Raw genomic sequence first — 230,686 nt, 5'->3', positions numbered from 1 at the left:
GGTGAACAGTGTTCTCAAAATGTTAGTATTGGCAGGAAGCTATACTCTGTGTAGCCATCAGTAAATAAAAATGGAATCGGACAAGTTGGCGTATCTGAAAAAGGATTTTAGGTAATCTGTGATTATCTGGAATACGTCCAGAGAGATTAGGAAACTCTTTAAAAGCAGGCCGGCAAAATTCTGTTTATATAGTTTTACAGATATTTAACGTAGCTCATCTCAGGGTGGGATTATTAGTTTTAGTAAACAATCCAATAATTTTATATGTAAATAAAAAGGATTGTGAGGTGTTTTTATCGAACTTGTAAATAACCTGCCATAAGAGAAAGCAGAGGAGGGAGTTAAATTAGGAAAGCTTCTAAATTGATCTATAGAGATTTTACTAGTGAAATTTAAATGCTTTTTTTGAGGAAATAAACTACTCACTTCATTGCCGAATCAAGCAGCTAGAGTAAGTTTTGTATGCGCATACAGACTGAATAACTGGATTTTTTTAATAATCTTTTTAACAAAAATTAGAAAATTGCAAAAGGGGTATCTATTTATCAAAATTGAATTTCTACCAGCTATTATAGTATTATATTAGTATCTGGTCATAAATAGGAGGGGTGGTTCCTGATGAAAGTACAGGAAATAAGAGAAATTATAAAATTAATTAACCAAACAACTATTAATGAGTTTGAGTTTGAACAAGAGGGTACAAAAATAAAAATTATTAAAAGTACTGGATTAGAAAACAGTATACAACCAACAGATGCACCAGTGCCTGCACCGGCAGTACAATCTGTATCTAAACAAGAGGTTCAATCTGAGAGTATAGAAGAGAAACCGCCTGTTGTGGGAGAAAAAACAGAACAACCATCCAACCTTCACAAGATTACTTCGCCAATGGTTGGCACATTTTATGGAGCATCATCGCCTGATGAAGACCCATACATAAAAATTGGTGAAAAAGTTAAGAAGGATACAATTGTTTGCATTGTGGAAGCGATGAAATTGTTTAATGAAATTGAGGCTGAAGTTTCCGGTGAGATTGTGGAAGTATTGGTGGAAGATGGCCAATTGATTGAATACGGTCAACCTCTGTTTTTAGTAAAAGCCGAATAGGAGGAACCGACTCATGATAAAGAAAGTACTAATTGCAAACCGTGGTGAAATTGCCGTTCGAATTATCCGCGCCTGCAAGGAATTAGATATTGAAACGGTAGCTGTTTATTCTGAAGCTGATAAAACTGCCCTGCATGTACAAATTGCGGATGAAGCCTACTGTATTGGGCCCACTGCCTCTAAGGACAGTTATTTAAATAAGGTAAATATAATCAGTCTGGCAAAATTAACAGGATGTGATGCTATTCATCCAGGCTACGGCTTTTTAGCCGAAAATGCTGATTTCGCCGAAATGTGTAAAGAATGTCATCTGATCTTTATTGGCCCGTCAGCGGATGCCATTTCAAAAATGGGTACAAAGGATGTAGCTAGAGAGACCATGCGCGCGGCCGGTGTACCGGTAGTGCCAGGTTCGAGAGGAATTGTGGATGATGAAGATGCTGCCATTCAGGTTGCTTCTGACATCGGATATCCGGTCATTATTAAAGCGACTGCCGGGGGCGGCGGTAAAGGGATTCGAATAGCAAGAGATGAAGCCGATCTGCTAAAAGGTTTTCGCATTACCCGCCAAGAGGCATTAACTGCTTTTGGCAATCCCGGTGTTTATATTGAAAAATTTATTGAAGATTTCCGCCATGTTGAAATTCAGGTTTTAGGGGACACGTTTGGGAATGTCATCCATCTGGGTGAAAGAGATTGTTCAATTCAAAGAAGAATGCAAAAGCTCGTAGAAGAAACACCTTCGCCTGCAATTGATAGTGAAATGAGAGCCGAAATGGGCGAAGCGGCAGTGACTGCAGCAAAAGCTGTCGATTATACCGGAGCGGGAACAGTTGAGTTTATTTTCGATCATCACAAGCGAAAATTTTATTTCATGGAAATGAATACAAGGATTCAAGTTGAACATCCTGTTACAGAGATGGTGACTGGAATTGATTTAATTAAGGAGCAAATCAGAGTAGCCTCCGGTGAAAAATTATCGGTTGAGCAAAATGATGTTCAATTTAACGGTTGGGCAATTGAATGCAGAATCAATGCGGAAAATCCGAATAAAAATTTTATGCCGTCAGCGGGTCAAGTGGAAATGTATTTACCCCCAGGTGGATTTGGCGTAAGGGTTGATTCGGCAGCATATACAGGCTATTTTATTCCTCCATATTACGATTCTATGGTAGCAAAATTGATAGTCCATGCTCCAACGAGAGACGAAGCTGTTCAAAAAATGAAACGTGCATTATCAGAATTTGTAGTCGAAGGTATTGAAACAACCATACCCTTTCATTTAAGGTTAATGAACCATGATGTTTTTGTTTCTGGAGATTTTAACACAAAATTTCTTGAAACTTATGACGTTATGAATCCATAATAGAGGTAGAAGATTTGGAGGTGTATGACATGGAACAAAATCAAACAGTAGATTTAGAGAGCTATGATGATGGATTGGGCAAGGTTGAAATTGCCCCTGAAGTTATTGAGGTGATCACTGGTATAGCAGCAAGTGAAGTAGAAGGAATTGCCCAAATGCGAGGTAATTTTGCTTCAGGTGTTGTAGAAAAGCTTGGTAAAAAGAATCATGGCAAAGGTGTAAAAGTTGAACTTAATGAGGACAGCATTAAAATTGATGTTTATTGCCTTGTGAAATTCGGTGTATCTATCCCGAAAGTAGCTCAGGAAGCACAGGAGAATATCCGCCAAACATTATTAAATATGACTGCTCTTGAAGCAACTGAAGTGAATATTCATATTGTTGGCATTCAATTTGAAACAGCTAAAGCTGAATCAGATTACCAGGATACAATCTAAATAATTGTATAACTAATGGTGTATAGGCTGCCCTCATTGTGGCACTGACGCACCGACTAAAAAGCACTCAGAACTGAACTTCCCTATATTAAGTTAGGTATTCATCTAACTTTCTTGGGGTAGATCAGCCATACTGAGTGCTTTTATTTTTTGGAAACAAATTTTGTATATAGTTCACTATAAGGGAAATAATGGGAGATCTAAGATGTCGTTCGCATCTGCAGGTAAGTTAATAGTAAATCACTTAATGACAATCTTTAAATGATGTTACTATACTACCTTTACTTGTCATGATGTGGTATGATTTCATATATGATACGAGGTGCACAAAGTTTAGTGTACTTTTCGAAAGTAAAGGAGTAAGAATTATTCATGAAACGCAGAGAGGCAAGAGAAAAAGCTCTTCAAGCTCTTTTTCAAATAGACGTTGGGAAAGTAGAAAGAGAACTAGCTATAGAACATGTGGTGGAAGAATCAGAGGCAGATCCCTATTTGGTTCAATTGGTAAATGGAACGACAGATCAGTTGGAAAAGATAGATAGTCTTATTATATCCAATTTAGAGAATTGGAAATTGGACCGTCTTTCTAATATAGATCGTAATATTTTAAGAATAACTACATACGAACTGTTATTCAACGAAGAAGTTCCGCAGAACGCTGCCATTAACGAAGCAATCGAATTAGCTAAACTATTTGGGGATGATCAGTCTCCGAAGTTTATTAATGCAGTATTATCCAAGATAAAAGAATCTTTATAAATAGAAAAGATGATAAGATTTTAAGGGGGAGCTGCTGTCATGCCGGCACAGATACTTAACGGGAAATCGATATCAGCAACAATCCGCGAAGAGATTGCAAGTGAAGTTGAATTATTAAAAGAAAACGGCATTATACCAGGTCTTGCGGTTATCCTGGTCGGTGACGATCAGGCATCGCAAACATATGTGCGAAATAAAGAAAAAGCATGTGAACAATTGGCGATGAAATCCGAGTTGATCACCTACCCTGCATCTATTTCCGAAGACAGGCTTCTTGATAAGCTTGTAGAGCTGAATCATCGTCCGGATATCCATGGGATTTTAGTTCAGTTACCTTTACCGGGGCATATTGATGAAAAACGGGTAATTGAAACGATTGATCCTGCTAAGGATGTAGATGGTTTTCACCCAATTAATATTGGCCGAATGATGACCAAGCAGGAGGCATTGATGCCTTGTACACCATTTGGGATATTAAAAATGGTACAAAAAACAGGAATTGAGATTGCCGGTAAACATGTTGTGGTTGTGGGTCGAAGTAATATTGTCGGCAAACCTGTCGGACAGCTATTTTTAAATGAGAATGCGACCGTAACCTATTGTCATTCAAAAACAGTCGATCTGAGACACTTCACTAAGCAGGCCGATATCCTGATTGCAGCGGTGGGAATTGCTAAAATGATTAAAGCGGATGATATAAAAGAAGGCGCTATAGTAATTGATGTTGGTATGAACAGGGATGAATCGAATAAATTATGCGGTGATGTCGATTTTGATGATGTCATACACAAAGCATCTTATATCACGCCTGTTCCCGGTGGTGTTGGTCCGATGACAATTACGATGCTCATGTATAATACGGTTCAAGTTGCTAAAAAATCTTTGTAAAATAATAAAGAGTATGATTATAAAAAGCTGCCGAAAATTGCTATAATAACATTTACGGCAGCTTTTTTATGTGTAAAATAATAATTCGAAGAAGGAGGCCATATATAAAATGGAGAAAAATCAATATTTAACTGTGGCCGCCTTAACCAAGTATATTAAACGAAAATTTGATGCAGATCCTCATCTTGCGGATATTTATGTAAAGGGAGAAATATCAAATTTCAAAAAGCATTCCAGCGGTCATATGTACTTGACATTAAAGGATGATAAATCAAGAATTAATGCGGTGATGTTTGCTAAATCTGCACAATCGCTCGCGTTTACTCCTGAAAACGGGATGAAGGTTCTGTTGCGAGGAGAAATACGTGTTTATGAACCTACCGGCGGATATCAAATGTACATAAAAGAAATGATGCCTGATGGGATTGGAGAGCTCTTTATTGCATTTGAGCAGTTGAAGAAAAAGCTCGAGCAAGAAGGACTCTTTCAAAGGATGTATAAAAAGCCAATCCCCCTGTTTCCGGCTAAAATTGGAGTGATTACGTCTCCAACTGGAGCTGCGATTCGCGATATTATTACGACCTTAAAAAGGCGTTATCCAATTGGGGAAATTTTGATCTTTCCGGCTTTAGTTCAAGGGAAACAGGCAGCACCCTCTATCGTAAAAGCGATTGAACAAGCAAATGAGTATCCGATTGATGTCTTAATTGTCGGTCGGGGCGGTGGATCTATTGAAGAATTATGGGCATTTAATGAAGAAATAGTCGCAAGAGCTATCTATGCTTCTAAAATACCGATTATTTCAGCTGTTGGCCATGAAACAGATACAACGATCAGTGATTTTGTAGCTGATTTAAGAGCTCCTACTCCTACTGGGGCAGCAGAAATGGCAGCGCCAAGGGTAAGTGATATTGCAGAACGGATTACTATAATGGAAACGAAGCTGATTCGTTACTCTAATCAGCGGATTGAAACAGAGAAAAATCGCTTGTCTGCTATTCATAAATCATATGCTTTCAAATATCCCCACCTGTTATATCAACAAAAATTAGAGCAGCTGGATAGAGTGGCGGAGCGTATTTCACGGAACAGCAAGCTTTATTTCGAACGTAAACAAGACCAATTGTTGGCACTCACGAAAGCGGTGGAGCGTAATATTCCATTGAATTCGATATCGAGAAAAATACGTGAAATTGAACAAATAGAGTCTCGCATGACCCGTGCGGCTGTCCATACAGTTAAAAGTAAACAGCGGGATTATTTGAATACGGTAACGCTTCTTGAGGCAGTCAGCCCTCTTAAGATTATGGAAAAGGGGTTTGGACTGGTTTATAAAGATGAAGATAACTTGATAAAATCAACTGAGTCTGTAAAAATAGGCGATCAAATAACAGTTGTTGTACAAGACGGTGAAATCGACTGTACGGTTAATGATATTAGGGAGAGTGATTGATATGAGTAAAAAGGAAGAGGTTGCTATCACATTTGAAGAGGCAATGTCTAAGCTTGAAGGAATCGTGGCGCGACTCGAGGATGGAGAAGTACCATTGGAAGAGTCGATTAATCTTTACAAAGAAGGAATGGAGTTATCCAAATGGTGTCATGATAAGCTTAAAACAGCTGAAGAGCAATTAACGTTAATTATGAAAGAAGATGCGTTTAAGCCATTTTCCATTGATGAGGAGGAGTAACATGGAAGAGTTTGCTTCCTTCTTAAATAGTAATAAACATCAAATTGAGTCAAGGATGGAAGAAATCGTCTCTAATTTAAATACCCCGTCAACTCTCCAAAAGGCAATGGGTTATTCTTTGGAAGCCGGCGGAAAAAGACTAAGGCCTTTATTAGTGCTGGCTGTTTTACATGCCTTTGGCAAAGAGGGAGAGATTGGCCTTGATACAGCATGTGCTATTGAAATGATACATACGTATTCATTGATTCACGACGATCTCCCGTGTATGGATAATGATGACCTAAGAAGAGGCAAGCCAACGAACCATAAGGTATTTGGAGAGGGAATGGCAGTCCTGGCGGGCGATGCACTCCTTACATTAGCATTTGAAGTCGTTGCTAATCAGTCTAAATATGAAATAAACCCGTCAGTCAAACTTGAATTAGTTCTTGAATTGGCGAGAGCAGCCGGAGCTGAGGGCATGGTTGGGGGTCAAGTGGCCGATATAGAAGCAGAGGAAAATGGTGTTGATTTACAGGGTCTTGAGTATATCCATGAAAATAAGACTGGTAAAATACTTGGGTACAGCATTATGGCCGGAGCCATACTTGCGGGAGCAAGCTTGGAACAGAAGGAGAAGCTAAGGGAGTTTTCCCGCCATCTTGGCCTTGCTTTCCAAATCCGCGATGATATTCTTGATGTTGAGGGTTCCGAAAGTGTAATAGGTAAACCTGTAGGAAGCGATGTTACTAATCATAAAAGTACATATCCATCCCTTTTAACAATGGATAAAGCTAAAATAATGCTGGATCAGCATATTCATTCAGCAAGAATATTACTTTCCGAAATTGATTTTAATGAGACCTTATTACTGAAGTTTGTTGAATTGGTAGCAAACCGTGACCATTGATTTGGAAGGTTTTCCATCCAAATCCACTTACCTAGAATTATGATGTATGCTATACTTTTTGGTATCTAAGAGTGGTGCAGTATTCTAGTCGGTCTACCGTTCTGGAGAGTGAGCCTAAAAATTCACTAAAGGGCACATCGATGATGGTTCTTGGATTGGCTCGGGGCGCCCAGCTTTGGGTCGATTCAGGAAGTAAGGAATTAGGGCGATCCACAATGGCATGTGGGCGTTGACCCTGGTTTCGCGGAGGCTTTATTCTGATTTGAAAATAAATTGGAATATTGGAAAACCTGCATAAACAGGAAACTGTGTGCAGCGTAGCCTGCCTTGAGTGAAGTTTGAGGGGATTGCGAAAGGAGCGTATATACATCAGTTGGCCATTGATATATCTACTGCCATCGCATGAAATCGGCTTTGCAAAAGAGGCTAAAGAATTGGTTAAGGGCTGTCGGGGAAATCTCCTAGACTGTTCAATGACATATATGAAGGATTAAGGTACGGACTAAGTGGCAATCCAGTCCAATTGACGGAAACGCAGTTGAGTCAGATTTAAAGGGGAACCGCCGATATGGCGACATTCGGTAACTGACTGGGAAATCCTACTGGACCTAAGCCGTAAAATTAACTTCCTATATGACCACTCTCCTATAAAAATTACTTTAAAAGCTTGCTGATAGCAGGCTTTATTTTGCATATAGGATGGTTAGAGTATATATATTATGAAAAAAATATTGAAAGAATCAGCCAGATGGACAGTTACGATTACCGTTATTACGTTTCTTCTTGCAGCTATATTTACAGTCGTATCTACCGTAGCTTTAAATGGCGTTGGTTGGATAAGTGGTTTGGCGATTGTTCTTAGCATTGTACTTATTGGTATCTTCTTTGATATGATTGGTATTGCAGCTACTGCTGCTGATGAAATTCCTTTTCATGCAATGGCCTCCAATCGGGTACACGGAGCGAAGCATTCTATTCGGATCGTTCGAAATGCCGATAGGTTTGCAAGCTTCTGCAATGATGTAATCGGGGATATTTCGGGTATTGTTAGTGGAACAGCAACTGCAATTGTGATTGTACAATTATCAATCAGCTTTGACTGGAATGAAGCGTCAGTAGCTGAAAGTGTTGGTTCGATTATTTTAACGAGTTTAATCGCAGCATTGACAGTGGGCGGTAAAGCAATGGGCAAAACCCTTGCTATTCGATATTCAAAGGATATTATATTTGCAGTGGGCAAAGTATTGTACATTCTCGAAGAACATTTCCAAATTGTTATTATAAAGGAAAATAAGGGAAAGAGACTCAAAAGAAAAAGAAATGAAAGTGAGTGATCCTGATGGATATGCTATCCATAAAAGACCCATCTTTTCTTAAAAAGATGTCCAATGCGGAATTGGAGTCTTTGGCACAGGATATTAGGGATTTTTTAATTAAACAACTATCTGTTACCGGCGGGCATATTGGACCAAACTTGGGTGTAGTAGAGTTAACGCTCGCCTTACATAAGGAGTTTAATAGCCCAAAGGATAAATTTTTGTGGGATGTCGGCCATCAGTCTTATGTTCATAAAATATTGACAGGGCGGGCATGTCAGTTTGAAACTCTCCGTCAATACAAAGGGCTGTGTGGATTTCCAAAGATGAATGAAAGTGAGCATGATGTTTGGGAGACAGGTCATAGCTCAACTTCTTTGTCAGCTGCAATGGGTATGGCGATTGCTCGTGACTTGAAAAAAGAAAAAAGCTTTATCATTCCTATTATTGGTGATGGTGCTTTAACAGGTGGTATGGCCCTTGAAGCATTAAACCATATAGGACATGAAAAAAAAGATATGATTGTTATCTTAAATGATAACGAGATGTCCATTGCTCCAAACGTAGGTGCCCTGCATTCTATTCTCGGAAGAATGCGGACAGGAGGCAAATATAACTATGTTAAAGATGAGCTGGAACAACTGCTTAAAAAAATACCGGCTGTGGGTGGCAAGCTTGCTAATACAGCTGAACGTATAAAAGACAGTTTGAAGTATCTGGTTGTTTCCGGAATGTTTTTTGAGGAACTGGGCTTTACTTATTTAGGTCCGGTTGATGGACACGACTTTGAAGATTTGTCTGAAAACCTTAAATATGCTAAAAAAACAAAAGGTCCTGTTCTTTTGCATGTGATTACGAAAAAAGGAAAAGGTTATAAACCTGCGGAAACAGATGCAATTGGTACGTGGCATGGTACGGGGCCATATAAAATCGAGACAGGCGATATAATCAAGGAATTGAATGCACCTCCGGCATGGAGTGCACTAGTCAGCGAGACTGTCAGAAGATTGGCGAGAGAAGACGAGCGGATTGTAGCGATTACTCCGGCAATGCCGGTAGGTTCGAAGCTGCTCGGATTTGCTTCTGAATTCCCTGATCGAATGTTTGATGTCGGAATCGCGGAACAGCATGCGACTACTGTTGCTGCAGGACTTGCCACGCAGGGAATGAAGCCATTCCTAGCGATTTATTCTACATTCTTGCAACGTGCTTATGACCAGGTTCTTCATGATATATGCCGACAAAAATTAAATGTCTTCATTGGGATTGATCGAGCAGGACTTGTTGGAGCAGATGGAGAAACCCATCAGGGTGTATTTGATATTTCCTTCCTGCGCCCTATGCCTAATATGGTTATTATGATGCCCAAAGATGAAAATGAGGGACAGCATATGGTGAATACGGCTATTCAATATAATGATGGTCCGATTGCCATGCGATTCCCAAGAGGAAATGGTTTGGGTGTTCCGATGGATGAAGAGCTAAAAACAATCCCGATTGGTACTTGGGAGGTCCTGCGTGAAGGAAATGATGCTGTCATATTAACATTCGGCACAACCATTCCAATGGCGATGGAAGCAGCTGATAGACTTCAGAAGGATAATATTCATGTGAAGGTAGTAAACGCTCGTTTTATAAAACCATTGGATCATGAAATGCTTGCTGAATTAATGTCTGCCAATTTGCCAATCCTAACAATAGAAGAAGCTGTTCTTCAGGGTGGTTTCGGAAGTGCAGTACTTGAATTTGCAGAGGAAAATGGATTCCATAAAGCTTATATCGAAAGAATTGGAATACCGGATGAATTTGTAGAACATGGCAGCGTCGGTAAATTGCTTCATGATATTAACCTAACGGCTGAACAAGTGGTAGAAAAATTATCTAAGATGACCTATAAAGTGACGAAAAAGGCGTATTAAATATGAAAAAAGAACGTGTAGATGTATTATTGGTTGAACGTGGATTAGCGGAAACAAGAGAAAAGGCAAAAAGGGCAGTAATGGCTGGTATTGTTTATTCAAACGACCTGCGAATGGACAAGGCTGGTGAAAAAATAGCTACCGATGCGCCGCTATCCATAAAAGGGCAAGTAATGCCTTATGTATCAAGAGGCGGCTACAAGCTGGAAAAGGCTATGGAGACATTTACTATTTCCGTTAAGGATAAGTTAATGATTGATATTGGGTCATCGACGGGAGGGTTCACAGACTGTGCCCTGCAGAACGGTGCAAAAAAATCATATGCTGTTGATGTCGGTTATAACCAACTGGCTTGGAAGCTGAGACAGGATCCGCGGGTAGTCGTAATGGAAAGAACGAACTTCCGTCATTCAGTACCTGAGGATTTCACTGAAGGTCTGCCAGAATTTGCTACAATTGATGTTTCTTTTATATCGTTAAAGCTTATCTTACCGGCTTTAAAACGAATTCTTGTGCCTGGAAGCGATGTTGTAAGTCTTGTAAAACCGCAATTTGAAGCTGGTCGTGAGCAGGTTGGAAAAAAAGGAATTATTCGTGATAAAAAAGTACATCTTCAAGTTGTGGAGCAAATTCGAGACTTTGCTATCCAGGAAGGCTATATACTAAAAGAAGCTACTTTTAGCCCCATTACAGGCGGGGATGGAAATATTGAATTTTTATTCCATTTATACTGGCCAGGGGAAGGTTCCGATTGTACACAAGATGTAGTCGTGAATCTTGAGCAGATAGTTGAAGCGGCACACGAAGCGTTAAAAACGAATAAAGGTGAAGATAAGTGAAATGTTTAATCCCCCGGTGGCTTTGCCATGGGGGTTATTTCTTTATGCAATCCTTGCATAAAAATACATAAAATACATGTACTTTTGTGACAAAATCCGCTAACATTAGGTATGGAAGGCATTATATTGAGAGGTGTCAAACTAGATGAATAAAGGTCAAAGACATATAAAAATACGTGAAATCATTACAAATAATAATATTGAAACACAAGATGATTTAGTGGATATTTTAAGAGCGGAAGGGGTAAATGTTACGCAAGCGACTGTATCAAGAGACATTAAAGAACTGCATCTGGCAAAAGTACCAATGCAGGATGGACGCTATAAATACAGCCTGCCAGCAGATCAGCGCTTTAACCCTTTTCAAAAACTTAAACGGGCATTGGTAGATGCGTTCGTGCGAATTGATTCAGCCAACAATCTATTGGTCATGAAAACATTACCAGGTAATGCTCAGGCAATTGGTGTGTTAATGGACAATTTGGATTGGGAAGAGATTCTCGGAACGATTTGCGGAGATGATACATGTTTAATTATTTGCAGAGATGAAAAAGATGCTGAAATCATATCAAAACGTTTTCTTGATATGCTTTAAGAAAGTTGGGATGAAAGATGTTATTGGAACTCTCCATTCGTAATTTCGCCATCATTGAATCACAAACGCTCTCCCTCGATAAAGGTTTGACTGTACTTACTGGTGAAACAGGTGCCGGTAAATCTATAATCATTGATGCAGTACAGCTATTGGCCGGTGGACGAGGATCGTCTGAATTCATAAGACATGGTGAAGAAAAAGCTGAACTGGAAGGTTTGTTTCAGTTGCCGGATTCATTACACCCAGCCATAGAGAAAGCAAAAGAATTTGGGATTGAATCTGAAGACAATATAATTATTATCAGAAGAGATATGTATACCTCAGGGAAAAGTGTGTGCCGAATCAATGGGAAGATGGTTACAATCTCAACCTTAAGAGAGGTAGGGAGAAAATTAATTGATATTCATGGACAGCATGAACACCAGGAGTTAATGGATCCCGATTTTCATCTCCCTTTATTGGATCAATTTGGCGAGCAGGATATTAAACAATCTCTGACTGAATATCGGAAGCTTTATAAGCAATATAATGAAACCCGTCAGCAAATGAAAAAATTAAGTGAAAATGAGCAGAAAATGGCACACAGGCTTGATTTGATACAATTTCAATTTGATGAGATCCAAAAGGCTGAATTGGAGATTGATGAAGAAGAGCAATTAATGGAGGAAAAGCATAAACTGAGTAACTTTGAAAAGGTTCACCAAAGTCTACATAATTCCTATATGTCCTTAAATAATGAGAATGGCGGACTTGATTGGGTCGGTAATGCGATGACAGACCTACAAGGAATTGAACACATTGATGAACAATATAAAGAGTTATCTGAATCAGTGAAAAATGCGTTTTATATTCTTGAGGATGTAACAAGCTCGATTCGTTCCCAATTGGATTTATTGGAGTTTGATCCTGAAAGACTTCATGATATTGATGCAAGACTTAATGAAATTAATCATTTGAAGCGGAAATATGGTAAGACGATCAAGGAAATTCTGGAGTATGCTGCAACCATTGAGGAAGAGATTGATACGATATTGAATCGCGAAACACATCTTGAAAAATTAAAAACCCAGCTATCAGCTTTAGAGAAAGAAGTAATCCTAGAGGGCACAAATCTGTCAGAGCTGAGACAAAAATATGCACATCTTCTAACGGACGCAATCCACCGTGAACTTAAAGAGCTGTACATGGATAAAGCCGTATTTGAAGTGTATTTTCATCATTCTGGACAAGATCAATCCAATCTTATTGGTGAGAACGGGATAGATCAGGTGGAATTTTATATTTCTGCTAACCCTGGCGAGCCTGTAAAGCCGCTATCCAAAACAGCCTCCGGTGGAGAACTTTCACGTATTATGCTGGCTATCAAAAATATCTTCTCTCAACACCAGGGAATCACATCGATTATCTTCGACGAAGTAGATACAGGAGTCAGCGGACGGGTTGCACAGGCAATAGCCGAAAAGATATACCGTGTGTCGGAAGGCTCGCAGGTATTATGTATCAGTCACTTGCCGCAGGTAGCAGCTATGGCAGACATTCATTTATTTATCTCTAAGGAAATTACAGAAGGCCGTACAAAAACGAATGTCAAACCGCTTGAAAAAGAGGAACGAGTAATAGAGATTGGCCGAATGATTTCCGGTAAAGAATTAACAGCTTTAACAGAAGAGCATGTAAAAGAAATGCTGAATCAGGCTGATCAAATTAAATACAATATAAAGACAAACTGAGGAGCGTTCTCCTCAGTTTTTTTCAATACTATTGTCTCCTCATTAAAATTATCTTATGTAAATATTTTACCATTGTTATTCCTATCCATAATGGGTAGCTTTTTATTTTGTACTTTTGTTATAAAGTCAATCCCTCTCGGCAAAATTATAAGGGTAGCCATAGAAACGAGGAGAGTGAATGGATGAAATCGATATCAATAAGAAAATGTTTCGGTGTATTTCTCCTTGTTTCGCTGTTAGCCGTTATTTTTAGCCACCCAATGCAAAAATATTTTGAAATTCCCACCAAACTTACTTTATTTGAAGGACAAAATAAATCATTTAAAAAAAGCCAGTTCCTTAACGCAGAAGTGGTCTCTGCAAACTCTGGAGTTTTAATTGATAATCGTTCCAAGGCTCTGAATATTAAGGGCTCTAAAAATGGGTATAACCAAGTCGTTTTTAATATTGCAGGTATTCCTGTTAAAACGGTTGACATAGAGGTTTTAAAGGATTTTAAGGTAATTCCGGGAGGGCAATCCATTGGAGTGAAATTGAATACATTGGGTGTCCTTGTGGTAGGCCATCATCAAATAGCAACCGAGAAAGGCAATCTTTCGCCAGGTGAGATTTCAGGAGTGCAAGTTGGAGATATTATTACTGCTATAAACGGGAAACCAATTACCAAAATGCAGGATGTCGCTCCTTTCGTTCAGGAATTTGAGAAGAATAATAAACCGCTGATTGTAGATATATTTCGGGATAATGTAAAATTGACCAAACAATTATCTCCTTTAAAGGATAAGAATGAGAAAGTATTTAAATTGGGGTTATATATTCGTGATTCAGCTGCGGGTATAGGTACAATGACCTTTTACCATCCACAGACGAGAAAATATGGGGCTTTAGGTCATGTTATTTCTGATATGGATACAAAAAAGCCAATTGTAGTGAAGGATGGTCAAATTGTTAAGTCAACCGTTACCTCGATAGAAAAAGGAAGCAATGGAAATCCTGGAGAAAAGCTGGCTCGTTTTGCAGCTGATCGGGAAGTAATCGGGAATATAAACCGTAATTCTCCATTCGGTATTTTTGGACGGTTGAATCGGCAAGTGGACAATGGAGTAAATGATACACCAATGCCAATTGCTTTATCAAATGAAGTCGAAGAAGGACCAGCTGAGATTTATACAGTTGTGAACGGAAATAAGGTAGAGAAATTCGATATTGAGATAATCAGTACTATTCCGCAAAAATTTCCGGCAACTAAAGGAATGGTTTTGAAGGTTACCGATAAAGATTTATTAAGCAAAACTGGCGGGATTGTGCAAGGAATGAGTGGGAGTCCAATTATACAAAAAGGGAAGGTTATTGGCGCAGTCACGCATGTTTTTGTCAACGACCCAACAAGCGGATACGGAGTTCATATTGAATGGATGCTCAATGAAGCAGGTATTAATATCTATCAAAAGGATCAAAAAGCAGGGTAATTCAGCCTGCTTTTTCCTTTTATTGGTAGTACAATGGGGAGTAGAGTGGAGATTTTTCGACAATTGAATAATATTATTTGCATGTTAAGACGAAAACAGTCGAAATAAAGAGGATTCAGGAGCAAAACTTGTATTAATATATAATTTTAAGTATTTTTCATTTTTTCAATGCTTTTTATATTGCAATGTCGAATTTCTCGGTTAGAATAAAGATTAGAAATGATAGAAAATAAAGGAAATGTCTGAGGAGGATATCTGGTTGAAAAAAATAAAAGTATGTGTCGTTGATGACAATCGTGAACTTGTTGCTTTATTGGAAGAGTATATATCAGAACAGCCGGATATGGAGATTACAGGGGTTGCCCATAATGGACAGGATTGTTTAAGCATGCTTGAACAGCAAACGCCGGATGTTTTAGTACTTGATATTATCATGCCGCATTTGGATGGTCTGGCCGTTTTGGAGCGAATTAAAGATTCTCAAAAAGGAACGAGTGTTCCGAATGTCATCATGTTAACTGCTTTTGGCCAGGAAGATGTTACGAAAAAAGCGGTTGAACTAGGAGCGTCATATTTTATACTTAAACCATTTGATATGGATAACCTTGTCAATCATATTAGACAGACAGGTGAAAAGGGTGCTGGCATAGCGAGAACGAGCACATATACACCGCGTCAGCCATCGGAATCTAAGCCTCTAAACCTTGATGCAAGTATCACTAGCATTATCCACGAGATTGGGGTACCTGCGCATATTAAAGGCTATATGTATTTACGTGAAGCAATTTCTATGGTTTATAACGACATTGAACTGCTTGGTTCGATTACTAAAGTCCTTTATCCGGATATTGCGAAAAAATTCAACACTACTGCGAGCCGTGTAGAACGTGCTATTCGACATGCAATTGAGGTCGCATGGAGCAGAGGAAACATTGAATCCATCTCCTCATTATTTGGATACACAGTCAGTATGACGAAAGCGAAACCGACAAACAGTGAGTTTATTGCAATGGTCGCTGATAAGCTTCGACTCGAGCATAAAGCATCTTAATCATATGTAATTGACGTACTTGTGATCTAACCCTTAGTGGTGCGACGCGATTAATTAATAAACCTTATGTACCAACTGTCTGGTTTATTATCATAAAGAGGTATCTGTGAAATGAAATTTGCATGGATACTTCTTTTCTTTCTAATCATCTGACCTTTAATCTGGATTAAATACCACATATTAGCTACAAAAGTCTACCCGTTTTGTTTTAACCCCTTCTTCATGTACTCCCCTAGCTTTATGCCTTGCAGATTTTCCTAATCTTGTGAGACTCAAAAATGAAAGAACAGCTACCTTTACGGGAATACTGTTTAATAATTACCTCCAGAGAAAATATCCTACTTCCTCCGGTTTTGTTAGTTTGTATTCTAAATCCTGTCCTATAAAATAGATGCATGAAATAAACTGATATAGGGAATAGGAATTTATATGTTTTGAACGGAGGTATGAATATTGACATTAATATTTGGACATAGAGGATATGCTGCTGTGTATCCGGAAAACACGATGATTTCTTTTATCGAAGCCTTTAATGCAGGTGCAGATGGGATTGAATTGGATGTACAATTAACGGAAGATGGTGAGCTTGTTGTCATCCATGATCTAACGGTTGACCGTACGACAGACTCAGAAGGTAATGTTCGTGATTTTACTCTTGCAGAGATTAAAAAGCTCAATGCTGCCAATAACTCCAAAACTGTAGAATTTGCTAGTATACCTACTCTTCGGGAAGTTATGGAGTGGTTGGCTACAAATGATTTACTATTGAACATTGAATTAAAAAATGGGGTATTTCCCTATCCAGGCATGGAAGAAAAAGTGATTGAAATGATTCGTGAGTATGACATGGAAGAGAGGACGGTTTTGTCCTCGTTTAATCACTATAGTATGGTCTATTGTCATCGATTGGCTCCTGAGATTGAAACAGCGCCATTATACTCAGATGGGCTATATATGCCCTGGATTTATGCAAGCTCGATAAAAGCGAAAGGGATTCATCCAAAATACAAAGCAGCACCTAATGAAATCATTGAGGAATCTATGAAAGCTGGGATTGCAGTCAGGCCTTATACGGTGAACCGCAAAGCAGATATGAAGCGATTATTTAAGGTGGGATGCACTGCATTTATTACGGATGACCCAGATAAAGCGATTCAGCTCAGGAATCAATATCAATAATTTCATCTGAACTTATCCATTTTCGTGGTATATTTATCCATATAGATGAATAGGGGATGATGAATTGTTAGTGTTACTCTGTATCGTCGGCTGCATAGTTATAGGGTATTTTACCTTTGCGATATTTGGCTACTTATATGGCGGTATAATTGTTTTGGGAATAGTATTAGGATGTCTTGTCAGAAGCTTATACCTTATAACTAAGGTACATAATTATCTTTTAAAAGATGAGCCAAGAAAAGATAAAGTAAAAGAGGCCTACCAAAAGTATTTGCAAGAAGGCAGATCATATAAGTAGACTAAAATGGGCAGCCTTTGGTTTAAAATTAGATATATGCGTACATAAATAGATCAACTAAAGTAGGATATAGCAATAGGATATCTTTTGGTTGGAGCCTTTCTAATCGTGATATAGTCGAAGCGTGGAATCGTGTTTCGTGAATAGCATTATAACAGACGAACGTATTGTATACGTTCGTTTTTTAGTATGAAAAAAGGTATTTCGGAAATGGAAAACGAATATATACTTTTTCAGCTAACGGTTAGAAGAGTGGAATGAGGTTACCAATTTTAAACTAATTTGTAAAACAAACTTTACTTTTGGTAAAATTAGTTTTACAATTAACTTAACAAATATTTACAAAGGAGGGCTTGTGTGGGAGGAGAGGAATATTTATTATCAAATAGAATTCGTATTCTAAGAGCCGAACGAAAAATGACTCAACAGGATTTAGCTAAAAGCGCAGGGGTTAGCAGACAGACAATTATTTCGATAGAAAAAGGTAACTATACCCCGTCATTAGTGCTAGCCTTTGATATTGCAGAAGCTTTTAATGTTGGGATTAATGAAGTATTCCAGTATAGAAAAAAAGGGGAGGGGTTATAATGGCAGTGTTTCTGCTTATCGCTATAATCGCGTATATATTGATCTTTTTTGGTTCTGTGTTCTTTAGTGTGAAATTCCAATTTGGAGACGAGAGTAAGGATGAGAGAGGGAAGGGTATATTAAACACATCTTACTCAATTGCTTTCCCGATATTCATATTAGGATGGTTCTTTATTTTTTTAATTGATGAATTTATAACACCATTTTCTTTTGATGGTTACAAAATGGCTATATGGTTCTTATTAACTGGAACCTATATTATTCACGCTGTTAGTTTATATAATTTGAAAAGGATTTCATAAAGTTTACTGGAAGTTCAGCCATTAAATAAAATAGTTTTACATCTTTTAGAACTAATTGCGAAATTAGGTCAATTAAGGAGACAGCCAATAAAAGCTGTCTCCTTCTTTAGTCATAAGTACCAAGGTTACGAACAAATCCTTTTATAATTCCCTCACCTCCTGCCTTATCCTCATATAGCGATTAATATAAATAACATTTCAATTACCAACTCTTTTAAATATGTGTCATAAAAAAAGACCAAATCATGTAGGATCTGGTCTTCAAAATTGGTACTTCTATTGGCACCCTTGCAAAACTTAATGGTTGTATGCCTGTAAGGATCACCTGAAATTCATTTACGGACAGGTTTCTCACTAAATCGATTTTGAACTTTATTACGTTTTCGATCGCGATAAAACACGAATCCGGCAATAAAAGAAAGTCCGCCAATAAATAATAGTAAACCTAATAAAAATTGTACCCAAAGGGCAGGCAGCATTGGGCTGAGTCTGCCAAAAATCATGTCTCTCATCCATTTAATTCCGAGTGCGGTTAGAAGGCCCGGAATCAATAAAAGCGCAAAGGCGATTATCCGTTGCAATTCATCACGTCCTGATTAAGTGTATTTCTATCTTCAACTTTATAAAATATAGAAAATTTGTCAAGTTTATTCAAATAACTTATGATAGAGGAAACAATGAAAAAATTTGCACTATTCTGCACCTTCACTTCAAAAGGAGGAGATTGCCTTGCAAACAGTTTTGATTATTGGGGCGGGCACTGGAGGGCTATCCATTTTAAAAATCTTACTTGAGGCAAAGGATTATCAGGTTATAGGAGTAGTGGATCGTCATTCGAGTGCAGTGGGACTTCAATTAGCTGAACAAAATCATATAAAAACAGGCAGTGACTGGGTAGATTTTATCACTGATGGCTCGGATATCATTTTTGAAGTGACAGGGGATGAGCAAGTTTACCAGGATATAGCCCGCCATAAAAGTAATCACACTCTTTTAGTTCACGGGCAGATTGCCTTTCTGTTAGCCAATCTGATTCAAGAGAAAGAAAGTTTAATCAGGAAGTCGAAAGAAGAGGCATATTTACATGAATTAGTTTTGAATGCGACCGATAACGGGATGGTGCTTATTAATACAGAAGAGAAAATCATCTTTTTTAATCAGGCTGCAGCAACGATTACCGGTGTCCCCAGAAAACAAGCAATCGGTCAGCACATACATAGAGTTATTCCTGCGTCCCGTCTTCCTGAAATCCTCAAAACAAGAAAAACGGAGAGCAATCAACGGGCTCATTTGGATAAAAATTTAGATGTGGTAACAACCAGAATGCCTATCAAGAATGAAGAAGGCGGTTTACTGGGAGCTTTGGCCGTTTTCAAAGGAATCACGGAATTTACAAGCTTAGCAGAGGAAATTACAAATTTAAAGCATATTCAAAACATGCTCGAAGCTATTATTCATTCGAGTGAAGATGCCATAACTGTAGTGGATGAGGATGGGAATGGAATCTTAATTAATCCTGCGTATACCAGAATTACCGGGTTGACCGAAGAGGATGTCCTGGGCAAACCTGCTACGGCAGATATTACAGAAGGTAAAAGTATGCATATGCAGGTTTTGAAAACAAAAAAACCTGTCCGAGGCGTACGAATGAAGGTGGGGGCATCGAACCGGGATGTGGTGGTTAATGTAGCACCGATTATGGTGAATGGTTATTTGAAGGGAAGCGTTGGCGTCATTCATGACCTTTCTGAAATACAAAGCCTGACACAGGAATTGAAAAGGGCGAGACAAATCATTCGTAATCTAGAAGCTAAATATACATTTGACGATATTATTGGCCAATCTAAAGAGATGAAATTGGCATTGGAGCAGGCCCGTTTATGCGCCCGTACGCCAGTTACCGTATTATTGAGGGGTGAATCGGGTACAGGCAAGGAACTATTCGCCCATGCAATCCATAATGCCAGTGATCGAAAATATAATAAATTCATCCGCGTGAATTGCGCAGCGATATCGGAGTCGCTTTTAGAGAGTGAGTTATTTGGCTACGAAGATGGAGCTTTTTCAGGTGCAAAGCGTGGCGGTAAACGAGGACTGTTTGAAGAAGCCAATAATGGCAGCATATTTCTTGATGAAATTGGTGAGCTTTCTCAAAATATGCAGGCGAAGCTTCTTCGCGTTTTGCAGGAGAATGAAATAGTTCGTGTAGGAGGAACCAAGCCTATTTCCATTGATGTGCGTGTGATAACAGCGACCAATGTCAATCTTGAGAAAGCGATTGCAAAAGGAAACTTCAGAGAAGATTTATATTACCGAATTAACAGAATGCCTATATATATTGAGCCTTTAAGGGAACGTAAGGAAGATATTCCCCCATTATGCGTCCACTTAATCAAAAAGTTGAATTTGGAGTATGGCCGAAGTATTGAGGATATAAGCGGTGAGGCACTCATCATGCTTCAGGAATATGATTGGACTGGAAATGTAAGGGAAATAGAGAATATATTAGGGAGAGCCATAATTTTTATGGATCAGCATGAAAAAATTATACAAAAGAGGCATTTACCTGAAAAATTATTGAAGGCTGCAGAAGGTTCTCCTAACCATACAATCGAAAAAAGATCAACAATAAATGATAAACAAAGTTTAGCGGATCAATTGGATGAAGTGGAGAAAAGCATTATTATGCGTTCTTTAGAAAAGCATAATGGGAATAAAACTGCTGCCAGCCGTGATCTAGGTTTGTCTATTCGTAATTTTTATTATAAATTGCAAAAGTTTAGTCTTGAATAAATTTGCATGCAGAATTTTTCGTATGTGCAAATTTTTGCAGGTTCTATGAAAAAAGATTCTTCTAAAAAGGTAGATTACTCAACAAAATTCATGTTGGCACGATTCTTGCATCTAAAGACTGTGGGTGGACCAAAACAAGGGGCCAAGATGGTGGCTTGAGTTTTACAGCAGCTGTGCTGTTCATAACAAGTCTGCAGAGGAGGCAAGTTCAAGTACGGTCAACACCCTAAAAGGACCTAAAAAGCCAAATAACTTCATTTTAAATCTTAAAGTGTGAAAAGGTCAGTAAAAAGTAAAGGTTAGACCGAAGATAGAGAGGGGAAATGAAAAATGGAAATTTTTAAATATATGGAGCAATATGATTATGAACAATTGCTGTTTGTACAGGATAAACAATCTGGTTTAAAAGCTATTATTGCCATACATGATACAACCCTCGGACCTGCGCTTGGCGGCACAAGAATGTGGACATATGATACAGAGGATGCTGCAATAGAGGACGCTCTTCGATTAGCGAAGGGAATGACGTATAAAAATGCAGCTGCCGGCCTGAATCTCGGCGGAGGTAAAACCGTTATTATCGGTGATCCGCGTAAAGATAAAAATGAAGAAATGTTCCGTGCCTTTGGTCGTTATATTCAAGGGTTGAATGGAAGATATATTACGGCTGAGGATGTAGGAACAACAGTGGCTGATATGGATATTATCCATGAGGAAACGGACTATGTAACGGGTATTTCACCTGCTTTTGGTTCATCAGGAAATCCATCCCCTGTCACTGCTTATGGCGTGTACAGAGGAATGAAAGCAGCAGCAAAAGAAGCATTTGGCACAGATTCGCTGGAAGGAAAAGTAATCGCTATCCAGGGAGTAGGAAACGTAGCCTATAATCTTTGTAAGCATCTACATGAAGAGGGTGCACAATTAATAGTTACAGATATTAATAAAGAATCAGTGAATCGTGCTGTGGAGGATTTTGGAGCAAAAGCAGTGGATCCTGAAGATATATATAGTGTCGATTGTGATATCTATGCACCTTGTGCGCTTGGTGCAACTATAAATGATGAAACTATTACGCGAATCAAAGCAAGAGTAATTGCGGGTGCAGCTAATAATCAATTAAAGGAAACTCGTCATGGAGATGCCATTCATGAAATGGGTATCGTTTACGCACCTGATTATGTAATTAATGCCGGTGGGGTAATTAATGTCGCGGATGAATTATATGGCTATAACAAGGATCGGGCGTTGAAAAAAGTAGAGGGTATATATAGCAATATTGAAAGAGTCATAGAGATTGCTAAAAGAGACGGAATTCCGACCTATGTTGCAGCGGACCGAATGGCTGAGGAGAGAATTGAAAAATTAAAACAATCCAGAAGCCAGTTTTTATTAAACGGCCGCCATATACTAAATCGTCGCCGTTAGAGTCACCTGAGAATCAAGAGTCCGTATACGTGTAAACTTGCGGATTCTTGTTCTCTAATAAGGCTCATTTTTGGTTTGTGAATGAGGGTTAACTTAATAACCTCTGACCATGTGGTAAGACCAGTAGAATTAGGATGGAGTTATATGAGAAAGTGTGTATCCCTTAAATATTAAGTACTGAATATAGATGTTAGGATGTGGATTTTAAATGGCAACTGATTATGATTTGGTCATTTTGGGCGGTGGCACAGGCGGCTATGTAGCAGCCATAAGAGGCTCCCAGTTAGGTTTGAGAACAGCTATTGTTGAAAAGGGCAAGCTAGGCGGAACCTGTCTCCATGCTGGATGCATACCGTCAAAAGCACTTTTACGCAGTGCTGAGGTCTACCAAACTATCAAACATGCAGAAGAGTTTGGTGTGGAAGTATCCGAACCTCGTCTAAATTTTCTAAAGGCACAGGAAAGAAAAGAAAGAATCGTTGAACAGCTCCATAAAGGTGTGCAACATCTAATCAAACAAGGAAAAATCGATTTATATGAAGGGTATGGACGCATTCTTGGACCATCCATATTTTCGCCAATGCCAGGGACCATTTCAGTTGAGATGAATAATGGAATGGAAAATGAAATGTTAATTCCGAAAAATGTCATTATTGCAACAGGTTCAAGACCAAAATCCTTGCCGGGTTTAAAAATTGACGGTGAATTCGTAATGACATCAGATGAAGCTTTACAGCTATCCGAATTACCATCTTCTTTGCTTGTTATCGGAGGAGGAGTTATTGGAGTAGAATGGGCATCCATGATGGCTGATTTTGGAGTAGAGGTAACTATACTGGAATACGCAGATCGTCTTATACCAACAGAAGACCGAGATATTTCGAAAGAGATGCAAAGGATCTTAAAGAAAAAAGGTATTAGGATCGTTACTAGAGCAAAAGTAATGCCAGAAACGCTGCAAACTGGACAGGGCGTATCCATATCCGCAGAATTAAACGGAGAAAAGAAGGAATATAAGGCTGAAAAAATTCTTGTATCGGTTGGTCGCCAGGCTAATGTTGAAGGGATTGGTCTTCAAAACACCGATATACAAATTGATAACGGCGTAATAGCTGTTAATGAGTTTTATCAAACAAAGGAATCGCATATCTATGCCATTGGTGATGTGATTGGAGGCATGCAACTGGCTCATGTCGCAAGCCATGAAGGAATCACTGCAGTGGAGCATATAGCTAACCAAAGTCCACATCCTATCCAATACGATTTTATTTCCAGATGCATATATAGTAGTCCTGAGGCAGCAAGTGTAGGAATCACAGAAGATGAAGCTATTCAGCGCGGTCATAAGGTCAAGGTCGGAAAATTCCCGTTCAAAGCAATTGGAAAGGCATTGGTCTTCGGAGAGTCAGACGGTTTTGTGAAAATGATTTCTGATGAAGAAACGGATGATTTATTAGGTGTACATATGATTGGCCCGCATGTAACAGATATGATTTCTGAGGCAGGCTTGGCCCTTGTATTAAATGCTTCAGCTTGGGAGGTTGCTCATACTATTCATCCGCATCCTTCATTGTCTGAAGTGATTGGAGAAGCAGCTCTGGCTGTTGATGGAAAAGCGATTCATTCGTAAAAATTTGAGCAAGGCTTTAGAGGAGGTTTACTAAATGACAAAAAACAGGCATGAAGTCCTGGGATTAACGGACGAAATGGTATTGGAAATGTATGAAACAATGCTGATGGCAAGGCGTATAGATGAAAGAATGTGGCTGTTAAATCGCTCTGGGAAAATTCCGTTTGTGATTTCCTGTCAGGGTCAGGAGGCAGCTCAGGTTGGAGCAGCTTTTGCCCTTGATAGGGAAAAGGATTATGTACTGCCTTACTATCGCGATATGGGGGTAGTTCTAACATTTGGTATGACACCAACTGAGTTGATGCTCTCAGGATTTGCCAAGCAGGAAGATCCAAACTCCGGCGGCAGGCAGATGCCAGGTCATTTTGGTCAGAAGAAAAATCGAATTGTAACAGGATCATCGCCGGTTACCACTCAAGTTCCCCATGCAGTCGGAATCGCATTGGCTGGAAAAATGGAAAAGAAAGATTTGGTTACATTTGTAACTTTTGGTGAAGGTTCATCAAATCAGGGAGATTTTCATGAAGGTGCCAATTTTGCTGGTGTACATAAACTCCCTGTTATTTTTATGGTTGAAAATAATAAATATGCGATTTCGGTACCAATTGAAAAACAATTAGCCTGTGAAAAAGTGTCAGACCGAGCTATTGGATATGGGATGCCTGGTGTCACAGTAGATGGCAATGATCCGCTCGAAGTGTATAAAGCTGTTAAAGAGGCTGCTGACCGTGCCCGACGCGGGGAAGGCCCTTCTTTGGTTGAAACTGTATCCTACCGGCTTACTCCGCACTCAAGTGATGATGATGATCGAAGCTACCGTGCTCGAGATGAAGTGGAAAAGGCAAAAACGGAGGATCCGATTCTCACATTTGGGGCGTATTTAAAGGAAATTGACCTTCTGGATGAAGAGAAAGAAACAGAAATCAATAAAAGGGTCATGAAAATCGTAAATGAAGCAACAGATTACGCTGAAAATGCTCCGTATGCAAAAGCAGAAGATGCTTTGAAGTTTGTATATGCTGAGACGGAAGGAGAGTAAACCATGCCTGTCATTTCATATATCGATGCAATAACCATGGCGATGAAAGAAGAAATGGAACGAGATGAAAAAGTTTTTATCCTTGGTGAAGATGTTGGCAGAAAAGGAGGAGTGTTTAAGGCTACAAACGGGCTGTACGAGCAATTTGGTGAAGATCGAGTAATTGATACGCCTTTGGCTGAATCTGCTATTGCGGGGGTAGGAATCGGAGCTGCAATGTATGGAATGCGACCGATTGCAGAAATACAATTTGCGGATTTTATTATGCCGGCAATAAACCAAATCATTTCTGAGGCTGCCAAAATCCGCTATCGGTCCAATAATGATTGGCATTGTCCGATGGTCATACGTGCTCCTTACGGTGGTGGGGTACACGGTGCCTTATATCATTCACAATCAGTAGAGGCCATTTTTGCCAATCAGCCTGGTTTAAAAATTGTTATGCCATCTACACCATACGACGCAAAAGGGCTTTTAAAAGCAGCAATACGTGATGAAGACCCTGTACTTTTCTTTGAGCATAAACGTGCGTACCGTCTGATCAAAGGGGAAGTCTCCAATGATGATTATGTATTGCCGATAGGCAAAGCGGATGTAAAAAGGGATGGAGATGATATTACGGTTATCACTTATGGACTTTGTGTTCACTTTGCGCTTCAGGCTGCTGAAAAATTAGCTCAGGATGGAATCTCAGTGCATGTTTTAGATTTAAGGACAGTGTATCCCCTCGATAAGGAAGCAATTATCGAGGCTTCCTCCAAAACTGGTAAAGTGCTATTGATAACGGAAGATACGAAGGAAGGCAGCATAATAAGCGAGGTGGCGGCGATCATTGCCGAGAACTGCTTGTTTGAGCTGGATGCACCAATTAAACGTTTAGCAGGTCCTGATCTTCCGGCGATGCCATATGCTCCAACTATGGAAAAATATTTTATGGTCAACCCGGAAAAAGTGGAAAAAGCCATGAGAGAATTAGCAGAATTTTAAACTGATTGCGAAAGGAGATAAATAGCGAATGCCAATAGAACAGATGAAAATGCCGCAGCTTGGGGAGAGTGTAACAGAAGGGACGATCTCGAGCTGGCTTGTAAAGACCGGTGACCGAGTGAATAAATATGACCCGATAGCTGAAGTAATGACGGATAAAGTGAATGCCGAAGTTCCATCTTCCTTTACTGGAGTAATTAAAGATTTGATTGCAGCAGAGGGAGAGACACTTCCTGTCGGGGAAGTCATGTGCAGTATCCAACTAGCAGGAGAGCCTGATAGTTCTGAAGAGGCACCAAAGGAAGAAAAGAATCATTCTGAGGAAAAAAGTGAATCGCTAATTCAGACCGACCAATCTAATAAGGCACGTTATTCTCCGGCCGTATTAAAATTATCCCAGGAACATGGGATTAACCTCGAAAACGTGGCTGGAAGCGGAGCCGGCGGTCGAATTACTCGTAAAGACATTTTGAAAGCTGTGGAGAGCGGCACTGCTGCTAAGGCCCAAGTTAACATTGAAAATGCTGAACCGAAAGCGGATACTCAGATGTATGAGCCTAATTTGGGTGTAAAGCAAAAATCATCAGGCAGTGATATGAAGATAGAAAGTGGAGATCGAGAAATACCTGTAACTGGTATAAGGAAAGCTATTGCACAAAATATGGTGCGTTCTAAACATGAGATTCCGCATGCATGGACAATGGTGGAAGCGGATGTAACCAATCTCGTTCAATACCGTGATTCACTTAAGAAGGAATTTAGGCAAAAGGAAGGCTATAATCTAACTTATTTTGCCTTTTTTGTTAAAGCGGTTGCTCAAGCATTAAAAGAGTTTCCAGAAATGAATTCAATGTGGGCTGGAGATAAAATTGTCAGGAAAAAAGATATTAACATCTCGATTGCTGTGTCGACGGATGAAGCGTTGTATGTTCCGGTTATTAAATTTGCAGATGAAAAAACAATTAAAGGGATTGCACGTGAAATTAATGAATTGGCTGAAAAGGTCCGTTCCGGTAAATTAAAGTCCGAGGATATGCAGGGCGGTACCTTTACGGTAAATAATACTGGTTCATTTGGATCCATCCAATCGATGGGAATTATAAACCATCCACAGGCAGCTATCTTGCAAGTGGAGTCAATTGTCAAGAAACCAGTTGTCATGCACGGCAATATGATTGCTATCCGGGATCGGGTCAATTTATGTCTATCACTAGATCACCGTATTCTTGATGGATTGGTATGCGGAAGGTTTTTGGCTCGAGTGAAAGATATCCTGGAACATATCACAAGCGAAAATACACCGCTATATTAATAGAAAACATGAGGGCACACAGTATGTGTGTCTTCTTTTATCTACTTGAATCATTTCCCAAGAAATAATTTACTGGATTAAATGAAAACAATGAAGTTCCTCTGAAGAATGGACATTGTATACACCTGTGAATTCATCGACGTTTTTCTTTTCATTTTATTTTAAAGGAATTTTTCTCGGAGTTGAAGAAATGATAGAGTGACTGCCGTCTGATTAAGGGGATGGATGTAGCTATGCACTATTTGATAGAACCAATAGCATTTGTGAAGAATAGCAGGAGAGAAATAGTGGATGATGATTGGGGTGCTATTGTATCGTCCATTGAACTGGCTGAGAATATAAGTCAATCGTCTTTAAAAGGTATACACGAATTCTCTCATTTAGAAATTATTTTTTATTTTGACAAAGTAGATGATAGAAATATTCAGTATGAAGCAAGACATCCCAGAAATAAAGAATTTCCCGAGGTAGGCATCTTTGCACAAAGAGGGAAGAATCGGCCGAATAAGCTTGGGGTTACAATCGTTGAATTGGTGGGAGTTGAACAGAGAGTATTAACTGTTAAAGGGCTAGATGCTCTGGATGGTACCCCTATCATAGATATTAAGCCTGTAATGAAAGAATTTTTGCCAAAAGAAAGAGTTCTTCAACCCACCTGGTCAAATACTTTAATGGAGAAGTATTGGTGAATTGATTGAATAATGATTTAAGAAGATTTGGACTATTTTTCCTTTTATTGGAGAAAAAGGTCGTTTGCATGATAAGATTAATTAACATACTATTTCGTTAATTGGCGAGGGGAGGGAGCTTTCTTTTAGTAGAAAGCAAGCTATGAAGATAAAGGATGCGAAGAATGATAGGTTTCAACAGACAACAGTGGAGGAGTGGGAAAAAGCAGTTCTAAAATCTTTAAAGGGAAAAGAACTGGACACATTACACACTCAAACGTTTGAAAAAATCATTTTGAAACCGCTTTACAATTTGGATTCAGAAAAAGATGAAGTACCCGTACCCGGTAAACCTCCTTATACAAGAGGAATCTATGAAAATGGCTATCAGCATCACCCGCTAAAAATTTGCCAAGTGGCAACAGGAAGCAATATTAAGGGAACTATACTCGAGGCATTGGAGAATGGGCAAAATACGATTTCCTTTGATGTAAACAAAATGGGCAGTGAAGAACTTATCAAACTATTGAATGATTTGCCGATTGAGGACTATCCTTTATTTCTACAGGCTGGTTCTGGTAACCGGCAGGAAATCATTATGGAAAAGTTAGCTGAGGTTAACGGGCTATCTGATCAACAAGGAGCAGTGGTACGAGATTTAATTACTGAATGGGCTGAAAGAGGGTCTATACCTACTAAAGAAAACAATGCCTTATCTGATTGGTTTCACTATATAAAGAACTGGAATCTATCTTCCCCAACAATAAAAACAATTCTGGTCAATAGTAGGCCTTATCATGAAGCAGGTGCAGATGCCGTCAAAGAGATTGCGTATTCATTATCACTTGGTGCACATTATGTATTTGAAGGCATGCAGGCAGGGTTATCAGCACAAGAAACGGCAGAAAAAATAATTTTTTCATTCTCGATTGATTCCTCCTTTTTCATGCAAATTGCCAAACTTCGAGCTGCGCGAAAGCTTTGGTTTGCGGTTGGTAAATCATATGGTCAGGAAAACAACTTTAAAATGGACATCCATGCACAGACCTCATTAAGAAATAAAACGGGGTTTGATCATTATGTAAATCTCCTCCGTTCAACAAATGAAGCATTGGCAGCAGTAATTGGGAACTGTCAGTATCTCACGGTCATCCCATTCGATCAATTGCAAAGAGAAAAGAGTTCTCTTGGAAAACGCCTGGCAAGAAACATTCCACATATTCTTAGGGAAGAGAGCATGTTAATGAAAACAGCTGATCCAGGCGGGGGTTCTTACTATTTGGAGGCTTTAACAGATGAACTGTGTCAACAGGCATGGGATCAGTTTATTAAACTGGAGAAAAAAGGCGGTATTCTTTCAGAGTTAAAGAAGGGGCAAATACAAGGAGAGTTAACGGAGCTAGCTAAAAACAGATTATCAGCGGTAGCTATTAGGAAGGAAAAGATGGTGGGTACAAATGTGTATGCAAATCCAAAGGAAGAACGACCGGATCTGGCACAGAATTTAATAGAAACGCAAAGCATTCAAAAGAGTGAAAAAGAAATATTCCCGCTTAAACCAATCCGTTTAGCATCAGAATTTGAAGCTATTAGATCGATGAATTTGACCTGGGGCAATGAGATGGAGCAACGGCAAAGAATCATAGTGATTGGACTGGGCAGCGTCTCTCAATCTAAGCCATATATTGATCTTTCAAAAGAAGTATTGGCGGCAGGGGGTCTGAGTTATACAGAGCGAACCGGAATAGTAAATCAAGAAATGCTGGAAGAGATAATAAGAGGTTGCCAGGGAAGCTATTTCCTGATATGCGGTGATGAGAATCACCTGAATACGCCATTATCCAATTTAAAAGTAGACAGCAATATGCATATTTATGCAGTGGGGAATTTTGATTTGGCTATCAAGGAATTTAATTGGAAGAAAATTGACCGACATACAAATATGATTGACCTATTAACCATATTGTCATCAAGGCAGGGGGTAAAGGCATGAAAAAACCGGATTTTTCACAAATAGATTGGCAGTCTGTCCATGAGGATTTCGTTTCAGATTCAGCAGATATACGTTCGGATATTCCTGACTTTGAAACAAATGAGCAAATACCGTTAAAGCCTCTATATAATCGGGATGATTTAGAACTGGTGGAGCATGTACCGTCCTTCCCGGGGATTGCTCCCTTTACGCGGGGGCCATATGCAGCGATGTATGTAAACCGCCCATGGACAGTTCGCCAATATGCAGGCTTTTCTACTGCTGAAGAATCGAATGCTTTTTACAGACGGAATTTGGAGATGGGACAAAAAGGGTTATCGGTTGCATTTGATTTAGCGACTCATCGAGGCTATGATTCTGATCATCCGCGTGTGGTTGGGGATGTTGGGAAAGCGGGAGTTGCGATTGATTCGATAGAAGACATGAAAATACTATTTTCCGGTATACCACTAGAGAAAATGTCTGTGTCGATGACAATGAATGGTGCCGTATTGCCGATAATGGCATTTTATATTGCTACAGCAAAAGAACAGGGCGTAGATTCATCACGGCTTACCGGTACGATACAGAATGATATTTTAAAAGAATATATGGTACGTAATACATATATTTACCCACCAGCTATGTCTATGAAAATTATTGCCGATATCTTTGAGTATACCTCCGCTCATATGCCGAAATTTAATAGTATATCAATCTCTGGCTATCATATGCAGGAGGCAGGAGCACCTGCGGATTTGGAGCTTGCCTATACACTGGCTGATGGAATTGAGTATGTGAGAACAGGATTGAAAGCGGGCATAGCTATTGATACATTTGCCCCACGTTTATCGTTTTTTTGGGGTATCGGTATGAACTATTTTATGGAAGTTGCTAAGCTAAGAGCGGCTCGCTTTTTATGGTCAAAACTTATGAAGCAATTTGATCCGAAAAATGAAAAATCGCTGGCACTTAGAACACATTCGCAAACATCCGGTTGGAGCCTTGCTGAACAAGATCCCTTCAATAATATCGCCAGAACTTTAATAGAGGCACACGCAGCGGCACTTGGGCATACTCAATCCTTACATACAAATGCTTTTGATGAAGCGATTGCGCTGCCGACAGAGTTTTCAGCTAGTATCGCCAGGAATACGCAGTTATTCCTGCAGGAGGAAACCGGAATTACAAATGTTATTGATCCATGGGGTGGTTCCTATTATGTCGAGTCCTTAACGAATCGTTTAATTGAGAAAGCATGGGCACATTTGGAGGAAATTGAACAGCTTGGAGGGATGGCCAAGGCAATTGAATCCGGTATTCCAAAGATGAGGATTGAGGAAGCTGCTGCACGCCGGCAAGCCAAAATTGATTCCGGTGAAGAAATCATGATTGGAATCAATCAATACCGGACAGAAGAAAAAGAAGAATTTGATATCCTTGAAATTGATAATTCAAAGGTCCGCGAACAGCAGATTAAACGACTCGAAACGATTAAGGGTACGCGTAATCAGGAACAAGTTACAAAAACACTGAATGCATTGACCAAAGCTGCACAGTCTGGAGAAGGCAATTTGTTGGAATTGGCTGTTGAGGCAGCCATTGCGAGAGCAACTCTTGGTGAAATCTCGGATGCGATAGAAGCGGTATCGGGTCGCCACCGCGCTGTTATCCGAACAATCAGCGGAGTCTATGGTTCCCATTATCGGGAGTTAGATAAAATCAATGAAGTTAGAGAATTAACAGAGGAATTTTTGCTTAATGAGGGTCGCCGTCCTCGAATATTAATTGCTAAAATGGGTCAGGACGGTCATGACCGTGGGGCCAAAATTGTTGCATCAGCTTATGCAGATCTTGGATTTGATGTCGATATGGGTCCTTTATTTCAAACACCGGAGGAATCTGCTAAACAGGCAGTTGAAAATGATGTGCATGTCATTGGGATGAGTTCTTTAGCCGGAGGGCATAAAACATTGTTGCCTCAATTGGCCAGTGAACTAAAAAAACTTGGCCGGGAGGATATCGTCATTATTGCAGGAGGCGTCATACCGGAGCAGGACTATGATTATTTATACAAGCATGGTGCTTCAGCTATATTTGGTCCTGGAACCGTCATACCGGAAGCGGCTATCAAAATAGTAAATGAAATTTATAAAAGGCTAGGGTATGAGGAAGTGTCCAGTCATGACAGACCATAATCAGCAATACGAAAGAAAAAGATATAAGAGAGTCCATACGAAGCCCGTTGATACAGAGGAAATTGTCCGGAACTTAAAAGCCGGGCAATTACAAGCATTATCAAAAGCCATTACTTTCGTTGAAAGCAAAGGGGACGTTTATCGTCCGCAGGCTGAAGAGATTTTGCAATCTATCCTCCCCTTTACAGGGAATTCAATTCGCATCGGTATTAGTGGGGTTCCAGGGGCAGGAAAGAGTACATTTATTGAGAATATGGGGCTATTTTTATGTGAGCTTGGGTATAAAGTGGCCGTACTTGCCATTGACCCCAGCTCTTCCATCAGCGGAGGCAGTATACTTGGAGATAAGACTAGGATGGAAGAACTTTCGAAACATCCAAATGCCTTTATCCGCCCGACCCCATCAGGAGGTAAATTAGGCGGTGTGCACCGTAAAACAAGAGAAAGCATGATGATTTGTGAGGCTGCCGGATATTCAGTGATCTTAGTAGAAACGGTTGGAGTGGGACAAAGTGAAGCTGAAGTCAGGGATATGGTAGATTTTTTTCTGCTGCTGACTCTTACGGGTGCAGGAGACGAACTGCAAGGAATGAAAAAAGGCATCCTTGAGCTTGTCGATGGAATAGCTGTTAATAAAGCTGATGGGGAAAATGAAAAGCTAGCAATGCGAGCGAAAGAGGAATACCGTCAAATCCTCCGTGATCATATACCGGCTACAAAGGATTGGACTGTCAGGACGTTTGCTTGTTCAGCCTTGCATAAACAGGGTCTGAATGAAATTTGGGAGGCCATTATAGAATTTTCCGTTTTCACAAAGGAAACAGGTGAATTTTCGAATAGGCGAAAACGGCAGGTCACAAAATGGTTTGAGAGTGAAGTAGAACAGCAAATCATTGATCATTTTTATACCGATAAAGCTGTTAAGAAACTATTACCGATTATCGAAGCAAGTGTCAGAGATGGAGAGAAAATAGTTTCAAAAGCAGCTGCTGAATTATTTCATCTGTATTTTTTTTCGAAGGATAAGTAAAATGTAGAGTAGTACATAAAAAAGATGGATAGCCTTATGGCTATCCAAAAGTTTAGGAGTATAGGGGGTCATCTTAATTAAAGGTACTATTCCCATGTGTAAGTAAACTAAACCTGTCATCTGGAATATTTTATAAAAAACGGCTGCTCTGATACTATAAGGGTAGCTCCGATAGAAAGGAAGATGTTTAAGTGAGCATGAATTTTAATTTATTTATGAACGACGTGGTTCGCCAGGCTCGTCAGGAAATACAAAATGCAGGTTACAAAGAATTAACAACTGCAGAAGAAGTAGATGAGACTCTAAGCAAAAAGGGAACAACGCTTGTTATGGTTAACTCTGTTTGTGGATGTGCAGGTGGTATTGCTCGTCCTGCTGCTTATCATGCAGTGAATTATGATAAAAGACCAGACCAATTGGTAACGGTCTTTGCCGGTCAGGATAAAGAAGCTACTGCCAGAGCAAGAGAATACTTTACGGGCTATCCGCCTTCCTCTCCATCATTCGCTCTTTTAAAAGATGGAAAAATCATTAAAATGGTTGAGCGTCATGAGATTGAAGGGCATGAACCTTTAGAAGTAATTGAAAATCTGCAAAAAATGTTTGATGAATATTGTGAAGAAGTCTAATCGATCTTACCTCAGGTGAAAAGAGGAAAATAAGCTCAAAAAAGATAAGAATGAAAATGTCTAAATATAATAAAATTCTGTATATAATTTTATTATAATGTTATGGGAGAAGTATCATTTTTTGATACTTCTTTTTTAGTTTAACGCGTGAAAACTCAAGAAAAATTAATTATATATACATAATAATTAAATATTTTGCAAAACAGATTTTATGTGTTAAAATACATTTTGTTGCATATATATAATATTTATTAAATCTTAAAATATAGTTTGATAGTTTAATTGTGTAAGGAAATGAAAACTATCATCATGAAAAACACATTATAGTGGGGGTAAAGGACAATGAAAAAATGGTTGCTTAGTTTATTGACAGCAGTATTAGCAGTTTCGGTATTAACGGCTTGTGGAAGTTCTGACGAGTCAGGAAATGGTTCTGAAGATGAAAAAGTTTTAAAAATGGCTACATCGGCTGATTATAAACCATTCGAATACATTGATACAGCGAAAAGTGATGAAATTATCGGATTTGATGTAGATTTGGCAAAAGCGATTGCTGGGAAACTTGGTTATAAAGTAGAAGTTGTCGATATGGATTTTGGCGGTTTAGTAACGGCTGTGAAAAATGGACAAGCTGATTTTGTTATGGCTGGGATGACTCCAACTGAGGAGCGTGAAAAGAATGTGGATTTCTCTGATATTTATTACACAGCAAACCATATGATTGTCACTTCAAAAGATAACAAAATCGAATCAGTTAAAGATCTGGAAAATAAAACTGTCGGGGTACAAATGGGTTCTATTCAAGAAGAAAAAGCTCAGGAATTAGCTAAAACAACAAAAATGACAGTTGAAAACCGTGACAAAATTCCTGAATTGGTACAGGAAATAAAATCTGAACGTTTTGATGCGGCTATTATTGAAGATTTAGTGGCACAAGGGTATCTTGATAAGAATGAAGATTTAACAGGATTCCTTCTTGAAGGAGATGCAGAAGAAGTTGGATCTGCCATTGCTTTCAAAAAAGGCAGTGAATTGCGCGATCAATTTAATGAAGAGTTGAAAAAGATGAAAGAAAATGGTGAACTTGAAGAGTTAGTTCTAAAATGGTTTGGCGGAGACGCTGAATAATAATTTCAGAAAGGGAGAACCCCTTTCTGAAATTTTCTTTTTATTAACAGTGATAGGAGAAAGTACATGAATCTTGATTTTACAGATATTATCCCTTCCATGCCCTATATAATGGAAGGTGTATATACGACATTGCAAATAGCAGCATTGGCTGCATTGTTTGGTTTCTTTCTTGGAACCATTATAGCCTTATGCAAAATCACTACAATTAAGCCGCTCATTTGGTTATCAGATTTTTATACATCTATATTTAGGGGTACTCCATTAGTTCTTCAATTAATGATTATTTATTTTGCTTCACCGCAATTATTTGGTTTTCAGATTGAAGGGTATTGGGCAGCAGTTTTAGCATTTTCTTTAAACTCGGCTGCATATATTTCCGAAATTATCCGTGGGGGGGTTCTTGCGGTAGATAAGGGTCAAAGGGAAGCGGCCATGGCACTTGGTGTTCCATACAGCAGCATGATGGCCAATATCATCCTTCCGCAGGCATATAAAAATATTTTACCTGCCTTAATGAATGAATTCATCACGCTTACAAAGGAATCTGCGATCGTTACAACTATTGGCGTAATGGATATCATGAGACGCGCATACCAAGTTGGGGGACAAACCTTCCAATATTTAGAGCCGCTTCTGTTTGCAGGTTTAATCTATTACGTACTGGTTATGATTTTAACGCTAATCGGAAAAATGCTTGAAAAGAGGTTGCAGCACTGATGATTAAAGTAAAAGAGCTATATAAAAGCTATGGAAAGCTGGAAGTTCTAAAGGGGATTTCCACAGAGATAAAAGAAGGAGAAGTGATTGCTGTAATTGGACCATCCGGTTCCGGTAAATCAACATTTCTTCGTTGTATGAACCTAATGGAAAAACCAACTGGCGGACAGATTTGGATAAAGGGTGAGGAGATTACTGCACCGAAAACAGATGTGTTAGCGATGCGTCAGAATGTAGGAATGGTATTCCAGCACTTTTATCTGTTCCCTCATAAGACGGTTTTGGAAAACATCATGTACGCACCAATGAAAGTCCGCAAAGTCAAGAAAGAGCAAGCCAAAAAGGAAGCAATGGAACTATTGGCAAAAGTAGGAATGGAAGATAAAGCGAATGTGTATCCTGAACGCCTCTCCGGCGGTCAAAAACAAAGGGTAGCCATAGCGCGAGCGTTAGCCATGAAACCTGAAATTATGCTGTTTGATGAACCTACTTCAGCGCTTGATCCTGAGATGGTGAAAGAAGTACTCGAAGTTATGAAATCACTGGCAACTTCAGGGATGACAATGGCGATTGTGACGCATGAAATGGGATTTGCCAAGGAAGTAGCCGATCGTGTTTTATTTTTAGATGGAGGAGTGATTGTGGAGGATGCCCCTCCGGCAGAGTTTTTCTCGAATCCTAAATCTGAACGTGCTAAAGACTTCTTGCAAAAGGTACTCTAAAAAGTTTATGCTATTAGTAAAAAGATGGTCTGATTTCAGAGCGTCTTTTTTGCATTAAATTGCATGAGAGGGACTACATAAACTATGTTTAAAATCGGATATCGAACCGTTAAAACGGCTATAGGGACTCCAATTGCTATATACATAGCCCAAATAATTGGGCTTCAGAGTTTTGCCTCTGCTGGAATCATTACTATATTGTGTATTCAAAGAACAAAAAAGCGATCGTTCAGGGCTGCCGGTGAGCGTTTCTTTGCCTGTTCATTGGCCATGGTTTATTCCTTTGCATTTTTTGAACTTCTCGGATATACACCTCCTGTCATTGGATTAATGCTGTTGTTTTTTATTCCGACAACTGTTGCATTAAATATTTCTGGCGGTATTGTGACAAGCAGTGTAATTATTTTGCACTTATACGCTTCTAATTCGATTACATTGTCAAGCTTACTTAATGAATTTTTACTAGTTGTCATTGGGATTACAGTTGCCTTTCTGGTTAACTTTTATATGCCGAACATGGAGCGGGAGCTAAAAAAATACCGAATGGATATTGAAAAGCTCTATAGTATTATTTTTAAGGAATTAAGTAATTATTTGGTGACAGGGAACAGTGCCTGGAGCGGTAAAGAGATTATAGATGCAGAAAATTTAATTCGAAAAGCGGTTTACTATGCAGCTTTGGAGGAAGAAAATCATAAAATAGTCGATGATGCCTCGTACTATCACTATTTTAAACTCCGTGAAAAACAGTTGAGTATCTTAAAGAGAATACTGCCTTTAGCTGCTAAGATGGATTTGTCGGGTGATGAGGTCAGTCATGAACTTGGTGAATACATTGGATTTTTAAGTGATAATGTTCATCATCATAATACCGCTAATGAATACATCGAGATGCTTGAGAAGTTAGTGAAGGAAGTAAAAAAGAAAGAAATTCCAACATCCTTCGATGATTTTGAGAAACGGGCCGCACTTTTCCAGCTGATCAAAGAATTGAAAGACTATCTAATAATCAAAAGTACAGTGAAACCACTGCCAAATTCTAAAGAAAAGAAATGAATGAAAACACAGTTCAGAGCCCATCCTAAACAAAAAGGATGGGTGTTTTTTATGAAATGGATGTCACTCTGGTTATTACTGCAAGTAATGTCTCCAATATGGCCTTTAGGACCCAACCCAATTCCCGGGGATCCGTTTATCGTGATTAATAAACAAACCAATCAGCTAGTATTTTATGTTGATAATCAGGAAAGATATCAATTTTCGATTGCTACTGGAAAGAATGATGAAGATACACCAGAGGGTCTGTTTACGATTATTACAAAATTCGAGGATCCTGAATACTCCAGAAAGTCGATTCCCGGTAATGATGAAAGAAACCCACTCGGCTCTAGATGGATGGGGTTTGATGCACGTAAAACGAATGGTAGAAATTACGGGATTCATGGAACGAATCAGGAGGATTCGATTGGAAAAAAGGTGTCTGCTGGATGTATCCGGATGAAAAATCAAGAAGTCCAGGTACTGTTTGAATTAGTTCCGCTTGGTACAAAGGTGTACATCTATGATAATTCAGAGCCTGCTTCTTTTTATGCGAGACTATTTCATGCCATAAACGAAAAAACCTCATCTGACTCTCCGTGAAGAGAAAAAGATGAGGTTTATTTTTTATAGGAAAGCTGACAAACCGGATAATAAGGTCACCGCGACCATCGTAAAAATCATAATATAAACGATTATCTTCTGTGTACGCTTTTTAGACATAGAGCTACACTCCTTTTACATTCTTCTATTTGATACTACTATGTTTAGCAAAACTCCTCAAGTCTAAAAAAAATTCATTCACTATTTGAGCAAAATATCTTTATAGAATTTTAAGAATGCTCTATTATTTAAGATAGGAAAATAAAGGGGGATTTGTATGCAAAAGGGAATTGATCATATCGGCATTGCTGTTCGTTCCATTTCGAAAGCGCTTCCTTTATATGAGGGGATTTTTGGTATGGTAAATGAAGGGGAAGAAATAGTCGAGAGCCAGGGAGTTAGGGTAGCTTTTTTATCCACTGGTAATACACGAATAGAGTTATTGGAGCCCTTGAATGAATCAAGTGCTGTTGCAAAATTTATTGCAAAAAGAGGGGAAGGCATACACCATATTGCGCTTGAAGTGAGTGATATTAAAGAAAGAATTAAAGAAATAAAGGATAATGGCATTCAATTGATTGATGAAGAACCCAGACCCGGAGCACATCATACACAAGTAGCTTTTATACATCCTAAGTCGGTACAGGGAGTTTTAGTAGAGGTTCTAGAGAAACCGGAACGGGAGGAATAAAATAGTGGATATGTATGAAAGAATAACCGAACTGTATGATAGAAAAAATGATATCGAGCTTGGTGGCGGATGGGATAAGATTGAAAAACAACACGAAAAAGGAAAATTGACAGCTAGAGAGAGAATCGATATTTTGATGGATGATAATAGCTTTGTTGAACTGAATGCTTTTGTTGAACATCGCAACAGAGACTTTGGTTTGGATCAAATAAAAGGGCCTGGCGATGGGGTTGTAACCGGCTATGGCAAAATTGATGGAAGGCCAGTTTATATTTTTTCTCAGGATTTTACCGTATTTGGCGGAGCATTGGGTGAGATGCATGCCAAGAAAATATCATCCATTATGGATTTGGCTGCTAAAAACGGAGCTCCAATAATAGGATTAAATGATTCCGGCGGAGCGAGAATTCAGGAGGGTGTCACCTCGCTGGATGGATATGGCCAGGTTTTTTACCGCAATGTTATCTACTCGGGCGTTGTACCGCAAATATCAGTTATCATGGGTCCATGTGCAGGTGGTGCCGTATATTCTCCAGCCATTACGGATTTCGTTTTTATGGTGGATCAAACAAGCCAAATGTTCATCACCGGTCCAAAAGTGATAGAAACCGTGACTGGGGAAAAAATTAGTTCAGAAGATTTAGGCGGAGCGAAAGTGCATAATTCTATTAGTGGAAATGCACATTTTGAAGGAAAAACTGAGGAAGAAACATTACGTTTGGTAAGGAAATTGCTTTCCTATCTGCCTTTAAATAATGAAGAAAAACCACCAGTAAGTGAATGGACTGAGCAAAATGATTATTGCCCTGATATTGCTGAATTGGTACCTTATGACGGTATCCGTCCTTATGATGTTAGGAAGGTTGTAAAAGCAGTAGTCGATCAGGATTCCTTCTTTGAAATCCAAGAGAGTTTTGCTCGAAACCTAGTGATTGGTTTAGCGAAAATTAAAGGTGAGACAGTCGGTTTGGTATGTAATCAACCGAAATATATGGCGGGAGGACTCGATATCAATTCTTCTGATAAGGCGGCAAGATTTATCCGTTTCTGTGATTCATTTAATATCCCGATTATTACATTTGAGGATGTAACGGGATTCTTTCCGGGAATTAAACAGGAGCATGGAGGAATTATTCGGCATGGTGCGAAAATTTTGTATGCTTATTCGGAAGCAACCGTTCCAAAATTAACGGTGATTTTAAGAAAAGCATATGGGGGAGCATATGTAGCCTTAAACAGTAAATCGATTGGGGCTGATCTTGTCTATGCTTGGCCGAATGCTGAAATCGCTGTGATGGGGCCACAAGGTGCAGCCAATATCATTTTTGCTAAAGAAATTAACAATAGCCCTGATCCTGAAGCCGTACGCCAACAAAAAATTGAAGAATACCGTGTAAAATTTGCTAATCCATATGTAGCGGCAAGTCAAGGGATGGTCGATGATGTTATCGATCCAAGAGAAACCCGAATTAAATTGGCACAGGCTTTAGAGATGCTTCGAACAAAAAAAGAATCAAGGCCGTCAAAAAAACATGGAAATATTCCGCTTTAATTAAATTGAAGAGTCCTATTAAGGGCTCTTTTCTTGTAAACTATTTTTTTTAATAAAGATTAATTTTATCTGATTATTAAACAGCTGACTAAAAGACTTGTAATTTCTAAATGATACTAACCGTACACCTCATTCCCTGAAAAAGGGAATGCCCAAAATTATTATTTGCAAAGGGAAAAACTGTCTGCCATATGTCAAGCGCCTGCTCTTTTCTTATGAGAAAAACATCGGTATACTTATAAAGTAACTTATTCCTGATAGGAGGAAGACAATTGATTAATGAAGAGAGATTATTACAAGAATTCTTAGAATTAGTACAAATTGATTCTGAAACAAAAAATGAAGGACAAATAGCAAAAATCTTAAAAGATAAATTCAGTCTTCTTGGACTAGACGTTTACGAGGACAATGCAAAAGAACTTACTGGCTTTGGAGCAGGCAACTTAATTTGTACGCTGCCTGGCACTAAAGAAGGTGTTGATACGATTTATTTTACATCCCATATGGATACGGTTGTTCCTGGTAACGGTGTCAAACCTTCCATTAAAGATGGTTATGTAGTAACTGATGGTACAACTATTCTTGGGGCAGATGATAAAACTGGTCTTTCCGTTATGCTGGAAGTTATCCGTGTATTAAAAGAAAACAATATTGAGCACGGCACAATCCAGTTCATCATTACAGTTGGTGAAGAATCCGGCTTAGTCGGTGCGAAGGTATTAGATCGTTCTCTTATTAAAGCTACATATGGTTTTGCGTTGGATAGTGATGAAGCTGTTGGCAACATAATTGTTGCAGCACCGACACAAGCTAAAGTTCAGGCTGTTATTAAAGGTAAAACAGCGCATGCAGGCGTTGCGCCGGAAAAAGGTGTTTCTGCGATTACGATTGCGGCTAAAGCCATCGCCAAAATGCCGCTTGGACGAATTGACGAAGAAACTACTGCTAATATTGGCCGCTTTGAGGGCGGTACTCAAACAAACATCGTTTGTGATCACGTAGAAATTCTAGCGGAGGCGCGCTCCCTAATCCCTGAGAAAATGGAAGCTCAGGTTGCGAAAATGAAAGATGCCTTTGAATCAACAGCTGCAGAAATGGGCGGTACTGCTGAAGTAGAGGTAACGGTTATGTATCCTGGTTTTAAATATGATCATGGTGATCATGTGGTGGAAGTTGCTAAAAAAGCAGCCGTTAAAATCGGCCGTGAACCAAAACTTCAGCACAGCGGTGGAGGCAGTGATGCGAATGTCATTGCTGGACACGGCATTCCTACAGTTAATCTTGCGGTAGGATATGAGGATATCCATACTACAAGTGAAAAAATGCCAATTGCTGAGCTTAATAAGCTTGGTGAAATGGTACTTGCGATTATTGAAGAAATAGCAAGTCCATCTAAATAATAGTGTTTGTTCAAGGTGCCACTGGATTATTCCGGTGGCCATTTTACATAAAATTGTTTAGTGCCGGATAAACAGTGAATATAAGGGAATAAGAGGGTTTAAAGAGATGGAACAACGTCAAGTAAAAAAAGGCGGAAGAGTCATTTTACATGTGGATATGAATAGCTTCTACGCCTCAGTTGAAATGGCACATAATCCTGAATTGAAAGGCAAGCCATTGGCGATTGCCGGGAATGCAAAAGAAAGAAGAGGGATTATCGTGACATGCAGCTATGCAGCGCGTAAACACGGGGTGAAAACCACCATGCCTATTTGGCAGGCGCAGAAGCTTTGTCCCGGCCTTATCCTGATGGAACCTAATTTTGACCGGTACCGTGCTGCCTCGCAAGGTATTTTTGATTTGTTGCGGATGTATACACCGCTTGTAGAACCAGTTTCGATAGATGAGGGGTATTTGGATATTACCGATTATTGCGGAGATAGATCACCAGTTGAAATAGCCCAGACGATTCAAAAAAGGATTATGGAAACGATGGATTTGCCTTGCAGTATAGGTATAGCTCCAAATAAGTTTTTAGCGAAAACGGCTTCAGATATGAAAAAACCAATGGGAATTACGATTCTTAGAAAGCGTGAAGTTCAGGCTAAACTTTGGCACCTGCCGGTTGGAGAGATGCATGGAGTGGGCCAGAAAACAGCTGAAAAACTATCATCAATAAAAATTGAAACTATTGGTGATTTGGCCAATGCACATGAGGTTTCGCTTAAAAAGCTGCTTGGAATTAATGGGGTGCGATTAAGAGAAAGAGCCAATGGCATTGACAGACGTGTGGTAGATCCGGAGTCGATATATGATTTTAAAAGTGTCGGGAATTCAACTACATTACCAAGAGATGTAACAAACCAGCATGAATTGTTTGAAGTCCTTCATCGCTTGAGTGAAAAAGTATCTGCTCGGTTAAAGAAGAAGGAACTGCTGACCATAAAAGTTCAAATAACGATTCGTTATAAGGATCGAAAAACAGTAACTCGAGGTAAAACCCTTCAAAATCCTATTTATAAAGCTGAAGATCTATATAGCCATGCACGAGATCTTTTTTCAAAGCATTGGAATGGAAATCCAGTCAGGCTATTGGGGGTAACAGCAAATGAAGTAGTTGAGCAGCAGGAAGCAATTAAGCAATTGGACATTTTTTCTTTTGATCAGGATGAAAAAGAAGTGAAATTGGATACTGCTGTGGAAAAGCTAACCAAAAAGTTTGGGGATAAAATTATCCGTAAAGGGATAGAAATAGATAACAACAAAGTGGATGCTAATACCAGTTTTAGCAAGGACTTCTTAAAACAGCCCAAACCTAGGAATGACAAGGGAAACTAATTCGTAGCACTTGCGAAAATAGTGTAAAATTGCTAAAGTTAATACGATTTAATATAGCGAATAAATCAATGAAAGGAATGTTTACAGATGGAAAAACAACAAATCGGTGTAATCGGTCTTGCCGTTATGGGTAAGAATTTAGCATTTAATATTGAAAGCCGTGGATATTCCGTTTCAGTATATAATCGTTCATCCGAAAAAACAGATGCTATGATGAAAGAGGCAGAAGGCAGAAATGTTCATCCTACCTATTCAATCGAAGAATTTGTAAACTCATTGGAAACGCCGCGTAAAATCTTAATCATGGTTAAAGCGGGTGCAGCAACAGATGCAACTATTGCCCAATTAACTCCTTACCTTGACAAAGGGGATATCCTGATTGATGGCGGTAACACGTTCTTTAAAGATACGCAGCGCCGTAATGAAGAATTAAGCAAGCAAGGCTTCCATTTTATTGGGACTGGTGTATCTGGCGGTGAAGAGGGAGCACTGAAAGGCCCTTCTATTATGCCTGGAGGACAAAAGGAAGCATACGAGCTTGTAGCTCCAATTTTAAAAGCTATTTCCGCTAAAGTTGGCGATGATGCATGTTGTACATATATTGGGCCGGATGGGGCTGGTCATTATGTGAAAATGGTTCACAATGGAATTGAATACGGAGATATGCAATTGATTTCCGAATCCTATGCTTTATTACGCCATATTCTAGGGCTTAATGCTGATGAACTTCATGGTGTATTCTCCGAATGGAATAAAGGTGAACTTGATAGCTATCTAATCGAAATCACAGCTGACATCTTTACGAAAAAAGATGACGAGACCGGTAAGCCGATGGTAGATGTAATCCTTGATAAAGCAGGACAAAAAGGAACTGGAAAGTGGACAAGTCAAAGTGCACTGGATCTTGGTGTTCCACTGCCAATCATTACTGAGTCTGTTTTTGCGCGTTTCTTATCCGCGTTGAAAGAAGAACGTGTGGAAGCCTCTAAAGTTTTAACAGGTCCTGAGGTTAAACCATTTGCCGGAGATAAAGCAGCGTTTATCGAATCAATTCGAAAAGCTTTATATTTGAGCAAAATTTGTTCATATGCTCAAGGCTTTGCACAAATGAAAGCTGCATCAGACGAATACAATTGGGATCTTCAGTATGGTGATATTGCGATGATCTTCCGTGGCGGATGCATCATTCGTGCACAATTCCTTCAAAAGATTAAAGATGCTTATGATCGCAATCCTAACCTTAAGAATCTTCTTTTGGACGATTATTTCAAAGAAATTGCATTAAGCTATCAGGAAGCATTGCGTGAAGTAATTGTTGCAGCTGTTCAGGCTGGTATTCCGGTACCATGCTTTACAGCAGCATTGTCCTACTATGACAGCTACCGTGCAGAAACATTGCCTGCAAATCTATTACAGGCACAACGTGACTACTTTGGAGCTCACACATACGAGCGTGTAGATAAAGAAGGCATTTTCCATACTGAATGGATGGAATCTAAATAATATCAATAAAGCAGCTTAAAGATCCTTGTTCTTTAAGCTGCTTTTTTATGTATAATTATGGGAATGAAATCCATTCTAGGAAATAGATTTTAGCAAACCCTCAGTGACTGAAAAGTCATAATAGTTTTAGAACAGTTTGACATCGTTCAAGAGCTGGCATATACTGTAAATAATAAATAATAAATGGTAAAGGACTGATATTGGGACGATGAGAATCTAATCTTGTTTTCTGCGATGTTTTTTTATAAAAACAGAAGCCTGAAAATTGGATTAGTGTGCCCATAACACGTTCTTTCATTGAATAGAGTATAAATAAAGGATTCAGCTGCCATGGCTGTATTCATATTTGTATACCTCTGTTGATCAACGATGTTCACACCCCAATAGGCTTCTGTTGGGGTTTTTAGTTGTTAATTTTAAGAGGTGAGAATGAATATGCTAAGTCTGAAGGAAATACAAAAAAGCTATGGTGAAAGAACGATTTTAAAGAATATAAATATGATTATAGAATCTGGGGATAGAATTGGGCTGATTGGCTATAACGGGGCAGGTAAAACAACGTTAGCCAATATTATGACAGGAGCAATTCAAGCGGATAAAGGGAATATTAGTTTTGGGAAAGATCATGTCAGTATAGGATATCTGCGGCAGTCAATTGACTATACAGCCAGTATCTTTCAATCCATGTTGGAGACCGGGGCTGAGGCTGGAATGTTTGAGCTGACGAGTCAGCTTGGATTAGAAGGGTCACAGTTGTGGAATCAAGAACGATTGGACCATTTAAGCGGGGGAGAACGTTTAAAGCTTGCACTCGCACATATTTGGTCAACCAAACCTGATTTATTAATTCTGGATGAACCAACAAATCATTTAGACTTTGATGGGATTCTTTGGCTGGTAGAGGAGCTTGCATCCTATCAAGGTGCGGCCATTATCATCTCACATGATCGATACTTCCTGGACCTGGCTGTTAAACGTATATATGAAATTGAGGATGGTATTGCGCATGAGTACACTGGCAATTACAGTGCTTATAAGAAACAAAAAGAAGAAAACAGAAGAATTCATAAACATCAATATGATCAACAACAGAAAGAAATCAAACGGGTAGAAGCGCAAATGAATCAATTGAAGAATTGGTCAGAAAAGGCACACCGTGATTCAACGAAGCATGGCACTGCCTCTGAAAGAAAATTAATGGGCAAAAAAGAATATTACCGAGTTAAGGCCAAGAAGAAGGATATACAGGTTAAATCCAAGCGAAAAAGGCTGGAAGCGGAACTTACAAAAAAAAGAATAGAAAAGCCTGCTGATGAAGTAAAGATTGAATTTGATTTTCAGGCGGCGGACAAGCGCGGTAAACGGATAGTGGAGGCAAAGGATTTAAAAAAGCAATATAGAGATCATACAGTTTTCCAGAGCAGTTATTTTTATATAAAACACGGGGAGTCAATTGGCGTCGTTGGTCCTAATGGCGCGGGGAAAACAACGCTAATTCGGATGATTCTAGATCAAGAGCCAATCAGCGGGGGAGAATTATGGAAAAGTCCGACTCTGAAAATCGGCTATTTAAGTCAGGATGTTGGTGATCTGCCGGTTCATAAGAAACCAATTGAAGCTCTTGAACTTTATGACAGGTATTCGATATTTAGGGCGAAAACGTATTTGGCTAATCTCGGAATTACAGCAAGACAAGTAGACGAACCGATTTCCTCTTTATCGATGGGGCAGCGTACAAAAATCAAGCTAGTTCAAATGCTGATGGAAGGCTATGATTTGTTGATACTGGATGAACCGACTAATCATCTTGATTTGCCGAGCAGAGAACAATTGGAGGAGACTCTCTCTACCTTTGCCGGGACCTTGTTAATTATATCGCATGATCAATATTTAATTGAACGTTTGTGTAACAAGCTGTTGGTTATTGATGAAAAGATTATTAACCGCGTTGAAAGCAACAATCGAAAGCCAGTCAGACAAATAAAAGCAATGAATAAGAATATCGAAGAAGAACTTATGGTCGTAGAGACAAAACTAGCTGCAGTCTTAAGTCAATTGAGTTTATTAACACCCGGCGATTCTAAGTACAGTGCATTGGATGAAGAGTTTAAACAATTAATTGAGCAGAAGACTATGCTGAATAGAACCGGAAATTAGGTATAAATTTTGATTAAAGTTAATCGGACCATATTGCATACTACTTGTAATATGGTCTTTTTTTGGAAAGCCATCATTTTTTTAGTATCGTTTGCGAGACGTGCCTAATCATGAGGCTATAATTTGATATTCATAAAAAATAAAAGAAACTACAAAGAGACGATCATTTGTATCGACCCCAAAAGTTAGTTTTTTACTCTAACTTTTAGGGGTCATTACGACTTGGTCGTCTCTTTTACATTTATCAGCGTACTTATTTATTTGTTTAAGATGCCAATTTTCTGCCGTAATACCAGTATGTCAGCATCCCCAAGATATACGCAATAATATCCCATGCATCACCGGTACTCGTTTTTATAAATAGAGGAGTTATGACCTCCCAACAGATTCCACAAAATAAACCGGCAACCAGGAAGTGATGGATCTTTGTTAGCTGAAACGAAGTCCAGTTACTTAGAGATAGAATAAAGTTCAGGTATGCTGCAAAGGAGATGCCTCCTAGGTAGTCATTGAAATGACATCGCAGCAGATATCCGAGGACAGGAATTTGTACGTCCGCTTTAATTAATTCATTTACTTGAAAAAGGATCAGCGGCACAATGAAAAATAACAGATCCTTTTTTTGTCTCTTATTTAACCGCATATTGAGAAGAGAACCAATGCGACTATGATTGCGAAAACAGTTGACCAGAAACCCATAAGGCAGTCTCCTTTACATGAAAATTTAAGTGGCTCAATTTTTTAATTAATTTTCCACACACTAATATTCAGAAACTCTATAACTACATATGTACACCTTAGAATGCTACATAAACCGGATGACCTAGTTCAAAATTATATTCATCCTAAGAGGAAATATGCAGTGTCATCTCAAGATTTTTTCTAATGCAGGGAATGTATATCCTTCGTATTCTAAGATTGTAAGAACACAGTCCGCCAGTTTGTCCGGTGAGACTTCTGTACTCATCGCGTTATTGGCATATCATCCACAAGGAGAGAAAAAATATCCGCTAACTCTTTATACATGACACCTGACACCTCATCTTTCCTATGATTATACTAAAAATATTACAACTATCTAATACCCTATTGTCGCTTAGAATAATCCGCTTTCATTATTTTAGAAAAATATATTATTTTATTAGAATGATAATTATCTATAAATAGAGGCTTGTTTTTTAGATAATTTCAGCTGGGTATTTTCATCTAAAAAGAGAGAATAAAATGAAATAAAATCCACTTCCTTTTATGTAGAGATGGCTATATTTTGGATTTTGTGACTCAAAGAATATTATTCAGTATAAATTATTATAATATATCAAGAATCTTTTGAAATTAAAAAAAGTTTCATGTATAGTTTAAATGTAGTAGAGATATACATGATGCTATAAAAAGTTGATAGGGCAGAGGAAATGTAAGGGTTTTAGTAAGCTTATTGATTTGTTCTTTAGAACGATGAATCTCTTAAAAATTACTTTTCGGGTTTAATATATAGGAATATCAAATACTGTGTTTCTAACTGTTAATAAATCTGGAATCTTACAAGTTATAGAATTCATCGCCCTGATTTATGATCCATACATGAATCTGCCAATTAATTTAACGATGATTAGGAGGATGAACAATGGGAAGATTGCAAGACCAAGTAGCCATTATTACAGGTGGAGCGAATGGTATTGGTAAATCAATTGCGACACGCTATGCGGAAGAAGGGGCAAAGCTGGTAATTGCCGATCTCAATGAAGAAGCATTGCAAGCTACTGTCAATGAATTTAAAGCGCAAGATGTTGAGATAATGGGTGTAAAAGTCAATGTGGCAGTTGAAGAAGATGTTCAAAAAATGGTGGAAGAAACTGTGGCCACATTTGGTCGCGTAGATATTTTAGTTAACTGTGCAGGTGTATTAGACAAAATGCAGGCTGCTCATAATGTAGAAGATGCAGTTTGGAGCCGCGTAATGGATATTAATGTTGGCGGTGTAATGCGCGGTACACGTAAAGTATTGCCATACTTCCAGGCTCAGGGCAGCGGCGTAATCGTGAACCTTTCCTCCATTACCGGTTTAACTGGTGGACGTGGCGGATTTACGTATACTGCGGCTAAACATGCAGTTACAGGCATGACTAAAAATATTGCATCTCATTATGGCCCGCAAGGGATTCGTTGCAATGGAATCGCACCGGCCCAAGTTGAGACTGGGTTAACCAGTTCAGTGGATGGTATGGATATGGAAGGATTACAATATGCAACGCGTGGTGTTAGTTTAATGCCTCGTGCTGCTAAGCCACAAGAAATTGCAGACATTGCCCTTTTCTTGGCAAGCAATGAATCTTCCTATATTAATGGTGTAGTATTGGCAGCGGATGCAGGATGGTCTGCTTACTAATCAGATTAAAAAATGAATAGGTTTGAAAAAAAGGAATCCATTTGGATTCTTTTTTTATTACTATCTAGCATTTCTATATGGGTTTTCTATTAAAATTCAACATGGATCATAGTGGGGGAGAAAGGGATACAGGGAGAAAAGTGTATTTAATAAGTAGTTCATGGCAAAGACAAAACAGTGCAATTGTCCTGAAAGTTAAGGAATTTTTATTCCTGATACTGGTGATTAATTGCGGATATTCTAAACACGAATCTACCAATAAGAAATCATTAAAATTAGTAAAATAGGGAACCAAATGGGTTCCCTTGTTTTGCTTATTACTATGAGTCTTGAACTAACAACTAGCATAAAATAAGAAATCTTAAACTAATTGTACCTCATCACCTATCCGGATTTTTCCGGTTTTAAGAACGGAGGCATATACACCGAAACAATTCTGACGAGTTCTATTAATAAATTTTAATAGAGAAGGATCCTTTTCGCTGTTTTCGGGATTAATGGTAATAATCATGCATCTTTCACAATGTCGGTTAACTTGTATTTCAACCGATTCACCAATCAAAAGACGTCTTCCGAACCAGGTATCTTCTATATATGGTTGCTTTTCAGTTAGATCGAGGACCAAGTTAGGGCGAAACCGTTTATAGTCTATCAGACTTCCATACTGCTTTTTTAATTCTAGAAGAGAAGCATCTGTTACGAGCAATAAATGTTCCACCTCAATTGCGCCTAGTGGCACATCATTCGGGGTGAATTGTACAGGAGTAATACTCCTGTTTGCTGCCGTTTCTAGGTCCTTAATCAATCCAGGGTGATTCCACGTTACTCTTTTTCCTGATGGCGTGACTACTTCGATGGGTGGATAGGTATCCAAGCTGTCAGGACCCATAAAGGATGCTTGGTAACTTGCCATGATTGGAGCCTGAGTGATGGTCAGAAATTTATTTGTACGGCTATTGTCTATATAAGCATGACTGCGATCCCCATAAAGACCATAGGGCATTACATTAGATTCCTGAACATGTTCACCTGTAAAGGATTTAACAGGGTGGCGCATAATTGCTTTCACGTGCCCAATTAACATAGCAACCCGCCTTTATTTATATTTCTTTTTGAACTTCTCGATACTGGTATTTGAACCAATCAGTAAAAAGTCGTCTCCTTCTTGTAATTTGAGATCCGCAAAATGCGATAATATTGGCTGTCCATTACGAAGGACTAAGGACACCGTAATATCGAATTTTCTTGAAAAATTCAATTCGTTCAATGACTTTCCATGCATCGTTTCAGGTACTTGCATTTCAATTGCAGAAATATCCTTCGTGATTTCAATATATTCAATGACACCTGTTAATAATTCCTGACGTGCCACTTTCCGACCAGCTTCTTCCTCTGGAAGGATAATACGATCGGCACCAAGGCTTTTTAAAATTTCCCCGATTTCTCGATTGTTAGCCTTGGCGATTATTTTTTTTGCTTTTCTTTCTTTCAGTTTTTTTGTAATTAAAATGGCCGAAAAGGCATCAGAGCCAATTGCAACAAAGACCGCATTGAATTGATCGATTTTCAGTTCATCGAGTACAAGCGGATCACGAAAGTCACCGACAATCGCATGAGTCGAATATTCATCTAAGGACTCGAGATTTTTTTCACTGCGATCTGTAACGATTACTTCACAATGTTGTTTGTATAATTCTTTTACGATGCCAGTACCAAATCTTCCTGCTCCAATGACTAGATATGATTTCATGAAAAATGTCCCCTTTTTAGCCTACTGCTAAGTCTTCTTTTAAATATCTTGTTTTAACTTTTTCTACTTTAAAAATAGTATAAATGAAACTGAATACACCTATTCGGCCGATAATCATCAGCATGATTAAAATGGATTTTGAAACAGGTGTTAATTCAGATGTAATTCCAAATGATAAGCCTGTATTTGTCAGGGCAGATAACACCTCAAACATCAATGGCTCCAATGGCTGCGTTTGTAACATGGTTAATAAAATCGTAGAACCAAAAAACAATGCCATAAAAGTAAAGAAAACCATAAAGGATTTATCAACTGCTTCCTGAGCAATGGTTTTTTTATAGATAACAACCTCTTTTTGTGATTTCGCTACAGATAATACCTTTGATAATAGTACTGCAAAGGTGGTCAATCGTATACCGCCTCCTGTACTGGAGGAAGCTCCCCCTATAAACATAAATAGGGTCAAACATAAAAAGGTAGTGATTGTTACTTGTGAGACATCAATCGTTGAAAGCCCACCATTTCTTGCTGTCGCCGAAAAAAACAATGAATTCGATAGTTTTTCCCAAATGGAAAGTCCGCTAAACGTATTATTTGTTTCCAAAAAGAAAAATATAGCCATACCGATAAATAGTAGGAGAAAATGAAGTCTTATATTAATCTTTGTAAACAAACTTTTCTTCCTTCTAAAAGATAAGAAGTACTCTACCAATGTCGGATAGCCAAGACTTCCTAAGAAGATTGTTATAGCCGTTGTTATTAGGAAAAGATGATTATGTTTAAATGAAATCAGGCTATCACCGAATAAATCAAATCCGGAATTAGTGAAGCTTGCTACTGCATGAAAGGCAGACACGAATGCCGCATCCCAAAAATCATCATATCGGGGTCGTATCTCCCCTAATAATATAAAGAAACAAATCGTTTCTACTAATAAGGCAATGACTAAAACCGAAATTCCAAGAGATGTAATGGAACTTAGTTTTGACTGGTTTTGGTCCTTGGATAAAAGAAGCATACTTGATACCGTAATCTTCTTGTCCATCACGACAAACAGGTAACTGATTAATACAACAATCCCGATTCCGCCAAGCTGCATTTCCACCATTAAGATGGATTGTCCCACCCTGGTTAATTCTGTTCCTACGTCTATTGTAGTAAGTCCTGTTACGCTTAAGGCGCTTGTGGACAGAAATAGAGAATCCATTATAGAAAACCCGATGGAATTGGACTGGGGTATCCATAACAAAAAGGCAAATAAAATGATAAAACCTATGTATAGGAAGAATATTTGCCGGAATGAGTGGATTGAAGATTTGCTCTGCTGCATATTTATTTAATCTCCATTTCTTCTTTGTAAAGTTAGTGTATTGATTCATAATATAACCCGTTTGCTGTAAAAGCCAATATCATCGTACTATATCTCATAATAAAACACCAAATAACATTTTTTCGTGTTCACTAAACAGTTTTTTATCCTATCACAATTTATACGAATTTAAAACAGTAAATTAAACTTATAGGATTACGTTTATGACAGAAAATCAACCCGTAAAAAAAAATACTAGTTAACTAGACAAATAGATGGCGATTTTTCTAAAGAACTGAATATAAATAAGTGAGGACTTAATGGGAGGGGAACCATTATGGACAATATCCAAAATTTATATGAGCGTTATAAAAAAGGCGAGAAATTTGCTAAGCCCTTTAGCCAAAAGCAAGTGGGGAAGCTAAGTGCAAAAGATCCAACAGAACTGGCATCCAATAACAAAGTGGTTCAGGATATGCTAAAGAAGTATTCACAACAGTTCCAAAATAATAGACATTTTATATGAGCATCTGTATTAAACTTTGACCTTATTACTATATGAATAAGGGCATTTTTTTTGTAAACAAATAAAACCCCTTTAATTAGGGGTTTTGGCAAAGGGCCATTCTTCTTTTTCAACCATAAGTGCATACTCAATATTTTCAGCTTGATACATTAGGGCATAATGTAAAAATAAGATATTTTGTTTATCAATAACATCAAATTGAGAAGAGTAGCTGGACAATATGGTCACCTTATCAGTTCCGCGATAGTTGAAATGGAAAACAAGTCTGTTTTTCTTTATTTTCACAAGGGGAGCCTCCCAGTTTAACACTTCTGGATCGCCGGTTTCTTTTGAAAGTATGGCATATTCCCGTTCGACTCCGATAAGCTGATGTAAATCCTTGGTTTCGCATTCAAAGGCAATATTATACCGTTGTTTATAACTGATTTTAAAGTCCTCCAAAAAGTAATCAAGTGCGGAAAAATAATTCACCTCCATCGTTTCTTCATCAAGGAATGTGAACAACTTTCCGATGCTTGCATCTGAATACATGGCTGACAGAAGGGTTGCTTTTGAGCTTTGCAATTCTATAAAGGCAACTGCAGCCGTTTCTTTATCCTCCACCTCAAATTCCATTTGAAATAGCTTGAAACGTTTGAGCTGCCTCGTTGTACTAGGAATAATTAAAAATAAAATGATCCAGACTGATAATAAGAAGATTCCCTTCAATATGGTAAGCAGAAAGGTGGAGGAAATCAGTGGTTTAATTACATATTCCGTCCACCATGTAGGAGGAACAGCAGTTGAAATAGGAAGCGGTTTCACATCACCCCATAACAATTGATATAGTGTCCAGCCGATGATGAAGAGCAGCCCGCTATAATAAATAAAAGTCAGTATATCGTTTATTAGGTCTTTGATTGATGAAAGGAACTGTTTGAGGACTTCTGCAATCCGACTCACGAAATAGTCACCTCTTCACATTTTACAGGAAAGACCATAAATGTATATGCGAAGAGGTGGAGAAATAGAATAGGTAATTAAGTTTTAATCCATTTTTAAAATGGGTGTCTTATATCCAACCGTATGAATATTATTCAGCTTGACTTTATGGTTGGCATTTTTAATTGCGATATCTCCAATCTTTGATTCAGCCTGTACATTTGATATAGTTGCTTTTGCTACACCTTTACCAATATCGATGGCAGTTGGAGCTGAGTTTTTTATGGAAATAGTACTTAAACGAATGTCATCGGTATGCTGCCTGCCGCCAACTATTTTTATATCCGTACCCGCAGTTTGGAAATTTTCTATTGTTATATTTGCCAGTGTGATATGACGAGATTTATATTGAATGGAAACCATTGGATTCCTTTGATAATCATAATTCGAATCTCCGAGCAGAGTGAAATGGTTAATAACCACATTTTGATAGGCTGATACGACTAGACACCTTGGAGTCGAGCCTTCATAAAGATCTGTGAAAATGGGTGCAATTGCAACGATATTCGTCGCTGTTATATTAAAGGCAGATTTAGACTGTGGCTCTGATTCGAGATGGTGGCCTATGTGCCGGAAGTTATAGGAACGATTATCATGGATAGATATATGTCCGATAATATGAACATTGGAAGCAGCTGATGCAGTACCATGCGCCTTTATTTCAACCCCTCCAAAGCACCTGGTTGAAGAATTATTAATCAGCCAAACATCGTCAGATCCGTCATCTACCTCAAACCCATTTGAATTGGAGAATCCCTTCATGTGAGCTCTGCCGCTTGGATCACACATATGGCTGTTTGTAATCAGAATATGGCTGCTATGATGTGTTGTTATTCCATCATCTCCAAATCCATAGCCAGAAAGATGATCTAACCATATATATTGGCTCGGCCATCTCGAACGTGTGCCATCGCCCAAATATGTATAGTAGGCAGCTGAAACATCAAAACAGTGTAAACCTGCATTACGGGCTACAACATCCTTCACCCATCCATAAGTAACATGAGCATATGTTAAACAGCTCGAACGGTTATTACCGGAACTAGTTCGATCGCTCTGTGGAAGCCTTTCTACATTCCAGTCAAGTGTCATCCCCTGTACGAGAATATGATGATTACCACGGATTGGACTAGAGTTTGTAATAAGAATAGCTTTCTTTGGTGTTTCATTGGCTAATTTAAGAACCGTTTTATCTTTACCTTCTCCTATCAGACATGTGTAGGAGGGGAGCTTTAGTCCCTTAACAATAAAAACACCTTCCGGAATATAAACCATTCGCTTACCTTTACCAAGAGCAGCCTCAAACGCTTTAGTATTGTCTGTTATCCCATCACCAACAGCACCATAGTCGGTTACATTGATCTGTTCCTGGATCTTTTGATTTAAATGCTGATACTCTTCATCTAATTTCTTTTTCCATGCTGGAAAAGGGTAACCGTTCAAGATTGTGAAATCAGCTGGATTTTTTAGCTCAGGCTGTCTGCTTGTTGTCAATAAGAGACGGGGAAATGCATATTTTAAATCCCTTAGTGGCTTCCGATTAGGCATGGAAAGAGGGGAAAACTTATTTAATTTTTCATTAAGCAATGAAAACGTCTCTTTTACCAGACTTGCTGGAGTTTGGTTTGAGGGAAGCCATCTAGATAAGAGAATTTCATTTTTATTTGGATCATGATTTTTCGATAAGTACAACATACTGGAGTTTCACTCCTCACGTGAATGAAAAATGGATGTTATTGTATTCCCTTACTAGATGTAAATTAATCGTAATGAAAATGTAATATCGTTTGTAGGTATCTTAGCATATTATATGGGTATAAAATATAAGAATCATATGTAGAAACAACTAGAGGAATCATGCTTGAAAGAAGGAGACTGCGATTGAGGAAGTTATTTAAAACTGAAGTAGGAAGTTGGATTATCTCTATCGCATTTGCAATCGTCTTAGCTTATCTTGTAAAAACATTTATCATTTCCTTTTTTATAGTTGAAGGAGCCTCAATGGAACCAACACTTTATAATAATGAAAAAGTCTTGGTCAATAAGTTAGCGGCGTATAGCGGTTCAGTTGATCGTCAGGATATAGTAGTCATTCGAGATGATGGAAAAGATAAATACTATATAAAGCGGATTATAGGGTTACCTGGAGAAAAGGTTGAATATAAGAATGACTCGCTTTATATAAACGGCAAGCAAAAAGATGAGCCATATCTGCCTGATGAACAAGGAGAAGTTGATTTACTGAAAATGAATAAAACAGGTGACTTTGATCCATTGAAAGTTCCTAATGATCATTATTTTGTGATGGGAGATAATCGGTTGAACAGCAGGGATAGCCGTAATGGATTGGGCTACATAGATGAAGATGATATAGTCGGTACATGTGAATATGTCATTCTCCCATTTGAACACGCACGTAAAACAGATTGATAAAATTGCATCTCCACATGGTGTGGAAAAGGTGAATGGCTCTCGAGCCATTCACCTTTCCGTTTTTAAATATTGCGTTTATAGGTTTCTTTTGTCAGCACCGGGAATTGATCCACAGGAGCATCGAGTTTTTGTACATTGAAAACCTCTCCATATTTCTCAAGTTCATTGGCTATTTGATCCTGCAACTCTCTGGTCGGAACCTCCACGTTGTATTTAGTACCTTCATGCAAAAGCCTTGGCTCCGTTTCAAAATAAACATAGTACATGGGAAATTCCTCCAAATCATCATTTGGTTATTGTATTCCCTTTTTGAAGTTAACAAAACAATTTTTACATTATAGACCAATAATCTGATATAAATATAGATCCATATAGTCTATCTTTTGATCGTTGCTTTTTGTCTCAATCGTTCCTTCGAAAATGGATTTTCCGTCTTCGAAATTAAAGATGCTTATATAAGGTTTGTTTTTTTCTCCTCTATAAGTGAGAATCATTTTGTTGTGATATACATTTATATTGTGATCAAACATTTCTGAGTTCACTTGGATTTTATGATCCTTTGTGATTTTTTGTTTCTCAAAATCATACGTAACCATAGCGACTATTTTCTTTCCGTTCTCATCTTTAATAGCGGAAACATATAATGAAGTTTGATCATAAGCTATATTAAAACTAGAACCATCTTCTTGTAATAGCTGTTTCGTTAAATCACTCGGAAGGGTCAACCTATCTAATTTCTTTGTTTTATAGTTGTACACATATAAGTCACGGCTAACAGTTTGACTGTTTTCATCTGTATGGATAGTCTTATCTATCTGAAATGTAAAATGAGTACGAGCTTGCGTCGGGTTAGTATCTGTTAAACTGGTTATATAAATATCTTGCTGATCCGTTGATTGTTCAGTTGTCAAAATCGAATTATCGTCAATTAGTTTTTCCTTTTTAAGGTTAATCGTATATTCCTGAAGTATTTCTGTCCCATCTTTCGAATTACTGCGTGTCATGACAAATAATTCATTCGTGGAGATTTGGACATCAAGGATTTCAATAAAAGATGAATATTCCTGATTGGGCAGGTTTACTTCAAAAGAGGTTGTATCCTCTGTTTTCTTATTGAGCTGATCAATTTTTAAACTGAAATTATGCATTCCATGTCTGGTAGAAAAATCATACTTGGAGTCGACAAAAATGACTTGATTTGTGTCATTGTACAACTGGTTACTATAAATTTTTCCTCTCATAAAGGAAGAATACTGATTTGCTAAATCTTTCAATTCCGCTGTTTCTAAATATTTTTCCCCGTAGTCCACCTGCTCAAAAAAAGGTAATTCAGATCGATAAGTGGCCCCCTCTTTCGTTACATTAAACGTTTCTGTGAATCCACCTACTTGATAATCTGCTTCCAATGATAAGGTGTCTAAGATTTTAGCATCTCCATTTATTTGTTTGACGTAAAAATCAGGGAGGGTGGAGGAAGAAAAGGCCTGATTTATATAAAATACTGAAATGGATAGCACAGCAACAAGCAGGATCAGAATAGAATTTCGATATTTTTTCATATGTTTCCTCTCCTTACACAGTTATTTTCTTATTTAATAAATAGCGGCTTAATAAAATGGAGATAATGCCTAAAATACTGGCTGTAACGCTTACAATGATGATTTGCTCAGATGTATAAATGTAATTACCTATTTCTAATAATTCGATTAATATAATAGGTGCTGATAATACAGCTATAACACCTACACAGTATAGGATGGCAAGAATGATTCCTTTCCATTTAAAGCTGCGCTCAAGCAATATGGCCGTGAATAGGATGCTCAAAGCAATAAATCCTGCACCATAATATAAAACGAATTCTGTGAAGGTAGATGGGAGAATAACCGTAATAAATTGAGATCCCTTGATTAAGCTGCCAATCGATACCTCATGTAAATAATCCGCTGATATAAACCATTTCAAAATTTTTGATTCAATTAGAAGGAGTATCAATTGGATAGATACTAGTGAGAGTACAAGTAGCATTATAGCTGTTAATTTCGAAAAATAAATATTCATTCTTGATGTAGGAATCATTAATAAACGATAGATAAAGGATCCTTTACCTGACCAGTCACGGTACCAAATTAGAAAGATATATAAGAAGATGGCACCTGCACATAAGGCAATCGGACCATTAAACCAAATAGAATTCACATAATTGTCCATGCCATAATAACCAAATTCTTCAATAAAGACTTCTATAGGGACACCATTCGTTAATGATTTATTAGCGTCACTCATGTAGATGTTAGCTTCAATGATTAACCCGGCAACTTGTATAATAAAAACAGCAATAATCAATCCAAATAAAATTTTTGTAAATCGATTTAACTCCACATTCACAAGCTTAAAAAAGCGATTCATCCTCTATACACCTCTCTCATTACATCTACGACAGACTTACCTTCGTTATTTCGAACTTCTTCTGCATTAAATTCTTTATAAACGACTCCGTCATTTAACAAAACAACTTTATCAATGAGGTGCTCAATATCGTTGATTTCATGGGTTGTGATGATAACACCGCGGTCTTCAATCAGGTGGCTTGTAAAGACATCTGCTATTTGTTCACGGCTGAAAATATCGATACCGGAGAATGGTTCATCCATAAGAACATAATCAACATCCAGAGCCAATCCCAATAACAAATTCACTTTCGCGGTATTTCCTTTAGATAATGTTGAAATCCGTATGTTTTCATCCAATTTGAAAAAGCTCAATAATTCATCGGCGCGATCTTGGTTCCAACTCTCATAAAAATCATTCATAAAATCCATTGCCTGCATAATGGTGAAGTTCGAAAGCATCGTGAACGTATCTGGAATAAATGTGATTTTCTCATACGTATCCTTCGTTCTTTTAGTTCCGTTTATAAGAATTTCTCCACCATCAATAGGAGTAAGGCCCATGATGGATTTCATAATCGTTGTTTTACCTACACCGTTTATACCGATTAAACACGTGATTTCCCCTTTGTTGGCTGTGAATGATACATCATCCAATACGTTTTTTCTTCCAAATTTTTTCGTTACATTTTTTACTTCTAACATGAAATCCCCTCCTTACTCTTGTTCCGCATTATATTTTTCTTTGACAATACTCAACAGTTCATCTACTGGTAATTGAATCGGTTTAATTGCCTGAACAAAGGTATCAACGGCTTCAACAATGAGTTCCTGACGAACGCTTGACAATATGACCTTGTCGGTTGTGACCCGGCTTGGGAAATTTCTTTCTGTGTGAATCAATCCCTGTTCCTCCATTTCCTTATACGCTTTTTGAGCAGTATTGGGGTTTATTTTTAGAAGATTGGCAAGCTCACGTCGAGAAGGAATCTCCTCTCCGCTTGCAAGCCGACCGGTCGCTATTTGTTCTTTGAAGTAACGGACAACTTGTAAATATACAGGATCCCGGTTATTAAAGATGATGTTCATTAATTCATCTCCTATGGCTTTTTAACCAATTATTAGTGTGTGTACTATGTAGTTCATACACTTGATATGTGTACTATACAGTTAATACACTAAAACTGTCAATAGGATAGTAAAAAATTCCCTGAAATAGTTTTAAAACGTGTAATTATTTAAGAAGGGTCATGGCAAAATAATAAGGATTCTCTGGGGAAGGAGTTTACTTGTTATGCATAATACAGGCCTGGTTCTAGAGGGTGGCGGAATGAGAGGGCTATATACAGCTGGAGTTCTGAGGTATTTGATGGAACAGGATATATATGTGCCATATACAATTGGTGTTTCAGCTGGTGCATGTAATGGCTCTTCTTATATTGCACGGCAAATAGACCGTAATTATGCGGCGAATATCGATTATGTCTCACACCCGGAATACCTATCCTATAAACGTTTTCTGAAGAAACGTGAATTATTTGGAATGGACTTTATTTTTGATAAAATTCCAAATGAACTGGTCCCATTTGATATAAAGGCTTTTTGTGAAGCAAAGGAACAGTTTGTCGTGGGTGTTACAGATTGCGTAACAGGCGAACCTGTATACTATAGAAAAGAGCACCTAATAAAAGATATTACAACGATTCTGCGCGCATCCAGTTCGATTCCTTTTTTTGCTCCGGAAATCTCTTATGATGGAAGAATGCTGCTGGATGGCGGTGTTGCCGATCCAATACCGATACAAAAATCTCAAGCAGACGGGAATACGAAAAATATCGTTGTGCTTACTGGGAATAAAGGCTATATGAAAGCATCGTCGCTTGATTGGCTTGGAAAAAGAAAATATAAGAACTATCAAGGGCTGCTAAAGGCTCTTCGCAAACGGCATATCGTTTACAATGACACGATCCGCTATTTGGAGGAACAAGAAGAAAAGGGACTTGTCGTCATTATTCGTCCATTAGTGAAATCAGATGTCAGCCGTGTTGAGCGTAACCCTAAAAAGCTGAAAAAGCTGTACAATCAAGGATATGCTGAAGCCAAGGCTGCTTATGGAAAAATCAAACGGTTATTATAATAAAAACCCATCACTTAAATGGTGATGGGTTAACGTTTAGTATGAAATTAGGCTAATTCTGATTGTAAGTAATTCCAGATTAACTGGGCAGTATGTTCAATAGAGCTGATATGGGTTCTTTCAAAAGCATGTGAAGCATCAATGCCGGGTCCAATTAATCCGTGTATGATATCATAGCCGGCACGGATGGCAGCAGAAGCATCAGATCCGTAAAAAGGATATATATCTACACGGTAATCAATCTTGTGTTGCTTTGCCAATTCGACTAAATGCTGACGCAGGCCATAATGATAGGGTCCGCTAGAATCTTTTGCACAAATGGAAACACTGTATTCATCCGTAGATTGTCCTTCTCCAATTGCTCCCATATCTACAGCCAGGTATTCAACAGTTTCAGCAGGAATGTTGGAGTTTCCGCCATAGCCTATTTCTTCATTATTTGAAATTAAGAAGTGGGTCGTATAGGGGAGAGTGATGCCTTCTTCTTTTAACTGTTTAATGATATACATCAGTATGCCGACACTCGCTTTATCATCTAAATGACGGGATTTAATAAATCCATTGTCTGTCAGTTCAACACGGGGCTCGAAGGAAACAAAATCACCTACAGAAATACCTAGACCTTCTGTATCCGTCTTGCTTTTTGTCACAGCATCAATTCGAACTTCAATCGTTGCATCCTCGCGTTTAATATCTCCCATTTTCTGATAAACATGGACAGAAGTTTGATTTAAAAGAATCGTCCCTGTAAACGTTTTACCTTCAGCTGTATGGATTTTACAATATTCGCCTTCAACAGAATTCCAACGAAATCCGCCGATCATCGATAATTTTAAACGCCCGCTTGGTTTGATTTCTTTCACCATAGCACCTAATGTATCTACATGGGCTGTTAGAAAACGGTGCTTTGAATCATCCTGTCCCTTGATTGTTGCCAATAGGGCACCTTTATTTGTTTTTACTGCAGGTATTCCTTGAGATTGTAAAAACTGTGCTACATGATCAATTACTTCCGTTGTATAGCCGCTCGGACTTGGAATGGATACAAGGTCTTTTATGTACTGGAAAATTTCCTGGCCATTGGCTTTCATGGTTCCGAATCACTCCTTTTTATGTATAGATTTATTATATACCTTTGTTAAAAAGTTGGACAATAAAGGCAGAAATAACTTGCTTTTTTAGCAGTAGGACTGTAAATTTATAGTTAAATAAATATTCTGAAAAATCTTATCAAGAGAGATGGAGGGACAGGCCCTGTGAAGTCTCAGCAACCGCCAATATGGAAAGGTGCTAATTCCTGCAGGAACAATCATTCCTGGCCGATAAGAAGGGACTCACTCTAATGAAAAGTCTTCTTCTTGAAGACTTTTTTCGTTTTTAAGCATATTTTTATTCACTGGGAAAATGAGTGGATGTAAGTAATTCGTAACTTTGATGGCAAATTAGAGCCGGATGAAGGTAAATCAGAGTAACTGTATTTCGGGGATTAATAAAGAGAGAGGGGTCATACATATGACAACAGTTAAAATCGAAACACTCTTAGCTCAAATAGGCAATCGAAGTGAAACACAAACAGGTACTGTTAATCCGCCAGTTTATTTTTCCACAGCCTATCGCCATAACGGAATAGGGGAATCAACAGGGTTTGATTACATAAGAACAGGAAACCCAACCAGAAAATTATTAGAGGAAGCAATTGCCGAGCTAGAGGGTGGTAAACAGGGATTTGCCTTTAGTTCAGGTATGGCTGCCATTCACTCATTGCTATGTTTATTTTCTCCAGGTGATGAAATAGCCGTCTCTGCCGATCTGTATGGAGGGACATATCGGTTATTTGAGCAAATATGGAAGACGTATGGCATCAAATTTAACTATTGCCATACATATGAAGATTTCGCTGAATCCATTACGGAAAATACGAAGGCCTTCTTTATAGAAACACCGACAAATCCGCTTATGCAGGAAATGGATATTAAAGAAATTGCTCAACTGACCCAATCTAACAATCTACTGCTCCTTGTGGATAATACGTTTTATACACCCATTTTGCAAAGACCGATTGAGCAGGGAGCAGATATTGTTGTCCACAGTGCCACCAAATATTTAGCAGGACATAATGATGTATTGGCTGGATTAATTGTCTCAAAGAGTAAAGAGGTTGGTGCGCGCCTAGAAGAATATCAAAATGCAACAGGCGCTGTACTGCCGCCATTTGACTCCTGGCTTGTGATGAGGGGAATGAAAACATTGAGCCTAAGGATGAGGCAGCATGAGGAAAATGCTAAGATAATCAGCCGATTTTTAAGAGAAAGAGAAGAAGTGACAGATGTCCTTTATCCTGGTAAAGGGGGGATGATATCGTTCCGGCTGAAATCAGAGGAATGGATCAATCCATTTTTAAAAAGCCTTCGCATCATATCTTTTGCTGAAAGTCTGGGTGGAGTAGAAAGTTTAATGACGTACCCTGCTACACAAACACATGCGGATATCCCTGAGGAAGTGCGTACACAAAATGGAGTCTGTAATTGTTTGCTGCGCTATTCTGTTGGGATAGAGCATGCGAATGATTTGATTGATGATCTTATTCAAGCTTTTGAATCATTATCGGCTTAGGTTATTAGAAATTTGAACTTTACAGGCATTTAGGTGCATCATGAAGGATTCCAGAAGTAATACCTAAAAAGGATAAATTAGAAAATTATGCAAATTAACGACCCGTTTTGATATACTATACCAAAATGGGTCTTTGGGGAGAATGAAAATGGCTGAACTGGTGATTTCTATTAGCAATCTTCAAATGCATTATGGATCGAAAGAAGTACTTCGAGGAATTAATCTTGATGTAAACAAGGGACAAATTATTGGCTATATAGGTCCCAATGGGGCGGGGAAAACTACCACAGTTAAAATATTGCTTGGACTCCTTACAGACTATACAGGCTCAGTGAAGGTCTTTGATAAAGAGCTTTCTGAGGATAGGATTACCTATAAAAATAGAATTGGCTATGTGCCTGAATTGGCAGATTTATATGATGTATTGACTGCACGTGAATATTTGACTTTTATAGGTGAGCTTTATGGCTTATCTTATGAGCAGGCTGACCAAAAGGCTTTTAAACTAATGAGGCTATTAAATATTGAAGAAATGTATGATTCACGAATAAATAGTTATTCAAAAGGGATGAAGCAAAAGGTTCTATTAATTTCAAGCCTTCTTCATAATCCGGATATTTTATTTTTAGATGAACCTTTAAGCGGTCTCGACGCGAATAGCGTTATGGTCATTAAAGAATTGCTTGGACTGCTGGCAAGCGAGGGAAAAACTATTTTTTATTCCTCACATATCATGGATGTCGTCGAGAAAATTAGCAATCGAATTATTTTACTGCATGAAGGCAGGATTGTTGCAGATGGAAGCTTTGCAGAATTACAGGATGTTGGCAAGGAAGGAACTCTTGAAGAAATTTTTAACCAATTAACTGGTTTTACACAGCATCGTTCAATTGCCGAAGATATTGTATCTGTTGTTAAAGAGGATTAATAGATGAAAAAATTTATGAGTTTGCGTGTGTTGGATAGAGGACAAAAGCTCTTTCAGTGGATGGGAATTGATTATCCGGTTATGAGAAGAATTCTTCAGGTTAAGCTTACAATGGATGCCAGAAGAGTTCCAACTTTGATGAATGATGGGTCTGGAAATACAGGTAAGGATTCAAATCAATTTTTAAAATCCTTATGGGTTTATGCGCTTATGGGTCTAATACTGATTCCTTTTATTATTATGGGTGAAAATTATTTTTTCCAAATGAGTATGTTGTTTGCGGTATTTATGTTTTTTATCATTACATCTTTAATATCTGATTTTTCCCATGTGATGCTTGATATACGGGATCAGTCTATTTTATTGTCTAGACCGGTTGATGGGAGAACGGTCTCGGTGGCAAAGCTGATACATATTATTATTTACCTTGGCACAATAACCCTTATTTTTATTGCGCCTGCGTTCATTGCTGCTATTGTTACTCAAGGAATTGGCTTTAGTCTGTTATTTTTGCTGGTCATTATATTGATTGATATATGGATAGTCTTGCTTACTGCTTTAATCTACTTGGTTATTTTAAAGTATTTTGATGGAGAGAAATTAAAGGATTTTATCAGTTATGTACAAATCTCCTTGTCTATTTTAATGATTGTTGGCTATCAACTAACGGTAAGGATATTTGACCTTGTAGATAGGCAAGTAGAATTTACACCAACTTGGTGGAGCTATATTCTTGCGCCTATTTGGTATGCCGCTCCCTTTGAGGTAATACTAAATGGGAATTTTGCATGGCAATATATTCTCTTAATCAGCTTGGCTGTAATTGTACCGCTTGTTTCTGTCATTATTTATATTAAAAATGTTCAAAACTTTGAGCAGTATTTACAAAAGTTAACTAATCATACAGGAGCCTTATCGAAAAAGAAACGCAGTCATTTTTCAATGTTCCTATTACGAAATAAAGAAGAACGAGTCTTTTATCATTTCGCAAAAAACCTCATGAAAAACGAACAGGCGTTTAAACTGAAGGTATATCCATCTATTGGAATGGTTATTATTTTTCCGTTTATTACACTACTCAATCAATTCGGGGAAAATGGATGGAAAGGTATTCAAAATGGCAGCGGTTATTATACAATTTATTTCAGTGCGCTTATGATTCCAACTATTGCTATTGCACTCCGATATACCGATTCATATAAAGGAGCATGGATATACAGGGCCTCTCCATTACAGAGTGCTAAGTCTATCTTTATAGGTACATTGAATGCGGTTATGGCCAAGTATGTTCTTCCCATCTATTTGGCATATAGCTTTCTATTTATTCTTATATATGGAAGTGCTATCTTTTGGGATCTATTGATTGGTCTCTTTACGTTATTTATAATGGCAGTCCTGTCGTTCAGGACATATACAATTATATTGCCATTTTCTAAACCAACTTCTGCAACACAGGAGAATGAGGGGATTAAGACCGTTTTCCTGCTTTTCATTCTTGGCGTATTTGCAGGTTTTCACTTTCTTATAAGCAAGGTTGAGTATGGTTTATATGGATATGGGGGAGTCTTGCTGATCACAGCTATTCTTGTATGGCGATATGGATTTAGGGTCGACTTTAAAGATTTAAAGGATTGATACGATTTTAATAACCACTGTGTTCGTATCAAAAAGCGCTGTTTATTTTATTGGTGGTTGACTTTCTTTAAAATCAAAGTAGGCATTTTGTAATACAATTTGATATTCTATACGTACGATAAGCGGATTTGATGGAAAATGGATAGGGGAGTGGAGAGATGAAAGCTTTAATCAATATAGATTATACAAATGATTTTGTAGCAGATGCTGGCAAATTAACATGCGGTAAACCTGGAAAGGAAATTGAAGAGTACATTGTTTCTTTAACAAAAAGATTCATTGAGGACAAAGATTTTGTTGTATTTGCTATTGATGTACACGATGAGAATGATCCATTTCACCCTGAAAGTAAATTATTCCCACCGCATAATATACGTGGTACCGAAGGTCGTTTATTATTTGGAAATCTTCAAAATGTGTATAATACTAATATTGGACAAGAGAACCTGCTATGGATTGATAAAACACGATACTCTGCCTTTGCTGGTACTGATTTGGAAATTAAATTGCGTGAACGCGGAATCACGGAATTACATTTAGTAGGAGTTTGTACAGATATCTGTATTTTGCATACAGCAGTGGATGCCTATAATAAAGGGTTTAAAATAGTAATACATAAAAATGGAGTGGCGAGCTTTAATGAAGCAGGTCATGAGTGGGCCTTATCCCATTTTGAAAATACGCTGGGAGCCAGTGTTTTGTAATTGAAGGAGGAAGTTTGATGACACATTATCCGGACGACAGCTTTGCTTTGCATACAGACCTATACCAAATTAATATGATGGAAACCTATTTTAAAGATGGGATTCATAATAAAAAAGCGGTATTTGATGTGTATTTCAGGCGCAACCCATTTAAGAACGGTTATGCCATATTTGCCGGACTTGAACGGGTGATTACATATATTAAAGACTTAAAATTTACAGAGAGTGATATTCAATATTTAAGGGAAGAGCTTAAGTATGACGAAGTATTCCTTGAATATTTAAAAGAACTGCGTTTTACAGGTACCATCAGAAGCATGAAAGAAGGCGAGCTCGTTTTCGAAAATGAGCCTTTAATGCGAATTGAGGCTCCGCTTGCAGAAGCTCAGCTGGTTGAAACAGCAATATTGAATATTATTAATTACCAAACTCTTATTGCAACAAAAGCATCACGTCTGAGTGTAGTAACTGGCGGTGAATCCCTGTTTGAATTTGGTACAAGGAGAGCACAGGAAACGGAAGCGGCTATCTGGGGAACAAGAGCCGCTTATATCGGAGGATTTCAGGCAAGCAGCAATGTCAGAGCTGGCAAGAAATTCGGCATTCCGGTAGTAGGAACTCATGCACATGCGCTTGTTCAGGCTTATCGGGATGAATACACAGCCTTCCGCAAATATGCAGAATCACATTATGATTGCACATTCCTTGTTGACACCTTTGATACATTAAAATCAGGTGTGCCAACTGCCATACGAGTAGCAAAGGAAATGGGCGATAAAATTAATTTTAAAGCCATTCGTTTGGATAGCGGGGATTTAGCTTACTTGTCTAAGAAAGCACGAAAAATGCTTGATGAAGCAGGCTTCACAGATACATTAATTACGGCTTCCAATGATTTAGATGAAGCAACAATCCTGAATCTGAAAGCACAGGGAGCCAAAATTGATATGTGGGGTGTCGGAACCAAACTGATCACGGCCTATGACCAGCCAGCTTTAGGAGCTGTATATAAAATGGTCAGCATTGAAGATGAAAACGGCGATATGGTTGATACGATCAAAATCAGTGCAAATCCTGAAAAAGTAACTACTCCTGGCATGAAGAATGTGTATCGGATTATTAATAAGGAAACAAATAAATCGGAAGGGGATTATATTACACTTGAATATGAAAATCCTGCTTCTGAGAAAATATTGACTATGTTCCATCCTGTACATACCTTCATTAGCAAGGAAGTAACAAATTTTGATGCAGTACCACTGCATGAAAACATCTTTGTGGATGGGCAATTAGTGTATAAAACACCAGACTTGACGGTTATTCAACAATTTGCAAAGGATAACCTGGACTTGCTTTGGGATGAATATAAACGGTTCCTTAATCCGGAAAAATATCCGGTTGATCTAAGTCCAAAATGCTGGGAAAATAAACGGGTTCGTATTCAGGAAATAATGGAACACGTGAGAAAAACAGAAGCTGAAGTGAAAAACTGGAGATAATCAGCAATCCACCTTGCCAATAGACAAGGTGGATTTTTTGCTTTCAAAATAAATTTTAGGAAGGGAGTGCTTATACCTTGAAATGGAGACAATTATTTCGTGAGTATCGTAATATCCTTCCGAATGATTTAGAACAAGTTAGAATTAAAGGGATAAGATTACGCAAACGGCGAACCATGCTGAAAAAGAATGAATGTGGCTAAGAAATATTTAATGAACCTGGCATATAGCCAGGTTTTTATTTTTACTGACTAAAATCCGCTATAATATCAGACTGAATGTCGGTAAATGATGAAATGAGGGGAACGAAAATTATAAAAATAGGTTTCAGGATGTATGTTAGAACTTGACTTTTAAATATATAATATTGGAAACAAATGGAAGAGGGTGGGTGCATGAAAGTAGGTTCGTTGATTAAATATTATCGGACTAAGCAGGGATTAACTCAAAGTGAGCTGGTCGAAGGCATATGTTCTGTACCTCATCTAAGTAAGATTGAACATAATGAGAAGGAAGCAAATGACCAAACTATCCATTTATTATTACAACGTTTAGGAGCAGACTTAACGAATGTTTATGAACAAAATAATACGGTGAAAAGATTGCTGGATGAATGGATTGAATGCATCAATTATTTTCAGATTGAAGAGGCAAAAGAGATTGATCGGAAGTTAGATAGTTTGGTAGATTTCATTGCCTATACACCACATTTATTTTTATATGAATTGTATAAAATGAGATATTTATTATTTATTAAGGATACTAAAAAAGCCATTCAACACTATAAATGGCTTGATAAACATAAGAAGAATTTAAATTATCAGGAGCTATATTTGCTTCATTATTATCATGCTATTTGTCTGCTCATCCAAAATAAGTACAGACAGGCCAATGAAGTTTTAGAGGAATTAGTTTCTGCAAGCAGGGATGGGATGAGTGTTTCTGCGGATGTTTATTATCATTTGGCACTTGCTAAATGTCATATGGAACAGCATGGGCATGCTATCTTCTATGCTAACGAGGCACTAAATGCCTTTACTGCCCAATATAATATAAAGCGAATTATGCACACGCTTGTGATTCTCGGCATTAGTTATACCGATACAGGCATTTATGAGGTGGCAGCAGAGTGCTATAAACATTTGAAAAGAAATGCTGAGATCCTAAATGAATCGGCAACTTTATCGATTGCCTATCATAATATTGGCTATTTAAAGCAGAAAAAAGGAGAGCTGAGTGAAGCAAGAGACTATTATTATAAAGCTGTAAATTGTGAAGCGGAGAATGCCCAATCTTCTATGGTGAGCCTTTATGCTTTGGCAGAAACCTCTTATTATTTGGGAGAATGGGAACAGGCGAAAGAGTATTTACATCACTTAAAGAAGAAAGCTCAAGAAACCGGGTCTAAAATATATCAAATGCTGCCCAATTATTATTTATATATGATTCAGGGGGAAGAAGAAAGAGCGATTAGCTATTTAGAAGAGTATACCCTTCCTTATCTATATAATGGGGAATCTCATTATAATGATATTCGCAGTGTTAGTAAAATTTTGGCAGATTATTATAAGAAATCAGGAAAGTTTCAGAAAGCCTTGCAATATATTTATACAGACTACTAGTTAAGGAGGAGAATAGATGAAAAGAAAAGCTCCCATTTTGCCGCCAATCGTATAAATGGTGTCATTTTAGAGAGGGTCAAAAGGACTGATTGTCCAATCAATCAGTTCTTTTTTGTTTTCATTTTTGCATAATTAATTTAGTGGATTATTAAATTATCTGAAAATTTACATAAATTTTATTGGGAAAATATAATTCTACTAGGTACAAACACCCGTTTGTATTAATCGCCAAATAGGTCGCAAATAGGATAGAAAAATGTCGATAGGTAAGAAAAAGCGCAAAAAATATAGTAATTTGTCACAAAAACTAATCTGATAACTTGGGAAAGTTTTTTTATTTGACAAAATAGAAAATAATAATTCTGAATTAATAGTTAATTTGTTCCGTGTTCAAAGAAAAAAATAGCCACTATAATAACGATACAACAAGAAAAGTTCACAGAAAATTCAAAAAACGAGAGGAGACTGAAAGATGAAAAAAAGGAAGATATTTGCTGGAGTTGTCCTAAGTGTATCAATGGCTTTATCTTTTGGCTCAGGAACAAATGCTGAGGATAGGTCGACTGCAAAGGCAAAGGATGTCAGCTCAGAGAAAACCTATCGTGTTCTGATTCAGGGATCTCAGTCAGAAAAAACAAAAGTAAAGAAAAATATGGGGACACACCGAGACTTCAGCAACCAAGGATTTACGACAGATGTTTCTGAAAAAGAATATCAGAAACTATTGGAAAATAAAAATATCGAAGTAGAAAAAGTACCTGAATTTAAAATTGCTGCAACTGCTATAGAAAAAGCTACTTCTGCACCTACAACCCGAGTGCCATGGGGAATTAAAGCAATCTATAATAATAGCTCTCTTACTTCTACATCAGGCGGCAGTGGAATTAAAGTAGCAGTTTTAGACACAGGCGTGTTAAAAACGCATGCGAGTCTTTCATCCAATATTGAACAATGTAAGGATTTCACTCAAACAAGCAGCACGGTTGTGAATGGCTCCTGTGCTGATGGGAATGGTCATGGTACCCATGTAGCCGGAACAGTGGCTGGCAATGGTACTGGCGTATATGGGGTTGCCCCTCAATCCAAAGTATGGGCCTATAAAGTTTTGGGTGACGATGGATCTGGTTATTCAGATGATATAGCAGCAGCAATTAGACATGCGGCAGACCAAGCATCCTCTACAGGTTCAAAAGTAATTATTTCAATGTCACTTGGTTCCAGCTCTAATAACTCTCTCATTAGCAGTGCTGTAACATATGCTTATGGAAAAGGTGTTCTAATTATTGCGGCAGCTGGTAATAGCGGCTATTCTGCCAATACAATCGGATATCCGGGTGCTTTGGCGAATGTAGTGGCTGTGGCAGCTCTTGAGAATGTTCAGCAAAATGGAACATACCGTGTGGCTAACTATTCTTCCAGAGGTAACCCATCCACAGATGGTGATTATGTAATTGGCTTAAAGGATGTTGAAATCTCTGCTCCAGGTTCTGCAGTTGAATCAACCTGGCATACGGGTGGATATAATACAATCAGTGGAACCTCAATGGCAACACCGCATGTATCCGGATTGGCAGCAAAAATATGGGCTTCCAATACAGGATACTCTCATACACAGCTACGCGCGGAATTACAAAGACGTGCGAAGTTAGTTGATATTAAAGGTGGATATGGAGCCGCTACAGGTGATGATTACGCATCCGGTTTCGGTTTTGCAAGAGTACAATAATAATTGAAACTTACGAATCAGCCTCCCGATTTTTGGGAGGCTGATTGATAATAGGATTAATTGAGAGAGTGGATTAATCTGATCTGGAATTCAATGGAATCTGCAAAACTAGGAGGTGTTTCCAGATGAAGTATAAAAAAATGATGTAAAACAACAAAACTTGTGGGGAATTCATCTTAAGCAGAGGAAAATCTGCTGACGTGGAGCTGAAATTAGCCAAAGCGAGTATATAAATAGCAGAATCCAGCCAAAATGGAACAGAATCCAGCCGAACTGGACGGAAATCCAGCCAACTGAGTCTGAAAGCCGACTGATATATCAGATACAACGAAACAATTACACTATTTAATTATTCATTACTATCCCCCTTTAGGTAGTTGCCATTAGCAAAATCCTTATAAAGGAATTGATGATAATGAAAAAATGGTTTCGAATGAAAGGATGCGTAGAGTTATTTCGCTCGATAGCCAAGAAAGGAATGCTTTATTTTTATCAATTGGGGTTAGTTAGTATTGCCGGCTGGACATTGGCAAGTTTAGTGATGGCATATCAGGAAGTCTTGATGAATCCGATACAACTGCTCATGGTAACAGAATTGTCTAACCTTGATAAAGGTTGGTTCGTAGCATTGATGACCAATATAGTAACATCAGATGCAAATCGGATTATTGGAAGAGGGCTGTTGTTGCTGATTATTTGGATACTACTATTTCTATTTGTGCCTTTAGCAACGAGGAGTTTAAAGAGCTTCAGATTATTTCAGTTTGAGATAGAGCTGGAGGATGAAGATCCTTTGGAGGAACAAGTCCCTGTCGAAATTTTTCAATATGCACGGTTAAAAATCATTTCTAATATCTATGCCGAAAACAATAAAATGAGTCTCTACCGTTTCTATAATGAACAAGCCGGTTGGGCAGATTATAAAGAGGCACTGGCTTTCTATCTGGAAATAATGGCGGAGGAATACTGGGAGCAGGTTAGGATAGGAATCAATTGGGGGGTATATGAGTGGCAGGCTTTACCGGAAGAATGGAAACACCAGGCTTATATATCAGCAGATAAAGATAAGCCTTGTATAAAGAATAAACAAACGACTGTATATGGACCATCAAAAAACTCCATGATTTATACGTATCAGCATTTTGACACCGTCCTTGTAACGGTTCTTTGGAGTTATACTCATGAGTTTGATGCTATTGACCAGCAATGCATGTATATACTTCATCATGCCTTATCTGATCGTCTGGAAAACATAGAATATGCCATCTGGATTGAAAAAAAAGCAGCCTGTGGTCATTTTTATGAAACTGATTGTGAAATTATGGAGAGGTGAGTATTGGATTGACTGATTATATTATGGACAAAGCCAAATATCGTGCTGAAAAATATAGACAATCGCCAAAAATGTTGAGTATCACTAAAGAGTGTAAAGTTATTGAAATAAAGCCGAGAGCCGAATATGGTTATGCAATTGAGAAAAAGGTGTTTAAAAAGTAGTCCATTCCGCTCAATCTTTATTATTGACTGGATGGTCTATTTTTTTATTTGCCAAAAAGAGGCTAACGTATACCTGCACATTTATCCCAAAGAGAGTAACGTAAGGGAAATTTATTTATAAACAGAGAGGGGACTAGTATGTCCTTACCTAACAACCCAAACATTACCCTTGTATAATAATTGACCGGGAAGATGCCATTAAAATGTTACTGCCTTCCATAGCGATGGAAGTTATGGGTTTATCACATATATTGAATGCAAGGGGAGAGAAACTGTAGTAAAAGCTGTCCATAACATTCAGAAGACTCTATTATGATGGATGATAGCGTTAATCAAACACTTAGGACAACTGTAATATCATAAATTATGCTGCAACTGAAATTGGAAGATATCATTTTGGGCTAGGTTCCATCTACCTTGTCAGTAGTAGTATCTTTTCAACGTGCCAATGAGGTAAGCCTCCCTTTAACTGAAAGGTTCGACTATTTCTCTCCAATTAGTAGGTACGGTCTCTGTGGAAACAGGGGACAGGGGCTAACATATCGATTGTAAGATTAGTATAAATAGTAATAAAAGAACGTGCTTTTCAAAGATGTTCTTTTTCAATGGCTGTTTTCGTATGTTGCTCAATACAAAAGACTCAATTACCATTTTGTAGTAGTTATAGATAGAGATAGCTGCTTCAACAAACCGAAAAAAGGAGTGCGTTATAGTGATAAATAAACGTTTTGAGGATGTTTATACTCAAGGAAAATGGAGGTTACTAAAATAATTCGTGATAATGAGACAGGAGTCCTATATATGTTTCATTATAACGGCCTTATTTCTGGATTAACTGTTATGGTTGATAAAGATGGAAAACCTTTAGTTAATAAAGATTTTATACCTGAGTCTGGTACTTCAGTGGAATAATGCGTCGGCCACTTCCTTATGGAGGTGGCTTTTTTTACACATATATTTAACCGTTAATCTAAAATGTACTTAAAACCATTTGATTCACTCGTTCTTTGGTTGCAAAGAGTTTAATCATTTTTTGGTCTCACAATATTGACAAGTCATAGATGAAATCGTTTGCGCAAAAAGTGAATATTATTTGACTTTTCAGGATAATTTATATGATTAAATAGGTAAATGAGTAAAAAAAGGTTTGAGATATTACATTCATATGTTAAATTGGAAAAGAAAGGTTTGTGCAAACGTTTTCGTAAAGTGGAAAATTAATAGTTTTTAAGAATAAGGTCACTGGTCTTTTACATATTTATAGAAAACGTTTACTTGAACCAAACATAAAGAGAGAAGCGAGGTAAAAGAATGAAACAAAAAAAATGGTATGCGGGTGCTTTATCAGCTTCACTATTGGCAGCAGCTGTCTTAACGGGATGCTCATCTGAGAGCTCTTCCTCCGATAGCAAAGATAAGGTAACAATTGATGTATTTCAGTTTAAAGTGGAATTCAAGGATCAATTTGAAGATGTAGCCGAACAATATGAAAAAGAAAATCCAGGTGTAGAAATTAATATTACTACAGTTGGTGGCGGGGAAGATTATGGTGCTTCTTTAAAATCTAAATTTGCTTCAGGCAAGGAACCTGCTATCTATAATGTTGGCGGACCGCAGGATGTTGCAGATTGGAAAGATAAACTAGCTGATTTATCCGATACAAAAGCATCCAAAGAAGCACTAGATGGAACTCTAGATGGTGTAACTACAGATGATAAAATCCTTGGTCTTCCATATAACCAGGAAGGATACGGCTTGCTTTATAACAAAGAAGTCTTTGAAAAAGCTGGTATTAAAGCAGAAGAAATCAGAACAATGAAAGCGCTTGAAGAGGCGGTTAAAACAATCGATACCAAAAAAGACGATCTTGGTATTAAAGCAGTATTTGCTTTACCAGGAAAAGAAAAATGGATTACCGGGTTGCATGCTTCCAACGTCTTTATCTCTCCAGAATTTGAAGAAAATATTATGAATGCTTACAAATCTGACAAGGTTGATTTTAAATATGGAGATCAATATAAAACATACATTGATTTATCCAATAAATATTCTATTCAGCCAACTGTTAGCCTTGATTACTCACAGCAAGTAGAAGAAAACTTCTCACTTGGAAAGGTAGCTATGATTCAACAAGGTAACTGGGTATATGGTTCCATCGCCGGAATTGATGAAGAATTTGCTCAAGAAAAAGTTGGTATTCTACCAATTCCTGTAGAAAGTTATAAAGAAGATTCTCTACCAGTTGGTATTCCAATGTACTGGGGAGTAAACAGCAACAATGATGAGAAAGTTATTGAAGCATCTAAAGACTTCTTGGATTGGTTATATACATCTGAAGAAGGTAAAAAGACAGTTCTTGAAGATTTCAGCTTCATTCCTGCTTACAAAGGATATGATTCTAGTAAAATCGCAGACCCAATATCTAGAGAAGTATATGATTATGCGACTGAAGGAAAAACAATTGGATGGGTATTTATGGGCTATCCAACTGGTTGGGGCGAAGATAAATTGGGTGTAAACATACAAAAATATTTAAGTGATGAAATGTCTTGGGATGAGCTAGTCAAAGAATCTCAAAAATCTTGGTCTGAATCACGCTAATATCCTTTACGTATATGTGATAGAACTGCAAAACAAAGTAGTGTTGGGCTACTTTGTTTTGCTACATAGATAATGGATGAGGTCATAAATTTTGTCACAATTTTGGAGGGGTAATAATGCGTACTCGCAGTTTTTCCTACTGGTTATTCCTTACACCGGTTCTAGTATCGCTATTTCTTGTCGTACTCGTGCCACTGGCACTTGGTGTATTTTACTCATTTACGGACTGGAATGGAATTCAAACAACCGCTTTTGTTGGTTTTCAAAACTATATTGGTATATTCCAAGAAAAAGAATTCATGGACGCTTTGTGGTTCACAGTTAAGTTTTCTATCGTATCGATTATTTTAATCAATGTGATCGGTTTAGTTTTAGCCTTAATTGTAACCTCAAAAATTAAATCAAATAATATCTTACGTACAATCTTCTTTATGCCAAACTTGATTGGTGGACTGATTTTAGGGTTCATTTGGCAGTTTATTTTCACGAAAGCATTTGACGCAGTTGGTGTGGCCCTTGGCTATGAAGGTTTACAAGGCTGGTTGTCGACTACAAATACTGGATTCTGGGGATTAGTCATCCTGATGAGCTGGCAAATGGCCGGTTATATCATGATTATCTATATTTCGTATCTTGAGGGTGTTCCAGAAGAATTAACTGAAGCTGCCGAGATTGACGGGGCGAGCTATTTCCAAAAACTACGCGCAATCATATTCCCGCTCGTAGCACCGGCATTTACCGTTAGTATGTTCTTGACGCTGTCCAATACGTTTAAATTATATGATCAAAACTTAAGCTTAACAGCTGGGGGACCTTATAACTCCACACAAATGGTCGCCATGGAAATATTCCAGACTGCATTTAAGGAAAGCGATATGGCTTATGCCTCTGCAAAAGCAGTTATCTTTTTCTTGATTGTCGCATCTATCAGCTTGACACAAGTATATATCAACAAGAAAAGGGAGGTTGAATTGTAATGCGCAGAAAGCATAACTGGCCCTTAGAAATAACTGGGATTGTATTAGCCTTAATTTGGCTCTCCCCTTTCTATATCATGATTGTTAATTCGCTTAAAACAAAAAAAGAAATGTTTACGAATGTCTTAAGCCTTCCGGAAGCATTTAATTTTGACAACTATGTGGAGGCGTACGAACAACTGGATTTCTTGAAAACACTATTTAATTCCGTGTTAATTACAGTTGTAAGTGTAGGTCTGATTATTATCTTTTCTTCAATGGCTGCATATGCTCTCTCACGGAATAAAAGTAAGATGAGTACGTTTTTATTCTTTATTTTCGTGGCAGCTATGCTGATTCCTTTCCAATCCGTCATGATTCCATTAATTACGGTATTTGGGAAATTTGAAATGCTGAATCGTGCTGGCTTAATCTTTATGTATATTGGCTTTGGTTGCAGCTTGTCGATTTTCTTGTATCATGGAACATTAAAAAGTATATCCCAATCGCTTGATGAAGCGGCTACTATAGATGGAGCTAACAAATGGCAAATCTTCTGGCATATTATCTTCCCAATGCTAAAACCAATTTCTATTACAGTCGGTATTTTAAATACGATCTGGATTTGGAATGACTATCTATTGCCGTCCCTTGTCATCAACCAGGAAGGAATGCAGACTCTTCCATTGAAAATGTTCTTCTTCTTTGGGGAATATACAAAACAATGGCATCTTGCTCTAGCCGGGTTAACTTTAGCCATTATTCCTGTCATCATTGGATATTTCTTTGCACAAAAACAAATTATTAAAGGGGTAGCTGAAGGTGCAGTGAAATAGGATTTACGAATTGAGGGGTGGCTCTGATGGATGTAACAATTAAAGATGTTGCTCGAGAAGCGAATGTAGCACCGTCAACTGTGTCAAGAGTCCTGAAAGATAGCCCGCATATCAGTCTTCAAACAAAACGGAGAGTCCGGGAAATCATGAATCTGATGGGGTATACCCCTAATTTTCAGGCTCAAAGCTTAGCTGGGAAAAGTACACAGGCTATAGGAGTAATTATGCCTGACACTGCCTATCAAGCATTTAAAAATCCTTTCTTCTCAGTCGTTCTACGTGGCATTAGCCGAAGTGCGAATGAACAAAAATATGGTTTGTATTTATCAACCAGTTTTACTCAAGAAGGTATCTATGAAGAAGTTGTTTCCATGGTTCAAGGAAAAAGGGTCGACGGGTTAATACTCTTGTATTCACGTAAAAATGATGAAGTGATTGAGTTTTTAAAGCAAGTTAATTTCCCATTCATCGTAATTGGAAGACCCTTGATGCATGAAAAAAGTATTACCTATGTGGATAATGATAATGTGACAGTTGCTAAAGATGTTACAAAGTATTTGATAGAGATGGGACACAAGAATATTGCATTTATTGGAGGAAATGAAAACTTTGCTGTTACGATTGATCGTTTAAAAGGATACAGGGAGGCGCTGGAAGAGAGTGGACTACCATTTTGCAGGGATTATCTGATTGACGAACATCAATTTAATGATAAAGGTTTTGAATCACTAAAGAATCTAATTAACTACAATCCCATGCCAACAGCTATCATTGCCCAAGATGATTTGACCGGATATGAAATATTAAGTTATTTGGAAAAACTCAATATCCATGTACCAAGAGACCTTTCCATTATCGGCTTTAATAACCAAATTCTTTCTCAGCATTCGAGACCGCCACTGACATCAATAGAAATACATATATCTCGCCTTGGTATTGAAGCAACAAAAAGTTTAATTGAAAAGATAAAGGATCCAAACACATTTCCAAAGAGAGTGACGGTTGCAACACAATTTATTGAACGGGAATCTTGCAGAAACATAAAGTGAATTTTAAAGCTGTCCAATCATTCAACCGAGTAACTGATTGGACAGCTTTTGTTATGGAGATAAAGAAATACAATACGTTTAGGCGCTTATCCTATTTTAATAGTTAGGGAGATGTATGCTATATAACTAAAAAATATGGAAAGGGGAAATCGCCTCAATTAAGTGCTGTTTTCGCTCAATTATTATGGAAAATCGCTCAATTATATTCAAAGAAAGCTATAGAATAAGATTATTTCTTATCTGTTTGGCTAATAAATGGCTGTTTTGAGCTTTTTTTATTGAAATAAGCATGTAAAAGACTTGATTGAATACAGATGAATGGTTAATAACATCATTTATAGAAAAAATCGATTCAAGCAAGCTATGAATAAGCTGAATCGATACTTTTTCAATTAATATTGAGTAACTCTTGAAGCTTGAGTAGCTTTTTTACCATGAGCTACATAATAAAGGCCTATAGCTATAAACGAGATAACAGCCATTGTTAAATAAAGCCCACTATAACCGGAAACCGGAATATAAAATCCTTGAACAAATGGTCCGATCCCGATCCCAATGTCATACATGACAAAGAATGTGGAGGTGGCGAGCCCAATCCGGTGGGGAGACGTCATTTTGATTGCTACAGTTTGTGCACTGGATTGAAAAGTGCCAAGCCCTACACCGATTATAGCGCCTGCTAAAAGCAATGTAATACTGTGGCTTGTCTGACTTAAAACGATCAACCCGATTGTGTATAAAATTAGAGAGGGGTAGATTACTGTATTTTCACCGTATATATCAAACCATTTTCCCGTAAATGGACGCGTCAGTATTAGACAAATAGAATACATGACAAAGAAGAAGCCTGCTGTCGATACTAAATTAAGCTCCTGAGAATAGGAAGTTAAATAAGATAATATACTGGAATATGTAAATCCAATGACCCCAGCTGTAATAGCAATAGGCAGTGCGGCCAGCTCAAAGTAGTCACTTATTTTATGACCTTTCATCGACTTGACTTGCTCAGCTGTAAATTGCATCTTTGGAACATTCAAGAAGAGCGTGAAGATGAAACTTAACGAAGCAAAGACAACGGCAACCGAAAAGACAATTGTATAAGAAAAGGAATTGCTGATCATTAAGCCTAGAAATGGTCCAATAGCCATTGCCAGGTTTGTACTCATCGCGAAATATCCCATACCTTCCCCTCTTCTGGATAAAGGTAATATTTCAGCCACAAGTGTTCCTGTAGCGGTTGATGCGAAACCAAATGAAATACCGTGGATTAATCGAACGATTAGTAAGAGTGCAAGGCTCGACGCCATAAAATAGAGAATAGTTGCTGCTAAAAATAAGGCTAGACTGATCGTAAGCATTTTTTTTGCACCGACCAGGGCAATTCTTTTGCCAGCAATAGGCCTAACTAGCACAGCTCCGATAACAAATATACTTGAAGCGAGTCCGGCTATACTTTGGCTCGTATGAAAAGTAGTAATTGTATAAAGTGTTAAAGTAACCATTAAGCTGTAAAATGTTAAAAAGATAAATAAATTAGCTGAAGAGATTAATAGGAAGTTTTTTGTCCAAAGTCTTGGTTTCTCCATTTGTAGTCACGTCCTTATTCATGCTGTAATTGATGCTGCATTTTGCCAAATATCTTCATCATAATTTTTATTTCATCCTCTGATACACTTGACATTACTTTTTCTTCAAATTCACTGACATGGTGTATGCAGGTGATATAAATTTCTCTTCCTGCCTCTGTTAATTGAATTCTTTTTTCCCGTTTATTATCGCTTGGAATCTGCTCGATAATATCCCGCTCTTGCAGTCTGGTAACGGTTCTTGTAATAGTGGGTTTTTCCACATTCAAATAATTACTAATATCCACGAGGGTGGAAGGTCCATAGTGCTTTAAATAATAAATAATAGCCCATTGTGAGTGGAATAAATCATGCTTGGCTAATTGATCATTCAATCGTTTTGTAAATAATCGAGCTGTCTGCAAATATTGATGAAAAAAATACTGGTGCCCGGAAATAGACAATTGTACCACCACCTCGAATATAGTTACCTAGGTAACTATACGCCGGTGTTGATCATAAATCCAGTAAAAAGCACCAATAAATTCATTTGGATTATTGTTTCTTCAAAATTAGTGTAAATACACTAGAGATGGGGAATAAAATGATGAGATAATTGAGATTAACAGATAAGGGATTAGGAGGTGAAGAAGAAAATTCAAACATAGGAATTAAATGAAGTGTGATCCAAAATGTTTTATATTTTTTTAAAATCCTCGTCTTAATGGAATAGCTTACTAGTTTTCATTACAGAGGCTAGCCTAATCTTTACATATCTAGTTTTTCTATCTGCATGTATCTATTTTGAATTGAAGGAGTAGGGTCTATGGGTGAATTATTTCAGTTACTAAAAAAAGGAAATACAAGCGCAATTACAGCAGCAATCGTCAACTTAGTGATATCTATTATTAAAGGTGCAGCTTATATGTTTACTGGTAATGTGGCATTATTCGCGGAGACACTTCATAGTTTGGGAGATTCAGCTAACCAATTCTTTGTGTTTATTGGGTCAGCGTTAAGTAAAAAAGCACCGACCGAACGTTTTCCCAATGGATTTGGCCGCTTGGTAAATTTGGTTCTTTTGGGAGCGGTATTAATAGTAGGAATCATGTCTTATGAAACGATAAAAGAAGGATATATGCATATTTTACACCCTAGTGAATCTAGTTATTTTTGGGTGAGTATCGGTGTTTTAGCCATCAGTGTAATTCTCGAAGTTTTTGTTTTAGTTAAAGCAATGAAGGAAATTATGCATGAAGTCGGAGTGGAAGCGAAAGGCTTGTCTTTCTTATATAAAAGCTTCACCTATTTTGGTAAAGCGAAGCCTGCAACTAGGCTAGTGTTTTTGGAAGACCTAGTTGCTACTTCAGGTGGGGTTTTAGCGATCATCGCGATTGTCATATCACATTTAACAAACCTACACGCAGCTGAAGGAATTGCCTCCATTCTTATCGGCATGATGATGTTATTTGTAGTTGGTAAAGTATTCTTCGACAATGCAGCAGGTGCCCTTGGTGAAGCTGATGAACTGATGGAGCAATATATTGGCGATCTGGTTCTTCTTGATAAAGATATCAAGGATGTTCAGAAGGTAGTCGTAATTAAAGAGGGCGAGGATTTTCATGTAGAAGTCTGTGTCGAAATTGATCTGTCTTTAACGGTTGCCGATATGGACGATATTAAAGATCGTCTTAAAAAGCAAATCTTAGCGGAAAAGGGCGTTGTTGATGTCATGATCGAATTCGATGAAGACGATGGCCTGGTAAATTGGAACCAAGCTGAGAAATTGCCAGCAGAATAAAAACAAAGCGCTTGATGACGGGTATATGTCTCAAGCGCTTTTGTTTTTAATTATTTAGCTGTGGCATATCCAATTTATATAGTTTTGTATAATGGGGCATCATTTGAAGAAGTTCTTCATGAGAACCGTTCATACTGATTTCCCCGTCTTGAAGAAACAGAACTCTATCCATTTTTTCCACACCCATTAAGTGATGGGTAATCCAGATCATTGTTTTACCATTTAACGTCTTAAATATGGTTTCAAGGAGGCTGAGTTCGGTTTGCGAATCAAGACCGACAGTTGGTTCATCTAGAATAACAATCGGATTTTTTTGTAAAAGTATTCTCGCAAGCGCAATACGCTGACGTTCTCCGCCTGAAAAACGCCCTCCCAATTCATGCATACGCGTTTGATACCCATTTGGAAGAGATTCAATATAATCATGCATCCTAACTAATTTAGCAGCTTCATATACCTCTTCATCGCAAGCATTTGGATTGCCCAGCCGTATATTATTCATAACGGTTGTATCAAATAAATGTGGTTTCTGATGGAGTACAGAAATGAAGCTTGTAATTCGAGAATCTAAAAGAGAAATATCTTTATTTCCTATACTGATTTTTCCTTGATTAGGTTTATATGCACCTAATAAAAGCTTTACGATTGTACTTTTCCCCGCTCCGCTTTTACCCAGCATCGCAATTTTTTCGCCAGGCTGAATGGTAAAGTTTAAATTATTCAATACCTTCTCGTCAATAGAAGAATAAGAAAAACTAATCTGATTAAAGGTGATAGGCAATGCAGTTTGTGCCTTCAAATCATCAAATTCGCTCGTGTTTTCATTGTTTGTTAATCCTATTAATTCTTTTTCTTCCTGTAAGCCATTCATTCGCTCCAATGAACTTTTATAACTGGAGACCTGGCTAACAGCATCGGATAATGGGGCGAAAGCATCGACTAATGGGAACACTACTAGAATAAAAGCTGCAATCCAAATAGGAGAGAATTGTCCGGCTTCTACCTGTAAGGTAATCCAGCAGGCAAGTGCCACAATAATAACCAATATGACAGCTTGAAAGAGAAAATTACGTTTTCGTTGAAATAGATTGATCTTTGCTTCAAGTACATCAACCTTTTTTTCATCTTTTTCATAACGTTCGATAAAATCGGACTGTCTGCCACTAATCATCCAATCGCCAATTCCCATAACAGCATCTGTCAGAGATTGATATAGTCCGTTTCTTGCATTTTTCATTTGTGCATGTCTTGCACGCGTCACTAATAGTGATACGAGAGGAAACAAAATAATCAGGACGAATAACAATAGAAACATTAGAAGCGCAAAAGGAATAGAAAAGAATCCTAATGCCAAGACAATTAACATATATAAACCGATGCTTATGATAGATGGAAAGATTGTCTTAATATATAAATCTTGAAGATGCTCAATATCATCAGCCATCACACCAAGCAAATCGCCGGTTTTATATCGGGATTTGAAATCTAAAGCATCTGGTTCAAGTGCTCTATATAAACGGACCCGCATACTCGATAGTATTTTTAAAACAAGGCTATGGCTGCTTAAGCGTTCAGCATAACGAAAGGCTGGCCTTGATACTCCAAACAGCCTTACCAAGACAATCGGTACATACACAAGGAGGATGTTTTCTGGTAAAGTGGCAGATTTGGATATTAAATAGCCAGATGTAAACATTAAAGCACCTGCGCTAAAGAATGTGCCAACACCAAGTACAATTACGATAGTTAAGAGCCACTTATTTTGGGATAAATAAGGACCAACCCACGAGTTATTGAGAATGGAGATAGAGTCTTTTTTCTTAGCCATGGTGCACCTCATTTCCCCCTAAGTGTTCTTTAATTAATTGATAATAATGGCCTTCTTTTTTTAATAGCTCCTCATGACTTCCGATTTCAACGATACGCCCTTGATCTAAAACAATAATTTGGTCCATGTCTGTCATCCAATGAAGTCGATGAGTCGCAAAGAATACAAGATGATCGTCAAATAAAGGAACGATATTTTGCTTTAATTCATATTCCGTCTCTATATCAAGGTGAGCAGTTGGCTCATCAAACAAGAGAATTTTTCTATTTTTATCAAGGAATGCCCGTGCTAAAGCAACTCGTTGTTCCTGACCGCCACTCAGCATACGACCGCTTTCTCCAATCTGTTCATCCAATCCATTTGGTAGGGAATCAACAACTTCTTTTAATCCTGCTCGATCAATAGCCAACTGAATTTCCTCTTCACTGGCGTTTGGAGTGTAAAATGTAATATTGTTTCGCACAGTATCATTAAATAGATAAGGATGCTGTGGAATATATAGCAATTGATCCTGCCAGCTCATTTCTTTAAAAGAGGAATAGGAATGATTGTTAATAGTAACTGTGCAGGATGTAGGGTTTAAAAATCCGCCCAGTACATCAATTAAGGTAGATTTTCCGGCACCGCTTGCGCCAATAATACCGATTTTTCCGTATCCCTTCCATGAAAATGATAGATCATTCAAAGCGGATTGATTGGATTCCATGTGTTGGACTGTCAAGTTGCTAATGGTTAAGGAATCCTGATTTGACCAAGTAGAGAATGTTGTATTTTGTTTTTGTTTTAGATCAAGCGGCCAATTAATAATCCGTTGAATAGCAGACATACTGTTTTTTCCGTCTAAAGTAGCGTGGTAATCTGTTCCGAAGTCCCGAATCGGTAAAAAGTATTCAGGAGCAAGGATTAATACCGTAAGTGCCGGTCCTAATAAAATTGCACCTTCCATAAGCCGAACACCCAGGAATAAGGCGACAATAGCGACTGAAAGGGAGGTGAAGAAATCGAGCGCGAATGTTGAAAGGAATGCAATTCGCAGTGTCCCCATCGTTGCTTTTCGGTAACGTTCACTTACGTTTTTGATATTTCGATCGTACTTTTTACTTAAGCCCAGAAGTCGTAAAGTTTCCAAGCCACGTAAGGAATCAACAAAATGGTTGGAAAGGACTTGATAGGATTCATATTGTTTATCAGCCTTACGCTTTGCTGCAATCCCAAGCATAGCCATAAAGAATAAAAGAATAGGGAGTACAATGATTACAATTCCCGCAGAAGTCAAATCAAGCGTCAGCATAAACCCTACAATTAACAGAGGAATCAGGAACATACTCATCATCTTGGGCAAGAAAAGCTTTAAATACGTTTCAACCTGGGAAACACCTTCTAAAGCCATTGTTACTAAGCTTCCTGTCCCTTCGGATTGGGTGAATCGAGGACCCAATTCAAATAATTTCTTCAATAATTCTTTTCGCATCGCTGTCCCTGATTCGGAGGCAAAGCGATCCATCCATTTATCACGAATAAAAGTCAAAAGGTGGCGTACCAAAAAAGCTAATACGAATAAAAGGAAGGGGATAAGCTGTTCAGACAGCTTTTCCCCATTAAATAAGTTTGTAATCCCTTCAGCAAGGTAGATGGCCTGAATAATAATGGCAATCCCCTGTAATAAAGAAATCACGAATAGGAATGTCATGGTGCTCTTTATTCCTTTTATAGTTAAAATCTCTTTGTTTATCATTAATGACTCACCGGTTCCTTATCAGAAATACGCTTTCTGAATACATAGTAGCTCCATATTTGATAGCCAAGAACGAAGGGAAGTAATATTAATGCTACGATGGTCATCACCTTAAGGGTATATGGTCCACTGGAAGCATTCAATATAGTTAAGTTATATTCGGAACTAATTGAACTGACCATTACTCTTGGGAACAGACCAACAAATAACATCGTAACAGTAAATAGCATAGTTGAAGCCGTCATAGTGAAGGCTAAAGCTTCCCTTTTCTTTGCTGAGAATACATAACCTAATACGGTTGTTACAACTGCACCGAGCAGGAATAATGGTGTAGCGAGCGGCCGTACTTCAAATAAGTCTGTCATTGTATAGGTTAGTACGGCGAAAACTATAAGACCTGCTAATAGAATTAAATATATTTTTGATACTAAAGAACGTGCACGATCACGAATCTGCCCCTCTGTCCGAATGCCGATGAATGTTAAACCATGCACAAGGCATAACACAATCATCGCGATTCCGCCAACAATGGAGTAGGGGTCAAAGTAATCTCCAAAGCTAGCATACATATTTTTGGATGCATCAATTGGCATTCCACGTACAAGGCTAGTAAAAAGAACACCCAATACAAAAGCAGGTATTATACTGCCGACAAATATCATCCAATCCCAGAAACTGATCCACTTTTCATGGACTTTATGTCTGAATTCAAAAGCAACTCCTCGTACAATTAAGGCCAGCAGGAATAAAACAAATGGTAGATAGTACCCACTGAACATGGTTGCGTACCATTCAGGGAATGCCGCAAAAATAGCACCGCCTGCAGTAATCAACCATACTTCGTTTGCATCCCAGAAAGGCCCGATGGTAGAAACCAACTGATCCCGCTCTTTTTGATTACGCGCGAGAAAACGAGTGGACATTCCCACGCCAAAGTCAAAGCCTTCAAGAATAAAGAAACCAATAAATAAAACAGCTACAAGGATAAACCATAACTCATTTAGACTCATGCTCCAAAGGCCTCCTTGTCAAATAAATCTACATCTGGTTTTGTATCAGTGGTTTGGTATGGTCCTTTTTTAATTTGTTTCACAATAAGAGTGATTAATACGACAGCAAGAACAGTATAGGCCCCCAAAAATACAATAATCGATGTTAACAGCTGTCCTGCAGTAACATTAGGGGATACGGACTGTGCAGTCGTATATAATCCAAAGACTGTCCAAGGCTGCCGGCCAATTTCAGTCATAATCCAGCCAGCTGTATTGGCGATAAAAGGAAGGGCTATTGCTCCAACCATTGCTTTTAAATAGAGTGATTGATTTATTAGGTTATTTTTCTTGATAAATAATAGTCCTAAGGCTGCTAAGCCCATAATAATAGCACCAGCGAAAACCATAATGCGGAAGCTCCAATAAACAGCTCCTACCGGCGGGATATAATCGCCTTCACCATAAAGCTCTGTGTATTTCTCCTGGAGTGTATTCATTCCTTCTACAGATCCCTCAAAGCTATTATAGGCTAAGATACTTAAAGCATAAGGGATTTCAACAGACCACTTGTTTTCACGGGTTTCTTCATCAATATTAGCAATTAGCGACCAGCTTGCCGGGTCACCGCTATCTTCCCATAAACCTTCACTGGCTGCCATTTTCATAGGCTGTGAGGACATTAAATGCTGTGCCTGCCAGTGACCAGTAAATGCGATTCCAAGTCCTGAGATCATCGCCACAATCATAGCGATCGTAAATGATTTCTTAAATACATCTAAGTTTTGCTTTTTCAATATTTTAAATGCACTGATCCCAGCTACTACGAAGGCTCCGGTTGCAAAAGCCCCAAAGACCGTATGTGGAAATTCAACAAGCAGCTGAGGATTTGTGATAAATGCCCCGAAATCATTTAATACAGCTTTGCCATTCTCAATCGCAATCCCAACTGGTTCCTGCATAAAAGAGTTCGCAGCGAGAATAAACAAGGCAGAAAAAATGGTACCGATTGATACAAGCCATATAGATAGTAAATGAACCCATCTTGGCAATCGGTCACGCCCAAACATCCATACACCAATGAATGTGGATTCTAAAAAGAAAGCCAGTAAGGCTTCAATAGCCAATGGAACACCAAATACATCTCCGACAAAGCGGGAGTATTCTGACCAGTTCATTCCAAACTGGAATTCTTGGATAATTCCTGTAACTACTCCGACAGCAAAAGAGATGAGAAAGATATTTCCCCAAAACTTTGCCATGTCCAAATAAATTTCTTTTTTCTTAAAAAAATACAATGTCTCCATAATAGCAACTAAAAATACCAATCCAATGGATAGTGGTACAAAGAAGAAGTGATAGATTGTAGTTGCTGCATACTGAAACCTAGCGAGATCCAATACTTCCATTTAACTGTTCACACCTTTCAATTCTTATGCATTGTTCATTCATTCACAAAACAGACGAAAAAAAACCATTTATAAAGTGCTGTCACCTCTATTATAAAAGTAACTAATTATTTTTGCGTGAATGAAGAGTTGGCTTAAATAGTTTAAATTGTTTAGTAGGTTATCCCTATGTATATATTAATAATTAGTTAAATTTACAATGACCTTGTTTATATTAGATATAATAGTCCTATAATTTGCAAATATCTATAACTAAACTAAAATTACTATAATTAATTCAAATTTATGAAACAATATTGTCACAAAAGCTGCGCAAACGAATTGTCATTCGTTTGCAAATCAGTTGACAAAAAGAACAGCTTGATTTTAATAAATCAAGCTGAAGAGGAAGATCAAGATTAATATTTTACCAACTTGTAGCCTTTTATTTTGCAGATATGATTCATAGCCTGATTAAACGTAGCAAATGTTTCATTCTTTATTTTTGTTCCCTGGTTTACGATTTGGCGGACAAGAGTAGTGGACAGGCCTGTATATATAGCTTCTGTACCCAATAAAGCAAGGGATTGAGAGATGACCTCCAGCTCTGCCACAATATATTCGTCATCCAGTGAAGTTACGCTAGTAAAATCAATCACCATATAGGAAGCCTGTTTATCAGAGCTTTCATATAAAGCCTTCTCTTTGATCTTATGAAGACGATCTTCCGACAAAAATCCAGTAATGGGCATTAAAAGTACATCATCCAGAATTGTTTTGATGATAGGAGCATACATTTCTTCCATCATCGAATGCCCTTTATGTATTTCTTCTTCATAATCGGTTACATCCTTCCAAGTGAGCATATAACCTGTTAAACCATTGTTGAATGTAAAGGGACTTATTGCAATCTTAGCTGTGTATTTATTGAAAAATATAATTCTGCTGGTATTGGGGAAGGAATCGTTTTCGAGTATTGTCCTCTTGCAGTTCCCCCCTTGATCAAATTCTGCTATGTTTCTCCCGATATATTCTTCCTTACTTGATAAACCGGTAAAAGGACTTAGACATTGAATTAATTTGTCAGCGTAACGATTGATAAATATGATGGTTAATTGATCATCACAAATAAAAATATTTTCTCCTACTGCATTTAATAATTGATAAGTCTCCTCTGATTGAAAATATCCCATAACCTGTCTCCTTATTTTCTTCGTGCTGTATTAACTCTCATTATACGGAATAATATTGGATAGATAAAAAGTTTTACTTTATATATTAAAAAGGGTAACCAATCAAGAGGTTCAAGAGGATGAGTAGATAGCATATGGGAGACAGTACTATTATTGAGGAAAATATATATCCAACTGGTAATAAAAGTTGTATACTGAAAATTGTGAAAAGACAGGAGGTTTTTGAATGAATTACTCTCTAACATGGAATTTGGATAACATATTTCCAAATGGCTCTGAGTCACCTGAATTACTATCAAAATTAGCTGAAATCAAAGAGCTGTTAAATACATACAAAGGGGCAGTAAAAGCTTGGCAGGCTCCTTCAGACGTTAGCGGTACCAAAGAGATTGTTTCTATATTAAAACAAACAGAGGTACTGCAAAAAGCAATCTATCAGGTATCGGCATTTCTTGAATGTGCTACTGCCCAAAATGTCCATGATACAAAGGCGGATCAATTAAATGGAGAAGTATACACATTAATAAGTGAATTCGAAACAGTTTTTACAGGATTTACAATTAAACTTGTCCAAATAAATGATGCTGTCTGGCAAGAAATCATCGAACAACCAGAAATTAGTGAAATAGCTTTCTATATTAATGAGCAAAGGGAACATGGTAAGGAACAATTATCGGAAGCTGAAGAAGCACTCATTAATGCATTGCGCGTAGATGGATATGTCGGGTGGAGTACCCATTACGATTCACTTGTAAAAATGATTGAGATTCCTTATACAAATGAAGATGGCGAGACTGTTCATTTATCAGCTGGCCAAGCTTTTAATAAGATGCACGACGATCCTAATCCAGAAGTCCGAGCGGAAATTTTCAAGAAATGGGAAAAAGCCTGGGGAGAAAAAGCCCCTTTGTTTGCTGACACGATTAATCATTTAGGCGGCTTCCGTTTGGCTAATTATAAAATGCATGGTGTTGAAGATTTTATGAAAGAGCCATTGCAGTATAACCGAATGAAGAAAGAAACATTGGATGTAATGTGGGATGTCATTGCAAAAAATAAGCAGCCTTTTGTAGAGTTTCTTAACCGTAAGGCAAAGCTTTTAGGTAAAGAGAAATTGAGCTGGGTAGATGTTGATGCACCGATCGTAACAACGGAACCGATGCATTACACATTTGATGAGGGAGCAAAGTTTATCATCGATAATTTTGCGAAATTCGGTGATGAATTGCCTAAATTTGCCCAGGAAGCATTTGAAAAGGCGTGGATTGAAGCAGAGGATCGTACTGGCAAGCGTCCTGGAGGATTCTGTACTAGCTTTCCTGAAACAAATGAATCACGTATCTTTATGACCTATTCAGGCTCACCAAGCGGTGTAGCAACGCTTGCTCATGAACTAGGTCATGCTTTCCACAGCCATGTATTAAATGATAAGCCATTCTTTAATACAGATTACGCGATGAATGTCGCTGAAACAGCATCTACATTTGCTGAACAAATTTGCTCTGATGCCAGTGTCCGTGCTGCTGTATCGGATGCAGAAAAAATCACATTGCTCGATAACAAAATACTAAATGCAATTGCTATGTTCATGAACATTCATGCCCGTTTTATTTTTGAAAAAAATTATTATACAGAACGCAAAAATGGATTGGTTTCCGTTGAGCGCTTGAACGAAATGATGGCATCTGCACAAAAAGAGGCATATCAAAATTCTCTGAGTGAATATCATCCAACCTTCTGGGCAAGTAAATTGCATTTCTATATTGCAGAAGTGCCATTTTATAATTTCCCGTACACGTTTGGATATTTGTTTAGCTTAGGGATTTATCACTTATCTTTAAAAGAAGGTAAGTCATTTGAAAAGAAATATATTGCATTATTGCAGGATACAGCTGCTATGACAACAGAGGAGCTTGCGATGAAACATTTAGGTGTAGACCTAACGAAACCAGATTTCTGGCAGGCTGGTGTGGATCTTGCAATTGCTGATGTAAATGAATTCCTTGAATTAACGAAATAAAGGGAGAAATTCCTTTTGTGTGGCATTGTCATTCTTTAGAGGGTGGCAATGCTTTTTGACTTTGATAGATCATTCAAGCATGTAAAGAGTAAACTATAGGATAGATGGTTGAAAAGGGGATTAGATATTAAATGGTCATACGTTCATCAAGAATTGAGGACTACGAACAATTAATAAAACTTGAAAATTTGATTTGGAATTATACAAATACACCGATGCCGATCGTTTGGGAATCAGTAGCCGATTATGCTCAGCATTTTCCGCCGGGAAGCATGTTTGTCGCAATTGAGAACGGGAGAGTTGCGGGCTATATGTCTGTTAAATATCCTACTCCGTTGGAGAGCAATTGTCATGTATGGGAAATGGCGATTGGTGTCCATCCTGACTTTCAGGGCAAGAGTATAGGCAGTAAATTATTGCAGTTTCTGGATGAAGAGGGGAAGAAGCGTGGGATCCGAAAAATTTCTTTAAGGGTATTGTCCACAAATACACCGGCTATATCTTTCTATAAGAGGAATGGCTATATTAAGCAAGGTGTATTAAAGGGAGAATTTTTTCTGAATGGTCAGTATGTGGATGATATACTAATGTATAAAGAACTCGTTGATTAAGAAGGAGAGGTTGTTTGAGTGATTAAAATAGAGCTCGGCACCGAAGGAGATCAAGCGTTTATCCGAGAACATTTAATTGATTTTAATCGACGAAAACTGCCGGAGTATAATGATACACCGTATGGGAAAGTCACCTATGTGGTAAAGGACGACCACAATCATATACAGGGCGGAATCGCAGCTCATTACAGCTGGGGAAGAATGCAGATTGATTTCCTGTGGATTGACGATCAATTGCGACAAAAAGGGGTAGGGAAAGAGCTTCTGGCAAGTGTTGAACACTATGCAATAGAAAAAGGATGTACACTTCTGATGTTGGATACATTCAGCTTTCAAGCACCAGATTTCTATAAGAAAAACGGATTTTCCGTATTTGGAGTGATTGAAAATCATCCAGAAGGACATCATCAATATTTTTTACAAAAAAGAATCTGAAGTGTTAATTCATCTAATTGATTATTAAATTCTACTACTAAAATATTACTATATTACAGTGGATGCGGTTAAAATCCGCTGTTTTTATATGGAATAAATCAAAAAAAATGGATTAAAAGCCATTCAGTAGAAATTCTTAAAAGAATAGCTCTACATAATTTAGTTTGTAGCAAATTTAACTCCTAACTGCTGAATAAGCTGTAAATCACTCATTTCACACCATTGTTCGGCAATTTTACCATTCTCGATTCGAAATATAATGATGCCCGTTTCTTTAACCTGTTGATTTTCAGAAGGAATGTCCAGTAATCCGCCTTTATAAATGCTATATCCGCTATAGCGTGCAACGACTTTATCACCTTCTTCAATCGTGTCATGAACGCTCCATTTGCGCTCAACAAAAGAGGTGCAATACCAGGATAACCAATTTTTAAAGTGCTCGATACCGACATAGCCCTCGTCATTTCCCTGAGAATGAGTAACCATATCCGCTGATGCAATATCTTTTAAAATATCTGTATTCCCGTCCGTAAATACATCCCGAAACCATACTTTAACGATTTCTTTTTTATCAACGCTTCGCAAAGTAAACACCTCCATTTTATCTCATTATACAAATTCGAAACGTCGCCAAAAAAACTGTATTTCTTTTCAAAATAAAAGCTGTAATATTGGAATACAGAGAAGTTGCTCACTTTTTTTGATTACTATTTTCTTATATATAGCTTGTTGATTGTTGTTCAATCAGTCATACAGTATTTTGTATGAACTGGCTAATAATACCGGTATAAATAGAAAACTTAGGATATTAAAATAGTTAGGTTGAATACTAAGCGTAGAGGATGAGGATGATGATTAGCAGTAAATTAGGGTTTGGAAGGAGATTCCAAATTTCTATAATCCTGATTATGGTGGTAATCGTACTCTTTTCGGTAATGACCATCCAGAATTTAAATAGCTCCCGTGAGGACTTATTAGAAATTGTAGAAAATCGATATAAAAAAGTGAATTATACTTATGAGATAGAAAAGAACGTCAGTTCATCAAAAATGTTGGTTGGGAGTATTGCGAATGATCTATCAGGAGTAACATCAGCTACTATACAAGATAAACTTGCTGAAAATCATGTCAAGATTGAAGAACATTTTGCAAAAATCCATGGTATGACACTAAATGAGGAAGCTAGGGAAATATTAATGGATTGCGCATCCCTATATCGTATATACAAAGAAAACGAACGAATAATCATAATGGAATTAATACAAGACAATGAGTACGTTAGTAAAAATTGGAAGAAAATAGAGGAATCAAGTTCTAAGCTAACAGAGTCAATAGAAGAGTTTATTAGCTATCAAGAGGAGATGATGGAGGGCGCATTTAAACGGGCAAGTGAAAAGTACAATCATTTGTGTCAGGTTGTTTTCTTGTTAACAATAACTTCCTGCGGGTTAATTGGGTTAATTGGATACTGGGTTATTCGTTCAACAACAAAGGACTTAAAACAAATAACAACTGTATTGAAAGAAATTGATTTAAATGATCCATCGACCCTCCACAGGCTTGAAGTAAAAACGGATGATGAAATAGGTCTGATTGCTGAAGCTTTTAATAATATGTCCGTGTCTTTAGAAATCTACAATAAAAATGAGAAAGCGTATTTGAAAGATATCAAGATACAGAACTGGGTACTATCAAAAATTAATGAAATAACAAGCTTAACACAAAGTGTCTTTGATATAAATGAATTTGCAAAACGTCTTCAAGGGAAGCTTGCACCATTAGTAGGTGCTTCGATTGGGGCGCTCTATTTGAGGGGTCAAGCTGATGAAACATGTTTTTATCGTGCAGCATCCTATGGTGACGGTGGAAAAGATCAATTTAAAGTTGGTGAGGGGATTATTGGGCAGGCTGCTATTGATCAAAAAATAGTTATGTTAGAAGATTTCCCGGAAGATTACCAACTACTTTCAACGGGCTTATGTGAGGCAAAACCAAAAGCTTTCTTAATTGTCCCAATCATTTATGAAAACAACACGATTGGGGTTCTTGAATTTGCAAGTATAACTGGCTTTTCAGATATACAATACCAAGCCATTCAGCAGGTGAATGAATCTCTCGGTTTGGCCATACACAGTGTTCTAAATAGAATGGAAATTGAATGTTTGCTAAATGAGTCAAAAGCAATGACTGAAGAATTGCAGGTTCAGACTGAAGAGCTTCATTCACAGTCAGAAGAATTAATGACGATTAATGAACTTCTGGAAGAACGTGAGCAAGAAGCTATACAAAAAACGAAGGAACTTGAACAGTCCCAGGAAGAATTAAGAATTAAAAATGAACAATTGCAGCTAAGCTCAAATTATAAATCCGAATTTCTGGCGAATATTAGCCATGAACTTCGTACTCCTTTAAATAGTATTTTAATTCTTGCAGAGATGTTAATAGACATAGATAGTGATTGTTTTTCAGCAGAGGAAAAAGAGTATATTGAATATATTTATTCGGCTGCAGACAGTTTAACATCTTTAATTAACGATATACTTGACCTTTCAAAAATAGAAGCTGGAAAGTCTGAAATCACATATAGCAAAATGAACATCAGTGAGTTGGTTGAAACCTTAAATATATTTTCGCCACAAGCCGAAAGAAAACAACTTGGTTTCACCATTGAAATAGATGAGAATCTACCTTCCTATTTCTATACAGATGTACAAAAAATTCAGCAGATCGTAAAAAACTTACTATCAAATGCTATTAAGTTCACAGAACGAGGAAAAGTGTCTGTGAAGGTGGAAAAAATAATCCATACATGTGATGAAAAAGATAACCATAATACCACTCAAACTGACGAGTGGATAAAAATTGTTGTCATGGATACAGGTATAGGAATCCATAAAGATAAGCAACAAACCATTTTTGAGGCCTTTCAACAGGGAGACGGATCTACTGTACAAAAATATGGTGGAACAGGCTTAGGTTTATCAATCTGCAAAAAATTATCCTATTTGCTTAACGGTCATATATTTGTTGAAAGTGAAGTAGGGAAAGGTAGTACGTTTACTCTTTATATACCGTATCTACAGAATCAGGAAAATATTAATGTAAATCAAGGGGATCAATATCATCAGATGATAGCAGAAGTGGCTGCGGCTAAAGAACCAAATGATATCCAATTGGACATACATCATGGAAAAAGAGTGCTTATTACAGATGATGATCAGCGTAACATATACTCACTAAAAGCAATTCTTGAAAAAAAGAAAATGGAAGTCTTAGTAGCTCATAATGGAATCGAATGCTTGGAGATTCTAAAAAAGGATTGCCAGATTGATATGATCCTGATGGATATTATGATGCCTGAATTGAACGGATATGAGACGATGAAACGTATCCGTCAGAATTCAGAGTTTGCATCACTACCGATTATTGCCTTAACAGCAAAAGGAATGAAGGGCGATCGTGAAAAATGCTTAGCGGCTGGTGCATCAGACTATATCAGTAAACCAATTAACCTGGAGCAATTAATATCCGTGATGAGAGTATGGATGAATTAAAAGGAAAATAGATAAGGATTCATTTCAAAAAGTTAATGTTTTTGCCGCTCAATTGGAGTCAATTTGAGCGGCTTTTTTTATGGAAGGACAGAAAAGAAATCTTCTGTAATATAGGTTTATTCTCTACTAGTAGTAGGTTCATTCAGTAGACTTGGAGTCAAATCATTGATTGTTAATTTGTGCTTCTATGGCACTAATTCCTCTTTGAAGGATTTTAATTTTCTAATCTATTTTAGTTCTTTATCATAAATCACAAGCATAGAGGGAATGGTTGTTTTCCTGCTTCACGAATAATATTTTTAACAATTAGGAGGGTTTTAAGCTCTCTTTCTTGAACATAAGTAGTCAAATCGTTTTATAGTTTAAAGGGGGATCGGTATGAATGAGATTGTTGATTACTATAGTGAATTTGATGAGTGGGGCAGATTAGACAGGGAACCAATTGAGTTTCAGGTGAATTGGCATTATATTAAAAAATATTTAACTCCATCAGGTACTGTTTTGGACAATGGAGCAGGCCCAGGGAAATATTCGCTTAAGCTGGCTGAAGAGGGGTATCGCGTTACCCTGTCGGATCTGACACCGAGCTTGGTTGATATTGCTGAAGATAAAGCGCGGGAATTGGGACTGTTTGCCCAATTTGATGGGTTTTATAACATAGATGCAAGAGACCTGTCTGCAATAGAAGATGAACAATTCGATGCTTCATTAATGCTAGGGCCACTATACCATTTGCAGCAGGAAGAGGATCGATTGATGGCGGTAAAAGAATTATATCGTGTAACCAAGAAAAACGGCCTTGTTTTCATAGCATTTATGCCAAGAGTAAAGCACATGTTAAATTCACTCATCTGTCCTGAACATTGGCGGCCAAACAACACGGTGGATGCCATTCGACAGTTTACCGAAACCGGCTGTTTTAATCATGCAGATAGTGGGAGATTTACGGGTGCATACTATTATCGTGTAGAAGATATAGATCCATTTATGAAATCAAGTGGATTTGAAAAAGTAGCTTTAATAGGATCTAATATAGGTTCTATGGTTACAAATCATCAGTGGAATTATTGGAGAGAGAAGGGTGAAGGCGAAATGGGAAAAATAGTAGACCTGTTGATTGAGTATGCAAAGGAACCATCTCTGCTCGGTACATCATCACATTTACTTTATATTGGTCTGAAAAAATGAAGAATAGAGCTGCCAACTAGTGTGACAGCTCTATCCTTATATCATCTCGATTAGATAAATGTAGTAATATCTTCTACAGGTAAGCGTACGGTTTTAAAGTAATGATCTCCCTCTGCTTTACCAATTGCGATTAATACTAATGGAATATATCTTTCGTCCACATTGAAATTTTTAGCAAAAGCAGTTTTATCGAAGCCGCCCATCGTAATGGTATCCAGCCCACGATTTTTCGCTATCAGCATTAATTGCATGGAAACAAGACCGGCATCAAAGCTTGCCATATTAGCTCTTGTTTCTAAAGGTGCACCCGGATAGACCCGTTTAACATCATTCACGAGCCTTTGTCTATTTTCTTCGTCAACATAGCCTGCTTCAAACATCATATCGTAGATTTGATCTGCTTTTTTATACATTTCAGTATCCCCAAGGACAGCAATAACAGCAGATGCATTTTCAGCCACCTTTGCATTGTTACCATATAAGGCAAGATCTTTCTTTCTATCCTCATCTTTAACTACGATGAAGCTCCAAGCCTGCATATTGCTAGAAGATGGAGCTAAAGTAGCTTCCTCAAGGATGCTTTTTAATTCTTCTTCGGAAATTTTAAAAGAAGCATCATACTGTCTGATCGAATGACGTTCCTTAATAATCGTTGATAAATCTTTATGTACATTTGACAAAGTAAATCCCCCACAGTTCCATAAATAAAGTTATTATTATATGCTTTGCTTATTTTTAGTAAGTAACAAGTAAATTGTAATGTTGCAACTTACATTTGTCAACTCAATCGCCAGTTAGGAACGCAAACGATATGGATTGTGAAAAAACATGAAGAAAACTAACTTTTTTTTAGGCAACTCCGTATATCTATATTTGAATAAGTGAACATCAATCTACCATTTTGCTATATGGTCTTCAATACAGCCAAGCATTTGCTTGATTGTCAGGATAGTGCTGTCCGGTAAGCGTATTTCTCCGTTATAATAGCCTACCATTTGATGTACTTCTGATTTCACTATAATAGCATCAGTCTTGGCGATCCGTTCATATAGAGGTGTAAAGGTGAGCCTTACACAATCAGTCGCCAAAGAGTCAATCTTCCATGGCTGCATGAAATCATGTTTATTATAGTGAAATTTCATATCTTCACTGATTTTTGTCAGCCGTCCATTAACTAATACTGCATTTTCATTAAAGCCTGTCCCATCAGTCCATTGTCCGCCAAAATTTAGACCAATTACATCATTTCCTTGTTTACCAGATGCCATTCCCCAATTCCAGGTACAGTTTCTTGGCCAGATACCTCGTCCGTAATCTAAGCTGGCATAGCTTTCATCAGGAGTAAATTGATAGGTTTTAGACCCAATAGTCAGCGTCCCTTTAGTAGGAAGACAGTGCATTTTCGTTGTTAATTGAAATGTTTGATCACTCCAGGGTATGACAACACTCAACGAATCCGTTTCAGGATAGCTAATTTCAAAGTTTGCCAGCAACGGTTTTTCGTTAAAATTAGGAATCTCTACGTTCAGCTGAAAACGATTATTTTCCCATAATATAGCGATGTCCATTTGTTTGGAGGTGAGTTTAGTACTCGCCAATACATCATTAGGGAGCGCTTTATTACTTTTAAAAGGAAATAAGGCTGTTTTCTCAAAAAATGTCTTGGTGTTTAAATCGAGATAATAAACAAAGCAAACCATTGCGAAATCTAAATGGCTGATTGTAGCCGAAAAAAGAACATCTTTATTTGTTATACACCAATAGTTCCATTTCTTTTTACGAAGAAAGCGTCCAGTGACATTTCCGCTGATAAGAGGCTTTCTCGACCAGCCTATGCTATCAGGTATTAAATTACCTTTTTCATCGCATAAATGAACTGGTTCTATTATTTCTCTTTCATTATATATATGACTCATCCTTAACAACCTTTCTATTAGAATTACTATTTGTAGCACAGATCTATTATTAATTTATCATTAGAGGGAAGGTGAGTCTATTGGTGAAAAAACAGCGAGCGGGTAATAGAACCCGCTCGCTGAATCTTAATTAGCGTATAATCGCTTATAACTATCAAAATGTTTTTTATAATAGCTGTTGTTTGTACTAGTAATACGTACTCCGCTGTTATCAGCATGAATAAATTCATTATTTCCTAGATAGATGCCTAAATGGGAGATTCCTTTCTTATATGTACCGGAAAAGAAAATGAGATCTCCAGGCTGAGGAGAACTTACATAATAGGAACGATTAAAGAAACCTTCAGCCGTGTATCTTGGCATAGAATGTCCCGCTTTATTAAAGACATAATAAAGAAAACCGCTGCAATCGAACCCAGATGGTGTTGTTCCTCCCCACACATATTTTGTGCCGATCAAGCTTTTACTGATGGAAATCAGATTAGATGTAAAAGCTGAGTTTCCTATTGTTTCCTGAGCGGAAGAAGACCCGCTTGAAGGTTCGGAAACAGAAGGCAAATCACTTGCTGCCTTTGAAATTTTCAGCTTTTGCCCCACATAAATCACATCAGATTTTAACCCATTCATCGATTTGATTTGTGAAACGGTCAAGGAATAGGTTTTAGCAATCTTACTTAGCGTATCCCCCGACTTAACTGTATAGGTCGTTGAAGTAGCAGTACTGCCGGAAGAGCTTGAAGAGCTGCTTGACCCTGTAGTAGTAGAAGGCTTAGACACCTTTAACACTTGGTTAGGGTAAATAATTGTACTGGATAGGTTATTCCAGCTCTTAAGTTGACTGACCGTAATTGAATGCTTGTTGGCAATTTTACTTAACGTATCGCCAGATTTCACCGTATAAGTAGTAGCGGATGAACTACTGCTGGAAGAACTTGTAGAACTTGAACTGCTAGATCCAGTAGTAGTTGAAGACTTAGTCACCTTTAACGTTTGATTCGGATAAATAACTGTACTCGATAGGTTGTTCCAGCTCATAAGCTGACTGACCGTAGTTGAATATTTACGGGCGATTTTACTTAATGTGTCTCCTGACTTTACCGTATATGTCTGATTGGTAGACACTGATGTACTTCCGGAAGAAGAATGATTGGTGCTTGATGAGGATCCGGAAGCACCTTCGGCCACTTTAATAATTTGACCAGGGTAAATGAGATCATTCTTTAAATCATTCCAGCTCTTTAGTTTACTTACAGTCGTAGAGTGCTTAGCAGCTATTGCTGATAAAGTATCTCCTGATTTAATGGTGTAAGTTTTAGAACTGATAGAACGTTCGGTAATACCGGATGATGATGTACTGCTAGATACTGTGATGACTTGGTTTGGATAAATAATGTCACCTGTCAAATCATTCAACTTCTTTAAATTCGAAACCGTTGTTTTGAATTTTGAGGCAATAAAAGAAAGTGTATCCCCCTTTTTAACTGTATATGTCGATGCTGCAGAGGCTTCTTGAGCAAAAGCAGTCGACATGATTGCAGCTGCAGTGAGGGTCACAACTTTTATATGCTTCATTTTAATCAACTCCTTTACTAGCTATTTGATAAAAATACAATATCGTTATTATATTAGCATAGTAAAATTTTAGATTAAAGTTATAAGTGTTAATTTTCGTTGTTGTAAGAATATGAGATTAATAAAATTTAGAAATAAAACTTACTATTTTTTATTTTTTTAGAATAATTAACAATGGGAGGGATTTAATACCTGAGTAGGGGTGAGTGAATATTCTGGTTGCAAACGTACAAATTTAGGGAAGTGTAAATTTTATGATAGTGAACCAATAGGCAGTTATATACCTATACGAAGAATTAAGCTCAGCCGTCAACAAAGAAATTAGATATTATATGCGGATATCTGTGCATATAAAAAAAGAATGACCAGAAACAAGGTCATTCTTTCTTTTTTGCTTACGCAACATCCTTAATAGTTGCATTCTTTTTCCAGAAACCTAAAAGAACAGCTGTTACAAGTGAACCGATTAGGATGGCTAGAAGGTACATGTAGCGATTATCAATTAACCAGAATACAAAGAGTCCGCCGTGTGGGGCGGGAGTCGAACAGCCAAATGCTGCAGATAAGGCTCCAGCCGTAGCAGCACCGATTACAGAACTGACGATAACTCGAATCGGATCTGCTGCTGCAAAGGGTATTGCTCCTTCCGTGATGAAGGATGCGCCCATAATATAGTTTGTAAGACCAGACTTACGTTCCGAGTCAGTATATTTCTGTTTAAAGAGCGTAGTGGATAGTGCGATGCCAAGAGGTGGTACCATCCCTCCAGCCATAACAGCTGCATGGGGTACACCATTTCCGGCAGCAATTGCTGCTATACCAAATGTGAAAGCAGCCTTATTGATAGGACCTCCCATATCAACAGCCATCATACCGCCAACGATTAAACCAAGGAACACTGCGTTTGTACCGCTTAAGTTTTCAAGCCAATTAGTCAGCCCTTTATTCATGGCCACAACCGGGTCATTAATGATGAATATCATAATTAGACCGGTGATTAATAGGCCAAATAAAGGATATAGCAATACGGGTTTTATACCTTCCAAAGAAGCTGGCAGCCAATTGAAAGCTTTTTTCACACCAAGAGTCACATACCCTGCAAGGAAACCAGCGATTAATCCACCAAGGAAGCCTGCGCCGGCCGTTGCAGCCAATAATCCGCCGACCATACCGGGCATGAAACCTGGGCGATCTGCAATCGAGCTGGCAATGAAACCGGCAAGTACGGGTACTAATAAGAAGAACGCACCCTTGTCTCCGCCGCCAATGGTGTTGAGTGCTGCAGCAAATTCATTGTAGCCCGGTGTCGTTGGATCCGTAGGTTTAATTCCGCCAAATAAGAAGGAAAGGGCAATTAAGAGACCGCCGCCGACAACAAATGGAAGCATATTACTTACACCGCTCATGAGGTGTTTATATATTTGAGAGCCTATCCCTTTTTTCTCCTGATTCCCGCTATCTTGATTAGTGGATCCGCCTTTGGCTTCATAAATTGGGGCATCCTGTTTTAAAGCACGGTTAATTAGTTCTTCTGGCTTACGGATTCCCTGTGCTACTGGAACTTGAATCACATGTTTGCCATTGAAACGATTCATTTCAACGTTTTTGTCTGCAGCAACAATGATTGCACTTGCTTTTTGAATATCTTCAGCAGTGAGAGGGTTTTTGATTCCGGTGGAACCATTTGTTTCTACTTTAATATTTACATTCATTTCTTTCGCTTTTGCTTTTAAGGCATCCGCTGCCATATAGGTGTGCGCAATTCCAGTTGGACAGGCAGTGACGGCTAACACATAACCTTCTTCATTTGCCTCTGCAGTATCCGGAGCAGGCTGATCTTTTGAATCTTCATTTTCAAGCTCATTCTGTTTGGCATCAATAATAGAGAGGATTTCATCCTCTGAGGCAGCTTTCAAAATGGCCTGACGGAAATCATCATACATTAACATAGATGACAGCTTGGATAAGGTATCAAGATGAGTATCGTTTGCTCCGTCAGGCGCAGCTATCATAAAGAACAGGCGAGCGGGCTGCCCATCCAATGATTCATAATCAATTCCGTTAATGGAACGACCGAAACATAGGGCCGCTTCTTTAACAGCTGCCGATTTAGCATGGGGGATTGCAATCCCTTCACCGATACCGGTTGTACTTTGCTCTTCACGTTTCATGATTGCTTCATGATATCCTTTACGATCTTTCAGTTTGCCTGCTTGATCTAGTTTGCTGACAAGTTCATCAATAACTTCTTTTTTGTTACTGGATGAAAGATTCAGGATAATAGTATCTTTCTTTAACAGGTCTGTGATTCTCATGGTTTCACTTCCTTATAGTTTTTGAATTTCAACTTGCGGGAGAAGAGCTTCGATATGTTCTTTTTCGGCAAGGTCGTAGTTGAATGCTGTTGCACTTCCAGAGGCAACTCCATATTGAAATGCTTTTTGTATATCCTTCGTTTGGTCCCACTTCCCGATAAATCCAGCTACTAAAGAATCGCCTGCGCCAGTAGAGTTTTTTACATCACCTTTTGGAATCGTAGCTGTATAAACTCCATCACGATTAATAAGTAAAGCTCCATCGCCTGCCATAGAAACAATCACGTTTTTAGCACCTTGCTCAACAAGAATGCTACCGTACTGAATGGCCTCCTTGGTTGTTTCTATTTTCGTATCGAATAGTTCTCCAAGTTCATGATGATTTGGTTTCACAAGAAAAGGATGTTCTTTTACAACATCGAGTAAGGTTTTTCCGCTTGCATCTACTACTACCTGTATGCCTTGTGCTGCATATTCCCTTGTTAACTGCTGATACAAATCTGGTGAAATGGAAGGAGGGATGCTGCCTGACAAAACAAGAATATCCTCTTTGGTCATGTTTGAAAGCTTTTGACGGAGTTCATCCATTTTTTCGGCGCTTATGTATGGCCCTAATCCATTGATTTCAGTTTCTTGCCCAGTTTTTAGCTTTATATTGATTCGGGAATCTTCATCAACATCGATAAAATCTTCAGGTACGCTCTCTTTTCTTAAAGCATCGAGAATGAATCTACCCGGAAATCCACCGCTGAAACCAAGTGCAGTTGTTTTTGAACCGATTCGGGAGAGGATACGTGAAACATTTATTCCTTTTCCTCCTGGATATTTAGCTTCTTTACTCATTCGATTTAAGCCACCAAGTTGAAAATGATCAACCTCTACGATGAAATCCACCGATGGATTTAGTGTTACGGTATAGATCATGATTTCACTACCTTTATTTTTGTATTCATCTTATACTTAGCCAATTTGGCTGAATCCATCCCGCTGGTAATTATGGTTGCTTGATTCAATTCAGCCACTCTGGCAAACGATGTTTCATCAAATTTACTGAAATCGGCTAATATAAAAGCTTCTTTCGATAAATCGATGGCTGATCTTTTTAATATAGCTTCCTCTGGGTCAGGTGTACTGAAGCCCCAATCTGGATGAATGCCGTTTATTCCTAGAAAAACTTTATCAAACCGGTAGTTGTTAATATTATTGATAGCCTGACTGCCAATTATTGCATTTGTAGATTTCTTAATGCGGCCACCAATTAAATACGTAATAATATTGCTTTCCTGAAGTGCAGCTGCCTGCATAATCCCATTTGTGACAACGGTAATGGGCTTATTTTGAATGAATGGAATCATAGCAAGGGTTGTAGTACCGGCATCAAGATAAATACAATCACCATCATCAATAATACTCGCCGCTTCTTTGGCGATTGCTTCTTTTTCGCTTGTTCTGGAAGTGGATTTCTCCAGAATCGTTGGTTCAATGCTGCGTTTTTTCACAAGTTCAGCTCCGCCATGTACTCTCTTTAAAATAGACATGTCTTCCAATTGGCTTAAGTCTCTGCGAATTGTGGATTCTGATGTATGTAATTCTTTTACTAGCTCCTGTATTTTGATGAAGCCATTTTGGTTGATTTTTTCGATGATATATTGCTGTCTTTCTGAAGTCAGCAATCCAGTCACCTCCCTACCGTTTAAATATAATTTGTTTATAAATAAAAATCAATCAAATTCATTCAAAATCAATCAAAAAGATTCATGAAGTTTTTAAAAACTATCATAGGGTTAATTCTTTATAGCACCTGAGATGGTTTTTAGATAAAATCCAATATTTAATAAGATGGGTTTAGTATAATCAAATAGAAGAATTTATATTTTGGGGTAACAAAATTGTCTATATCACAATAAAGAGGGTAACTTTATCAATAGAAACCGAAGGGGCAACTTGAGAAGGGGGTTAGTAGAAGATGATTGTATTATTTGATGGGGAATGCAATTTTTGCGATAAGAGTGTTCAATTTATCATTAAAAGAGACCCGAAAGGAATTTTTGTTTTTGCCTCCCTGCAGAGTGAAGCAGGCCAGCAGTTATTAAAGGAATACCATGTTCCTGAAGGAATAGACAGCTTAATTTTACTTGAACCAGATAATCACAAATACTATATGAAGTCTTCGGCTGCCTTAAGGATATGTAAACATTTATCGGGTTTATGGAGTATGTTGTATGTCTTTAAGCTGGTTCCAAGAACTATTAGAGATAGAGTGTATGATTTAATTGCGAGGAACAGAATTAAATGGTTCGGTAAGAAAGATCAGTGTATACTGCTTTCACCGGAAATTCGAAAAAGGTTTTTATGATATGTTCAACATCAAAAAAAATCCACTTTCGCACGCGAAAGTGGATTTAATCATTTATTAAAGCATACCATCCAGCAATAATACACGAGACGGAGCAGCATCAATGCCTACCAATTTAAGCGGTGCTGCGACCATAAAGTATTCACCGGCAGGGACATCTTTCAAGCGCAAGCCTTCAATAACAATTACATCGTTTGCAAAAAGGGTACGGTGAGTAGGATGTCCAGGTTGGGCACGTTCAACACCAAGCCCATCGATTCCCACTCCATTAATGCCAATCTCAGACACATGCTTCGCACCAGACTCACCTAGCGCGATAAATTCAAAGTTAAATTCTTCATCGAAAGAGTTTTTTGTTTTTAAAAGAATAAAGTCACCTTTTTCAATAGGCAAAGACTCAAGATCTTCTTTTTCAACTAACCCTGTTACATGAGTTAAATCAAATACTTTACACTTACCAACGAGACGTTCAAGTCCAATTGTTTCAATAGTAGCACCGTCATTCATCATATGAAGCGGGGCATCTGTATGAGTTCCGACATGAGCATCAAGAGTAATACGGGATTCGGTAACATGTCCATTTGTTACAGTGTTGAAAACTGGCTGTTTGTCCTCAATATTTTTATAAACGGGCATTCCAGTGTAAATTGGCATAGAAACATCATAAATTTTCATATTGGTTTCTCCTCCACAACTTTATTTTAATTTACTCGTCTTCTTCTTCAATTGCCCACCAATGGAAGCCATCTTTTGAGAGCAGTTCATCTGCGCTCTCTGGCCCCATTGAACCGGATGAATAATTAGGGAAACATCCAGCAGGTTGGCTTTCCCATGCACGAGAAATTACATCTGTGAACTTCCAGGACAAGGCTACTTCATCCCAATGGGAAAAGTTTGTTGCATCTCCGCGCATCGCATCGAAAAGCAGGCGTTCATAGGCTTCAGGGGTATTGAATCGGTCGTATTTGGAAGTCCTAAAGCTTAATTTAACTGGTGTTTTTCCGCCTTTTTTAGCATTGAGGTGAAGCGTGATTCCTTCTTTAGGCTGGATATTAATAACTAGTAAATTAGGGTTTAGCTGCTCTTCAGTTCTATAAAACAGATTCATCGGCACGTCCTTAAATTGTACGACAATCTGAGTAGACTTCGCCGCAAGCCGCTTGCCGGTACGGATATAGAACGGTACACCGGCCCATCTGAAATTTTCAAATAACAATTTTCCGGCTACATAAGTTTCTGTATTGGACTCTGGGTCAACCATATTTTCAGAACGGTATGCTGGTAAAAGTTTGTCACCGACTTGACCTTCACCATATTGACCGCGCACAAAGTATTGATCTACTTCATCTTCCTTTATAGGGCGAAGGGAGCGAAGTACTTTAACTTTTTCACTGCGGATCTCGTCAGTCGTTAATTTAATCGGAGCCTCCATCGCAAGCAGTGAAACAATTTGCATAATATGGTTTTGAACCATATCACGCAAGGCACCGCTGTTCTCATAATATCTGCCTCTATCTTCAACTCCGAGAGTTTCTGTAGAGGTAATCTGAACATTGGCTATGTAGTGATTATTCCAAAGCGGTTCAAAAAAAGCATTTGCAAAGCGAATCACTTCAATATTTTGAACCATTTCTTTCCCTAAATAATGATCGATTCGATAAATTTCATTTTCGGAGAATGATTGACGAAGCTGATTATTGAGCTCTTCAGCTGATTTAAAATCATGGCCGAATGGCTTTTCGATAACTAAGCGTTTATAACCGGCTGTATTGGTCAATCCATCTTCTTTTAATCTTGTGGCAATCGGTCCAAAATACTCCGGTGCCATCGCAAGATAAAATAGTCGATTTCCATTTAACTCATATTTTTCATCCAATTGGTCTGCCAAGAGACGCAGTTCTTCATATGATACACTCGCTTGGCTGACATCCAGTGATTGATAGTAGAAATGACCGGCAAATTCAAGCTTTTCTGAATCAGTGCCATGTTCATCGGCAACCGCTTCCTGAATATGTTGTTTAAGACGATCTGTTGTCCATTCGCGTCTGCCAATTCCTATACAGGCGAAGTTTGAAGATAATCTGCCTTTCGTGTATAGACGGAATAATGAAGGGAAAAGTTTCCGTTGCGCTAAATCTCCAGTAGCCCCAAATATCAATATTAATCCTGATTGTTTGTCAATAGTGGGCATTCAGAACCTCTCCTTATATGGTAATTACGATAGTTTATTTTATCTCTTATTCAACTCTTTATCAATGGATTGAATTTTTTCCATCTATACTTAGTTTACAGATAAAGAGGGAGAAAATAAAATATTTTATCGCTATATTAAAAATGTGGAAGTATTCGGATTTTCTCAAATGCTGAAAAAAAAGGAAGAGTGCTGTAAAATAGATGTATTCAAATAGGCTGGAGGAATTAGATTGGAATTTGTATTTTTAGGAACAGGAGCCGGCATACCGGCTAAGCAGCGAAACGTATCTTCGCTTATCCTGCAGATGAATGAAGAGAGAGGGGCAAGCTGGATGTTTGATTGTGGAGAAGCGACTCAGCATCAAATATTACGCACGCCTGTAAAAACGAGAAAAATAGAGAAAATATTCATCACGCATCTGCATGGTGATCATATATATGGGCTACCTGGCTTACTTGGCAGCCGTTCATTTCAGGGGGGGACAGAACCGCTGACCATTTACGGACCGGTAGGAATCAAAGAGTATGTGGAAACGTCCTTGCGTTTGAGCCAAACTCATTTAAAATATGATCTGTCATTCGTGGAAATAGTAGAAGATGGTCTGCTATTCGAGGATGAGACATTCAGAGTGGAGGTATTGCCTTTAGATCATGCTATTTTAAGCTATGGGTATCGAATCGTCGAAAAAGATAAACCCGGAGAACTACGGGCTGATTTATTAAAAGAAGCTGGAATTCCGCCCGGTCCGTTATACAGCAAGCTGAAAAAAGGTGAAATGGTCCAATTGGAGGATGGCCGCATAATAAATGGCAGAGATTATATCGGAACACCTAAGCCGGGGAGAGTGATTGCTATATTGGGTGATACCCGCCCGTGTGAAAATACTGTCAATCTGGCATTGCACGCTGAATGCATCGTTCATGAAGCTACTTTCCAAAAGGGACAGGAAGAGATGGCCGCTGACTATTTTCATTCGACTACCATTCAGGCAGCCGAATGCGCTGTAAAAGCGGGTGCCAAGCGTTTAATCCTCACTCACATCAGTTCCAGATTTACTATGGATGATGAAATAGAGCTTGTTAATGAGGCCAAAGCTGTTTTTGCAAATACTGAATTAGCGAGAGATTTTTCGGTTTTTAAGCTTTAAAAATAAATCGATAAACTAATAGTAGAGATAGCAGGAAGCGTATGTCCTGCTATCTTTTTTTATTTCTGGGATAAGCATAGTTTTACTAGTTTTAATTAAAAACCCTTTTGTAAGAAAATGTAATACAATTGATGTATACATATATAGGGGGAATACGATTTGGATAAACAAAAGTTTGAAGTATTAATTGGAGATGTGTTTGCTGTAAAACTGCCTGATGGACGGTTTGGTGCGATAAGAATTGCTAAGCACCATCAAGAATTAGGCTCATACCTGGTTATCACAACTCCATATATAGGTGAGGAACTGCCTGTTATTGAGAATAATTGTTTAACTTATATCCTTCGTCAAAATCGTTTTTTTTATAAGAATAATCGAGCCCTTGTATGGGTTGATGGAGAGCCTCCTCGGGATTTAATATATATAGGAAATCTTCCTTTGGCGGAAAAGGAAAAAGCTATAATATGCAATTCATTCTGTGAACAATGGGATCGTATTGGAATAGAGGTTTATCATGAATGGAGATGGGAGAATGATCAGGAGAATTTTATTAAAGAAGTTCAAGAGGAACAAAAAAATGAAGAGGAAGAAAATCGAAATATAGCTCAAGTACCTAAAAAGATGATGCATGATGAAGAATTTTGGTCTATTATTTCCTTGCTGAATTCAAATGGTAATGGGAGAGAAGATATACTAGAACCGGCCGTTATTGCTTTATCAAAAATGAGTGTAAAAGATATAAAAGAATTTGAGGAAGCATTATCTTACAAACTCTACCTATTAGACACTAGAGAGCATGCCAAAAACATCGGAGAATATTCATATACAGAAGATAATCCAATCAATTTTTCTGTTGATTTATTTTTGTATATCCGTTGTGCAGTGGTTGCAGAGGGGCAGCAAAATTTTGAGCGTACATTAAAAAATCCCGAGATGATGAATAAAAATCGAACATTTGAACCTTTATTATCAATAGCCTCCTATGCTTATGCAACAAGAATGAAAAAGGATTTTGAGTATACATCCGGCTGCAGCTATGAAACTTTCTCAAATATTGCTGGATGGAAGGGCTAAACAGCCGTTTGAGGTGATTCTTTAGGAAAGGTATTAATGCATAAGAGTGCTATTGACTTCCGTTTGAGAGAGAAGATTTTCTACCTGTTATTAAAAACTCTCTGTTGTTTGAGATGTTTTTTTATCTGCGATTAAATGAAAGCGACCCATTTCTTATTTCATTCCAAATGAAGTTATAATATTAATATAATATTTAAAAAAGAATGGGGGACGGATTAGTATGTCTGAGGAGTTATTAGACTTAGCTATTGAATTAGCTAAAAAGTATCATAAGGATCAATTTGATAAGGGCGGTAACCCTTACATTAATCATCCATTAGCTGTAATGAATAGGTTAGACACGGCAGAAGAGAAAATTGTCGGAGTGTTGCATGATATCATCGAGGATACAGAGCTTACCTTTGATGATTTACGAGAATATGGCTTTTCAGAAAAAATTATAGCTGGAATTGATTCTGTGACTAGAAGGGAAGGAGAAGAGAGGGGAGCATTTATATATCGCGCCAAATTAAATGAGCTTGGTCGAACAGTTAAAATAGCGGATTTAAAAGAAAACAGAGACTTATCCAGAATTCCTAACCCACAGGAAAAAGATTATCAACGTGCAGAAAAGTATGAAAGAGAAATTAGAATTCTAACAGAAGATAATTGGATTTATAGCGATGATGAATGGATAGAGATTTTGGAAGAGAAGTGAATAAGGAATCAATGATATCAAACCAACTTATTTAATCATATTAGGAAAAATGATATTAATAAATATGAAAGCAAAAATTTTAATTGATAAAAAAACACCTCTTGATTTGAGGTGATTTTTTTATTAAATATATATGTTAGGCTTGGAAGAAATGAAATGTACTAAAATTAATTTGAATGAGAAATTCACTTTTAAGAATGTAGAAGAGATTTTAGATAATCCACATGTTCCCGGTCTTTATCCAGGATTTTATGGACTAGACTAAGACTTTCTTCATCTAACTTCCCCCTTACTAGGTCCTCACTCATTTTTATCCCATATATATTTTCCCCCTTAATAGCATGTTTTATAATCTCTTCCTCTGAATTGTAGTTTTCAATCAAATTTACAACTTTCGCTTCAATCCTTCCAAATATTCCTTCACTCGTTATAGGTGTACCACCTAGATTTTGAATTCTCTCTGAAATAAGGATTGCGTGATTTTTTAGGTCTTTCTGGATCGAAATAAACGAGTCTTTTAATGAGGAATGTTGTAGCTTTTTTATAAAGTGTTCATAGGCGTTAATGGCCATATATGAACCCCGTAAGAATGTGTTAAGCGTCTTAATCGCTTGTTGTTGGTCCAATCATATCACTTCCTTAAAATAATAATTTTACTATGTCCATGTAAAGTGAAAATCATTAGATTGCGGTATCGATACAGCTCAAATGTTAGCAGCTGTTGAAAATAGTGAAACGATTTTATTAGATGAAAACCAATAATAACACTGAGACCTCAACCACTTGCTATTTGGCTTGGAGAAACCGACAGACGGCAGACGGGGAAGTGTTGATTAGAAAGACTCGTCTGGATCATTTATCAAGAGCCGAAAAAGTATTCCGTAAAAACCTAAATGCTTAATCTGCAATAAAGAAATAATGAAATTAAAGTTGTTTTATTGGTGAGGGATGCTTCAATAAAAAAACAATTTAAAGTGGGAAAAACAATATTAAAGTTTAACATAGAAAAAATATATAGAATTTATATGTGAATAAATGTACTTAAAAAAGGGGATTTAGTTGAATAACGGAGACAGCAAAAAAGATATCTTTAAGGCTCAGAAACAAACCTTATAAAATAGAAAAAAGAAAGACCTTCCATAAAGAATGTTGCCAGCACGCGAAATTCTCTGAAGGTCTTTCTTTAAATTGGATTTTCTCCAAGTTTTCAATTGTAATAAGAGATTTTTATAGCTTAAATTTCGCCATTTGCTCCTGTAACTCTGATGAGAGCTTGGATAGAGAGCTTGAGGAAAGGCTGATTTCTTCGGTGGCTGCAAGCTGTTCTTCAGTAGAGGCAGCTATATTAGTTGTATGCACTGACACACTTGATATATCCTCTGCTACTTGATTAATGGAATCCGATACAAGGTTGGAGCTGGCCGAAATCTGTTGGACTGAAGCGGCCATGCTATTCACTTCTTGTTCCATTTGAACCATGTAAGCCACAATTTCCTTGAAAGCCTCTTCCGTATTATTGATAACAGACATCCCTTCCTCAACCTCGACCTTTACCTCATACATGGATGAAATCGATCCTTCCATATTTGACTGGATTTCTTTAATAAGGTTGACGATTTGGCTGGACGAGGATTGAGATTGCTCAGCAAGCTTTCGTACCTCATCTGCGACAACAGCAAAGCCTCTTCCATGTTCTCCAGCTCTGGCTGCTTCAATAGCTGCATTTAATGCTAAAAGGTTTGTTTGATCGGCAATGGCTGAAATAGTTCCTGAAATCTTGCTGATTTCACTGGAACTGGTATCCAGCATTTTCAGGATTTCTTCGCTTTCAGTGGCTTTCTTGTAAATAAACTCTATTTGCTGAATGGTCCTGGATAATAATTCATTCCCATGATTTGCTTTTGATACGACCTTGCTGCCTGTTTCGGAGATTTCGTTTGATACACCTGCCAGACGCTGGATAGAGGTTGTCACTTCCTCAAGAGCGTGTACACTTTCCTGAAGTCGAGTATTAGCAGAATCAGACACATCGGCAACATGGTTAATTGAATTGGATACTTCTTCAGTGCTGTGAGTTGTTTCCTCCGAACTTGCAGTCAGTTCTTCGGATGCTCTTGCAACTTGTTCAGTTGAATGGTTAACCTGTGTAATCAGTATTTTTGTGTTATCTACCATTGTATTAAAATCATTAGCCAACTGTCCTAATTCATCCTTGCGTTTATTTTTTAATGGAGAGATTGAAAAATCGCCGGTCGCAATCCGATTTAAGCCTTTACTAACCTGTGAAATGGGTTTGGCTATTTTTCCAGAAAAGAAGTAAGCAGTACAACTGGCAATGATGACAGAGCCAATTGATATTACAGCTACTAACCAGGCAAGCTCAGATGATTTAGATGTAATTTTTGCGACGGGTTTGCTGGATATAATCGTCCATTCCCAATAAGGTTCCCTTTTAACATAAGCTATTTTTTCAACATCATCCTTTTTGGAAGAATACGATATGAAAGCCCCGTTCTCACCTTTCTCAAGAATCAGCTGATCCACTGTTTTGTCTCCGTTTGTTTTAAGGTCTTTATAATTTGTATCTGCGTTTTTAGTATGTAAGGTAAGAGTGCCATCTTTGTCGATTGCAGATAGTTCTCCATCTTCTCCAAAATCATAACCTTGATAAACTTGCTCTTCTTCTCCCAGAATCTCTTCATTTAATTGTTGCTGTGCATCCTCTAAGGAAATATAACCAGCACTCACTTGTTGGTGTAAGAGTCCGATCATTCCAATTGTCATATCAGTGTTTGTTTGGAGATTTTCTTTCTCTGTTTCAATCAATTGATCTTTTGAGATAAAAAATACGCTGATACCGATAACGATAACAGGAATGATTAACGTTGTTAAAGTTAACATTAATAATTTAATCTTGATTGAACGAGCTTTTTTCTTTTTCAATATATTTTTCCTCCTATCAATTAGGAAAGTCACAATGGTCTTCAATTAACTATCGGCATTCATTTTTTTGTCTTAACATGAAAATAATGTAATTGTTGTGAAAAATAAATTCTGATAAGAGAAACTGAAGAAATGTTTGTCCCTTTGGTACGGATGTGAAGGAAAAATACTAATCTACAGCTACATCGAATTGTTCCAATATGTAATTATTTAATTTTAGTTTAAGATCTTGTCATTGTTATTTTGTATTCTCCTGTCGAATTTTAAGGTTCAAAAAAAGAAAAAGCACCGTTTCTATAGAAACGATACTTTTTTCTTAATTTGTTTCCTGTACTTTATTAAATCAAAACAATGATTTAATCGAAGGAAATTACCAACCGCGACCGTATTGCACAGGAGCTTCAACAGAAGCACGCAGTTCCTTGGCAGCATTTTTAGGCCAATATGGATCACGTAATAATTCTCTACCGATAAAAATTAGATCAGCACGGTTATTTTGTAAGATTTCCTCCGCTTGTACGCCAGATGTGATTAATCCGACGGCACCAGTTGCAATGTTGGCTTCATGCTTGATTGTCTCACTCATTGGGACCTGATAGCCTGGGAAGCTTGGTACCGGTACTGACATTACACCACCGGAGCTTACATCAATAAGATCGATTCCGTCTTCTTTCATCCAACGGGCATATTGAATATAATCTTCCGGTTCATATCCGTCTTCGTGATAATCTTTAGCGGAGATTCGGACGAATAATGGGCCGTCAAAAACAGATTTAATAGCAGTAATGATTTCTTTTAGGAATCGATAACGATTTTCCGGCGATCCGCCATATTCATCGGTACGAGTATTAACGGCAGGAGTTAGGAATTCATTGATTAAGTATCCGTGTGCGCCATGAATCTCCATAACCTCAAATCCTGCCTTTTTGGCACGAATAGCGGCTTGTTTGAAGGCTTCAACTGTATCGGCAATATCCTTTTTGGTCATTTCTCTAGGAGTTTTCATTTTTTCATTAAAAGGCACAGAAACAGGTGCGATAATTTCACCTTCAAGCTCAGCTTTTCGCCCTGCATGAGCGAGCTGAATCCCGGGAACTGTGCCATATTCCTTCATCATAGCAGTTAGCGTATGTAAACCTTCAATGTGATCGTCACTCCAAATGCCTAAATCTTGATCAGAAATTCTACCTTGCGGAGTAACTGCGGTTGCTTCCACGATGATTAAACCAACCTGGCCGACAGCCCGGCTTGTATAGTGAGTCATATGCCAGTTCTGTATTTTTCCATCACGTTCGTAGCTGGAGTACATGCACATCGGTGACATGACAATCCGATTTTTAAGAGTTATATTTTTAATTGTATATGGTTCAAATAATAATGATTTAGTCATTGATGACAACTCCTTTCAGTAACCAAGTATAACAGTTGGGATTAAGGGGTGACTAATCAAATGCTTCAAATAAAAGGAAGAGAGCATGTGGCCCGGGAATCCCCGAGTACATGCCCCCTATCTTACTTAGTAACCGCCGTAGCCGCCTCCAACATAAGAAGCACCGACAATAATTAACAAGATGAAAAGAACAACAACGAAAGCAAAGCTTCCTACACCTTTACCACCATAAGAATCACTCAATACAGACACCTCCTGTTCATTGCTGCAATAATGGGAGCGAATTCCCATTACATAGCCATCATATGGTTTAAAGTGATAGATGGATTGGACAATATTTAAAGTTGGGACAGCCTAAATTTCTGCAGCAATCATTACTCTCGAGAATTAATGGATTTAAAATTAGCTTATGAAAATTCCTCTTTACCTTATTAATATGTTACGAATGTTAAAAGGTCAGCTATTTTGCTATAAGTCATGGTTTTATATAAAAAATATCAAGAACAATACTCGTAAACAGGGAGGAGAATGGCTATGAGAGATCGGAGCTCCGTGGTAATTATAGAAAACAATCAGATAGTACTCATTAAAAGAAGTTTGAATGCTTCTGTTTATTATGTTTTTCCTGGAGGAGGCATAGAGAATGGTGAAACACCTGAAGCTGCAGCTAAAAGGGAAGCCATCGAGGAATTGGGGGTAGGTGTAAATGTTAATGAATGTATTTCAAAAGTAAAATATAACGGAAATAACCAATACTTCTACAAGGCAGAAATTTTATCTGGAACTATAGGCACCGGGCAAGGTGATGAATATACAAACAAAACAAGGGGAAGAGGAACGTACCTGCCAATATGGGTGGGTCTTGAAAAGTTAACATCTATTGACGTAAGACCAATGGAGGTGGCCTTAAAAGTTCAATCATTATTTCATCATGTATGAGGGGAGAGCGGGATTCTAACATTTGCTGGGCTGAATGTTGAAAGCCTACTGGAGTGGGATAGTAAAAAAAGAGAGGATAGTATAATCCTCCCGTTAGATGATTAATGATTGACCATTTTTCTGAATGCGCTTAGAGAAGTGCTGTAATTGATACGCGCATCATATAACTATTTATTTTACTCATATAGAATTTTTTCTTTGATTTTACTTCCTAATTCCTTACCCATACGCTCTGATTGGAGGGTAGCCTCTTGAATGCATTTAATAAAGGCTTCCTTAACGCCATGTTGTTCAAGGATTTGGATACCTGCTTCAGTAGTTCCTCCTGGACTTGTTACCTCGTAACGCAGCATTTGAGGAGATTTATCGGAGGAGTGGACCATTTCGGCAGCTCCCATTAACGTTTGGATAATCAGAGTTTGAGCTTCTTGATGATTAAGACCAATTTGTTGGGCTGATTGATGCATGGCTTCAATTAAGTAATAAATATATGCTGGTCCGCTTCCAGAGAGGCCTGTGACGGCATCCATTTTCTCTTCTTCTGTAAAAACGACCATTCCTACCGTATTGAAAATGTCTTTAGCCAGTGTAAGATGCTCTGGTTTCATATAGATGTTCCCTGAAATAGCAGTGGCGGATTTTCCAACTGCCGCAGATGTATTTGGCATAGCCCGAATAATCGGCATAGTATTCTCTAAAATGGCTTCAATGCTTTGAATAGAAATTCCTGCGGCAACAGATATAAGTACCATCTTACTGGTTAGATAAGGTTTGGCTTGTTGTAAGACTGTATAAACATCCTTCGGCTTAACGGCTATCAGGATGATATCTGCGTCAGATAGAAGGGAGGACATGTTGCGGCATGGAATAACGCCATAGTTTTTTTTCAAGCGTTCTAGTTGAGGATCATTGTTCCGATTACAGACCCAAAGATCTCCGGGTGAAGTTGCCCCTTTTTTTACAATGCCTGCAATCAATGCTTCAGCCATAGAACCGGCTCCAAGAAAAGCAATTTTTTTATTCATGCTCCTGCCTCCTTTGTAAAAATAAAAAAAGCCCTTCATCCTGTAAAGGACGAAAGGCTATTCTTCCGTGGTACCACCTTAATTTACGAGCATTCGGCTCTAGAATGCTTGCATCTTTATACCGGATAACGCCCGGTCGGACGGCCAGGTTTTCCTGACAGCTCGAAAGGCAGGTTCAATCATCAGTGGGCGGCGAAACCTTACAGCCAACGGGTTTCACTCTCTTACGCCATACATGATTTACTATTCTTTCTCGAACGCTTGTATAAGTATATTTATTTGATATTAATAGAAATTATGCAAAAAAATAGCTCATGTGTCAAGAATATTCAAACTTTATGATGGAATTTTCATACAAATTATGTAAAAATAATTACTAAAATACATAACAGGGAGTAATGAGATGAGTTCGATTACAAGGGTAGCTGAAAAAATTATTATACCGACTCCGTTTGCTGTCGGAGATGTAAATACGTATCTTCTAAAAGGAGATGCTTTAACTCTGGTAGATGCCGGAATTAAAACACAGGAAGCAAAAGAGGCACTTGAACGGCAGTTAAAGGAACTGGGATATAGGCTATCTGATATTGAACAGGTAATATTAACCCACCACCACTCTGACCACTGTGGATTAATTGATGTATTTCAAGAAGATCCATTGTATGGACATGAAGATAACCAGCGGTATCTTAAAAGGGATCCAGCATTTATGAAGGAACAAAAAGATTATTTTACAAGTATGGCAAAGCAATTTGGCGTACCTCCGCAATTGATGAAATATGCCAATGATGTAGAGTCCCTATATACATATTCGGGTTCAAAACCCCTCACACATTTTTTGAAAGAAGGAGACTGGATTCCCGGCCATCCTGGTTGGAGAGCAATGGAAACCTTTGGCCATTCACAGGGTCACTTATCCTTCTATCATGAAGAGTCAGGTACACTGATTGGCGGAGATTTATTATTGGGTAAAATTTCACCTAACCCGATTCTGGAGGTACCGAAAAGGGCAGAGCAGGAGAGATTGAAGCCGCAACTGCAACTGAATGATAGCTTGCGTCGATTGCAAAATGAAAGACTGACAATCGTATATCCAGGGCATGGAAAGGACATTACTGAACCATACCAGCTAATAGAGAAACGTTTAAAAAATCAGCATGAGCGGGCATTTCATGTTAAAAGCCTCATTGGGGAAGACCGTCGGAACGTCTTGGAATTAGCTATACAATTATTTCCGAAGGCTGTTAAGAGAGATCCAGCACTGGCATTGTTTGAGACATTGGGCCAGCTCGATTATCTAGATAGTCTTCATGAAATTGAAAGTGAAATGGTTGATGGTGTCGTATGGTATTATAATAAATAATGGACCATTAATGAGGAAGTGAAGTACATGAATGAACGAATTCGTGGGAAAATTGTTACGATTACGGGTGCCTCAGGCGGGTTAGGTGAACAAATTGCCAGACATGCTGCTAAAAGTGGAGCAAAATTGGTTTTAATCGCACGGAGTTTGGACAAATTAGAAAAAATCCGTAAAGAATTAATGACTGATTTTAATTGCGAGGTTTATGTATATACATTGGATGTATCCGATCGGAATGCTGTTGAACAGACATTTGCCCACATCAAGAATGAAGTGGGAGATACCGATGTTCTGGTGAACAATGCTGGCTTTGGAATTTTCGAGAAAGTGTTGGACGCAAGTTTAGATGATACAGAATCCATGATCAATACAAATGTGGTTGGACTCATTGCCTGTACGAAAATGGTACTGCCTGCGATGGCAGAAAAGAAATCAGGCCACATTATCAATATTGCATCCCAGGCTGGGAAAATGGCGACGCCGAAATCAAGTGTTTACTCAGCAACGAAGCATGCGGTACTTGGATTTACAAATGCCTTACGTATGGAAATGCATACAGAGAATGTTTTTGTTACATCCGTCAATCCTGGACCGATTAAAACCAATTTCTTTAATATCGCAGATAAAGAAGGTACGTATATCAAAAACATTGAACGCTTGATGATTGATCCGGTCAAGCTGGCAGAAAAAATCACGAATATCATGCTAAAAAATAAGCGGGAAATTAATGCACCAGGCTGGATGAATGCGGGAAGTAAGATTTACAGTTTAATTCCGAGGACGGTTGAAACGCTCGGGCGAAGTCAGTTTAATAAAAAATGATAAGAGAAAATCCACCTAAAAAACAAGGTGGATTTTTTGTTCCTGCAACGACTTGATGCTAGATCCGTTTCATTTTATATAAAGAGATTAGTATTTCCATAACATAGCGATGAACTGATGTCCTGCACCAACTGTCCAAAACATAACATAATCTCCGCGCTTAATACGCCCATCCTGTATCCCTTCATGGAAAGCGAGGAACGGACTGCTCGAACCTGTATAGCCATATTGATCTCCAATATAAATGACCTTTTGGCTTTGGATATCCTAGTGTTGTTCAATGGTTAACTTATCTCCATATGCAAATTGTGAAATACAAAATGCAGCAATATCGGATATCCTCAAGCTATTCGGCTCCAAAATACGGTCAAATAGATCAAAAATAATCTGAGCAGAAAAACTCGCATCGAAAGGGGTAAATTGAATGTATTGGCTGTCAGCATTTGCATTTATGGATTTACTTAATCCTTCCTTTTGATAAATAATCTTATCTACATCTTGATTGATTACTTTCATATCTTTGCAATCTACGATTAAAAGGTATTCTTTATGTATGGCGATACCGCTTGTGCTGTTATCTTTTTTGGAATTTTAATTGATGGGGAGTAGTTCTATTGATGAAGTAGGGCAGGAGGAGGTTTATAATAGCAGCAACGTGTTAGATGGTTACTGGAAAAATGGATGTACATAAAGATAAGAAAGACAAAATTATATAAACATAATACATATTTATTGAAAAATAGAGTTAATAATATTTAGATTAATGGGTATATAGTAAATATAGTTATTATAGAATAATATTTTAAAAAATATATAAGAGAGAGGGTGGCTAGTAATGAGTCGTCAAATGATTAATATTTTAAAATGGGTATCAGGCGGTATGGAAGCATTATTAGGTATACCTGTTCTTGGAGGAACAATTATCCTAAGCATGGCATGGGTACCCTTATTTATTATGCTTGCTTTCCATATCATCATTGTAGTCTTTTCGTATAAAGCCGGAATAAAAGCTAACGGAAATATACTGGGAATTGTAACGTCCGTTGTTGGCTTCATTCCTGGTATTGGAATGATTATGCACTTGTTGTCAGCGGTATTCATCCTTGTGGATGCTGCTCAAAATCAGGCTAAAACAGCTGTTTGATAGAATTGAAAATAAACCCGATAAAGCCCTTGAAGGTTTTATCGGGTTTTTCATTAATCAGTAACACGAATACTGCCGGTCTCCGTGCTCAGTTGAACTGTAATGCTTCCATCCCCACTCATATAACTTCCGGTTTTTTTGCCAAAGATTCGTTTACTGCCTATCTCAGAGTCTGCTGTAATTAAGATGTTATTTGGATCCTGATTAATTGTTAAGTCGATTTCTCCAAGTTCATTTTTGGCGATAAGCGGTTCAGTGATTTCATCCGTCGAAATATCAATCGAGCCAACTTCATTATCGACCTGGAGCTTGCCGCTGTATTTTTGTATCTTAATGTTCCCTAGCTCTGAAGAAGCGATTATTGAAGTGGAGGATACATCGCTTATATGAATGCTTCCAACTTCTGATTCTGCATTTAAGTGGGCTGCATTAATCTGAGAGATTGTAATTTCACCGACTTCATTTGATGCTGAGATTCTGTCATACTGTTTTTTTGGCAAATAGACTGTAATATTCTCTGATGATTTTTTAAAATTAACACCTAGAGAAATAGTATGATCCGCCTCGTTTGTAATGGACAGGGTTTCACCGTTCTCTTCTATTTTTATGGGATTGGACATTTTAGACCCAATTGTCTCAACAATAATTTCATCTCCAGATGTTTCTGCCAGCTTGATTGTCCCTACGGTATTATTGACATCAATCGATTGTATCTCTGAACTTTGAAACTGCTTCGTTTGTTTGTCATTCTCATTTTGAAGTGAAAAAAACGATTTTGCAGTCAGCAATGCTCCTGAAAAGCCAATAACGATGAGTATTCCAGCTACAATCAGCCACTTTTTATACATGCTTCATACCTCCCTTTACAACTGAAACATTCCATTTGCAATATTTAATAAACACTTTAGAACTAAAGATGGTTACATAATACATGCCAAACAAGAGGAGAATTCCTAAACCGCTGAACCCGATTGAAAGAAAAACTTCAAATGCATAGGCCTGATTGAAACCCAATATAATACCAATCAGGTGGAGGAATGGTGATAATATGAGACCGATACTTGCCCCCCAACCGCCTAACAATATACCTCCAAGAGCTATGGCAGGACCAAGGACAAAAATTAGATTCAGAAAGCTCAGTCCAATTGTTAATCCAATCGCACCAAAGACGTTTGAGAAGGTCATCTTCCTGTCTATCTCGGCAAATGTATTCGATATATTTAATTCCTTTGCGATTAATTCAGGAGAACCAAGATTATCTGATATTTCACTCTCGGACTTTCCCTCTAATAAACCATTTTCAAAATACTCATTATAATCATTTAAGATGTCATTGCGTTCCTCTTTAGGCAGGGCGCTAAGATGGTTAGATAATTGTTGCAAAAATTGTTCCCGATTCACTGTACTTCACCTTCCTCAATAATTTGATTAACACCTGTGGAAAATGCTTGCCATTCTCTTACCAGCTGCTTCAGGTAATCCCGGCCTTTTTCTGTTAGATGATAGTATTTACGAGAGGGCCCCTCTGTAGATTCCTGTAAATAGGTCGTGAAATATTCTTCTTTGGTAAGTCGTCTGAGAAGCGGATAGACGGCTCCTTCGGAAATTTCAAATTTATCGGAAATCCCCTGAACGAGCTCATATCCATAACGATCCTTGTTATTTAACATAACAAGTACGCAAAGCTCTAAAACGCCCTTTTTGAATTGGACATTCAATCGTAAAGCCTCCTTTCCTTCGCTATTATACATTGTATAGTAGTAACTATAGTATTACACACGGTACTGTTTAATGCAAGGTAGTATGGATGTTTTTGTAAAAATAATTCAATGAGCGAACATGCAATTAAATTTTTGAAAATATTTTAAATTTGTAATTGACTAACAATTCAAATAGTAGTAATCTGTGTAAAGACTTACCAATTTACTTATCAATGAAAGGAGGACTGTATGATGAAAAAATCAGTGATTGTTGTAGCGTATCATCGAGTCGATATGAGATTTGTGCAGTCCTCCCGTTTAAATATGATTTAACTCGTTTTAAACGAAAAGACTGCACGTTGCCGTGAGTACTTTTGTCTAACTCAAATGTAAAGATTGGACGTTTTTACGTTCGAATCTTCTTTTGATTGGAGGAAGTATCAACACGTAATCGTTGCAGTCTTTTTTTGTTGGTAATTTTAAGTTGCATTCAAAAAAGGAGGAAGAAAAATGGAATCAAATGTGGTCAATGTAAAAATCTCAAGGGACATACAGGCAAACAGTACGTAGCAATTAAAATGTTCTTCGGTTAAGACAAAGGAGGAGATGGAATGTTTTCGGTTTTAAAGAAATTAGGTTGGTTTTTTAAAGAGCACTGGATTCGGTATACAGTCGCAATCGCGTTATTGAATATCGTAAATGTGCTGGAGGTTTTGCCACCGATGATTGTTGGGATGGCCATAGATGACATGAGTATAGGTGAAATGAATCAGGAGACACTCATGACCTATGTTTGGTGGATGATCGGGTTAATGGTCACCCTCTATATACTAACCTATATATGGAATTACCAGTTATTTAGTGGAGCGTATGTTTTAGAGCGGAAGCTGCGCTCAGGATTTATAGGTCATTTATTAAAAATGACACCAACCTTCTATGAAAAGAATCGTACAGGCGATTTAATGGCAAGAGCAACCAATGATCTTAAATCTATATCCGTTACAGCAGGATTCGGTATTTTAACGTTAATGGATTCTACCTTATATATGATTGCGATTTTAGCAACAATGGCCATTACAATTAGTTGGGAACTTACGCTTGCCGCCATCTTACCTTTGCCGATTATGGCATGGGCAGTCAAAAAGGGCGGAGAGCGAATTCATGAGCACTTCACAGTAGCACAGGATGCTTTTGGTGAACTAAATGACAAGGTCCTTGAATCAGTCGCGGGTGTCCGTGTCATTCGTGCTTATGTACAGGAACGAGCGGATGAAAAACGCTTTGAAGAGATGACAGAAGATGTATATGAGAAAAACATGAAAGTAACGAAAGTAGATGCCATGTTTGATCCGGTTATCACATTCGTTATTGGTATCAGTTATTTAATCAGTCTTGGATATGGAGCCAATCTAGTATTCGCTCAAGCCATTTCAATTGGGCAGCTTGTGACCTTTAACGTATATCTATCGATGCTGATTTGGCCGATGATCGCCATTGGGGAATTAATTAATGTCATGCAAAGAGGAAATGCCTCTCTCGATCGCATGAACGAAACATTATCTTCTCAGGAGGATGTAAAAAATGATCCGAATCCAGTGGATGTCCCGGAATTAGAGAACGTTATATTTGATCAAGTAGTATTCCGTTATCCTTCTTCAAAGGTGGATAATCTAGCCGATATCAATGTCAAAATCGATAGCGGGGATACCATTGGAATCGTCGGAAAAACAGGAAGCGGAAAAACCACATTTGTGAAACAATTGCTCCGTGAATATCCTGCTGGAAACGGAATTCTTTCCCTATCCGATGTACCGATTGAAAAACAAAATCTTGAGGATGTCCGGGAATGGATTGGATATGTACCGCAGGATCATGTTTTATTTTCTAAAACAGTTCGGGAGAATATTTTATTTGGAAAAATGGAAGCAACTGATGAAGAGTTTTGGAAAGCAGTTCGCCTCGCTGATTTTGAAAAAGATATAGAGAGACTGCCGAACAGACTGGAGACGCTGGTTGGGGAAAAAGGTATTGCTTTATCTGGCGGACAAAAGCAAAGGATTTCAATAGCCAGGGCGTTAATTAAAGATCCGGAGATTCTGATTCTCGATGACTCCCTCTCTGCAGTGGACGCCAAGACAGAAACAACGATTATCGAAAATATTCGGAATGAACGAAGCAACAAAACGACGATAATCACTACTCACAGATTATCAGCAGTACAGCATGCAGACTGGATTATTGTACTAGATGATGGAGTGGTGATTGAGGAAGGCACACATGAAATGCTGCTCAATAAGAAGGGCTGGTATAAAGAACAATTTGATCGCCAGCAAATTGAAGCGAATAAGGAGGTGAGCGCCTAATGAACGAACATTTGGAACAAACGGAATCCGGTTGGAAGACGGGAAAACGTTTATATCAATATGCAGTGAAGTGTAAAGGAACCATTATCCTAGCACTAATGATGTTATCCATCTCAGTAGGGGCGGACTTAATCGGACCCTATATCGGGAAAAACATGATAGACAACCATATCATGGGGATTGAATCTCCATGGGTGGAAACGAAGAATACAAAGGATGCCGTTCACTATCAGGGGAGCACATATAAACGTGAGGCCTATGTAGAGGATGGGGAATGGACCGGAAGTGAGGTTGCCATCCAACAGGTTGGGACGACGTTTTTATTCCTAAACCAACCGATAGAGTTTGATGGGAAGAGATCCTATAAAGATGGGCAGCTGGTGATTACTAGTGGAGAAAAAAGAGCAACCTATGAGGCTCAGAAATTGTCAGGAGCACAAATCATGGCGTTTTATCAGCCAGAGATCAGCCGTATAATGCAATTACTTGCTCTGTATTTCGGAATTATGGTTGTGGCATTCTTCTTTCAATATGGGCAGAGCTATTATTTACAAAAAGCAGCGAATCGAATTATTCAAACAATGCGAAAGGACGTTTTTGCTCAAATTCAAAGACTGCCGATTCGCTACTTTGATAATTTACCGGCAGGAAAGGTAGTGGCACGGATTACAAATGATACCGAAGCAATTCGGGAGCTGTATGTAAGGGTTTTAGCTAATTTTTTCTCGAGTACGGTTAATATTATCGGAATTATCATTGCCCTATTTTTGCTTAATGTAAAGCTTGGAATGGTGACATTGATTATTCTGCCGCTGCTCGTTGGATGGACATTATTATTTCGTAAATTTGCTACAAAGTATAATAGGGTCATTCGGGCACGTATAAGTGATATTAATGCCATGATTAACGAATCCATAAATGGGATGAATATCATTCAGGCATTCAAGCGGGAGAAAGAAACAACAGAGGAATTTGAAAAACTGAACACAGAGCATTATGTATACCAAAGTAAAATGCAAAAATTAAATTCCTTGTTAAATGGAAATCTTGTAGGTGCTTTGCGTGTTATTACATTAACACTATTTATATGGTATTTCGGAGGTATGGCAGCATCTGGTGAATCAGTCGTCAGTCTAGGCGTTTTATACGCGATGGTGAATTATTTAAATCGTCTGTTCCACCCAATATCAGGAATTGTCAATCAGTTTGCAAATTTTGAACAGGCGATGGTAGCCGGTGAACGCGTATTTGCACTTCTGGATGAGGAAGGTATTGATGTTGAGGATCAACGTAAGCCACGTTTTAAAGGGCATGTTGATTTTGATCATGTATCTTTTAGCTATAAAGAAGGAGAAAAAGTATTAAAGGATATTCAGTTTGAGGCTAGTCAGGGCGAAACAATAGCCCTAGTGGGGCATACAGGCTCTGGGAAAAGCTCCATTATGAATCTGTTATTCAGATTTTATGACTATCAGGAGGGGGCTATCCGCATTGATGGGATAGAATTGAAAGATATCCCACATCAAACCTTGCGTGAGCATATGGGAATTGTTTTACAGGATCCATATTTGTTTACTGGAACCATCCTTTCGAATATCACACTTGATGATCCAAAAATTTCGAGAGAAGTAGCTGAAAAAGCGTTACGGGATGTGGGAGCTGACCGCGTGTTGGCCAATCTTGAACATGGGTTTGATGAACCGGTAGTTGAAAAAGGGAGTACTCTTTCATCAGGGCAGCGCCAATTAATATCCTTTGCCCGTGCTTTGGCTTTTAATCCGGCTATCCTGATTCTTGATGAAGCTACATCCAGTATTGATACAGAAACAGAAAGCTTGATTCAGGAAGCAATGGAGGTGCTAAAGAAAGGTAGAACCACTTTTATTATTGCACACCGTCTTTCTACTATTAAAAGCGCTGACCAAATCCTTGTTCTCGATAAAGGAAGAATTGTGGAGAGAGGAAACCATGATGAACTCATGGAATTAAAAGGCAAATATTATCAAATGTATGAGCTTCAAATTGGAAAACTTGCAGGTTAATACTATAAGTTAACAAATAGCAATCTAAGGAAAACAGTGATCAGGTTAATCAAAAGAATATATATCCTGTAACTAAAAGGTAAAGAGGAAGCAATAAGCTTCCTCTTTTACTATAGTATATGAAGATATCTAAGGATTCTTATACTAAATTATTCTTGGTATCTATTTTAGTCCATTATTGCCCAATAAGCAGGCTTAAGATTATAATTCGGATCAAAGACAAATGGTGCATCTTTTCCAACGCCATTATTATATTCCTCGGCACGGTCGTCTAGCCATGTATGATTATCTGCAATTCCCCAGAATGTCACGTTACTAATCTTATCTCCTAATCTCTCATACATTTCAAATAACTCATTATACCTGGCAGCTTGACGCTGGAACTCTTCTTCTGGAATATCCTCATATGAAGGATAAGCAGGTCTTGGTGGCCAGCCGTATAAGCTCACATCTAACTCGGTTACTTGATTATCTAAACCAAGACTAGCAAAACGATTAATAGATTCCTCCGTTTCAGTAATGGATGGCCAGCCTAATTGAATATGAGCTTGATGACCGACACCGTCAATAGGGACTTTTTGTTCAAGCAATTCAACAACTAAGTTATATAAATGGGTTTTTTTAGGTTCTACCTCTGTGTTGTAGTCATTAATGTACAGTTTTGCATTCTTTTTTGCATATTTTTTAGCTGTTTTAAATGCTACCTTAATATAATCAGTACCAGTTATTTGATACCAAGGAGATTCACGTAGCTTCTGCTCATTTGATGCATATTCGTCAATCACTTCGTTTACAACATCCCATGAGTCGACATCATTTTTATACCGTTTGACAATCGTTTTTATGTGTTTTTCTAAACGCTGTAATAATAGCTTTTTATTTTTCTCCCGCTGTTTTGGATTGGTTTCTTCGGTCATTTTATTCCCGTTCTTATCAATAAAGAACCAATCAGGAACCTGGCTATGCCATACAAGGGTATGAAAACGAACATCCATATCATTTTTCTTGGCGAATTTCACAATTTTATCTGCTTCTTTAAAATTGAATTTCCCCTCTTCGGGTTGGATGGATATAGGCTTCATTACGTTCTCTGCAACAATACTGTTATAGTGACGCTTTAATACATGACCACTCTTGCCCTGTAATTGATCAGGTTCGACAGCAGCCCCAATTGTAAAAGAATCTTCGTATCTTTCATATAAAGGGGAAGCTTTTAAAGCACTTAATGGCTTAGCACTCGCAATATCGGTGGAAACGACAGGAGTTACAAGGGCAATAGCTAATCCGAAACTTAGAAACTTACGTACTAATTTTTGTGACATGTCCTAATCTCCTTTTCATTTAAAATAGAAAGCGTTTACATAGGTATTTGAACATTATTATAGAAGGTATCTACTTAGTAAGTCTAGGAAACAAACTAAGTTACGAGAAAAATAGGCCATAAATCACGGAGAGAAAACTAGCTGACAAGTTAATATAGGGCTAAGTACATAAAAGAAATGGAGTGCGGTATATAGATTGAAGCCAATACCTGTACTTGTTAAAAGAACAATCACTATAGTTGCATATGTCTCAATCAAAAATATAGGAAAGGTCATTAAATCGATTAATTGCCTATTATATAAGGCTGTTGCTCTATTGGGGAGCCGGCATATTATTACGGAAGTAAAAAAGATATTCCTTATAGAAATCTTTCGGAATTTACTATATTATGAATATATTGAAATAAGTAAGCGCTTCAAATGAGGTTATATGAACATATAAGTTTTAGCCTACCCATAGTGTAAGATTACAAGTATTTATTCTGTATTTATTGATTTCATGTTATTTAACTAACATAAGGGGTGTTCTTAATGATTGTTAAAGATTTCTTCATTGCTCTTTCAGAAAATCAGCTTTTAAACCGCACAGCTCAAAAATATGGGTTAAAAATGGGTGCCCAAACTGTAGTTGCCGGTACAAATATAGACGAAACAATTGAGAGTATAAAAGAGTTAAATAAGTATGGAATTTCTTGTACCGTGGATAATCTTGGAGAATTTGTGAGTGATAAAGATGAAGCTGTAAAGGCGAAGAATCAAATCCTTCAGGTTATTGAGGCCATTTATGAAAATAAAGTCGATGCTCATATATCATTAAAACCCTCTCAATTAGGGTTGGATATAGATTTGGATTTCTGCAGAGACAATCTGTTGGAAATTTTTGAAGCAGCTGCAAAGTATGATATTTTTATAAATATTGATATGGAGAACCATTCCAGATTACAGCCTTCTTTTGATTTAGTAGATCAGATATCGGAAAAATACGATAATATTGGTACAGTTATACAAGCATATTTTCATCGAGCCGAAAATGATATACAAAAATATAAAAATTACCGCCTTCGTATTGTAAAAGGTGCCTATAAGGAACCTGCTGAATTAGCCTATCAAACAAAAGCAGAAATTGATAAAAATTATATCAATTTGATAGAATATCATCTGTTAAATGGTAAGTTCACCTCCATTGCAACACACGATCATAAAGTCATAAACCATGTGAAGCAATTTGTAAAAGATCATCAAATTCCTAATGAAAAATTTGAATTCCAAATGCTCTATGGTTTCCGCTTCGATATGCAAATGGAATTGGCTAAAGAGGGCTACCAGTTTTGTACGTATGTTCCTTTTGGGACGGATTGGTATGGATACTTTATGAGACGTTTGGCTGAAAGACCTCAAAACATAAGCCTTGTAACGAAACAAGTATTCACCAAAAAAACAAACACGGCTCTTGCGATAGCAGCCGGTGCCTTTTTACTTGGCAGATTATCTAAGAGAAAAAAATAGATATGCAAGAGCCACTACCCTACAAGAGGATAGTGGCTTTTTAGTTAATCTATTTTTCTGAAATATTACTAAAATATTACAATAGAAAAAGAATTGTAATATAATAGGAGTTAAATAGAGATTTATAAAGGAAGATTAAAGAATGCGTAATTTTGCAATTATCTTGGTTACTATTATAGTATCCATAACAGTAATGAGCTGGATCAAGCCGACTTCCAGTTTGGCTGACAAAACCAATGATCAATCAGGGCATCCAGAACTGAACATGGTTACATATGAAAGGACCGTAAAAAAAGTGCCTGAAAAATTAAATGGTAAAGAAAGAAAAGTAGTTTATTTAACAATTGATGATGGTCCAAGTCTTTATACAAAGGAGTTAATTGCTATACTCGATCAATTTGAAATACCGGCTACTCATTTTCTGATCGGAAATAATATGAAGAAATACCCGGATATGGCCAAGGAATATGTCAACCGTGGAGATTATATCGGAATGCACTCAATGAGCCATGATTATAATAGATTGTACAAAAAGGGAAAAATTGTAGAAGAAGTGATGGAAACACAGCAATTAATCAAAGAACAGGTAAATATTTTGCCGATTTTATTCAGATGTCCATATGGATCATCTCCAGGGTTAAATACGAAATTGCGAGATCAAGCTGCACACGCAGGATTGAAAATGTGGGATTGGACAATCGATTCAAAAGATTGGAAGCTGCAAGAGAATCCTTCAAAAATTGAAGGAGAAATTCTGAAGCAATTAAATGGATCTGAGGAAATTATCTTAATTCATGAAAAGAAAGGTACCATTGAGGCATTGCCAGGAATAATTAAAAGTATTAAGGAAGCGGGCTATGAATTTGAAAGATACGAAGAATCAAAACATTTTCCGGCAAACTTCCATAAAGATAAGAGATTATAAGGACGAGGAATCGTATGATTAGAAAGAAAATAGGTATATATCTAGCTTTAATTGTAACCAGTATGTTAATGGCTGTTTTAATTCTACCAGTTATACAAAAGTATGATGAAAAATATTTGAAGGTTCATAATCAAGTGGCATGGGATTTTAAGTCTAATATGAATTATGGGGAGCTTTTTAATACCGAAAATAATAAGCTGCAATCCCTATACGAAATGACAGTAAAAGATGGAGCAGATAACCTAAAAAAGGCTGAAAACCAAATAAGTAAGGCTGAAGAGACAATCAATCAGTGTAAACTAATGGTTGACGAGGACAAATCATTGGTAGAAAACCAATTAATACAAATGAAAGAATCAGAAGAATTACTGAGTAAAATAGATCAGAAAAAAGTACATAAGGAAACATTGTTGAGCCTCCATGACTCACTGATTAACCTGTTACAAACATATAATCAAGCCCTTGATCAATATGAAGAAGTACTTAACTTGGAGCAAAAGATATACTCAGCGTTAAAAGCGGAAAAGGATTTAAAAGAAATAACCGCTATTATAGATGAAGCAAATCAATCATCCGGTGAATTATCTGGTACAATCAAGGATTTAAACGGCTATATAGTATCCTACAATAAGCTACAAATCTAATTCAGACATCTTCCATTGATTTGCAGTTAAACTCTTGAAATGGTTCACTTGTAAAATTGGAATCTATTAAAGAGCAAATAGTCTTTTAATAAGTAGAAAATTGGTGATTGAAAATTTTTCTCCTAACATGGTAATATGTTTAAATCAGTGTGTAGAGATATTGGTATAGTTGATATGCCAAAAATATATGTCTTGATGATACGTCTGCCATCTGAATTTTTCATTTTTCGGAGGGTATATATGCATAGAGAAGATAGGTTGCCACAAAACGCAAGAGAAGGCATATTATTTATGCTCATCATTTCAATCATCTCAGTAAATACGATTGCACCAATTATTATGGGATTGGAACGTGGTTTCAGTAAAGAAAATTATATCGAAACCTTAAAGATTATTCCAATTATGTGGATCATTGTTGTTTTATTGGTGAGATTTGTTGCTGGACCTGTGGTTGGTAAAATAATGCCTAAATTCATAGGTAAAACAGATGGATTCAATGCAAGAGTTTTAATGAATACATTTTTCAATGTAACCGTTCTATCCGTCCTTTTAACCATTATCGGTACCTGGGTTGGCTCAAAACAAATCAGCTTAGAACCTTTTCAAAATTTCTTTTTGAGCTGGTTTAGGAATTTCGGTGTGGCATTTTGGATTGAATTAATAGTAGCACAGCCAATTGCCAGATTTGTAATGAAGAAAATCCATAAGAGAAAAGCGAATAGAGCAGAGACAGTTAACGTATAAGATCTGTGAGATTCTCAGAGATTGTGAGATCAATCTGCAAAATAATAAAGTTCAACCAGAACAAGACTGGTTGAACTTTTTATTTTGCTCATTATATTTTTTGTGTCGGTACTTATGTTGGGTGTTAAAAGGCTTGGATATTCACCACAATCTTGATTAGTCGCATGCTATAATAGGCCCTTGTGAAGACAATTGAATAACGAAAAAAGGATAATATGTACTAATTTGTAAGAATATTCTATACAATAGATATAGAGGCGGAATTCCGCTTTACATAATTACTATTTATATAGAGGAGAGGTGAAAAGACTCAGTGTCGAATGAGAATGAATATTTATTAGATAACGAACAAAGTGTTCCAAAAAAGAAGGTCGAAAGACATCCTGGGGAACCAACGACTGCTTTTAAAGGTGCTACCTGGGCGGCTTTATTGGTAGGGGTTGCTGCTTATCTAATAGGATTATTTAATGCTTCAATGGAATTAAACGAAAAAGGGTATTATTTCGCAGTATTAGTATTTGGACTTTATTCAGCAGTATCATTACAAAAGGCGGTTAGAGATCGAGATGAGGATATACCTGTGACAGCCATCTATTATGGAATTAGCTGGTTTGCTCTTATTGTTGCAATCGCCTTGATGGGCATCGGTCTTTATAATGCGGGAAGTATTGATTTAAGTGAGAAAGGATTTTATGGTATGTCCTTTGTATTAAGTGTATTCGCTGCCATAACTGTTCAAAAAAATATTAGGGATACACAGAAGGCTAAAGAAAAAGATTGAGTCATTTATGAAATCAAAAGCAGATACTCCTTTTTGTTTCAAGGGCTATCAGAAGTGGCCCCCAAAAGTCGGATATCAATTCTAACTTTCGGGGGTTATTTCAATTTCTATAGGAAATACACTTTCTTTGATGGAATTTAATTATGGAAAATAATTAGAAGGAGTAGAAGAATGGAAGGACTGGTAAAGAGAATTGATACCGTATTTTTAGAGGTAAGCGATTTAGACTACTCGATTAAATGGTATTCAGAAAAATTAAGATTAAATATGAGATGGAATCGAAATGGGTATACTGCCTTCACAATAGGAGAAACCTCGTTAACCCTTGTTCAATCAACAGACGCAAAACCTGCAAAACACTACCCATTTAATTTCTTTACAACTAACATAGATGAAGTACATAAGTTCTTTATAGAAAATGAAGTAGATGCCGACGAAATAGCTGATTACCCGGATATACGAACCTTCGATTTTAAAGATCCGGATGGTCATATTCTTAACTTCTGTCAATTTAACGAATAACGACTTGATAGCAGGGTTTGTTCCCTGCTTATTTTCTATCAATATGAAAAAAGGATAGATTCTCTATCCTTTTTATCCAATAAACTGTGCCCTGCGGAATTTCATATAAATGTCTCCGAACAATAGAAATTGAGTGAGGAGTGGCTTTAGCAGCCATTCTATTTCTGCAAATACACCTCAGCTCTTTTTTCTAAATAGCGCTGCAGAAGAGAAACAGCCGCACATATGCACCAATAGATCATCGCTACAAGTATGTACATCGTCATATAATCAAATTCCCGTCCTCCGACGATTTTGGCATGCTGAAATATTTCAGGGACCGTTATCATCGCTGCCAATGAAGAAGCTTTGATTAAATCCAGCAACACATTAGAGAGAGGTGGTAGCGCAATTCGGACAGCCTGCGGAAGGATAATCCCTCCCATGGTTTGCCAATAGGATAAACCCAATGATTGTGAGGATTCCCATTGTCCTTTATCGACAGAACCAAGAGCAGAACGGTTGATTTCAGCAATATAAGCTGCACTGTTAAAACTGAATCCAATAATAGCCGCTTGCATGGCAGTAAATTCAATTCCGATAATCGGAAAGCCAAAATAAAGAATAAAAATAATCACAAGAATGGGTACACCGCGCATAAAAGAGATGTACATGCTGGCTGGCCAGCGCAGCCATTTACTTTTTGAACTCCGTCCAAGAGCCAAAAAGAAACCAATGATCAATCCCAAAGCCATACTGATAAATGAAATCAAGAGGGTATTCGATAAGCCTTCAAGAACATATGGCAATGAATCGATTGCTAATTCTGGGTTAAATATATATTGCCACTGAATATCTGCCATATAAATTCCCTTTCAATCACTTATTTAACTGAGTCCAACTGAACTTCTTTTGTAACGTCTGCGCTGTCATAGAATTTTTTAGAGAGCTCAGCCATCGTTCCATCCGTTTTTATTTCTTCCAATACCTTGTTTATTTCTTTCAACAAGTCACTGTTATCCTTTTTCATCAATATGGCTTGATTGCTTGGATTGTATTTTATATTAGGATGTACGGTAATATCGAATTCTGGAAATGCGGCTACAGCTAAACGCTGGGTATAATAATCATTTAGAATAATGTCAGTTCTGCCAGTAGAAACATCTCGCAAATATTGATCATTTGTTGCATTGTCATAGATGACTTCTTCAGCTCCATGTTCACGTGCCACTTCCATATATGTAGTTGTTGCTTCTCCAGCTGCTTTTTTCCCTTTTAAACTATCAAGATCTTTAATGCCGGATAAATCTGATTTTCTAACGATGGCAGCGCCGAAGGAATATTTATAGGGTTCAGAAAAAGAAAATTTTTCTCTCCTTTCCTCAGTAGCTGTAATATCATTGACAGCGATGTCAGTTTGTCCATTGTTGATGGAGGCTAGCATGCCATCAAAGGCCATTTCAGTAAATTCTGCTTCTAGGTTTAATCGTTTAGCTACTTCACGTGTTACTTCCACATCGTATCCGGTTAATTCATTTGTTTCAGAATCATGATAGGAAGCGGGATATAAGGTTCCGGAAGTTGCAACTTTTAATTTGCCGGATTCTTTAATGGCTTCCCAGCCGTTTTTTTCCTCTTTTTTGCTTTCTTCCCCTTTGTTATTACTGCATGCAACAGTAACCAAACCTAGCATTGCAATTGCTAGAATTGATACAAGTCTTTTAAAGCTATTTGTGGTTATCATATTTTCACCTCGCCTACCATTATATTTGAAAAAAATGTATATGTCATTTGGGAATAAACTTGAAAGGGTATCGCGCGAAATAGAGCGTAGAAGAAATGCAAAAAGGAACATAATTACTAATGAATGGGAGGGCACAGATGAAGGGGATAGCAGGAGTGATGCTAGTTTACTAAATTTAATAAGTTTAGTCTGGTATACAAAGCAATAAAAAAGAAATAAACGGGTGTAGAATAATGGAATGAATAAAAAAAGGTAGTGGAAATTAATCCAAAACCTTTAGCATTTCGGTGATCTTTCTTTTCGTCTCTTCCAAGTCGTATTCCTTTTCTCCAAGTGTTTCTCCATCTTCAGAATAGAAATCTGCAAAATTTTGTCCTTCATACCGCGGAACTACATGCATATGAAAATGTGTTAATTCATCAAATGCTCCACCGTTCTGACAGACTGTAATGCCATCCGGATTAAACAAAATTTTTATCACTTTTGATAGCCTCTTTGCTGCCATCATTACGGAGCTTGCCGTATTATCGTCAAATTCATTAAAGTATCGAACATGTTTTTTAGGTAAAATCAAAACGTGTCCTTCGTTATAAGGATCAATATCTAAAATACAACAAACATAATCATCTTCAAAAACTACATAAACATTTTCTTTTTTATGTGCTAAATTACAGCCTAAACAATTCATTACAGCTCCCCCTTTATTAAATTATATACGTAATTAAAAAAGTGCAGAGGGGAATTTTAGGAATAACAGAATGAAGGTATTGATAAAGGTGGGTAAGGGAGGTGGAATCTTGAAGATTACGACTAAAGTTTCCCTATATATCGGGTTATCCTTATTGCTTCTCATCGTTCTTTATCTGTATGAACTTGAACGACAAATCGACTCACCTGGAATCGAAGGAACAATTATCATTAGCGAAGCCGATGCTGTATTCATTGTGCTCGATTCAAATTTTGAGAATGAGGACGTGGATTTGCCGATTGAGGAGCTGCAAGCCAAATATAAAAATGTCGGGCGTCTATCCATCCATCAAAGTGATTATAGAGGTGAACTAAAAACCGGACAAAGGGTGAAAGTATGGATGAGCCAAACAATGGAATCCTCTCCCCCTATCTTTAAAGCGATAAAACTGGAAAGATTGTAGCAGTATTTTCATTTATTACATTAAAAAAGCCCCGTGCCATAAATAGTACGGGGATAGAATCCTTTGAAGTTCTAGACTATTTTCTTTTCTTTTTCAGCTACGGGGTTTATGCGATTGATTTCAGGAGCATGGTGCTTAGATGTAATCCAGGACCAGCCAATTGCTGCCAGTAAAATAAATCCCACATAGCCCATGATTGGATACACGGTGTTTACCAATGTAGTAAAACCAGCAAAGCTAAGACCAAAACCAATTGCTCCGAATATCACAACTGAAGGATGAAAGAAGCGTCCTTGAGGAATGATTCGCACTGTGAATGCATAAAACATTCCCACGCATGTATTGTAAATCATAGCCAATAGAATAATAGATAGCAGGTTCCCGATTAAAGGTGAGATACTATTAGCTAAAAATAAAGTAGGCATTTCTACAATTTGCATATTAGCCATATCAGTCATCATACCTATATTAATCAGCAGCATGAGTACACCGAGCAGGATACCGCCCATAATTCCGCCAATAGCTGCTTGTTTTTTATTTTTAAACGTTCCGCTAATAACAGATAGCATAGAGAAACCGACAGCAACATTAAAGGATACATAAAGTAATGCGGACATGAACCAATTTGAAGCCGCTGCTTTGTCTAAATCAACATTACGCTCTATGTCTATAGGAGTGATTCCATTTTTAATTAGCGCGTATCCTGATATAAAAATCATAATAACTAATAAAAATGGTGTGATTGAGCTAATGATAGAGATGATTTTCTCTACCTTCAATAGCATGGTCAGGATGGTGATAACTGTCATAAATAGTGAACCCCAGATGGCAGAAATCCCAAACTGTTCCTCAACAATTGATCCTGCGCCTGCTATCATAATTACACCAACGCCAAATAAAAAGAACGATAAAATTATATCCAGTGCTTGACCAAGAAAACGTCCGCAAAGAACCTCGATGATTTCTTTATGTGAGGTGGCTTGCATATGGCTGCTCAGTTGAGAGAGCTGCATGGCAATAAAGGAAAATAAGACAGTTGCCAGCAAAATAGCAGGTATACTGTAAAAGCCAAAATTCGTAAAAAACTGCATGATTTCTTGGCCAGAGCCAAATCCCGCTCCAACAATGACTCCTACAAATGCACCTGCTAGGTATAAACTTTGTTTCATTTTATCAGTCCTCTTTTATGGTAGTTTGGAGGGATATCCAAAAATTAAGTATTCTGATATATTAACATATTCATTCTATTTTAACAAATTGAAGGAAATGGAATTAAGTTTTTGGGAAATCCCGTTATAGAAGAAAGGTTAGTTTGGTAAAATGAGATAAAAGACAGTATAAGGGAGGATTCCATATGACAAGAAAAGTAGATGGAGTTCCAGCAGATACAATGAAGGAAAAGATATATTCAACCATTATAGGCGGGATTATTGGGGATGCTCTTGGTGTACCGGTAGAATTTAAAGCCAGAAATGCCGGCGTTACAGATATGATCGGTTATGGGACCTATAATATGCCTCCTGGAACATGGTCTGATGATACATCACTAACGATGTGCCTGATTGAAAATTTAATTGCAGGAAAAGATGAAAATGATTTGATGAACCGCTTTGTTTCCTACCAGGATAAAGGCTACTGGACCCCATATGGTGAAATGTTCGATATCGGCATTGCAACCGCAAATGCTATTAGCCGTTATAAGCAAGGTGTACCGGCTGTTCAGTGTGGTGGGAAAACGGAATATGATAATGGCAATGGCGCACTTATGCGTATAGTGCCACTTGTATTTACATTATCGAAAGAGCCAGATTTTCAGATGAGGAAAAAGGAAATAGAGAGAATTGCGCATGTCACGCACAGCCATCCAAGATCTACCCTTGGTACAATTATTTATGTGGAATTTTTGCTGAATATGTACGATCAACATTCACCTTTAGAATCCTTGAAAATTGCACTCAATACATGCTGGGAACAGCTTGGATCAGAGAATGAGTATCAACAAGAATTTGCTTCATATGAAAGAATCTTTAGTCTAAGCTTGCTTGAAGCAGACCGCGATGATATTCGCTCGGATGGATATGTTGTTCACTCACTTGAAGCTGCTTTGTGGTGTTTCTTTAAATCTCAAACCTATGAAGATGCCGTTCTTGAAGCGGTCAATCTGGGCAATGATACTGATACGATTGCTTTTATAACGGGAACTATAGCTGGTATGTATTACGGGATGAAAAATATTCCGGAAAAATGGGTGAATGCCCTGGTCAGTCAAGATAAAATCATAGACCTCTGTGATCGCTTTTATGGCTATTGCGTGGAGAAAGCGAAATAATTTTATAAATAAAATATATGAAATTACAAAAAAAGACCTGCTCAGGAAGTCTGCAAAAACGACTTTAGGACAGGTCTTTTTTAAAAGGCTTTTTTTTCGCATAGATTGTCGCTCTGAATAGAAAGAAAGAAGTACTTCTTATATAGATAAATATGTCTAAAGGTAGTGAAATCCCATTAATCTCAACCTTTCGTAAAAAGTATGACAAGAATAATTTACTTTTTATGGTATTGTAAAAAGACATATTCGGCTGAAGAGCAGGCTAATCAGATAAATTAAACTTTTAGACGGGAGAAGCTATCTTGATGGTTATCTATAATAGGCAGTAGAGTTTTCTAGGGCTTGAGACTTAACTTAAAATACTTCTATAGCTCATTTTTATTAGCTTGTTAGTAACGTATGCTTGAAAAAAAGAAAGTGGGTTATAGAAAGCAATGAAGATAGAGTCAAGAACGTGTAAACTGGATAGCCTAAAGACGATGCAAATATTTATAGATACCTCTTCATTAGAAATATTTATTAATGAAGGAGAAGAAACATTCACAGCCCGTTATTTTCCTAAGCTAAAAGAAAAAGAAATTCTTTTTAGTAGAGAAGGACGATTTGATTTGATGAAATGGGATCTTGCTTAAATAATTTCCTTATCATGACTTGTATAAATGCCTATTATGGCTTTTGTGCAGGTCTTTTTTTGTAAATATAAGTTTTTTCACCCATGACATTGTGTCTAGATGAGCAAAAAGTATTTATTATAAAAGGGATATATTTGCATATGACAGAAAGGGATTCTTTGAAGCTACACATTCATTCTACCTATATTAAAAAAGTACTTTACTCGCATTTACTCTATAGCAGGGTAATAGTATCCTAAGAAATAGTACACAAATTAGAGTACTAAAAATAGAGTATTGTATCAGAGCTTACAATCATTAAGAATATGTAAGGCTAAAAGAAAAGATGGAAGGAAGGTAGATTGATGAATAAGACAGAAGAAATGGTTTCCAACCAGGTTCTGGGTGTATTAAGTGGAAAGAGTAATGAAGATCCATTTTCTGTATTTGCAAAAATGCGCGAGCTTGGGCCTATCGTTTCTATTCCCAACCCTTTGGGAGAGGCAGATCGTCAAGCTTGGATGGTTGTACATATGGATGAGGCAGTCCAAATCCTTAAAAATCACAAACAATTTACTGTAGATCCTTCCTCTATTGATGGAGAAAAGGGTTTTAGAGATAAAATTTATAGCGAGGTAGATACATCAGCACCTGACACATTTTTTACCGGCAAATCAATGCTTTTTGTTGATGGTATGGACCATAGGAGATTACGGATGTTGGTCTCAAAAGCATTTACACCAAGATATATGGAAGGCTTGCGACCGCGTATTCAAGAAATTGCAGATGAATTACTTGATAAAGTTCAATCTAAGGGTGAAATGGATCTTGTAAAAGACTATGCTTACCCATTACCAATTAATGTGATTTCTGAAATGTTGGGGGTGCCATACGCAGATCGTGAAAAACTCAATATATGGTCCTCCGCGATTGCGAAGGGGATGGGCTGGGGGAGACAAGACCCTACTGTAGCAGCCCATTTACAGGAATTTGGAGAATACACCCAAAACCTGGTTGCAGAAAAGAGAGCCAATCCTTCTGATGATTTAATTAGTCAGCTTATTGCGATTGAAGCAGAAGGAGAACGTCTTGAAGAATCAGAATTAATCTCAATGATTACTTTATTAATTTTTGCTGGGCATGAAACCACCTCAAACTTAATCGCAACGGGATCGATGTTGTTGTTTGAACATCCTGAACAACTTGAAGCATTAAAAAGCGATCTAAGTTTAGTTCCATCAGCTGTAGAGGAATTATTACGTTTCAACGGTCCATCTACAAGTGTGGGTCCACGCTTTGCAAAAGAGGATGTAGAGATAGGCGGCAAAAATATTAAAAAAGGAGATATGGTTCTTGTGACGGTAAAAGCCGCGAATCGAGATGAGGAAGTATTTACTGATTCAGAAGGGTTAGACGTGAAGCGGAAAATAGATCATCACCTAGCATTTGGACATGGTGTCCACACCTGCTTAGGAGCTCCGCTTGCAAGAGTAGAGGGAGATATTGCATTTACTACCCTATTAAAACGTTTTCCTGACTTAAGACTGAATGTACCTCAGGAGGAAATTCAATGGCAATTTGCCCTTTCCTCAAAAGGAATCGATTCACTTCCTGTTGCTTTTTAGTATATATAATAGCAAAAAGCCAAGACCTTGATTTAAAAGGTTTTGGCTTTTTGGTTATAAGTATTAAATTAATGCCTTTAAGTTTTATTGTGCTGTTAAACCACCATCAATGATGAATTCACTGCCAGTTGAGTAGCTGGACTCATCAGATGCCAAGTAAAGCACTAAGTTAGAAACTTCTTCAGATTGAGCCACACGTTTAAGAGGAATGTGTTTAGCAAATGCTTCTACGGCTGCTTTTGTATCTTCTTGTACAACCATTGGTGTAGCAATGACACCTGGGTGAATAGAGTTTACACGAATACCGTAATTTGCACATTCGATTGCAGCTGCTTTTGTCATACCGCGTACTGCAAATTTAGTATCTGTATAACCGATAGCACCAGCAACGATTCCGTTCATAGACGAGATATTAACAATCGATCCACCGCCAGCTTTTTGCATGGCTGGAATAACTGCTTTCATTCCTAAGAATACAGAAAGTTGGTTAATATCCACGATACGGCGATAATCTTCCTCAGTCATGTCTAAAATAGATTTTGCCATTGTAATACCAGCGTTATTGACTAAGACATCGACTTTTCCAAATGCTTTTTCCGCTTCTTCTACAACCTTTGCCCAATCTTCAGCACTAGTAACATTTTGTTTTACAAATAAAGCGTTTTCCCCAAGTTCAGCAGCTGTAGCTTGACCTTTTTCTACATTAAGGTCTGTTAAAACTACTTTAGCGCCTTCTTCTACTAATCTACGAGCATGTGCCGCGCCCATACCTTGAGCCGCTCCAGTAATAATAGCAACTTTACCTTCCATACGTGCCATGATGGCATTCCCCCTCAGCGCCTAATATTTAGTATTAGGCATATTATCCTACACTTATAAATTACCAAATAAATGTTCCGTTTGTCCATTATTTAGGATTAAATATCATTATATTTACATAATTTATCCATTTTTGACGAGTGTTAAGAAGGCACTGCTTTCATTAGAAAAAAGAAAGTAATATAGTAGAAGATTACTCTCTTTTAAGGATCGTTAATTTATAACTGAATCGAAGTATGGCTAGCTAATAGATTAATAACACAACCAAAATAACTCCCTAAAAAACTGTAGGGAGTTAATTACTGGCTATTTTAAAGAATGACATTTGTCGGATCGTCACTGAGTTGTCTATATCCGAGTATCCAATTCCAAGCATCATCCAGCTGATCGGAGTCAAAATGCTTAGCTTCAATGCCCGGTACCAAATTACTGAGCGTTGCAATCATATTGGACCAACTCTGATCTGCTACAATTGCAATCTTGTTAAATTGATTCATTCGTTTTGTATCGAATTTGATTCCTTCTGCCAGACCTTTAAGGCTGGCTCCATCAACGTTTTCAATGACAGCTAGTAAATTAAATTCCTTACCATCCAATAAATTTTCTTTTACAAAGTTATCTAATTTACGTGCATCTTCTTCAGTCGATTTCCCGTACATTTCTACTGCGATAGTAGAAGGATCCTTACTTGGTAAAAATGTAAGCATTTCTATTCCTCCTTATGCATCGTTTTATTACACAATTCCCCTGTAGAACAATGTCAAACCAATAATTTACTATTTACAGATACTTGAAAAAACCATCATAATACATATGAGCAAATTTTAGGTATTTTATACTGATAAATCAATTAGAAGGGCGGGTAACTTGGACTATATAAAGTGATATAACAATTTTTTTATCTATTCTTTAGTTTTAACGCTCGACCGTAACATGGATTCTTGGCATGGAATAGAAGCGAAAAGGTATTTAGGCCTCTAAAAATCCAAGTGGTAAAGGAAGCGTTAGTAAAACAATAGAGGTGACAGGTATATTGCCATATACCTTGGCAGGATTAACCTATAAATAACATCATAGATTGGAGATATGTACAGTGTTTATGTTTATCGGTATGGCTGGTTTTTTAGCATTTATAGTTTATTTGATTTTGTCAGTGATTTCCGGCTTACGAAAAACAGGTAAGGCAAAGAAACATCTTAAAATGGCTGCAATCATGTTTGTCGTGTTTATGGTTGGTGCAATGAACAGTTCAGATGAGCTGGAAGAAGCTCCAGTGGAAACAGAGGCAACCGTAACGGATGAAAAGCAAGAAACAGCAAAAGAAGAGCAAAAGGAAGAGATTGCTCCTTCTGCCGTAGCAGATGTAAAAAATGCCATTCAAAAAGGGATGGATTATCAGGATTATAAGCAAATAGAGCAAGATCAATTGAACGTGGAAACAGGAGAGACCTACTCAATTGGAAATGGAAATGAAGGACATGTATTAAAAGCGACAGATGGATACGTGGTAGTTGGAACGGACTATTCGAAAGTGCTGTCAGTTGAATCATTTGCGAGTAACGAAGAAGCTAAATCCTATGCAGACAGATTAGTAAAAGAAGCTGAGGCAGCTGAGTTGGCTGCAAAGGAAAAAATCTATGAAGAGTCCAAAATAAAACTAAGCGGTTCAGGTGATGAATCAACAGATATGATTAATCTGCAAGCTGGATTTGCCGTTTTTGAAGGAAACTACACTGGCGGTAGTAACTTCATTGTGAAATTGATGGATGAAGCAGGCAATAATGTAGAATTGTTAGTCAACGAGATTGGCAGCTACAAAGGAAAGACGTTTGCCATGATTAATACGACTGGTAACTATTATTTAGATATTAAGGCATCTGGTAACTGGAATTTCTCTATAAGTCAGCAAATTCCACCAACCCCAGCTGAACTTCCAACTGAAATCAGTGGAGAAGGGGATGATGTTGTTTTTGTAAGAGCCGGCGGCGGAAACTATAAATTTACATCCACACATCAGGGATCCTCTAATTTTATCGTTCGTATTAATGGAACGGGCTTACTTGTCAATGAAATCGGAAACTATAGCGGCTCCACCCGCAATAAACTGGAAAACGGTGATTTTGCGATTGTAGTCAAAGCCGATGGAAAATGGTCAATTAAGATAGAAGAATAAAAACAGCTCAGTAGAATGATGTTTCACCCCGAAAGTTAGAGTGAACTGCACCCCCAATTGTTAAACGTGTGTCTAACAATTGGGGGGCAGTTCACTTTTGGGGTATTTTTGTTTTGAGAAGGCTCTATTCGTAAACATTGTTGTTAATGAAAAAAGAGAGATAGCATACCGCTGTCTGCTTGTGCCTCTGCAGTCGTTAGCATAATAAGGAGGTATTTAGAAGTAGTCAGGAATATCAAGTGATAGCGTGGCGAAAACATTTTTCTTCGAATAATACATGCAAATGCTGTCTTCATATTTTTGACTATCATTTGGTAGAACAACAAAACCTAATCTTTTGTAAAAGTCTATCCCAATATCACTATAAAGGAAAAAGTTATTACAGTTATCATCCTGTTCTAATTTATTTATTGTTTTATTGACCAAAGTAGTAGCATATCCGTTTTTTCTTAAATAAAAAGGAGTAACAATTGAACCAATACCTTTTACAACTTGATTTCCAGAAAGATTTAGTTCATATACGACGAGGGAGCTTAATAATTGCTTTGTTCCTGTTGCTTCAAGAACGTACCATTTCCCCTTTTTATACTTACTAGAGTTTTCACACATAGTTATATATTCTTTAAATGGTAATTTATCTCCCCAAACATCATAGCCCATCTTATAAATTTCTATCATATCCTCTTTTGTTGCTTCCCTAATTTTTCTCAAAGTATATCTCCTTGTATTTATACGGTTTATATTTTCTTTTTGATTTTAAGGTTATTAAGACCTCTATTCTAATTGCACTAAACTGTATCTTAGCAACATAAAGAGTTCAACAGAAAGGGATATTAATCCTACTTGTAACAATGCTCTGTTAGTAGTGAATATATATATAATGACTTAGGCTTTAACTTAATTGAAGGATATGACCCTCCGAATTAAATATGATGGCATGAGAACCAAATCTAAAAGTATCATTAAAAGCCAAGTTTATCTCCCATCCTTAGATTATTTTGTTGCATTTTACTAGATAACTTATTCTCCGCCATTACTGTTTAATCCTCTGTTCAGCCATACTAACAAGCTTTATAAATACAATATGACCGTAAAATGTGAATATTTTATGTAAAATGATAAGTCTATTTTACTAGTAGAATTAAATTTAAAAGGATTTACATATTTTCATAAAATATATACATTTACATAATTTTGTATATTCTTTATAATGAAAGCGATACCAAATGAAGGGGTGTTCTTATGAAAGCAGAAAAAGTCATCCATCAATATCAGAATTATCTTGGAAGTGGAATAAAACCTGCGAATTTTGATGAATTTTGGGATAAACAACTTGAAGAGCTTGAACAGCTTCCATTGGATTATGAATTGGAGAGAGTTGAAATTCCTTCCCGAGTCGCTGATTTTTATAATTTGTATTTTATTGGTGTTGAAGGCGCAAGGGTGAGATGCCAATATGTTTGTCCGAAACAAGTAAATGAAAAAATACCCGGAATGCTTATGTTCCATGGCTATCATGGAGACAGTGGTGATTTTGGCGATAAAGTAAGCTGGGCTGCTGAAGGCTTTTCTGTCCTTGCTATGGATTGCCGCGGACAGGGCGGGCTATCTGAGAACAACTCTAAAGTAAAAGGAACAACGATGAAGGGACTCATCATCCGCGGTGTCGAAGAAGGGCCGGAAAGTTTGTATTTCCGTTCTGTATTTCTTGATACTGTACAGGCTGCCAGAATTTTAATGTCGATGGATGAGGTCAATGAAGAGGAAATATATATTCAGGGTGCCTCACAGGGCGGAGCTCTATCATTGATTTGTGCAGCGTTGGAACCAAGAGTGAAAAAGGTGGTTGCGCAATATCCGTTTTTAAGTGATTACCGTAAAGCGTTTGAATTTAATATTACTTCTTCTGCCTATGAGGAACTTCATTATTGGTTTCGTTTCCGTGATCCGATGCATGAGCGTGAAGAGGAATTCTTTAACACTCTTGAATACATAGATTTGCAACACTTTGCACCGCGAATTAAGGCGGAGGTTAAATGGGCGATTGCCCTTGAGGATGATGTTTGTTATCCAGCCCAGCAATTTGCGGTTTACAATCAAATCACTTCTCCAAAGGAAATGATTATCTTTCCGGAATATGGTCACGAATATTTGCCAAAGCTTGGTGACCGCGTAAAGGGGTTCCTATTAAATGAATAAATTGATCAAAATAAATAAAAACAAGCTTGAGTTTCATCTATCAAACAGTAAAGTAAGTTATTTATTCCGCGTGATGGACCAAATCAATCAGCTGGAGCATTTATATTTTGGGAAAAGTATTCGTCATCAGGAAAACTTCGACTTTTTAATGGAAAGAGAAGTACGTCCATCGAATAATCAGTTTGAGGGTGATCATACTTCATCACTGGAACATATCAGACAAGAATATCCTGGCTTTGGGACCTCAGATTTTCGCTATCCAGCCCAGCAGGTTCGCTATCCATCGGGTGACAGAATCAGCCGTTTTGAATATGCAGATTATCGAGTCATGGAAGGGAAATCAGTCCTTGATGGTCTGCCGGCTACATATACGGAATCTCCTGAGGAGGCAGAGACGCTCGAAATTCTGCTGAAGGATGCGTATTCTGAGCTGACATTACATATATACTATACCATTTATAAAGATCGGCCGGTTATTGCGAGAAGTGCAAAATTCACGAATAAAGGCTCTGAGGACTATGAGCTTGAAACGGCAATGAGCTTAAGCATTGATTTTCCAGATAATAATTTTGAATTGATTCACTTAAATGGTGCCTGGACCCGTGAAAATCATCTTGAAAGGAAACCGGTTATAACAGGAGTCCAATCGATTTCCAGTGCACGTGGAGCAAGCAGTCATGCTCATAACCCATTTATGGCGTTGGTTCGACCCGAGACAACGGAGCATGCCGGTGAGGCATATGGCTTCAGTTTAATTTACAGCGGTAATTTTCTCGCCCAGATTGAGGTGGATACATACAAAGTAACAAGAGCGATGATGGGCATTAATCCATTCCAATTCGCATGGAAGCTGAAGCAGGGTGAAAGTTTCCAAACACCAGAAGCCGTACTGGTTTATTCTGACTCTGGTTTAAACGAAATGAGTCAGGCATTGCACGACCTTTATCGTACTCGATTGGCGAGGGGAGTTTGGAGGGATAAAGAACGTCCGATTCTTATTAACAACTGGGAAGCGACCTATTTTGATTTTAATGAAGAAAAAATTCTTGAGATTGCACGTAGTGGTGCTGAGCTTGGAATGGAGCTGTTCGTCCTTGATGACGGCTGGTTTGGTCAGCGTAATGATGATAGCTCTTCATTAGGGGATTGGTTTGTTAATAGTGCTAAATTGCCTAATGGAATGAAGGGGTTATCAGAAAAGATACACGCCTTGGGATTAAAGTTTGGTCTATGGTTTGAACCGGAAATGGTCTGCAAGGATACTAAGCTATTTAAAGAACATCCAGACTGGCTAATCCAGGTTCCGGGCAAGAGACTATCTCACGGCCGAAATCAGTTTGTCCTGGACTTTTCCCGATCTGAAGTAGTCGAAAATGTATACGAACAAATGGATGCGATTCTATCAGACTGTCAAATTGACTACATCAAATGGGATATGAACCGCTATATATCAGAGGCCTATTCCATAGCATTGCCGGCGGATCAGCAAGGAGAGGTATGGCATCGTTACATTTTAGGTGTTTACTCCTTATACGAGAGGCTGATAGCGAAGTATCCTGATATATTATTCGAATCCTGTGCAGGCGGTGGAGGACGTTTCGATCCAGGGATGCTCTACTATGCACCTCAAGGCTGGGCAAGTGATGATACAGATGCAGTTGAACGGTTAAAAATTCAATATGGAACTTCATTCGTTTATCCATTATCCAGTATTGGCAGTCATGTATCTGCTGTTCCGAATCATCAGGTGGGAAGGACAACAAGCATGGAAATGCGCGCTAATGTTGCCTTCTTCGGTACATTTGGATATGAGCTGGATATTACCCTTCTATCGGAGGAGGAAAAGGACCAGATTAAGAAGGATATTACCTTTTTCAAGCAGCATCGCGCTTTGATCCAGCAAGGGACATTTTTCCGGTTATTAAGTCCGTTTACCAACAATGAAACGGCATGGATGGTTGTTTCAAAGGATCAAACGGAGGCGATTGTTGGCTATTATGAGGTTTTATCAAAGCCAAATCGTCCATATGAACGATTAAAGCTAAAAGGATTGGCAGAGGACAAAATGTACCAAATCAATGGAGACGGGAAAAGGTTTGGCGATGATTTAATGCAAATCGGTCTTCTTTTCGGAGAAAACTTTACCGGAAAAGCGGATGAATTTTGGTCCAGAGAGAAAACGAAGGATTACAATAGCAAACTATTTTATTTGAATTCAATAAACTAACTGTTTAGGAGAGAGGCAATCATGAAAAAGTTTCCGGATAATTTTTGGTGGGGTGCAGCTACCTCTGGTCCCCAAAGTGAAGGTAGATTTAATAAAAAACATGCAAATGTATTTGATTACTGGTACGAATTGGAACCCGAGGAGTTTTACAAACAGGTTGGACCTGATACCGCCTCCAATTTCTACAATAGTTATGTAAAAGATATTCAATTAATGAAGGAAATTGGTCTCAATTCTGTCCGGACCTCAATTCAATGGACAAGATTGATTGACGATTTTGAAACAGCGACTGTCAACGAGGATGGTGTTCGCTATTATAATGATGTGATTAATGAGTTCATTAAGCAAGGAATCACGCCTGTTATGGCACTCCACCATTTTGACCTTCCGGTTGAGCTATACAAGAAGTATGGCGGCTGGGAATCAAAGCATGTAGTTGACTTGTTTGCTAAGTTTGCGGGCAAATGCTTTGAGCTGTTTGGCGACCGCGTTAAGTACTGGTTTACTTTTAACGAGCCGATGGTCATTGTGGACGGCCAGTATTTATATCAATTCCATTATCCAAAGGTGGTTGATGGAAAAAAGGCAGTCCAAGTTGCGTATAACTTAAATCTGGCTTCCGCTAAAGCGATTAAGGTTTTCAGGGAGTTGGGTCTTCATAATCAGGGTGCAAAAATTGGAATCATTCTCAACCTGACTCCATCCTACCCGGCATCCAATAAGGAAGAAGACGTAAAAGCAGGGAAAATTGCGGATCTATGGCGCAATGAGATGTTCTTAAATGCGGCTATATATGGAGAATTCCCGGCACAATTGGTTGAGATTTTAACAAAAGATAAAGTGATTTGGGAATCAACGGAGGAAGAACTGGCGATTTTGAAGGCAAATACGATTGATACCCTTGGTGTTAATTTCTATCATCCGTCTCGCGTAAAGGCGCCGGATATCTCACCAAACAGTACAGCCGATTGGATGCCTGACCGTTATTATGATCATTATGATATGCCCGGCAGAAGGATGAATGTGGACAAAGGATGGGAGATCTATCCGAAGGCGTTGTATGATATCGCCATCAATATTCGTGATAATTATAAAAATATCGAGTGGTTTGTGTCTGAAAACGGAATGGGTGTTTCACGTGAGGAACGTTTCCTGAATGATGAAGGCATGATTGAGGATGATTATCGGATTGAATTCATTGAGGAGCATCTAGAATGGATCCATAAAGGAATAGAAGAAGGGTCAAATTGCTATGGTTATCATTTATGGACACCTATTGACTGCTGGTCATGGAAGAATGCGTACCGTAACCGTTATGGATTTATTTCGAATAACATCCATACGCAGGTGAAGACCATCAAGAAATCGGGTTATTGGATTAAAGAAGTTAGTGAAAATAATGGATTAAAGTAAGTGATTGATCAAGCACCTAATTTATATAGAATAACGGAACTGTTCTGCAAATTAGGTGTTTATTTATTATTCCAAGGGAGCAGGAAGTGAAAATCATGTCATTACTTGTTTTTGATATTGGCGGTTCGGCTGTAAAGTATGCGGTTTGGGATAAGGAAGAAATAGTAGATAAAGGATCATTTATCACTCCATCTACATGGGAGGAAATGAAAACATCCTTATTGCAGGTTAAACAGAAATTTGCTAATCAGTTCATGATTGAGGGAGTTGCAATCAGTTCACCTGGAGCTGTCAATCAAAGAAGAGGAGTCGTGGAAGGAGCAAGTGCTGTTCCCTATCTTCATGACTTTGAGATTTACCCTGAGCTAACAGAGCTATTCGGTTGCCCCATTTCCATGGAAAATGATGCGAATTGTGCAGCGCTTGCAGAAGTTTGGAAGGGTGCAGCTAAGGGGCTGAAGGATATTATTTTTGTAGTAGTCGGCACAGGTATTGGCGGTTCCGTGATTGTCGACGGAAAGATTCATCATGGAAAACATCTTTTTGGCGGAGAATTTGGGTATATGCTCTTGAACCATGATGAGACCTTCAGTACATTAGCAAGCCCGGTCAAAATGGCTGTCCGCTATGCGAAACGGTTCAATCTGCCAAGCGGAAAAATTAGCGGAAAAGAAGTATTTGAACTGGCGGAGCAGGGTGACAAAATAGCAATAGAGGAAACAGAAAAGTTCTATTATAGCCTGGCACAAGGAATCTATAACTTACAGTACAGCTATGACCCTGAAAAAATTATTATTGGCGGGGGAGTCTCGGCTAAACCAGATTTGATTCCACAATTACACCGTAAATTTAAGGAAATATTAGATAAGGTACAAATTGCAAAAATTGTTCCAGACATTGCTATTTGCAAGTTTAAAAATGATGCCAATCTTATTGGAGCAGTATACAATTATCATCTAAATCACGGCGAAAGCAAATAACAAACAAATCCTGCATCTATACCATGCAGGATTTTTATTTGGCCCTGTTTATAAAGGTTATTGCGAAGGGTTAGTAAAGGAGAAATGTTTTTGGTCTCATTTGTTTATTCATGTCCATCTGATTGTTTAAGTGAAATGCTTCGCAAACACGTTCAAGTATACTTGATGACCTCAATTTAGTGCCTATGGTAAATAGGTTAATCAAAAATATTACTTATAAAGCGAATGATCATTCTTGGTATAAACATTAAGATCTCCCAAATGATTTCACCAATAATCTCAAACAGGGATTCTTTTAAAAAGCCATTTCTATTTCTCCTTCTATGTCTCATCTTCTTTTAACTCCTAATTAAAAATGATTGATTTGGAGCAAAAACATTTACCTTTAAACAAATTATGCTTTCATTTCTTAATCGAACAATTAGCTAGATGAAGAAATAGTCTTCCGCTGCTATCAAATAAAAGAGTAGTGCACAAATAAACCAAATTAAGTAGCCTTTACGATTTGTTTCTTTTACTAAAAAGTTTTCTATACCATTTAATAGGAAGCTAGTTCCAAGCATAAGATACGTCCAATAAAATTGACTAGTATACAAAACTGAAAACGAAGCAATACCCATGCCAATCCATACAGTAATTTGTGCATACATAAGAGGTTTAACTGGATGTTCAGCTTTTTCAAAGAACAAGCTCATAATATTTTTCATAATAGAATTCATATTTTATCCCCCATAGATCATTTCAGGAACTATCAGCTCTAAATTAACTTTGCTGTAATAGTTTACCATTTTTTAAGGTTATACAACTATACTAATTGAGCTAATATTAATGAAGAGGGATAAAATAAGACTCTGCTTAAACAGAGCCTTTTATTTATTCTGGTAGTCTTTTAATTAGCTCATAACACATGCGGCCGTTATGATAAAATCCTTTCCAGGAGTCAGCGATATTTTCAGGTGTTTGGTATTGATCATTTCTGAGTGAGGAGATTACCTCTCCATGCTCATCTATCCTTGAGAACCATTCTCCTCCCGTACGAGGGTCGTGAATCTTTTTCTGAATATAATTCCAAGCACGTTCGCTGAGTTGGATAAATTGTTCATCTTTAGTAAGCTGATAAGCATTATAAAAACCGATAACTGCCTCGGCCTGCGCCCACCAAACCCTTGTCTTATGTATGTTCCCCTCTTTTTTAGCATCATAGATAGATCCATCCGGATCAATGCCTTCAACTGCAACCTTGTTAGCAATCTGCTTATTCATTTCTACAATATCCGGCCGGTCAAGACCTGTTATATGTAGGGTTTCGGTTAAGAGCCAGCTCGTTTCGATATCATGGCCGTAGGAGTACGCCTCTTTTGTAGGCTGCCAGTTTTCATCAAAAGCGACTCTGCAAACATGTTCTGTAGGGTGATAGATTTTTGAATAAAACAAATCCAACAGATAATTGATTTTGCTCAACAGCTGCCTATCAGGCCAAACGCTATATAAATTTGTATAGGCTTCTAATAGGTGAAGGTGACTGTTAGTAGTAAAAACAGCACTGGCGCCTTCATTAAGCAGATGATGCTCGGTCTGTATCCAGTCCTGTGTAAATTCCTCTATGTAACCCCCGTATGTAGTAGAAAAACATGTATCTTCAAGAAGATGAAAAAGGTCAATGGCATAGGTTAAGGCTTCCTTATTGTCAGATGCCTTGACATATTCACTAAGTCCATAAATAGCAAAGCTTTGTGCATAGATATGCTTAGTTGCAATCAGAGGCTGTCCAAGGTAATCGACAAGCCAATAGATTCCTTTATGTTCTTGGTCCCATAACGCATTAATCAAGAAGTGGTAGGAATGCTCAGCGGCCCGCAAATATTTTTCATCTTTCGTGAGAAGGTAAGCGCCCGAGTAGCTCCACAGGTGACGTGCTCCTACCACACCTCCTTTAGGACTATCTTTGTGTAAGGTCAAATCATAATCCACAATTCCATATGATCCGCCAATCTAATAGTTTTATCCAAAAGGGGAGAATTCTTTCGTTTAATTCCTTTTTAAATTCAACCTTTTCCAACTGGAACAGCCTCCTCATATCCTTCGACAATATTTTGGATCCATTTCTTCGATAACGTTCGTTTTACACCGAGAAGAGCCCGAATGATTTCATGTGAGCTTGCAAGGGCATATATAGCAACTTAATATAGCGTCTGCTCTAGGTTTTCTTTGATAATTTTCCAGGAAATAAACTCCTTTTTAACAAGCAACATGAAAAGAAGACTTGTCTGGACGAAATCATATTCAAACTGGAGATGATTAATAACTGAATCGTGATTGGAATGGTGAAGTAAAGCATTTTACGGTAGTATTCTTGTTTATGATCCATATCTGCACGTACTTTCAATTTTTTAATTTTGCTTTACGAAAATAAATGGAAAATATATAATTAATTTACAACAAATGTATATACTTATCAATCTATTAATATTACTTTTTGTTACATTTTGTTAAATCATTTGAAAGGAGAATATGATGGATTTTATTAAGGGATTTAGCTTTGGTTATATGAGTAAGCGCGGAGAATGGGAGGATGTGAAGGCAAAACAGTCTTTAAAATCTTTAAAAGAAAGATGCGGAATTGATCATGTCGTTTTAACGGTTGTGGCAGAGCAAGATCGACCCCAGTCCACTGTAATTAACTGGAGGGAACATCCGAATGTGGTCAGTGATGAAGAAATCATCGAGATGGTCCATTTTGCACAATCACTGGGTTTAAAGGTTATTTTAAAACCGATGGTGAATGTTTCGGACGGGACATGGCGTGCTCATATTAATTTCTTTGATACCGATGTTCCGTGTGAGCCTAAATGGTCTGAATGGTTTGCCTCTTACAATGAATTCATTCTTCATTACGCGAAACTAGCTGAAGAAACGAAGTGTTCCATGTTTGTGGTCGGCTGTGAAATGGTCAATGCAGACCGCCGTGAAAAGGAATGGCGTGATTTAATAAATGAGGTCCGGAAGCTGTACAGCGGACTTGTTACTTATAATTGCGATAAGTACCAAGAAGATATTCTAAAATGGTGGGACGCTGTTGATGTGATTTCTTCGAGCGGTTATTATCCGATTGATAAATGGGAACAAGAGCTTGACCGAATTGAAAGCGTTGTCAAGAAACACACTAAACCATTTTTATTCTGTGAAGCCGGCTGTCCGAGCTGGGAGGGTGGAGATTTGCTCCCAAATGACTGGACATTAAGAGGGAAAGCAGATGTCAATGTCCAAAAAGAGTGGTACGAAAAGATGTTTAGCACAACGGTAAAGCGAGATTGGGTAAAAGGATTTGCCTTATGGGACTGGAAAGCTCATTTATATCCTATAGAAAAGGCAGATTCTGATCAGGACTATGCTGTCTATGGAAAGCCGGCAGAAAAAGTTATTTATCGATATTATAAGGAAATCTTTTAATTTACAAGACTGAAAGATTGTCTGTTTTGTTGATAAAAAGTTACAACATTTCAAAAGTATTACTTTTTTGTAATAAAAGACTATGCAAACTAAAACATAGGATGCTACAATATTTTTGTAAGCGTTTACCAAATTATACTTTGGAGGGAACTGGAATGAAGAAATTATTCCGTATGGGGGTTGCCGCAAGTGCTCTGGCCCTTGCATTAACAGGTTGCAGTGATAAGAGCAATAGTGATTCCGATTCTAAAGAGTCAGGAAAAGAAACAATCACTTTTATCAACCACAAGACAGACTGGACAGGTAATGGGAAATGGGATGAATACATAGCAGAGTTTAATAAAAAACATCCCGATATAGAAGTAAAAGTGGAAACGATTACAGACTATGCTGGTCAAATGCAAATTAGGATGAACTCAGAAGACTACGGTGATGTGTTCATGATTCCAACAACGATTAAGCCTGAAGACAATGCAAACTTCCTTGAGCCGCTTGGTAAACAGGATGAATTATCAAAGAAATATATGCTTTTAAGTGACCGTTCTTATGAAGGTACTTCCTATGGTATTCCGATTGCAGTTAATACGACTGGTGTCATCCTTAACATGAAGGTATTTAAAGATGCAGGTATTGATACTGTTCCAGCAACACCAGAAGATTTCGTAGCTGCATTAGAAACAATCAAGAAAAAGAACGCGGATGTAACTCCTTTATACACAAACTACGCTTCCGGCTGGACATTAACTAACTGGGACTTCATCCGTACAGGTGCTTCCGGTGATCCGGATGTTACGAATAAAATGGTGAAAGATAAAGAACCGTTTGCAGATGGTAAAGTAATGAACACAAGCTACAAACTTTTATATGATTTAGCGGAAAAAGGTTTAACTGAAGCTGATCCTTCCACAACTGATTGGGAACAATCCAAACAAGATTTGGCAGACGGAAAAATTGCTGTTATGGTTCTAGGCAGCTGGGCAATTGAACAAGTTCAAGCTCTTGCTGAAAATCCAGAAGATATTCAGTATGCAGCGTTCCCAATTACCGCACAAGTTGGCAAACAGTATGCTGCGATTGGCGGAGACTACAATATCGGTATTAATGCGAACAGCAAACAAAAAGAAGCTGCTCGTAAGTTCGTAGACTGGTTTATTGATGAATCTAACTATACAAAAGATACAGGAGCCATCTCTCCTAAGGTTGGCGAAGAAATGCCAGCAGCTCTTAAAACGATGGAAACAGCTGGAGTAGAATTTATCCAGGCTAATCCATCACCTAAAGGAGAAGAATCTCTATTTAGTGACATCAACAACACATCTGAAATCGGTATTGATACAACAGAAGCAACGAAGCAACGTATTATCGATGCGGCAAAAGGCAATACAAAAGAATCCTTTGATGCCATTATGAAAGACTTGAACAAAAAATGGTCCAGTGCAATGGAAGAGGTTGGCAAGTAAGGAGAATCATCTTATTGAATATACTGGGGTGTTTGCAGAATTCATACTGTAACACCCCAGTTCCTCTAATACAGAAGGATTTGAAAAGTATCTTTGTCCATTAGGGCCAGCTAATGAGATAAGAGGAGTAAAAGCGATGAAAAAAATAAATTTGAGTTATAAGGCGCAGCGTCGTATTATCATTTTTCTGTTTTCAGCTTTACCTGTTTTTTTGCTTTTATTATTTTCTTATTATCCGCTAGTAAAAATGCTTCAATACAGTGTTACGGATTGGAATGGGATTAGTCCGACGAAGGAGAATGTTGGTCTCGCCAACTATTTAAAGGTCTTTACAAACCCAGAGTACTTTTCAGTATTTAAAGTCAGTCTCTACTATTTTGTAGCGACATTTATCCAACTGGGAATTGCTTTATACTTTGCCACGATCCTAACTTTCAAGGTGAAATTCGCAAACTTTTGGAAGGGTATTTTGTTTTTTCCGTACCTTTTAAATGGAGTGGCTATTGGGTTCATCTTCTTGTATTTCTTCAAAGCCGGAGGAACATTGGATACGGTCATGACTTTCCTTGGGTTAGATAGTCAAATCCAATTATGGCTTGGAGACCGTTCTATAAACAATATGTCCCTGGCGTTTACGTCGATTTGGAGATATATGGGGTTCAACTTCATCATATTCCTGGGAGCTATTCAGTCCATTGATCCTGAAATTTATGAAGCAGCGGAAATTGATGGTGCCAGCCGGTTCCAGCAATTTTTATACATTATTTTACCGAGTATCAAACAGATTGTGTTCCTGAATATCATTTTAGGAATAAGCGGTTCCCTAAGTGTATTCGATATCCCATACATTATGACGGGTGGATCAAATGGAACGAAAACCTTTGTCATTCAAACAATCGATACAGCCTTTAAGTACCAGAAGCTAGGACTGGCGTCTGCCATGGCCCTCATATTGTTAGTCATTGTCATCGTCGTGACATTAATTCAAAAATACATGACTAGAGAGAAAGAGGTGTGACCATGAAGGCAAATGTCAGTGTGACAGAACCAAAGATTCCAGCAAAGCAGGATCATGCATACAACATTAAGAAACTGCTTGGCGCCATTGTAAAATACGGCAGCTTACTGCTTGGAGTAGCGGTTGCTATTTTACCTGTATTGGTTGTATTTATTGGATCATTCAAGTCAAAAGAGGAATTCCTGACAACTGGTGTTCTTGCTTTACCGGAACAATTTACGTTTGACAATTATACAAGAGCATTCATAGATGGCCAAATGACTGTTGGGTTTAAAAATACGCTTATCATCTTTATTGTTTCAATTGTAGGAAAACTCTTGCTTGGAACGATGATTGCATATGTTTTGAACCGATTTGATTTTAAATTGAAGAAACCTATTATGGGACTCTTCCTCCTTGCAACCCTGATTCCGGCAATCACTACACAGGTTGCAACATTCCAGATTATTGAAGGGATGGGCTTATTCAATACGATTTGGTCGGTTATTGTTCTGAATCTTGGTACAGACGTAATAGCTGTCTATGTATTCCTGCAGTACCTTAACAATATTCCAGTTTCATTGGATGAAGCAGCAATCATGGAAGGCGCATCTTACTTTCAAATATATCGCAAGATTATCATGCCTTTGCTCAAAGCTCCAATGATTACGATTCTTATTATTAGCGGTGTGGGAATCTACAATGACTTCTATAATCCATTCCTGTATATGCCGTCACCTGAATTGAAGGTTATTTCAACAGCGTTGTTTGCCTTTAAAGGACCATATGGAACGGATTGGCCGGTCATTCTTGCGGGCGTTATTATCGTAATTACACCGATATTAATCGTCTTCCTGGCCCTTCAAAAGTATATTTATAATGGAGTTTCTGGTTCAGTAAAATAAGTATTTCAAGTCCATTATAGTAGAGGAAGAAAAAACTGCTTGAAAGGAAGGATCTTCTTTTCAAGCAGCTCTTTTTATAAAGGTATTAGTTTGTCAGAATCTTAGGGATGAAGACTATTTTTTTGGTCGCAATGATTAATAGAGGCGGAGCCAAAAAAATAAAGGCAACTAAATTTACTTTGATTATTAAGGTGAAAGCTACGATCATCAGCAATATAACCAGGCTTCGGAGTGGATGGCGAATGCAAGTATCAAAAGCCAGTGCATAGATCCATTTTGCGGAATGAGTATTCTGTTGATCATGAGCAAGGAAGTAAATACTATAAATAGCAATGGTCCATAAAAGAAAAGTCCAGATCAAAATTGGTATTTGCAGCCATGTTAAGATAGGCAAGGCCTCGTGAAGCGGTGGATAGATAGACATCAGTGAAAGTCCGCTGAATAAAAACAATAGAAACGATAACCCTATATAACTTTTATTCTTTTTATAGGATTCTTGAAAAGCTGAACGGATTGAATCATCTTCTTTCCGGTGAATGAGTTCAACAGCATGGATCAGTCCGACTGAAGCGGAAACAAACCCATAGATGATTCCACCTCTAAGTATATAAAGCCAGAAATAATAGCTGGAAATAGTATATTGAGAGACGAAATCAATAAAAAGTTTTATCAGATTCTTCATGTTGGCCCACCCTAACTTTTACAATATATTCTATATATACCTTTAAATGATTACAAATTCAAGGGAAAGTTATAATCATTTAAAGATATAAGTATAATCATATCTTCAAGCATGATTTGATATTTCGATGTAATACGTTATATGGAATAGAACAAAGAATCAGGTCATTGATTACTATAATTTGCATACCTTTACTTTTACACTATATTTTTCCTGTGATAGTATTTATGATTGACTTATAAGAAGCGTTTAGGAAGGTGTTAGGAATGAACAAGTACGAGGCCATTGCAAATGAAATGAGGCGAAGGGTAAAGAGTGATTATTACTCAAAGGACCAGCCGATTCCAGACGAATATACTCTTTCGAAAGAATTTGACAGCAGCAGGGTAACGATGAAAAAAGCTTTGAATATTCTTGTTACAGAGGGGCTTTTATATAGGAAAAGAGGACATGGTACCTTTATTATCGAGCCTCCATTTGATGACAATAAAGTGAATATCATCAGTGAAGAAAATATTGGACTATCCAATCTGGCCAATAATGATGAGGTAAAAAGCAAGGTAATTGCCTTTGAAATTCAATTTCCCTCTGAGCAAGTAGCCAGTAAACTAAGGATCAGCCTTGATACACCTGTCTATCATATTATTCGTCTCAGGATTGTAAATGATGAACCATATGTAATAGAAAAAACATACATGCCGGCTAATCTGGTTCCCGGTATTAATGATGAGGTTCTTCATTCTTCCATATATAAGCATATTAAAGAAACACTTGAATTAAAAATGGGTGGAGCACACCGTAAAATCAGAGCATGTAAATCAAATGAACTGGATCAAAAATATCTGGATTGCAGAGCTGACGATCCTATCTTGGAAGTCGAACAAGTTGCCTTTTTGATTACTGGTATACCATTTGAATACTCTTTCTCACGGCATCATCACGACAAGTTCGTCTTTACAACGGTAACGGTAAATCGATAGGAAACCGCATAATTTGGCTCAGAAAAAGAAAAGGTGACTCTAGAGAGAATAGGGTCACCTTTTCTTATTGTAAGAATAACTTGAGTTGTACAAATCTTATTGGGGTGTCTTTATAGATATTAAGGTTACCTCCTATCAAAACTATTTTTAAAAGGAGGCAGAATACCTTATTGCTAGTAGGAAAACTGTAATTCTAAAGTGGGTGTCTATGGTTTATTTAATGAATGATTCAAACGATTAATTTCTCGCTTCCAAAATAGATACTGGAAGACCCAGAACATTAAATAAATGACCACAAAGATAAGGAAGTAAAGTGAAAATCCTATAAAGGAATGCTCCATCCAATGGGAGTAATAGGCGACAGGAAACATGGCGATGGTAACTAAGCAAAAGTGTAGAGTTGTTTGTTTTGTAAGACTCCAATTATCATGTTCAAAAATGATAGAGCCTGCAGCAAAAGCAACTCCTAATAATCCGCTTAAAATAAATTGCAGTAGATAGGCATTTAATTCTGTACCCATGGTCTCTATTAAGCTGGGTACTACAGCGTAAAACGTCCCATCCCCAATGCCAAGTGAAATGCAAAGGGTTATAAAGGTTGATATAAAAACGCCTAGCGGAAATCCTATTGCCCCTCTTACGATAATTGTCTTCATCTTCATCACCTCATATTCCTAAATGTTTTTTTATCTTATTAATATAACGCCTCGAGACATATGATTGATCGCCGGTATTGAATTTCAGAGTGATTGTTCCGCTTATGCTCATATCTAAGCTTTTAACTTTTTCAAAATTGACAATCTCAGAGTTTGAAATTCTGATGAATTGTTGGCGCGGGACCATTTCTTCTAATTGGTATAATCTTTGTCGTAAGCGCAATTTTTCATTATTTACTTGTGCATAAACATATTGACCTTCAGTATAAATCCGCAAGATATCGTCCATTTGTATCAAAAGAATTTCATCACCTTTATAACCCATCAGTGATTGGTATTCATTGCCTGAAAGTTTTTCAAGTAAACTTGAAATTTCATTTGTCATCTCACTAGCATGTATGACGATTTTGGGATCTTTACATTCACTATCTAACTGGATTTCTATCCTCATATTCCACCCCCACCCTTTTTTATGGATCTTTCTCCCTTTATTATAGGAAGCAATTGGATATAGTACTACAGCTTTTATATACCTGGTCAGATTTCTAATATATATGGATGAAAATGAATAATAGCATGATAATCAGTGGAACCAATCCTTAGGGATTAAACCCGTGGCCAACTATGAGCCGAAGTTTAAGGGGGTGAACTTAAATGACCGAAAACCTACAAAGCAGGGGACAATCCTTTTTTAATGAAGAAACAGTTAGTTAGGGTTAGATGGGAAGCAGAGATGCTATATTCAGCGTGAAAGATCTACAATTGATAATCTCCAGATGATACTCAAGAGAAATCGAATACACTCAGTTAAATTTGAATTGATAATTGGAAGTACAGGTTAATTTAACAGGGGAAATTAGTACTATAGAAAAAGAGATTCATCAAAATTGACGAATCTCTTTTTCTATTACAGTGGATTTTTTATTTTTTCGGAAGAATGCGTTCCTTAATCTTTTATTGAAACGCGTAACTGATACCGATTAATCCGTTTTATCTTTTAAAGGCTTCATTCTAATTGAAGCGATAACGAGTACGGCAATTAAAATCATACCCAAATATCCAAACAGTGGGTAGAAAAAGGAAACTAACTGCTTGAATCCAAAGAAGCTTGCTGCAAAGGCGACGAGTACAGAAATAACCACGAACCAATTGTATTTTTTCGTTTTCGGGGTAAAGAAGCGTGTACCAAACGAAAAGAACATACTAACAGCTGAATTAAAAATCATGCCGAATAGAATGATGGAATAGAGAACTCCAAAAAGTGGTGATATTTGATTGGCCAGCCCTAGTGAGGGCATGTCCAAGTGCCCTACCTTATCAACTTGTGCAAAGATGGCTAGATGATGCAGGACAATTAAAATTCCTACACCTATACCTCCCGCCAGTCCTCCGATCGAAGCAATTTTCTCCTTGGGTTCATCGCCGCCCATTACCAGAGTCATGGATGCTCCCATTGCGATTGCAAGTGAAACATAATTAATAATAGAACTCAGCCAATGATTTGTAGCCGAAGACTGTTCGTTCGCTATAGAGTCAAGCTCAAAGAAAGAATATTCCATGGTCACCATACTATGTATAAATAATACGACCACTCCCAATATGAGAAAAGGGGTTATCATAGCAATAACTTTTACAACCCGGTCTACGTCGGAAAGGATTGTGATTAAAATGAGAATCGTCATGATAATGATGCCAACGAAACTTGGCAACCCAAACTGCTGATTGAAAATAGACCCTGAACCAGAAATCATGACAATTCCAATTCCAAAAAGGATAAATACGAGGATAGAATCGATGAGAACGCCGAGGTAACGTCCACTGATTTTATAAATAACTTCCTTATGTGAGTCTGTCTGAAGCCGGCTGCCCAGCTTAGTTAAAACCATTCCCAAATATCCGAACAATAGGATCGAGAGAAAGGCTCCAATCGTTCCCTTCATTCCAAAACTAGTAAAATACTGTAAAATTTCTTGTCCTGATGCAAAACCGGCACCTATGATAATTCCCATAAATGCACTGGCTATTTTAATAATATTCTTCATGTCTCCTCCATTCGTAGTATTATAAAGAATTTGAGGCACGGTTCAGCCACTGCTTCTGAACCGGAATAGTCCTCAATAGAATTATTTTCCCTATATAAATAGTGTTAAACAAAAAATATGAAAATAGAAGAATTTGTTTGTGAGAAAAGAGACAGCAGTGTACAGGAAATAATTAAGCTTTTTATAAGATGGGAGGTTAGTGCAAGAAGGATATTAGGAGCGAAAAAAAGAATAGATTATGCAATACATAATTCCATCAAATTAAAGGAGTGAGTAGTTGATGAATATTCGTATTTTAGAAGAGTCCGATGCTCATTTATATCAGAAAGTGCGATTGAATGCATTGAAAATGAACCCGGAAGCATTCGGTTCAACCTATGAGAGAGAGGTGGGATATTCATTAGACATGGTAAAGGAACGAATAAAACCAACAATGGACAAGTATATTGTAGGTGCCTTTGATAATCGGAAATCTTTAATTGGCATTGTTACCTTTGTGCGTGAAGACAATCTCAAAACCAGGCATAAAGGGAATGTTTATGGAATGTACATAGCTCTAGGCAATCGAGGTCAGGGTTTAGGAAAGTTATTAATGAATGAACTTATTAGTAGGGCGAAGAACTCTGAAGGATTGGAACAAATCAATTTAACGGTTGTATCTGATAATCACTATGCAAAGAAATTATATACGTCGTTGGGATTTGAAGTCTATGGTATAGAAAGAAATGCCTTAAAGTTTAATGGCCGATATTATGATGAGGATTTGATGGTACTAAAATTAGCAGTGAAATAGAGATATCTTTTAGATGACTTGTCTTTATGGAAATATGAAGGAAAGCTTATGGATTATGCTATTGGTCAATGAAATCAAATTGGTTAAGCAGCATTATGGTCTTATAGTGAACATAAGTTAAGAATAAAATTGAACTATCAAAATCCAGTTTGTAAATTATTCCACAGATTTTAAAATCGAAGGTAATAAATTAATCATAGATTTAGATAAGGTGTAGGGCAGGGAAGAAGGATTTAATAATAAATTAATAGAAAATATTTTATACAGGTTAGTTAACAAGAGGGTTTTCCAATTTAAGGCGGTGAGGTTATGAATGATAAAACTCTTAAAAGCAGTAATGATTTTGAACATTTGGTTAGGCTGATTGATTCAGTTCCTCAAAAACAATCAACTTTGTTAATTGGGATAGATGGCTGTGGAGGTTCTGGGAAAAGCACACTCGCTGATAAGTTAAAAGGGAGATTATTAAATACAACTATTGTGCATATGGATGATTTTTATTTACCCTCTTCTCGAATTCTAAAAACACTTCCAAAGAACAAGCCTATAGGTGCAGATTATGATAGGAGGCGTATTTTAAATCAGGTTCTTGAACCCATAGCTCAAAATAAAGAAGGACATTATCAGCGATATGATTGGGTAATGGATGGTTTAGCGGAGTGGCATACTGTTCCAGTTGGAGGAATTGTCATAATAGAAGGTGTTTACGCAATATGTCAGGAATTTTTTAATAAATATGATTTTACGATATGGGTTGAATGTCCACGAGAAACAAGGCTTTCACGAGGTCTTGAAAGAGACGGAGAAACAGCACGTGATAGGTGGGAAAATAATTGGATGCTATCAGAAGACGTTTATGTTGAAACCTATAAACCTTTTGAAAAAGCTAACTTAATAGTAAGTGGTATTGAATAAATATACTAACATCAGGATAACAGATTTTTATCTTTTCTAAAAGAAGGGTAAATATTAAGCAATCGATTCCAGAGGAATTTAAAACTGAAAAATGGTATAAGGATAGAATTTGATTTCATCAGTACAATTTCTATTATGCTAATTGGCTAAGAAGAATTAATGTCTTTTTGTGTTGAATTTCTTATTGGAATACAGGAGCAGGCTAACGGAATAAAAGTGGTGAAAGGAGGAATCAATTTGAAAAAGAAAAAAAGACTTTTAGTAGTCGGCTTGCTGGTATTATTAGTGATAATAATATTTCCGCCTATATTAGGACAAATGGTACACAATAATGATTCGCCAAAATCTGCAATAAGAGATGAAATACTCAAAGACGGGCATCCATATCAAAGTTTCTTTGCTTTAATAACGAAGAATGATTATAAAGATAAAGTATACGGAGCTGGATGGAGTTTATTTATGAGCCAACTTATAACGTTTTCATTTCTTATTGGGAATTTCTTACCCACTTTAATGCGGGGATAGAAATTGATATTAAAGATAGAGTAGGAATCCCCCTTCATATTTTTAATAATATTCCTGTAACGATACGATTTAAGTATGAGACAAAGCTATTAACAGAGTGTTAAATTGCTCAAGTTGTGAATAAATGTACTTAAACAAACAGAGGCATTGATCTTAGAAGGATTAATGCCTTTTTGTGTTGAATTCCTTATAGCAGATTCGGGACAGGTTAGCGGAAGAAGGATTTCAAACAACCAGTAGAGAATAGTAATAAAGGTTTTCATAAAATCAAGGAGATGGTTCATTTGGAGAAACTTGAAAACTTAATTACTTGGGTAGATGAAATAAAGAAAAAAAACGGAAGCAGTGCCTCCTCATTATATATTCTAAAAGATAACGAAGTAATATTGGAACACTACGATGGTTATCATTCTAATTCTCCTGACTCGGCTCCAATCACCCAAGTTTCTCAATTTAATGTTGCTTCTGCCAGAAAGTGCTACCTTGGTTTAGTCGTTGCATATGCTCTTTATGAAGGGAAAATCAAAAGCCTTGATGACTACGCAATTGATTATTTCAGGGAAATGGATGAACAATTGCTAGGAAAAACAACAATACGGCATTTAGTCACTCACTCACATGGGTTACACAAAAAAGAAGATGGCACTATTTTTCGAGAGTTTGAACCAGGTCAAGGTTGGGCTTATAGAGGAATCAATGTGTTAATGATGACTCGGCTGGTAAATCGTCTATTTAAAATGAGCTTTCCAGACCTTTTAGAAGAACGGGTATTTTCACCTTTAGGTTTTATAGAAACAGCCTGGCAAACGAAAGAGAATGAATCATTAGTTAAACAAATTGATAATTCAGATTCGAAAGGTTCATTCCATCTGGGGAATTATAATGATGGAACGGAGTCCAACTTATATACTTCTGCTCGGGAATTTGCAGAATGGGGTAATCTCCATTTAAACAAAGGGTTTGCAAAGGGGAAACAACTTGTTCCAAGTAAAGTAATTGAAATTGCCACACAAGTCCAAAGTCCTTTTTACAAAGATCGTAAACTTCCGCAAAATGGTTTGTTTTGGTATGTACAAGGAATTCAAGCTGCCCATAGTGAGCTCGGTGATAGGGTTCCTGAAGGATCCTGTCAAATATTGGGGATAACAGGTCCAACTGTCCTTATCATTCCTGAATACAGAGTGGTCGTTGTAAAGATGTATAACAAACGATATAACTATGGAGGAGACGACTACCTTTACTACCTCAGAGAATTTAGTAATATAGTTGCTGATACTTTTCGAAAGTAAGGAACGGTAAAAGTTTCACTCAAAATATCGGAGGATTAATGCTCTTTTATGTAGGACTTCTTATTAATAGAAACAAGCAGGTTAGCCTGAACCCTTTGTAAAACAGTTATAGGTATATCCGCTAATCAAATTTGTCCCAAGGTTCTTTTTCGTTACTTAACTCAACAAAAAAAGGAAACAACAAAATGAAAATAAAGCCAGGTCCATAATTGCTCATAAACAGGAATGATTCTGCTTTCATATATTGTAATCTATTACAATGAGGACAGTTCTTTCCATCAAAGGGTCTATTGATAATTGACCAAATTATTTTAGCTTGCAATTTTTTATTACAATTAGCACAGCGTGTCATTTTGTCACTTCCTTTTATTAGAAATACGTGTAATATTAGCTTGAGTTTCAAAATAAAAAATGTAATTCGTATTTATAGTGAACTTTTTAGGAACTTAATGGGGAAGTTTAGCTTATTAAGGAATGTGTAAGACAGAAACACAGACCTAGGAGAATCGATAGATGATTAAAGTTAAGTTGTTTTTCTACTACTTTTTAGGATTATTAGTCTTAAAAACGAGCGAACTAATTCATTATACTAATCCACATAGTATTGCTTGGTTCATTTTAATGATTTCATTCATTATTATAATAGCCGATAAAATATATGAATTAGCAAAGCTAATAGAACCGTCAGTGAAGTTCACATTTATAGCTGTGATATCAGCGATTATATTTTCAAACCTAGTCTTTTATATCGAAAATTTATTATCATTTTTTGATATGAAATAATTGAGGTGTGGTTCCAAAAAGGATTAATGCCTTTTTATTTTGAACTTCGTTAATGAAGTAAAGTGGTGGGTGCGGAAGAGTGGCATTTAACTTGTGTTCAATAATCGGGACATTTAGCGGAGTAAGTATCTAAAATGTATTGAGAAAATTTTATAGAGAAATAGGTGTTTTGTTGCAACTACGGAAAAGTTAGATTAAGTTTAAGATATATTTGAATGCATTTGAAACAAAAAGTAAGAGGTGAATTTTTATGAGTTGGAAACTCAAAAAATTTGATGAGTTAACAAATATTGAACTATATAATCTTTTAAAAGAAAGAACTTTAGTTTTTGTGGTGGAACAAAATTGTCCTTATCTTGAAGTTGATGGTAAAGATCCTTTTTCATATCATCTTTTTAAAGAAGACAATGGAGAAATCGTTGCATATTTAAGAATTGTACCCGCAGGTATTGCTTATCAAGAAACTTCTATTGGAAGAGTTATTGTAAAGAAAGAATACAGAGGACAAGGGATTGCAGGGGAACTTTTAAAGAAAGGACTAGATTTTATCCAAAACGAATTAAAGGAAACAAAGGTTAAAATTCAAGCCCAAGATTATTTAAGGAAATTTTATACTTCTTTTGGTTTCCAACCTGTATCCGAAACATATTTAGAGGATAATATCCCTCACGTCGATATGATATTACAAAAATAACACACTCGTTATTACCGGCTAGGGATTGGAGTTATATTAAGATATAGAAGAGATTGGAAAAGATTACATTTCAACAAACAGAAGCATTGATCGAGAAGGATTAATGCCTTTTTGTGTTGAATTTCTTATAGAAGTAAAAGGTCTGGCTAGTTTAATTAAGATTCGGTCCGGTTTCACAAAATGTTACAATTGAACTGGGTTTTTTGAAGAAGTTAATTATTTTGGTTGGGAGGATATTGAATAAATGAGTAATTGGCTATACATACTTTATGCTGTAATTTTAGGAATACTATCTTGGTTTACCGGGGAAGTAGTAACATTTGTTATGTTAGGGGTTATTCTTATTGCTTTAAATAATATAAATTCAACTCTTAAAAAGATTTATCTTCAAAATAATGTGAGAAGCAATAACGAAGATAATTAGATTTGATAATAATTTTTTATAAACGGGGCTTTGATCTAAGAAGGCTTAATGTCCTTTTCTACTGAACTTCTTATGGAAGTAAAGGGGACAAAGTTCATATCCTGAATTAATAAATAGGCTTTTCGTATTATAAAGATAATTCTTTAATATACTGTTAAGATAAAGATAGGAGATGTTTGTGTGAAAGACGTTAAATTAGTAAGATCCCGCTCTAACAAAGTATTATCGGGTATATTTGGAGGTTTAGCACCGATTTTAAAAATCGATGTAACCATCCTTCGGCTTGCATTTGCTTTACTCTGTGTATTTTCAGGTGCATTTCCTGGATTAATTATTTACTTAGTGGCGAGTGTAATTATTCCATTGGAAGATGAAGAATGGCCAAATTCTAAATAAAAAAAATCATAATGTATTTTTGCAAATGCATATTCCCCGTACATTTTTCTATGTATTGGAATATGCGTTTTTCATTAGAGAACTTATTCGCTTCAATTGTTGAGTAAATCCTTTTCTCTGTAAATACCTTCAAAAAAATCTTTTCTCGACTCTCTCTGTATTCACCAAATACAATTTCAACGATGGGAACGATTTAATGAAATACTTAAAGATTATTACTTATGAACTTTTTGTATTTTTAGTTTTTTGTCTTCTATTCTTGCATATTCGAATTGCTCAAATTCCTAATCAAACTGTACCAGATAATGCTGATTATTTAATTATTCTAGGAGCAAGGGTGATTGGAACTGATCCTTCGCCACTTTTTTAAGAACGAATTAACACCGCTGCTGCCTATCTGGAGGATAACCCTCATACAGTCGCCATTGCTACTGAGGGACAAGGGCCCCAATGAAAGCATCCCTGAAGCGGAGGCTATTAAAACAGCCCATATAAACAGAGGAATAGAGGAAAATAGGATTGGCAAGTAAAGATTCTTCTTTAACTAATAGAGGTGTTGATCCAAGAAGGATTAATGCCTTTTTATGTTGAATTTCTTATTGTAGAAACGGGGCAGGTTTGTTCAAGAAGGTTATAGATGATTACTTGTGTTCAACAGTGGGACATATTCTTGCAGATTTTAAGAATCATAAGGCAAAACTACATTAAGGAGCTTAGTGATGGAAAAATGGGATTTATATGATAAGCATCGTAAAAAAATAGGCAAACAAATAACTCGTGGAGATGATATGACACTAGATGAGTTTCATTTAGTCATACACGTTTGTATATTTAACTCCAGTGGAGAAATGCTCATTCAACAACGTCAGTCCTTTAAGCAAGGTTGGTCGAATCTTTGGGATATCACTTGTGGTGGAAGTGCTGTGGCAGGCGATACAAGTCAGCAAGCTGCTTCAAGAGAGTTATATGAGGAGTTGGGTATTCGTTATGACTTTGAAATGATACGTCCGCAATTTACTATTAACTTTGCGCGTGGATTTGATGATTATTATTTAATTGAATATGATTTAGATTTGAATGATTTGACGTTACAGACTGATGAGCTGCAAGCAGTGAGATGGGCTTCAAAAGAGAAAATCTTAGAGCTAATCGAATTAAAAAAATTTATACCTTATTATGAGAGTATCATTGCGTTTCTTTTTGAGGGTCGAAAGCATTATGGCTCTATTCGTTTTTAAATGAAACGTGCAAGGAATCAAACATAAACCTTCATATACAAGCGATTATATTGATCCCTTTAAGGGCAGGTTAGTTTGACAAAAAAATGGTGTACACCTAAAAAAATGGTTTTATTTAGGTGCTTGTATTTTAAACTTGAATTATTAATGGAGTCGATTTAATGAAAATACAAAGCAAATTACCCAAAAGTAACCCGCAGTTACATTTAGAATTAATTAATAATAGATGGATTCTATTGAAAGAACCCAAAGATTTAGCAAGTGCTATTTTGTTATCCACCCCTTTAATGATTGTCGCAGCAATCATCTCTATTGGTGTAATAAATATCTATTCCAGTATTTCTTTGAGCGATTTTGGCCTAACGCCTGATGCAATCTCAATTACTATTAACTTGAGTAGTGTTTTTTTGTTAATTATATTTTTATTACTTCACGAATTACTCCATTTAATTTTCATTCCAAATTTCACAAAATCAGAAAAAACATATATAGGATTGACGCTGTTCGGAGGTTTTGTGTTAACAGAAGAAGAGATTTCAAAATCAAGATATATCTTCATTTCAATTGCTCCTTTCATTATTATTTCAATAATTTTGCCACTTGTATTAAGTTCATTTGGACTATTAACAACGACATTAAAATTTTTAATAATATTAAACGCAATGGGATCATCAGTTGATTTACTTACTCTTCTTCTTATAATTAAACAAGTCCCAAAAAATGCAATTTTAAAAAACAATGGTCCAAACACATATTGGAAAAACATACAAACGAACAAAAAGTATAAAGAGAACGAAAATCATAGTATTTAATTAACTGGTGTAAAAAGTTTGGAGTCAGAGTTGAGAATAACCAGCTCTTTTAATTTGACTCCAAGAAAGGGGATTTTACGTTGCAGTTGCTTTTAAAGGGATTATATAGAGGGTCTATTTCATTTGGTATCTTACTAATAATTTCACTGTCGTATAAGTTGCAAGGGCAATCAGATGATTCGAGTGTTTATTTTTTTTATGGACTTATAGCCTTTTTCCTTGGGTTGACAAGCGTCATATATCAAATTGAACAATGGAGTTTTTTAAAGAAAATTTTTGCTCATTATATGGCGATGCTGATTACTGTTTTTCCAACGTTGCTATTAAGTGGTTTTTATCCGTTAGATTCATTTAAAGATGTATTTGATGTGTATCTCCAATTTAATAAAGTGGGGATTATCTTATTTTTGACTTCATATTTTATTTCATATTTTTTTTCACGTAAAAATGCTAATAATAGCACATCAATATGATTGAGGTATACGACTGACGGTGGGCATTGATCTAAGAAGGATTAATCCCTTTTGTGTTGAAGTTCTTATGGAAGTAAGGGGCAGGTTAGCTGAATAAGAAATTTGGTTTTTTTGTGGTAGAATAATCCATAAATAAAACGGTTAAGGTGGCTTTAATAATACATTTAGCGATAAGGGGAATTCACCTTGGAAGTTAAACTATTAACAGAAAATGATTTAATTAAATGTACGGACACATTTATTGAAGTATTCAATGATGAGCCTTGGAATGATGAATGGACATTTACAAAGGCTAAAAAATATTTGCTGGACTTTTACCAAACACCTGGATTTTTAGGCGTTTTAGCGGTAGAAAACAATGAAATTCTCGGCTTTATTTTTGGTGTAAATAGAGTATGGTGGAGCGGAGATGAGTTTTTTATTAATGAAATGTGTGTAAGAAAACAATGTCAAAGTAAGGGTATTGGAAGAGCGATGTTAAATCATTTGATAAAAGAACTTCATAGCAGCAATATAAGTAACATTACACTTCTCACAGATAGAGGTATACCTGCCGAAGAATTTTATAAGAAAAATGGTTTTGAAGAAATAGAAAGAATCATTTTCTTGCATAAGAACATCAAACTATCATTATAGAGGTGGATGAATATCCAAACCGTTAGTTTAATTGCCACTCTCTACGTCTTTCTGAGTATCGTTTATAAGCTCATTTAAGAGTTTCTCAGCTGTCTCATAGTCTTTTACCTTAAGAGCCTCTTTTACGTCTTTTAAATCTCTTAATAACAGCCTAGAATAGCTTTTAAAAATTAGTTCATCTTCCACATTGTCAGCTCCTTAATTAAAATCATAAGGTGTTAATTATATCTTATTTTCTGGCTTTTGTCTGAAAAATAAGTAAAACATAAAAGGCGATCAGTTAATGTAACAGGTTTGGTTCAGGGGCATTACTTCAATATCAAGGGCTGAAATCAGCTCTTTTTTTGTAATTCAGCTAACGGGACAGGTTAGCTGAAAAAGGATTTTTATTATACATAGGAGAATTAATATATTATTAACCGTTACTGAGAGAGGTTTAACTGTATGACAACTTACTTGAAGAAAGAGGAAAATAAAGCTCCTAAAAAAGCACTTAGAGTATTCCTTGTTATCTGTCTTTTATTTACTGGGGTTATTGCTTATGGAGTATATTGGGCTTTTTTCGATATGAACAGACTACCAAAAGGAGAATATCTTATTGAAAAAACATCACCTGGCGGCCATTACACACTAAAAGCATATCTCACTAACGGAGGTGCTACAACGTCATATGCTGTTCGTGGCGAGTTAGTCTTTAATGAAGGCAATAAGAAAGCCAAAAATATTTATTGGAATGAACGAGAAGAAACTGCCAGTATTACCTGGACAGACAATGATACAGTTGAGATCAATGGGCATACATTAGATGTACCTAGTGATAAATTTGATTTTAGACATCAATGATTCATTACTAAACATACTGTTGAATTGAATCAAGATAGATTCAAAACTTTTAATTCTTTATTGGACAAACGGGGCAGGTTAGTTGAGGAAGGATTTGCATTTGCTACCATACATACCGAATTATATGGTTATAGCTTTGAGCTGTGACTCATAAAGATAGATGGAGAGGTTAATTATGTTTACAATTCTTGTTATTTTATTTTTAGTAGTATTTTTAATAGAAAAAATGACAGAAAAATTTCTGGGGGTAAAGAGAAAAAAAATTTCCGAAACCCCTGGCAAAAGAGTTGATCGATGGGGAAGAACGATAATAGTCGTTATTTTTTTGGTCGGCTATTTCGTTGCTCTAACAAAGGAGTCATTCGACATTCTAAAATGGCATTGGGTTTTATTTTTCACAGCAATAGCAGGGTTTCAAGTTATATTGGAATGGAAGTATCTAAAAGAATCAAAACAATATATCTCAACACTTATAAGCTCGACAATAAGTTTTATTTTCTTAATATTCTTTGTTATTCGCTTTTACAACTAAAATTAGCATTAGAGAAATGAGAGTATTTATTTTTTTACTAAAGGGGCAGGTTAGCTCAATAAGAAGTTAAAATTGAACTTTTAATGTTTGTTACTTATTTTCAAATTGGAGATATTCTAAAATATTTCCGAAGGGGTCTCTAAAACTAATATATTTTCCTGGAGGACAATTAGTTGGTTCATCTACAATAAAATCTACTTCTTTTTCTTTTAAGAATTTAACCGTTTCATAAATATCTTCAGTTCGTAATCCTAATACAACTCCTGTAATTTTATTATCTTGATTATACGGCGTATTAACGTTCTCCTCTAGAATAATTGGTAACTCTCCGTGTACAAGTGATGCAATATTAGGACCATACTGCTTATTTAATTCAAAACCTAAAGTATTGGTATAAAAGTCAATTGCAGTGTTTAAATTTGGAACGTAAATGCTTATAACACAAACCTGATTCACCATTTTATTCCTCCTATTTTTAGTGTTATGGTAAATATTCAACACACATTAATAAAAACCTTTTTTAATTCCACTCAATTTCTTATTAAAATAAACAGCTAATAATTATGAATATCAAGGCATTGATACAAGAAGGATTAATGCCTTTTTCTGTAGAACTTCTTTATTGTAGAAACGGGGCAGGTTAGCAGAAGAAGGAATACGCTCTAATCTAATCGTATAATTTTAACAAAGAGGTGATTAGAGTGGAAATCATTCCAAAGGTAATTGAAAGATTGCTTGAAAAGGAAATAGATGAACAGGAGTTTGTTGATATAATCAATGATATTTATAAGCAGGAATGTTATATTTATGCGATTATTCCTGATTGGGAAGAAGAATTGTTAAACCAACTGTCAGATGATTTTATTTTAATAAATACGATTAAATTTCCTTTATGGAGGCTATATTTAACCACTGAGCATCAGGACCTATTGTTATGTGACGTTTTTCTGCTGGTCTAGTTTGTATTCATTGCGGGAGTGCTTCAGTAAAACGTAATGGTAAATATCGTTCTAGACAAAGATATTTATGTAGGGATTGCGGTAAAACATTTAATGATATGACAAATACTCCTTTTTCAGGTTCACGCTATCCAGGAAAATGGTTGAAATACATCGAAATGATGATTAACGGTATAACATTGCCTAAAATCGCTGAACAACTAAACATTCATTTATCTACTGCATTTTATTGGAGACACAAAATTTTAAATGCTTTAGGAAGCAATGGGTTTAATAAATTGTATGGCATCATTGAAAGTGACGAAACATTTTTCCGAGAGTCATTCAAGGGTCGTAGAATTACTCATCGAAAACCAAAAAAGCGAGGCGAAAAAGATGAAAAACGAGGGATTTCAAATCAAAAAATTGCTGTAATTGTAGCACAAGATAGAAATAACAATATAATCGCGAAAATGGCGGGAAGAGGTCGTGTAAAAGCAGAAGAAATTGATGCAGTTATTGGAGAGCATATATCTCCCCCTTCTTTGTTGTGCACTGATACAGCTACTAATTATAAAAAATTTGCAGCATCAAAAAATCTTAAGCACGAAACAGTTAATTTAAATCAAAATCAACGAGTGAAAAAAGGGATTTATCATATACAACACGTTAATAACTTCCATCGCCGTTTAAAAGGATGGATGGAACGATTTCAAGGCGTTGGTACGTATTATTTAGACAATTACCTTTACTGGTATCGTTGGCTTGAATTACATAAAAACTTAGCATTTGAAATTCGAGTCGAGAAAATGATTTATTTAGCGTGTCAAAAATCTAACTATTTCACAGTAAAATTAATAAGAGAAAACAAAAATTTATTATCATCAGATGCTTTTTAAGTTATCCAAGTTACTCAATAAAGGGTTTTGAAAAGTATTAGTAGAATAAATATATAACCTTATTCTACTAACTGCTAAACAATTAGGGGAGATTTCTTCAAGGTAGTAGATTGATTTAGAATTCTATTTTATGTTTTCCCTATGATTTATTTCGAAACAATCTTTGAGACAACAGCCAAAATTATAAAAAAGGAGAAAGAGATGAATTTGCAGACACAGCGGCTCAAAATTATCCCTTGTACAGAACAATTATTATCACAATTTCCAAGGGAAGAATACGAATTTGGTCCTCATATCACTCAGTATTTGGAGAAACTAAAAGAAGATCCAACCATTTCTGGTTGGGGTGTATGGCTGGTTATCAATAAAGAAACAAACACAATTATTGGTGACATTGGATTTAAAGGTAAACCTAATTCAGATAACACAGTTGAAGTGGGATATGGAATTATACCTTCAGCACAAAATAAAGGATACGCAACAGAGGCAGTAAAAGAAATTATTGAATGGGCGTTTTCATTTAAGAATGTTGACAAGGTAATTGCTGAATGCTTGGTTGATAATTTCTCGTCAATTAGAGTGTTAGAGAAGTTAAAGATGAAAAAACTTGGTGTAGTAGATGATATGTTAAAATGGCAATTAGAAAAAGACATAATCGTGTAAGTAACCAAAGACGTACTAATTATAGTACGTCTTTTCAATTTATAAGCTTACTTTTAAAATTAATCTGCAAAAACTCTATAAATAAACGTTACATCCTTAGTCAATCAGTATAGCAACAATCTTTGCGAAAACAGCCTAATTTAAAGAGAAAATGGATTAAATTTAAATTATATAATAATTGAAGGAAGTGGAGTTCTTACGCTGGGCATTCGATATACAAGGTACTTTGTCATATACATAGCTATTTTCTGTGATTAAGAAATTCTCAGTTTAGAGAATTTCCTCAGTTGTCTTTTATATGATATTTCTCTATTAGTTTCTTAGCTTCCTCGATACCATCATCTGTTAGATAAACAGATTTTGAACGTTTACTATCGATAATGAAACATTTCTCCGATAATTCATTTAGAGATTCAAAGGGATATCCCTTCCAACTTCTTTGAGCTTCACCTAATCCATAGTCATCTTTAAAAGAGGTTAAATACAACAATAATAAAGTTAATTCATCGATTTGATTTTTCATATGATTGATTCCTTTCGTTTTTCTTTAGTCTATCTTCATTTATGAAATATTCCAAACCAAATCTATACCTTACGTAAATATCAATGATTCCATGTGGTCTTTGAAATATCAGCTATAGAAAGTTCTATATTTTTTGAAATTAACCAATTAATATAGTCGTGAATACTTATATTTAAACAAACAAGGGCCTTGATCCAGGATGGATTAATGCCTTTTTAAGTTAAACTCCTTATGATTAGAGTCGGTTTCTTTGTTTTATATATAAATCTAATGTAAGATATAAATTGCATATGTAAACTATATCTTACATGAGTAAGGTGGAATATATGAAAAATAATGTAAAAATAACACGAATGAAAATTTCAATGACCCAAGAACAATTAGCAAGAAAAGTAGGGGTGACTAGGCAGACTATTGGATTGATTGAGAAGGGGGAATATAATCCGACTCTTCATCTTTGTGTTGCAATAGCAAAAGAACTTAATAAAACATTAGATGAATTATTTTGGGAGGTAGAGAGTTGATGAAATCTTGGATATCTTTTTTAATACCTGATGATGAATATAAGGAAAAAAGGATGCTATATTTCTTCGCGGAAGGTGGGATACTTCTTTTCCTTTTCCTTGTTTTAATAATGTTCATAAACAAATATGCTTCTATCGACTTAGAGATAATTTTACTGTTGGCCATATCCATATTCGTTCTATATATATTTACAAGGTATATTGTAGCTGGGATTGAATATACGGAGGTTGCAACAAAAGTAGCTTATAGGAAAGAGTTAAGAGTTATTTTTACTAAAACAGTTACATTTTTTGTTATTTTTACTCTACTGTATTTACTATTGGTTGATACGCCTTCAAGTATTAGCAGTTGGAGTGAACTAATAGGATTTACATTATTCGGAGGTGTAGTGATGTTCCTCATCAATTATATTTCATTAAAACGTTCTTATAATAAAAATAAGGAACTGTTATAAAGGAACGACACGGGTGTTACTCTATTTCAAGGGCTGTAAACAGCTCTTTTTTTATGCAGCTATTGGGCAGTTTAGCGGAGGAAGGATTTTTCTAATGAATGAAGAATATTGTAAAAGTACATACTGTCAGACAGTCTAGAATTATTAAAGGAAATCTCCAGCTTAAGAATAATTTTAGATAGGTTTATAAAGAATTGGAGGAGTTTAGTTTGAAGGAGAATCAAGCAGAAATATCTAAAGTTTCACCCGAGGATTTCGGAGAATCTTTTCTGAATGGAATGTATTCAACCTTATATCAACAAACAACAATTGATTTTAAAAATATTGTACCTTTACAACAATTCATTGAATATGGAACAGATTTTAATGCTGGAGTCGAAAAGTATACATTAGAAATGGTTACTAATTTAATAGAAGGTATTAAACAATATATCTGGTTAGACAATGCCAGAGAAAAAGTTATAAGTGTATCCTTCGGAGAAAATAATACAATTTACAGCCTATCTCTTGCTCCTTTTATCACTCATCCTGAAAGTGATCAGAAATATACAATGAATAAATATATTATGCCGATAAAAGATGAATGGTATGTTTTCTGGGGTGGAACTAATCAGTTTATCAATTATCACTATGTATATGAGGATCAAAGATACGCGTATGATTTACTTATTTTGAAAAACGGTAAATCTTATAGCGATGACCCAAAGAAAAATGAAAACTATTATGCTTATGACAAGGAAATATTAGCCCCGGCAGATGGTGTAGTGATAAAAGTGATAGATGGAATCGAGGATAATGTGCCAGGGGAAATGAATCCTGAACTTCCTGAAGGAAATTGCATTACAATAGAACATCAAAATAACGAGTATAGTATGCTAGCTCATTTAAAAAATCATTCTATCCTTGTTCAAGAAGGAGAAAGAGTCCAGAAAGGACAGGTTCTTGGTACTTGCGGAAATTCTGGTAACTCAAGTGAAACTCACCTGCATTTTCAAGTGATGAATTCAGCTGATTATTTAAAGGGAAAATCAATCCGTATTCAATTTGAAGACGGAAAAGAACCCATTCAAGGTGATTTTATTAATTCTCTGTGAACTTCAAAATCAGTAACTAATTTATCAATTAACAACCTTATTCAGTACAAGAGCTGTATGATTAGCTGTTTTTATGCAGCTATGTCTTGGAGGAACTATGAAAGCATATAAAATTGGTAACATCGAAATAGTTAGATATGGAGATGAGACAGAAGACACGCTTAATGTATCTTCCGAATACTTATCCGAGAGCCTGGAGCTTATTAAAGGACATAATTACAAAAGAATCTCAGTCATGGGGGATTATAATCTTCCGGATATTGATTTTTTGAAGGAATGTCCTCATATTGAAATATTAAATCTGAGTGGTGGAAATATAAAAGATTTCGAGGGTTTATCCTTCCTTGAAAACTTGAAAACTCTATCTATGAATCATTTAGATAAAAAGGTGAAAGTGGATTTAGGGAAATTAACCTCTCTTAAAGAACTGTATGGAGAACTACCGACTAGAGCAACAGGACTGTCTAATTTAAAGAATCTAAAGCGGATGCAGATATGGGATTATAAACCACATTCCAAGACATTTGCTGAACTTGGGGAAATTAAAAATCTGGAAGTGTTGCATCTGATACAAGCAAAAATTGAATCATTCGAAGGTATTGGTCAATTTAGAGCATTACAAGAGTTGAATTTGTATGGACTAAATAAATTGACAGATATATCCGATATAGGGCTTTTAAAAAATACCTTAAGAGAATTAATTATGGAGAACTGCAAAAATATACAAGATTTTTCTTCTATCGGGGAGATGAAAAATTTAGAAAACCTAACTTTATCATCTTGCTTGAGGATGAAATCAATTGCTTTTGCAAAAGAATTACCTAAATTGAATTTTTTTAACTTCGAAAAGACAGATGTTGAAGATGGTGATTTGAGTTACTGCCAAATGATACCGACAGTATATTTTACACAGAAAAAGCATTTTTCGCATAAACGTAAAGATTTAATTAATACAAGAATGGAAAACATATTATCCGACCCTATTTTGGCGAGAACGAATGGAAGAGGGGGATGATATGTTTACACTCGAAAATATTTTGGCTACAGAAAAAGCATTGAATGATTATTTAGAAACAATTAAAGATTTGAAAGAAAAAACATCTCCAAAAACCCTTTTGACCTGTGTAAAGGAAGTTGTTTTAAAAATTAACGTGCTTAATGAAAAGTATAACTATTTCATTGAGACTGCAGAAAGGGAGGAATTACTTGAATACATATTGTCTGTATCTGAGTTAGCAGGCTTAGAAACTAAGAGTGACATAACCGATGAGTGGAGAGATTGGTAACAGATAAAATTCTTATTAAACTAACTGGGCGTTGATTCAGAAGGATTAATGCCTTTTTGTGTTGAATTTCTTAATGTAGAAAAGGGGCGGATTAGCTCAAGAGAAATAGATGTAAGTTAGTGAGAATAAGGGTGTGAATAATAATGATAGGTTCTCCTGAAATCAATAAAGTAATTCGAAAATCACTGTCTCCTATATTAAAAGAAAATGACTTCAATAAAGTGAATACAAGAAATAATTGGCGTTGGATTGACCAATGCATTTGGGTATTAAAAATCAGTACTGTTGGAAACTATTTTTCTGATGTTTCAGGTTGGCCACCTATATCAATTCATGTAGATCTTGGAATATATTATGTCTTTATACCAAGTGAAGAGGAAATTAAAAAAGGTACCAACGGTGAGTTACTTCCTAAAGAGTACCAATGTCATATTCGAGAACAACTAAATTGTAATCTTGACCAATCCAATTACATTCGTCATTTAGATAACCCAGCTGAGAGAAATCGATCTGACATATGGTGGGTTGAGCCAGATGGATCTAATATTGAAGAAGTGATGGAGGATATTAGGAAATCTTTTTCTGAAAATGGACTAAACTGGTATATAAATAATTCTGATTTAGAAACTGCTTTTACTAATATCGAAAATGAACACAATGGTTATAACAAATATTACAAAGCAAAATATTTTACAGAATATTTGAAACGCAAAGAGAAGTTAGATAAGTATAACCACCTGTTTGAACAAGAGAAAAAGCGAATAGGTTCTTAAAGAATGGTGCAGAATTTCTGTCTTAAATGAAAAATCAATGATGATTCATTTCAAACGGACTTAAACATTATGAAAAGGTCAGTTACTCGTAGTACAACTAAATACCTGACCTTTATAACAAAAGTGAAAATAAAGGAGCAGGTGAGCATGCAAGAAGGAATATCCTTTGACTTTATTGAATATTGATAGTGATTGATTTTGAAGAGCAACTTCGTTGTATGAACAATGACAAACAGAGGATTTTCCTTTAATAAATGAAGGAGGGCTATTTCATGTTGTTTATGATTGTTGTTAAAGCTTCAAAGAATTCAGAAGCTGGGAATCTTCCAAGCCAGGAACTTAGGGAAGCCATGTCAACCTACAATGAGGAATTAGTAAAGGCTGGCGTGCGGGTTATGGCCAAAGGACTTCATCCAAGTTCAAATGGGGTTCGCCTTTCATATCCTAAGCCGGGAGAAAAGCCAGTGGTCACTGATGGACCATTTTCGGAAACGAATGAAGTGATTGCGGGATTTATTCTCATTGATGTGAAGTCTAGGGAAGAAGCCATCGAATGGGCTAAGCGAATGCCTGATCCACAAGGATTTGGTGAAGGTCAAATTGAGTTGCGACAAGTCATTGAGTTTCCTGAGTAAAAGTAATCAATCTAGCGAGTAAATCTATACAAATGTTCTCGACGAAATACGTATGTCCTGTTATTCGATAATCGGGCGTTAATAGACTAGATAGAATAAAAGAGACAATCACAAATGGTCTTCTGAAAAGATGTGAGCCATCCTATTACCGCCTGATTACCTCTTTCATTGGGGTAAGTTGGTCCCCAGAATTTTTACGTTCCGTGTTGCCGCGATTGTTCCCTCAGTCTTAGCGCTGATATGGGTCGAATCTTTCGTCCAAACCCCTCCTTATCCCAGCAAATCACGATATTTTGCTTACATTTTATCTCAATCGCCGGAATTATATTTTACCTTCCAGAAAATTTCTTTCACTCACCTTGTTTTTCCTTAGATTCAATACATAACCCAAAATATAAGTTGGAGGAGTTTTAATGAGATTAACAAAGATAAATAATCTTTACCAGCTTTCCTTTATGCCAAATCTTTTTCCTGTTAATTGTTATCTTATCGAAGAAGAGGAGTATTTAGTAGTAATCGATGCAGGACTTCCTTTTTGTAAAAAAGCAATTTTAAAGACAGCAAAGGTTATAGGAAAGCCGATTAAGAAAATAGTGTTAACACATGCACACACTGATCATGTAGGGGCTCTTGATGGACTTACTCAGGAGCTTCAAGATGTTGAAGTATTAATTCCCAGACGAGAGTTGAAAATTCTCAAAGGAGATGCATCGTTAGAGGAAGGTGAAGGGAATATGCCTATAAAAGGCGGTATTCCCAAAAATATAAAGACAAATCCGGATACGCTATTACAGGATGGTGATCGGATTGGATCGTTAGTAGCCATTCATACCCCGGGCCACACTCCAGGAATGATGTCGTATTTAGATATTAGGGATCATAGTTTAATAGTCGGAGATGCTCTTCAAACAAAGGGCGGAATAGCTGTAGCTGGTGATACGCGATGGAGTTTTCCTTTCCCGGCATTGGCAACCTGGAATAAAGAAAAAGCAATCGAGTCAGTTGAAAATTTGTTGGATTATAAACCTTCTTTACTGGCAGTCGGGCATGGAAATTTAATAAGGAATCCAGTAAAAGACATGAAACAGGCAATTGAAAGAGCAAAAGGTCATTAACAGGGACATGATGATGGAGTCAGCAAAGTTAAGCAAATACATAGGGGAATGAAAAAAATACAAATTGAGATTAGAGTAGTAGATTCAAATGAAAAATTTAGAAAACTATTTAACTAATACTGGATTATTAATATAAGGAAGGACCTGCTCAAAAGTCTATGAAAAATGACCTTTGAACAGGTCCTTTTTCGTGTGGATGACAAATTGTTTATCATATACCTCCTGTTAGCGGGTTAATTAGCAAAGATGGGGACTTTGTTACTAATTTATAAGGGTTTGCCAACCTAAATAGGGAACTTTATTTGTAAAGAATGGATTAAACAAGAAATTATTTGAATTTTTTGATAAAATGTTTTTTAGGCATTTCAATACATGGTATCTTATCGACAATCAGAGGCAATCCAAGAATGTTTACCTGAATAAATGGGAGAAATGCTTGTTTATGTAGGGTTTACCTGGTTCCTTTTTCTCTGGGGATTTGCAAATGATAGGAGCAACTGTGTTCAATAAATCCTCTGACAGGCGGAGTGATATGCTGAAAAACGTTATGGCAGAATAAGGGGATCGTTAAGGGAGTGATGCATGATGAGCTATGAGGAACAAATTTTGGGGTGGTATCATCATTTTCATGAACATCCCGAAATCAGCGGAAAGGAAATCGAAACAACCAATACAATTGCCGAGATATTGGATAGTTTTGGGGTTCGTTACGAACGTTTTTCTGATTGTACCGGATTAATTGCAGAATTGGGAGAAGGTAGTGGTGCAGTGGCGCTGAGAGCAGATATTGATGCGCTATGGCAGGAAGTTGGAGGTATCATGCAAGCGAATCATTCATGTGGGCATGATGCCCATATCGCCATGGCACTCGGTGCGATTCTCTATTTGAGGGAACAGCCGCTGAATCGTAAATATCGTTTTATTTTTCAGCCGGCCGAGGAGAAGGGAAATGGCTCGTTATGGATGATTAAGCGAGGTGTAATGGAGGGCGTGTCGGTATTGTTTGGTATGCATGTGCGTCCAGAAGATGAACTAGCATATGGTCAGTTTACTCCTTCTATCCACCACGGAGCCTGTATCTTCCTCGAAGGGAAAATCAGAGGTACTGATGCACATGGGGCAAGGCCGCATCAGGGGAAAAGTGCGATTGATGTGATGGTTGCCATCCATGGTTATCTGGCAACTTTATATGCTGATCCTGAAGAGAACTATTCTATTAAGCTGACTAAAATGATAGCTGGGGGGCAAAACACTAATATTATCCCAGGCAATGGCTCATTTGCGATTGATGTCCGTGCGCAGTGTAATGCTGTTTTAGATGCAATGATCGATTCTATCGCGACTGGTTTAGATCGGATTGCTGAACTCTTTGGTGTACAAATTGATTATGAATGGAAGGATTATACTCCAGGAGCCACTGTTTCAAAAGAGCCAGAAAGGTCTGCGAGGGAATCAATCATAAAAGTTGCCGGAGAAGAATCCTTAGAAGAGCCAATCATCACGTCTGGAAGCGATGATTTTCATTTTTATAGCCGGAAGCATCCAGAGGTACAAACAACTATGATCGGAATCGGTGCCCAGGTTAGCCCGGGATTGCACCATCCCAAAATGCAGATACAAACAGACATCTTAGATCTCGGGGCAAGGGTACTTGCGGAAGCGATGCAGCTTGTCCATATAAAAGAATAAATAACGTTTCATTACGGATTAAATTCAAACAGGGGGAGAACAGATGGAGAGAAAAATATCTTTTGGGCTGGCAATTATACCGTTAGTAGTGCTGATAGCAGTTATGGCTATTACAATTATTGTTTTTGAAGAGGGACCACATATCCCGTTGATTGTTGGTACAATCACGGCCGCACTTGTGGCATGGATGGCCGGCTACAAATGGGACGAGCTTGAAGAGGCCATGTACAATGGAATTCGTTTAGCACTACCGGCTGTAATCATCATTATGTTAATCGGTCTGGTAATTGGATCTTGGATTGGCAGTGGTGTGGTCGCTACTATGATTTATTATGGATTGAAGATCATCAGTCCGTCTCTTTTCCTGGTGTCGATTATGCTCATTTGCTGTATTGTTTCCGTTGCCATCGGTAGTTCCTGGTCAACTATGGGAACGATTGGCGTAGCTGGGATGGGGATTGGTTTAAGTATTGGGATACCGGCCCCGATGATTGCGGGAGCGATTATATCAGGTGCCTATTTTGGAGATAAAATGTCACCATTATCGGATACAACCAATTTAGCAGCCGGATTGACCGGCACGGATTTATTTGTACATATCCGCCACATGTTTTACACAACCATTCCAGGTCTAATCATTTCGTTAGGTGTATTTTGGTTCTTGGGGCGTGACTTCGGTAAAGGCAGTGTGAGTACAACAGATATTGAACAAACACTAGCTGTCTTGCAGGATGAGTTCCTTATTTCACCTTTCTTATTATTGATTCCACTTATCGTCATTATCTTAGTGGCCAAAAAAGTGCCAGCCATACCTGGGTTGGTGATTGGGGTTCTTTTGGGCTTCCTTGCTCAGGTATTCGTACAGGGTGATACATTTGCTAATGCTATCTCAGCCCTGCAAGCAGGGTATGTGATTGAAACCGGTAATTCCATGGTGGATGATCTCTTCAATGGCGGCGGTTTGGACAATATGATGTACACGGTATCTATGGCCATCGTGGCAATGACATTCGGAGGCATGCTCGAGCATACGGGAATGCTGAACGCAATCGTTTCACAAATTCTTAAATTGGCAAAAACGGCAAAAAGTCTCATTGTTTCTACGATATTATCTTGTTTTGCGACAAACGCAACCTGCTCCGAACAGTATATTTCCATAGTCATTCCGGCACGTATGTTTTCAAAAGCGTATCGTGATAAAGGACTCTCTTCCAGAAATCTATCCAGGGCGCTTGAGGATGGAGGGACACTAACCTCTGTTTTCATCCCATGGAATACATGTGGCGTCTTTATCTTCGGTACTCTTGGTGTAAGTGTATTTGAATATGCCCCATACGCGATTTTGAACTTTGCTGTGCCGATTATTGCGATTCTTTATGCGATAACAGGGTTTTCAATTGAAAAAATGAGTGATCAAGAAAGAGCAAAGATAGAAAAAGAACTTAAACAGCAAAAAGAGGATACAATTACAGTATAAGGGGACTTTCATATGATTAAAGCTATTTCACTATATGCCATTCGCCTGCCTCTTCGTGAACCATTCGTTGTCAGCTATCATACATATCACGATATGCCCTCCATTATTGTGAAAATGGAAAGTGATGACGGTTTTATTGGTTTTGGGGAAGCGGTTGCAGATGAACATGTAACAGGAGAGACATGGGAGAGTACGTATAGTCTTCTCAAGCATACATTAGCACCGCTTCTAATTGGTCAGAATCCAGGCGAATTCGAACGTATACATGAGCGAATGAATAAAACGGTATACGGAGCTCCTACAGCAAAGGCGGCTATTGATATTGCCTGTCATGACCTAGTGGCCAAGAAACTGGGGGTACCGGTTTATCAGCTGATCGGAGGACGTTATCATGATCGTTTTCCAATCACCCATGTACTAAGTATTCAGGAACCAGCTGCAATGGCAGAAGAAGCGGTGCGGAAGGTGTCTGAGGGATACCTTTCCTTTAAAATGAAAGTTGGCAAACAGGTAGGGCAGGATATGGAACGAATCCGAGCTGTTCGCAGGGCAGTTGGGAATGAAATCGCCATTCGTGTCGATGTTAATCAAGGCTGGAGGAATAGCTCCAATGTATTGAGGGCTCTCCCATATCTTGAAGAACTGCAAATAGACTGGCTCGAGCAACCAGTGCTGGCTGATGATCTTGAGGGCATGGCTGAATTAAAAAAGAAAGCACGCCTGCCATTAATGGTTGATGAAGGTCTAAAAGGTATAAAGGATATGAGAGAGGTTATCCAAAAGAAAGCGGCTGATAAAATCAATATAAAGCTTATGAAATGTGGAGGCATCCATCCAGCTGTGAAGCTTGCCGATCAAGCGGAAATGGCTGGAATCGAGTGTCAAATCGGGTCGATGGTCGAATCGTCCATCGGCTCGGCCGCTGGCTTTCATGTTGCTTTCTCCAAGAAAATCATCACATCCGTTGAGTTGACAGGACCTTTAAAATTCTCAAAGGATGTTGGGAATTTGCACTATGATGTCCCGTTCATTGAATTAAATAAAAAGAGTGGTCTTGGTATTGATATAAATGAAGATGTACTTACAGAATTGACCATTCACAGAGATGTTCTTCAATGAAAGGAGAGACTTTAGATGATTGATAAAGGCATGTTTCACGACGGGCAAGCTTATGTTGTTCGCCGCTTAACAGAGACCGATATTGCAACTGTGTTACGCTTGCAGGATAAAGTGGTACAGGATCTGGATGATAAAACGAGCCTTCAGCCTCTTTCAGAAGAGGAGTTCCGTTACATAACGAGTGGTAATGGTCTATTAATCGGCGTATTTGTTAAGGCAGAATTGATTTCATTCCGCGCTTTAGTTGTGCCAGATACGATGGAGGACCATTTGGGAATCGATGCAGGCCTGCCAGAGAGCGAGTTGGATTTTGTTATTTATCAAGACATTAGCAATGTGGATCCGGACTGGCGCGGATTGAGCCTGCAACGACGTATGGCAAAATGGATCATGGATGAACTGGCACGTAGCAAACATCCCTATAAATATGTATGTTCAACAGTTGCTCCGTTTAACATCCCAAGCCTAAAGGACAAGTTTGCTCAAGGAATGGAAATCGTTGCATTGAAGCCTAAATATGGAGGGAATTTACGTTATATCTTCTTTAAGGAACTCGAAAGCTCGAATAACCGAGAAGGAGAACCGGTATTATGCCAAATGGCTGATACGAAGGGACAGCAGAAGCTACTCACAGAGGGCTATCGTGGTCAAAAGCTAGTAGTAATTGATCAAGTATACTATGTGGAATTCCGGAAATGAAATCTAAATATTAGGGCTATCTCTCTGATTTTTTATTTGTATAAGAAATAAACACGTATTCTGGTATGAAACTTCATTCATATAATAAAGTTTCATAACCTGCCAGTTCCACCACCAGGAGTTTAATGAATTAAACTCTTTGATAGGTCAGTATCTAATCACTGAGCTTCTATTGTTTCATTTATTTTAATAGTGGTGCTCAAGTTTATTTTAGCGCTAAACGGGGCGCTTTGAATTTTGTTTTTTTGACTTCTAAGAAGGTTCGTAAACTCTTAAAAGAGTGAAGAACAGCGGGAAGATGGGGATACGATGGATTTCAGGATTCTTGTGCTTTTATACGAAAGGCTGTGTTAAATTTCAATGTTGATATTAGGTGAGATTAAAGGGAAGCCTTATCAATAAGGTTTCCCACCATCTGTTTATCACGAACGATTTTACAACCAACCCACAGATATTATGTCATCGTGGAAAAACTCAATCACATATTTTGATAAAGGGCAGTAAATCCACTGGTCTGGTCCCATACTCATAATCTCTTCAATATTGTCCAAAGCTGTCGTTAATGAAGTCTTGACCACAGGGTATTTGTATAATCCGACAATTATATAGACTGGTAACGTATTTTCCAAACTTTGTTGTGATAGGAAAAACGGTATATTTGAAATATCTTCGTTCGGGATAACTATTTTGTTACTCAACCTATCCCAATCAAGTCTTCCGTACCACGCAATCGGAAAGCATTCTGTCATTTCAGTTTCAACCTTATCACTTTCTTTTTCATCTAATATTTCCACTTTATCTTTATCAGGGAATAGTTCTAACATCTCCGTAATTCGTCGTTCGGTTTCTAATTTTTCCTCATTCTTTTTTCTTTCTCTCAGTATTTCTTCCAAACGCTTTTTTCTTTCTTCTCTTTTCATAAGTTAATTCTCCCTTTCAGATAGCTGTGCTAAATAAACAGGTTTTTCAAAATAGAGAAGAAACTAAGCTCTGAATTTTGATAAACGTAAACTATCATAAGTATCAGTCATTTCAAATACAAATGATGTGAGTAAGAACTCTTTAATGTTGTGTTTTGTGCTTTCGTTACTCCTGCTATCTACAAACAAGAACCACGCAAGGTAGTTATCTAAATACTTTGTAGCCACACCTTTAAATCGGTCTATCCATTGTTTCATACGAGAATGGAGACCATTTACATTTTGAATGTGATACAAGCCCTTGATAACGTGCTTACCATCGTTTGATTTAATTCTGTAATGTTCAATTCCTTTCTCTTTAGCATAGGTTTTGTAGGCTCTCCAAGCGTCTGTAACAAGTACATTATTCGGTGTCAGTTTAGAACCTATCATACTTTCTACCTTGGTTTTAACAACACGCCCCATACAAGCTACTTTTGATACAGTTGCTTTGGTGCGGTCTCTTGCGACAAGAACACAAACTTGTTCGTGGCTTATTCCTCTATGCTTAGATTTGCCACCTCGCTTACGAGGTTTTCGTTCTGTAATGCCACGTTGACCTTTTTGAGAGTATAGGAAATAGGTCCCGTCAACTTCGACAATACCTTCGAATTGCTCAAAATCCAATTGTTTTAATGCACTTAACAATTTGTGTCTCCAATAAAAAAGTGTAACCCAAGTAACCCCTACAATTTCGGCAGATTTTCGCAGGGAATAGCCTTTAAACATACAGTCAACAAACGTAATCCATTCATCACCTTTACGAGTACGATATAGAACAGTGTTTGTTGTATCAGTAAATGTTTTACTACAACACTTGCAACGATAGCGTTGACGACCATTGTGTTTTCCAAATCGAACAATATGTTCAGATGCACAATGAGGGCATTGAAATCCTTCTTTAAAACGAGTTTCTCGCATTTCATTGATTAGGCGACCATCAACAGAGGAAGAAGGTTCAACGTAGCGTTTTACCCATTGAAACACTCGTTCTTTTTCTGTATGTGACAAATTGCCGATATGTTTTAATAGATTACTGAACGCTTTGCTCAACCTTGCCGCCTCCCGAATGTTTGTTCTTATGGTAATTATACAAACTTTTCGGTAAGGTTTCAAATATCAACATTTACCTTTAACAGAGCCATACGAAAAAATATGTAAAGGCTTACAAAATTCGAGGAAATAAGTAATTGTTAAAAGCTAATGGATGTATTCAATATCGAATAAATGTTACAAAAAACCATACTAAAATAATAAGCTATCGTTCTGAATAAGCACTAGTTCAAAAAGATAGCTTTAAGATGAATGATTTGATGCCCAACATCTGCTTATAATTTGTGTGATTTTTCTTAATTACCTATAATTAGTTTGCGAGAACAACTAAGAATAGGGGACTGAATATGCGTACAATTAAAATTTATGATCGCAGTGATTTAATCGAAATTTCTTTTGATGATATTAAAAAGTATCATGGCTATGCAGCTTATATGGCGTTAGGGGTTGGGTTCCGTGTAGTGGAAGCAGCCTTTCAGGAGTTGTTTGGAGATGAAATTCCGAATCGGAATGATCTTTCCGTTCAATCGGGGCACGGAGGACCTGGATTCCGCGATGTGTTCGAGTTTATAACTCGTTGTAAAACGAGAGGGGTATATACAGTGGATGTGAATTATCCTGTTGCTCAATACGATCCATATCGCGCGACCAGCTATGCTTATATTTTCACAAGACAAAATGGGGAAGCAGTGGAAGTTTCATTAAAAGAAGACTTTTTACCGCCTATTTTCTATGACTATTTGAAAAAAGGTCGCGAGGATTCATTTACAGCGGAAGAATATGCTGCCAATGAAGCATTAAAAAAAGAATTAGGAAACCGTGCTTACGAAATGCTGATTGAAGAATTATTGAATGTAAAACGATTAAAATAAGTACATTCACATAGGGAATGTATTTCTTTATCACAGACATCATCTAGGTTTATTTTAACTGAGCGGTTCGCCTTTTTGAGAGTTTCTAAAGAGGGCGTAGTAGATTTAGAGGAGACAATACCAAAAGGAAGGATACATGGGTTCATGTATCCTTTTTTAGTCCTTATAATTCTATCCAATGGTGACTGATTTTTTATATTGTAAATGTCGCCCTTTGGTGAACTTCGGTAAATGCTGTTTATGTGCGTCCAGTAATTCGGACGTCATATCCCAAATTTCTTCTAATGACAGGACGGAGGAGGAGTGAGGATCTAACATAACAGCTTGATACACATAATCAATGTCACCTGTTAGAACGGCTTCTACAATCAGCTGCTGCACATTGATATTTGTCCTATTCATAGCGGCAAGCTGCGGAGGCAGATCACCAATATGGGTTGGCTGAATTCCGCGCTTATTGACCAGGCAAGGGACCTCAACACAGGCATTGTTAGGCAGATTCGTTATTAAATTGGTATTTAACACATTTCCCCATATTTCACGGTTAACACCTGTTTCCATGGAGTGTATAATCGGAGCCCCATATTCGTGACTTTCCTCTGTATTAAAGGGAATATTATTTTCGATTTTCTCTTTTGTTTCTTCAAAATGCTTTAAATTAGCTTCACTTCGTCGGATATATTCATCAATCGGAATCGAGAAATCATCAATAAGCGAATCTCTTTTTATGAAATAAGGTGTGTATTCGGAAAGATGTTCACTTGATTCTGTGATGAAGTAGTTCAGTCTATTCATCATTTCAAAGCGTACTTTATCCTTTTTATAAATGGCTGGATTTTTCATTGCCTCGAACAAAGCAGGGTACAGATCCTTTCCTTTATGCTTTAATTCCAGAAACCATGCCATATGATTAATTCCTGCAACCTTATATTCCAGTTCTTCTGCTGGAAGATTAAGATATCCAGCCAATTCTCCCGCGGTGTTTTGTACGCTGTGACAGAGACCTACTGTTTTAATGGAAGTTGCTTTTTCAATAGCAAGGATAAGCGTAGCCATTGGATTTGTATAGTTTAGTAATAAAGCATCCGGACAAACTTCCTCCATATCCCTGCAAATATCTAAAACAACTGGAATGGTCCGCAGTGCTCTAAATACTCCGCCTACTCCAAGTGTATCTGCGATGGTTTGTTTTAGGCCGTATTTTTTAGGAATTTCAAAATCAATTAAGGTGGATTCATGCATACCGACCTGTATGAGATTGATCACATAGCTGGCACCTTTTAATGCGTCCAGTCGGTTTTGATGAGCTTCTACTGTTGCAATGTTTCCATTTTGCTCTATTAAAGAAAGGGCCATTTTTTCTGCAGTTAGCAATCGATCTTCGTTTATGTCCATTAATGAGAAGGTTGTCCCTATTAATTCTGGATAACTGAGAATATCTGAAATAAGTCTTTTGGCAAAAACAACACTACCTGCACCGATTATTGTTACTTTCATTTGAAAATCCCTCCAGGTTTTTGATTATCCCTTGACTGAACCAGATGGAAGACCTTTGATGAACATATATTAACACTACGAGAAAGCGTTTACAATTTAATGTTTTAATTTTCGTAATACTCTATTGAGTAGTTTTTGTGTAAGGAAAAGGATTGGATTCTACATATGTATAAATCCTTTCTTCATCATGAATTTATTTTATAGGATGCAGTATGTGAGGAGATTTTAAATGAACTACACGTAATATCTATAGCTTTGTTAGATAAATTAAGTTTACGAGAAATCATATATAGACTACTACCTGTAAAATACTGATAAACTGGAGGACTCTAAGACTAAGCGGTAATAAAACATTAGATTTGAACTATTTATGAAGAAGAACGACTGATTAGTTTATCGGCCGTCTCTAGGAGGTAAATTATATTAATATATTTTATTCCACCTAAAGGAGGCGGTTACATTGGGGGCGTTTCTGGGTTGCAACTGCCAAGATTATGACTATAGTTTAAAACTTATAGTGGGAGTAGGAAGGGTTTATGAACCAAGTGCATTTATGGTTGTTGATAGAACTGACGAAGATAATATGTGGGTTCAATCCATTGCGAGTCTAAAGGTGCTAGATGAAGTTGAAGTGATTGTTAATCAAAAACACTGACAAGTTGATAATTATGGTTTTGCGATTTATTACTCTGAATCTTGTCATACACTCTGTTCCCGCTTTTATTTTGAATTGTACTATGAGGAGGGTGGACAGAGGAAAGTGTATGTTCCCAGGTACCTTAATAAGCATATGAAAGAGCTAATAATGGTTGATGAAGAGGATATTGCTCTTCTTATGTGAAAATGTAAGATCTCACTGATTCTTTCTAAAATTATCATAATATTCTATAATCTTAAGTAGTAAGATTGGTATATGAATTGATATTGAGAGAGTTATTAAAGTTAGATAAATGAAAATAGGAATATAGGAGTAACTATCAAAAAGAGATATTCTTGAGGCGATTGACCATCATAAATTTTTATGTATTATTCCCTTGTCTTCCACCTGTATAAAGAGAGTTTTGTTGAAGAAAGTGTCTCTAAAAGAAAGTAAAATTTATATTTTGACTTATATCTGAGGTGTAATTATGTTTCAAGACCTGAAAATTTCTGATTATTATGATTCGGTTGAAGATCCTAATATAGTTCGTGATTTTTATTTGCCAATTTTAGCAGAAACAAAGATATACAAACGCATAGCTGGTTATTTTTCTATTGAGTCCTTAATTTTAGCGACAAAAGGTGTTGTAAAATTAGTTGAAAATGGAGGGGTTTTCCAATTAATCATGTCGGTGCATATAGCGGATGATGAAGAAAAATTCGATAATAATGAACAAATAAAAGAAAAAATAATTGAAAAAGCGTTATTAAATGCATTGCATGCTCCTAAAGATGATTTTATGAAAGCTCGATTAAATACAATAGCGTTTTTAATAATTAACAAACAACTTGAAATTAAAATTATTTATCCTAAAAATAGTCTATTTAAAGGAATTCACTATGAAAAAATGGGGATTTGTGAGGATTTTAGTGGAAGGTTAATTAGTTTTGTTAATCAAATAAATGAGACTTCTGGTGAATATAAAGCTAACTTTGAAAGTATGGATATTTTTTGTTCTTGGAATATATATGAACAGCAGAGAATTAAAAGACGGTTAGATACATTTAATCAATTATGGAATAATGGAAACAGTATCTATTCAGTTATGGAAATACCGCAATCTATTCTTGATTATTTATTATCTTACAGGGATGAAAAAAAGGCATTGATAGAGCCTGAGGTGGAACTTTTATATTATCGTAGGGAAACAGATAGATTTTACCCAGCTATCCCTTCTTTTATAACTGTAAGAGAATATCAACAAGAGGCAATCCGTAATTGGTTTCGCAATAATTGCCAGGGATTATTAGAAATGGCAACTGGTACAGGAAAAACAATTACAGCATTAACAGCTACGGTTAAACTTTGGGAAGTAACAAATCGTTTAGCTGTTGTAATTGTCTGTCCATATATTCATTTGGTGGACCAGTGGGTCAAAGATCTTAAAGCTTTTAATATGTCCCCTATAATAGCTTACCAGTCTCGAACTTTATGGGAGGATGCTTTATTCAATGAAGTAAGTGCTTTTTCAACAGGAATAATTAATCATTTTTGTGTGATTACAACAGTCTCGACTTTTAGTACATCATCTATGCAAAGAATATTAAGTAAATTAACTAGTGATGTATTATTCATTGCTGATGAAGCACATCATTTAGGAGCTATGCATAATAGAAATAATTTAATTGATTCCTTTCCTTATCGTTTAGCCTTGTCGGCTACACCAAATCGTTGGCATGATGAAGAGGGGACAGAAGAATTGATAAAGTATTTTGGAAATTCCATTGTTTTCCAATATGGTTTGGATCAAGCAATCGGAGAATTTTTAACAGAGTATTATTATTATCCACACATCATCTATTTAGATGAAGACGAGTATGAGCTCTATCTTGAGGTGACAAAAAAAGTTACCAAAATGCTAGTTATAAGCGATTCTACAGAAATTACTGAATCAGTTCAGGGTTTGTTAATTGAACGTGCCAGAATTTTAGGAAGAGCTCGAAATAAATTAGTTTTATTGAAAGATTTGATGAAGAAACGAACAGACTCCAAATATAATATTGTTTATTGTGGGGATAGTACTGTAGATGGTAATAAACAAATAGATGCGGTCCTTAATATACTAGGGAATGAGTTAAATATGAACGTGCATACATTTACATCACGAGAAGATAAGGAGCAGAGACAAGAATTATTAAATAGATTTGAAAGTGGTAGTTTACAGGCTTTAGTAGCTATTAAATGTTTAGATGAGGGAGTAGATGTACCGGCTACTCAAACGGCATACATTTTAGCAAGTTCAACTAATCCAAGAGAATTTATTCAACGTAGAGGAAGGGTGTTAAGAAAGCATAAGAATAAACAGTATTCATATATCCACGATTTCTTGGTTCTACCACGGAAGTTGGATGAACTGGAGTTTATAGAGCCAAGTATTTTTAATATGGAAAGGAAATTGATTCGTAGAGAGTTATTAAGATTTTCGGAATTTGCGGAATTAGCGATCAATGGGCCGCTTGCCCATGAGAAAATAGATGATATTAAAAAAGCTTATAATTTATTGGATATGTAAAGGAGGAACAAAATATGAGCATAATAGGTGAAATGAATAAAATACTTTCTGAAATGCCAGAGGGATACAGCTATATTTTAAAAGAGATTTTAGAAGCAGAAAAGGAAATATTACATCGGAAAAATCTCCAAGGTACAAACATAGTAAATACTATTATTGATATAGTGAAGGAACGGGTGAAGTAAAATGTTATTAGAGAAAATCACATTAAAGAATTTTCGCCAATTTTATAAAGAGCAAACAATTGAATTTGCAAAATCCACTAGCAGAAATATTACTGTTATTCATGGAGAAAATGGTTCTGGTAAGACAGCTTTATTAAATGCTTTTAGTTGGTGTTTTTATGGAAAAATGGATTTGCCAAATTCCAAAGAAATAATAAATGAACAGGCAATTAATTCGGCTGATTTTAACCAGGACATAGAATGTTATGTACTTATAACATTTAGTGACCATGGAATAAAGTATTCACTTAAAAGGAAAATAGAAGCCCGTAAAGATAATAAGGGAAATGTTGTGTATGGTAATGCAGAAGCTGAATTAGAATTTAAAAAAGATGGGAATTCAGAAATCATTCTAAATCCAACAGATGAGATTAATCGTATTTTACCAGAAAATTTAAGAACATATTTCTTTTTTGATGGCGAAAGAATTGATAATCTTTCAAAAGAAAATAATACTGGAGAAATAAAGCAAGCCATCAAAAATATAATGGGTCTTGAAATTTTAGAGCGTTCTATCAAGCATACTAGGGATGCTAGTACTAGGTTTAGGAGTGAAATTAAGACATATGGCGATCCACAAACCATTGATTTAATTGAGGAAATAGAAAGATTAGAGGGGCATATGGAAGAGCTTAAAATGAAAAAGAAGGAGCTTGTTCAAAATAGGGAAGCTACTAAAAGACAGATGAAAGAAGTGGAAGATAAATTAAAATTTATTGAGGGATCACAAAAGCTTCAGCAAGAAAAAGAGAAAAAAGAAGATGAATTAACTCAAGTTGTAATAGAACTGGATAAAACTAAAAAGAATCTTTTGGAATTTGTTAGTAAGAATGGATATTTGGCTTTTTCTTATCCTTCAATCAATCAATCGGAAAGCATCTTGTCTCAAAAAGCAAGTGAAGGTTTTGGAATTTCAGGTATTCGCTCATCTTCTTTTATAGATGATTTGGTAGAGAGAGGAATTTGCATCTGTGGGACAGAGATAAAAGAAGGTTCCATTCATTATGATCATCTAATGAAATTTAAAGAAGTGCTCCCACCACAAAATTTAGACAGTGCGATTATAATGTTTAAGTCAGGAATAAAAAATGTCAAAGATGATCGTCATAATTTTTTTGAACATTTAAAAGAATTAAAGAGGTCTGAAAATAAATTGCAAAACCAAGAGAGAAAGATTAAAGAAGAAATTAAAGAAATTAAGACTCAACTTAGCGAAACGGATTCCGAAGAGATCACAAGTTTGATGTTTAAAATTGATAAACTTGATGGTACTAAGACAAAAATAGATAGGGATATTGGTAGGATAGAGTTTGAAAGTAAGCAAATAGAAGATCAATTGAAAGAAAAAGATAAAGAGCAAAAGAAAGTAAGTAGTTTAGCAGAAAAGGCCCAACTTGCTCAAAAAAGAGTGGACGCTTGTCAGACTTTAATTGAAACAATGAACTCAATTTATAAAACAAGAGAAAAAATGGTTAAAGAACAATTGCAGGATCGTATAACCACTGTTTACAGACAATTTTTAAGAAAAGGCTATAAAGTTCAACTTACAAATGAATACGAATTAAATGTATTAAATCAAAATAATAATAAGGTTGGTATGTCGCAAGGTGAACGTCAAATTACCAGCTTATCTTTTATAGGAGCTATTGTAGATTTGGCGAGAGAACAGTTTAATAAAGAGTCAAATAATAGTTTTGAAGAAGGGGGCATATATCCACTTGTAATGGATTCTCCATTCGGTGCGCTAGATTCCGATCATCGAGACCGAATTGCCAAGGGGATTCATAAATTATCTGAACAAGTCGTAGTTATTGTATCCACATCCCAATGGAGAGGTGAAGTAGAGCAACAAATGAGAGAATTAATCGGTAAAGAATATAGGTTAGAGTATAATGATCCAAGAATTCAAAAGGATCAACCCTACGAATTTACAGAAGTAGTTGAGGTGAATTAACATGTATAGGAGAATAAGAAGACCTAAAGATCAAGAAGAGTATTACATGAACTTAACGAATAAAAGTGAGTTTGGTATTTTCACAACATATAAAGATGTTTTTATGGCTGCTGGTATGGTGGGGTTTATGGAAAAAAAAAGAAGAGAATTTACACAAACTTTAGAAGGTATTCAATGGAATGTTTTTAATATGGAAACGGATGAGGTTGTTATTAATGCTGTTGCACTTAGTGAATCAAATAGTTTAAAGCTGTTAAACACTGACGAAAAAAGTTTTGATGAAAAGATGCGAATTTTTGAAGAATACGCAGCAGGCGGCTTAGATATTTTATATAAACGGGTTATGGAAGATCCTAAAATTGCATTACTTACTTATATAGATTTTATAATGTCATTGGAAGCAGAAACAACAGCCCAACAGCGAAATTTAAAGGATATAGCTGATATCTTAACATTTTAAAAGAAGTGGAACTGAAATGGCCCCAAAAGTTAAATTCAAACTCTAACTTTTGGGGTACAGTACTCCTGCTTCTTTTTCTAATTGCTAAAATAGATTTTTAGTGCTTTTTCAATCAAAGAAGAGCGACTAGTTCCAGTTATTTCTGCCTTATGATGTAATTGATCAAGTACAGTAGCTGGTAGATAAATAGATATTTTAATTGGGTCTTCGTTAATATGGCTTCGTTCTTCTTTTTGTTGATTCCAATGTGAAAGTAATTCTTTTAAATCATTAATATCTTGTCCGTTAAATGGAAAATTTGGAGACAACGGTTCAATGTTCTCTGAATCAGGTATGTTTTGGGAAGAGAAGCTGGTATTATTTGTATGCGATTGATCGTCAATAATTTTTTCTTGCTGTATTTCTTTTGCATAGGTATAGCCTTTTTTTATTAATTCTTTTTCTAATTGGATGGTGTCAATTTTTTTTTGTTCTAATTCAGTAAATGTGACCATTCCTTCATATAAATTCTCAGCAATTTGAGTTAATAATTCGGAATAATTTTTGTTTGTCCAAGTATTTAAAATTGAGTAATACTGATAATTATGGTTTTTAAGTAAATTTTTTATAGTGATATCAGAAGAATTATATTCTTTTGCTAATTTTTTTAAGGATATATTTTGTTTAATTATTAATGAAAAAGAATTAAGTTTCTCTACAATTTGAGGGAGATCTTTAACACTAATATCTTTTTCCCACTTTCTGCTTAAAGCATGGTAAGAGTACTTATGTTGTTTCAAATATTTCTTTAAACCAAGAAGATCTTCATTGATAGAAATTGAAGTAGGGTTATATTTATATACTAATGCTCCTAGATTAAGTCCATTATTATTTAATTGATCTATTAAATTCTCACACATTTGATCATTAGTTTTTCTTGTCCAATAATTAATGAAGGGTATGCAATGGAATCCGTTTTTTATTAATTCTTGCTTAATAATATCCATTTTGTAGTTATATTTTTTTTCGATATCTTCTGAAGTGGAGCCACTGTTTAACAAGAAAACAATTGTAAGTAATTCCTCATTATTTATAGTTGGATATTTATTGCTGGCATGTTTCTCTTCGGGAATCGTGGTAGGAGTAGTCCATGTTTTAGTTTGTTGATTGAATATAAAACCGTATTTACTAAATAGCTTTTCGACATTTTCAACAAAAAATAGACGTTCTTTTTTATTATGGAAAAATTCTGCGGATATATCGTATAAAGAAGTGTTTTGACCGATCATTTTTGCTAAGTATTGACTAAGCTCTTTTTGATCTTTCTTATACCAGCCCCCCATAAAAGAGTAATAGTAATAGCCTTTTATACTTAACATATTTTTTAAATCAGTAGATGACAATTCATATTGCTTACAAATTGATTCCATCGGAACATGGTCATTTAATAAGTCAACAATTATATCTATACTTAATTTTGTATTTTTGTTATCTTGTTTTTCAATATTATTTAAGTTTATAGTTTGATTACTAATGTTAGATTTTAGATGTGGTATATTTGGCTTTTCTTGTTCGTCTTCCCTATCATTATAATTTAGGTCAGATGAATATCCGTATATTTTTAATAGTTCTTGTACTTTTGAGGGATCCAATTCATATTGCTTAGCAATTTTGGTTATTGAATTTCCGCGCTGCAATAAGGTTGTAAATTCTGAGGCAAGTTGTTCATCAGTCTTATTTTCTTTAATGTACTGGTTTAACATATTAATAATATCCATTTTTTTCACCCTTTGTTAATCGTCTAAGGAAAATAATACAATAAATAATGTTCATTAATCTATATATTTCTAGATAAATTAAAATATTTTAAAAATTAAAGCGGAATTTCTTATTTAAACAAAAGAAGAGAACAAACGCATGAAAAAATTTATATTTTCATGTGCTAGTTCTCTTAAATAGTAGATTGCGCGTAAAGGAATTTGCTTACAATTCCTTAAACACATCCAAATCCTCTTTTTCAATGTAAGATGACATAGAAAACCGAATTGTTGAACGTATATCATCAATGGATAGCCCGATTGCCGCCAATACATGAGAAGGTTTGCTTGAGCTACAAGCAGAGCCAGTTGATGCAGCTATGAATGGAGCGAGACTTTTCACGAGTAATTCATTATTAATCCCTTTGAAAAGAACACTGATTACACCTGGTATTTTATTTGAATGATCACTGTTAAAAGAAATTTGTTCATTGAACTTTTCTTTAAGAATCCTAGTTAAATAGTCTTCTAACTCTATCAGCTTTTTAATTTGATCAGTAAGGTTTGATTGTGCAATTTCAGCAGCTTTTCCCATTCCTACAATATTATGAACGGCTAAAGTTCCACTTCGGATTCCTTGTTCTTGACCACCGCCATGAAGGAGTGGAGTTATTTGGGTTAAGATATCGTATTGATCCTTCTTGATAAAGCTGGCTCCGACCCCTTTAGGACCGTGAAATTTATGTGCAGAACAAGATAAGAAGGTGATACCTGGGTAATCAGATAAATCAATGTTTACTTTACTGATTACTTGGGTGGCATCGGTGTGTAGAAAAACTTCTTTTTCTGAACATAGCTTTGAAATAGATTCCATGTCATTTAAAGAACCTAACTCGTTGTTACCCCATAAAATAGTTACTAATATAGTACGGTCTTTAATGGATTTGGCAAGTTCGTTTACGTCTATTCTTCCAAACCGGTCAACATTTAAATATGTTACTTCATAACCCTTGCTTTCTAAATATTTACATGTTTCCAATACGGATGGATGTTCAGCACAAGATGTAATAATATGATTGCCTCTATTCGAGTAATAATCAGCAACACCTTTAATAATCATATTATTACTTTCCGTCGATCCACTGGTAAAGATGAGTTCAGAAGAATCACAGCCAAGTAAAGAGGCAAGAGATTCTCTTGCTTCTTTAACGGCTTTTTTTGCATTTTCTGCTGCGTCATAATATTTACTTGAAGGGTTCCCGAATTCCTCCATTAAGTATGGAAGCATCGCATCCTTTACTTCAGGGTGAATGGGAGTAGTTGCACTGTTATCTAAATAAAGCATCGTATCACCTAGTTTTCCATTTTAATTAGGTTTTGTAGTAGCTTTTCATAATTGCCAGCATGTTTGTATTCATTCTCTAATAATGTAATGCCACGTTCTAAATGAGCATTAAATAGGTCTGGAAAGTATTCTTCATCCGAAACATTACGCTTAGCATGTTGACGGATAAGGGCTTTATATACATAATCATTTTCTCCAGTCATAGCATTACGATGGATATCCACGCCGGATTTGTTTTCTACTAATTCAGGCATAGATGGATCCTGTAGTGAAAGGGAGACTGCAATTCTGGATAGAATATTCCATGTTAATCCGGTTGTTGATTGAAGATATACAAGCTTTTCCCCAGTATCTTTTGATGTCTTTAATCGGAAATTCATAAGTTTAGTTCAACTCCATCTGTTTAAAGGCAAAATATTGATTATAGATTTGTGTTTCTTTTCTTTCAACATTAAAGTCTAACATGTATTCTTTTGCTACATGATTCTGTAATAATCGATAGTGATGTTCATCAATTTCCGTATCTGTTGAAAGGATAATTGCTTGTCTTCCGCAATTCGGAATAAATTCTTTAAGTACCGCTGCTTTATGGGTCTTGTCTAATCTTCCAAGCAAGGTATCAAAGATAAATGGCACTTTCCTTCCAGAACATTTAAAGATTGCCCAAATAAGCGAGATTAATAATATTTCTTTTTCACCTGCAGACAAAGTAGCCTTTTCAATATAATCTTTATGTGCATCTACTAAATGCACCTCATATGATTCATGGTCAATCTTAATAGAAGAGACATAATTATGCTTTCTGAAAATACGTTTTAACATGTTTGAAGCTTCAAATTGAACTTGTAAGAGCTTTTTCTTTAACTGTATTTCGCGAAAACGTCTGCTTAATGTAATGATTTTTTGTGATTCCAAGAAGGAGCTAACTGTTTTATCACGATCTTTAAGAGTCTTTTGAATCTTGTCGATGTCATTCATAGTTGAAGTTAAACTTGATTTCCATTCTTCCAACAAATTCTCTTGTACAATTAATTCTTCTTGCAATTTGCTAATCTTTCTTTGGATACTTTCCATTCGTTCTATCATTTCACTAAATTCATTGGTTGAATCATTCACTTTTAATTTTTCTCTTAATTTTTGGAGTTCATGCAGTTTCATTTTATTCTCTTCGATAAGAGTTAAGCAATCTTGATTAGCTGAACTGGATGTTTTAAGGTACATATTTTCTACCAGACTGCTCTCGGAAAAAGAAGCGCCGTGTATTTGTTCAACTTCTTCAGATGGCTTCATTAATTGCAGTAGTTGATTCTTTAATTCAGTACTAGTATCTTCATCAAATGAACCAGGAAGAGATTGAAGAATATGATCTAGCCTATCTTTTGATAATTTAGTATTCAACTGCTTGTATAGTTGCAATGCTTCTTCATTCTGAATTTGACTTCGTGTTTCTTGTAACAAATTCGCAGCTAAATATATAGGAAGAAGTGTGGATACAAACTCTCTGATTTTTTCCTGATTTTGTTTTCTTTCATTTTCAATGCTGTTCATTTGTTTAATTATGTTTTCACGTTCTGTCTTAACAAGACCACCATATTTTTCAAAATCATCTTTTAAACGTTGATACTCATCTTGCAGTTCATTTTTACGGTTTTTTAATTCGTCAATCTTTCCTAGTGCAGAGATAATATTTGCTCTTAGACTCTTTTCACGATTGTTAAGATCATATAATTCTTGTTCTGCAGACTCCATCTTTTGAACATCTAGCGTCTGGTTAGCGTAATTTTCTAAATCGGATTCTAATGTTTCAAATAAATCTAAGTTAAATACAACTCTTGATAAATTTTTTAAGTACTCAGATAGGAGGTTTTTGCTGACGATTTGAGCAATTTCTTCACCATCGAATAGACATAAGTCTAAAAGCTGGGGTGGCATAACCTCTTTTAATTTGGATTGAAATAGATCTTTTTCATATTCAGACTGCATTTTGCCGTTAGCAATTAGAGAATAAGTTTCTTTTAGGCTTTTATTGGAGTACTTCCAATTACGGATAACACTGTATTCAATTTTTTCGAAACCATCAATCAGTGAAAACTCTATTTTTATACTAAAATTATTCTCATTAATTTTCTTTGCAGTATGATTAAGAAGACTATCGACCCTTTTATAGTAATCTGCATTTTCTGTTTTAAATCCGTAGCTATATGCTCCAAATAAACCAAGTTTGATGGCATTCAGAAGTGTTGTTTTACCGGCACCATTTTCTCCGCCTATTAAGATTACATTCTTATCTTGAGTAGGACGGAAATCAAATGACTGAATACCTCTGTATGCCCCTATATTGGTTAATTGAATTTCATTAATAATCATTACTAACCCTCATTTTCTGCTTATAAATGTAAGTAGTCTTGTTTTAATACTTTGCCTATCTCATCTGTTAAACCTCTTCTAAATTTGTAACCTGAGTAATCTTTTTCAATAGATACTAACTTTTTAATAACTTTAATATCTACTTTAAATTGATCACATAATAAATCTAGATCTGATATTTGTTCTTGATCAAATAATGGTCTGTCATCTATTTCCCAATCTAAAGAATACCCCATAATATCTTCGAATATTGCAGGAACTGCATCATCCCATTCGCCATTTTTAAACCAAATTTTACGAATAGCTTTTAATTCTTCTTCTCTAATAAGTTCATAATGTTGGTCGAAAGGATGTTTAATATCGCGTTGTAATTCCAATAATTTAGTTAGAATTTCTTTTCTTGCTTCCATAGTATAAGAGCCAAGGCCTAATTGCGCATATTTGGTTATAATTTGGCCATCCAATGTTTCTTCCGTATATTCGACTAATATACGATGGTCTTCAGGTGAACTTAAATCAATATTATGTTCTGTAATGTAACTCTTAATTGTATCTTTTGTAAGAATAGTATATTCATCAAATGGAATTACTTGTTTGGCTCTGCTAGCTTTTTTGGCAATAATAACATAGGTTTTATTATCGATCTCTTCTATTTTTACATCTCTATAATAAATTTGTCCGTTCATTCTGTATTTCATCCGTTTTGTTCGATCATCCCGTATAGAAGCCAACCAGTTGCGGAAATCTAATAATGGTTTCATCCAATCATGTCCACTTTGAATAAACCCTGTTATAGCTTTATCTTGATTCACAACAGTACAAACCCAGCATCCGAAACGGCTGTTCCCACATGAACCAGCACTTTCTTTAATGTTTTTGTCTATAACTAATGGACATTCACCGCTGTTTGAATCTTGATAAAGACGATGTAATTCATGATTATCATCTCCCCAAGGCGAAGGATAATTCAATAAGTAATTCCAAACATCATCCAACGTGAATGAACGTATTGGAGCATATACATAAGCATTAGCTAACGTTGAATGCCGCATGAAAGTTTTTCCTTCAACGGTATGAGAACGAATAGAATTACCACGACTAGCACTTTCATCTTCACGGACGCCAAGAACCATAATTACTTCCCCAAAAGAAGATACTTTATCCATAACGAATTGATTAGCTGGTTCAATCTTTAAACGATCGGTACACCATCTGAACTGTTGGTTAGGTGATGGATAGCCTTTTCCAATTAAATTCACCCAGAAAGACTGTTCAGCACTTGGTTTCACTTTATGTGTCTCGAAGGGGAGATTTCTTTTTAATGCTTCATCTTGAATACGACGTAATGTTTGGTTAATCGAGTTAATTATTAGTGGTGTTTCAACTAGTGTATCTGAAGAAATGACATATACTTTTTTATGGAGCTCTTCTTTAGGCATTTCACTTAATGCTTCGAATACAAGTTGTACAACCACAGTGGAATCTTTACCACCACTATAACCAACCACCCATGGTCGGTTGTCTTCTTTATATGCTATTTTAATTTTTTCTTTTATTTCATCTACTAAAGGGGCTTGCTTCGATAATAGATTACTGATAATTCCTTTATTCAAAATTAAACGCCTCCTTTAAAAAATTTATTTTCTAAGTTTTGTTCTGATTCTAATAGAGTGAGTCCAATTAATTGTTTAATTTTATTTGCGGTTAGTTGTACAGTTGAAGAGTTCTTTTGGATTCTTCCATTTTGATTAAAGGCTCGGCCCAACCAATCTGTTGTATTACTTCGGTTCCAGTCAATACTGGAGAGTTTTTTCAAATATAAAGACCATTCTTCCTGACATTCGTTTCGTAAGTACTTACCAACTAATCCAACAGCTTCTATAAATACTCCGTGTCCTACGATGAAATTTGCCCGTAATTCACGAGGGGATAATTCTTTATTGTAGACCATTTTCCATTCGAGAATAGAGTCGCATAATACATTCCAAAACTCTCTTAAAAAAACTTCATCTTCATCATTTATTTGCTCACCTTTTGTTTTCCCTAGCAACCTAAGATTTGTATTAAAAATGTGGTTTAGTGCCAGTATTTTTGGAGAGTTTTTAGATAATGAAACTCTTTCTTTGTCAGTATATCGATTCAATAAGGGAGTGGAAACAATAATATCTTTTGTAAGCAATGCTAACTGATCGCGATGATCGTATAAAATTCCTATGGACGATGTCGTGTTCACTGCGTGTCGATTTAAGTCAGAAAACATCTGTTGAGATTTTTTTAAACCATCATCATGGAAAAATACAACGGAAATCGTTTCATTTCCTAACTCAGGCGAAATTTTCAGTGCTTCCTCGATCGCTGCTCTTCTATGTTGACCATCATTAATCAGGAAGCGAGCATCTAAAGCAATCCTTAATTGACCTAAATCTTTAGAAGAAGCTTCCTTATTAAATGGTATGAACTTAATTGCGCCATCAATAGAAGCTGTAATAGAAGAAAAAACATAGTCAGTTTGATTTTCTACTATATAGTTTGTCATTTCTGGTATTCTAGCTTTATTTAAAATTCGTTGCGATCGATGCTCCGGTGGAATTTCCTCTTCATCAAAAAGAAAGATCTTTGGGATGATTCGTAGAGGGCACATTGCAACAAAATATTCTTTACCTGCTTGTACACCACGAATGGCAGGGAAATTATATGTAAATGTAGTATCCATTGTAATCACTCCTAATTACGTACGTAATAATAGATTTTAATTATATACAATATGATAAAAAAATACAATTCTAACGAACGTTTATTCGATCATAATTAGAAAAGGCAGAATTTAGGAATTTAATTATGACATATGTCCTGTTATATTAAAGATACAACCCTTTTTGTGATAAAATGTAACCTGAAAGTACTTACGCTATATGGAGTTGATTTAACAAATGAGTTCGAATGAAACATATTTTTTGAGTTTCCTAGAAAAAATAAATCCTGTAGCTGCTCAAAATGCGAAGAAAATGGAAGAATTAATATTCAATGATGCAAGCAGTGCAATCATGAAAGCTCGCATTTTTGCTGAGGAAATTGTTAACGAGGTTATTAAGTACGAATCCATAGAAGTTTACCATTTAACTTCCTTATATGAAAAGATCTTATATCTTTCCCGAGAAGGGTATATTGATCCAAAAATCCAAAAATCATTTGATGCTATTCGTTTTTCAGGAAATAAGGCTGCCCATGATGGGCAATTTGACGATATAACGGTAGCTTTTAGGCTCCACAAAGAAATGTATAATATCGCATTATGGTTTTGTGAAGTATATATAGTTGATGAAATTGAAATTCCTGCGTATACACCACCTAAGCCAAAAGAAAAAGAAGACATTAAAGATATAGTTACTAAACAAATTTTAGAACTTATTGGCAGTGGGCAGATAAGTCCTAATCCTAGTCCTATAATCTCTGAAGAGAAAGAGAAAGAGGATCAAGTAAAAGAAGAAAAGTCCATTTTAGTCAAAGACCTGCCAAGTAATGAAAGTTACTTATTGAGAGAACTTAGAAGATTAAAAGATTCTTCCCAAGAAGCAATTGAGAATGCTGACCAGTTCAGTTCCTTTAAAAACTATTTGCATGTCGATCGAAGAATTCAACTGGATTTAGAACATATTTTGCAACGCCAAATAGACGGTGAAAAGGGAAATTTAATATTGTTATGCGGCAGTGTTGGGGATGGAAAATCTCACCTTTTAGCTTATTTAAAAGAGAATAAGCCGAAGTTAATAGAAGGCTACACGATTTTCAATGATGCTACTGAAAGTTTCTCACCTTCTAAAAACGCGATGGAAACATTGGAAGAGCTATTGCAGAATTTTTCAGATCAGAAAATTAATGAATCAAACGATCGAGTTATATTGGCTATTAATATGGGTGTATTGCATAATTTTGTCCATTTAGAGCATAAAACGTTCACCTATAAAAAATTAAAGCAATTTGTCGAAATGAGTGGTCTTTTTACACAAAATATCACAACAATGTATAGCGAAGATCTTTTTGATTTATTAAGCTTTGGGGACTATCATGCCTATGAATTAACTGAGGAAGGACCTAAGTCTTCTTTCTATTCTTCATTATTGGCTAAGATATTCAATCCTGTACAAGAGAATCCGTTTCACTTAGCTGTTTTGGAAGACGAAAAGAACGATGTGCATACTATGGCACATGAGAATTTTATGCTTTTTCGCAACCCTACAGTCCAAAAGCAAATTGTTAATCTCCTGATTCAAACACTTGTGAAAAATAAACTCGTCATATCTGCGCGTGCTTTTCTGAATTTTGTAGCTGATATTATTATTCCTGACGATCTAAATGCACCAAAAATGATGAATGAATTTGATCGATTACAAGCTTCATTACCTAGTCTTTTATTTAATAGAAGAGAACGATCGTCAATTTTGTTTGTGATGAACAAATTAGATCCTATCCATAATCGGTCTAGTGATATCGATCAGCTAGTCATAAAATTGCACACTTTAAATGATTGGAAGAACATTATTAAAGAAAATGTACTGGGGGAAATCGCTAACAATTGGCTTAGTCCGTTTTATGATAAAACGGATATCAGTGATACCTCTTATAATACATTTTACGAATCATTCATACGTTTAACTTATTTAACGAATGAGGATTTTGCTAATAAGGTAGTGGATGATGGCTATGTTTCTTTTATGAAGCATCTTTATTATTTTAATGTTCTTAATCGAAAACAAGTTGTCGAGTTCTATAGAGAAATGGAAAATGCTATTTTTAAGTGGAAGGGTAGTCCAAAGAAAGGCTATATTTACTTAAAAAAACCAACTGAAAAGTGTCATTTAGCACAAGCATTGGAGCTGAAACCGACTATTTCTCATTTAAAGACAAGTACAAGAGAAGTATTGGAAGCATTTAAAACAAGCATTATAGTTGCTTATAATAATGGGGATGAGTCAGAGAATCTTTATTTAGAGATAGATTATATGTTGTATTCATTATTGAGAAAGGTCCAAGAAGGATACCGCCCTAATAAAAATGATGAGGAAGATGCTATCCGATTTGTTGAGTTTATTGATAAGCTTATGAATTTTGGAGAAAAAAAGAAGGAATTGCTTGTTTTCTTTCCGAAAGATGATCGTTTTTACAAAATCAAACGTGGTGCTTTCAACGCTTTTACATTTGAAAGGGAGTAATGAAAATTGGTTCAATTGTTAGAAAGAGATTACCTAATTAATCAGTTGGAAAAAAGGAAACAACATGATAAAGGCAAAGTAGTAGACGTTTTACCTTTCCCATCATCTAAAAGAACTAGGGTAATACGTAATCACTTTCACGCTGCATTAGGAGAATATATTCGTAACATCTCAGATTTTAAATATAACCAATCTATGCTAATTAATAAGGAACTGGTTACAAGCACGGAAGGAAATCAACTAAGCGAGTTTATTGCTGAAGATATACTCTTTGGGCAAGATGATGACCAACATGATTTTGTCCGCTTTATCAATGCATACTTATTTGATAAAGAAAAGATTAATCCTATTCATCCGTATTTTTTTAATTTAATTGAAATGTCAACAGATCATAACAATGAGTTAAGAAACTATGGACAGTTTATGAATAATATACTCGTCAGAAATCGAGAAGAGATTAAGGAGATTTTTATTAGTAAAGATTCAGATGACATATTAACTGAACTGATATTGAGTAAATTGGAAGATTTGAACATTCAAGGAACAAGTAAAAAATCAACTAAACATTATCAACCTTTATTACAATCATTCACCAATCTATACCAAGAGGATATGCTTTATTTAAGCAAGTATAAAGATTATTTTTTAACAGCCTTTCCAGTGTTGACTCATTATTATGTATTCATGTATATTTGCCAGCTTTTATTAAAGTTTGACCAATATACAGAAGCAGATTATGAGCGAGTTCGTCCACTCTATTTTGCTTTAGACTGGGAGGTCTTAAGTAAAAGAAGGAAAGCAGCAAGTGATCTAGAGGGATTTAAATATATTAAAGAAAATCATATCAACCTTTTTCCGCACATCCATACAATCTCTCACCTTAGCCATTGTGTCTTTAATGAAGGACAGGAAGAAAAAGAATTTATTCCGTACGGCAGACTGTATGAGTTGATTAAAAACAAGGGTGAAGAGTTTGAGGCGGAATTTTTAAAAGAGCTTAAATTATGGATTCAACAGTATACTGATTGGGCAGATGTGAATATTGTAGATAATTCCAATACTATTCCTGAAGCTTTTCAAGTATTATTCCAATGTTTAAAAGCAGGTATGAGTACAGGTGTTTGTAAGAAATATGGAGAGAACCTCGAAGATTTAGGTGCATCTTTTCTTAAAACCAGGGGTAGCAATGGACAAGTCTTAAATATTAAACATGATTTTTTGCTATTAATGACAGCAGTATGTGTCAAGGAACAAAGAATGCCGTTAAACGAATTATTTAATGAACTGGAAAGAAGAGGCATAGCTTTTGACAGATATTCCAAAAAGGAAATTATAGTGTTATTTGATAATCATAATATTATTGAGAAAAAAAGTGATAGTGGTGATGCTCAGTATGTCAAACCAATTTTATAGTTATATAGCAGAATTGTTAGTAACATATTTTAAAAGAGAAAAGATAAAAGCGGGGGATCGTTTTTATTTGCAATTGGATCATGATAAGGACGTTTGTGATTTAGTCCAAGCTTTAGAAGCGATAGAAGGAACAAGAATATTCAAGTATAAGCATGAGCGAGGGGAAGAATATAAGACTTTTTCTATTCCGTTTGATACAGCTGAGCTTGTAGTAGCTTTTACATCAGAAGAGGTTAAGCCAGATTTCTTAGTCACACTGAGAAACTTAGTTGGAGAACAAAAGAATAAGTGGAAGCAAACAGCTTTACTCAGTATTGTATCCGGACAGCTTGATTCCATTCAAGGAGGAAGCAGCGATTTACAGAAGGAAGGAATGCCGCTTCATCCTGCCTATCTTTATCAAAAATTACAAAAGGAAATAACACATACATTAAAAGAGAAAAAAGCTGACCAAGTTGTTTTGCATGATAGCTTGGAAAATATAATGAAGGAACAGACATATCAACAGGTGACTTTTTTTGAATTCGAAGATATTTTTAATATTATCCAAAAAGGCTATATTGATGATGGAGAGTATTATAAATTTGGATTATTCAAAGACCCGGATTTGTCTACTTATAACAAAAAACTGCAAAAGAAACGGTTAGAGGAAAATAGAGAAATCTTTGATTATATAAAAAAGGTGCATGATTTTGGTCTTGAGGAAGAAGAATTACAAAAGAGATTTTTGCCACAACATACAAATATATTGAAGGGGAAAGATTGGGAACATGTGGATTATACAAAAATCCATAAGTTCCGTGAAGAGTTTGAGAAAACAAATAAGTTGAAGAAAGTAGAAATTGAGGAAATAAAGTCTGAAGAGTCGCTAGAGATTTGGAATCGAGCATTAAAAGAAAATGCGTCTGGTAAAAGAAAACGACAAATAATTATTTTTAATCCTGATGGTTTGGCTGAAGTTGAATTATTCATTTCATTTAATTTCAGTGATAATGTGAAAAGTTTATCATCATCTTTCGTTAAAATACCAAAACCTTTTGTAGGAAATGTAGCGATTGATGTTAAAAAAAATAAGATGTCTGCCAAAATAGCGGCTGATAAAAAAGTTCCTACATTTACGAGATTCTCTTATAAGCATGATGATAAGGCAGCACTAGGAGCAGACTTTTTTGTCGCAGTACTCCCAATTGCAGCGGCAGATTTTCAAGCATTCTCATCAAAGTTCATCGTTAACCCTTCATATAAATGTATAGAAATACAACAAGAAGGTGACATATTAGTCATTGGTGAAGGTATTACAAGTTTGACAAAAGAGGTCAAAAAAGAGAACGAAACGATTTCTATCTCAAATGATGAGAAAATATCATTGGTACTATTTCCAGAAGCTTTCAATGAAGAAGATGAGCTAAAGCTTAATTTACAATTTGGCCAAATTATGATTCCCATTATGCTAAAGAATGAGTTGTCAAATACTTTGCCAATCAGGGGACAACGTATTTGGAAGAAAATTCGGGAAACGGGAAAAGACTTCATATGGGTAAAGGAAAATAATCGTTTAGTAATTGAGAATAGCGAATTTTATTTTCACCTTGAGTATCAGACATTCTTTGAATGGGAAGCATCCTGGGTAGAAGATGGGATGAGGCATGCAACATTAGATTCTGGTGTCTTATTGAAAGAAGACTTGCGTTTAAGTGAGGATTTACGTGAAGCATATAGCCGCTATATTAATTATTTTAAAATAAAAAAATCTATTTCTAGCTTATGTACAGTTAGTGAAGAATATAAAGAGCGAGCTTTAGATTATTTAAAAGCTTATAAGCAAGAAGTGCAAAGTTTTGAAGCAGATGTCCCTGCCGGCAAAAAAGGAATTGATTTGTTTAAATTAGGAACCATTCATTCAAATGGAATTTTGTACTTTACACCATTTCACCCATTGGTGGTCGCATACAAACTAAAAGCATTTGAGACATTGCGTAATGAAGATGTAGATAACAGTATTCTAAATAGAATCAATCCAGATGCGTTAGTTCCATTTCTCTATGATGAGAACAATGATCTTTATAAACCAGAACATCAGCAGGGAGCGATGGAATGGCTTGTATTTAAGCCTGTCAATAAAGTATCAGTTTCAGACGCAAATCAATATTTAGCGAAAGTGGTTGCGGATAAAATTACACAATTTAAAGAGCATTTTTCCTATTTATTTATTGAAAAATCACAAGCTCCCTTACAAATTAATGTAATAAATATTGTGAATGACATGGAAGTAATTCGAGGTATTTTTACATGGATGTTAAAAGAAATAGATAGAGCCGGCATAGAACATGTAAAAACTGTGGAAGTAACCTTATATAAAAAAGAAAATGCTAGCAGTGCTTTTGATATGTATGCTCAAACAGAAACAGTAGAAGAATTTGAAGATCTATTTAATATAAAATTGAAATCAAAATCGTATGATACAGAAGATATACTGCGTACCCTAAGAGAGAAATTGTACTTCTATAAACGAGAAGAAGGAGCTTCTCTTCGATATGCCCATATTTCCTTTTATAAAATGCATGCTCAAGAGCATTATGCTGTCCAGAAGGTAAATGAAATGGTTTCAGGTATCGGCATAGAAGGACTTTACTCAAGTGTTCCATCAATGAGGGATTATGAAAACTATAAAAGTGGTTTTGGGACAAAAACTTATAGTATAGATGAGCAAAACTATTTAACAACAACAGCTTATTATGTCAATGAGCTGGCAGCTAATACAAGAAATGGAGGCAATGATAGCTACCATAAAGGTGAAGCTATTTTATCACGGATTACTACTGCTGATGAAGAAGTCTTGGATAAGATTTTCCAGTCATCCTATTGGGTAACATTTGTCGATCCATCTGTGGATCTTGAATTTTTCCAAAAATATAATGGGAATTTAGTTGTGATCCATTATAGTGATCAATATTCATCGTCTAGTCGTTATGATGCTATAACTGTTACAGATAAGTCTGAACAGTATTTTGCGGTAATTAAGGAATTTTTGAAGCAAAAGGATATAGAAGGAACACAAGAGAACGTGCTAAATACAGTTAAGGCTTTTAATACTTTTAATGGTGAATGGCTATTGCGAATCATTGGCAGCAAAGGTCATTATGACCGTGAAAAATTAAGTATTATTTCAGCTATTAAATATTCTTTAGCGTATTTTGATCATCACCAGATTCTATGGGTTCCAATTTCACTGGAAGAGATTCTTCGTGTAGCTGGGGTAGTTAATTTAAATAAATCAGAAGGTGTTTTTACTACTAAGAATCTAGGTATTAAAGGAAGCCACAGTGATGATTTATTATTAATAGGGTTAGAGAATCAAGCAGATCAGCTTAAGTTACATTTTTACCCGGTAGAAGTGAAGATTGGCAATAATCAAGGTGATGTATTGGATAAAGCCCGAACTCAGGTGCAAAAAACAAAAGCATTACTAAGGGATGTTTTGATAGGTGAAGCAGGAACTACTTTCAGAGGAAGATTTTATCGTAACTTTTTTGCTCAGCTACTAATCTCAAACGCAAAGAAACTAGCTCAGAGTGATTTTTGGAAAGAAAAAGCTTATCATCTTTCAGACGAAGTTATTGAGAAATTAGCAAAGAATCAATTTGAAATAACTAATAGTTTAGATGAGTATATTGGGGATGGAGCAATCCTATCTTTCCGAAAGGATGCTACGTACCGGAGTGCTTATTTAGATGATGAAATTTTATTAGTGAATTTGACGATGAATGATGGATATGAGGGATTGGTTAAACCAATTAATGAAATGAGAAATTGGATTCAAGAAAAGGAAACAGATTTTATTAAAGAAAAATTGCTCTCTCATTTATATAGTACAGGTGAACAATCCCGTCAATTAGAAGAACAACCATTATTAAAAACTGATGAAATAAAAGAAGTATATTCTACATCTTCACATAGTGAAACGGCTGCTTCTAAAGAAAAGGAAAAAGAACCTTATAAATACGACGATCATAAAGATCCAGTCATTGATACGAATGTTCCTGAAAAAGAAGAGAGAGATCAAGCCAATAAGGAAGATGAACAGCCAAAATTGGAAGATGTACGGATTAAAATCGGACGACCTGAAAATTCAAATCATGAAATTTATTGGGAATATGGAAGTAAAGGTCTTGCAAATAGACACTTATTAATTTCAGGTAAATCGGGGCAAGGTAAAACTTATTTCATGCAATGTTTGCTACTAGAAAAATCAAAGCAGGGTATCCCAAGTATCATCATTGACTATACAGAAGGTTTCTTACCGAATCAATTAGAAGAAGAGTTTGTAGAAGCTTTGGGAGATCGTTTGAAGCAAAAGATTGTTTATAGTGAACAATTGCCAATAAATCCATTTCAGAAGAATGTGCGTGATATTGGTGGGATAACCCTGCCGGAATCTAATACAGATGTTGCTGAACGAATTAAAAGTGTATTTGCAGCTGTATATAAATCATTAGGAATTCAACAGTTGAATGCTATATATGAAGCAGTACTTAATGGACTGGATCGTTATGGGGACCGAATGAGTTTGGTAGAGTTAAAGACTTTACTTGATGAAGAGGGTTCTAATCCTGCTAAAACAGCATTATCACAAATAAGGCCTTTAATTGACCGTAATCCTTTTAGAAATACCAATACGATTGATTGGAAAGATATTGTTGAAAGCAATGGAGACGTATATGTTATTCAATTAACAGGGTTTCCGAGAGATGTTCAGTTGATTATTACTGAGTTCATTCTATGGGATCTATGGAATTATTCTGTGAGATATGGGAATAAAAATAAACCAATGCCAGTCATAATGGATGAAGCTCAAAACTTAGATCATACAGAAAAGTCGCCTTCTGCACGTATACTAACAGAAGGGCGGAAATTCGGTTGGTCAGCCTGGTATGCTACCCAATTCTTGAAGTCTCAGCTTGGTGCTGATGAGCTTGCCAGATTACAAAATTCATCCCAAAAAGTTTATTTCGCCCCACCAGAGCAAGAAGTTTCGTATATTGCCGGAAGCTTTACAAAAGATCCTCAAGAGAAGAAATACTGGGAAACTAAATTGTCTACATTAAAGAAAGGGCAATGCATCGTTCATGGTCCAATTAGACAGGCAAACGGAGAATTATCTAATCCGACTGTAACAGTTGTTAATATTAGTCCTTTATCAGAAAGAATAAACTAGTTTTTGCAAATATAAACTATATCCCTGTATGGTGGAAATTAAAAAGTCTACTCTACAGGGATTTTTTTAATGTAAAATATAAAATCAGGGAAGTGAATAAAAAAGATCTCTGTTTTAAACAGAGATCAACTTCTTATAGTTTTAGCTTTTTAAATTCTTTATAAGACATATAAATTAAGAATTTTCTAGTATGCTGATCCGTAAATCTTCCATTGAAGTTTTATTTTCAACAGCTTTATTTAAAATGCGCAAGCCTTTTTCAATATAAGCAAGCATATGTTTATGCAGATCATCTTCATTAAGTTGTTGTTTTACTTCATTAATAATAAGATGCTTAAAAAGCAAAAATTCTTTGTCTTTAATAATAGAATCAGGAATCGTCCATTTATTCTTGCCGCCGGTATAGTCCTCTTTTACACTGCCAGTCGAAGTAGCAAGCCCTTTTGCTAAAGCAATTTTTACTGCCATAGGTCGTTCTACTTCCAACAAGTCGGTCATCTTATCTAAGATGATTTTTCCTTCTTCTGAGAGTGTCATTCTTCGGTTTGCCATCTAATCATCCTTTAATAAAATTGAAATATCCATCTCTAATAATTGTATATTTCTTACTTTCATCATAGTCCAACATATATTGTTTGTAGGAGTGTTTCTCCATTAGATTTACATATTCTTGTGTAATCTCGGTGTCAGTTGAGAGAATAATGACTTGTTCGCTCAATTCTTTGTAATAGTGATTAATCAGATGACTTCTATGATAGCTATCTAACCGTCCTAGTGGTGTATCAATTACCATTGGCACTGATAGATCTGATGCTTTTGTTAAAGCCCAGATTAAGGCTGAAGAAATCATCTGCATTTCACCAGCGGAACGATCTTGAATGCTGATCTCCTGCATCCGATCGTTATAAAGGCGAATGGAATATGTGTTAATATCAAATTCAATCTTACCAAACTCGTCTTGTTTTCTAAACAACTTGCGGAGCATATTAGAGAATTCCTCTTTAATCATTGAAGCTTTCATAATGGTGACTTCTGCTACATATTGATTCATAGCTTTGATTGTGCGTTCAACTTGTTTATATTGCTTTTGTATATCTTCTAAGTTAGTATCCTGTCCTGATAATCTAGTGAGTTTGTTCATAATATTTGTCTTTTCATCAAGTGCATCTTGATATTTCTTATTTAAGACTTTGGAGCGTAGAGTAATCTCACCTAATTTTTGTGTTAATATATCAATCTTTTTGTTTTCTTCATCAATATTGACGGATTCAGGTGCATTTCGTATTTCTTGCTCCAATGCATCTAAATTGTTCTGTAATTGATCAATTCTATTAATATACTGTGTTACTTGCATTGAATCTTTAATAGGGAGATTCATTAAGTAGCTATAGTCATTATTTGATAAATCATGTATTGGTACAAATTCTTTTGGAACATTGTGTTCGATAGAATTTTCTTTTATCCATACCTCTTCACCCAGTTTTTGAATCTGTTCTAATTGTTCAGAAGTTAATGGTGGCTTAATACTTTGGCTTAATAATTCTTTCATGAACTTTCGATAAGGTGTTAAAGAAGCATCTTTTAAAATATTCTTATGACTAATTTCGTTCTCTATTTTTAATTGGTTTTTAAGCAAAGCAATTTTTTGCCGTAAAATAATTGCAATCGTATTTTGGTTTAAATAGTTATTTAAATCTTTGGTTGCCAGTTCATGTTGTGTTGCAATACGAGATTGATTCTTTACAATGACTTCTCGGGATTTAGAATTCTGAGTAATTTTTTTAGTCCGTGCCTCTTGTGCTTCTTTAATTAAATTTTGATAATGACGTATTTCTTTATCGAACTTTTCTTTTTTTATGGAAACTGTACGGATAGTACCTTCAACCTCATCCAGTTCAGTTTTGAGATGTGTAAGCTTTGTTTGACTGACTGATCTGGCTAATTTATTTTCTAAATTGGATTTAAGTGCTTGAAGATCCAACAGCAGTTGTTTATATGCTTCCATGCCGGTGATTTTGTGGATGGCCTCTTTCATTTCATTACTATTTTGGCGTAAAATAATTTCTTTGACCTCTTCACCATCAAAAATAAAGAAGGGGGCAGCATAGTAAGGAATAATACGGTCAATAAACCTGTTATAGGCTTCAATGTTGTCAATTCGAGCATGTTTGGCCAGTTTAGATCCTTGTTTCCGTATGCTTAGATCTCTTTCTTCATGTGTGACACTTTTATTTCTATCAAAATACCATTTTACTCGCAAATTCCACTCTTCTCCAGAATCAGTTTCTAGCAAGAGGGATAGTGAGCATTCACGGCCACCCTCATCAAAAAAAGTATTATTAATTACATTTGAAAAGAGGCGCTTATATTCAGCTTCTGACATACCACGTTTTCCAAAAAGTACGTACAGGATTGCTTTTAGAAATGTCGTTTTTCCTGCACCATTTAACCCACCGAGAAGAATAATATTTTGCTCTTTTTCTTCGCGAGCATCTTTTGGGATATATAAGTCAATCTCCTGATGTCCATAATACGTCTTATAATTATCAAAAATAAGTTTCTTTAATAACATCTATGAGTCGTCACCTATCTGTGTTTATTTTGTATGAAGTTCAATTAATTCTTGTATATCTTTAACCCGGGTTCCTTGGCTTACATTTTCATAGGAATATTTCTTAGCTGATTTAATGAGATCTGTTGCAAGGTCAAAAGGTATTCCATTCTGTTTGCAAACTGATTGTAAAAGGTTTTGTTCTTTAATTTTCCAGTTGTTCATTCTTAACTCCCTTAGTAATTATATTGATAGTACTATGTTATCATAGAATTGGTAATGAATAATAATAGAAATTTACTTATATTTACATGGAATGATAGCAGGTTTTTAAATTATATTTACGTCTAGCATAAAAATATTTCTTATCTGTTAATGATGGTATTACATTAATACTGTGTAAATGAATAAGTATAGGGATTTGGTTTACCTACAATTTATTTGATGAGGAATAGGGTGATTTACATGAAACAAATGAAAAGTTGGTCTAAACCAGGTAATATAAAAGACTTGATTGGCAGAAAAAAGATTGATAAATCAATTTTTGTTTATGGCACATGGATACCTAGAATTTTCTATGAAGATTTTGAAGATGCAAATGGAACGTCAATAAAGATGGGTGAAAAAAAAGCTGTTACTTTGGTAATAGATCGTAAAAAATATAAAGCTACTTTAATATGTAGACTAGATAAAAGTAATGGAATGCATTTAGAGATTAATTATCAAAATAATAAGGAACTGTTAAAAGTTTTAGAAGAGCAATATTCACATACATACAATAATATAAAGAGTAATTTAGAGGAAGATACTACTCCGGAATATATGGATTTTTATAAAACGGAAACTCCATATGTCTACAAAGTTAATATATTGAATAAAAAATATAATAAAGAAATAAATCTATGGTGGGTTAACCAAGGTAAAACTCATAATCATGAAAAAGATGGAGGCTATTTGTGGGCTCCGCTAAAGTCGAAACAAGGAAGACCTTTAGCTCATCATGTTGATCTTGCTAGGGCACAACCCGGTGATTTGGTGTTTTGTTACTCAGATTCTGAAATCAGGGCTATTGGAGTGGTAGAACAAAAAGCAATTGAAGCACCAAAACCAGCTGAGATTGCAAGTCATGGGTGGCAAGAAGAAGGCTATCTTCTAAAGTTGGCCTATTTTCTAATGACTACCAACATACATAAAAACGAAATGCCTTTATCCTGGAGACTCGAGGAAAAAGGCCCATTTGATATAAACGGAAATGTTAAACAGGGATATTTCTTTTCAGTTTCAGAAAGTTTTGTTGGACAAGTATTTCATAAATTCCAAGAACGTTTTCCAGTGGAGATTAAGAATAAGTTAATTCAATACGAATTACCTGTTGATAATAGTCATAATAGAGAAGGAGAAAGCTCCTATATGTCCGTTAAAGAATTGACGTCCCACATCCACTCCTACATCCAAAATAAAGGCTTTCTTTACAGCCCAGAAGAAGTAAAGAATCTATTCCTATCTTTGAAATCCAAACCATTTGTTATTTTATCCGGGATATCCGGTACCGGTAAAACGAAAATGGTACAGTGGTTTGCCGAGAGTGTGGGTGCAAATGAGATTAATGGACAATTGGCTATAATCCCAGTCCGACCAGACTGGAATGATGGTTCAGACTTATTGGGGTATGTGGATATTAAAGGTGAGTTTAAAGAAGGTCCTCTTACAAAGGTGATTCGACAAGCTACAGATCATCCGAATGATCCTTATTTTGTTCTGCTGGATGAGATGAACCTAGCAAGGGTAGAGCATTACTTCAGTGATATTCTCAGTATCATGGAAAGTAGGAAGTGGAAGGATGGTAAGTTAATTACCTCTCCTTTGTTATCCAAAGATGTTACAGGCTTCGATAAGGATTTATATTTGCCTTCCAATGTATATGTAATTGGGACCGTTAATATGGATGAAACGACTCATCCTTTCAGTAAAAAGGTGCTTGATCGTGCGAATACGATTGAGTTCAATCGAGTGGAGTTATCGAATTTTTCCTTCTTGGAAGAGTTGGAAGAAACAGAACCAACACCTGTTTCTAATCAAGTACTGGAATCTAAATATCTTCATTTAAAAGATGTTTATAAGGAATATGAAAATCTAGTCAGGAAAACAACAATGGTATTGGAAGAAATCAACAACGAGCTACGAGTTGCCAACGCACATGTTGGATATCGTGTCAGGGATGAGATTTGTTTTTACCTTGCCTATAATGAATCTGGTGAATTAATGGAATATGAGCAGGCTTTAGATTATTGTATTCTGCAAAAAATACTACCACGAATTTCTGGTAGTGATACTCGTATTGAGCATTTATTAAAAGGATTATATCGGATCTTTACTCAAAGAGAATTAAATGATGATCAGGATTTAAGCCTGATAGATACAGAAAATGCCCTTTATCCTCAAAGCACAAGAAAAGTAATAGAGATGCTTGGGAGGTTAAGAGACGATGGCTTTACCTCATTCTGGGTCTGATGAAATAGAATTAGTGAAGATCGAGCATCGTGACTTTTCGTTGATCATCAAAGGCAAGCCTTTTCACGAACGGTATGAAGGCTTAAAACAATATCGAAGTATGGACTATCATGATTTAATGCAATTTTCGGCATTGGGTGAGGGCTTGGAGAGTGTAGAAGTATTCGATATTGAAACGATGCAGCTATCTGAGAATAGTGCTTTACGACCGACCTTTTTTGAAAATGGGACATACCTTGTCATGATTGTTCCTAAAAATAAGCAAGAGATAACCTTTTATCATGAGCATCCATTACTACGGAATGCTGTTACAAAAACGGAATTACCTATGGGTTCCTTCCTCATGGGAAATCTCAGTTTTCAAAATGAGGTGGGGCTCACCAGTTTTGAAATCCGTTCTTATGATAAAACGTTATTGAGAGTAACTCTGGAAATCTTTCCTACAAAGCTGGATTATCGGAAGGATTATGAACGTTTACTGGATGAGGTTAATGAAGAAATCTATAATTTGGCTTTTCATTTTATAAAAAAGACCTATTTGCAGGCCGGGATTAAGCTTGATGGGACACCAAGTCAAACGGAATTTTATCAATTGGTCAGAAAACATTTTAACCAATTCGTCCAAGCTATTATTCGAATCGAACAACAGCCTCATCATAAATTGGAACAAACATATCACCGGGTCCGTGGAGACCAGTTGAGGAAAACTGATTCCACCCCGAGAAAGTATCTTCAAAAAAGGGCTCATTTGTGGATGGATGTTCAATCCGGAATACCCCTTCATAATCGACAGCTAATGCCAACAGAAGGATTAGTAGGGAAGAAAGAATTACGCTATGATACGTTTGAAAATCGGTATATCAAATGGTTAATGGGTAGGCTTATTGATAAATTGGAGGACTTGATTCAGGCGATATATAAACAGGAGAAGAGCTGGAATAAAGAGCCTGATGCTGATTTGTTGGATCGCCTCAATGATATGAAATCAACGTTGGATAAGAGAATGAAAAACCCTTTTTGGCGTTCCATTCAACAACTGGATCGGAATATGAATGTCAGTTTGGTTCTTCAGATGGCACCGGGTTACCGGGATGCTTTTCAATTATATCTTATGATTTCCAAAGGTCTTATTCTCCGTGGAAACTATTATCAGATGTCGGTTAAAGATGTGGCGCTTCTCTATGAGTACTGGACGTTTATTAAGCTGGGACAATTGCTTGGTAAAAAATACGAACAAATTAATCAGGATATTGTGAAAGTAAATCGCAATGGGCTATTCGTCAATTTAGATACAAATAAGACGGCAAAGCGAACCTTTCGTCATCCTGTTACTGGCGAGAGAATTGAACTTGTTTATCAAAGCTATACGGGAAAACTGCCCACACTCTCACAAAAGCCTGATACGATGCTAAGTATTCAGAAGAAGGGCAAGGAGTTTGATTACCAATATATATTTGATGCTAAATATAGGGTGGAGTATGCACAAGCTGGCAGTGATTATAAGAGAAAATATCATATTCCAGGTCCTATGGAAGATGATATAAATACGATGCACAGGTATCGAGATTCGATTGTAGTCACGAATAACGGTCCTTATGAACGGACTGCTTTTGGGGCATATGTCTTATTTCCATGGCATGATGAAGAATCCTATAAAAATCATACTTTTTATAAAAGTATTGGCTTAGTAAATATCGGTGGGCTACCATTCTTGCCGAACACTACTGATATGGTTGAACAATTTGTAGAACGATTAATTGAAAAAAGCCCGGAAGAATTGCAAAAAGAGGGTATTTTGCCAAGAGGTACTAAAGAAGAGTGGAAGTCTTCAGTAGTGGAAAAAGTATTAGTTGGTTTGGTACCTGATCAAGTAGCTTATGCAGATTTTATTCACTCAAGATCATACAGAATACCGATTTCTTCTCTAAAAAAAGGCTGGCAGGAAGCAAAGTATATTGCCTTGTATCTTAAAGAAGGAATTACAAACCAAAAAGGGATTAAAGAGTATGGACTCATTCGGGATATAGAGATTCAAGATGACCATGTAGTTTACTCTATTGATGTTTGGAAGGAATTAGGCCACCCTATTAGACCGGTCCGTTATGGAATTGGCACAAGTATGATAACGAGTTTTACACAATTAATGGAAGCAAGAGAGTTACCTGAGCTTTATTTGCAATCAAGAGAAGAAATGATCCTGTGGAAAATGCTTAGAAGGGTTTCGGACCGAATCCAAATTAGTTTGGATCATGAGGAAATTGATCATGCTTCCGCAGTCACCGATTTTACATTTAAGGATATACAAGCGATTTTAAATCAGGAAAACCAGGAGATTACTTTTATTAAAGATAAACATCAGGAAACTGTTTCTTGGACGAAATTAAACACTCAACCTACATCGGTATTTAAATTAATCTTGTCATTATTGGAGACTGACTGAGTTAGTCTCTTTTTTATTTGAATAGAGAACAATCCATTTTAATGTAGATAATATATTTGGATGAAGTAGGCAGGAGAGATGTTGATCCATCATACTGAAAGGACAACCATCTGACCTATCAGTATGATCACAACTTGAAGAATAATAATTTTTTAGATATTAGCATGAAAGACTGATTATAATAAACGCTGTTAATCATCATGCATATTCATTCTGTAAGATATATTGCAGGGATGATTTGAATTCAACTATACTTTCAAGTTCATAGGTAGAGAGAACCTTTGCCAGTCTTGGCTGGATTCCGATTAGTTGGATCTTGCTTCCTGCCATAAATCGAAGTGTACGAATGAGGTCGATTAATTTTTTGATACCATCATCTTGTACTTCACCTACAGCTGTTAAATCAATTAGGATATTTTGGTATTCTCCATTAAAGACTGAGTGGAGGACATGCTCGGATATCAAGTTGATTTTTTCAGATGTGATGTCTCCGAATAAAGGGATATAGCACATTTTATCGGACAAAGGAATAAAGGGTCCGGAAAGTTTGTTTAATCGCATAAGTACGTCTTCCAGTTTTTCCTTTTGCTCGAGTAATTCAAAATCTGTGTGTGACAGTCTTTCTTGCAATTCTATAATTTTATCAAGATATAATTGATTGCTCTTTTCCTTGGAGACAAAAAGAATATGCATTCTTCCGGTTGAGTCATCTGATAGATATACATCAAATAAGGCCAGCGAGGACTCCTTCGTATGAACATTCAATTCTATTTGTTGCGTACTTTCATTCGATAAACTTGCTTTGACAAGCTTGTTCATACTTTCATCATCAATAATCCCTGAAATATCTGAGGTGTCTAAATTAAATAGATTAGATGACAGGGAATTGTATTGCAGAATTTTTCCGTTATAGTCTACTACTATGTAGGGAAGTGGTAGTGGTGTGTCAATACATTGCATTTTTTGTCTCTCCTATAGAATAATCTTTTAGCCACGTCTCTATATCCGATAAATCCGTTACAATGATGGGATCTCCGCTCGAGTACGTTTTTAAATCATATTTATTGCCCAATCTGCTGCCAATAAGGATTTTCGGAGGCACAGGTAGTACCTTGAAGCCGTCTGTATATGATTTCAACTTTGGTAAATGAGTTACAATGGTCAAGGAAAGTCCAATGACATCAGGTTCCCATTCGGTGGCAGTATGCAGCGCATATTCAAGAGGAAGATTCGGTCCGAAATATTTGGTTTCCCAGCCATATTCCTCGAATAATTGAGCGGCCATTTTTAGACCAATATAATGGTGCTCTCCTTCTAAACAAAGGAACATTGCTTTTTTCGTTTTAGTAGGTGTTGCGTTAAGATTGTGCTCAAACGCCAATCTGGATAAAATAAAATCGCAGGTAGCTGTAGCTATATGTTCATCGGCTACTGTAATCTCATTGTTTCCCCATAAGTCCCCAATCCGCTGCATGGCAGGTGTTAGGAGTTGATCATAGATATCTAAAGTTGAAAGATGTTTAAGAGATTTAATATAATCCCAGGCTTTATTGTAATTGCCAGAAAGTAAGATGCTGGTGAAATCGATAATCGATTGCATATAGTTATGCTTCCTCTTTGGCTTTTTCGCACTCAAGAATGTCTATGGCATCTGTTAAAAATGATAGGTACATTTTCTTTTTTATATCTGGTATATCTGAAATTTGCTCCAACTCTTCTTTTATTATCACGAAATTATCCAGCAGTGTTTGTGTCTTCATTCCGTATTTTTGCAGGATTCCATTTAACCAGAGTGTATAATCCGTAAATACTTTTGCGTTATTTAATTCAAAGGCTGTTTGTAAATGATCAAGATGATGTTTGTTATCTGCCCGGCATTTGTCTTTTCCTTTATCACCATAGCGTTCCTGTAAGGATGGGTCGAGTGCATAGATTCGTTCTGTCACTTGTTCAATGAATAGAGTTGTATTCATTACTTGCAGACCACCTTATATTTTGTCACTGAAGGTATCAGCTGTGCTAATTCTTGATCAGGATACTTTTTTTCTAATTCGTGAATCTCTTTGAATTGGCTGCTCCTTACCCAGTTAAGATAATCCTCTTTCTCTTCAAATAGTAATTGAACGGTCAATTCATCAGGATGTTTCTCATTCTGTAAGAGGAAAAAATCAATGAATCCGGGAGCTTGATCGACTTTCCGGGAACGGTTTCTATAAATCTTTATAACTTCCTCGCTTTTTTCTCCTGGTACCTTAAATGTAGAAAATACGCTAAAGATAGTAACACTCCCTTTTAATTCATAGATTTTCACTACATTCTTTTAAAATTATATAAAATAGAGTCCTTTTCATAAATACAAAATGTTAAGAAAAAAGAGTCCATATTATGATGAGCTCTTGGTAGAATTTGTTAATTTGTTGATTTACCTTATTAATCTGTTACAGATGGTTTGATTTGTTTCATATTCACCTTATCAAAAGTTGAACCTTCCTGTCCATTGACAGGGGGAGGGTTGAAAAGGAACAAAAAAGAAAAAGCTCGTAATATAAGCGAGTGTACACGGGATTCTTTATGTGGATGGGCGTAAATGGTCCGCAGAATGGCATCATCCGGCCATTGAGTTAAAAGATGAAGCCTTGCCGGAGCGGGAAACTATTTTTTGAGTTTAGCTATAAGAGCATTAGAGCACTGAATGAAGCTGAATCTGAATGCTAGATGATGAATCAAGCATGACCCTGTGTCGTACTAGCAGGGTCGTGTTTTTTATTATTTTCAGATTGAAAAAGAGTTTTCCAATAAAGACATGGCAATATTAATAAAATCATTTGCATCTCCTAAGCTAATTCGATCGTCCATTTTTTATAAATATAATGTCTTCTATATCTTATGTTGAAATCCAATCTAGCATTTTATTATTATCCGAAATATTCCGCCTTTAGAAGTATAAGTTTACTTATTTGGTAAAATCAAACATTATTTAAGGTGCCATTTTTGTTTACTAGAATGATACCTGAATGAACGTAACAACGCCTCTTCCTATCGATTTTTCAATTTAAATCTAAATAGTTTGGCACTTTTGTGTCCGTAATAGACTATTAAGTTACTTTGGTAGCTCTTTTATCCAATCTTTAATGGATATTTATTTGTTTTTATACTATTGTGTAAGTATAGGAAGGAAAAATTTTCATGTAAATGCGGTCTAACTCGCTTTTTGATCACGGATGATGTGATAGTGTGAGCAATATTCCGTAAAAAATAGATTGAGAGTAAATAATTCATTGAGGGGTGTAAGTATGATTTATTCATGGGAAACAAGCACAACCGAAATAAAAGATTATGTCTATAAGGTTTTAGAGCAAATAAAAGAAAGTCTTCAAGATAATTTTAAAGGGTTCTATGTTCATGGTTCACTAGCTATGGATGGATTTAATCCGCAGTCCAGTGATATCGATCTTATTGTAGTGACTGAAAATCCACTAACCTTTGAGGCTAAGAAAGAGTTAGTTAATTATTTTCTATCCAATTCCGGAAAACCATTTCCGATTGAAGTCAGTTTTTTAAACAAAGAACAACTAAGGAATTGGCAGCATCCTTGTCCGTATGATTTCCATTACAGTGAATATTGGAGAGAAAAGTATGAAGAGGATGCAGACTATTATCTTAATAAAGCAGACTTAAAAGATCCAGATTTAGCTGCCCATATCACGATTCTTCATAGACGTGGGATTTGCCTTGAGGGTCCTCCAATTGAAGAAGTCTTCCCGCTAGTTCCCCAAAGTGATTATCTATCATCCGTAATGGAAGATTATCGGGAGTGTCTTGTTAACTTAGAGAAGGATCCGAAGTATTGTGTGCTAAATATGGTTAGGGTGTATTGGTATGTAAAAGCAGGAATCATTACTTCTAAGCAAGAAGCAGGTCAGTGGGCGATTAATACACTGCCTAAAATGGTAGCTGAAACCGTACAAAAGGTTATGGATGGCAACAGGCCGGAGGAAAAGGAACTGCAGGAATTTAGAGAGTACATTGATACTAAGTTGACACAGTAAATCAATTAATGCGGCTTTATAATGTTTGTTAGAACTACCTAAAATATGTTGTGAGCTGCTGGAATGTATACTCTTCAAATGGTGAGATGGCTCTTATAATGGGAAGAGTTATTTAGTACTAATGATGGATTTTATCGTGAAGCCATAGTTCATTCCATAGAACAGTGTAATAAATCCGTCAGTAGAAAAAGTAGTGATACTGTAGGAGTATAAAAAATATTAAGAATAGTAGCTCTCTAAAAAAGCCTTAATAAGGCTTTTTTATTTGTCTGCATGTATAAGGGTGTCCGCAAACGGAACTTGCAATTTATAAGAGATTGAAATGCCGAGTTTATTTGTCACTAATTTGTAAAATTTTTATTAATCCTTAAAACAATAATCCCAACCTCCTAACTAGCCCCTCGACACTATGATTTTCGTATACTTCATAAACTGAATTCATCTAAACAACACCTTAATAGTATTTGAATTGTATATTAATATAACTATTGTTAATAATTACATTAGTTTAAATTGTTTTAAAATTGTTAATATAGTTGTTGTAAGCAGTTTATTAGAATATTTACTATTTTATAATATTATTCTGATAAACAATATGAAGGAAAGGAGATGTTCAGTGAAATCGATTAAATAGTGCTTTAAAAGCTGCTCCAAAAAACTTCATAAGGGTGTGTGAATCATGAGATCGACTCGGAGTAGGTACTACATGAAAAAACGCACGAGAAAAAGAGCATTCTCAATTCTGATGTTGCTTTTTCTTCTTGTGCAAACTGTTTTAACTCCGGTAGCTCAGTATGTTAATGCTGAGAGTGGAGAGGTTGAATCTACCTACATCAATGCATCTGCACTTGAAGATGAAACAATTCAGCAAACTGACAACGAAGAACAAGTGACAGAAGCAACAACTGAGGAAGAGAGTGAAGATGGATCTGCTGAGGAGTCACTTGCGGCAGAAGAGAGTACTGATGCTTCTGTGGAGGACTCATTTGCAGAGGAAGAGAGTGAAGAAGTTTCCGGGGATGGCTCGGCTGAAGAAGAAGTAAGTACAAATGCAACTGAGGCTGATCCAGTAACTGAAGAAGTGGAAGCACAAAGCAATGAAAACGATTCTTTAGAAGCGCAATCAGTTGAAGATGAAGCGGAAGACCCTGAAAACACTACATCAGAGCAAAAAACGACTCTTGCGCTTGAAGAATCGGAAGTTAGCAAAACTAACGTTAATTCCAATCACGTATTCGGGCACATTGACGTTCGTATCAATGGAGTCAAACTGACAATCGTTAATTATGTAAAGTCAATAACTGGAGAAGTAATCTCTACATCTGAAGAGACTATTACTGCGTATGTCACTAACGTTGATTCTGTTAAGGTTAACGGTACGACCTATACAGGCTTTGAACATCCGGACAACTATGAATTCCGGAAGATGAATAACGTCAGTATCAAATTTAGTGACTTAAATGATGAATCTAAAGCAATCATCGAAGCCGATTTAAAGGATGGAGAGGGAAATGAGTACAATGATGTAATCATTACTTACGGTTACGACGGCATCATAGACGCTGCTGAAAACTGTGATGGTTATAATAAATGGACTGGCAAGTATGATGGTCTGGATTTCGATTTGAAAGATATCCAAAACTTTAGCGTAGTAAGATATGTAGTGGGTGTAGAGGTCACTAAAATCTGGGATGATAACAACAACCAGGATGGTATTCGTCCCGATTCAATTACCGTGAACCTGTTACAAAACGGTACCAAAATCGCATCTGAGACTATGACAGGAGCAAAGGTTGATGAGGATGGAAACTGGATTTTCTCCTTCGATGAACTGGAGATGAATGACGAGAAAGGTCAAGCGTATACTTACACGATTACTGAGGACGATGTCGCTAATTACTCCGAAAATATTGAAGGTGATGCAGCTTCTGGCTTCACTATTACCAATACCTATACACCTGAGACAACCAAGGTCTCCGGTACTAAAAAATGGGTAGATAACGATAACCAGGATGGCATTCGTCCAGAATCCATTACGGTAAATCTGTTTGCTGATGGTGAACCGATCAAGTCTACTACTGTGACAGCTGACGACGAGTGGGAGTACAGTTTCACCAACCTACCGAAGTATAAGGCAGGAGAGGAAATTGTGTACACCGTGACTGAGGACAAAGTGGATGGATATGAGACAACCATTAATGGTTATGAAATCATTAACACTCATAATCCAGAGACGATTGAGATCCCTGTGACGAAAAAATGGGCAGATAATGATGACCAGGATGGCATACGCCCAGACTCCATCACAGTGCGCTTGTGGGCCGATGGAGAGGAATTTGCAAGCCAGGAAGTGACAGCGGATACCGGCTGGACGTACACTTTCACCAACCTTCCGAAGTATGAGGGAGGTACAGGAATTATATACACCGTAACCGAGGATAAAGTGGATGGATATGAGACAACCATTAATGGTTATGAAATCATTAACACTCATAATCCAGAGACGATTGAGATCCCTGTGACGAAAAAATGGGCAGATAATGATGACCAGGATGGCATACGCCCAGACTCCATCACAGTGCGCTTGTGGGCCGATGGAGAGGAATTTGCAAGCCAGGAAGTGACAGCGGATACCGGCTGGACGTACACTTTCACCAACCTTCCGAAGTATGAGGGAGGTACAGGAATTATATACACCGTAACCGAGGATAAAGTGGATGGATATGAGACAACCGTTAATGGTTATGAAATCATTAACACTCATAATCCAGAGACAATTGAGATTCCTGTGACGAAAAAATGGGCAGATAACGATGACCAGGATGGCATTCGTCCAGAATCTATTACGGTAAATCTGTTGGCTGATGGTGAACCGATCAAGTCTACTACTGTGACAGCTGATAACGAATGGGAGTACAGTTTCACCAACCTACCGAAGTATAAGGCAGGAGAGGAAATTGTATACACCGTGACTGAGGATGCAGTCGCTGGATACAACACATCCATTGATGGCTATGACATCACCAACACCCATGACCCAGAGACCCTCGTTGTTTCCGGTACAAAAACATGGGCAGATAACAATAACCAGGATGGCATTCGTCCAGAATCTATTACGGTAAATCTGTTGGCTGATGGTGAACCAATCAAGTCTACTACTGTGACAGCTGACAACGAGTGGGAGTACAGTTTCACCAACCTACCGAAGTATAAGGCAGGAGAGGAAATCATCTACTCTGTGGCAGAAGAATCAGTCCATGGCTACGAGGCAACAGTTAATGAGTTTAATATCACTAATAGCTATAAGTTTGGTAGCGTAAAAGTGAATAAAGAGGTGACTGGAGTATCTAAAGAACACTTGGATGCAGCTGAGTTTACCTTCGTTGTCACAGGCGAGAATTATAATCATGAATTCACCGTACCAGCCGGAGAATATGTACTCCTTACTGAATTGAAACCGGGTACGTACAAAATCAGGGAAGTCGACCCAGGCAACATTTATAGTAACGAATCTTACAACTACCTTGAAACTAGCTATCAAGTCAGCGGAACGGAAGAATCCGTAGAAGCACTTGAAGCTCAAATTGTGGTAAGTGAAAACAACAGAACGGCCGTAACCTTCACGAATGAGTATGAGCCGGTTGGTGACTTGAAAGTAATTAAAGTCGATTCTGCAGATGACGAGAAAGTCTTGGAAGGCGCAGAATTTACGATTACAGATAAAGATGGAAATGTCCAAACTCTTACTACTGATAAAGAAGGGGTAGCACTTTTTGAGAATTTACCATATGGAGAATATCAGTTAGAAGAAACTAAGGCTCCTAAAGGGTATATTTTTAAAGAAGGACAAAAATGGACAGTTACAATCGAAGATCAATCTGTAGTTGAAATGCCAATCAAAAATACCAAAGGAACGCCTAGTCTTGAAGTGTCCAAAACAACTGACAAACATCAATACAAACAAGGTGAAACCATCCATTATACAATCACCGTGAAAAATACTGGTGACATAGATTTGGAAGGAATCGAACTTAAAGGCATCTTCAGTAAAAATGGTGATGCTAGTATTGAACAATTGGAACTTGAAGGTTATAAAGGTCCAATTAATCTTAAGATTGGCGAAAGAGCTAAGTACACAGTTGACTATGTGATTCCGAAAACAGACCTTGCGGATACAACATACACAAATGTGATAATTGCAACTGTAGACGATGTGGAGATAAGTGATGAAGTTACTGTTATCGTTGATCCAACTTACGCTCTTGAGGTGAATAAAGAAGCGGATAAAGAAGAGGTTAAAGTCGGAGAAACTATCACATACACAATTACGGTTACGAACACAGGCAAACACGCCTTAACTAATGTGAACGTAGTCGACGAAATGGTTGGTCTTGATACAGTTATCGAGAAACTTGATGTTGGCGAAACAAAAACATTCGCAGTCAAACATGTAGCTACAGCTGAAGACGTAGGTGAATTAATAAACGTTGCCGTAGCGAAGGTGGTTATCGATGGTAAGGAAATAGTTGAGGAAGGTTCTGTAACAGTTAAAGTAGCAACAAATGAAGAGGTTCTAGGATTTGTTCAAGATGACACAGCTACAGATCAAAATGATCCAGCTGTAGACCAAGAAGAACCATCTATTATGGAAGTGGTGCAAAACTTCATTGAAAACCCTAAAACTGGCCAATCTACATTAAATATTCTATTGGTTTTAGGTGTATTCCTTATCGCTGGAAGCGGCTTGTATGTTTGGAAAAGAAAACACTAATCTTTTAGAGTAAGTGAATACTAATTAATAGAAAACCAGCTTGGGAGATTAGTTCCTTAAGCTGGTTTTTTAGGTTTAAATTAATATCGAGTCCCAACTACATAAATTCAAAAAATACTCCACCTTTAACCCCACGCCTTATCCATTTGAGCTTGCTGATATTTAGTTTTATAACACATTAAAATATATTAATATAACTATTGTAAATAATTACATTAGTTTTAATTGTTTGAAAATTGTTAATATAGTTGTTGTAAGCAGTTTATTAGAATATTTACTATTTTATAATATTATTCTGATAAACAATATGAAGGAAAGGAGATGTTCAGTGAAATCGATTAAATAGTGCTTTAAAAGCTGCTCCAAAAAACTTCATAAGGGTGTGTGAATCATGAGATCGACTCGGAGTAGGTACTACATGAAAAAACGCACGAGAAAAAGAGCATTCTCAATTCTGACGTTGCTTTTTCTTCTTGTGCAAACTGTTTTAACTCCGGTAGCTCAGTATGTTAATGCTGACATTGCAACTGTTGGAATTAGTTTCGACAATCCATCTGCTCAAGAAGGAGATATGCTAACAGCGACACTTACTGACAGTGGAGAAGATTCTGGTACATTAACATTCTCTGTACCAACTGGTTTGAGTATTAAGGAATTTACTGAAGGTCAAGACAATATTGATATCAGTAATAAAGATGCTCAATCCTTAAGTTTTACTTGGAAAGAAGAAAGTAACCAAGTTGTGAAAGTGCAAGTATCAGCTGATGCAGCAGGTGAATACATGCCGCAACTAACTGCTCAGAACGGAGGTACTCAATCTGTTGCGATTCAGGTCACATCACCAGAACCAGAAGTGACAACTGATGAAACTGAAGTACCAAAAGAATCAGCAGAAGTTACAGAGGAAGAAACTGAAGACAAGGACGAAAAAGGAACTGAAGAAACAACGGAAAATGTACCTGCTGATATTCTGGCGGTAAATGAGTTGGAGGAAAATGTTCGAGACAGTGGAAACAATGAGGATAGTTCCACTGGAGGAGATAGTTCAAAATCTTCCAAAGCAAGTAGGGCATTAGAATTCGTACCATCTAATGACGGAGAACTTGCTGATTCTAATGCGAATTTATCTGCTAGTGGAGACATTAGGCTACCTATTACGATTCGTGATTTTAAGGCGGATGGGTATCTATTTGAAATGAGTTTAAATTCTACTTCAGGTAGAAAAAATATGGTAAATGGACAAATTGGTGAAGATAAAAAGCCTGTTTTTAATCAGAATATGATTGATTATACACGGTTTATGTTTTACCATAATGCTCCAAGTCTTACAGATGAACAAATTAATGCAAAACTTGATGAGTTATTCAATAATTCAGCGAATAATATGTCACTATCAGCATATTTACCGCTGAATAAAAACAGTGACGGAACATATAGTTATCACAGTAACCACTTTTATCCAATTGATGATCAGCTGTTTGGAAATGAATATAGGCATCACAACTATCATTTCTCCCTGGAAATGCATACAAAATTCACTTATAAAGGTAAGGAAAAGTTTACATTTATAGGTGATGATGACGTGTGGGTTTTCATTAACGGTAAGCTTGCTATAGATTTGGGTGGGGTTCATAGCGAACAAGAAGCTACCATAGATTTGGATGAGATGGCTAGTACGTTGGGGCTTGAAAAAGAAAAAGATTACGATTTTGATTTTTTCTATATGGAAAGACATACAACTCAGTCTAACTTAAAAATTACGACATCTATCCAATTTGAACCTAATGTAACTGCAGAGAAAAGTGTCGATAAGTTAGAAGCCTTAAACGGCGAGGAGCTAACGTATCATTTCAC

Annotated in this window: 210 protein-coding genes, 1 pseudogene and 1 riboswitch (1 of these 212 only partly in view); of the genes and pseudogenes, 138 read left to right on the top strand and 73 right to left on the bottom strand. The window is 36.7% G+C overall.

The genetic code is table 11. The annotated features are described in order from the left end of the window. The first annotated feature begins 615 nt into the window (after positions 1 to 615). The 18 genes from accB (at position 616) to AC4G3O_RS04515 (ending at position 18,423) form a co-directional block, all read left to right on the top strand. Entirely contained in the window at positions 616 to 1,107 is a 492-nt protein-coding gene (gene accB / locus AC4G3O_RS04600) for an acetyl-CoA carboxylase biotin carboxyl carrier protein (protein WP_066104953.1), read from the top strand. 13 nt (positions 1,108 to 1,120) lie between these two features. Then, positions 1,121 to 2,473: an acetyl-CoA carboxylase biotin carboxylase subunit gene (accC, locus tag AC4G3O_RS04595; protein WP_066104950.1), complete on the top strand. Its 1,353-nt coding sequence runs from the start codon at positions 1,121 to 1,123 to the stop codon at positions 2,471 to 2,473. A gap of 29 nt (positions 2,474 to 2,502) precedes the next feature. Continuing rightward, the gene (locus tag AC4G3O_RS04590; RefSeq protein WP_066104947.1) at positions 2,503 to 2,910 is read left to right on the top strand and encodes an Asp23/Gls24 family envelope stress response protein; all 408 of its coding nucleotides are present in this window, start codon (positions 2,503 to 2,505) and stop codon (positions 2,908 to 2,910) included. A 372-nt stretch (positions 2,911 to 3,282) separates the two neighbouring features. Continuing rightward, positions 3,283 to 3,669, top strand: a complete 387-nt coding sequence (gene nusB, locus AC4G3O_RS04585) for a transcription antitermination factor NusB (RefSeq protein ID WP_066104944.1) — start codon at positions 3,283 to 3,285, stop codon at positions 3,667 to 3,669. Between the two features lie 39 nt (positions 3,670 to 3,708). Continuing rightward, complete coding sequence (gene folD / locus AC4G3O_RS04580) at positions 3,709 to 4,557, top strand: bifunctional methylenetetrahydrofolate dehydrogenase/methenyltetrahydrofolate cyclohydrolase FolD (RefSeq protein ID WP_140462037.1); 849 nt, start codon at positions 3,709 to 3,711, stop codon at positions 4,555 to 4,557. Positions 4,558 to 4,666: 109 nt separating this feature from the next. Then, a complete protein-coding gene (gene xseA / locus AC4G3O_RS04575; RefSeq protein WP_066104940.1) occupies positions 4,667 to 6,010 on the top strand; it encodes an exodeoxyribonuclease VII large subunit in 1,344 nt (447 codons plus the stop codon). 1 nt (position 6,011) lies between these two features. After that, entirely contained in the window at positions 6,012 to 6,248 is a 237-nt protein-coding gene (gene xseB / locus AC4G3O_RS04570; protein ID WP_066104937.1) for an exodeoxyribonuclease VII small subunit, read from the top strand. Position 6,249: 1 nt separating this feature from the next. Beyond that, positions 6,250 to 7,137 (top strand): polyprenyl synthetase family protein, encoded by an 888-nt coding sequence (locus AC4G3O_RS04565; RefSeq protein WP_491135889.1) that lies wholly within the window; start codon positions 6,250 to 6,252, stop codon positions 7,135 to 7,137. Between the two features lie 719 nt (positions 7,138 to 7,856). Beyond that, positions 7,857 to 8,471 carry a CNNM metal transporter family protein gene (locus AC4G3O_RS04560; RefSeq protein WP_066104932.1) on the top strand — a complete coding sequence of 205 codons (615 nt, stop codon included), beginning with the start codon at positions 7,857 to 7,859 and terminating at the stop codon, positions 8,469 to 8,471. Between the two features lie 5 nt (positions 8,472 to 8,476). Then, positions 8,477 to 10,372 carry a 1-deoxy-D-xylulose-5-phosphate synthase gene (dxs, locus tag AC4G3O_RS04555; RefSeq protein WP_139892485.1) on the top strand — a complete coding sequence of 632 codons (1,896 nt, stop codon included), beginning with the start codon at positions 8,477 to 8,479 and terminating at the stop codon, positions 10,370 to 10,372. 2 nt (positions 10,373 to 10,374) lie between these two features. Continuing rightward, a complete protein-coding gene (locus AC4G3O_RS04550) occupies positions 10,375 to 11,211 on the top strand; it encodes a TlyA family RNA methyltransferase (protein WP_491135888.1) in 837 nt (278 codons plus the stop codon). Positions 11,212 to 11,356: 145 nt separating this feature from the next. Then, positions 11,357 to 11,806: a transcriptional regulator AhrC/ArgR gene (gene ahrC, locus AC4G3O_RS04545; protein ID WP_066104923.1), complete on the top strand. Its 450-nt coding sequence runs from the start codon at positions 11,357 to 11,359 to the stop codon at positions 11,804 to 11,806. A gap of 17 nt (positions 11,807 to 11,823) precedes the next feature. Next, positions 11,824 to 13,536 carry a DNA repair protein RecN gene (gene recN / locus AC4G3O_RS04540; RefSeq protein WP_066104921.1) on the top strand — a complete coding sequence of 571 codons (1,713 nt, stop codon included), beginning with the start codon at positions 11,824 to 11,826 and terminating at the stop codon, positions 13,534 to 13,536. 182 nt (positions 13,537 to 13,718) lie between these two features. After that, positions 13,719 to 15,005, top strand: coding sequence for a SpoIVB peptidase (gene spoIVB, locus AC4G3O_RS04535; protein WP_066104920.1), 1,287 nt, complete (start codon positions 13,719 to 13,721; stop codon positions 15,003 to 15,005). A gap of 259 nt (positions 15,006 to 15,264) precedes the next feature. Further along, positions 15,265 to 16,056, top strand: a complete 792-nt coding sequence (gene spo0A / locus AC4G3O_RS04530) for a sporulation transcription factor Spo0A (RefSeq protein WP_066104919.1) — start codon at positions 15,265 to 15,267, stop codon at positions 16,054 to 16,056. 453 nt (positions 16,057 to 16,509) lie between these two features. Beyond that, on the top strand, positions 16,510 to 17,235 hold the full coding sequence (locus AC4G3O_RS04525; RefSeq protein WP_140462039.1) for a glycerophosphodiester phosphodiesterase: 726 nt from the start codon (positions 16,510 to 16,512) through the stop codon (positions 17,233 to 17,235). A 655-nt stretch (positions 17,236 to 17,890) separates the two neighbouring features. After that, positions 17,891 to 18,121, top strand: coding sequence for a helix-turn-helix transcriptional regulator (locus AC4G3O_RS04520; protein WP_491135887.1), 231 nt, complete (start codon positions 17,891 to 17,893; stop codon positions 18,119 to 18,121). After that, on the top strand, positions 18,121 to 18,423 hold the full coding sequence (locus AC4G3O_RS04515; protein WP_066104914.1) for a hypothetical protein: 303 nt from the start codon (positions 18,121 to 18,123) through the stop codon (positions 18,421 to 18,423). Before AC4G3O_RS04520 ends, AC4G3O_RS04515 begins: the two co-directional genes overlap by 1 nt. Positions 18,424 to 18,755: 332 nt before the next feature. Here the strand turns inward: AC4G3O_RS04515 and AC4G3O_RS04510 are convergent, their stop codons facing one another. Further along, a complete protein-coding gene (locus AC4G3O_RS04510) occupies positions 18,756 to 19,004 on the bottom strand; it encodes a DUF2627 domain-containing protein (protein ID WP_066104911.1) in 249 nt (82 codons plus the stop codon). Positions 19,005 to 19,152: 148 nt separating this feature from the next. On the opposite strand from AC4G3O_RS04510, the gene AC4G3O_RS04505 reads away from it, so the two are divergent. The 16 genes from AC4G3O_RS04505 to AC4G3O_RS04430 all read left to right on the top strand — a co-directional run bounded on the left by AC4G3O_RS04505 (position 19,153) and on the right by AC4G3O_RS04430 (position 38,320). Next, positions 19,153 to 21,216: a sigma-54 interaction domain-containing protein gene (locus AC4G3O_RS04505; RefSeq protein WP_066104908.1), complete on the top strand. Its 2,064-nt coding sequence runs from the start codon at positions 19,153 to 19,155 to the stop codon at positions 21,214 to 21,216. Positions 21,217 to 21,546: 330 nt separating this feature from the next. Further along, complete coding sequence (gene bcd / locus AC4G3O_RS04500; RefSeq protein WP_066104907.1) at positions 21,547 to 22,644, top strand: branched-chain amino acid dehydrogenase; 1,098 nt, start codon at positions 21,547 to 21,549, stop codon at positions 22,642 to 22,644. Positions 22,645 to 22,852: 208 nt separating this feature from the next. Next, on the top strand, positions 22,853 to 24,274 hold the full coding sequence (lpdA, locus tag AC4G3O_RS04495) for a dihydrolipoyl dehydrogenase (protein WP_066104904.1): 1,422 nt from the start codon (positions 22,853 to 22,855) through the stop codon (positions 24,272 to 24,274). Positions 24,275 to 24,308: 34 nt separating this feature from the next. Further along, positions 24,309 to 25,313 carry a thiamine pyrophosphate-dependent dehydrogenase E1 component subunit alpha gene (locus AC4G3O_RS04490; RefSeq protein WP_139892477.1) on the top strand — a complete coding sequence of 335 codons (1,005 nt, stop codon included), beginning with the start codon at positions 24,309 to 24,311 and terminating at the stop codon, positions 25,311 to 25,313. 3 nt (positions 25,314 to 25,316) lie between these two features. Then, positions 25,317 to 26,300 carry an alpha-ketoacid dehydrogenase subunit beta gene (locus AC4G3O_RS04485; RefSeq protein WP_066104899.1) on the top strand — a complete coding sequence of 328 codons (984 nt, stop codon included), beginning with the start codon at positions 25,317 to 25,319 and terminating at the stop codon, positions 26,298 to 26,300. Between the two features lie 28 nt (positions 26,301 to 26,328). Beyond that, complete coding sequence (locus AC4G3O_RS04480; RefSeq protein WP_491135886.1) at positions 26,329 to 27,612, top strand: dihydrolipoamide acetyltransferase family protein; 1,284 nt, start codon at positions 26,329 to 26,331, stop codon at positions 27,610 to 27,612. Positions 27,613 to 27,845: 233 nt separating this feature from the next. Then, a complete protein-coding gene (locus AC4G3O_RS04475; protein ID WP_491135885.1) occupies positions 27,846 to 28,301 on the top strand; it encodes an SAM-dependent methyltransferase in 456 nt (151 codons plus the stop codon). A 142-nt stretch (positions 28,302 to 28,443) separates the two neighbouring features. Beyond that, positions 28,444 to 30,273: a methylmalonyl-CoA mutase family protein gene (locus AC4G3O_RS04470; RefSeq protein WP_066104890.1), complete on the top strand. Its 1,830-nt coding sequence runs from the start codon at positions 28,444 to 28,446 to the stop codon at positions 30,271 to 30,273. Beyond that, a complete protein-coding gene (gene scpA / locus AC4G3O_RS04465; RefSeq protein WP_490551169.1) occupies positions 30,270 to 32,450 on the top strand; it encodes a methylmalonyl-CoA mutase in 2,181 nt (726 codons plus the stop codon). The genes AC4G3O_RS04470 and scpA overlap by 4 nt, the downstream gene beginning before the upstream one ends. Continuing rightward, positions 32,437 to 33,480: a methylmalonyl Co-A mutase-associated GTPase MeaB gene (gene meaB / locus AC4G3O_RS04460; RefSeq protein ID WP_066104884.1), complete on the top strand. Its 1,044-nt coding sequence runs from the start codon at positions 32,437 to 32,439 to the stop codon at positions 33,478 to 33,480. Before scpA ends, meaB begins: the two co-directional genes overlap by 14 nt. 191 nt (positions 33,481 to 33,671) lie before the next feature. Further along, positions 33,672 to 34,109: a BrxA/BrxB family bacilliredoxin gene (locus tag AC4G3O_RS04455; RefSeq protein ID WP_066104881.1), complete on the top strand. Its 438-nt coding sequence runs from the start codon at positions 33,672 to 33,674 to the stop codon at positions 34,107 to 34,109. Positions 34,110 to 34,451: 342 nt separating this feature from the next. Next, entirely contained in the window at positions 34,452 to 35,237 is a 786-nt protein-coding gene (locus AC4G3O_RS04450; protein ID WP_066104877.1) for a transporter substrate-binding domain-containing protein, read from the top strand. 66 nt (positions 35,238 to 35,303) lie between these two features. Then, positions 35,304 to 35,957: an amino acid ABC transporter permease gene (locus tag AC4G3O_RS04445; protein ID WP_066104872.1), complete on the top strand. Its 654-nt coding sequence runs from the start codon at positions 35,304 to 35,306 to the stop codon at positions 35,955 to 35,957. After that, a complete protein-coding gene (locus AC4G3O_RS04440; protein ID WP_066104869.1) occupies positions 35,957 to 36,679 on the top strand; it encodes an amino acid ABC transporter ATP-binding protein in 723 nt (240 codons plus the stop codon). The genes AC4G3O_RS04445 and AC4G3O_RS04440 overlap by 1 nt, the downstream gene beginning before the upstream one ends. A gap of 84 nt (positions 36,680 to 36,763) precedes the next feature. Beyond that, positions 36,764 to 37,735, top strand: a complete 972-nt coding sequence (locus tag AC4G3O_RS04435; protein WP_066104868.1) for an aromatic acid exporter family protein — start codon at positions 36,764 to 36,766, stop codon at positions 37,733 to 37,735. A gap of 51 nt (positions 37,736 to 37,786) precedes the next feature. Next, positions 37,787 to 38,320 (top strand): L,D-transpeptidase, encoded by a 534-nt coding sequence (locus AC4G3O_RS04430; protein ID WP_066105640.1) that lies wholly within the window; start codon positions 37,787 to 37,789, stop codon positions 38,318 to 38,320. 24 nt (positions 38,321 to 38,344) lie between these two features. Here the strand turns inward: AC4G3O_RS04430 and prli42 are convergent, their stop codons facing one another. Next, complete coding sequence (prli42, locus tag AC4G3O_RS04425; protein WP_139063836.1) at positions 38,345 to 38,440, bottom strand: stressosome-associated protein Prli42; 96 nt, start codon at positions 38,438 to 38,440, stop codon at positions 38,345 to 38,347. 157 nt (positions 38,441 to 38,597) lie between these two features. Here prli42 and mce point away from each other — a divergent pair, with 157 nt between their 5' ends. The 7 genes from mce (at position 38,598) to AC4G3O_RS04390 (ending at position 49,387) form a co-directional block, all read left to right on the top strand. Then, positions 38,598 to 39,011 carry a methylmalonyl-CoA epimerase gene (gene mce, locus AC4G3O_RS04420; protein WP_066104864.1) on the top strand — a complete coding sequence of 138 codons (414 nt, stop codon included), beginning with the start codon at positions 38,598 to 38,600 and terminating at the stop codon, positions 39,009 to 39,011. A 10-nt stretch (positions 39,012 to 39,021) separates the two neighbouring features. Next, positions 39,022 to 40,563, top strand: a complete 1,542-nt coding sequence (locus AC4G3O_RS04415) for an acyl-CoA carboxylase subunit beta (protein WP_373925498.1) — start codon at positions 39,022 to 39,024, stop codon at positions 40,561 to 40,563. Positions 40,564 to 40,835: 272 nt separating this feature from the next. Beyond that, positions 40,836 to 41,963, top strand: coding sequence for a M20/M25/M40 family metallo-hydrolase (locus AC4G3O_RS04410; protein ID WP_066104855.1), 1,128 nt, complete (start codon positions 40,836 to 40,838; stop codon positions 41,961 to 41,963). A 106-nt stretch (positions 41,964 to 42,069) separates the two neighbouring features. Beyond that, entirely contained in the window at positions 42,070 to 43,341 is a 1,272-nt protein-coding gene (locus AC4G3O_RS04405) for a DNA polymerase IV (protein WP_066104852.1), read from the top strand. 87 nt (positions 43,342 to 43,428) lie between these two features. After that, a complete protein-coding gene (gene gnd / locus AC4G3O_RS04400) occupies positions 43,429 to 44,844 on the top strand; it encodes an NADP-dependent phosphogluconate dehydrogenase (protein ID WP_066104849.1) in 1,416 nt (471 codons plus the stop codon). Between the two features lie 429 nt (positions 44,845 to 45,273). Continuing rightward, positions 45,274 to 47,001 carry a ribosomal protection-like ABC-F family protein gene (abc-f, locus tag AC4G3O_RS04395; RefSeq protein ID WP_491135884.1) on the top strand — a complete coding sequence of 576 codons (1,728 nt, stop codon included), beginning with the start codon at positions 45,274 to 45,276 and terminating at the stop codon, positions 46,999 to 47,001. A gap of 1,624 nt (positions 47,002 to 48,625) precedes the next feature. Continuing rightward, positions 48,626 to 49,387, top strand: a complete 762-nt coding sequence (locus AC4G3O_RS04390; protein ID WP_491089794.1) for a glucose 1-dehydrogenase — start codon at positions 48,626 to 48,628, stop codon at positions 49,385 to 49,387. A gap of 361 nt (positions 49,388 to 49,748) precedes the next feature. Here AC4G3O_RS04390 and AC4G3O_RS04385 read toward each other — a convergent pair whose 3' ends face one another. The 3 genes from AC4G3O_RS04385 to AC4G3O_RS04375 are packed head-to-tail and all read right to left on the bottom strand — an operon-like array spanning position 49,749 to position 52,467. Next, positions 49,749 to 50,471: an MOSC domain-containing protein gene (locus AC4G3O_RS04385; protein ID WP_066104834.1), complete on the bottom strand. Its 723-nt coding sequence runs from the start codon at positions 50,469 to 50,471 to the stop codon at positions 49,749 to 49,751. A 12-nt stretch (positions 50,472 to 50,483) separates the two neighbouring features. Next, positions 50,484 to 51,137, bottom strand: a complete 654-nt coding sequence (locus AC4G3O_RS04380) for a potassium channel family protein (protein ID WP_066104829.1) — start codon at positions 51,135 to 51,137, stop codon at positions 50,484 to 50,486. 16 nt (positions 51,138 to 51,153) lie between these two features. Further along, positions 51,154 to 52,467, bottom strand: a complete 1,314-nt coding sequence (locus AC4G3O_RS04375) for a TrkH family potassium uptake protein (RefSeq protein ID WP_066104823.1) — start codon at positions 52,465 to 52,467, stop codon at positions 51,154 to 51,156. Positions 52,468 to 52,783: 316 nt separating this feature from the next. On the opposite strand from AC4G3O_RS04375, the gene AC4G3O_RS04370 reads away from it, so the two are divergent. After that, complete coding sequence (locus AC4G3O_RS04370; protein WP_066104817.1) at positions 52,784 to 52,972, top strand: hypothetical protein; 189 nt, start codon at positions 52,784 to 52,786, stop codon at positions 52,970 to 52,972. A gap of 72 nt (positions 52,973 to 53,044) precedes the next feature. Here the strand turns inward: AC4G3O_RS04370 and AC4G3O_RS04365 are convergent, their stop codons facing one another. After that, a complete protein-coding gene (locus AC4G3O_RS04365; protein ID WP_066104814.1) occupies positions 53,045 to 53,914 on the bottom strand; it encodes a hypothetical protein in 870 nt (289 codons plus the stop codon). Between the two features lie 84 nt (positions 53,915 to 53,998). Continuing rightward, positions 53,999 to 55,648 (bottom strand): glycosyl hydrolase family 28-related protein, encoded by a 1,650-nt coding sequence (locus tag AC4G3O_RS04360; RefSeq protein WP_491089791.1) that lies wholly within the window; start codon positions 55,646 to 55,648, stop codon positions 53,999 to 54,001. 162 nt (positions 55,649 to 55,810) lie between these two features. Here AC4G3O_RS04360 and lepB point away from each other — a divergent pair, with 162 nt between their 5' ends. Continuing rightward, a complete protein-coding gene (lepB, locus tag AC4G3O_RS04355; RefSeq protein ID WP_066104808.1) occupies positions 55,811 to 56,383 on the top strand; it encodes a signal peptidase I in 573 nt (190 codons plus the stop codon). Between the two features lie 65 nt (positions 56,384 to 56,448). On the opposite strand, the gene AC4G3O_RS04350 is transcribed toward lepB, so the two are convergent. From AC4G3O_RS04350 to AC4G3O_RS04330, 5 genes are all read right to left on the bottom strand, one after another. Further along, a complete protein-coding gene (locus AC4G3O_RS04350) occupies positions 56,449 to 56,652 on the bottom strand; it encodes a hypothetical protein (protein ID WP_140462048.1) in 204 nt (67 codons plus the stop codon). Positions 56,653 to 56,721: 69 nt separating this feature from the next. After that, entirely contained in the window at positions 56,722 to 57,945 is a 1,224-nt protein-coding gene (locus tag AC4G3O_RS04345; protein ID WP_139892450.1) for a hypothetical protein, read from the bottom strand. 13 nt (positions 57,946 to 57,958) lie between these two features. Continuing rightward, positions 57,959 to 58,792 carry a hypothetical protein gene (locus AC4G3O_RS04340; protein WP_491089789.1) on the bottom strand — a complete coding sequence of 278 codons (834 nt, stop codon included), beginning with the start codon at positions 58,790 to 58,792 and terminating at the stop codon, positions 57,959 to 57,961. Next, complete coding sequence (locus AC4G3O_RS04335) at positions 58,789 to 59,478, bottom strand: ABC transporter ATP-binding protein (RefSeq protein ID WP_066104796.1); 690 nt, start codon at positions 59,476 to 59,478, stop codon at positions 58,789 to 58,791. The genes AC4G3O_RS04340 and AC4G3O_RS04335 overlap by 4 nt, the downstream gene beginning before the upstream one ends. A gap of 12 nt (positions 59,479 to 59,490) precedes the next feature. Beyond that, positions 59,491 to 59,862, bottom strand: coding sequence for a GntR family transcriptional regulator (locus AC4G3O_RS04330; RefSeq protein WP_066104793.1), 372 nt, complete (start codon positions 59,860 to 59,862; stop codon positions 59,491 to 59,493). Between the two features lie 205 nt (positions 59,863 to 60,067). On the opposite strand from AC4G3O_RS04330, the gene AC4G3O_RS04325 reads away from it, so the two are divergent. Next, positions 60,068 to 60,910 (top strand): patatin-like phospholipase family protein, encoded by an 843-nt coding sequence (locus tag AC4G3O_RS04325; protein WP_066104791.1) that lies wholly within the window; start codon positions 60,068 to 60,070, stop codon positions 60,908 to 60,910. 47 nt (positions 60,911 to 60,957) lie between these two features. Here the strand turns inward: AC4G3O_RS04325 and AC4G3O_RS04320 are convergent, their stop codons facing one another. Next, a complete protein-coding gene (locus tag AC4G3O_RS04320; RefSeq protein WP_066104788.1) occupies positions 60,958 to 62,001 on the bottom strand; it encodes a M42 family metallopeptidase in 1,044 nt (347 codons plus the stop codon). A gap of 133 nt (positions 62,002 to 62,134) precedes the next feature. Next, a riboswitch (SAM riboswitch) is annotated at positions 62,135 to 62,239 on the top strand. 183 nt (positions 62,240 to 62,422) lie between these two features. On the opposite strand from AC4G3O_RS04320, the gene AC4G3O_RS04315 reads away from it, so the two are divergent. From AC4G3O_RS04315 to AC4G3O_RS04240, 16 genes are all read left to right on the top strand, one after another. Continuing rightward, entirely contained in the window at positions 62,423 to 63,523 is a 1,101-nt protein-coding gene (locus AC4G3O_RS04315) for a methionine biosynthesis PLP-dependent protein (protein ID WP_491135883.1), read from the top strand. A gap of 142 nt (positions 63,524 to 63,665) precedes the next feature. Then, on the top strand, positions 63,666 to 64,451 hold the full coding sequence (locus AC4G3O_RS04310) for an ABC transporter ATP-binding protein (protein WP_066104780.1): 786 nt from the start codon (positions 63,666 to 63,668) through the stop codon (positions 64,449 to 64,451). A 3-nt stretch (positions 64,452 to 64,454) separates the two neighbouring features. Then, on the top strand, positions 64,455 to 66,086 hold the full coding sequence (locus AC4G3O_RS04305) for an ABC-2 family transporter permease (RefSeq protein WP_491135882.1): 1,632 nt from the start codon (positions 64,455 to 64,457) through the stop codon (positions 66,084 to 66,086). 158 nt (positions 66,087 to 66,244) lie between these two features. Further along, a complete protein-coding gene (locus AC4G3O_RS04300; protein ID WP_140462051.1) occupies positions 66,245 to 66,790 on the top strand; it encodes a cysteine hydrolase family protein in 546 nt (181 codons plus the stop codon). 17 nt (positions 66,791 to 66,807) lie between these two features. Next, positions 66,808 to 68,289 carry a nicotinate phosphoribosyltransferase gene (locus AC4G3O_RS04295; RefSeq protein WP_066104773.1) on the top strand — a complete coding sequence of 494 codons (1,482 nt, stop codon included), beginning with the start codon at positions 66,808 to 66,810 and terminating at the stop codon, positions 68,287 to 68,289. A gap of 77 nt (positions 68,290 to 68,366) precedes the next feature. Beyond that, positions 68,367 to 68,492 (top strand): hypothetical protein, encoded by a 126-nt coding sequence (locus AC4G3O_RS04290; protein WP_257469149.1) that lies wholly within the window; start codon positions 68,367 to 68,369, stop codon positions 68,490 to 68,492. Between the two features lie 192 nt (positions 68,493 to 68,684). Continuing rightward, positions 68,685 to 69,911, top strand: coding sequence for a helix-turn-helix domain-containing protein (locus AC4G3O_RS04285; RefSeq protein WP_066104769.1), 1,227 nt, complete (start codon positions 68,685 to 68,687; stop codon positions 69,909 to 69,911). Between the two features lie 472 nt (positions 69,912 to 70,383). Continuing rightward, positions 70,384 to 71,637, top strand: coding sequence for a S8 family peptidase (locus tag AC4G3O_RS04280; RefSeq protein ID WP_139892445.1), 1,254 nt, complete (start codon positions 70,384 to 70,386; stop codon positions 71,635 to 71,637). 415 nt (positions 71,638 to 72,052) lie between these two features. Further along, entirely contained in the window at positions 72,053 to 72,970 is a 918-nt protein-coding gene (locus AC4G3O_RS04275; RefSeq protein WP_066104763.1) for a hypothetical protein, read from the top strand. An 8-nt stretch (positions 72,971 to 72,978) separates the two neighbouring features. Next, positions 72,979 to 73,134, top strand: a complete 156-nt coding sequence (locus AC4G3O_RS04270) for a hypothetical protein (protein WP_175354270.1) — start codon at positions 72,979 to 72,981, stop codon at positions 73,132 to 73,134. A gap of 203 nt (positions 73,135 to 73,337) precedes the next feature. After that, entirely contained in the window at positions 73,338 to 73,412 is a 75-nt protein-coding gene (locus tag AC4G3O_RS04265; RefSeq protein ID WP_483861449.1) for an alpha-helical endospore appendage domain-containing protein, read from the top strand. A gap of 523 nt (positions 73,413 to 73,935) precedes the next feature. Beyond that, entirely contained in the window at positions 73,936 to 74,046 is a 111-nt protein-coding gene (locus AC4G3O_RS04260) for a DUF6440 family protein (RefSeq protein WP_257469147.1), read from the top strand. A gap of 399 nt (positions 74,047 to 74,445) precedes the next feature. Next, positions 74,446 to 75,735 carry an ABC transporter substrate-binding protein gene (locus AC4G3O_RS04255; RefSeq protein ID WP_066104760.1) on the top strand — a complete coding sequence of 430 codons (1,290 nt, stop codon included), beginning with the start codon at positions 74,446 to 74,448 and terminating at the stop codon, positions 75,733 to 75,735. A gap of 116 nt (positions 75,736 to 75,851) precedes the next feature. Continuing rightward, positions 75,852 to 76,712: a carbohydrate ABC transporter permease gene (locus tag AC4G3O_RS04250; RefSeq protein ID WP_139892442.1), complete on the top strand. Its 861-nt coding sequence runs from the start codon at positions 75,852 to 75,854 to the stop codon at positions 76,710 to 76,712. Further along, the gene (locus tag AC4G3O_RS04245; RefSeq protein ID WP_139892441.1) at positions 76,712 to 77,527 is read left to right on the top strand and encodes a carbohydrate ABC transporter permease; all 816 of its coding nucleotides are present in this window, start codon (positions 76,712 to 76,714) and stop codon (positions 77,525 to 77,527) included. Before AC4G3O_RS04250 ends, AC4G3O_RS04245 begins: the two co-directional genes overlap by 1 nt. 26 nt (positions 77,528 to 77,553) lie before the next feature. After that, positions 77,554 to 78,576: a LacI family DNA-binding transcriptional regulator gene (locus AC4G3O_RS04240; protein WP_140462052.1), complete on the top strand. Its 1,023-nt coding sequence runs from the start codon at positions 77,554 to 77,556 to the stop codon at positions 78,574 to 78,576. Positions 78,577 to 78,968: 392 nt separating this feature from the next. Here the strand turns inward: AC4G3O_RS04240 and AC4G3O_RS04235 are convergent, their stop codons facing one another. Together AC4G3O_RS04235 and AC4G3O_RS04230 are read right to left on the bottom strand one after the other, a co-directional pair. Then, entirely contained in the window at positions 78,969 to 80,162 is a 1,194-nt protein-coding gene (locus AC4G3O_RS04235) for an MFS transporter (RefSeq protein WP_066104746.1), read from the bottom strand. Positions 80,163 to 80,176: 14 nt separating this feature from the next. Then, positions 80,177 to 80,605: a MarR family winged helix-turn-helix transcriptional regulator gene (locus AC4G3O_RS04230; RefSeq protein WP_175354269.1), complete on the bottom strand. Its 429-nt coding sequence runs from the start codon at positions 80,603 to 80,605 to the stop codon at positions 80,177 to 80,179. A gap of 362 nt (positions 80,606 to 80,967) precedes the next feature. Between AC4G3O_RS04230 and AC4G3O_RS04225 the strand changes: the two genes are divergently transcribed. Further along, complete coding sequence (locus AC4G3O_RS04225) at positions 80,968 to 81,942, top strand: cation diffusion facilitator family transporter (RefSeq protein WP_066104742.1); 975 nt, start codon at positions 80,968 to 80,970, stop codon at positions 81,940 to 81,942. A gap of 46 nt (positions 81,943 to 81,988) precedes the next feature. Here the strand turns inward: AC4G3O_RS04225 and cydC are convergent, their stop codons facing one another. The 5 genes from cydC to AC4G3O_RS04200 all read right to left on the bottom strand — a co-directional run bounded on the left by cydC (position 81,989) and on the right by AC4G3O_RS04200 (position 89,075). Further along, positions 81,989 to 83,770: a thiol reductant ABC exporter subunit CydC gene (gene cydC, locus AC4G3O_RS04220; RefSeq protein ID WP_491135881.1), complete on the bottom strand. Its 1,782-nt coding sequence runs from the start codon at positions 83,768 to 83,770 to the stop codon at positions 81,989 to 81,991. After that, positions 83,763 to 85,502, bottom strand: a complete 1,740-nt coding sequence (gene cydD / locus AC4G3O_RS04215; RefSeq protein WP_218975791.1) for a thiol reductant ABC exporter subunit CydD — start codon at positions 85,500 to 85,502, stop codon at positions 83,763 to 83,765. Before cydD ends, cydC begins: the two co-directional genes overlap by 8 nt. A gap of 2 nt (positions 85,503 to 85,504) precedes the next feature. Beyond that, complete coding sequence (gene cydB / locus AC4G3O_RS04210) at positions 85,505 to 86,515, bottom strand: cytochrome d ubiquinol oxidase subunit II (RefSeq protein WP_066104733.1); 1,011 nt, start codon at positions 86,513 to 86,515, stop codon at positions 85,505 to 85,507. After that, a complete protein-coding gene (locus tag AC4G3O_RS04205; protein WP_066104730.1) occupies positions 86,512 to 87,903 on the bottom strand; it encodes a cytochrome ubiquinol oxidase subunit I in 1,392 nt (463 codons plus the stop codon). Before AC4G3O_RS04205 ends, cydB begins: the two co-directional genes overlap by 4 nt. A gap of 398 nt (positions 87,904 to 88,301) precedes the next feature. Further along, positions 88,302 to 89,075 (bottom strand): hypothetical protein, encoded by a 774-nt coding sequence (locus tag AC4G3O_RS04200; protein ID WP_066104727.1) that lies wholly within the window; start codon positions 89,073 to 89,075, stop codon positions 88,302 to 88,304. Positions 89,076 to 89,301: 226 nt separating this feature from the next. Here AC4G3O_RS04200 and AC4G3O_RS04195 point away from each other — a divergent pair, with 226 nt between their 5' ends. From AC4G3O_RS04195 to AC4G3O_RS04185, 3 genes are all read left to right on the top strand, one after another. Beyond that, positions 89,302 to 91,095, top strand: coding sequence for a M3 family oligoendopeptidase (locus AC4G3O_RS04195; protein ID WP_140462054.1), 1,794 nt, complete (start codon positions 89,302 to 89,304; stop codon positions 91,093 to 91,095). 131 nt (positions 91,096 to 91,226) lie between these two features. Beyond that, on the top strand, positions 91,227 to 91,706 hold the full coding sequence (locus AC4G3O_RS04190; protein ID WP_140462055.1) for a GNAT family N-acetyltransferase: 480 nt from the start codon (positions 91,227 to 91,229) through the stop codon (positions 91,704 to 91,706). Between the two features lie 18 nt (positions 91,707 to 91,724). Further along, positions 91,725 to 92,141 carry a GNAT family N-acetyltransferase gene (locus tag AC4G3O_RS04185; protein WP_140462056.1) on the top strand — a complete coding sequence of 139 codons (417 nt, stop codon included), beginning with the start codon at positions 91,725 to 91,727 and terminating at the stop codon, positions 92,139 to 92,141. 159 nt (positions 92,142 to 92,300) lie between these two features. Here the strand turns inward: AC4G3O_RS04185 and AC4G3O_RS04180 are convergent, their stop codons facing one another. Then, entirely contained in the window at positions 92,301 to 92,726 is a 426-nt protein-coding gene (locus tag AC4G3O_RS04180) for an ester cyclase (RefSeq protein WP_181162040.1), read from the bottom strand. A gap of 266 nt (positions 92,727 to 92,992) precedes the next feature. Between AC4G3O_RS04180 and AC4G3O_RS04175 the strand changes: the two genes are divergently transcribed. Beyond that, positions 92,993 to 95,695 (top strand): ATP-binding protein, encoded by a 2,703-nt coding sequence (locus tag AC4G3O_RS04175; RefSeq protein WP_491135880.1) that lies wholly within the window; start codon positions 92,993 to 92,995, stop codon positions 95,693 to 95,695. A 378-nt stretch (positions 95,696 to 96,073) separates the two neighbouring features. Continuing rightward, positions 96,074 to 96,883: a class I SAM-dependent methyltransferase gene (locus tag AC4G3O_RS04170; protein ID WP_066104713.1), complete on the top strand. Its 810-nt coding sequence runs from the start codon at positions 96,074 to 96,076 to the stop codon at positions 96,881 to 96,883. A 50-nt stretch (positions 96,884 to 96,933) separates the two neighbouring features. Here AC4G3O_RS04170 and AC4G3O_RS04165 read toward each other — a convergent pair whose 3' ends face one another. From AC4G3O_RS04165 to AC4G3O_RS04140, 6 genes are all read right to left on the bottom strand, one after another. Further along, positions 96,934 to 97,563 carry a nitroreductase family protein gene (locus AC4G3O_RS04165; RefSeq protein WP_066104710.1) on the bottom strand — a complete coding sequence of 210 codons (630 nt, stop codon included), beginning with the start codon at positions 97,561 to 97,563 and terminating at the stop codon, positions 96,934 to 96,936. 213 nt (positions 97,564 to 97,776) lie between these two features. Continuing rightward, a complete protein-coding gene (locus AC4G3O_RS04160; RefSeq protein WP_066104707.1) occupies positions 97,777 to 98,799 on the bottom strand; it encodes a DUF2804 domain-containing protein in 1,023 nt (340 codons plus the stop codon). 126 nt (positions 98,800 to 98,925) lie between these two features. Further along, positions 98,926 to 100,371, bottom strand: a complete 1,446-nt coding sequence (locus tag AC4G3O_RS04155) for a peptidoglycan endopeptidase (RefSeq protein ID WP_140462059.1) — start codon at positions 100,369 to 100,371, stop codon at positions 98,926 to 98,928. Positions 100,372 to 100,766: 395 nt separating this feature from the next. Further along, positions 100,767 to 102,686, bottom strand: a complete 1,920-nt coding sequence (locus AC4G3O_RS04150; RefSeq protein ID WP_066104704.1) for a PTS fructose transporter subunit IIABC — start codon at positions 102,684 to 102,686, stop codon at positions 100,767 to 100,769. A 12-nt stretch (positions 102,687 to 102,698) separates the two neighbouring features. Then, on the bottom strand, positions 102,699 to 103,610 hold the full coding sequence (gene pfkB, locus AC4G3O_RS04145; protein WP_066104700.1) for a 1-phosphofructokinase: 912 nt from the start codon (positions 103,608 to 103,610) through the stop codon (positions 102,699 to 102,701). Then, positions 103,607 to 104,359, bottom strand: a complete 753-nt coding sequence (locus AC4G3O_RS04140) for a DeoR/GlpR family DNA-binding transcription regulator (protein WP_066104698.1) — start codon at positions 104,357 to 104,359, stop codon at positions 103,607 to 103,609. Before AC4G3O_RS04140 ends, pfkB begins: the two co-directional genes overlap by 4 nt. A gap of 293 nt (positions 104,360 to 104,652) precedes the next feature. Between AC4G3O_RS04140 and AC4G3O_RS04135 the strand changes: the two genes are divergently transcribed. Next, positions 104,653 to 105,042, top strand: a complete 390-nt coding sequence (locus AC4G3O_RS04135) for a thiol-disulfide oxidoreductase DCC family protein (RefSeq protein WP_140462060.1) — start codon at positions 104,653 to 104,655, stop codon at positions 105,040 to 105,042. A gap of 57 nt (positions 105,043 to 105,099) precedes the next feature. Here AC4G3O_RS04135 and AC4G3O_RS04130 read toward each other — a convergent pair whose 3' ends face one another. Together AC4G3O_RS04130 and zwf are read right to left on the bottom strand one after the other, a co-directional pair. Then, positions 105,100 to 105,717 (bottom strand): cyclase family protein, encoded by a 618-nt coding sequence (locus tag AC4G3O_RS04130; protein WP_066104694.1) that lies wholly within the window; start codon positions 105,715 to 105,717, stop codon positions 105,100 to 105,102. A gap of 31 nt (positions 105,718 to 105,748) precedes the next feature. Beyond that, a complete protein-coding gene (gene zwf / locus AC4G3O_RS04125; RefSeq protein WP_066104691.1) occupies positions 105,749 to 107,233 on the bottom strand; it encodes a glucose-6-phosphate dehydrogenase in 1,485 nt (494 codons plus the stop codon). A gap of 232 nt (positions 107,234 to 107,465) precedes the next feature. On the opposite strand from zwf, the gene rnz reads away from it, so the two are divergent. From rnz to AC4G3O_RS04110, 3 genes are all read left to right on the top strand, one after another. Next, entirely contained in the window at positions 107,466 to 108,383 is a 918-nt protein-coding gene (gene rnz, locus AC4G3O_RS04120; RefSeq protein ID WP_066104689.1) for a ribonuclease Z, read from the top strand. A 159-nt stretch (positions 108,384 to 108,542) separates the two neighbouring features. Further along, a complete protein-coding gene (locus AC4G3O_RS04115) occupies positions 108,543 to 109,457 on the top strand; it encodes a DUF4240 domain-containing protein (protein WP_077248055.1) in 915 nt (304 codons plus the stop codon). A gap of 220 nt (positions 109,458 to 109,677) precedes the next feature. Then, positions 109,678 to 110,154: a GTP pyrophosphokinase gene (locus AC4G3O_RS04110; protein ID WP_491135879.1), complete on the top strand. Its 477-nt coding sequence runs from the start codon at positions 109,678 to 109,680 to the stop codon at positions 110,152 to 110,154. A 191-nt stretch (positions 110,155 to 110,345) separates the two neighbouring features. Here AC4G3O_RS04110 and AC4G3O_RS04105 read toward each other — a convergent pair whose 3' ends face one another. The 4 genes from AC4G3O_RS04105 to AC4G3O_RS04090 all read right to left on the bottom strand — a co-directional run bounded on the left by AC4G3O_RS04105 (position 110,346) and on the right by AC4G3O_RS04090 (position 114,730). After that, positions 110,346 to 110,780, bottom strand: a complete 435-nt coding sequence (locus AC4G3O_RS04105) for a ferritin-like domain-containing protein (RefSeq protein WP_139892421.1) — start codon at positions 110,778 to 110,780, stop codon at positions 110,346 to 110,348. Between the two features lie 601 nt (positions 110,781 to 111,381). After that, positions 111,382 to 113,055 (bottom strand): methyl-accepting chemotaxis protein, encoded by a 1,674-nt coding sequence (locus tag AC4G3O_RS04100; RefSeq protein WP_491135939.1) that lies wholly within the window; start codon positions 113,053 to 113,055, stop codon positions 111,382 to 111,384. Between the two features lie 412 nt (positions 113,056 to 113,467). Next, positions 113,468 to 114,487, bottom strand: coding sequence for an NADPH dehydrogenase NamA (gene namA / locus AC4G3O_RS04095; RefSeq protein ID WP_066104680.1), 1,020 nt, complete (start codon positions 114,485 to 114,487; stop codon positions 113,468 to 113,470). A 126-nt stretch (positions 114,488 to 114,613) separates the two neighbouring features. After that, positions 114,614 to 114,730: a YjcZ family sporulation protein gene (locus AC4G3O_RS04090; protein WP_077248053.1), complete on the bottom strand. Its 117-nt coding sequence runs from the start codon at positions 114,728 to 114,730 to the stop codon at positions 114,614 to 114,616. Positions 114,731 to 115,021: 291 nt separating this feature from the next. On the opposite strand from AC4G3O_RS04090, the gene AC4G3O_RS04085 reads away from it, so the two are divergent. Next, a complete protein-coding gene (locus AC4G3O_RS04085; RefSeq protein WP_066104677.1) occupies positions 115,022 to 115,426 on the top strand; it encodes an NUDIX hydrolase in 405 nt (134 codons plus the stop codon). Positions 115,427 to 115,602: 176 nt separating this feature from the next. On the opposite strand, the gene proC is transcribed toward AC4G3O_RS04085, so the two are convergent. Next, complete coding sequence (gene proC / locus AC4G3O_RS04080) at positions 115,603 to 116,451, bottom strand: pyrroline-5-carboxylate reductase (RefSeq protein ID WP_491135878.1); 849 nt, start codon at positions 116,449 to 116,451, stop codon at positions 115,603 to 115,605. A gap of 403 nt (positions 116,452 to 116,854) precedes the next feature. Between proC and AC4G3O_RS04075 the strand changes: the two genes are divergently transcribed. Beyond that, complete coding sequence (locus tag AC4G3O_RS04075; RefSeq protein WP_066104672.1) at positions 116,855 to 117,814, top strand: MBL fold metallo-hydrolase; 960 nt, start codon at positions 116,855 to 116,857, stop codon at positions 117,812 to 117,814. Positions 117,815 to 117,841: 27 nt separating this feature from the next. Further along, the gene (locus AC4G3O_RS04070; RefSeq protein ID WP_066104670.1) at positions 117,842 to 118,636 is read left to right on the top strand and encodes an SDR family NAD(P)-dependent oxidoreductase; all 795 of its coding nucleotides are present in this window, start codon (positions 117,842 to 117,844) and stop codon (positions 118,634 to 118,636) included. A gap of 87 nt (positions 118,637 to 118,723) precedes the next feature. Here the strand turns inward: AC4G3O_RS04070 and AC4G3O_RS04065 are convergent, their stop codons facing one another. Together AC4G3O_RS04065 and AC4G3O_RS04060 are read right to left on the bottom strand one after the other, a co-directional pair. Beyond that, complete coding sequence (locus AC4G3O_RS04065; protein ID WP_077248084.1) at positions 118,724 to 118,900, bottom strand: 3-oxoacyl-[acyl-carrier-protein] synthase III C-terminal domain-containing protein; 177 nt, start codon at positions 118,898 to 118,900, stop codon at positions 118,724 to 118,726. Between the two features lie 3 nt (positions 118,901 to 118,903). Continuing rightward, positions 118,904 to 119,152, bottom strand: a complete 249-nt coding sequence (locus tag AC4G3O_RS04060; RefSeq protein WP_066104667.1) for a hypothetical protein — start codon at positions 119,150 to 119,152, stop codon at positions 118,904 to 118,906. A 319-nt stretch (positions 119,153 to 119,471) separates the two neighbouring features. On the opposite strand from AC4G3O_RS04060, the gene AC4G3O_RS04055 reads away from it, so the two are divergent. Next, positions 119,472 to 119,780, top strand: coding sequence for a hypothetical protein (locus AC4G3O_RS04055; RefSeq protein ID WP_225983600.1), 309 nt, complete (start codon positions 119,472 to 119,474; stop codon positions 119,778 to 119,780). 53 nt (positions 119,781 to 119,833) lie between these two features. On the opposite strand, the gene AC4G3O_RS04050 is transcribed toward AC4G3O_RS04055, so the two are convergent. From AC4G3O_RS04050 to AC4G3O_RS04040, 3 genes are read right to left on the bottom strand one after another with little or no spacing between them, the layout of a single operon-like run. Next, a complete protein-coding gene (locus AC4G3O_RS04050) occupies positions 119,834 to 120,628 on the bottom strand; it encodes a DUF4097 family beta strand repeat-containing protein (protein WP_139892417.1) in 795 nt (264 codons plus the stop codon). Then, entirely contained in the window at positions 120,621 to 121,181 is a 561-nt protein-coding gene (locus AC4G3O_RS04045; protein ID WP_066104661.1) for an HAAS signaling domain-containing protein, read from the bottom strand. Before AC4G3O_RS04045 ends, AC4G3O_RS04050 begins: the two co-directional genes overlap by 8 nt. After that, the gene (locus tag AC4G3O_RS04040; RefSeq protein ID WP_066104658.1) at positions 121,178 to 121,498 is read right to left on the bottom strand and encodes a PadR family transcriptional regulator; all 321 of its coding nucleotides are present in this window, start codon (positions 121,496 to 121,498) and stop codon (positions 121,178 to 121,180) included. Before AC4G3O_RS04040 ends, AC4G3O_RS04045 begins: the two co-directional genes overlap by 4 nt. Before the next feature lie 593 nt (positions 121,499 to 122,091). Between AC4G3O_RS04040 and AC4G3O_RS04035 the strand changes: the two genes are divergently transcribed. Then, positions 122,092 to 123,843 (top strand): ABC transporter ATP-binding protein, encoded by a 1,752-nt coding sequence (locus tag AC4G3O_RS04035; RefSeq protein WP_490551188.1) that lies wholly within the window; start codon positions 122,092 to 122,094, stop codon positions 123,841 to 123,843. Continuing rightward, positions 123,843 to 125,885 (top strand): ABC transporter ATP-binding protein, encoded by a 2,043-nt coding sequence (locus tag AC4G3O_RS04030; protein ID WP_139892416.1) that lies wholly within the window; start codon positions 123,843 to 123,845, stop codon positions 125,883 to 125,885. The genes AC4G3O_RS04035 and AC4G3O_RS04030 overlap by 1 nt, the downstream gene beginning before the upstream one ends. Positions 125,886 to 126,052: 167 nt before the next feature. On the opposite strand, the gene AC4G3O_RS04025 is transcribed toward AC4G3O_RS04030, so the two are convergent. Further along, entirely contained in the window at positions 126,053 to 127,207 is a 1,155-nt protein-coding gene (locus AC4G3O_RS04025; protein ID WP_491135877.1) for an endo-1,4-beta-xylanase, read from the bottom strand. 531 nt (positions 127,208 to 127,738) lie between these two features. Between AC4G3O_RS04025 and AC4G3O_RS04020 the strand changes: the two genes are divergently transcribed. From AC4G3O_RS04020 to AC4G3O_RS03995, 6 genes are all read left to right on the top strand, one after another. Then, a complete protein-coding gene (locus AC4G3O_RS04020) occupies positions 127,739 to 128,713 on the top strand; it encodes a proline dehydrogenase family protein (RefSeq protein WP_066104637.1) in 975 nt (324 codons plus the stop codon). A 142-nt stretch (positions 128,714 to 128,855) separates the two neighbouring features. Beyond that, positions 128,856 to 129,638, top strand: a complete 783-nt coding sequence (locus tag AC4G3O_RS04015) for a polysaccharide deacetylase family protein (RefSeq protein ID WP_066104633.1) — start codon at positions 128,856 to 128,858, stop codon at positions 129,636 to 129,638. 14 nt (positions 129,639 to 129,652) lie between these two features. Then, positions 129,653 to 130,282: a YkyA family protein gene (locus AC4G3O_RS04010; RefSeq protein WP_066104630.1), complete on the top strand. Its 630-nt coding sequence runs from the start codon at positions 129,653 to 129,655 to the stop codon at positions 130,280 to 130,282. A 240-nt stretch (positions 130,283 to 130,522) separates the two neighbouring features. Next, positions 130,523 to 131,026, top strand: coding sequence for a DUF2798 domain-containing protein (locus AC4G3O_RS04005; RefSeq protein ID WP_066104627.1), 504 nt, complete (start codon positions 130,523 to 130,525; stop codon positions 131,024 to 131,026). A 313-nt stretch (positions 131,027 to 131,339) separates the two neighbouring features. After that, on the top strand, positions 131,340 to 131,807 hold the full coding sequence (yiaA, locus tag AC4G3O_RS04000) for an inner membrane protein YiaA (protein ID WP_066104623.1): 468 nt from the start codon (positions 131,340 to 131,342) through the stop codon (positions 131,805 to 131,807). A 171-nt stretch (positions 131,808 to 131,978) separates the two neighbouring features. After that, positions 131,979 to 132,329, top strand: a complete 351-nt coding sequence (locus AC4G3O_RS03995; RefSeq protein WP_491135876.1) for a VOC family protein — start codon at positions 131,979 to 131,981, stop codon at positions 132,327 to 132,329. Positions 132,330 to 132,487: 158 nt separating this feature from the next. On the opposite strand, the gene AC4G3O_RS03990 is transcribed toward AC4G3O_RS03995, so the two are convergent. The 3 genes from AC4G3O_RS03990 to AC4G3O_RS03980 all read right to left on the bottom strand — a co-directional run bounded on the left by AC4G3O_RS03990 (position 132,488) and on the right by AC4G3O_RS03980 (position 134,740). After that, positions 132,488 to 133,171, bottom strand: a complete 684-nt coding sequence (locus tag AC4G3O_RS03990) for an amino acid ABC transporter permease (RefSeq protein ID WP_066104616.1) — start codon at positions 133,169 to 133,171, stop codon at positions 132,488 to 132,490. 20 nt (positions 133,172 to 133,191) lie between these two features. Next, entirely contained in the window at positions 133,192 to 134,052 is an 861-nt protein-coding gene (locus tag AC4G3O_RS03985) for a transporter substrate-binding domain-containing protein (protein ID WP_491135875.1), read from the bottom strand. A 262-nt stretch (positions 134,053 to 134,314) separates the two neighbouring features. Next, entirely contained in the window at positions 134,315 to 134,740 is a 426-nt protein-coding gene (locus AC4G3O_RS03980) for an HIT family protein (protein WP_066104612.1), read from the bottom strand. 109 nt (positions 134,741 to 134,849) lie between these two features. On the opposite strand from AC4G3O_RS03980, the gene AC4G3O_RS03975 reads away from it, so the two are divergent. Next, entirely contained in the window at positions 134,850 to 135,203 is a 354-nt protein-coding gene (locus tag AC4G3O_RS03975; protein WP_175354268.1) for a DUF3221 domain-containing protein, read from the top strand. Between the two features lie 71 nt (positions 135,204 to 135,274). Here the strand turns inward: AC4G3O_RS03975 and AC4G3O_RS03970 are convergent, their stop codons facing one another. Continuing rightward, positions 135,275 to 136,372, bottom strand: coding sequence for a YkvI family membrane protein (locus tag AC4G3O_RS03970; protein WP_491135874.1), 1,098 nt, complete (start codon positions 136,370 to 136,372; stop codon positions 135,275 to 135,277). Positions 136,373 to 136,557: 185 nt separating this feature from the next. On the opposite strand from AC4G3O_RS03970, the gene AC4G3O_RS03965 reads away from it, so the two are divergent. The 3 genes from AC4G3O_RS03965 to AC4G3O_RS03955 all read left to right on the top strand — a co-directional run bounded on the left by AC4G3O_RS03965 (position 136,558) and on the right by AC4G3O_RS03955 (position 139,768). After that, positions 136,558 to 137,532 (top strand): ADP-ribosylglycohydrolase family protein, encoded by a 975-nt coding sequence (locus AC4G3O_RS03965; RefSeq protein ID WP_491135873.1) that lies wholly within the window; start codon positions 136,558 to 136,560, stop codon positions 137,530 to 137,532. Positions 137,533 to 137,966: 434 nt separating this feature from the next. Beyond that, a complete protein-coding gene (locus AC4G3O_RS03960; protein WP_139892411.1) occupies positions 137,967 to 138,164 on the top strand; it encodes a GH32 C-terminal domain-containing protein in 198 nt (65 codons plus the stop codon). 344 nt (positions 138,165 to 138,508) lie between these two features. Next, complete coding sequence (locus AC4G3O_RS03955) at positions 138,509 to 139,768, top strand: cytochrome P450 family protein (RefSeq protein WP_066104602.1); 1,260 nt, start codon at positions 138,509 to 138,511, stop codon at positions 139,766 to 139,768. Positions 139,769 to 139,852: 84 nt separating this feature from the next. Here the strand turns inward: AC4G3O_RS03955 and AC4G3O_RS03950 are convergent, their stop codons facing one another. Then, on the bottom strand, positions 139,853 to 140,587 hold the full coding sequence (locus AC4G3O_RS03950; protein ID WP_066104599.1) for a glucose 1-dehydrogenase: 735 nt from the start codon (positions 140,585 to 140,587) through the stop codon (positions 139,853 to 139,855). Positions 140,588 to 140,898: 311 nt separating this feature from the next. After that, positions 140,899 to 141,294, bottom strand: a complete 396-nt coding sequence (locus AC4G3O_RS03945; RefSeq protein WP_066104589.1) for a SpoIIAA family protein — start codon at positions 141,292 to 141,294, stop codon at positions 140,899 to 140,901. A gap of 386 nt (positions 141,295 to 141,680) precedes the next feature. On the opposite strand from AC4G3O_RS03945, the gene AC4G3O_RS03940 reads away from it, so the two are divergent. After that, positions 141,681 to 142,760, top strand: coding sequence for a hypothetical protein (locus tag AC4G3O_RS03940; protein WP_066104585.1), 1,080 nt, complete (start codon positions 141,681 to 141,683; stop codon positions 142,758 to 142,760). Between the two features lie 216 nt (positions 142,761 to 142,976). Here AC4G3O_RS03940 and AC4G3O_RS03935 read toward each other — a convergent pair whose 3' ends face one another. Beyond that, on the bottom strand, positions 142,977 to 143,471 hold the full coding sequence (locus tag AC4G3O_RS03935) for a GNAT family N-acetyltransferase (RefSeq protein ID WP_491135872.1): 495 nt from the start codon (positions 143,469 to 143,471) through the stop codon (positions 142,977 to 142,979). Between the two features lie 531 nt (positions 143,472 to 144,002). Here AC4G3O_RS03935 and AC4G3O_RS03930 point away from each other — a divergent pair. From AC4G3O_RS03930 to AC4G3O_RS03915, 4 genes are all read left to right on the top strand, one after another. Next, positions 144,003 to 144,959, top strand: a complete 957-nt coding sequence (locus tag AC4G3O_RS03930; protein ID WP_491135871.1) for an acetylxylan esterase — start codon at positions 144,003 to 144,005, stop codon at positions 144,957 to 144,959. After that, positions 144,952 to 147,186, top strand: coding sequence for an alpha-galactosidase (locus AC4G3O_RS03925; RefSeq protein ID WP_491135870.1), 2,235 nt, complete (start codon positions 144,952 to 144,954; stop codon positions 147,184 to 147,186). The genes AC4G3O_RS03930 and AC4G3O_RS03925 overlap by 8 nt, the downstream gene beginning before the upstream one ends. A gap of 21 nt (positions 147,187 to 147,207) precedes the next feature. Next, the gene (locus AC4G3O_RS03920; RefSeq protein WP_066104572.1) at positions 147,208 to 148,599 is read left to right on the top strand and encodes a glycoside hydrolase family 1 protein; all 1,392 of its coding nucleotides are present in this window, start codon (positions 147,208 to 147,210) and stop codon (positions 148,597 to 148,599) included. 95 nt (positions 148,600 to 148,694) lie between these two features. Then, a complete protein-coding gene (locus AC4G3O_RS03915; RefSeq protein ID WP_491135869.1) occupies positions 148,695 to 149,579 on the top strand; it encodes an ROK family protein in 885 nt (294 codons plus the stop codon). Between the two features lie 197 nt (positions 149,580 to 149,776). Here the strand turns inward: AC4G3O_RS03915 and AC4G3O_RS03910 are convergent, their stop codons facing one another. The 3 genes from AC4G3O_RS03910 to AC4G3O_RS03900 form a co-directional block, all read right to left on the bottom strand. Continuing rightward, entirely contained in the window at positions 149,777 to 149,911 is a 135-nt protein-coding gene (locus tag AC4G3O_RS03910; RefSeq protein WP_491135868.1) for a hypothetical protein, read from the bottom strand. Between the two features lie 93 nt (positions 149,912 to 150,004). Further along, positions 150,005 to 150,298: a hypothetical protein gene (locus tag AC4G3O_RS03905; RefSeq protein WP_491135867.1), complete on the bottom strand. Its 294-nt coding sequence runs from the start codon at positions 150,296 to 150,298 to the stop codon at positions 150,005 to 150,007. Between the two features lie 154 nt (positions 150,299 to 150,452). Next, positions 150,453 to 151,550 (bottom strand): AGE family epimerase/isomerase, encoded by a 1,098-nt coding sequence (locus tag AC4G3O_RS03900; protein WP_491135866.1) that lies wholly within the window; start codon positions 151,548 to 151,550, stop codon positions 150,453 to 150,455. A gap of 543 nt (positions 151,551 to 152,093) precedes the next feature. On the opposite strand from AC4G3O_RS03900, the gene AC4G3O_RS03895 reads away from it, so the two are divergent. From AC4G3O_RS03895 to AC4G3O_RS03880, 4 genes are all read left to right on the top strand, one after another. After that, positions 152,094 to 153,029, top strand: coding sequence for a glycoside hydrolase family 113 (locus AC4G3O_RS03895; protein ID WP_491135865.1), 936 nt, complete (start codon positions 152,094 to 152,096; stop codon positions 153,027 to 153,029). Between the two features lie 155 nt (positions 153,030 to 153,184). Continuing rightward, positions 153,185 to 154,489, top strand: coding sequence for an ABC transporter substrate-binding protein (locus tag AC4G3O_RS03890; protein ID WP_491135864.1), 1,305 nt, complete (start codon positions 153,185 to 153,187; stop codon positions 154,487 to 154,489). 136 nt (positions 154,490 to 154,625) lie between these two features. Further along, positions 154,626 to 155,507, top strand: coding sequence for a carbohydrate ABC transporter permease (locus tag AC4G3O_RS03885; RefSeq protein WP_066104552.1), 882 nt, complete (start codon positions 154,626 to 154,628; stop codon positions 155,505 to 155,507). Between the two features lie 2 nt (positions 155,508 to 155,509). Next, positions 155,510 to 156,391, top strand: a complete 882-nt coding sequence (locus tag AC4G3O_RS03880) for a carbohydrate ABC transporter permease (protein ID WP_139892404.1) — start codon at positions 155,510 to 155,512, stop codon at positions 156,389 to 156,391. Between the two features lie 85 nt (positions 156,392 to 156,476). Here the strand turns inward: AC4G3O_RS03880 and AC4G3O_RS03875 are convergent, their stop codons facing one another. Further along, a complete protein-coding gene (locus AC4G3O_RS03875) occupies positions 156,477 to 157,073 on the bottom strand; it encodes a DUF624 domain-containing protein (RefSeq protein WP_139892403.1) in 597 nt (198 codons plus the stop codon). 266 nt (positions 157,074 to 157,339) lie between these two features. Between AC4G3O_RS03875 and AC4G3O_RS03870 the strand changes: the two genes are divergently transcribed. After that, positions 157,340 to 158,053, top strand: coding sequence for a GntR family transcriptional regulator (locus AC4G3O_RS03870; RefSeq protein ID WP_066104544.1), 714 nt, complete (start codon positions 157,340 to 157,342; stop codon positions 158,051 to 158,053). Between the two features lie 206 nt (positions 158,054 to 158,259). Here AC4G3O_RS03870 and AC4G3O_RS03865 read toward each other — a convergent pair whose 3' ends face one another. The 3 genes from AC4G3O_RS03865 to AC4G3O_RS03855 form a co-directional block, all read right to left on the bottom strand. Continuing rightward, a complete protein-coding gene (locus AC4G3O_RS03865) occupies positions 158,260 to 158,709 on the bottom strand; it encodes a DUF3021 domain-containing protein (RefSeq protein ID WP_225983598.1) in 450 nt (149 codons plus the stop codon). A gap of 10 nt (positions 158,710 to 158,719) precedes the next feature. Then, positions 158,720 to 159,160, bottom strand: a complete 441-nt coding sequence (locus tag AC4G3O_RS03860) for a LytTR family DNA-binding domain-containing protein (RefSeq protein WP_066104538.1) — start codon at positions 159,158 to 159,160, stop codon at positions 158,720 to 158,722. A 529-nt stretch (positions 159,161 to 159,689) separates the two neighbouring features. Then, positions 159,690 to 160,751 (bottom strand): YkvI family membrane protein, encoded by a 1,062-nt coding sequence (locus AC4G3O_RS03855; protein WP_148630030.1) that lies wholly within the window; start codon positions 160,749 to 160,751, stop codon positions 159,690 to 159,692. Positions 160,752 to 161,031: 280 nt separating this feature from the next. On the opposite strand from AC4G3O_RS03855, the gene AC4G3O_RS03850 reads away from it, so the two are divergent. The 11 genes from AC4G3O_RS03850 (at position 161,032) to AC4G3O_RS03800 (ending at position 169,729) form a co-directional block, all read left to right on the top strand. Beyond that, positions 161,032 to 161,544, top strand: a complete 513-nt coding sequence (locus tag AC4G3O_RS03850) for a GNAT family N-acetyltransferase (protein WP_491089770.1) — start codon at positions 161,032 to 161,034, stop codon at positions 161,542 to 161,544. A 309-nt stretch (positions 161,545 to 161,853) separates the two neighbouring features. Beyond that, on the top strand, positions 161,854 to 162,459 hold the full coding sequence (locus tag AC4G3O_RS03845) for a uridine kinase family protein (protein WP_066104531.1): 606 nt from the start codon (positions 161,854 to 161,856) through the stop codon (positions 162,457 to 162,459). 237 nt (positions 162,460 to 162,696) lie between these two features. After that, positions 162,697 to 162,984, top strand: coding sequence for a YjcN family protein (locus tag AC4G3O_RS03840; RefSeq protein WP_491135863.1), 288 nt, complete (start codon positions 162,697 to 162,699; stop codon positions 162,982 to 162,984). Positions 162,985 to 163,268: 284 nt separating this feature from the next. Beyond that, positions 163,269 to 164,273 carry a serine hydrolase domain-containing protein gene (locus AC4G3O_RS03835; RefSeq protein WP_491135862.1) on the top strand — a complete coding sequence of 335 codons (1,005 nt, stop codon included), beginning with the start codon at positions 163,269 to 163,271 and terminating at the stop codon, positions 164,271 to 164,273. Between the two features lie 1,033 nt (positions 164,274 to 165,306). Beyond that, positions 165,307 to 165,750 carry a GNAT family N-acetyltransferase gene (locus AC4G3O_RS03830; RefSeq protein ID WP_491135861.1) on the top strand — a complete coding sequence of 148 codons (444 nt, stop codon included), beginning with the start codon at positions 165,307 to 165,309 and terminating at the stop codon, positions 165,748 to 165,750. 244 nt (positions 165,751 to 165,994) lie between these two features. Then, positions 165,995 to 166,174, top strand: a complete 180-nt coding sequence (locus tag AC4G3O_RS03825; RefSeq protein ID WP_066104513.1) for a hypothetical protein — start codon at positions 165,995 to 165,997, stop codon at positions 166,172 to 166,174. A gap of 180 nt (positions 166,175 to 166,354) precedes the next feature. After that, positions 166,355 to 166,570 (top strand): PspC domain-containing protein, encoded by a 216-nt coding sequence (locus AC4G3O_RS03820; RefSeq protein ID WP_490558704.1) that lies wholly within the window; start codon positions 166,355 to 166,357, stop codon positions 166,568 to 166,570. A gap of 719 nt (positions 166,571 to 167,289) precedes the next feature. Next, a complete protein-coding gene (locus tag AC4G3O_RS03815) occupies positions 167,290 to 167,808 on the top strand; it encodes an NUDIX hydrolase (protein WP_491135860.1) in 519 nt (172 codons plus the stop codon). 161 nt (positions 167,809 to 167,969) lie between these two features. Next, a complete protein-coding gene (locus AC4G3O_RS03810; protein ID WP_491135859.1) occupies positions 167,970 to 168,620 on the top strand; it encodes a metalloprotease family protein in 651 nt (216 codons plus the stop codon). Positions 168,621 to 168,700: 80 nt separating this feature from the next. Beyond that, on the top strand, positions 168,701 to 169,093 hold the full coding sequence (locus AC4G3O_RS03805) for a DUF3021 family protein (protein WP_491135858.1): 393 nt from the start codon (positions 168,701 to 168,703) through the stop codon (positions 169,091 to 169,093). Between the two features lie 186 nt (positions 169,094 to 169,279). Continuing rightward, a complete protein-coding gene (locus tag AC4G3O_RS03800) occupies positions 169,280 to 169,729 on the top strand; it encodes a GNAT family N-acetyltransferase (protein ID WP_490558699.1) in 450 nt (149 codons plus the stop codon). A gap of 27 nt (positions 169,730 to 169,756) precedes the next feature. On the opposite strand, the gene AC4G3O_RS03795 is transcribed toward AC4G3O_RS03800, so the two are convergent. Next, a complete protein-coding gene (locus tag AC4G3O_RS03795) occupies positions 169,757 to 169,915 on the bottom strand; it encodes a hypothetical protein (RefSeq protein WP_180349994.1) in 159 nt (52 codons plus the stop codon). 258 nt (positions 169,916 to 170,173) lie between these two features. On the opposite strand from AC4G3O_RS03795, the gene AC4G3O_RS03790 reads away from it, so the two are divergent. Continuing rightward, positions 170,174 to 170,572, top strand: a complete 399-nt coding sequence (locus AC4G3O_RS03790; protein ID WP_139892391.1) for a DUF5412 domain-containing protein — start codon at positions 170,174 to 170,176, stop codon at positions 170,570 to 170,572. Positions 170,573 to 170,747: 175 nt separating this feature from the next. Next, entirely contained in the window at positions 170,748 to 171,104 is a 357-nt protein-coding gene (locus tag AC4G3O_RS03785; protein ID WP_491135857.1) for a DUF4181 domain-containing protein, read from the top strand. Between the two features lie 90 nt (positions 171,105 to 171,194). Here the strand turns inward: AC4G3O_RS03785 and AC4G3O_RS03780 are convergent, their stop codons facing one another. Continuing rightward, positions 171,195 to 171,563: a VOC family protein gene (locus AC4G3O_RS03780; RefSeq protein ID WP_490558697.1), complete on the bottom strand. Its 369-nt coding sequence runs from the start codon at positions 171,561 to 171,563 to the stop codon at positions 171,195 to 171,197. A gap of 242 nt (positions 171,564 to 171,805) precedes the next feature. On the opposite strand from AC4G3O_RS03780, the gene AC4G3O_RS03775 reads away from it, so the two are divergent. From AC4G3O_RS03775 to AC4G3O_RS03765, 3 genes and pseudogenes are all read left to right on the top strand, one after another. Further along, positions 171,806 to 172,063, top strand: a complete 258-nt coding sequence (locus tag AC4G3O_RS03775; RefSeq protein WP_490558696.1) for a hypothetical protein — start codon at positions 171,806 to 171,808, stop codon at positions 172,061 to 172,063. Then, positions 172,045 to 172,941 (top strand): annotated as a pseudogene (locus AC4G3O_RS03770) (IS1595 family transposase); the annotation flags it as partial. The gene AC4G3O_RS03775 and the pseudogene AC4G3O_RS03770, both read left to right, overlap by 19 nt. A gap of 201 nt (positions 172,942 to 173,142) precedes the next feature. After that, positions 173,143 to 173,604 (top strand): GNAT family N-acetyltransferase, encoded by a 462-nt coding sequence (locus tag AC4G3O_RS03765; protein WP_139892388.1) that lies wholly within the window; start codon positions 173,143 to 173,145, stop codon positions 173,602 to 173,604. Positions 173,605 to 173,887: 283 nt separating this feature from the next. Here the strand turns inward: AC4G3O_RS03765 and AC4G3O_RS03760 are convergent, their stop codons facing one another. Next, a complete protein-coding gene (locus tag AC4G3O_RS03760) occupies positions 173,888 to 174,127 on the bottom strand; it encodes a DUF6429 family protein (protein ID WP_180349992.1) in 240 nt (79 codons plus the stop codon). Positions 174,128 to 174,453: 326 nt separating this feature from the next. On the opposite strand from AC4G3O_RS03760, the gene AC4G3O_RS03755 reads away from it, so the two are divergent. From AC4G3O_RS03755 to AC4G3O_RS03700, 12 genes are all read left to right on the top strand, one after another. Then, complete coding sequence (locus AC4G3O_RS03755) at positions 174,454 to 174,651, top strand: helix-turn-helix transcriptional regulator (RefSeq protein ID WP_066104464.1); 198 nt, start codon at positions 174,454 to 174,456, stop codon at positions 174,649 to 174,651. Beyond that, positions 174,651 to 175,106 carry a DUF3278 domain-containing protein gene (locus AC4G3O_RS03750; protein WP_491089753.1) on the top strand — a complete coding sequence of 152 codons (456 nt, stop codon included), beginning with the start codon at positions 174,651 to 174,653 and terminating at the stop codon, positions 175,104 to 175,106. The genes AC4G3O_RS03755 and AC4G3O_RS03750 overlap by 1 nt, the downstream gene beginning before the upstream one ends. 209 nt (positions 175,107 to 175,315) lie before the next feature. Beyond that, on the top strand, positions 175,316 to 176,200 hold the full coding sequence (locus AC4G3O_RS03745) for a M23 family metallopeptidase (RefSeq protein ID WP_490558694.1): 885 nt from the start codon (positions 175,316 to 175,318) through the stop codon (positions 176,198 to 176,200). Positions 176,201 to 176,297: 97 nt separating this feature from the next. Then, positions 176,298 to 177,215 (top strand): leucine-rich repeat domain-containing protein, encoded by a 918-nt coding sequence (locus AC4G3O_RS03740; protein WP_491135856.1) that lies wholly within the window; start codon positions 176,298 to 176,300, stop codon positions 177,213 to 177,215. Between the two features lies 1 nt (position 177,216). After that, on the top strand, positions 177,217 to 177,486 hold the full coding sequence (locus AC4G3O_RS03735; RefSeq protein ID WP_491135855.1) for a hypothetical protein: 270 nt from the start codon (positions 177,217 to 177,219) through the stop codon (positions 177,484 to 177,486). 143 nt (positions 177,487 to 177,629) lie between these two features. Beyond that, positions 177,630 to 178,259, top strand: coding sequence for a DUF4304 domain-containing protein (locus AC4G3O_RS03730; RefSeq protein ID WP_491135854.1), 630 nt, complete (start codon positions 177,630 to 177,632; stop codon positions 178,257 to 178,259). 272 nt (positions 178,260 to 178,531) lie between these two features. Continuing rightward, on the top strand, positions 178,532 to 178,894 hold the full coding sequence (locus AC4G3O_RS03725) for a YciI family protein (RefSeq protein WP_491135853.1): 363 nt from the start codon (positions 178,532 to 178,534) through the stop codon (positions 178,892 to 178,894). A 413-nt stretch (positions 178,895 to 179,307) separates the two neighbouring features. After that, a complete protein-coding gene (locus tag AC4G3O_RS03720; protein ID WP_491135852.1) occupies positions 179,308 to 180,009 on the top strand; it encodes an MBL fold metallo-hydrolase in 702 nt (233 codons plus the stop codon). Positions 180,010 to 180,594: 585 nt separating this feature from the next. Then, a complete protein-coding gene (locus tag AC4G3O_RS03715) occupies positions 180,595 to 181,698 on the top strand; it encodes an amidohydrolase (protein WP_491135851.1) in 1,104 nt (367 codons plus the stop codon). Between the two features lie 43 nt (positions 181,699 to 181,741). Further along, a complete protein-coding gene (gene nhaC / locus AC4G3O_RS03710; protein WP_490558687.1) occupies positions 181,742 to 183,175 on the top strand; it encodes a Na+/H+ antiporter NhaC in 1,434 nt (477 codons plus the stop codon). 12 nt (positions 183,176 to 183,187) lie between these two features. Continuing rightward, complete coding sequence (locus AC4G3O_RS03705) at positions 183,188 to 184,294, top strand: mandelate racemase/muconate lactonizing enzyme family protein (protein ID WP_491135850.1); 1,107 nt, start codon at positions 183,188 to 183,190, stop codon at positions 184,292 to 184,294. A 15-nt stretch (positions 184,295 to 184,309) separates the two neighbouring features. Next, positions 184,310 to 184,993 (top strand): GNAT family N-acetyltransferase, encoded by a 684-nt coding sequence (locus tag AC4G3O_RS03700; RefSeq protein WP_491135849.1) that lies wholly within the window; start codon positions 184,310 to 184,312, stop codon positions 184,991 to 184,993. Between the two features lie 434 nt (positions 184,994 to 185,427). Here the strand turns inward: AC4G3O_RS03700 and AC4G3O_RS03695 are convergent, their stop codons facing one another. Further along, a complete protein-coding gene (locus tag AC4G3O_RS03695) occupies positions 185,428 to 185,913 on the bottom strand; it encodes a CDI toxin immunity protein (protein ID WP_140461178.1) in 486 nt (161 codons plus the stop codon). 63 nt (positions 185,914 to 185,976) lie between these two features. Continuing rightward, positions 185,977 to 187,005: an IS1595 family transposase gene (locus AC4G3O_RS03690; protein ID WP_491135848.1), complete on the bottom strand. Its 1,029-nt coding sequence runs from the start codon at positions 187,003 to 187,005 to the stop codon at positions 185,977 to 185,979. 347 nt (positions 187,006 to 187,352) lie between these two features. Here AC4G3O_RS03690 and AC4G3O_RS03685 point away from each other — a divergent pair, with 347 nt between their 5' ends. Next, positions 187,353 to 187,877: a hypothetical protein gene (locus AC4G3O_RS03685; protein ID WP_491135847.1), complete on the top strand. Its 525-nt coding sequence runs from the start codon at positions 187,353 to 187,355 to the stop codon at positions 187,875 to 187,877. A gap of 171 nt (positions 187,878 to 188,048) precedes the next feature. Here the strand turns inward: AC4G3O_RS03685 and AC4G3O_RS03680 are convergent, their stop codons facing one another. After that, entirely contained in the window at positions 188,049 to 189,374 is a 1,326-nt protein-coding gene (locus tag AC4G3O_RS03680; RefSeq protein ID WP_491135846.1) for an alpha-glucosidase/alpha-galactosidase, read from the bottom strand. 460 nt (positions 189,375 to 189,834) lie between these two features. On the opposite strand from AC4G3O_RS03680, the gene AC4G3O_RS03675 reads away from it, so the two are divergent. From AC4G3O_RS03675 to AC4G3O_RS03655, 5 genes are all read left to right on the top strand, one after another. After that, positions 189,835 to 190,029, top strand: a complete 195-nt coding sequence (locus AC4G3O_RS03675; protein ID WP_491135845.1) for a hypothetical protein — start codon at positions 189,835 to 189,837, stop codon at positions 190,027 to 190,029. Between the two features lie 472 nt (positions 190,030 to 190,501). Further along, positions 190,502 to 192,586: a DEAD/DEAH box helicase family protein gene (locus tag AC4G3O_RS03670; protein WP_491135844.1), complete on the top strand. Its 2,085-nt coding sequence runs from the start codon at positions 190,502 to 190,504 to the stop codon at positions 192,584 to 192,586. A 14-nt stretch (positions 192,587 to 192,600) separates the two neighbouring features. Then, complete coding sequence (locus AC4G3O_RS03665) at positions 192,601 to 192,771, top strand: hypothetical protein (protein WP_491135843.1); 171 nt, start codon at positions 192,601 to 192,603, stop codon at positions 192,769 to 192,771. 1 nt (position 192,772) lies between these two features. Continuing rightward, a complete protein-coding gene (locus tag AC4G3O_RS03660) occupies positions 192,773 to 194,764 on the top strand; it encodes an AAA family ATPase (RefSeq protein ID WP_491135842.1) in 1,992 nt (663 codons plus the stop codon). Position 194,765: 1 nt separating this feature from the next. After that, positions 194,766 to 195,224: a DNA phosphorothioation-associated protein 4 gene (locus AC4G3O_RS03655; protein WP_491135841.1), complete on the top strand. Its 459-nt coding sequence runs from the start codon at positions 194,766 to 194,768 to the stop codon at positions 195,222 to 195,224. Positions 195,225 to 195,301: 77 nt separating this feature from the next. Here the strand turns inward: AC4G3O_RS03655 and AC4G3O_RS03650 are convergent, their stop codons facing one another. From AC4G3O_RS03650 to dndB, 6 genes are all read right to left on the bottom strand, one after another. Then, complete coding sequence (locus AC4G3O_RS03650) at positions 195,302 to 196,981, bottom strand: ribbon-helix-helix domain-containing protein (protein WP_491135840.1); 1,680 nt, start codon at positions 196,979 to 196,981, stop codon at positions 195,302 to 195,304. A 205-nt stretch (positions 196,982 to 197,186) separates the two neighbouring features. Further along, entirely contained in the window at positions 197,187 to 198,305 is a 1,119-nt protein-coding gene (locus AC4G3O_RS03645) for a cysteine desulfurase family protein (protein WP_491135839.1), read from the bottom strand. Positions 198,306 to 198,313: 8 nt separating this feature from the next. Continuing rightward, positions 198,314 to 198,685: a DNA sulfur modification protein DndE gene (gene dndE / locus AC4G3O_RS03640; RefSeq protein WP_491135838.1), complete on the bottom strand. Its 372-nt coding sequence runs from the start codon at positions 198,683 to 198,685 to the stop codon at positions 198,314 to 198,316. Positions 198,686 to 198,689: 4 nt separating this feature from the next. Then, positions 198,690 to 200,672: a DNA sulfur modification protein DndD gene (gene dndD / locus AC4G3O_RS03635; protein WP_491135837.1), complete on the bottom strand. Its 1,983-nt coding sequence runs from the start codon at positions 200,670 to 200,672 to the stop codon at positions 198,690 to 198,692. A 20-nt stretch (positions 200,673 to 200,692) separates the two neighbouring features. Beyond that, positions 200,693 to 202,285 carry a DNA phosphorothioation system sulfurtransferase DndC gene (gene dndC / locus AC4G3O_RS03630; RefSeq protein WP_491135836.1) on the bottom strand — a complete coding sequence of 531 codons (1,593 nt, stop codon included), beginning with the start codon at positions 202,283 to 202,285 and terminating at the stop codon, positions 200,693 to 200,695. Between the two features lie 2 nt (positions 202,286 to 202,287). Next, a complete protein-coding gene (gene dndB / locus AC4G3O_RS03625) occupies positions 202,288 to 203,385 on the bottom strand; it encodes a DNA sulfur modification protein DndB (RefSeq protein ID WP_491135835.1) in 1,098 nt (365 codons plus the stop codon). 217 nt (positions 203,386 to 203,602) lie between these two features. Here dndB and dptF point away from each other — a divergent pair, with 217 nt between their 5' ends. The 3 genes from dptF to dptH are packed head-to-tail and all read left to right on the top strand — an operon-like array spanning position 203,603 to position 212,510. Continuing rightward, positions 203,603 to 205,882 (top strand): DNA phosphorothioation-dependent restriction protein DptF, encoded by a 2,280-nt coding sequence (gene dptF / locus AC4G3O_RS03620; RefSeq protein WP_491135834.1) that lies wholly within the window; start codon positions 203,603 to 203,605, stop codon positions 205,880 to 205,882. 15 nt (positions 205,883 to 205,897) lie between these two features. After that, positions 205,898 to 207,295 carry a DNA phosphorothioation-dependent restriction protein DptG gene (gene dptG, locus AC4G3O_RS03615; protein ID WP_491135833.1) on the top strand — a complete coding sequence of 466 codons (1,398 nt, stop codon included), beginning with the start codon at positions 205,898 to 205,900 and terminating at the stop codon, positions 207,293 to 207,295. Continuing rightward, positions 207,276 to 212,510 carry a DNA phosphorothioation-dependent restriction protein DptH gene (gene dptH / locus AC4G3O_RS03610; RefSeq protein WP_491135832.1) on the top strand — a complete coding sequence of 1,745 codons (5,235 nt, stop codon included), beginning with the start codon at positions 207,276 to 207,278 and terminating at the stop codon, positions 212,508 to 212,510. Before dptG ends, dptH begins: the two co-directional genes overlap by 20 nt. 174 nt (positions 212,511 to 212,684) lie before the next feature. On the opposite strand, the gene AC4G3O_RS03605 is transcribed toward dptH, so the two are convergent. The 3 genes from AC4G3O_RS03605 to AC4G3O_RS03595 are packed head-to-tail and all read right to left on the bottom strand — an operon-like array spanning position 212,685 to position 215,286. Further along, positions 212,685 to 213,062 (bottom strand): hypothetical protein, encoded by a 378-nt coding sequence (locus tag AC4G3O_RS03605; RefSeq protein WP_491135831.1) that lies wholly within the window; start codon positions 213,060 to 213,062, stop codon positions 212,685 to 212,687. A 4-nt stretch (positions 213,063 to 213,066) separates the two neighbouring features. After that, positions 213,067 to 215,082, bottom strand: coding sequence for a DNA sulfur modification protein DndD (gene dndD / locus AC4G3O_RS03600; protein WP_491135830.1), 2,016 nt, complete (start codon positions 215,080 to 215,082; stop codon positions 213,067 to 213,069). 24 nt (positions 215,083 to 215,106) lie between these two features. Then, positions 215,107 to 215,286 carry a DNA modification system-associated small protein gene (locus tag AC4G3O_RS03595; protein ID WP_491135829.1) on the bottom strand — a complete coding sequence of 60 codons (180 nt, stop codon included), beginning with the start codon at positions 215,284 to 215,286 and terminating at the stop codon, positions 215,107 to 215,109. 240 nt (positions 215,287 to 215,526) lie between these two features. Here AC4G3O_RS03595 and AC4G3O_RS03590 point away from each other — a divergent pair, with 240 nt between their 5' ends. Together AC4G3O_RS03590 and AC4G3O_RS03585 are read left to right on the top strand one after the other, a co-directional pair. Then, on the top strand, positions 215,527 to 217,572 hold the full coding sequence (locus AC4G3O_RS03590; RefSeq protein WP_491135828.1) for an McrB family protein: 2,046 nt from the start codon (positions 215,527 to 215,529) through the stop codon (positions 217,570 to 217,572). Then, positions 217,547 to 220,012 (top strand): DUF2357 domain-containing protein, encoded by a 2,466-nt coding sequence (locus AC4G3O_RS03585; protein ID WP_491135827.1) that lies wholly within the window; start codon positions 217,547 to 217,549, stop codon positions 220,010 to 220,012. Before AC4G3O_RS03590 ends, AC4G3O_RS03585 begins: the two co-directional genes overlap by 26 nt. A gap of 198 nt (positions 220,013 to 220,210) precedes the next feature. On the opposite strand, the gene AC4G3O_RS03580 is transcribed toward AC4G3O_RS03585, so the two are convergent. The 4 genes from AC4G3O_RS03580 to AC4G3O_RS03565 are packed head-to-tail and all read right to left on the bottom strand — an operon-like array spanning position 220,211 to position 222,290. After that, a complete protein-coding gene (locus AC4G3O_RS03580) occupies positions 220,211 to 220,972 on the bottom strand; it encodes an STAS domain-containing protein (RefSeq protein ID WP_491135826.1) in 762 nt (253 codons plus the stop codon). After that, complete coding sequence (locus tag AC4G3O_RS03575; RefSeq protein ID WP_491135825.1) at positions 220,959 to 221,612, bottom strand: cobalamin B12-binding domain-containing protein; 654 nt, start codon at positions 221,610 to 221,612, stop codon at positions 220,959 to 220,961. Before AC4G3O_RS03575 ends, AC4G3O_RS03580 begins: the two co-directional genes overlap by 14 nt. Positions 221,613 to 221,616: 4 nt before the next feature. Then, positions 221,617 to 221,985, bottom strand: a complete 369-nt coding sequence (locus AC4G3O_RS03570; RefSeq protein ID WP_491135824.1) for a hypothetical protein — start codon at positions 221,983 to 221,985, stop codon at positions 221,617 to 221,619. After that, positions 221,985 to 222,290, bottom strand: a complete 306-nt coding sequence (locus AC4G3O_RS03565) for an antibiotic biosynthesis monooxygenase family protein (protein ID WP_491135938.1) — start codon at positions 222,288 to 222,290, stop codon at positions 221,985 to 221,987. Before AC4G3O_RS03565 ends, AC4G3O_RS03570 begins: the two co-directional genes overlap by 1 nt. 1,015 nt (positions 222,291 to 223,305) lie before the next feature. On the opposite strand from AC4G3O_RS03565, the gene AC4G3O_RS03560 reads away from it, so the two are divergent. From AC4G3O_RS03560 to AC4G3O_RS03550, 3 genes are all read left to right on the top strand, one after another. After that, positions 223,306 to 224,061, top strand: a complete 756-nt coding sequence (locus AC4G3O_RS03560; protein WP_491135823.1) for an aminoglycoside adenylyltransferase domain-containing protein — start codon at positions 223,306 to 223,308, stop codon at positions 224,059 to 224,061. A 706-nt stretch (positions 224,062 to 224,767) separates the two neighbouring features. Then, complete coding sequence (locus AC4G3O_RS03555; protein ID WP_491135822.1) at positions 224,768 to 228,832, top strand: Cna B-type domain-containing protein; 4,065 nt, start codon at positions 224,768 to 224,770, stop codon at positions 228,830 to 228,832. A 418-nt stretch (positions 228,833 to 229,250) separates the two neighbouring features. Further along, positions 229,251 to 230,686 carry the beginning of a Cna B-type domain-containing protein gene (locus AC4G3O_RS03550; RefSeq protein ID WP_491135821.1) on the top strand. 5,458 nt of this gene lie beyond the right edge of the window, so the window shows 1,436 of its 6,894 coding nt (coding positions 1–1,436); it begins with the start codon at positions 229,251 to 229,253; its stop codon lies off the right edge, out of view.

It is taken from the genome of Bacillus sp. z14 (2026) (assembly GCF_058313575.1).
The sequence above is the reverse complement of the archived record's forward strand: the minus strand, read 5'-3'. Positions and strand labels throughout refer to the sequence as shown.

Coding starts and splice junctions, on each gene's coding strand:
- accC (WP_066104950.1), top strand. CDS start 1,121: ATGATAAAGAAAGTACTAATTGCAAACCGTGGTGAAATTGCCGTTCGA.
- AC4G3O_RS04590 (WP_066104947.1), top strand. CDS start 2,503: ATGGAACAAAATCAAACAGTAGATTTAGAGAGCTATGATGATGGATTG.
- nusB (WP_066104944.1), top strand. CDS start 3,283: ATGAAACGCAGAGAGGCAAGAGAAAAAGCTCTTCAAGCTCTTTTTCAA.
- folD (WP_140462037.1), top strand. CDS start 3,709: ATGCCGGCACAGATACTTAACGGGAAATCGATATCAGCAACAATCCGC.
- xseA (WP_066104940.1), top strand. CDS start 4,667: ATGGAGAAAAATCAATATTTAACTGTGGCCGCCTTAACCAAGTATATT.
- xseB (WP_066104937.1), top strand. CDS start 6,012: ATGAGTAAAAAGGAAGAGGTTGCTATCACATTTGAAGAGGCAATGTCT.
- AC4G3O_RS04565 (WP_491135889.1), top strand. CDS start 6,250: ATGGAAGAGTTTGCTTCCTTCTTAAATAGTAATAAACATCAAATTGAG.
- AC4G3O_RS04560 (WP_066104932.1), top strand. CDS start 7,857: ATGAAAAAAATATTGAAAGAATCAGCCAGATGGACAGTTACGATTACC.
- dxs (WP_139892485.1), top strand. CDS start 8,477: ATGGATATGCTATCCATAAAAGACCCATCTTTTCTTAAAAAGATGTCC.
- AC4G3O_RS04550 (WP_491135888.1), top strand. CDS start 10,375: ATGAAAAAAGAACGTGTAGATGTATTATTGGTTGAACGTGGATTAGCG.
- ahrC (WP_066104923.1), top strand. CDS start 11,357: ATGAATAAAGGTCAAAGACATATAAAAATACGTGAAATCATTACAAAT.
- recN (WP_066104921.1), top strand. CDS start 11,824: ATGTTATTGGAACTCTCCATTCGTAATTTCGCCATCATTGAATCACAA.
- spoIVB (WP_066104920.1), top strand. CDS start 13,719: ATGAAATCGATATCAATAAGAAAATGTTTCGGTGTATTTCTCCTTGTT.
- AC4G3O_RS04515 (WP_066104914.1), top strand. CDS start 18,121: ATGGCAGTGTTTCTGCTTATCGCTATAATCGCGTATATATTGATCTTT.
- bcd (WP_066104907.1), top strand. CDS start 21,547: ATGGAAATTTTTAAATATATGGAGCAATATGATTATGAACAATTGCTG.
- lpdA (WP_066104904.1), top strand. CDS start 22,853: ATGGCAACTGATTATGATTTGGTCATTTTGGGCGGTGGCACAGGCGGC.
- AC4G3O_RS04490 (WP_139892477.1), top strand. CDS start 24,309: ATGACAAAAAACAGGCATGAAGTCCTGGGATTAACGGACGAAATGGTA.
- AC4G3O_RS04485 (WP_066104899.1), top strand. CDS start 25,317: ATGCCTGTCATTTCATATATCGATGCAATAACCATGGCGATGAAAGAA.
- AC4G3O_RS04480 (WP_491135886.1), top strand. CDS start 26,329: ATGCCAATAGAACAGATGAAAATGCCGCAGCTTGGGGAGAGTGTAACA.
- AC4G3O_RS04475 (WP_491135885.1), top strand. CDS start 27,846: ATGCACTATTTGATAGAACCAATAGCATTTGTGAAGAATAGCAGGAGA.
- AC4G3O_RS04470 (WP_066104890.1), top strand. CDS start 28,444: ATGAAGATAAAGGATGCGAAGAATGATAGGTTTCAACAGACAACAGTG.
- scpA (WP_490551169.1), top strand. CDS start 30,270: ATGAAAAAACCGGATTTTTCACAAATAGATTGGCAGTCTGTCCATGAG.
- meaB (WP_066104884.1), top strand. CDS start 32,437: ATGACAGACCATAATCAGCAATACGAAAGAAAAAGATATAAGAGAGTC.
- AC4G3O_RS04450 (WP_066104877.1), top strand. CDS start 34,452: ATGAAAAAATGGTTGCTTAGTTTATTGACAGCAGTATTAGCAGTTTCG.
- AC4G3O_RS04445 (WP_066104872.1), top strand. CDS start 35,304: ATGAATCTTGATTTTACAGATATTATCCCTTCCATGCCCTATATAATG.
- AC4G3O_RS04440 (WP_066104869.1), top strand. CDS start 35,957: ATGATTAAAGTAAAAGAGCTATATAAAAGCTATGGAAAGCTGGAAGTT.
- AC4G3O_RS04435 (WP_066104868.1), top strand. CDS start 36,764: ATGTTTAAAATCGGATATCGAACCGTTAAAACGGCTATAGGGACTCCA.
- AC4G3O_RS04430 (WP_066105640.1), top strand. CDS start 37,787: ATGAAATGGATGTCACTCTGGTTATTACTGCAAGTAATGTCTCCAATA.
- prli42 (WP_139063836.1), bottom strand. CDS start 38,440: ATGTCTAAAAAGCGTACACAGAAGATAATCGTTTATATTATGATTTTT.
- mce (WP_066104864.1), top strand. CDS start 38,598: ATGCAAAAGGGAATTGATCATATCGGCATTGCTGTTCGTTCCATTTCG.
- AC4G3O_RS04415 (WP_373925498.1), top strand. CDS start 39,022: ATGTATGAAAGAATAACCGAACTGTATGATAGAAAAAATGATATCGAG.
- AC4G3O_RS04405 (WP_066104852.1), top strand. CDS start 42,070: ATGGAACAACGTCAAGTAAAAAAAGGCGGAAGAGTCATTTTACATGTG.
- gnd (WP_066104849.1), top strand. CDS start 43,429: ATGGAAAAACAACAAATCGGTGTAATCGGTCTTGCCGTTATGGGTAAG.
- abc-f (WP_491135884.1), top strand. CDS start 45,274: ATGAATATGCTAAGTCTGAAGGAAATACAAAAAAGCTATGGTGAAAGA.
- AC4G3O_RS04390 (WP_491089794.1), top strand. CDS start 48,626: ATGGGAAGATTGCAAGACCAAGTAGCCATTATTACAGGTGGAGCGAAT.
- AC4G3O_RS04385 (WP_066104834.1), bottom strand. CDS start 50,471: ATGTTAATTGGGCACGTGAAAGCAATTATGCGCCACCCTGTTAAATCC.
- AC4G3O_RS04380 (WP_066104829.1), bottom strand. CDS start 51,137: ATGAAATCATATCTAGTCATTGGAGCAGGAAGATTTGGTACTGGCATC.
- AC4G3O_RS04375 (WP_066104823.1), bottom strand. CDS start 52,467: ATGCAGCAGAGCAAATCTTCAATCCACTCATTCCGGCAAATATTCTTC.
- AC4G3O_RS04370 (WP_066104817.1), top strand. CDS start 52,784: ATGGACAATATCCAAAATTTATATGAGCGTTATAAAAAAGGCGAGAAA.
- AC4G3O_RS04360 (WP_491089791.1), bottom strand. CDS start 55,648: ATGTTGTACTTATCGAAAAATCATGATCCAAATAAAAATGAAATTCTC.
- lepB (WP_066104808.1), top strand. CDS start 55,811: ATGCTTGAAAGAAGGAGACTGCGATTGAGGAAGTTATTTAAAACTGAA.
- AC4G3O_RS04350 (WP_140462048.1), bottom strand. CDS start 56,652: ATGTACTATGTTTATTTTGAAACGGAGCCAAGGCTTTTGCATGAAGGT.
- AC4G3O_RS04345 (WP_139892450.1), bottom strand. CDS start 57,945: ATGAAAAAATATCGAAATTCTATTCTGATCCTGCTTGTTGCTGTGCTA.
- AC4G3O_RS04340 (WP_491089789.1), bottom strand. CDS start 58,792: ATGAATCGCTTTTTTAAGCTTGTGAATGTGGAGTTAAATCGATTTACA.
- AC4G3O_RS04335 (WP_066104796.1), bottom strand. CDS start 59,478: ATGTTAGAAGTAAAAAATGTAACGAAAAAATTTGGAAGAAAAAACGTA.
- AC4G3O_RS04330 (WP_066104793.1), bottom strand. CDS start 59,862: ATGAACATCATCTTTAATAACCGGGATCCTGTATATTTACAAGTTGTC.
- AC4G3O_RS04325 (WP_066104791.1), top strand. CDS start 60,068: ATGCATAATACAGGCCTGGTTCTAGAGGGTGGCGGAATGAGAGGGCTA.
- AC4G3O_RS04320 (WP_066104788.1), bottom strand. CDS start 62,001: ATGAAAGCCAATGGCCAGGAAATTTTCCAGTACATAAAAGACCTTGTA.
- AC4G3O_RS04315 (WP_491135883.1), top strand. CDS start 62,423: ATGACAACAGTTAAAATCGAAACACTCTTAGCTCAAATAGGCAATCGA.
- AC4G3O_RS04310 (WP_066104780.1), top strand. CDS start 63,666: ATGAAAATGGCTGAACTGGTGATTTCTATTAGCAATCTTCAAATGCAT.
- AC4G3O_RS04305 (WP_491135882.1), top strand. CDS start 64,455: ATGAAAAAATTTATGAGTTTGCGTGTGTTGGATAGAGGACAAAAGCTC.
- AC4G3O_RS04300 (WP_140462051.1), top strand. CDS start 66,245: ATGAAAGCTTTAATCAATATAGATTATACAAATGATTTTGTAGCAGAT.
- AC4G3O_RS04295 (WP_066104773.1), top strand. CDS start 66,808: ATGACACATTATCCGGACGACAGCTTTGCTTTGCATACAGACCTATAC.
- AC4G3O_RS04285 (WP_066104769.1), top strand. CDS start 68,685: ATGAAAGTAGGTTCGTTGATTAAATATTATCGGACTAAGCAGGGATTA.
- AC4G3O_RS04280 (WP_139892445.1), top strand. CDS start 70,384: ATGAAAAAAAGGAAGATATTTGCTGGAGTTGTCCTAAGTGTATCAATG.
- AC4G3O_RS04275 (WP_066104763.1), top strand. CDS start 72,053: ATGAAAAAATGGTTTCGAATGAAAGGATGCGTAGAGTTATTTCGCTCG.
- AC4G3O_RS04260 (WP_257469147.1), top strand. CDS start 73,936: ATGTTTCATTATAACGGCCTTATTTCTGGATTAACTGTTATGGTTGAT.
- AC4G3O_RS04255 (WP_066104760.1), top strand. CDS start 74,446: ATGAAACAAAAAAAATGGTATGCGGGTGCTTTATCAGCTTCACTATTG.
- AC4G3O_RS04250 (WP_139892442.1), top strand. CDS start 75,852: ATGCGTACTCGCAGTTTTTCCTACTGGTTATTCCTTACACCGGTTCTA.
- AC4G3O_RS04245 (WP_139892441.1), top strand. CDS start 76,712: ATGCGCAGAAAGCATAACTGGCCCTTAGAAATAACTGGGATTGTATTA.
- AC4G3O_RS04240 (WP_140462052.1), top strand. CDS start 77,554: ATGGATGTAACAATTAAAGATGTTGCTCGAGAAGCGAATGTAGCACCG.
- AC4G3O_RS04235 (WP_066104746.1), bottom strand. CDS start 80,162: ATGGAGAAACCAAGACTTTGGACAAAAAACTTCCTATTAATCTCTTCA.
- AC4G3O_RS04225 (WP_066104742.1), top strand. CDS start 80,968: ATGGGTGAATTATTTCAGTTACTAAAAAAAGGAAATACAAGCGCAATT.
- cydC (WP_491135881.1), bottom strand. CDS start 83,770: ATGGCTAAGAAAAAAGACTCTATCTCCATTCTCAATAACTCGTGGGTT.
- cydB (WP_066104733.1), bottom strand. CDS start 86,515: ATGAGTCTAAATGAGTTATGGTTTATCCTTGTAGCTGTTTTATTTATT.
- AC4G3O_RS04205 (WP_066104730.1), bottom strand. CDS start 87,903: ATGGAAGTATTGGATCTCGCTAGGTTTCAGTATGCAGCAACTACAATC.
- AC4G3O_RS04200 (WP_066104727.1), bottom strand. CDS start 89,075: ATGGGATATTTTCAATCAGAGGAGACTTATCAATTATTAAATGCAGTA.
- AC4G3O_RS04195 (WP_140462054.1), top strand. CDS start 89,302: ATGAATTACTCTCTAACATGGAATTTGGATAACATATTTCCAAATGGC.
- AC4G3O_RS04190 (WP_140462055.1), top strand. CDS start 91,227: ATGGTCATACGTTCATCAAGAATTGAGGACTACGAACAATTAATAAAA.
- AC4G3O_RS04175 (WP_491135880.1), top strand. CDS start 92,993: ATGATTAGCAGTAAATTAGGGTTTGGAAGGAGATTCCAAATTTCTATA.
- AC4G3O_RS04170 (WP_066104713.1), top strand. CDS start 96,074: ATGAATGAGATTGTTGATTACTATAGTGAATTTGATGAGTGGGGCAGA.
- AC4G3O_RS04160 (WP_066104707.1), bottom strand. CDS start 98,799: ATGAGTCATATATATAATGAAAGAGAAATAATAGAACCAGTTCATTTA.
- AC4G3O_RS04155 (WP_140462059.1), bottom strand. CDS start 100,371: ATGAAGCATATAAAAGTTGTGACCCTCACTGCAGCTGCAATCATGTCG.
- AC4G3O_RS04150 (WP_066104704.1), bottom strand. CDS start 102,686: ATGAGAATCACAGACCTGTTAAAGAAAGATACTATTATCCTGAATCTT.
- pfkB (WP_066104700.1), bottom strand. CDS start 103,610: ATGATCTATACCGTAACACTAAATCCATCGGTGGATTTCATCGTAGAG.
- AC4G3O_RS04135 (WP_140462060.1), top strand. CDS start 104,653: ATGATTGTATTATTTGATGGGGAATGCAATTTTTGCGATAAGAGTGTT.
- AC4G3O_RS04130 (WP_066104694.1), bottom strand. CDS start 105,717: ATGAAAATTTATGATGTTTCTATGCCAATTTACACTGGAATGCCCGTT.
- zwf (WP_066104691.1), bottom strand. CDS start 107,233: ATGCCCACTATTGACAAACAATCAGGATTAATATTGATATTTGGGGCT.
- AC4G3O_RS04110 (WP_491135879.1), top strand. CDS start 109,678: ATGTCTGAGGAGTTATTAGACTTAGCTATTGAATTAGCTAAAAAGTAT.
- AC4G3O_RS04100 (WP_491135939.1), bottom strand. CDS start 113,055: ATGTTAACTTTAACAACGTTAATCATTCCTGTTATCGTTATCGGTATC.
- namA (WP_066104680.1), bottom strand. CDS start 114,487: ATGACTAAATCATTATTATTTGAACCATATACAATTAAAAATATAACT.
- AC4G3O_RS04085 (WP_066104677.1), top strand. CDS start 115,022: ATGAGAGATCGGAGCTCCGTGGTAATTATAGAAAACAATCAGATAGTA.
- proC (WP_491135878.1), bottom strand. CDS start 116,451: ATGAATAAAAAAATTGCTTTTCTTGGAGCCGGTTCTATGGCTGAAGCA.
- AC4G3O_RS04075 (WP_066104672.1), top strand. CDS start 116,855: ATGAGTTCGATTACAAGGGTAGCTGAAAAAATTATTATACCGACTCCG.
- AC4G3O_RS04070 (WP_066104670.1), top strand. CDS start 117,842: ATGAATGAACGAATTCGTGGGAAAATTGTTACGATTACGGGTGCCTCA.
- AC4G3O_RS04060 (WP_066104667.1), bottom strand. CDS start 119,152: ATGAAAGTAATCAATCAAGATGTAGATAAGATTATTTATCAAAAGGAA.
- AC4G3O_RS04055 (WP_225983600.1), top strand. CDS start 119,472: ATGAGTCGTCAAATGATTAATATTTTAAAATGGGTATCAGGCGGTATG.
- AC4G3O_RS04050 (WP_139892417.1), bottom strand. CDS start 120,628: ATGTATAAAAAGTGGCTGATTGTAGCTGGAATACTCATCGTTATTGGC.
- AC4G3O_RS04035 (WP_490551188.1), top strand. CDS start 122,092: ATGTTTTCGGTTTTAAAGAAATTAGGTTGGTTTTTTAAAGAGCACTGG.
- AC4G3O_RS04030 (WP_139892416.1), top strand. CDS start 123,843: ATGAACGAACATTTGGAACAAACGGAATCCGGTTGGAAGACGGGAAAA.
- AC4G3O_RS04025 (WP_491135877.1), bottom strand. CDS start 127,207: ATGTCACAAAAATTAGTACGTAAGTTTCTAAGTTTCGGATTAGCTATT.
- AC4G3O_RS04020 (WP_066104637.1), top strand. CDS start 127,739: ATGATTGTTAAAGATTTCTTCATTGCTCTTTCAGAAAATCAGCTTTTA.
- AC4G3O_RS04015 (WP_066104633.1), top strand. CDS start 128,856: ATGCGTAATTTTGCAATTATCTTGGTTACTATTATAGTATCCATAACA.
- AC4G3O_RS04010 (WP_066104630.1), top strand. CDS start 129,653: ATGATTAGAAAGAAAATAGGTATATATCTAGCTTTAATTGTAACCAGT.
- AC4G3O_RS04005 (WP_066104627.1), top strand. CDS start 130,523: ATGCATAGAGAAGATAGGTTGCCACAAAACGCAAGAGAAGGCATATTA.
- AC4G3O_RS03995 (WP_491135876.1), top strand. CDS start 131,979: ATGGAAGGACTGGTAAAGAGAATTGATACCGTATTTTTAGAGGTAAGC.
- AC4G3O_RS03990 (WP_066104616.1), bottom strand. CDS start 133,171: ATGGCAGATATTCAGTGGCAATATATATTTAACCCAGAATTAGCAATC.
- AC4G3O_RS03985 (WP_491135875.1), bottom strand. CDS start 134,052: ATGATAACCACAAATAGCTTTAAAAGACTTGTATCAATTCTAGCAATT.
- AC4G3O_RS03980 (WP_066104612.1), bottom strand. CDS start 134,740: ATGAATTGTTTAGGCTGTAATTTAGCACATAAAAAAGAAAATGTTTAT.
- AC4G3O_RS03970 (WP_491135874.1), bottom strand. CDS start 136,372: ATGAAACAAAGTTTATACCTAGCAGGTGCATTTGTAGGAGTCATTGTT.
- AC4G3O_RS03965 (WP_491135873.1), top strand. CDS start 136,558: ATGACAAGAAAAGTAGATGGAGTTCCAGCAGATACAATGAAGGAAAAG.
- AC4G3O_RS03960 (WP_139892411.1), top strand. CDS start 137,967: ATGAAGATAGAGTCAAGAACGTGTAAACTGGATAGCCTAAAGACGATG.
- AC4G3O_RS03955 (WP_066104602.1), top strand. CDS start 138,509: ATGAATAAGACAGAAGAAATGGTTTCCAACCAGGTTCTGGGTGTATTA.
- AC4G3O_RS03950 (WP_066104599.1), bottom strand. CDS start 140,587: ATGGCACGTATGGAAGGTAAAGTTGCTATTATTACTGGAGCGGCTCAA.
- AC4G3O_RS03945 (WP_066104589.1), bottom strand. CDS start 141,294: ATGCTTACATTTTTACCAAGTAAGGATCCTTCTACTATCGCAGTAGAA.
- AC4G3O_RS03930 (WP_491135871.1), top strand. CDS start 144,003: ATGAAAGCAGAAAAAGTCATCCATCAATATCAGAATTATCTTGGAAGT.
- AC4G3O_RS03925 (WP_491135870.1), top strand. CDS start 144,952: ATGAATAAATTGATCAAAATAAATAAAAACAAGCTTGAGTTTCATCTA.
- AC4G3O_RS03920 (WP_066104572.1), top strand. CDS start 147,208: ATGAAAAAGTTTCCGGATAATTTTTGGTGGGGTGCAGCTACCTCTGGT.
- AC4G3O_RS03915 (WP_491135869.1), top strand. CDS start 148,695: ATGTCATTACTTGTTTTTGATATTGGCGGTTCGGCTGTAAAGTATGCG.
- AC4G3O_RS03910 (WP_491135868.1), bottom strand. CDS start 149,911: ATGAGACATAGAAGGAGAAATAGAAATGGCTTTTTAAAAGAATCCCTG.
- AC4G3O_RS03905 (WP_491135867.1), bottom strand. CDS start 150,298: ATGAATTCTATTATGAAAAATATTATGAGCTTGTTCTTTGAAAAAGCT.
- AC4G3O_RS03895 (WP_491135865.1), top strand. CDS start 152,094: ATGGATTTTATTAAGGGATTTAGCTTTGGTTATATGAGTAAGCGCGGA.
- AC4G3O_RS03890 (WP_491135864.1), top strand. CDS start 153,185: ATGAAGAAATTATTCCGTATGGGGGTTGCCGCAAGTGCTCTGGCCCTT.
- AC4G3O_RS03885 (WP_066104552.1), top strand. CDS start 154,626: ATGAAAAAAATAAATTTGAGTTATAAGGCGCAGCGTCGTATTATCATT.
- AC4G3O_RS03880 (WP_139892404.1), top strand. CDS start 155,510: ATGAAGGCAAATGTCAGTGTGACAGAACCAAAGATTCCAGCAAAGCAG.
- AC4G3O_RS03875 (WP_139892403.1), bottom strand. CDS start 157,073: ATGAAGAATCTGATAAAACTTTTTATTGATTTCGTCTCTCAATATACT.
- AC4G3O_RS03870 (WP_066104544.1), top strand. CDS start 157,340: ATGAACAAGTACGAGGCCATTGCAAATGAAATGAGGCGAAGGGTAAAG.
- AC4G3O_RS03865 (WP_225983598.1), bottom strand. CDS start 158,709: ATGAAGACAATTATCGTAAGAGGGGCAATAGGATTTCCGCTAGGCGTT.
- AC4G3O_RS03860 (WP_066104538.1), bottom strand. CDS start 159,160: ATGAGGATAGAAATCCAGTTAGATAGTGAATGTAAAGATCCCAAAATC.
- AC4G3O_RS03855 (WP_148630030.1), bottom strand. CDS start 160,751: ATGAAGAATATTATTAAAATAGCCAGTGCATTTATGGGAATTATCATA.
- AC4G3O_RS03850 (WP_491089770.1), top strand. CDS start 161,032: ATGAATATTCGTATTTTAGAAGAGTCCGATGCTCATTTATATCAGAAA.
- AC4G3O_RS03845 (WP_066104531.1), top strand. CDS start 161,854: ATGAATGATAAAACTCTTAAAAGCAGTAATGATTTTGAACATTTGGTT.
- AC4G3O_RS03830 (WP_491135861.1), top strand. CDS start 165,307: ATGAGTTGGAAACTCAAAAAATTTGATGAGTTAACAAATATTGAACTA.
- AC4G3O_RS03825 (WP_066104513.1), top strand. CDS start 165,995: ATGAGTAATTGGCTATACATACTTTATGCTGTAATTTTAGGAATACTA.
- AC4G3O_RS03815 (WP_491135860.1), top strand. CDS start 167,290: ATGGAAAAATGGGATTTATATGATAAGCATCGTAAAAAAATAGGCAAA.
- AC4G3O_RS03810 (WP_491135859.1), top strand. CDS start 167,970: ATGAAAATACAAAGCAAATTACCCAAAAGTAACCCGCAGTTACATTTA.
- AC4G3O_RS03790 (WP_139892391.1), top strand. CDS start 170,174: ATGACAACTTACTTGAAGAAAGAGGAAAATAAAGCTCCTAAAAAAGCA.
- AC4G3O_RS03785 (WP_491135857.1), top strand. CDS start 170,748: ATGTTTACAATTCTTGTTATTTTATTTTTAGTAGTATTTTTAATAGAA.
- AC4G3O_RS03780 (WP_490558697.1), bottom strand. CDS start 171,563: ATGGTGAATCAGGTTTGTGTTATAAGCATTTACGTTCCAAATTTAAAC.
- AC4G3O_RS03765 (WP_139892388.1), top strand. CDS start 173,143: ATGAATTTGCAGACACAGCGGCTCAAAATTATCCCTTGTACAGAACAA.
- AC4G3O_RS03760 (WP_180349992.1), bottom strand. CDS start 174,127: ATGAAAAATCAAATCGATGAATTAACTTTATTATTGTTGTATTTAACC.
- AC4G3O_RS03755 (WP_066104464.1), top strand. CDS start 174,454: ATGAAAAATAATGTAAAAATAACACGAATGAAAATTTCAATGACCCAA.
- AC4G3O_RS03750 (WP_491089753.1), top strand. CDS start 174,651: ATGAAATCTTGGATATCTTTTTTAATACCTGATGATGAATATAAGGAA.
- AC4G3O_RS03740 (WP_491135856.1), top strand. CDS start 176,298: ATGAAAGCATATAAAATTGGTAACATCGAAATAGTTAGATATGGAGAT.
- AC4G3O_RS03735 (WP_491135855.1), top strand. CDS start 177,217: ATGTTTACACTCGAAAATATTTTGGCTACAGAAAAAGCATTGAATGAT.
- AC4G3O_RS03730 (WP_491135854.1), top strand. CDS start 177,630: ATGATAGGTTCTCCTGAAATCAATAAAGTAATTCGAAAATCACTGTCT.
- AC4G3O_RS03725 (WP_491135853.1), top strand. CDS start 178,532: ATGTTGTTTATGATTGTTGTTAAAGCTTCAAAGAATTCAGAAGCTGGG.
- AC4G3O_RS03720 (WP_491135852.1), top strand. CDS start 179,308: ATGAGATTAACAAAGATAAATAATCTTTACCAGCTTTCCTTTATGCCA.
- AC4G3O_RS03715 (WP_491135851.1), top strand. CDS start 180,595: ATGAGCTATGAGGAACAAATTTTGGGGTGGTATCATCATTTTCATGAA.
- nhaC (WP_490558687.1), top strand. CDS start 181,742: ATGGAGAGAAAAATATCTTTTGGGCTGGCAATTATACCGTTAGTAGTG.
- AC4G3O_RS03705 (WP_491135850.1), top strand. CDS start 183,188: ATGATTAAAGCTATTTCACTATATGCCATTCGCCTGCCTCTTCGTGAA.
- AC4G3O_RS03700 (WP_491135849.1), top strand. CDS start 184,310: ATGATTGATAAAGGCATGTTTCACGACGGGCAAGCTTATGTTGTTCGC.
- AC4G3O_RS03695 (WP_140461178.1), bottom strand. CDS start 185,913: ATGAAAAGAGAAGAAAGAAAAAAGCGTTTGGAAGAAATACTGAGAGAA.
- AC4G3O_RS03685 (WP_491135847.1), top strand. CDS start 187,353: ATGCGTACAATTAAAATTTATGATCGCAGTGATTTAATCGAAATTTCT.
- AC4G3O_RS03680 (WP_491135846.1), bottom strand. CDS start 189,374: ATGAAAGTAACAATAATCGGTGCAGGTAGTGTTGTTTTTGCCAAAAGA.
- AC4G3O_RS03670 (WP_491135844.1), top strand. CDS start 190,502: ATGTTTCAAGACCTGAAAATTTCTGATTATTATGATTCGGTTGAAGAT.
- AC4G3O_RS03665 (WP_491135843.1), top strand. CDS start 192,601: ATGAGCATAATAGGTGAAATGAATAAAATACTTTCTGAAATGCCAGAG.
- AC4G3O_RS03660 (WP_491135842.1), top strand. CDS start 192,773: ATGTTATTAGAGAAAATCACATTAAAGAATTTTCGCCAATTTTATAAA.
- AC4G3O_RS03655 (WP_491135841.1), top strand. CDS start 194,766: ATGTATAGGAGAATAAGAAGACCTAAAGATCAAGAAGAGTATTACATG.
- AC4G3O_RS03650 (WP_491135840.1), bottom strand. CDS start 196,981: ATGGATATTATTAATATGTTAAACCAGTACATTAAAGAAAATAAGACT.
- AC4G3O_RS03645 (WP_491135839.1), bottom strand. CDS start 198,305: ATGCTTTATTTAGATAACAGTGCAACTACTCCCATTCACCCTGAAGTA.
- dndE (WP_491135838.1), bottom strand. CDS start 198,685: ATGAATTTCCGATTAAAGACATCAAAAGATACTGGGGAAAAGCTTGTA.
- dndD (WP_491135837.1), bottom strand. CDS start 200,672: ATGATTATTAATGAAATTCAATTAACCAATATAGGGGCATACAGAGGT.
- dndB (WP_491135835.1), bottom strand. CDS start 203,385: ATGGATACTACATTTACATATAATTTCCCTGCCATTCGTGGTGTACAA.
- dptF (WP_491135834.1), top strand. CDS start 203,603: ATGAGTTCGAATGAAACATATTTTTTGAGTTTCCTAGAAAAAATAAAT.
- dptH (WP_491135832.1), top strand. CDS start 207,276: ATGTCAAACCAATTTTATAGTTATATAGCAGAATTGTTAGTAACATAT.
- AC4G3O_RS03605 (WP_491135831.1), bottom strand. CDS start 213,062: ATGGCAAACCGAAGAATGACACTCTCAGAAGAAGGAAAAATCATCTTA.
- dndD (WP_491135830.1), bottom strand. CDS start 215,082: ATGTTATTAAAGAAACTTATTTTTGATAATTATAAGACGTATTATGGA.
- AC4G3O_RS03595 (WP_491135829.1), bottom strand. CDS start 215,286: ATGAACAACTGGAAAATTAAAGAACAAAACCTTTTACAATCAGTTTGC.
- AC4G3O_RS03590 (WP_491135828.1), top strand. CDS start 215,527: ATGAAACAAATGAAAAGTTGGTCTAAACCAGGTAATATAAAAGACTTG.
- AC4G3O_RS03585 (WP_491135827.1), top strand. CDS start 217,547: ATGGCTTTACCTCATTCTGGGTCTGATGAAATAGAATTAGTGAAGATC.
- AC4G3O_RS03580 (WP_491135826.1), bottom strand. CDS start 220,972: ATGCAATGTATTGACACACCACTACCACTTCCCTACATAGTAGTAGAC.
- AC4G3O_RS03575 (WP_491135825.1), bottom strand. CDS start 221,612: ATGCAATCGATTATCGATTTCACCAGCATCTTACTTTCTGGCAATTAC.
- AC4G3O_RS03570 (WP_491135824.1), bottom strand. CDS start 221,985: ATGAATACAACTCTATTCATTGAACAAGTGACAGAACGAATCTATGCA.
- AC4G3O_RS03560 (WP_491135823.1), top strand. CDS start 223,306: ATGATTTATTCATGGGAAACAAGCACAACCGAAATAAAAGATTATGTC.
- AC4G3O_RS03555 (WP_491135822.1), top strand. CDS start 224,768: ATGAAAAAACGCACGAGAAAAAGAGCATTCTCAATTCTGATGTTGCTT.